Source organism: Mesorhizobium sp. CNPSo 4684, from assembly GCF_057784315.1.
Genome location: NZ_JBWLUX010000012.1, coordinates 1 through 230686 on the forward strand (window position 1 = coordinate 1; position 230686 = coordinate 230686).

Here is a 230686-nt window from a genome sequence, read left to right on the forward strand (position 1 = left end):
GACCTACACGACCGATCCTTCGGCGCACAACGAGTTCGTGGGCGGCACCACCTACACCGACAGCTTCACGGTTGCGACGGCCGACGGCACGACGCAGGTCGTCACCGTCAGCATCCTGGGCACCAACGACGCGGCGGTGATCACCGGCGAGGCGGCCGGAACCGTCGTCGAAGCAGGTGCGTCCAACGGCGGTGGCACGCCGACCGCGACCGGCGACCTTCTGTCAACCGATGTCGACAATGCCACGGACTCGTTTCAGGCTGTTAATTCCGCGACAGCCAGCGCATTCGGCTACGGTACTTACACCGTTACCGCCGCGGGCGTCTGGACCTACGCGCTCGACAATTTGAACCCGACGGTCAACGCGCTCAATGACGGCCAGCCGTTGAGTGACAGCTTTACCGTCTTCTCCGAGGATGGCACTGCAAAGCTGGTGTCGATCACCATCAACGGTGCGGATGATGCGGCGCCACGCTTTGCGCCGACCGACATCCAGCTCACGCCGAGCACCACGACGGACAATGTCAGTTTCGGCTCGTTCCAATTCGCGGGAACGTTGACCGCGACCGACCCGGACCCCGGAAGTTTCGTCTACAGCATCACCTCGCAATCGGACTCGGGGCTGTTTTCGATCACCGGCAGCACGTTGAGCTCGGGAAATCTCTCGCCGAGTAAAACTTTCTCCGTGACCGTGCAGGCCACCCAGGTCGGCGACCCAGCCGGGCCTGCCTACCAGTACAGCGAGACGTTCCACGTCATAACGGGCAGCAACGGCGTCGGCGCGGGAGAAACCTTCAACGATCCCAGCAACAATAACGGCGACGATGTCCTCTACGGCAATGGCGGGGCGGACCAGATCTTCGGCTTGGCCGGCAATGACACACTGTTCGGCCAAGGTGGTAACGACACGCTGAATGGCGGCGATGGCAATGACCGGCTCGTCGGCGGCGTCGGCGCCGATACACTCACCGGTGGTACCGGATCCGACACATTCTACTATGGACCAACCGTCACGGATTCCGCGCCAGGCGTGGGCAACTTCGACACCATCACCGACTTCGCGCACAACGTCGACAAGATCGACCTGTCTTCGATCGACGCCAATACGGTCAGCGGCGGCGATCAGGCCTTCCTGTTCGGCGGGTCCAATGCGAACACCGTGGCCAACAGCATTACCTGGTCGGAAAGCGGCGGCAATACGATCGTACATGTGGACATCAACGGCAATACAACCGCCGACTTCCAGATCACGTTGACTGGCATCGGGCTTGGACTGACGGCGAGCGATTTCATTCTGTGAACAAGGAGGCGGCCTGCGGACAGACGTGGGCCTGCCTCTTTTCCCGTCGGCCGAGGATTCAGCTTACGAATTAAGGTTTACGGCAGAATTCCAAGTGAGCCGCATGGCCGATTGGACGACCAGGAGTAGTATCGGTTCCGGGCGTGGACAGGGGGGCGGTTTTCCGCTGGGCATTTGAGTCTCGACAACAAATCCAAGATCGTGAAGGACGCGCTTCGGGCGTGCCGCTACTATTTCCTGGTCGCGGCGGCGTTCAGCCTGGCGATCAATCTGCTCTACCTCGCCTCCCCCCTCTACATGCTGCAGATCTACGACCGGGTCGTCACCAGCGGCAGCGAAACCACGCTGGTGATGCTGACCCTGGTGTTGCTGGCGGCGTTCCTTTCGCTGGCCGGCCTCGATCTGGTACGCGCCTCCGTGCTGACGCGTGCCAGCGCGCGGCTCGACCGGCTGCTTTCGGCAAGGATCCTCGCCGCGTCGGTCGAAACCCCATCGGCCGGCTCCTCGCCGAGCCAGCCTATCCGCGATTTCGACACGTTCAGGCAGGTGATCACCGGCAGCGGCATCCATGCCCTGTTCGACCTGCCATGGTCACCCATCTACATCGGCATCATCTTCCTGTTGCATCCGTGGCTCGGCTTCTTCGCACTGGGCTGCTCGCTGCTCTTGATCGCCATGGCCGTGCTCAACGAGTATCTCGTGCGCTCGCCGCTGAAGCAGGCCAACGACCTGGCGACGACCAACTATAACTTTACCGAAATGAGCCTCAGAAATTCGGAAGTCGTTCGCGCCATGGGGATGATCGACGGTCTCATCCGCCGCTGGGGGCGCGACCGCAACCTGGCGCTGCGGCGCCAGGCGGAGGCAAGCGATCGCGCCGCCCTTATGTCAGGTCTAATCCGTTTCCTGCGGCTAACCATGCAGTCGCTGATCCTCGGCCTTGGCGCCTATCTGGTGATCGAGCGGCAGATCACCGGCGGCACCATGTTTGCCGCGAGCCTCTTGCTGGGCCGGGGGCTACAGCCGGTCGAACAGATCGTCGGCCTTTGGCGCAGCCTGATCCTGGCGCGGGCGGCGTTGGCAAGGGTCGAGAAGCTGGTCGACGGGGGAGCGCAGAACGAAAGATCGTTCAACCTGCCGAAGCCCACCGGGAAGATTTCGGTCGAGCAGGTCAGCTTTGCAATTGCCAGCCAGCAAAAAGTGCTTCTCCGGGACGTATCATTCAGGCTGGACGCAGGCGAGGCGCTGGGAATCGTCGGCCCTTCCGGCGCCGGCAAGTCGACGCTGGCGCGTCATCTCGCGGGCGTCATGCAACCCAGCCGCGGCACCGTCAGGCTGGACGGGGCCGACCTGTCGCAATGGGGGCACGATGCGCTCGGCGACCACATCGGCTACCTGCCGCAGGATATCGAACTCTTCTCCGATACGGTCGCCGCCAACATCGGCCGTTTCAAGACCAATGTCGACCAGGAGGTGATAGAGGCCGCGCGGCTCGCTGGCGTGCACGAGATGATCATCCGCCTGCCGCAGGGTTACGAGACCCAGATCGGCGAAGGCGGCGCAGTGCTGTCAGGAGGATATCGGCAACGGATTGCCCTTGCCCGGGCGGTGTTCGGCACACCGAATTTGATCATTCTCGACGAGCCGAGTTCCAATCTCGACGCCGATGGCGACCGCGCGCTGAGCGACTGCGCGCTTGAGCTGAAACGCCGCGGCAGCACGGTGATCATAGTCTCGCACCGGCCCTCGACGTTGGCCAATGTCGACAAGATCCTTCTGTTGCGCGATGGCGCGGTCGAGGCATTCGGGATGAGAAACGAGATCGTGGCGCTGCTCAACCAGCGCGCGGCGCCAATGGCGGTGGCGACCCAATGAGCTGTGGCCGGAGAGATCGATGAGCGACGGCGCCCTCACTTACCGAAGCCTGCCGGGCGAGGCTGGCATCCTGGCCCCGGACACGATCCGGGTGCCGGCCTATATCGGCCTGCTGATCATAGTGGCCTTTTTCGGCATTTTCGGCGGCTGGGCAGCCTTTGCCCCGCTGAATGGCGCCGTGCTCGCCGACGCCATCGTCAAGGTGGAAGGCAATCGAAAGAGCGTACAGCATTTCGACGGCGGTACGGTGAAGGAGATCCGCGTCAAGGATGGCGACGTCGTCAGGAAGGGCGACATAATGCTGAAGCTGGACGACACAAGAATCCGGTCCGAGTTCAATCTCTATGCCCAGCAATATGCGCTCTTGCGCGCAACCGATGCCAGGATCCGGGCCGAACTGGATGGCAGCGTGGCTGTTGCCTTTCCCAAGGACATCCTCAAGGAGCATGAGGACTACCTTAGGGATGCGATGGCAAACCAGATCGCCGATCTGGAAAGCCAGCGCGCCTCGATGGCCGGCGCCAAGCAGATCCTCGGGCGCCGCATTGCCGAGCTCGAGGAACAGATAAAGGGCAAGCAGTCTCGGGTCGAATCCTACCAGGCCCAGCTGCAATCGACGATTGACGAGAAGGCCAGCCTGTCGAAGCTGCTCAAGGCCGGATTGACGACCCGCCCTCGCATCCTGGAACTGGAACGGTCCGCCTCGGATCTGCAGGGTCTGATCGACGAGAACCTCGGCGCAATTGGCGGCAGCCAACAGAGCAAAGCCGAACTCGAGAGCCAGATCGCGCAATTGACCAACGAGCGCCGAGCCAAGCTATCGGCCATGCTGATCGATACGCAATCGAACCTTGCTGACCTTGTGCCCAAGATGTTTGCCGCCCAGGCTGCCATGGATCGGGCCGAAGTGCGCGCGCCTTATGACGGCCAGGTGATGGATCTCAGCGTATTCTCGATCGGTGCGATCGTAGCGCCAGGCCAGACAATCCTCGACATCGTGCCGACCGAGAATTCGCTGATCGTCCAGGCGCAGGTTCGTGTCGAGGACATATCGAACCTGAGACCCGACATGGCCGCCGAGGTTCGTTTCACGTCCTACAAGCAGCGTTCGATACCCATAATTCATGGACGCGTCACCCGCATTTCGGCGGATCGCATCACCGACACCAAGACCGGGTTTCCCTACTACCTCGCCGACGTGGCTGTCGATCCGGTGGAATTGGCCGCAGCCCCACAGATAGCGCTTTACCCAGGCATGCCGGCGTCAGTCATGATCGTTACCGAGGAACGCACCGCACTCGACTACATTTTAGGCCCGCTGGTTGTGTCGTTCCACTCCGCGTTTCGCCAGAAGTAACGGAGTGGCCAATCAATTGACGATGCCCGGTTTCGACGTCAGGCCCGAGCCGGACCAGATCAATCCCGGCCTGGCTTCCAGCATACAGGCGCCACCTCGCAAGGATTGACCTCGTGGCCTCTTGGGTATGATCAATTCGGGAACTGGCAAATGCCGTTTGCAGGGCTGTAGCCCCAAAGTCGCACAGTATGCGGTCTGGAACGGCGAGGGCCGCTCCCATTCAGGCGATGTGCAACTCGGCTTAACGATCGATCTCTCCGAACACGATATCAAGCGAACCAATGATCGCGGAGACATCGGCGATCATGTGGCCCCGACACAAGAAATCCATCGCCTGCAGAATGGGCAAACGATGGCGCGCGTATCTTGCATCGATAAGGAACATTGCTCCCGTCCGAAACCAGATAGACGCCGAATTCTCCTTTTGGCGCCTCCACGGCGGCATAGACTTCTCCGGCCGGCACATGAAGCCCTTCGGTATAAAGTTTGAAATGGTGGATGGTCGCTTCCATCGAGCGTTTCATCGTCGCACGCGGTGGCGGCGTGATCTTCTGGTTCGGTATCGCGACCGGCCCAAGGACGGCGACGAAATAGCAGGGCGGTACAACCCGCCCCAACCGAAGCCGCGTTCTCGACGACATGGTTACTGTGACAAGACGAACAGGGTATAAGGCTATCAGGCAGCAGACTGGTTGAGGAACGCCCCACCGTCATGAAGCCGATGAACGAAGAGCACCTCGCGGTTCTACGCAGGCACATGGTCGAGGTGATTGCAATCCATGCCGACCTTGCAAGCGAAGAACTCGGCAAGGCGACGCTTGATGAGCGGGTGATGGCAGCGATGCTGCGGGTGCCGCGGCATCGCTTCGTGCCAGCCCCGTTTGCGCTATATGCCTACGAGGACATGCCGCTGCCGATCGGCTTCGATAAAACTGTCTCGCAGCCCTTCATCGTCGCTCTCATGGCCGATCTCCTTGCTCCCCAACCGCACGAGGCAGTGCTGGAGATCGGCACCGGCCTGGGCTACCAAACTGCAATCCTCGCGGAACTCGCCTCGCAGGTTTGGAGCGTCGAAATCATCGAGGAATTCGCAAGCCATGCCGAGGCTCTCCTGGAGGGCCTCGGCTTCTCCAATGTCGGCATTCGTGTCGGAGACGGGTCTCGCGGCTGGCCTGAGCACGCCCCATTCGACAAGATCCTGGTCACGGTGGCGGCTGAGCCGACGCCGCCGGCTTTGCTTGAGCAGCTCAAGCCAGGGGGGCGCATGGTTCTGCCTGTGGGATCTGAAAAAGTACAGTTGCTGACTGTCATCAACAAGGATGCGGCAGGGCAACTCAAGACTCGGAAACTCATCCCAGTTCGGTTCAGTCGGCTCGAAACGGTCTAATGAAGGGTGCGGCTGCGCGGAGCCGTCTGGAGCCACAAGGGCCCCAACGACCGGGCGGAGAAACTCGCATCGGCCCGGCCTTCGGCGGTTTCGAAGCTAAACTGCCACTCCCTTGATCCTTCTGCCCCGGCCAGCAATGGAGCCGGGGCACTCCAGTACAGACTCTGCCCATCGATCGGCACGGACGCCAGACCGACATCGTCGAACAGCCGCGCATGTTGACCGCGTTCGCCAAATTAATGGCCGGATCTTTGCGAAGCCTCCACATCCGCGTGAACGAAGCCATCCAGGCATCATCGTGATTGGACTTCACGATCCGTTGGAGTCACGCTGGCTGCAGGCATAAGAAGGATATGGGTGGACCAACTATCGTCCGAATAGGAGGCCAACATGAAGCACCAAACGATCGAGCAACTGCAGATCGTCGCCGAGATCGATCAGGCCTACCCGCGCCAGACCATGTCGCGCAGCGAACGTCTTGAACGCTGGGCGGAGCTCCTCGAACGGAACCCTGACCGGCGCCTCTCGACGCTGCCTCAGACTGAGTACCAGCCGGCTAATGCGCGCGCGATCATGCGCGGCCACGACACGCCGATTTCGATCGCTTTCGAGGATCCTGTCCTGCGCGCCGCCGGATTGGAAAACGACAACTACGGCGAAGCGAAGCGGTTCTTCGAACTGACCGACAGGCAATTGCATGAGATCATCTGCTATTGCCATTTCGGCGCGACGGTGAACGCCGCAACGGCCGCCCGTCACATCCGTGCGGCGATTGCAGGGACACAGCCCGGCATGTTCGCTCGGATGCTTGAGGCGTTCGTCGGATAAAGCCGCCGACGCTTCGCCGCATCATTTTTTGAGCGGCTCGCATGGAAAGCCGCCGCCGCAGCGCAGGCAAGCGCTCCCCGCGCGGGAAGGCTGCGTTGCATGAGGGATGGTGCGGTCATGATTATCCAAGGTCCTTTTCGAGAGCGGCGGCAAGGTCTGCTGGGCTGAGCTGCACCATCTGTTGCGCCGAACTCTGCAGGGCGATTGCCGGCAGGTGAATGAACGCGCCGACGTGTCGCCAGGCAGGCCTGGAAATTTGGCACTCCTATCATTCGAGTGCCAAAGGGGCTATGTTAAGTGTTGCAGTCGCTCTATATGCGGCGGCAGAAAGAACCCCCAATGAAATTCCGACCACTCCACGACCGCGTTGTCATTCGGCGCGCCGAAGGCGACACCAAATCCAAGGGCGGAATCATCATTCCCGACACCGCCAAGGAAAAGCCTCAGGAAGGCGAAGTGATCGCCGTCGGCCCGGGCTCGCGTGATGAGAGCGGCAAGCTGATCCCGCTCGACGTCAAGGCCGGCGATCTCATCCTGTTCGGCAAATGGTCCGGAACCTAGGTCGAGATCGACGGCGAGGATCTCCTGATCATGAAGGAGAACGACATTATGGGCATCGTCGAGAAGACCAAAGCAGCCAAGAAAGCCGCCTGACCGGGCGATTTGCGCTCTCCTAATTTCTAGACTGAACTGGACGTAAAATCATGTCTGCCAAGGAAATCAAATTCGCTACCGATGCCCGTGACCGTATGCTGCGCGGTGTCGAGATCCTCAACAATGCGGTGAAGGTCACGCTTGGCCCCAAGGGCCGCAACGTCATCATCGACAAGGCCTATGGCGCGCCACGCATCACCAAGGACGGGGTCGCCGTCGCCAAGGAAATCGAGCTTTCCGACAAGTTCGAGAACATGGGCGCGCAGATGGTGCGCGAAGTGGCCTCGAAGACCAACGACCTTGCCGGTGACGGCACCACCACCGCCACGGTGCTGGCCGCTTCCATCCTGCGCGAAGGCGCCAAGCTGGTCGCGGCCGGCATGAACCCGATGGACTTGAAGCGCGGCATCGATCTTGCTGTGGCTGCCGTGGTGAAGGACGTTCAAGCCCGAGCCAGGAAAGTCAAATCTTCGGACGAGATCGCCCAGGTTGGCACGATCGCCGCCAATGGCGACGCGTCGGTCGGCGCCATGATCGCCAAGGCGATGAACAAGGTCGGCAATGACGGCGTCATCACCGTCGAGGAGGCCAAGACCGCCGAGACCGAACTCGATGTCGTCGAAGGCATGCAATTCGACCGCGGCTATCTCTCGCCCTATTTCGTCACCAATGCCGACAAGATGCGCGCGGAGCTGGAGGAGCCCTACATCCTCATTCACGAGAAGAAACTCGGCAATCTGCAGGCGATGCTGCCGATCCTCGAAGCGGTGGTGCAGAGCGGCAAGCCGCTGCTGATCATCTCCGAGGACGTCGAAGGCGAAGCGCTGGCGACCCTTGTGGTCAACAAGCTGCGCGGCGGCCTGAAGGTCGCGGCCGTCAAGGCGCCGGGCTTCGGCGACCGCCGCAAGGCGATGCTGGAAGACATTGCGGTGCTCACCGCCGGCCAGATGATTTCCGAAGACCTCGGCATCAAGCTGGAGAACGTCACCATCGACATGCTCGGCCGCGCCAAGCGCGTGCTGATCGAAAAGGACACGACCACGATCATCGACGGCGCTGGTGAAAAGACCGGCATTTCAGCGCGCATCCAGCAGATCAAGTTGCAGATCGAGGAAACGACGTCCGACTACGACAAGGAAAAGCTGCAGGAGCGGCTGGCCAAGCTCGCCGGCGGCGTTGCGGTCATTCGCGTCGGCGGCGCCACCGAGTCGGAAGTCAAGGAAAAGAAGGACCGCATCGACGACGCGCTGAATGCGACGCGGGCGGCGGTTGAAGAAGGCATCGTGCCCGGCGGCGGCGTGGCCTTGCTGCGCGCAAGGTCGGCGCTTGCCGGCCTGACCGGCGCCAATGCCGATGTCACCGCGGGCATTTCGATCGTGCTGCGGGCGCTCGAAGCGCCGATCCGCCAGATCGCCGAGAATTCCGGCGTCGAAGGCTCGATCGTCGTCGGCAAGCTCTCCGACAGCGAGGATCACAATCAGGGCTTTGACGCCCAGAACGAGGTCTATGTCGACATGATCAAGGCCGGTATCGTCGACCCCGCCAAGGTCGTTCGGACGGCCCTGCAGGATGCCGGCTCGATTGCGGCGCTCCTGATCACCGCTGAAGCAATGATCGTGGACATTCCGCAGAAGGATGCGCCCGCTATGGGGCGCGCAGGAGGTATGGGCGGAGTGGGCGGAATGGACTACTGAGCGGCGCCTGAAAACTATAGCCAGGACGACGGAAGGCCAGCGACGCGGGGACAGGCGAGCCGATATCTCGGCGATCATCGCCTCGCTCGACATCGTGTTCGGGGAGATCGATCGATAGGCGCTCGTCGCTGTCGTTTTTGCTGCTAAAAATAGTCTTGGAGACAAGAACATGACCGATACTCTTGCCGAGAAAACATGTACGCCTTGTCGCGGCGGCGTCCCGCCGCTCACGCGTGATGAAGCCCAACGCTTCCAGGCACAGGCTCCAGATTGGGAGCTGGGTGACGATGCCCACCGCATCCAACGGAGCTTTCGATGCCGCAATTTCCGGGACGCGCTCACCCTTGTTCAGGAGATCGGTGAGCTCGCCGAAACCGAAGGCCATCACCCCGACATCAGCTTCGGCTGGGGTTATGTGACGGTTTCCCTGAGCACCAAGAAGATCAAAGGACTGCACGAGAACGATTTCATCATGGCGAGCAAGATCGATCGGGTGCTCGATCGCTCGGGCCGGCCCGTCGACCGCCAGCAGTGACACGGCAAATCCATCGCCGACCTAGCGAGATTTCCATGACACAGATCCGAACCGACAACCAACCCGTCACCCAAATCACCATCGTCGATTCTGAACCGGGCAAGCAGGCCGAGGCATTGTCCGTCATGACCGAGCGAGCGCGCTTTATGGCGCGCCAGCCTGGCTTCATATCAATCAGCCTGCATCACAGCCTCGACGGGCGGCGCATCGTCAACTACGTCCAATGGCAGAATCGCGATCTCTTGCGATCGGCTCATCAGTCGCCGGAATTCCGCAAGGAGTGGGGTCATTTCGATCAGTTGACGGACGAGATCGATCCCAATCTGTACGAAGTAGCCCAAGTGATAGATAGTGGTCAGTAGGCGTGCCGCCACATGACCTGAACCGCTGGGTCGAGACGGCCGACATGAGCTGACAAAGTCTAAGCCATGGCTGCCATGAACCATCGCGTCGTCACCGTGTTCGGTGGAACCGGGTTTCTCGGCCGCCGCGTTGTTCGGCATCTCCGCACTGGTGAGTTTATCGTTCGGATTGCATCAAGACATCCGGAACGGGCCAAGAAGCTGTTTGGTTCTGATGATCCGCAACTTCAATCGGTCGAAGCCAATATCCACGATGAGCGGGCGATCGCCGATGCACTTGCCGGTGCTTACGGTGTTGTAAACGCGGTCAGTCTTTATGTCGAACAGGGACAGGAGACCTTTCATTCCGTGCATGTCGAGTCAGCCCGGCGGGTTGCAGCCCAAGCACACCGAGTTGGCGTCGAACGGCTCGCTCACATTTCAGGAATCGGCTCCGATGTTGCCTCGCCGTCGCTCTACATCCGCAAGCGTGGCGAAGGCGAACTGGTGGTGCGTGCAGCGTTTGCTGACGCCACTATCATCCGCCCGGCGGTGATGTTCGGACCGGATGACGTGTTTCTCACCATTGTCCTCAAACTTCTCCGCCGGCTTCCAATCTATCCGATGTTCGGTCGCGGCCTGACGAGATTGCAGCCGGCCTATGTGGGCGATGTGGCAGAGGCGACCGCACGAGTGCTGCAGGGGACGGAGACGCATGCGATCACGTACGAGTGCGGCGGTCCTCGCGTCTACTCTTACAAGGAATTTCTCAGAGCCGTTGCACACGAAGCCGGTCTTAAGCCCAAACTGATACCAATCCCATTTGCCGCTTGGCACGCACTGGCATGGGCCGCCGAAATGCTCCCGAGCCCGCCCGTCACTCGGAATCAGGTGGAACTGATGCAGGTCGACAACGTGTCATCGCCGCAGATGCCGGGATTTGGAGAACTTGGAATTTCGCCGTACTCGGTCGAGGAAATGCTCCAGGAGATATTGTGGGATCACTGATTAAAAAGCTTCTTCGGCTAGTGCGCTCCCGCCAAGGGGAACGACAAGGGCAAGGTCGAGGGCATGGTGAAGTATTCCCGCTCGAACTTCATGACGCCGATACCGCCGGCGGCGAGCGTCGATGAGGCTTCGGTCTATCGTCTGCTCAGGGCGCACGACCCGATCAACAGTCCGGCCTTCATCGTCATGAAGGCGATGCGGACGTTCACTCGCCCTTGGCCGAACTCAGGCCCATGACCCAAATGCGACCTTCCGAAGCTATATTCTCTCCTCTAAAGCCGACATTGGCCGCGACCAGCACGCTCTAAATCCGTACGATGAACGTCCGGGGCGGTGATGGATAGCAGGCGTTCGCGCTGACCGAGCGCCTCTACAATCCCTGGCGCTGGCACTTGGCCATCTCAACGCATGGAAAATGGGCAACGGGTATGGTAGCCTGATCTCGAGTCCGAACCGTCATGCTGGTGGACAGGGACAGTGCCATGTGGCCGGACCGACGCATCCTTGATCTTTTCGGCGTTGAGCTGCCGATCCTGCAGGCGCCCATGGCGGGTTCGTCCGGGCCTGAACTGGCGATCGCGGTCTGCGAAGCGGGCGGGCTCGGCTCGCTGCCATGCGCCATGCTGGACGACGACAAGATTCGCGCTGACTTCGGTAGCGTCCGGCAACTCACCAGCCGGCCGCTGAACCTCAATTTCATGTGCCACGTGCATCCGGTTGCCGATGCGGATCGCGAAGCGGCCTGGCGCCAGCGCCTCGCGCCCTATTACAGCGAGTTCGGCATCGACGCCGATGCGATTCCCTCCGGTCCAACCCCCATTACCTTCAACGAATCGGGATGCGCCATCGTCGAGGAGCTTTCACCGGAAGTGGTCAGTTTCCACTTCGGCCTGCCGGAGCCAGACCTTGTGGAGCGGGTGAAGGCCACCGGTGCGAAAGTGATCGCCTCGGCGACGACGGTCGAAGAGGCGCGCTGGCTCGAGGCGCGTGGCTGCGACGCAATCATCGCGCAAGGCGCGGAGGCCGGCGGTCATCGCGGGGTCTTTCTGGGCTCGGATGTTTTGAGCCAGCCCGGCACATTCGCGCTGGTGCCGCAGGTCGCCGATGCAGTCGCAGTGCCGGTGATCGCGGCAGGTGGCATTGCTGACGGCCGCGGCATCGCCGCCGCCTTCATGCTCGGCGCGTCGGCAGTGCAGATCGGTACCGCCTACCTGCGCTGTTCGGAATCCCTGGCCAGCGCCGTCCACAGAAGCGCGCTGGCACATGCGCGCGATGACGGGACAACACTTACCAACGTGTTCACCGGGCGTCCGGCACGGGCTATCGTCAACCGCTTCATGCGCGAAATGGGACCGGTGGGCGCCAGCGTCCCGGACTTCCCGCTCGCCACCCCCGCCGTCATGCCCCTCAAGGCCAAGGCCGAGGCATCGGGCTCAGGGGATTTTTCGCCGCTGTTGGCCGGACAGACGGCCGCGCTGGGCCAACCGTTGCCCGCGAAAGAACTGACGCAGAAATGGGCCTCGCAGGCAACACAACTGGTGGGGCTGCAGGTGGCCGATCCAATCGGCTGACCGGGCACTCTAGTTTGGAGTTCAGACTGAATGAGCTCCGGGGGGCGCAGTTGGTCAGTCGTGCGCTGGCTCGCGGCTGTTGGTCTAGTAGCTCCTGGCGCACTCATCAGCGCTTGCAACCTCCGCACAGCTGATGGAAACACTTACCGTCATGTATGCGTTCCTCTCAATTTGAATCGCCTCGGCGGCGATTTCATGAGGCGGATGGAAGCGTCAAGCTCGATGCCCGTCCGGCCTCAATTTCTCTGTTAGCCAACAGCAAGGCGAAAGAGGCTCACATGATCATTACCAAAATTGCCCGGCGGTTTCCCCCGGCAAGCGAGCGCCCGACTTCGTGCTGCCTGAAGTGATTGGGAGCGGGTGGTGGGTCTATCGCGCCGAATTGCAGAGCCGCTCAGCATATCCAGAGCGGCATTAAAGGACCGGGTCGGGTGGAAAGCGGAAGGTCGGTCCGAACGCGCCGGCGTTCGCCTTCGCCGATACCGGTCATTCACGGCCGCGCAGCCCTAGCGCCCGGTTATGCACTCGCCCAGGCGCCTCCGGCAGCGTCGCACCCATCCAACACCATCCCAAATTTATCAAGTATCGCCCGCGCCGTCGGAACCGCTCACACCGGCACGCAGCCCCGGGCGAATGTTTTGGTTATGGTGGAAGACGTTGTCGGGGTCGTACGAGGACTTCACGTCAGCCAGCCGGTCAAAGACGGAGTCGCCGTACGCCTCGCGGACCCGGCCCGGGTCTTCGTCGCCGCCGAGGAAATTGACGTAGACGCCTTCGCGGAAGGGGCCAAGGGCGGCGAGGAACCCCCTCGTCCAAGCTGTCTCTCGGTCGCCGAAGTCCTCGCCGGGCCGCCACGCAGCGTGGACGATGATCGCGTGCGACGCTTGCCGGTTCCCGAACGCCGTCGCGCCCTCGGCCACTCGGCTCACCGCCCCCTTCAGATGGAACATTGCCACATACGACCGCGGCGACGAGCAGGAGAACGCGTGCCCGGCAATCATGTCGATGAGGTCGTCACGGAGCGCGGGGAGGTGGGTGGCCTTCCAGTAGTAGTTCCAACCGTGGAGGACGGTCGAGTCGAGCGCGCTCTGGAATACCACGTATGGCTTGGGCCCGGCCAGATCGAGGAGGGGAGTCCGAAATGCGCGGAGCGGGCGGAGCGACTTCTCACCGTCCTCGATCGGCCCGGCGTAGCACGCGCCCACCATCACCACCGGGCGCCAGTGCAGTTCCTTGGGGATGACCGATAGAGGCGGCACGGTGCAGAATTTTACGATCGTGCCGAGCTCGTCGGGAGCGTCGCGGATGAAGTCGCGGTAGAAACGGAGGACCTCCCCGGCGTCGCTCGCGTCCCAGAGGATGGGTCCAGCCAGAACGGTGGGGCCGACGGGATGGAGGCGGAACTCGAACGAGGTGACCACCCCGAAGTTGCCGCCGCCGCCGCGCAACGCCCAGAACAGGTCGGGGTGCTCGTCCTCGGACGCCCGCAGCCGCTCGCCGTCGGCCTTCACGACGTCGGCAGCGAGGAGGTTGTCGACCGCGAGGCCATGCTTGCGCATCAGCCAGCCGATGCCACCGCCGAGGGTGAGCCCGGCGACTCCGGTATGGCTCACGATTCCGCCGGTGGTGGCCAGGCCGTGCGCCTGTGTTTCGCGGTCGACGTCGCCCCACAGCGCGCCACCCTGCACCCACGCCCTGCGGCCGGCGGGATCGACCCGCACGCCCCGCATCGCCGAGAGGTCGATGACGATCCCGTCGTCGCAAACGGCGGTGCCCGCCACGCCGTGGCCTCCGCCCCGTATGGCGATCTCCAGATCGTGGTCGCGAGCGAAACGCACGGCCGCGACTACGTCGGCGGTCCCGATGCATCGGGCGATCAGATGCGGGCGCCGGTCAATGGCGCCGTTCCAGATTGCACGGGCGACATCGTAGTCGGCGTGGCTGGCATTGATCAGCCGGCCTCGAAACCCGTCGATTTCCACGACGGTTGGCTGCATGCTCCCGTGGTCGGCTTCTGCGTACGTTGTTGTCGTCATAGGTGTCGTCATCGTGTCCTCCTCTCGTCGAGAGAGGCCACATCGGACCACGGCGGGCCGCTGCCGTATAGTCAACAATCTGGACTCCACAATCGGAGGCGGATGCGCAACACTGCTGTTGTGAGGACGTCTGTCATGAGGACATACGGCCAGTACTGCCCCATCGCTCGCGGCGCCGAGATCTTCGCCGAGCGCTGGACACCGCTGATCATCCGCAACCTGCATCTTGGCTGCGGAAACTTCGGCGAGATCCTCGAGGGCGCGCCCGGACTCTCCCGTACGCTGCTCTCAGAGCGGCTCAAGCAGCTCGAACGGCTCGGTGTCGTCGAGTCGGCACCCAAGCCGGACGGGCGCGGGCGCCACTACGAGCTCACTTCGGCGGGCCACGAGCTCTTCACGGTCTGCCAGTCGCTCGGCGAGTGGGGTGCGCATTGGCTCGAGATCGCCCCCCAGCACCTAGACCCCTTTGTGGCCCTGTGGTCCATGAGCAACGCGCTCCGCCGGGACCGGCTCCCGGATCGACGTGTTGTCATCCGCTTCGACTTCACCGGCCGCCCACACCGGGAGCGCTATTGGCTACTCATCGAGCTCGGAGACACCGAGATCTGCAAGACTTACCCTGGCTTCGACGAGGACCTCTACATCACGGCGGAAGCCGAAGCTTTCGTCAAATGGCACGCCGGCCAGCTCAGTTGGTCCCAAGCCACCCGCGAGGACCGCATCCAGCTCGACGGCGACCTGTTGCTCGCAAGAGCCTTCCCGACCTGGAACGCCCGCAGCATGTTCGCCCACATCATGCCGGTCTCTCGCACCGCCACGCGTCACGCAGGTTGACATTCCGGATGCGGCATCCCGATGCGGCACCGCACCGCCGGCGTGTGACGTGAACAACTCCCATATCTCACATGCTATCCGGAATGGAAAACCGCCGGATTGCCGATCGAATCACTCGCCTGAAATTCACATAGTTCGACGCACTGATGCCGGGAGCGGGCGTATTACCAAGGTCCAAGACATCCAGTGTTTTGCCATTGGCTCGACGATTGCGAATGACAGCATCGGGTCCATTCAAGCCGCTGCGTGAAGGGCAGCTTTTGAGAAGCACCATGAATGTAGCGAAATGGCGCAACTTGCCGGTTCCTATCGACGACAGGGAACGGCGGAGTTCCACCCTGAGCGGGCTTACGACCCCGGTACCAAGCATCAGATTTTGACCACTAGTGCGTCCGCAACTCGAACTTGATCAGGACTTGCATAAGCTGCCTGTCTGTCTCGTCACTTTCGCCATTTCCAGGTGACATCGGTGAGCGTTGCGAACTGGCTTAGCAATACCGTCTGAGCGGCAAGCGATGCGAGATTCCTCTGCTTGATAAGCGCTGACTAACAGGTTGTGTGCAATCTTTGAGGGGATGCAGAAGCCCTTGAGGCCTGCGAAGTCGGAGCCTGTCAGTGATCATGATGCACGGTGCCCAACCTCGGCAATTCTGAAGTGTCCGCATCAAGCATTTGTTGTCAGCAGACCGTGCGCGCGGTCTGAAATAAAGGACTCGAACGCTGCACCAGTACCGCCCGCAGCACTTGAAACCATGCCCGGGTCTTCCATGTAATACGCAATAGCGCACAACTTTCCGAATGAGGAAGCGCCGGCAGATGAGTCTGCTCCCCACCAGCAATTCAACAGAGCATCTCCGTGCCGACCATCGTTGGCCGGCAGCGTTAACAACAGAGCGTTTTCCTCTTCGTTGTCAGACGAAGGGAGATACACAATGGCAAAGGTCGTTTGCGTCCTCTATGACGATCCGGTCGACGGTTATCCGACAAAATATGCGCGGGACGGCCTGCCAAAGCTCGATCGCTATCCCGGCGGCTAGACACTTCCCACGCCGAAGGCCATCGACTTTGAACCGGGGATCCTGCTCGGCAGCGTGTCCGGCGAACTGGGTCTCCGGAAATTTCTCGAAAGCGCGGGCCACAGCCTGGTGGTCACCTCAGACAAAGACGGCCCCGCCAGCATTTTTGAACGCGAACTCGTTGACGCCGAAATCGTGATCTCGCAGCCGTTCTGGCCGGCATATCTGACCGAAGAACGAATAGCCAAGGCAAGCAGACTGAAGCTTGCGATCACCGCCGGCATCGGATCCGACCATGTCGATCTTCAGGCCGCCATGGACCGCGGCATCACGGTCGCCGAGGTGACTTACTGCAATTCGATCAGCGTGTCCGAGCATGTGGTCATGATGATCCTGGGGCTCGTGCGCAACTACATCCCGTCCTACCAGTGGGTCGTGAAAGGCGGCTGGAATATCGCCGACTGCGTCGCACGCGCCTACGATATCGAGGGAATGCAGATCGGAACCGTCGGTGCCGGCCGGATCGGCAGCGCGGTGTTGCGCCGGCTGAAGCCGTTCGACGTCAAGTTGCACTACACCGATCGCCACCGCCTGCCTGAGGCGGTCGAGAAAGAACTTGGCGTCACCTTCCACCACGACCCCGCATCCATGGTCGGTGTCTGCGACGTGGTGACGATCAATGCGCCTCTGCATCCGGAGACGGAAAACCTCTTTGACGAGACGATGATCGCCAGGATGAAACGCGGCGCCTATCTGGTGAACACGGCGCGCGGCAAGATCTGCAATCGTGACGCCATCGCCCGCGCGCTGGAGAGTGGCCAACTCGCTGGCTATGCCGGCGACGTCTGGTTCCCGCAGCCGGCTCCCAAGGATCATCCGTGGCGATCGATGCCGCATCACGGCATGACGCCGCACATTTCAGGATCGTCGCTCTCCGCCCAGGCGCGCTACGCCGCGGGCACCCGCGAAATTCTCGAATGCTGGTTCGAAGGCCGGCCGATCCGTGAGGAGTATCTGATCGTCGATGGCGGCAAGCTCGCCGGCGCTGGCGCGCATTCCTACAGCGCCGGCGACGCCACCCGCGGTTCGGAAGAGGCAGCACGCTTCAAGGCCAGGAGTGATCCGAGCTAGATCGATTTCCGCTACGCTCGACTCCGACGGGAAGAAGACAAGGGTGACTTGGGGGGGCAGATCAACATGGGTCCTGCTGCCAAGGTTGATGAAAAGACCAAGGCCGAACTCAAGAAAAATTGGGCGATGATGCTGGCCGGTTCGACAAAGTCCGCTAACGAAGATTGATGTGTCCGTGCCTCTGATTAGCGTTAACACGCTAGGGCGGAGCGGTTGGACAGGACTCATCCCAACCGGAACAAGTCAGCTTCCGCGCATGCATTCTCGAATTTCGTTGGCTGACAAGTCTTCCCGATGTGTCGCGATCTGCCATCTATTCCCCCACGGATCCTGCATCATCGCTCGTCGGTCGCCATAAGGCGCGTCCTTAGGTTCCTCAATCGACTCTCCGCCGCACCGATTGCACGCCGGTATGCAAACGGTGAAGGAAGTCCCCAGGCCGCCCCTTTCGAAGGTGCGTAGAGCCGCCTGCAGTGGAGAGCGGACCTTGGCGACGATCGGCGTGGGGATGCTCCCATCAGCGAAATGAACGTGAGATACATAAGGGATTACTGAAATGCGCAGGACGCTCTTTGCCGCCGCTATCGGCCTGATAGCCCTCTCCAACGAATCTGTCTTCGCCGCACCGGCCGATTATAAAGATCCTCTGGACTCGTCGACCCTGGCGATCATCAGGTCGCAGTTCACCAAGGTCATGGAGCTGGCTAATCGGCATGATATAGACGCTCTGCACGAGATGTTCTGGCAATCGCCGTCAGCCCTTATTGTCGCAAAGAGCGCGAATCCGTCATCAGAAGGGAACTGGGCAGGCTTTTGGGGCAACGAGGCAATCGATCAAAAACTCCGCGCCATCGCTGCATCCGGGCCGGTCGTGCTTCAGCCGGACTTTTCAAGGCTCAAAGTTGTTGGCCTCACGCATGACGTCGCGGAATCATATGCGCCGATAACCATTACCGTTTCATATGCGGGTCAGGACGGCACGCCGAAGCCATTTCTGATGATCATGAACTGGATAATGGTCGCGAAAGACTGGAAGATCGCCTCCGAAGTTATCCTGCCGGTTCCACCGGCGCCTGCCGTGAAGGAGTGACCGGCGATGATGAACAGACGAACCTTTTCTGCCACCCTGGCTGCCGGCGCAGCCGCTTCGCTGGTTGCCACCCGCGGCATGGCCACAATCCCCGTCTCGACGAACGCACGCAACATCGTCCTCGTGCATGGGCTATTCGCCGACGGCTCATGCTGGTCTGAGGTAATCGCGCGCTTGCAGGCGGCAGGGCTTAACGCCACTTCCGTGCAAAATCCCCTGACGACGCTACCTGAAGCTGTCGCGTCAGCACAGCGCGTGCTGGATCGGCAGGACGGCCCGACCGTGCTTGTCGGGCATTCCTTCTCCGGAATGATCGTCACGGAAGCCGGCGTTCATCCGAACGTCTCGGCTCTTGTCTATGTGGCGGCGCGGGCGCCGGATGCGGGTGAGGACTACACGGCCTTGGCGAAGACGTTTCCGACGCCCCCGGCCTCCGCCGGAATCGTCTTCGACGGTGATGAGGGGCGTCTCAGCGAAACGGCGTTCCTGCGTGATTTCGCGGGCGATCTGCCGGAAGCGAAGACCAAGGTCCTCTATGCTGTCCAGCAGCCGTTCCAAAAGGCCCTGCTGACGGGAAAGACCACGCACGCGGCCTGGCGGTCGAAGCCGAGTTTCTATGCCGTTTCGACGGAAGATCGGACGATCAATCCCGATCTCGAACGCTTCATGGCCAAGCGCATGGGTGCCAAGACTATCGAAGTCAAGGCTAGTCATCTCTCACTGATCTCTCATCCGGACGAGATAACCCAGCTCATTCTGGAAGCCGCCGGACAAACCAGGTAACCGGAGCGCCAATTCGGCGATCGTTAATTGCCGAAAGCCTCGATCGCGCTATTCAGCGGGCCATCAGCCAGGTCGTGGACCGCGAAAGATGCGGGCGGCATCACTTGACCAATCTCATGCCATTCTCTATATAATTGAGCATCCACTCACTCAATATCGTTAGACTGAAATATGGCGCGTCCCCTCAGTGAAGAAAAGCGACAGGCACTGCTCGATGCAGCGGCCGAGTTCGTTGCCAACCTGGGCACAGCCGCGTCCACGGCCAAGATAGCAAAGGCTGCTGGCGTGTCTGAGGGAACGCTGTTCACTTACTTTCCAACCAAGGACGATCTGCTCAACCAGCTATTTCTCGAGATCGAGACCGACCTCACAGAGACGATGCTGGCGCCATATCCCGCGGACGACTCCGCCAAAGTGCGGCTATTCGCGGTTTGGAACCGTCTGATTGACTGGGGACTGGCTCACGCTACGGCGCGCAAGGCCCTTCGCCAGTTGAAGGTGTCGGATCGCGTGACGGCGGAAAGCCGGAACCGGTGCCACGCCATGCAGCGGGATGCACGGACGATGGTGGAAGAGTGTCTCGCCGGCCATGCCGCGCCTGGCCGGATCGCCTTCTATATCGATACAATTCTCTTCGACTTGGCCGACATCAGCATCAACGCGGTCGCAGCCAAACCTCAGCAAAGTGACGCCATCCGGCAGGCCGGGTTCGACCTGTTCTGGAAGGGGTCCGCCGCCTGAGTTTTAACTGATAAATGAGCATGTAAGCACTCACATATAAGGATCGAAAATGTCGAATAGTAAGGGTTTTACCGAAGCCGACGTCCCCCAACAGACGGGAAAAAGCTTCATCGTCACCGGCGCCAACGCCGGGGTCGGGTTCGAAATCGCGCGGGTGCTTGCCGCCAGGGGCGGGCGCGTCCTGCTTGGCTGCCGCGAGCAGACCAGGGCGCAGGATGCCATCGCGCGGATCAAGGGGATCACGCCGAATGCCGATCTCGTCTGGTTGCCACTGGATCTCGGTGATCTGGACAGCGTTCGCACCGCAGCCGAGATCGCCGCGAAGGAGCCACGGATCGATGCACTCATCAACAATGCCGGGATCATGAACCCGCCTCTGACGCGCACGAAGCAGGGGTTCGAATCGCAGTTCGGCATCAATCATCTCGGCGTGTTCGCGCTCACCTCGCTGCTCCTGCCGAAGCTGGCGGAGACTCCGGGAGCGCGGGTGGTCGTGACCTCGAGCGTCGCGCATCTAAAGGCCAAGATCGACTGGGATGACGTCAACGCCGACAAGAGCTACGTCAAGACCGAGCGCTACGGCGCCAGCAAGCTGGCGAACGCGCTGTTCTTCTTCGAACTGGATCGTCGCCTGCGCGCGGCGAAGTCACCCGTCACAGCAATCGGCGTCCATCCTGGCGTCGCCGCCACAAGTCTTGGCCGTCACATGGGGCTGATCCAGATCGTTGGCCCAATCGTCGGCCTGTTGCTCAATAGCGCCGACAAGGGCGCGTGGCCGGCACTTCTGGCTGCGACCGGCAAGGTGAAGCCCGGAGGCTATTACGGTCCCGCCGGCTTCGGCGGAATCCGCGGTGTAGCCGGCGAAGCAAAGCGCGCGCCGCATGCCGAAGATCCCGCGCTCGCGAAGCGGCTCTGGGACGTCTCCATCGCCATGACCGGCATCGATCCAGGCTTGCCGGCTGCCTGACCTCACTTACCAACGCTGCGAAGCCGTGGCTTTCCGCTGGTAGGGGAGCGGCGAACTAGCATTCTCCATCTCCGATCTGGCAAGTCCGATCTGCGACTATGCACCTGATGAAGTAAAGTTCTTTCAAAGGGGGGAGAGGCCTATAGCGTAGAACGGCGTGCGAAAAGGCGAGTATTTCTTTGCGCTGCATGTCGGTCATTCCGGCCGACTTGACCACCAACCTTTTTTGACTCGCCGCCCCGGTCGAGCAGTGTGCACACAAAGCCGCAGCTGGGCCCTTCAGGTCCCGATGTCGGCGACGACCATTCCCGAGACGGGATCGGTCACGCCGAGATCCTCCAGCATGTCGCGCATGGTGTCCAACAGACCGATCATCTGCGGCCGCGCCGAGGCGAGACTGTCCATGTCGTTCCATTCACCGACAACGCAGAAGGTTCGGTCACCGGTCTGGATGAGCGCGGCTTTACGGAAGCCCTTGACGTCGAGGCTCGCCTTCTTGTGGGCTTCGATGAAGGCCTGTTCCTTGCCGGGTTTGGTGCGGAACCGGACGACGTTGTATGCAGCCATGTCTTCCTCCGAGATAGCGATTTAGCCGGGCTTATGGGCGCGCTTCGAGCACCATGTTGAACGGCGTCTCGGTGGCGCGGCGGAACCGCTTGAACCCACCGCCCGTCACCACCTTGCGCAGCCTTGCCTCGCCCGCCTGAGCGCCGAGGCCGAGCCCAACCTCCTGCGACAGCGAGGCAGGCGTGCAGATGAAGGTCGAGGCGGCGTAGTAGATGCGGCCGACCGGATTGAGGTTCGCTGAAAGCTTGTCATGAGCGAAGGGTTCGACGATCATCCAGGTGCCGTCCGGCTTCAGCGCCTTGTGCACATGCCTGGCAGCACCTTCAGGATCGCCCATGTCGTGCAGGCAGTCGAAGAAGGCGACGAGATCGTAGGTGCCTGGGAAGTCCTTGGCCGCCGCCACTTCGAAGCGCGTGTTGCCGGCGACGCCGGCCTCCTTGGCTGCGGCGCGCGCCCGTTCGATCGACGGGGCATGATAGTCGAACCCGGTGAAGCGCGAATTCGGGAATGCCTTGGCCATGAGCACGGTAGATGCGCCGTGGCCGCAGCCGACGTCGGCGACGTCCATGCCGCGCTCCAGCTTCTCGGACACGCCATCGAGCGCCGGCAGCCAGGAGCCGATCAGATTGGCGTTGTAGCCGGGCCGGAAGAACCGTTCCGTGCCGCGAAACAGGCAGGCGCTGTGATCATGCCAGCCCAGGCCCTTGCCGGAGCGAAAGGCCTGCCGCACCTTTTCTTCGTCAAGCCATAGCGTCGAGACGACCTCGAACGCGCCGGCCATAAAGGCGGGGCTGTCCTCGTCGACGAAGACCTGTTCCTGCTCGGGGCTGAGGTAGAAGCTGTCGCTGGCCTCGTCATATTCGACATAGCCGGCGGCCGCCTGTGCCGAAAGCCATTCGCGGACCAGCCGCTCCTGCGTGCCGGTTCTTGCGGCAAGCTGCCCGGCGGTCATCTTGCCGCCCTCGCTCATTGCCGCGAACAGCCCGAGCCTGTCGCCCAACAACACCGCCGCCCCAGTGGTGATGGCACCGAGATCGCCGACCATCTTTCCAAGCAGCGCCTCCAGCTTTTCCTGGTCGGGCTGCTTGTCCTTGTTTCGCTCCAGCATCGGCTTTTCCTCCGGCTCGATCCCAAACATCGGCCCAAGGCTGCACGCCTGATCCCGCCGCCGGGATGGTCTCGCCATGGACAGGGGAGAAAGTTTACCTAAGGATAGAACCCGCCGATAATGCCGAGTTCTGATTGCGGCGATGCATGCCGGGCATCAGCGGGGATGTGTCATGGAAATGCACGAAATTCGTTATTTTCTGGCCGCCTGCCAGACGCTCAACTTTCGTCAGGCGGCGGACCTCGTGCATATCACTCAGCCTGCGCTCACCCGCGCCATACAGAAGCTGGAAGCTGAACTCGGTGGCCTGCTCTTCCATCGTGACAAGAGCCATGTCCAGCTAAGCGATTTCGGCCGGCTGATGCGAAGCCACCTCGATGAGATAGCGCAGCGCTCGGAGCATGCCAAACGAACCGCCAGAAGCTTCCTGTCGCTTGAGACCGCGCCGGTGACGCTGGGCGTGATGTGCACCATCGGCCCGCTGCGCTTTATCGGTTTCCTCAACGCGTTTCGCGAGCGCTTTCCGGGCATCGAGGTGACCGTGATAGAGGGCGCCGCCGACCACCTCACCGATCTTCTGCTCAAAGGCAAACTCGACATTGCGCTGCTGGCGCGGCCCGAGCCGTTCGACCACCGGCTGAAAGCCGAGCCGGTCTACATGGAACGCTTCGGGCTCGCCTTCTCGACCGGGCATCGTTTCGAGACGCGCAACACGCTGCAGCTCGCCGACGTGCGCAGCGAGCCCTATCTCGAGCGCATCAACTGCGAATACGGGAGCCATATCGACGAGCTCTGCCAAAACCTCGGCTTCGAGATAAAGAGTGCCTACCGCAGCGAACGCGAGGACTGGATTCTGGCCATGGTCGCGGCCGGCATGGGGGTGTGCTTCATCGCCGAATTTTCGGCCAGCCAGCCGGGCGTCTGCCACCGGCTGGTTGTCGATCCCGAGATCGTGCGCGAAGTATCGCTGGTCTCAGTCGCCGACCGTCTACCCTCGCCCGCCATCTCCGCCTTCGCCAAGGCGGTGATGGAGTATGACTGGCACATACCGATGACGGCGGAATCAACTGGCCTTTAGGTCCGCCGTTCCGCCTTCGGCGCCAGTCAAACGGGGACCATACGATCACATCTTCGTGTCGATGTAACTGACGGCAATGTTCGGCGAAGCCACGAATGGGGCAACTGTGCCCCCCAAAAAATGGGAGTATTCAGAATGCATTCGTTCAAGATCTTTGTTGTCGCCAGCATCGCCGCCCTTTGCGCCTCGCAGGCATTCGCCGAGGATACGATGGGCACGATGTCCATGATGAAGGGTGGGCAAGTGACGGCAATCATGCCGGACGGGCATATGGGTACCATGATGCCTGATCCCAAAATGAGCGCCGAAATGATGAAAATGGCCAAGCCGCTCAAGCATTGCATGATGATGATGACCGACGCCAAGGGCAAAACCTACATGATCGATACGTCGACCAAGAAGGCCCAGGCTGAGTGCGAAAAAATGGCGATGTGAGCAGCCCTCGCGCACAATCAACGCTTCCATCCCGCCGGCACACGCGCCGGCGGGGTGCCACCTATCCTCCGCCATCGAGCGCGTGTCACTGCGCTGGTTACTGATCCTCACCAATCATAGCCACTGGCTCGCAAGATTGATCGGCTCGGTGGGTGTGCTAGACCCGGGTCTATTACCAAGGATCCGGCATGGCACGCATATCGCGACGACATCCGATGCTGCGGCGCTCACAGGCAATGTGGGTTTCGCGACGTGTCTGGCAGCCACGCATTGTCTTTTGGGCCGGCGCCATTTCGATCGGACTGATCAGCGTGCTGTTCGCCGTGCTTGCCGACCAAGCGCAGGCGCTGTTCCTTACTGTCATCGGCAGCGGTAGCGGCTGGCGCTCTTACCTGCCGCTGGTGGTGACGCCGCTCGGTTTCGTTCTCTGCGCCTGGCTTGCGCATTCGTTCTTTCCAGGCTCGCAGGGCAGCGGCATTCCGCAGGCTATCGCCGCGCGTCACCTGCGCGATGACGACGACCGCGGCCATATCCTGTCGCTGCGGCTGGTGGTGGGCAAGATCGCGCTCACCGTAGTCGGTCTTGCCTGCGGGGCATCGATTGGCCGCGAGGGACCGACAGTGCAGGTCGGCGCCTCGCTGATGCTGCAGGTCGCGCGCTGGGGTGGCATGGCGCAGGCGCGCGGCCTGATCCTGGCCGGGTCAGCGGCCGGCATAGCGGCTGCCTTCAACACACCACTTGCCGGCATTGTCTTCGCTATTGAGGAGATGGGCCGCGCCTATGAATCTCGCACCAAAGGACTGGTATTAACGGCGGTGATCCTCGCAGGACTCGCCTCGTTGGGCCTGGTCGGAAATTACACTTACTTCGGCATCGCCAAAGAAACAGTGTCCTTTGAGCGCGACTGGCTGCTGGTGCTTGCCTGCGGCATTATCGGAGGCGGCGTCGGCGCGCTGTTTTCGCTGCTGGCGCTGGGAGCGATGCGCCGCATCCGGCGCTGGAACGCTTTGCAGCCGCTCTGGCGCACAGTGGTTGTGGCAAGTACTTGCGGGCTGGCGGTGGCCGCAATCGGGATCGCCTCGAATGGCCTCACCTTCGGCACCGGCTATGCGCAGGCGCGCGGAGCCATCGAAGGCGCGCCGCTGCCCGCGTTCTTCTTTGTCGAGAAATTCGTGGCAGGCCTGCTTTCGATGATTTCGGGCATCCCGGGCGGTATCTTCGCGCCGTCGCTGGCCGTGGGGGCCGGCCTTGGCAGCACGCTTGGCCTCATCCTCGGCGCGGCCACCGGCACCGCTGCGCTGCTCGGCATGGCCGGCTATTTTGCCGGCGTTGTGCAGGCTCCGATGACGGCCTTCGTCATCATCCTCGAAATGACCGGCAACCACGACAATGTCATTGCGCTGATGTGCGCATCGATGCTGGGCTATGGGACAGCGCGATTGATTTCGAACGAGCCGCTCTACCACGCGCTATCTCGCCTGTTCATCGCCGAGGCGATCCGGCGCAGAAGAACCAGAAATATTGAAACACCCAAGGCCGCTTAAAGCGCAGTCTGACCAGCAAGCTCAAACTTAAGTGAGGACAAGGCGCATGGCGCAACGTCTGCTTGCCGGCATTCCGTGCTCGACCTCTCGGCGTAGCACCTGGCGAAGCCGCTCGCCGGCCTGCGCATCATCCAGCACCCGAAAGCCCAGCTTCTGGTAAAATGGTGCGTTCCAGATCACGTCCCGGAACGTCGTCAGGGAAAGAGCGACAAGGCGGCGACGCCTCGCATCCGCAATGGCTTCTTCTAGCAAGCCGCGTCCGATACCTAAGCGTTGTTGATCAAGGCGCACGGCAAGTTCCCAGATGTGCAACGTGCCATCCTGAACCTCCGCGCTCAGAAATGCGACCGGCGGGTCGTCGAGCTTGGCCGCGACCCAGCACGTACCCTTGGCGATGAGTTCACGGTGACGCTCCACGGTTTGGTTATCGTCATCGGCAATCCAGGCAAGCGCCTTGATTCCGCGGTAAGCTTCACCCGCCGACTGTTCGATATCGGGCAGTGCTTCCGCGTCAGCGTCTTGCGCAATTCGGATGGTGGTCATTGGGTGCAGTCGGATCTCCAAGTATTTTGCAGAGAATGACGTTGGAGTGTCCGTCGGGCCAATCCGCAAGCTCAGCTACGCGCACGAAGCCGGATTTTTCATACATTCCAGGCGCTTGAAAATCATGGCTCTGCACCCAAATCCGCCGAACGCCTCGAGCTTCGGCCTCGGCCTTGAAGGCGTTCAACAACGCTCGCGCATAGCCACGTCCCCTATACGCCTCATCGATCCACATCTGTTTGAGTTCGGAAGTGCCTGCCCAGGAAAATCCTGCTGCAACACCGACGATGCGTCCAACCGCATCGCGGATCACAAAGCCAAGTCCCTGAGCGTCATCGCGCCCTACCGCCTTTCGGTTGAAGGCGTAGATACTGTCTTCGATGGCGTCGATTTCACATGCAGAAAGATCGTGCTGAGGTTGGGTAAGGGTAGTCATCTCGAGCGTTCCATCCCCTTGGGCCGAAACAAGATCGTCTCAAGCGACAAACGGCCGGGACCGCCTACTGCGAGCGTTGCCAGACCGGCCAGGTAAAGCAGAATGATTTCGTAGCCGACCGGCCCGAACCGGATTCCTGTGGCTGTCACTTCGGCCAACTTCACTGAGAAGAATCCATATTGGGAATGGACTGCAAACAATGCAGTCAAAAGCACGATCGCCATCGGCACGGTAACGAGCGGAATGAAAGCGCCCGCCAGCACGGCACCGCCGCCGACAAGTTCAACCAGCGTTGTCAACCATGCTAACGCTTGAGGCTCTGGGATTCCCAGTGTCTGAAGCACGACGCCAAAGCTTCCTGGCCCTCTGCTGAGTTTGGCATAGCCATGGGCAAGGAAGCCAAAGCCCACGATCAACCTTATCGGCAACGGCGCCCATGCGCTGGCAAAACTTGACGGGTAGAGTGACGTTTTTGAGAGAAGTCGACTGAAAGACATGCTGGCGAACTTTCTTGTGGATCCGGTGCGCGAGAGCTCAACATCGTCCGAAGAGGCGAGACGACTTGCATGAATCCGTATTCGCCCCGCAGCGAGTGCCCGTTACGGCCTCACAGCAACGTGACCGCTGCCGGAATGTCAGGTTTTGGAGGCCGAAGCGATTCGATCGGCTACATAGTCAAGTGAGAAAACCCCTGCGCCACGCGTAAGCACCAGCAGCAACAACGAGGCCCACAGCAAATGCTCGGCCCAGTTCTCCGGGAAAACGAAGATCTGGATCACTGAAACAACGCCGAGCAGCATCAGTGCACCGAGGCGCGAGAACAGCCCCAGGAAAAGCAGCACCGCCCCGGTGATCTCTGCCGCTGTCGCCAGCGGCGCCGCGATCGACGGATCGATAAGCGGCAGATTGTATTCGCTGGCGAACAGCTGCAGCGTCACCGGCCAGGACGCAAGCTTCGATTGTGCAGACTGCCAGAAGACATGCGCAATCGCGACTCGAGCCGCGAGCTGGACCAGCGAAAACGGGATCCGCTCCGGCAACTTGATCACTCGTCGGTAAAGACCAACAAGGCCGGCAGGGCGAGGCGTGGAATATTCCGGTATCGCAGTCATGATCGTCTCCTTCAGTTTGAGAGAGGGTGCACCGGGACGCGCACCTCGGTGACGAGCCTGTCGCGAAACAGACGCACAAGCGCTGAAACCAGGTCGAACGCCGGGTCGAGCGCCAAGGCGCGGCCAGTGGCATGCTCAAGGCCGAAGCCGTGCTTCAGCGAATGCCAGAAGGCGAAGCTCGCGCGGTCGAGCAGAAAAAGCCGCACGTAGTTCCCCGATCGCCACAGCGCCACCCGTTCGGGGCGCCTTGTCCAGGTGATTTTTTCGGCCGCCGTCTCCCGTTGATGCTCCATCCATACCGAGAGGATCGACCAGTGCGAGACCAGCAGTCGAAGTGAGGGCTGGAGCAGGATATCGGGCGACAGCCCAAGGTCGGTGCTGTCGTATTCTGCGAGACTGCGGGCCGGCAGCGAAGCTGTATCGAGCGCTTCGGCAATGGCCCATTCGAGCCGCGCCGTCTCGGCGACGATCGGCATGTCGGACAGGGTGTCGATGGTCTTCAGGAAGCGAGGGAAGCCCACGCCATAACGCGCCAGGCGTGACTCCGCCGGCGGATGCCGTCGAATGAACTCGCTCGCCACAAAGCGGAAGAAACGTTCGTCGACCAAGCGAGCCGTAACGGGGAAGACCGCCATCAGCACGGCAGTCAGCGAACTGCGCGTGTTGTTCTGGTAGATGCGCAGGCGAGCCATTGGGTCGGCCTTGCCGGCGGTCAGCATTTTTGCGTCGATCGGTGGTTCCATGGCCAGCACCGAGCGCGCCACGATAGTCTGCAGATGTTCAAGCGGCAGCATGATATCCTCCCTCGATTGTCGGCAAGGCCATGTGCATGGCCGGTTTGGCTCTGGCAGCGGCAAATGCCGCAAGCACAGGCATGCTGGTTCGGGTGTTTTCGAAAGTCGGCAGGCTGGATACCGGCAGGACTATAGTCGGGGCGGTCTGCCTTGCGGCCTGCTTGCGGCTGAACATGATCGAAGCGGAGAGCATGTCTGCCCACATAGCCTCGCCGAGCAACACGTCGAGAACTGGAACATCGGTATCCCATTCGATCAGCGTAGGGCGCGGCCCGAGATGGCTGATGGCATGGTGATAGAGCCCCCAGACAACTGGCGGCACACGAGAGCCGTGATCGTCGATCAGCACGGTGTCGGCCCCGACCTGGTTGGTCGCGTGACCGGCAAGGTGGATCTCCCCGATGGCATCGGCGGGCAAAGCGTCGATAAAGGTCTTTGCGTCGTATTGTAGATTGTGCGCCGAAACCTGAACGTTGTTGACGTCCAGAAGCAGGCCGCAGCCAGTTTGCACCACCAGCTCGGCCAGAAATTCAGCTTCATTCATGGAGGAATCCGCAAACGCGACATAGGCGGACAGGTTCTCGATCAGCACACTTCGCTTCAACGTATCCTGGACGGTCGCTACGTTGCGCGCCACGATCGCCAGCGCCGCTTCGTCATAGCGAAGCGGCAGCAGGTCGTTGAGATAGGCGCCGTCGGCAACGCTCCAGGCAAGATGCTCCGAAACGAGATCAGGTTGGAACCGCTCGCAGACCTTGCGCAGCCTTTCCAGATGATCGCGGTCCACGCCTTGTGCGCTGCCCAGAGACAGGCCGACGCCGTGCACCGACAGCGGATATATCTGGCGCAGCCGTTCAAGCGCCTCGACGGCGGCGCCGTCGCCCATATAGTTCTCGGCATGCACCTCGAGCCAGCCGGCGGAGGGTCTGCGGGTCAGCATCTCGCTGATGTGAGGAGAGCGCAGACCGATGCCAGCGGATGCCGGGATCGTGAGGGGCTGAAATGCACGGGACATCGGTCTGCTCCCTTCCAAAGGGGGTTGGCTTGAAGTCTGGGTCGGTCAGGCGTTCGGCTTGTCGCTGCCGCCGGTGATCTTGGCGCAGCTGCCGGCTGGCACGTAGAGCCAGGAATCCGGCTGGTTGTCGGCGGTCGAGGTGCCGGCGCATGAGTGCGTCGCAGTCTGGCAGTCGTTCTGGCCGGCCTTGACGACGCCATAGCACTTCTCGAACGAGAAGTTGGGCTGCGCGGCGGGGCCGCTATAGGCTGCAGTTGCAGCAAGCGAGGTGGCTGCCGCGAGGGCGGATCCGATGAGGGTCTTGGTGTTGATCACGGTCGTTTCTCCTGGTTGCGTTTCGAGGGAAGACTGACCTGGCGGCCTGTCTGCAAGCAGTGTCGTCGAACGCGCGGTGAAGCTGAAATGCTGTCTCGGCATGGATTTGATACGCCGTCACTATGTTGAGGCGGATAACGAGCAAAAGCCCTCCGGCGGGGAACGGAGGGCTTTGGCGCCTACACTTCGTGAGCGGAGCGAAGCACGCGCGGCCAGGCGGAGGGAGGCGCCTAGACGTATCGATTTTTGCTGTCGACGACCGAGCTTTCGCTCAACGTTTGATGGTCGGCGAGAAGCCAGTCCTCGGCTCGCTGCCGTCCGCGGTCACGCATATCGGTCAATTCGCCCCAGTCGGTCCAAGGCCTTGTAAACAGCGCAGCACTTGTTCTGTGATGGCTGTCGAAGATGGTATCGACAGATGCACAGTTCATGGCATTTGTGGCAAGGCGGCGAGCCGCACAAGGCGTCATGCACCCGGAGGATTTGCCCCTGACAATCAGCCAACGCCCAGCCTCGATCGACGGCACCGGCGGCACGGCAGAAAATTCGCCTTCGCCCCAATACGGATCGCCATCGATTTCCACGGCCGGGAACAGAAATGGAACTGTCGCCCCGGCCAGAATGGCGTCAATAGACAATTGATCGCCGGAGAAGATCGTCACGGTGTCGGTGCGCGCATTCGAAGCCAGAATGTTGAGCTCCAACCGGCAGCTGTTTTTGTGCAACTCGGCGATGTCGATCGAATGTTCCAGGATCGATCTCAGCGGATTGCCCGTAGCGACTGCAGACATCGATGCGTGGCTGACGCGCCGCCAGAAATTGGTGAGCGCCGTCCTTGCGCCACGCCGGCCGCCCAGAGTCAGTCCGTAGGCAAGAACCGCTGCCTCCATGCCTCCGAAACCCGACGCGGTGATTGTGCGGAAGGAAAGGCAAGGTTCATCCAGCAAGCGATCGAGCACGCCCCAGACAAATGCGCCGTGAGCGTCGCTTGCCAGGGTAATGTCGATCAGCTGGCGGTCTTCAATCACCGGTCTTGCACCGGCAATGAAAGCCCGGTCGGTTGCGGCCTGGATTTCCATCTTTTGGGTCTCCTCCCAACAACGCCAGTCAAGGCGTTTGATGGAGACACTGCTGCATGATCCGCCATTGGCGAAATGCCAAGGTGGCATGAACTCCATAGGTAGATTGCATTGGCTGCAATCCCTTGCGCGGCGCCATGGTTTGCCAGGCGAGGATCCCGCGATCCCGCTTTGGAACTGGCGCTACGCCGGTCGCCGGCAGGCCTGCACCGACCGTTCCGGGCCACACAGGGATGATGTCACGATGGCGAGCGGTCTGCTCGCCACCTCTTTTGGTGGCCAGCTGCTGCGCAAAACAAGCTGTCCGCAGCGCCAGCCATCAAGGGCATCATGACGGACCGCTATCGACTTCATAGCCGCAGTGCATTGGCGCCAAAGCGAGCCTTGCGGCAGTCTCCGAAGCGCGAGCAACCTCGTGCAATTGGGGATAAATCGGCATGGACATTCACCACATCCGCTACTTCCTGGCCGTGTGCGAGACACGAAACTTCACGCGCGCAGGCGAAAAGTGCAACGTCACTCAGCCGGCTCTTTCTCGCGCCATCCAGCAACTCGAGGAAGAGGTCGGAGGGTTGCTGTTTCGCCGCGAACGAAGCTTGACTCACCTGACCGATCTGGGTGTGCTGCTCCGCCCCCGTTTTCAGCAGATCCTCGACGAACTGACTGGAGTGCGGCAGGAGGCATCGAGGTTCCTGTGCCTGGAAAACGCCAACCTTAAGGTCGGCGTCATGTGCACGATCGGGCCCCGTCGCTTCACCGGCCTGCTGACCGAGTTCAACCGGCGGCAGCAGGGGATCCAGCTGCAACTGGTTGAGGGCGTGCCGGCATCGCTCTCCCAACTTCTAGAGTCCGGCGAGATCGACGTCGCCATAATGGCGTCAAGCGACAGCTTTCCGGACCGCTTCGACGTCACACCGCTTTATCGCGAGCGCTTTGTCCTCGCCTTTCCAAACGGCCACCGGCTGGCCCGCAATGACAATGTAGCTATCTCCGAACTCGATGGCGAAAATTATCTCAGACGTCTCAATTGCGAGTATCGCGATCACCTCGCCGGCCTGTGCACGGATCGCGGCGTGAAGCTCAGGATCTCCTACGCCAGCGAACGCGAGGACTGGATCCAGAATATGGTCTCCGGAGGGCTAGGCATCTGCTTCATCCCCGAATTCAGTGCGGTGATCCCGGGGCTGCAGGTCCGTCCCGTGATTGATCCTGAGGTCTGGCGGGAAGTATCCCTGGTTGTCGTTGCGGGGCGCAGGTTCTCGCCTGCGGCATCGGCTTTCGTAAACAGCGTCAAGGCGCATGGCTGGCCTGAGAGCGCAATCGTCCAGGCCATCCAAAAGACCGCTGCCTGAAGCAAATCAAAGAATTAGGGGATCGCACGGGACGGTTGCCGCGTGTGGTCCTGATGCAGTTGCCGTGCTCTACCATAGTTTTCAGGTATCGATTTGAGAGCCAGTCAGCATTTCTCTTTTCGGATCGCTCCGGTCACTCTCCCCGTCATGCCCCGCCTCCCGCGTTTGGGCACCGACAAAGGAGAAATACAAGATGGCTATCAAGAAACTCACCCTTGCATTTGCGGCAGGTCTGCTTTCGGCAACCGCTGCATTGTCCTCTGCTCCGGCCTTCGCCGGCGACTGCCCTGCCGGCCAGGCCGCAACGACCGATATCCAGGAACATCCCAGCAAACCGGTTGGCGTCGTCGACACGGTTCTCTCGGCCATCGATCTCAGCAGCAAGGGCGAGGCCTGGAAAGGCAATATGCTGCGTCTTCGCAAGCTCGTCGTTCAGCCAGGCGGCGTCGTGCCGTGGCATGAGCACAATCTGCGCCCGGCCAACATCCTCATCGTCGAAGGCTCGATCACCGAATACAGCAGCACCTGTAAGGTGGGCATCGAGCACCCGGCTGGTGATGTGACCGCCGAGTTCGGCCAGCTCGCCCATTGGTGGAAGAACAACGGCAAGGTGCCCGCGGTGCTCTATTCCGCCGACGTCTTGCCGCCCGCGATGCCCGACGACCACATGATGTAATCTGAACGTTTCGACGGACAGTTCCCACACTCAGCAACCGAATGCGCGTCCTCAGGTAATCGCCTGGGGACGTCCGGCAACGGAGCCTCGTCATGACAACCAGTGAAGAGACAGAAATGACGCCGCTGCACAACGTGGCCGCAGATAGTTGGCGCTTTGGCCTTGTTGCGCTGATCGCATTTCTTACGCTTGTCGATCTGTTCGCCACCCAGGCAATACTGCCGTCACTGGTGATAAAATTCGGCGTCAGCCGTGCAACCATGGGCTTCGCCGTCAACGCCAGCACGTTCGGCATGGCGGTTGCAGGTATCGCTGTTGCCCTCTTCGGGCGCGGCATCGATCGCCGCAACGGCATCTGGATCAGCTTGGCCATATTGGCGATCCCGACAACACTGCTTTCGCAGACCGACAGCATAGTCGTCTTTGCCCTCCTGCGCGTTGCGCAAGGCCTGTGCATGTCGACCGCGTTCACGCTGACGATGGCCTACCTGGCCGAACATTTCTCCGCACGGCAGACGACCAGTGCGCTCGCCGCCTATGTAACGGGCAATGTCGCCAGTAATTTCTTCGGACGACTGATGTCGGCCGCCGTCGCCGATACATTCGGCATCTCCACCAACTTTCTGACCTTCGCGGCTCTCAATTTGTCTGGCGCGGCGCTTGTCTGGTTCACGCTACAAAAGGCTTCGGCAGCGATGCGCGTCGATACGGTCGGTCAATCTGCCCGCGCATCGTGGAAAGGCCCGCTGGAGAATGCCGAACTACGTGCTTGTTTCGCGATCGGCTTCCTGATCCTTTTCGCCTTCATAGGCACCTTCACCTATGTCAATTTCCAGCTTGTCGCCCCGCCGCTGTCGCTGTCACCGATGGCGCTCGGACTGATCTATTTCGTCTTCCTGCCATCGATGCTGACCACGCCCCTCGCCGGACGTGTCACGGCCGGCCTTGGCCCACGGATAGGCATTGGCGCAACGCTCGCGATGGCAATCGTTGGGTTGTTGCTGTTGCTCACAACCAGCCTGCCGATCGTCCTTGCAGGGATGGCGCTGGTCGCCATGGGAACCTTCCTGGCGCAAGCGATAGCAACGGGACACGTCAGCCGGACCGCCTCGCGCGATCGCACCGCCGCGAGCGGCATCTACCTGGCCTCCTACTATGGGGGTGGGCTCGCCGGCAGCTTCGTCATCGGACAGATTTACGACCGGATCGGGTGGACGGCATGCGTGGCCGTGCTCGCCGCCTTCCTTGCCGGCGCCATCGCGGTGGCGCGCGTGCTGCAACCTCCAAAGACGTGACACCCAACACCGAAAAATGACCATTCAACAAAGGAGACTGACATGACCAACTACCTCAAGACCATGATTGCCGGAGCCGCCATACTGATAGCTGCTGTCATCCCAGCCGCCGCTTCTGACGGCGTCGTCACAGTGAAGAGCGACTATTCCATCACTGAAACCGTCGCCCGCATCAAGAAGGATGTCCTCAAGAAAGGCATCAAGTTCTTCGGCGTCATCGACCAGGCAAAGCTGGGCAACAATGCCGGAAACGATGTCAGGCCGTCGCGACTGGTGATGTTCGGCAACCCGGCCCTCGGGACAACCTTCATCACATCCAATCCCGAAGCCGGTCTCGACTGGCCGGTGCGCGTGCTGGTCTATCAGACTGCGGATGGCGCGGTTTACGCCGCCTATAGCGACTTCGACTGGATCGCCAAGCGTCATGGCATCACCGACCGCGCCGCGCAGTTCAAGATGGCAACCGAGGTCATCCAGTCGGTGACCTCGACAATCAGGAAGAACTGAGCGTGGACATGTGCCGGAGATCCATCACTCTGGCATGGGAAAGAACGTGTTTGCGCGCAGGGCTATTCAGCGGCGGACAACGCCTTTGCACGCTCGCCGAACCACTTCTTCTGCGTGGCCTCGCGCACGAGTGCGCCAACCGCCGGCGAATGCCTGCGGCCGCGCACCGTGACGAGATTGACCTCGCGCCAGAATTCCGGATCGGTGATCGGCAACGGCACCACTCCGGGATGCTTGGCGGTATGCTCGGGCATGAATCCGAAACCAAGCCCGGCGGCGATCATCGCGAGTGTCCAATCGTCGCGATCGCTCCAGTAAACGGGACTGACGGTGACGCCCTGCTCGGAAAGAATGGCGTCAGCATAACCGGCAAACTCGCAATTGTTGCGGTGGATGTAGGTCTCATTGCTCATATCCGTCACCCGCACGCTGCGCTGGTTGGCCAGCCGATGGTTCAGATGAACGGCCATCACCATCTGCTCCTGAAACAGCGGCAAGGAGTGAACCTCCTCATCGGGCACATTTGACGGCAACGCGTAAATTGCTGCCTCGAGATCTCCTCCGAGCAGTCGTTTGCGCAAGCTCACTGCATCGGCATCGCAAAGATGAAGCTCCACGCCCGGATGGTGTGTGCGCACGGACGAGATGAGTTCGATGATTTCGTCCGGAGCAATCGTGCTCATTATGCCGACCCGGAGAGGCGTCTTCTTCAGGTGCACATATTGCTCGGCGATCTGCTTTGCCTGCCTGGAGTTCTCGAAAACGCCTTCGAGATAGGTCTCGACCATGCGACCGAGTTCCGTCAGGTGAGTGAAGCGCCGTTCACGGTGAAAAAGCGCGCCGCCGAACTCGTCTTCGAGCAGCTTGATCGCGCGCGACAGTGCCGGCTGCGTAACGTTGCACTGCTCGGCCGCCCTGGTGAAATTCAGTTCCTTGGCGACGGCCAAGAAATACCTGACCTGGCTGATCTCCACTGCACGCTCCCTCAACAGGCGTGCATACGGCACGGCCCCGTTGCCGGTTGATCTTACTAGTTGCCCCGACGTCAAACAACCCGATCCGGCGATTGATATCCCCAGCCGACCGATTGACGATCTGACCGTGGGCTATCGAATCCATGTCTCAACGGCATTTCCGCTGCCTCCAGCCGCGCGCCATACTTGGCCCAGAAGTCGAGACTAGCCGTTTACAGGCCATTTCGGCCCCGGCCTCAACCGAAGGAAACAATGATGTTCAGAGGAAAGACGGCACTGATCACAGGCTCGACCAGTGGCATCGGCCAAGGCATTGCCGAAGCCTTCGCCGCGAAGGGCTGCAACATTGTGCTGAACGGCTTCGGCGATCTCGGTGAGATCGAGTTGCTGAGGGCCAAGCTTGCCGCGGACCATGGTGTGACCGTTCGCTACGACGGCGCGGACATGAGCAAGGGCAGCGCGATCACCGCCATGATGGACAAGGCAATCGCCGAGTTCGGCGCTGTAGACATCCTCGTCAACAATGCCGGCATCCAGCATGTCGCACCGATTGACGACTTTCCGATCGAAAAATTCGAGGCGGTCGTGGCGATCGATTTGATGTCGTCGTTTTACACGATCCGGCGCGCGCTGCAGGCCATGAAAGAACGCAAATGGGGTCGCATCATCAATGTTGCATCTGCCCACGCGCTCGTCGCTTCGCCGTATAAATCCGCTTATGTCGCTGCCAAGCACGGGGTCGCCGGTCTGACCAAAACGGTCGCGCTTGAAGTCGCTGAGCAAGGCATTACCGTCAATGCCGTTTGCCCAGGATACGTCCTCACCCCATTGGTCGAGAAGCAGATACCCGACACGGCCAAGGCGCGCGGGATCACGGAAGAACAGGTGATCAAGGACGTGCTCCTGGCAGCCCAGCCAACCAAACAGTTCGTGACTGTAGCCGAGGTGGCGGCGCTCTGCCTGTTCCTGGCCTCAGAGGATGCGGCTTCGATCACCGGGGCGATCATTCCGATCGAAGGCGGCTGGACCGCCCATTGAATCCGGCAACGAGGAGCTGAACAACCATGAACAAGATCACCAGAAATCCTTCGGCGTCGGAACCTGTGCAAGCGGCCGCGAGTGTGGCCGGTGGCTCGGTCCAGCGACAGACCGTGCTGGTCCTGCAGGGCGGCGGCGCGCTGGGCGCGTATCAGGCCGGCGTCTACCAGGCGATGGTCGAAGGCGGTATCGAGCCGGACTGGGTGATTGGCACCTCGATCGGCGCCATCAACGCCGCGCTCATTGCCGGAAACGAACCACAAGACCGCTTGCCAAGACTGCGCGAATTCTGGGATGGCGTCGGCCGCAGCAGTCCGCTCGACGAATTCTTCCGGATGATGGTTCCAAGCAATATTTTTGCCAATATGGGCACGGTGATACGTGGCATACCGGGATTCTTCGAGCCCAACCCAAGCGCAATGTTCGGGGTCAATCGCGAAGTGGGTGTGGAGAATGCCTCCTACTACACCACCGATCCGCTGAAGCGGACGCTAAACAACCTTATCGACTTCGATTGCCTCAACCGCCGTTACACGCGGCTGACAGTCGGCGCTGTCAACGTCAACACCAGCGAACTCAAATATTTCGATAGCAGCCTGATGCCGTTGTCGGTGGCCCATATCATGGCGTCGGGCGCCTTGCCGCCGGCCTTCCCTGCGGTCTGCATCGACGGCGAGCCCTACTGGGATGGCGGCATCTATTCGAACACGCCCATCGAGGTCGTGCTGGACGAGCGTCCTCGGCGCGACGCGCTGATCTTTGCCGTCAACATGTGGCAACCTCGCGCCACTGAGCCGAAATCGATCTGGCAGGTCATGGGCCGGCAAAAGGACCTTCAATACGCCAGCCGAGGCCGGAGCCATGTTGCCAGGCAGGAGCAACTGCACCGTCTGCGGCACGTCGTGCGTGAAATGGGAAGGCTGGTTCCCGACGAGCGGCGTGAGGATCCGATGTTCAAGGAACTTGCTTCCTATGGCTGCCCTTCGGTCATGCACCTTGTGCGGCTGCTTTCGCCACGCCTCGATGGCGAGGACCACACCAAGGACATCGACTTCACCCGCGCCGGCATCCGCATGCGCTGGCAGGCCGGATACGAGCACGGCCAGCGCGTCCTCTCGGAGAAGCCGTGGGAATGCGACGTCGACATGCTGCAGGGCATCGTCATCCACGAATCGCAAGAGTGAGTTGTTCCAGCAGCGAGCCCGAGCAAGACGGAGACTACCGATGCAGATCATCACTCCTGGGATGCGGCTGGTTCCGGAAGCCGTGCTCGCCAACGACGCCGCGCTTTTCCGCACGATACCGGAGACGCCATCTCATGCCGACAGTTCACGGCATCGCGTAGTCATCGTGGGCGGAGGTGCCGGTGGACTCGAGTTGGCAACACGGCTCGGCAGGAAATTCGGCAAGCGGCGGCTTTCCATAACGCTTGTCGATCGCAATCGCACACATGTCTGGAAGCCACTTCTGCACGAGGTGGCCTCCGGTACGTTGAATCCGTCGAGCGATGCGGTGGAATACATCGCCCATGCCAGCAGGCACCACTATCGCTACCGGATCGGCGAAGTCGTCGGCATTGACCGCGCCAGGCGCCAGGTTTTTGTGGCGCCGAGCTTCGACGACGACGGCAGACGGATCATTCCGCCGCGGGTGTTGGGCTACGACACCCTGGTGCTGGCCGTGGGCAGCGTCAGCAACGATTTCGGCACGCCTGGGGTGGCACGTCACGCCATTGCGCTCGACACGACCGGTCAAGCCTCCCGTTTCAACAAGCGCATGATCGACGCCTGCCTGCGTGCGAACGCGCAATACGAGAAGCTTTCGCCGGGCCAGCTCCATTGCATCATCGTTGGCGCCGGGGCGACCGGCGTTGAACTGGCCGCGGAGTTGCACAAGTCGATGCGAGAAATCGCCTCGCACAATCTCGACAACATCGATTTCGAAAGGCTGACCCGCATCACCATCGTCGAGGCAGGACCGCGCATCCTGCCGGCTTTGCCGGAACACCTTGCGCGCTCTTCCGCACGCCGGCTTGTTGATCTCGGCATCCAGATCCGATGCGGCATAAAGGTAACCGAAGTGACAGAAGACGGTATCAGGCTTGGCGAGAAGCTGTTCGTGCCAGCTGAACTCGTCGTATGGTCCGCGGGGATAAAGGCACCGGATTTTTTGAAGCAACTCGACGGCCTCGAAACGGATCGCATCAACCGCCTGGTCGTGGAGGAGACGCTGCGGGCAAAGGGGGACGAAAACGTGTTTGCGATCGGCGACTGCGCGAATTGTGTGTTGCCCGGCAGCGAAGATCCCTTGCCGCCGCGCGCCCAGACGGCCCATCAGCAGGCCGATCATATGGTCAAGGTGATTGCGGCACGCCTCGAAGGGCAGGCGGCGCCCGCGTTCCGTTACCGCGACTACGGTTCTCTCGTTTCACTGGCAGACTACGGCACCTTCGGCAGCCTGATCGGCGGACTGAAGGTCGAGGGTTTGCTTGCCCGGTTGATGTATCGCTCGCTCCACAAGATGCATCTCAAGACGGTGCACGGGGCCTTCAAGACCGTGCTGGACACGGCAATCGGTTTCCTGTCACGCCGCGCCAGGCCGCGAGTCAAACTGCATTGAGTTTCGCGATTTGCGACCTTCGCCTCAAATATCAGGCATGCTGTAACGATTTGACGGGAAATGCCGAATTGAAGATGAACCTGCGCGGCTTCGATGCACGCAAGGCATCGACTCCATGCAGGAAAAGCATGGCCGTGTTCACAGGGCTTCAATGATAGGCTGTTTGGAAATTGCGAAGGTTCAGACATGGCCGCCGACGAACAGCCAATGACATTTGAACAGTCTGTTCAGGCTGCCATAGAACTCGATGCACCTCTCAACGAGCGGCTGGCGGTGATCGCGAGCGCAGTGCGCCGACTGAACTCGGATTTCGCCGACGCGGTTGACCGGCTGGTAGCGCGCCTCAGGGAACAGGGAGCTGGCGCAAGTGCACCCGCCCCCGGCGATGTCATGCCCGCATTTCTGCTGCCTGATGACGAAGGCAGGCTCGTGAGCCTATCTGAAATCCTTAGCCACGGGCCGGCCGTCATAACCTTTCAACGCGGACATTGGTGTCCCTATTGCCGCTTGAATGCGATCGGCATCGTCGAAGCCCAACAGGAGATTACGACGCTGCGCGGCCAGGTCGTGGTCATCATGCCCGAGCGGCGCAAATTCGCAAAGGCAATGAAGGCCTCGGTTGGTGCTCAGTTTCCTTTCCTGACGGACATGGACAATGGCTACGCTTTGTCCCTCAACCTGGCGATCTGGGTGGGAGCCGAGATGGAGCGGTTGATGGGCCTCGGCCTCGATCTGCCGAACTATCAGGGCAACAGGAGCTGGTTCCTGCCGATCCCTGCTACTTTCGTCGTTGGAACTGATGGCATCATCACAGATCGGTTCGTCGATCCCGACTATCGTCGGCGGATGGACATCGACGACTTGATCGCGGCGCTCAGGCGGGCTCGCTGACGCCAAATGTCGACCAGTCGGTTGATCGCAGGAGGTTGAGGAGCGTCATGGCCACCTGCGAGCGATGCCGGCCGGCGACTGCGTAGACGGCGACGATCCGAGAAACATCAAGATCACGCAGCTTGAGTCTGCGGACGTTGGGCGAGCGAGGTGCAGTCATCGAGACAAAGCCAACGCCTGCATTGGCTTCCAGCAGCGCCAGCAGATCCTGGTCGGTTTCAACCTCATGTGTGGTGCGAGGCGTAATTCCTTTGGCCGAGAGACCGCGCGACAGATCTTCGCTCGTTTCCCAGTCGATCCGACTAAGCACGGGTTCAAGGGCTAACTGGCTCAGCGCTACATCCGCTTCGTTTCGGCGGGCGAGAGGGTGATCGGAGTTCACGACGAGCTCGATCCCCTCCTGGAAAAGCGGCCAGGTGTCGAGCCGATCCCAAGCCTGTCCCAGCGGACCGGCAACCGCCAGTTCGACCTCGCCGTTCTTCAGGGCCTCGATGACAGCGGTCGGGGAACCGCGACTGATCTTGAGATGCACCCCAGGGTAGGCTCGGAAAAGCTCGGTGAAGGGGGAGACCAGCAGCGCTATGTTGACGCTGTTGGAAATGGTTACGTTGAGTGGGGCGACGTCACTGCTTTGCACGGCCTTTGCGAGAGACTTTGCGGAGGTCGCAGCATCGTAACATTGTTGCAGCAGGGGCAGCATGCGCCGGCCAAGCTCGGTCAGATGGGAATGCTGGCGCTCGCGGCGAAGCAACTCACCGCCCAACTCGTCTTCGAGGGTCTTGATTGCACGCGTCAGGGCCGGCTGCGTGACATTGCACTCTTCCGCTGCCCTAGTGAAATTAAGCGTGTTGGACAGGGCCAGAAAATAGCGGACCTGCTGCATCTCCATGAATTTTCGCCCCCTCAGCGAAATGATCTATCAGCGATGGTGCATATTCGAAGATTAACGCAATAAATCGTTTTCAGCAAAGTGGCCTGCACCCGCCTTCTGCCAGCACGAAGACCGCCGCGTGCCCCGCTTTCTTGCAGTCTACACTATGAAGCCCCAAGACCTAGCCCGCTTTCGGAGCCTGCCTGCGCCCGAGCAGAACGCGAATGATGCCGTCGCTTACAGCAGTGGAAGGACTGGCAGGAGAGAAATGCCGCATTTTTTCCCGATCGTGGCGGCATGGTCGGCAGGACGCGTTTACCAAGGAAGGCATCGCCGACGCCGTGGACCCTTTCTGCGGCTACATTGTCGTTGAGGTCGATACCATCGATGCTGCCGTCTGCCTGTTCGACAACCACCCGCATTTCACTGTCTTCCCGGGAGAAAGCGTGGGCATCACCGTCCCGGCAGAGTCCCGCGCGAGCTTGATGCCATCGGCGTCTCCCTGCTCGGTGTCAGCTTACCCACTCCTCGGCCCCAGGACCGGACAGGCAGTAATCGGCTCAGAGCCGGGAACGCTTGGCTGCGCCAGCAGCTGGTGGCGGTCGCTTCATTCGATCCGTAGGCCTGCGCGGTCGCGCCGGCGTGGTGTCGGCTACAATAAGGGCACCACGCTGACCCGGGGACATCCGCTTGTCGGCAACTTCGTCTCCAAGTTGCCGATCTGCTAACGGCCCAAAAAGAAACGTCTGAGCCAAGCTGGCTCGACTGCCATCGGTCCCCCTTTCGAACCCCTGCAGATTTGCGCTCGTGAGCGGTAGGCCAGGATCCCACAAGTTATAACTTAAGAGTGCTGTTTATCTCCGTTGACCCCGACTGGGATATGTCTGAGGGGCGCTTGATCTTTCGGACTTACGCACGTCCGAACCACAATGCATACTTGCTTGGCACGGTCACGCATGCGACTGCGCCTCAAAGACCGCAACGATCTTATGCGACTTGGTAACGGCCTGTTCAGCGCCAATGGCTAAACAAGCAATATGACGCCGCGCAGCACACGTATTCTGGGCAAATCGTTAGTCGTGACCGCAATCGCAGTCGTCGCGACCTTCGGTCTGTCGTTTACGGCGAGAGTTGCGCTGCAAATGCCGATCGACTGGCTGAGTTGGGTGGAATGTGCCTTGATCCCCATTCTGATCGGATTGCCGGTCAGTGCCTATATCTTCAATCAGTCCGAAACGATCCAGGATACATGTGACAGGTTGGAAAAGTCGCATACGGCCTTGAAAGAGGCCCACGACAGGCTGACGTTCGTCACGAGCCACGATCAGATGACGGGGCTCCTCAGTCGCGGTGAATTCATCGCAAGGATGGACCGAAGGCGCGATGAAGGAGAATACGACACGCTCCTCCTGATCGATCCGGATCACTTCTCCTCAGTCAATGACGAGCACGGGCATTCCAAGGGTGACGAGACTTTGCTTCGGATTGCAAAGGCGCTCATCTACACGACACGCCCCGGCGACTCGATTGGCCGCCTTGGTGGCCAAGAGTTCGGGGTCTTACTGCGAGACGTGCGCAAAGAACGCGCGATTACAATCGCGGAGAACATTCGTCGGCATATCGAGGGATTTCCCTGGATCAAAGGGCAACAGAACGGCGTGAAGGTTACTGTCAGCATCGGTGGTGCGGAGATCTCTCGCGACGGAGATCCTCAGGATGTCCTACGCGCTGCCGGGCGTTGCCTTTTTGACGCGAAACAACGTGGGCGGAACCGTGTTTCCTTCGACCATCAGTCATTCAGGTCGCAAGGTTTGGTGAGCGAAGCACGCAGCAGGTAGCACCCAACGAGCAGCGCCTGGCAGGCCGAAGCGATAGGCATGCGGGTTATGGCGCGCCCATGCAAAGGGTGGGACGACGTGACGTCCACGGCGGCCGAGCTCGGCAAGAAAGGGCTTCGCGGTCGGCGGATGGTCCGGGAAGCCGTGCAAGACGATCGTCGGTTGACCATCGGGATCACCACCCTGCAGCGCGTGAAAGGTGCCGTGTGGCAGGTCGAAGGTGACGTGTTCGAACTCCATGTGTGTCTTCTCAAACCAGCATCGACTGCTGGGCCGAGATACCCGCCGTCGCGCCCTGCCATGATGCCGTGGTGACCGAGGGCATTCCGGGGTTGGCGAGGTCGCCGGCGGCGTAGATGCCAGGTATGCTGGTTTCGCGGCGCTCGTCGACTTTGAGGGCGATGCCGGTCGGCGTATTGACCGTGGCGAGACCCAGTGATTCATGCAGGCTTGCGGACGGCTTGTTGCGCGGATGCGCGAACAGGATGTCGACTGCGACATCCGGGGCGCTATCGAGTTTGATGGTGGCATTGTGGGGCCCGTGACGGGCGACCCCGGCGATCCGGCCATCAATGACAGGTATGTTGCGGCGCGCCAGATCGGCCCGGATATCGGGTGCAATGTCGTGACCATCGGCGAAGACCGTCAACCTGTCGGTCCAATCGTGGAACAGCCTGACCTGATTCATCGACTGCGGGCCGGACCAGACGAGACCCCAATGCTGGCCAGCGACTTCAAAGCCATCGCAATAGGGGCAGGGCACGATGGATGTGCCCCAGCTTTCGGCAAAGCCGGGAACAGCAGGCATCTGATCGACAACGCCATAGCTCAGGATCAGGCGGCGCGCCCCGAGGCTCTCGCCATCGCCAGTGAGGACGGAGAAATTGTCGATGGTGCCGGAGATGCTGTCGGCCCGGGCATTGACCAGCTTGACCGTGGGATAACGCGTCAGTTGCTGCCGCGCCTCGGCCAGGATGTCCAGCGGCGGCTTGTGATCGTGGCCGAGCAAGCCATGCGAGTGGCCGGCGAAGCGATTGCGCGGCACGCCGGTATCGAGAACTGTGACCTTGCGGCGGGCACGGCCGAGCTGGAGGGCGGCGGCGAGACCGGCAAAGCTGCCGCCGATGATGATAACGTCATCCATGGTGATGGGCTCCGTGTTGCGGATGGAGGGGTTTGGGTTGGGCGGGGCGCGAAATAGCGTCCAGCGATACGCGCTCGACACGTGCGCCGAGCAGGGCTCCGGCCTCGACGAGACAGTCGCCCCTCAATGTGTTGACCGGTCCGACGATGCCGCATTCGATATCGCCGGGCGGCCTCGGGAAGCTTGATTTGGAGGACAGGGGAGAAATCCAATCTTTGGCTTGCATATTTCCGATACTGCGTGGTATCGTAACTCACGAATAACGATACTGTCAAGGACTGGAATTGTCGTGAGCGAAAATAGTCAAGCCCGGCGCGGCCGGCCCGCCAACGAGGCGCTTGGCCAGACGATAGTCGACGCCGCGTGCGGACTCTTTGTGGAATTGGGTTTTCAAGCGACGACATTGGACAAGGTCGCCCAGCGAGCGAAGATATCCAAGCTCAGCATCTATCGGCACTTCGAGAACAAGGAGGCGCTGTTCAGCGCGGCCATCGCGGCCGGCTGCCATCAGTTGTTTGCACCACAGGCCCTTCTTGAAGGCGTCGACGGTTCGGCCGAAGATCAGCTCATGGCGGCGGGATCATTACTGCTTCGCACGCTGTTGAGATCAGACGTCCGCAGTGTCGAAGCCATGGTCATGGCCGACAAGACGAATCAAAACTCGTTAAGCAAGCTCCATTACGAAGCCGGCCCCGCCCATGTCATCGCTCAAATCGAGGCCCTGTTGCGTCAGTTGCACGCGAAGGCGCTTCTGAACGTGCCCGATCCTCTCCTGTCCGCCCGCTTGTTTGCCGCGCTTTTCAAAGGATCCGATCTCCTGCTCATCGCACGCTTCGATCAGGCGAGAGCAGAGGACGACAACGAAATCGAATCCTATTGCCGGTCGGCCGTCGCCATGTTCGTCGCCGCGCACGGTGGCAACGAGCACGCGGGCGAATAGCCTAGTTAGAACGGATCAGAACAAGGATATGGCATGGCAGAGCAAAATGTTTATCAGGTAGCCGACCGGAATGGCCAAAGCGGGGAGCGCTGGGTCGCTTACCAGGCCCGGCTCGATGCCATGATGGCGGTGTTCGGCCAGGCCGCGATCGAAGCCGCCGCGCCCGCCACGGGCGAACGCGTGCTGGACGTCGGCTGCGGCGCAGGGGCGTCTAGTCTGCATCTGGCCGCCCGATTGGCGTTTCTGCCCTTTGGATCGGGTGCCGATCGTCCGTTGGCGTTTCGAATCCCTTCAACTTACGCCGAGTTTCGCAATCCACTTTGCGTCCTGGTTAGCGTTCGAAAGGTTCGCCAAGCGAGGCGACGCCGTTCAGCCTGAGCAGGCGGCGGTCTGCCGAGATGACACCGAGCACGATGATCGTAACGAGATAGGGAAGGCTGGAAAGGAGTTGCGACGGCACGTCCAGACCGGTCGCCTGGGCGGCGAGGCTCATCAGCGAAACCGCGCCGAAGAGGCAGGCACCCAGGAAGATGCGGCCAGCGAGCCACGTACCGAAGACAACGAGTGCGATCGCGATCCAGCCACGTCCGGCAATCATACCGTCCGCCCAAAGGGGCGTGTACACCGCCGCCGCATAGGCGCCGGCAAAACCCGCCATCATGCCACCAAAGGCTATCGCCGCGACACGGATAGCGATGACCGGATAGCCGATGGCGTGGGCAGCCTTGGGATTCTCGCCGATTGCCCTCACGACAAGGCCGACCCTCGTATAGGCAAACATCGCCCAGATCGCGAACGTCACGGCAAGGGAAAGCCATACGACGACGTCCTGGACAAACAGCCTGCCGACTACCGGGATTTCCGAGAGGCCGGGAAAGGCAAGTTTCGGGAGCCCCTTGACCGTCAGGCTCTCGTAGCTTTTGCCGAACAGCGCCGAAAGGCCCTGGCCGAGGATGCCGATCGCAAGGCCTGTCGCGACCTGGTTTGCCCGGAATCCGAGTGCCAGCACTGCAAAGACGAGGGACAGGACGGCGCTACCGAGGCCGGCGGCAACGAAGCCCAGCAGGTGTCCACCGCCGTGGTAGACGACGATGAACGCGAGCACCGCGCCGAGGGCCATCAGGCCCTCCACGCCGAGGTTAAGGACGCCGGCGCGCTCGACCACCAGCTCGCCGAGTGCGGCAAGGAGAAAGGGGGTTGCCGCTGCTAGCATGCCTGAAATAATGAACTCGACGGCGTTCATGGCTGGCTCCGGTGATAGGGGCGGCGCCACTCGATGCGGTAGCGCACGAAGGCTACAGCGACGAGATAGGCGATCAGCAAGCTGCCTTGGAAGACGCGGACGGCGGCGATCGGCAGGTTTGCCGACACCATCGCATTGTCGCCGCCGATATAGAGGACAGCCATAAAGAGCGCGGAAAAGATGATGCCGATCGGATGCAAGCCGCCGAGATAGGCGACAATGATGGCCGCATAGCCGTAGCCGGTCGAGATCGAGCGCTGCAACTGGCCGAGCGGCCCCGCGACTTCCGCGGCGCCTGCCAGTCCCGCCACCAAGCCACCGATCAGAAGCGATAGCCAAATCGCACGCCCTTCGCTGAAGCCGGCGTAACCGGCCGCGCGCGGGGCAAGGCCGCCGACCTTGAGCTTATAACCCATGAAGCTTCGCTGCATGAAAACCCAGGCCACCAGCGAGAGCGCGAGTGTGATGAGCAGTGAAACGTTGACGCGGGTACCGGCGATCAGGGTCGGCACCACCGCGTCGCTCTGAAACATCACGGATTGTGGGAAATTGAAGCCGGCCGGGTCCTTCCAGGGGCCGAGCAGCAGGTAGTTGAGGACTTGTGCCGCAACGAGGCTCAGCATCAGGGAGACCAGGATCTCGTTCGCATTGAGCCTGACGCGCCAGAAGGCGGTGATAGATGCCCAAAGCGCACCGCCGACGGCACCGAGAAGCAGCATCAGCGGCCAGATCCACTGCCCGGTCGCCTGCGGAAACCAGACGGGGATCGCCGAGGCGAAAATAGCGCCCAGGATGAACTGGCCCTCCGCGCCGATGTTGAACACTTTTGCGCGGAAACCGATCGCCAGCCCCTGCGCGATGAGGAGAAGAGGCCCCGCCTTGAGCAGCACCTCCGCGAACGATGCCCAGGAGAGGAACGGCTCGAGAAGCATCGCGTACAGGACGACCGCCGGATCTCGGCCTATCAGCACGTAAAGGCCCAGATTGAGGATGATCGCCATGCCAAGCGCGGCAGCCGGGGCCAGCATGGCCGCGACGAGCGAGGCATGCTCCCGGCGGACGAGCGCGGGGAGAAACGTCGCGGCCCAAACGCTCATGCAGGAACCTTTTCTGGCGAGGCATGTGCTCCGATCATGTATCTGCCGATGTCTTCGGGGCGCGTATCCCGCGTGACCAGAGGCGGACTCAACATTCCATGATGCAGCACCTGGATGAAATCGCTGAGTTCGAAAAGTTCCTCGAGTTCCTCGGAAATAACGAGGATCGCCACGCCCAGGTTGCGCAACGCAATGAGCCGCCTTCTGATGGCGGATGCAGCGCCAATGTCTACGCCCCAGGTCGGCTGCGCCACGAAGAGCAGTTTTGGCGAGAGCATCATCTCGCGACCGACGATGAATTTCTGCAAGTTGCCGCCGGACAGCGAGCCCGCTTCGGCATCCGGGCTGGAGGCGCGGACGTCGTGCTGTCGGATGCATTCGCTGGTGAAAGCCGTCGCTCCGGCGCTGTTGATGAGGCCGCGCCTCACGAGATCGAAAGGATGGGCGGTAAGAACGGTGTTGAGCACGAGCGACATTTCAGGGACCGCGCCGCGTCCGAGCCGATCTTCGGGCACGAAGGCGAGCCCTAATCTCCTGCGGGCGGCCGCATCGAGTGTGCCTACGTCGCGGCCCATCATGTAGATTCGGTCGCGCTGTTCCTTCGGCAGCATCGCTTCGCCTGAGATGAGCGCGGCAAGTTCGCCTTGGCCATTACCCGATATTCCGGCGATGCCAAGGATCTCGCCTGATCGTACCGTGAGACTGATGCCGGAGAGCGGCGTGGCAAAGGGGTCATCCGGCGTGTAGTCCATGCCGATTATTTCCAGCCGCTTCTCTCCCTCGGGCATGGCCAACGCCGGCATCACATCCGGCATGTCGCGGCCGATCATCATGCGGGCGAGGTCGTGCGCATCATGGTCGCGCGGGTCGACGGTGCCGATAACGTGCCCTCCACGCAGGATGGTCGCCTGGTCGCAGATCGTGCGAATTTCCTCCAGCTTGTGGGAGATGAAGAGGATGGAGACGCCGCGGTCGCGAAGGCGCCTGAGCGTGTCGAACAGCGTCTTCACCGCCTGCGGCGGCAGCACCGAGGTCGGCTCGTCGAGAATGAGCAGCTTCGGGTCCGTCATCAGGCAGCGGATGATCTCCACCCGCTGCCGCTCGCCGACCGAGAGCGCGTGCACATCGGCGAGAGGATCTACTTCAAGGCCAAAATCTTGGCCGAGGGTGCGGATGCGCCCCGCCAGCTCCGTCTTGCCGCCGGGCACGACGAGCTGGATGTTCTCGACAACAGTCAGCGTCTCGAACAGCGAGAAATGCTGAAAGACCATGCCGATGCCCCTGCGCCGTGCCTCGGCCGGCGAGGCAAGGCTCAGAGGCTCTCCGTTCCAGACGACGGTGCCCTCGTCCGGCTGTTCGACGCCATAGATGAGTTTCATCAGCGTCGATTTGCCCGCCCCATTCTCCCCGAGGATCGCATGGATCGATTGGGGCGCCACGTCCAGATCGATGGCCTGGTTGGCCCGGATCTGGCCGTAGCTCTTCGAGATGCCGCGGAGCAACAGAAGGGGAGGGGGCATGACTTACTTCGGCAGTGGTGTGGTGACACCCTTGACGTGCCAGTCCATCGCGACGATCTCGGGATCCGCCATCGTCGCACCGGCGGCGGCGGCTTCGCTGCCGTCGGCCTTGATGATTGGACCTGTGAAGGGCGCGAAGCTGCCGTCGGCGATCTTCGCCGCCACTTCCTTGATCTTCGTCATCGTGTCGGCTGGGATATCGGAGCTCCAGTCCACGACCTCCACCACCTTTTCGGCGACACCGAGGAAGGCGTTGGCGCCCTTGAACGTTCCGGCGAGATGGGCATCCACGGAAGCCTTGAAGAAGGGCGACCAGTCCGTCGCGATGCAGCCGAGGTATTTATTCGGCGCATATTTCTTCATCGACGAATTGAGGTTGAACGCGTAGACGCCAGCCTCCTCGCAGGCCGAGATGACGGAGGGCGTGTCCTGCGCGTTCGAGAAGATCACGTCGCAGTTCTGTGCCATCAGCGCCTTGGCGGCTTCCTGTTCCTTGGCCGGATCGAACCAGGAGTTCACCCAGACGACCGATACTTCGATAGCGGGATTCACGGTCTGTGCGCCGAGCGTAAATGCGTTGATCGAGGTGATCAGCTCCGGAATGGCGAAGGCCGAGACGGAGCCGAGCTTGCCGGTCTTGGAAAGAGCTGCGGCGGCCATGCCGAGCAAGTAAGTGCCCTGGAAATACTTCGCCGCGAAGGGCGAGAAATTCGGCGCGGTCTGGAAGCCGGAGGCATGCAGCACGGTGACCCCAGGATCGCGGCGGGCGATCTGCAGTGCACCATTCTGGTAGCCGAATGAGCCGGCGATCAGGAACTTGTTACCGTCGGCGACAGTCTTGTTCATGATCCGGTCGGCGTCCGGCCCCTCGGCGATGTTCTCGATGACGGTGATCTTCACCTTGTCGCCGTATGCGGCCTTGACCGGCTCGAGGCCGGCGGCGAGCGCATGGCCCCAGCCGACATCGCCGACCGGCGACGGGAGCACGAGCGTGATACCGAGCGGCTCGTCGGCCGCGAAGGCGGGACGGCCGCCAAGCGCGCCGGCAAGCCCTGTCGCGGCAAGGCCCTTCATCAGAGTTCTGCGGGTCAGGTAGTTCAACATGTCAGTTCCCCTGTTTTAAGTTGTTAGAATTCCACTGCAGCAAGAGCGGCTTCGGCGTCTGCAGCAAGACGGGCCTCGTCCAGCCCGGTAAAGGCACCCTTCTCCCAGACGATGCGGCCGTTGATCATGGTCATGTCGGTGGGCATGCCGATGCCGACCTTGGCAATCAGGCTCAATGGATCGTGGCGCGTGCCGACATAATCCATGCGGCGGGTGTCGATCGCGAAGAGATCGGCAGCCATGCCGGACGACAGTCGGCCGATGTCCTTGCGGCCCAGAAGCGCGGCCCCGCCCGTTGTCGCATAGCCGAGGAAATCGGCCGGCGCAGGCACGGGATGCGCGCGCGTCGAGGCCGCCAGGCATTGCAGCATGTAGGCGGAATGGATGCAGTGCATGAGGTTGGAATTGTCGTTCGAGGCAGCACCGTCGCAGCCGAGACCGACGCGCAGGCCAAAGGCGGACATGGCGGGAATATCAGTCACCTCCGCACCCACCAGATAGACCGGCTCGGGGCAATGCGAAACACCGGTGCCGCTCGCCGCCATCACCCGTAGTTCGTCATGAGTCAGCTCCCAGCAATGGGCATAGAAAGTGTCTCGGCCGGCAAATCCGAGTTCCTCGAGATAGTCCACCGTGCGCATGCCATGGCGGGCCTCGATGACCGGGCTTTCGCCCTCGCCGACATGGGTGTGCATCCGCACCCCGCGATCACGCGCCAGCGAAACCGATTCCAAGAAGGTGTCGCGGTAGCAGTTGACCGGCTGGCAGGGAGCGACCACGACCTGGCGCATGCTGAAGGGACTGGTGTCGTGATAAGTGTCGATGAGGCGTGCGCAGTCGACGATGAATTCGTCCGTGGTCTCCAGCATCTCGTCTGGAATGGTCGAGCCTTCCGATTTTGGCAGCGTGTTGCCGCCGCGGCCCGCGTGGAAACGCATGCCGAGAAGGTCGGCCGCTTCGAACTGCCGGTCGATGAGCCGCTTTCCCGCGTGGCGTGGAAAATTGTACTGGTGGTCGAAGGCCGTCGTGCAACCGTGCTTGATCATCTCTGCTATCGCCGTGATCGAGGCGTGGTAGAAACAATCCTCGTTGAGCCGGCAGAAGATCGGATAGATCCGGTCGAGCCATTCGATGACTGACAGCTTCGTCCAGTCGAGTTCGGCACGGTTGCGCACAAAGCACTGAAAGAAGTGATGGTGCGTGTTGACGAGGCCGGGATAGACGAACCAGCCGTCGGCGTCCTGCACGATAGTGCCGGCCGGCAACTCGCTTCTGTGCAGGCCTTCCCCGATTGCCTCGATCTGCGGGCCATTCGTCAGCACGTCGACATTGCGCCGGACGCTCGGACCGCTGCCCTCGTCGGTGATGACCGCTGCGCAATTCTTCAGGAGATAGCCGGTCACCTCACGCCTCGTCCGGGCATGGGTCGCGGTTCGGGCTTCAACTCGTGCAGCCGGTGGATACCGGGCATCTCGATGAAGTTGTCGAGGCTGCGGAGCGCTCGCGACCAGAGCCGGATCGTGGGATACGGGTCGAGGGAAACGCCCCCGTCGGGCGCGAGCGCGACATAGGGAAAGCAGGCAATGTCGGCAATTGTCGGCAGGTCGGACGCGAGAAACCGATTGCCACGCATTTTTTGTTCGAAGAGGCTGGCTTCCAGTTCGCGTAGTGCCGCTATGCCATTGGCCTGAAGCGCACCGATGTCACCGGGGCGCAGCAGCATCTCATGCAGGCGCGCGCCGCCGAGGTTGGCGGTCAGCCTGTGCGAGAAGGAAAGCCATTGCTGGATGCGCGCCGTCTCCTCAGGGGCGCCGCTGCCGAGCCAGGCCGGTGCCGCCCTCGCGGCGAGATAGCCAAGCATGGCGGAAGACTCGGTCAGGATCAGGTCGCCGTCTTCAAGGATCGGGATGGAGCCTCCCGGATTAAGCGCCATAAGCTCGGGGCCGCGATGCTCGGCGCCGGGATGGAAGTCGACCGGACGGATTTCGAGCTTCACGCCTGACAGCGCCGCCATCAGGCGCACCTTGTAGCAACTTGGGGAGAGGACGTAGTCGTAAAGCTTCATTGTGCCACCAACTGCGCGCCGTAGGTATAATTGTGGCGTTTCAGCCAGCGGCGATAGGCGACCGAGGTCAGGTCCGCGCGCGTGGGGATTTCCATGCCGGGATCGAGCGGCAGAAGCCGCGGGATCTGGTTTTCGAGGATCGAGCGGTCTTGCAGAAAAATCGTCTGCTGGAAGTGGATGAGGTCGGTCAGTGGTGTCTCGTCATCGAACAGCGCCATCCACGGCCAGACGTCGCAGAGATCCTCGGCAAGCGGCTGGACGAATAGCGCTATGACATCCCATTCGCCCGGGCGCGGCGGGCAGGTCTTGTAGAGGACGGAGCAGGTCGGAGCCGGCACGCGGTACATGTATTCCGTCGTGATACCTCCGCTCGCGGATTTCGCCGCCTGCGGCTGGTAGAATTTCACCTGGGTCGCCCAGACCTCGTCCTCTTCCTCGCGGATCTCGACCTTGTAGTTTTCGACCTCGGTATGCGGCTCCGAGCCGAGGATGTCGGTATGGACGAAGGGGAAGTGTGCGATGTCGAGGAAGTTCTCGACGGCGCGGAGCGGCGAGCAGCGCACCCGCACCACACCGACATCGACGAAACGGCGCCCGGGCTGGTCCGCCTCGGGAATCGGAAAGACCGGTTTCTTCGGTTCGCCGAGCGACGACCAGATATGGCCATAGCGCACCGAAACCGGCAGCACGCGCCCGTTTTCGCCTGACACTTTCGCCGCGCCATTGGCGTCGAGCGCAACCTTGATCGGCCCGCCCATCAGGGTGGTCTCGCGCCCATCGCGGTCGAGCCTGCTGAAAAGCCCGACCGGATACCATTCGTCGCGCATCGCATCGTCGATCATGACACGGCCCCTCTCGCCTCGATCCGTTCGGCCATGCGCCGAAGGCTCTCGGCGGCTCGCGAGGCGGCGATGCGCTCGGACGCGCTGCAGTCGGCTGTAACAAGGACATGGATCAGCGTCTCGCCGGCTTCCTGCGGGATGGGCAGCAGGCGGATTGCCGGCGCGCCGGGCGCCTGCCAGACGAATCCTTCAACGGCGGCCTTCGTGCCGGCAGCGACAGAGAGTGCCGAACATCCGGCACGGGCCGTCAATGAACGGAGCGGGACGTAACCCTCAAAAAGGGGTGGGTTGTCGTCAGGCGCTCCATCAGCGACCCAGATGATCCCACCTGCCTCTTTGACAGACCGGGTCGCAACGCGAATCGTCTCCGGCGGCGTGAGGCTGGGATGGGCAGGAATGCGCAGACACTGACCGGCCTGCGAATAGGTCCAGCCGTGATAGATGCAGGAGAGCGCCTCGCCGCGCACGAAGCCATGGGAGAGGCGCATGCCGCGATGCGGACAGCGATCCGCCGATGCCGCCAAGCGCCCCGATTGGCTTCGCCAGAGGGCAATGGGACCGGCGGGCGTCCGCGCCGGCATTGCCTGTCCTGTCGGCAGATCCTGGGAAAGGGCGACCGGCACCCAGGTGTCCGTCTTTTCGGACAGCATGACCTTAACTTCCGTACTGATACCACTGTTTGCCGACCAGAGATGCCAGCGCAAGGAGTTGGCGAACCGCTCGATGGGCTGACGTATGCATAATTATTTCGCAATTGCAATATTGATTAAATTAAGTGCAAACGGATGGTAACCACACACAAAGCTATATGTTTTTTTGCTCGACAGGGGCGCGGTCGATCGTGTCGACCCAGACTTCAATGGGCCCAAGCGAACATCCCATCTCCATCATGTCGATCAGTTCCGCCGCACCGGTAATATCGAGTTCGATGCGATCGGTACTTGCATGAGCGATGTGGTGCGCGAGACCGAGCTTGGCCGCATGGCGCATGATCCAAGGCACGAAGAACGCGGGTTCGAGGTGGCCGCGAATGGTCATCCGCTCATGGAAGTGGCGTTGACTTCGCTTCATCACGAACGGACCGCGCGCCTTGGTGTCATGGTCAGCAGCATAGCGTCTGACTGAACGGGCGGAAGTGGCAATCGACGCGCCAAGCGCCCGGCCCGTTCTCGTTTGGCGATCAGGGGCGGGTGGCGCGTATCCTGACGGCGGCTGGTTTCACCGATGTCGCTATCACGCCATTCGATGCCTCCATCCCGTTCGGCAAGGGGGAGACGAGGGACGCGGCGCTCGACGACGCGGTGAAGATGACACTCGAGGTCGGCCCGCTGGCGCGCGCTCTGGCTGATCAGCCCGACGACATCCGGGCCCGCGCCTCGGCCGCGGTTCGTGCCGCCTTCGCGGACTGCCCCGGTGAGCGGTCGGTGATGATCGACGGCGCGGCGTGGATCGTCACCGCGCGCAATCCGGCAAGCTGACGGGGATTAACAGTGGTAGACGCCCCGTCTCGATGGCTCGGCGTCGGCCGTGACGCGATCGACCCGCACTGCTTGCGGCCGGAACGCAGAGGAGATAGGGCGGCGGGCTTTTTTCCCAGGCCCCACCGCTGCCATTGGTTTATATCGCGCTCATCGGCGACTACCTCTGGAACGAAATTGACCGCCCCCTCGAACGATTCAGGCCAATCCGCGCCAACCAATTCAATCCAAACAAGTCAATTTCCCTTAGCGGGTAGTGCAGTAATGCCCACAGAGCCCCTTGATGCCTGCACGGGCGCGGCGGCAACCGGCTGGACCTCGGTCAGGTAAGACAGCACGGCCGGGGGTAGCGCTGAGGAATTGGGCGCATAGATGCCGCAACGCGAGATAAGACTCCTCTTGTTGACGCGTTTCCCCAGATAGTGCCAGACGGTGCGGGTGGCGTAGGGCAGATTGTTGGCTCGCCACGATATGCCCATAGTAATGCCCCGCAGGTAACGCCGCTGGTACGTTTCGAACGGCATGAGGATCGTCTGCCCAAAGGTTGGAGCCTCGCCGCGCGTCAGTTCCGTCAGGAAGATGCGCTCGTGGCGATACGCCGCGAGCCCGACGTACCGTGAACGCTGCACGATGCCGTTTTCGGTATCTTCGATGCGCTCAAGCGTGGAAACCAGAACCTGTCCGCCATTTTCGCGCAGGTGAGCGCAGGCGCAGACGATCCGGCCAGGCCAGGACAGCGACGTGTGCCACGCCTGGTAGAATCCGAGATAGGGTTCGAGTGCATGCATGTCGCCTGGAAAGGCATCCGCCAGCGGGCCTGTAAGGTCGGCGTGTCGGCGCCGTTCGCCCAATTTGCCGCGGAACACGCCCGGAGGAAGGTCGAAATCGGCTGGTTCGAGGCCAAAGGCTGCCGCGATCGTCAGGAGATTATGGGCGGAAGGAAGGGTTCCTGCATTGAGGTAGCGGTTGAACTGCTGCCGGTTGATACCGATGGTGCGGCATAGATCGGATACCGATCTGTGCGTGCTGCAGGCGAGTTTCAGGTTGCTGCTGAAATTGGCCCATGGCTTGCTCATGGAGACAGTATAAACTCGCTTAAAAACGCTTCAAGCGACGAAATTGCGTTGCCGCGGGCTCTGCCTAGTATCGGCCACAAGGCTTCAGTCCAAAGGGGAACCCAATGAGCGCTTCCAGCAGGTTATCGTCTCTCTCACGCCGTGATCTTCTTCAAGCGGGGGTGGCTCTAGGCCTTGTCGCAGCCGCAGGCTCGCTGGCGTCACCGGCTGCGGCGCAAACGCCGGTGCGCGGCGGACAGTTGCGGCTGGGGCTCGATGGCGGCGCCTCCGCCGATACGCTCGACCCAGCCCTGGCGTCCGCCAGCGTCAATTTTGTGATCGCGCATTGCTGGGGCGATACGCTGGTCGAATCCGACCCCAAGACGGGCGCGGCGGTTCCCTCGCTGGCCGAATCCTGGTCTCCGTCGGCCGACGCCAAGGAGTGGACCTTCAAGATACGCAAAGACGTTCGTTTCCACGATGGCAGGGCATTTACTGTTAGCGATGCAGTCGAGACGTTGCGCCGCCACGCCGGAAAGAAATCGCAATCGGGCGCACTCGGCCTGCTGTCCGGGATAGACCGCATCGAGGAACGGTCGGGCGACATGGTGGTGACGCTGAAGGAAGCCAATGCCGACTTGCCGCTGATATTTACCGATTATCATCTTCAGATCCAGCCGGGCGGCGGCGTGGAAAAACCTGCGGCAGCTATCGGCACCGGTCCCTACAAGCTGGTTGCGTTCGAGCCGGGCATTCGCGCTGCTTTCGAAAAAAACACCGACGACTGGCGCCAGGACCGGGGCTACGTCGACAGCGTCCTTATTACCGTGATGAACGACCTGACTGCCCGGACCAGCGCCTTGCGATCCGGTCAGGTCGATTTCATCAGCACCGTCGAACCCAAGATCGTACCGTTGCTGAAGCGGGTTCCGGGCGTCGAGATCCTGCGCACCTCCGGCAAGGGGTTTTATTCCTTCCTGATGCATTGCGACACCGCGCCCTTCGACAACAATGATCTGCGTCTGGCGCTCAAATATGCGATAGACCGCGAGGCTATCCTCAAGGGGGTTCTGGGCGGGTTCGGCACCATTGGCAATGATTACCCGATCAACGCCAACTATGCGCTCGCGCCTGCCGATATAGAGCAGCGCAATTACGATCCCGACAAGGCTGCATTCCACTTCAAGAAGTCCGGCCTTCAAGATCCAATTCTGCTGCGCACCTCGGAGGCGGCGTTCCCCGGCGCGGTCGATGCGGCCCAGCTTTTCCAATTGAGCGCGGAAAAGGCTGGTATCAAGATCAATGTGCAGCGCGAGCCGAGTGACGGCTACTGGTCGGAAGTCTGGAACGTCAAGCCGTTCTGTACCTCCTTTTGGGGTGGTCGTCCGACGCAGGACGCGCGCTATTCCACTTCCTACGTTTCCAACGCGGAGTGGAACGACACCCGCTTCAAGCGGCCCGACTTCGACAAGATGGTGGTGCAGGCGCGCGGTGAACTGGATGAGACCAAGCGGCGCGTACTCTACCGTGACATGGCGCTGATGGTGCGAGATGAGGGCGGCCTGATACTGCCGGTGTTCAACGACTTCATCAACGCCTGCACGAGCCATCTCAAGGGTTTTGTTCCCGATATCGGTAATGACTTTTCCAATGGCCGCATCGCCAGCCGGGTCTGGCTGGAGGCTTGAACCGGGAAATGATCGTGCCTTTCCGGCGGCGGGATAGTGTGCTTGCCACCGCGTGGAGCTTTTGTGGTTGATCGCATGACGAACAGGAATTTCCGTGTCGTTGAAAATGAGTGGATCGTCCTGAAAGACGGCACCCGGCTCGCCGCGCGCATCTGGATGCCCGAAACGGTTCCTGGCGGGGTGCCGGCGGTGCTCGAATTCCTGCCTTATCGCAAACGCAACGGCACCGCCGCGCGTGACGAGTCCACCTATCCGGTCTTCGCGGCGGCCGGCATCGCCGGCGTGCGTGTCGACATTCGCGGTTGCGGAGAATCCGACGGCGTGATCGATGGCGAATATACCGCGCGCGAGCTTGCCGACGCCGTCGAGGTTATCGAATGGATCGCTGCGCAGGACTGGTCGAACGGCAATGTCGGCATGATGGGAATTTCCTGGGGCGGGTTCAACGCGCTTCAGGTCGCGGCTCTCAAACCACCAGCTCTCAAGGCCGTGATTTCCCTGTCGTCCACCATCGACCGCTACAATGACGACATCCACTACAAGAATGGCGCGCATCTATCGGCGCAACTGTCATGGGCGGCGACGATGACTGCCTTCCAGTCGCGGTCCCCCGATCCCGATCTCGTCGAAGAACGCTGGCGCGACATGTGGCTCGAGCGCCTGGAAGGCGAGCCGTTCTTCATGGAGGAGTGGCTGTCCCACCAACGCCGCGACGACTTCTGGCGTCACGGTTCGGTCTGCGAGGACTTTGACGGTTTTTGCGTTCCCGCACTGGTGATTGCCGGATGGGCCGACGGCTACCGCAACACGCCCTTGAAGGCGGTCGCTGGGATGCCGGAAATGGCCTGGGGCCTGATCGGTCCATGGGTTCACAAGTATCCGCATTTCGCCTATCCGAAGCCCCGCGTCGATTTTCATGCCGAGGCAATTTCATGGTGGCGGCATTGGCTGTGCGCAGAAGACAACAAGGTGGAGCATACGCCGAGGCTGCGTGCTTATATCCTGGACCGGCCGCGACCCGGCTGCCGGCGCGAGACCGACCCGGGCTATTGGGTTGCCATGGACAGATGGAAGGTTCCCGACACACTCGTCCTTAGCCTGGACGCTTCGGGCAGGCTCGCTTGGAGCACTTCATCGCATGCTGAAGGGAAAGCCCTCCTGCACTCTCCCCAGGATACGGGCACCGCTGCGGGAGAGTTCTTTCCGCGGGGGCCGGATTCGGAAATGGCCGGCGACCAGCGTGTCGACGATGCCGGGTCGCTCACCTTCGACAGCGCCGTCCTTGCCGAGGAATGCGTCGTCTTTGGCCAGCCGCTCGCAAAACTGTCGCTTTCCAGTGATGCCAACTTCGCCAACCTTGCCGTCAGGCTCGTCGACGTCCATCCCGATGGTGCGGCGACACGCGTCAGCTACGGTGTGCTCAACCTCGCGCATCGCAACGGCAATGCCGAACCACAGCCTCTGAAGCCGGGCGAGACGGTCGAAATCGAGTTGGTGCTCGATGCGTGCGGCTACCGTTTTGCGCCCGGCCACCGTCTGCGTCTGTCCTTGTCGAGCGCCTATTGGCCGACGATCCTGCCCCAGCCCTGCGACGCAACGCTGACGATCGATCTTGCCACGCTGCGATTGGAACTGCCGCTGCTTGGCGAGCATCGCAGGGTCGAAATCCCGCAGCCATCCAATCCCGATCCTCTGCCCCGTTACGAGGTCCTGACGGACGGGTCGTCGGGCCGCTCTGTTGAACGCGATCTGGAAAATGGCGTGACGCGCTACCGCGTGCACGAGGACACAGGTCTTAGCCGCCATCCGGGCAACGGCTTGTGCACGCGCGACATCCGGCAGGAGGTATGGTCGATAGCGCCCGATAACCCGCTGTCGCTGACGGCAGAGGTCCACTGGACGTGCTGTGTCGAGCGCGAAGGCTGGCGAACGCAGAGCCATTGCACCACGCATCTCTCCTGCACGCCGACCGAATGGGTGGTTTCGCAACGAATCGAAGCACTGGAGGACGGCCGCAAGGTGTTTGAGCGCGAGCGCAATTCCCGCATCCCGCGTGACCACATGTAATAGATCGCCTATTGCTGCGGCTGCGGCAATGCCGGGCATTTCAGCCAGGTGTTTCGCCAGCACACCGACCCATGTAGGCATCCGAACCGATGCGCAAGCGGCTCTACCAATGCGTGAACTAATGCGTGACGTGAGTTCGTAACCGGATGGAGCGGCGTCCGATTTCTGCTCGATGCTCCCGAAATCCGAGATGCTGCTATATCCCTAAGCCAGGAACTATTAATCTCGTTCATCGTCCTTAGGTTCGCCAGCCCATACTAGAGAATACGAGGGAAACGGGTTGGCGAACCATCCGCTAACGTATTGATTTCCTATGGGGAACTTTGTCCCTCCGGGCCCACCGAAAGGCCTATGTAAATAATTGATTTTGCTATATATATTTCTGGAGTGGCCCACAACGTGGACTCAACCCCCTCTTTCTGAGCAAAAACCAACCCCTAGCGATTTTCCTGGAGATGTCAGAATCGCCTGAGGCGATATTGCAATGTCTGGTGTTCGAATCGCTAGAGCGCTACCGCCTTCCCCACATTCGGCATTTCGCACTTCGTTGCGGGCGCAACGCGCCGCCAGAGTGCGGCCGATCGGTACATCGCCTTGTCTAATCTGAGTATTTTCCGGGTGGGCAGGTCACTTCGGGCTCGCCGGTGCAAACGGATTTCAGCTTCACCAGGCTGGAGAAGTATTCCGACAACGACGCATGTTCCCTGGCAAAGCAGCCCGTGGCATCGGGCCAGAAATTGTGTGCCCCTGCATGAGCCACGAGCGGCCAGTGGCCGGGCGGCATCGTCTTGTTGGCCGCTCTCCGGATAAGGTTGGAGCAGAATCTGTGCGTCCGTGTGACATGGGGAAGGCCGTGACATTTGAAGCATCCAGTGGGTTTCAGGGTCAAGGGATCGATCGGCGGATCGATCGCCTCATAGTTGACCCAGGGCGAAGGTTGCGTTTCAAGGCCCACGAAATGGAACGCCTGCTGCTTCGGCACCTCCTCCGGGTACATTGATTCGATGACTTTCCCGAGGATCGTCGTCGGGTGCACAAGGAACGGATTGTTACCAAGGTGGCAGGCGTTGCATTCGTCTTGGCCATCCTTGGGATGCACCAGCTCGCTAAACTTCCAGGTCTTGAACTCTTCCCAACTGATGCGTTTCGGCTCGGCGCCTTCGTAGACCATATTGTCGAAAAAGCACGCATTCGTCTGAAGCCTGTCGGTACAAATCGTCCCAGCATATTGTGTGTCGAAACCGGGCTGGCGGCGGACCAGCATGACGCAGAATCCGCCAGACGCAGCATCCTTGTATGTCCAGACGTCGCTATCGGTAAAACTCGAACGGAAGAAGTAGCGATGGGTTTCGGTATCGAGTTTCTCATGCCCGATCCAAGCGGGGTCGGTTGCGAACGGGCCTGGCACCGGCACCCCCGCGTGCTTGCAGGCCTCCAGGTAAGCAGGAACCTCGTCGCGGTGATTCACCCCCCTGGCCGAGATCCAGCCGTTCCCCGTCAGCACCGCGCCGGCGCGTTGCCGCTCGACGATGTCGTCGACGTCCAGCCATCCGCGCACCAACCGACGGGCGACTGCGCGCTGCTGTATGATCGCATCAGTGCCGGCGATGGCTGCGGCCAGCTCGATCTCGACGAAATTCCTTTCCCCCTGCTCGCTTGCTGAGGCCCGCGGTCCGCTGAGCGTATCGGCCGTCTGCCGATACCGCGCGGAAACATCCGCGGCCAAGCCGCTCTCGACACAAGCGTGGGCACGCTCCAGCAACGCGGCGCGATTGGTGTCGTCGACTTCGATCGCGTCGCCAGACGTCCCATCGAAAATGCCGCCATATGCGGCGACCAGGTCGCACAGCCCCGGCGAAGATCGGTCGGCCGATGTGTTGCCAGCGCTGCCGGTGCGCAGCAGTTCCGTGATACCGGCCACGACGAGCAGCGCAATCGAGGCTAAAACGATTTTCCAGTGCCGCAGCATCTCAGTGCCTCACCTGTTCGAGCAATCGAACCGAGAACGGCGTGTGCTGGAAAACGCCGGGTTTCAGGCGGCCGGGAGACGGCCTTTCAAGGCTGTCGAGCAAGAGGAGGGCGTCGCGACCCTTCAATGCTGGCCCGCTTGTCGCAATCCAGCCGAGCACCGCGTGCTGGAGCTCTCCCGGCAGCCCGGCGCCGGCCAGCACCTGCTTCCATGTGCGCGACTTGAAGTGGGTCCTGCTCGCCACGGCCATCGCGTCCTCGGCCTGCGGCTCGTCAAGTACGCCGGCCGCAAGTATGCGCTCTACCGCGTCGGCAACATCCACGAGCGGCACGGTCAACGGCAGATATCCGATTTCGGCAGGCCCATGCGTCATGGCCACGTCGGCATCCGCATTGCGCCGGCCGTTGCGGTAATCCTCGAAGATGCGGCCGATGCCGACCATTCCGAACTGCCAGCATTCGGCGGCCCGCAGCGCCCCCATGCTGGCCGCGCCGAGCACGTTGCAACCGGCGTCCAACGCAAACAGGATTTCCTTGTGCCACACCGCCGGGCCGGATTCGAACACACCGTCGATGAGGCCGATAACCTTGCGGCCGTCGAGCACCGCGCGCATCAGGTCGCCACAGCGCGCCGGCGCTGCCATATCGAAGTCCTGCCCGCCACGGACGCCCGTTCCGTGCAGGCTCGGGCCGGCAAAGACCAGCGGCTTCATGCCAGGCGCCATTCTCGAAGCAGCTTGCGCGCACCCCGTGCGGAATTCGGGTAGGATTCGGGTCGGCTCATGCTGACCAGATCGTCGGCCAGCACACGCACCGCTTCCGGCCCACAACCGTGGCCTCCAAGCGGGAACACGTAGATGTCGTCGCCGCCTCGAGTGACGGCCGCGACAGCATCGTTAAGGGTCGGTCCATCATGGGCGGCCTCACCACTGCCTGGCGGCAGGAAGCGGCAGGCGCCGAACAGCCTTTCGGCGCTGCCGCCCGCCACTCCGCGATATTCTCCCTCGAAGAGGTCGTCCCTGGCGCCGGAGATGAACAGGGCCCGGCATTGCGCCGCTTCAAGCAGGGCGGCGAGCGCTGCGTCCTCCTTCCGTGGCCTGCATCCGTAGCCACTGAAATAGAGGCGTTCGCTCGCGCCTTGCTCCACCGGCAGCAAAGCTGCCATCACCACCGGCAGGGCGCTGTTGTCTCCCACGACGCTAAAGCGCGCCTCGATGCCTGCTGTGGCCATGCGCGACATGGCGTGCACCAGTTCATGCTCCTCGCCGGCGGCGAATTCGACATCACCCGCCTGCCGCCAGGCAGGGGCGAGCATCACGCCGAACAAGGCGTCATCCTCGATGAGCTCGCCGAGCGCATGCGCGAAGGCCGAGGCGAAATCACCGCCGGAGGCGAGGCCTGTCGAACTTATCCGGAACTCCCGCCTGTTCCACGGTGAGAGCGTAGCCATATCCATGCCGACCAGCTCATAAGGGGCATAAACCGGTTCTCCGGTCAGCCAGGACAGGCCGCGAACCCAGGCAAGCTCCTTGTCCGGCGGCAGGTGGCTCGCCGCGCAGCGTGACTGCCGCTCGAGCGGTACGCTGCGCAGACCGCGGCGGGCGAGCCCGAGCGGGGTGTCGACGACAGCGATCAGTGCGGAGGCATCCTCAGCCAGCGCCTGCTCGCAACTCTCCATCACCGCCGAAACCCAGGCGGCATCGAAAGTCATGCCCTTGCCGGAAGCAACCGAAAGCGAGCGCGATGCGGGCCTGACCGCCGAGCAGACAGGAATGCCGATGACGTCGAGGTCGGTTAGGTCGGCAACCCGAGTGATGCCGAAGTGGGCGAGTACGGGCTCCAGGTCGGTGCGTGTAAGCCGCCGCGGCACTGGCTCCCAGCCTGCGGTCATCCGGCTGCGAAACGCCTGGGCCCGTTGAAATGCCTGCTCAACGTTAGGCCGCATGGGTGCGTCGCCTCATGGCCCCTCGGACCACGGTGGCAGCTCACCAAGATTGTCGGAATACAAATCCTGGATGATGTAAAGCGGGTCGATCCTGGCTGGTACGGTGGCCGCGTTCATGTTCCTCTCAAGGTAGTCCCTGATATCAACGGCCGGGCTGGTGCCGCGGGCCCTGGCGACGATATCTTCGGGATAAATCTTCAGCGCCACACAGAAGTCGACGTCGCAGACTGTGCCACTGTTGCGGATGACGCGGCCGATGGCAGCCGAGTTGTGGAGTTCCTCGAACATCTTGCGCTCGTAATCGAGCCCAAATGTGCCATGGGGGGTGTTCGGATTCTCAATCTCGGCCTCGCGCGCCTTGAGGTGATCGAGGTGGACGCCGCGCAGGAAAGGCAAGAGTTCCTGTACCACTGCGCCCATGGCTTCGTTGTGGTCCTTGCCCGCCATCTCGTTGATGTTGGCGTTGCGTAGATCGGCTTCTGAATAATGGAGCACCATGACCGGATCGGTGATCACGATGGTCAGGCCGTGTTCCTGGTCTCCGATGATGAATGCACGTGCTTCTCTCTTGGCCATACTGTCCTCCTATTTGAGTCCTGCAATGCGCAGCCCGTCGATGAATGGCTGCAGGTCGGCTGGCGAACGATGCGGCTGAAGCCGCGCCATGCTTTCCGCCGTTTCGCCCGGGTAGTTCTCCCTGAGGCGGCGCGCATAACCGGTGGCTTCCGACCGGTTGCCGAGATGGCCGTGGCTTGCGGCCGGCACGCGCAGCACCGGCTCATCGTTGCGCAGGCGGCCACACAGCTTGATCGACTTGGCGTAGTCCGCCTGCGAGAAGGCAATGCTTGCTCCTGCCCACCAGTAGTGGTCGGGCGGCGTGGGATTGAGGTCGATAGAGTGCTCGAAGGATGTCCATGCCTCGTCGGGGTCGCCGATGTGACCGAGCCCATCGGCATAATCGAGCAGGATGTCGGCGGAGTTCGGGTGGCGCTCGCGGGCAAGCATGAAGCTGCTGAGGCATTCATCGAAATCGTGCTGGTAAAGCGCGACCATGGCGCGGCGCCAATACCCCACCGAATTCGAGGGATCGGAAACGACCGCACGCTCGGCCAGATCGCGGGCCTGCGCCAGCAGCGACGGATCGTTGCCGCCGAGCAGCAGCCATTCGAGGTAAAGCGATCGTGAGACGCCGGAGTAGGCGTCGGCAAACCGGTCGTCCAGCGAAATGGCGTCGGCATAACAGCGCCGGGCACGCCTGACGCTGCGCAGGTCGCATGTCTGAAGCGTATCCTGTCCCTTCAGAAATTGGAGATACGCGGAGGCATCCCCAGTGCGATCGGGCGAGGCAAGGCTGTGCCGTTCGATGGCGCCTGACAGCTCAGATGCCACGCGGCCGACCAGCGCCCGGTTCGAACTGATGATCAACTCCGTCGAGAGCGGATATTCGCCCGCCCACACAATCGCGTCCGAGTTCGTCTGCACCAGGCGCACCGTGAGCTCGCTGCCGTGTCGCCCCGGTCGCACGAAGGTGCTGACGGCATAGTCAGCGCGCAACGGGGAGCTCCTGTCGATGCCGCCGTCGCTGCTCGCCTGGAACGAACTGTGCGAAGCCAGCGTCACCAGGCTCTTGTGCCGGGCGAGCTCGTTTGCGGCGTCCTCGACGAAGGCGCGTTGCAGGTTTTCCTCGCCAGACGGCGAGACCCAGTTGGGTGCAAGCAGGGCGACGCGTGGCCGGCGCGAAGCTGCAAACCTGTCAGGACCGACAGCCGCTGGTCCGAGATCGATCGGCCGTGCCGTAGCGCGTGCAAGCAGGGCGCGCGTGTCCGGTCGCGGTCCGTTGGCTCCATCCAGACGAAGCACATTGGTCAAAAGAGCAAAGACGCGCCGGGACTCATCGGCCTGGCCGAGCGCCCCATAGGCCGCGATGAGGGATCTGTAGGTCTCCTCCCGGCCATTGTCGATTGCAAGAGCATGTCGCTCCACGGCCTGGATCAGCGATACGTCGGCATGGCCGTATCGGGTCAACTCCTTCAGCGCGGTGTGGGCGAAGCCGAAATAGCGCTCGCGCAGATACGCGCGTGACACGATGAAGGGATCCTCATGCGCCGGCACCTCAATACCCTGCAGCAGGTCGCCTCTATAGGTCTCCATGAGCTGCCGTAGCGCGTTCTCTCCGCCAAGCGGGTTGAACTCAAGGAAGCGGCACACATCGATACGTGACGGGTCAGTGATCCTGAGCACTTTGTCGTCGACAAACAATATCGACCACAAGGACGGCAATGCCTTCGACATGCGCAGTATCAATTGCCGCATGTTGCCCATATTGGCGCGCGTATCATAACTATCCCAGAGCTGTGATGCAGCCTGCGCACGAGTAATTGTTTGAGTTGGAGCCAACGAAAGCATGGCAATCAAGCAGAAGCCGCGCGACGGAAATGTCCGTTCCTGAAATCCGTCTTCGACTTCAGGATCGCCAAAGAGCCTGATCGATAAATCGTTGCTCATTTCCAAAATAACCCCGACCCAGATGAAGTTTCTGCCAGATCATGGGAAATATCAATGGTAGTTCGCACTACTCTTCGCCCGAGGTGTCCGCAGTGTAACGCCGCTGTCACGCCGACCAGTGAATTGTTCCCTCCAGCCGGTCAAACGGCTGTGCACAAGCAATTCTCCCAGCGCTTGTACCGCACTTGATCGGGGCGAGCGGGGGGCTCGTCCCGATCCTTTCAAGGGGACGGGCATGGCCACGCATTTCGACATCAAGTTCGGCGGATCGACGGTAACGCTGTCGCGAAGCGATGTGCTCGTTGCGCTCAAACCGGAGCCAGGACGCTCAAGATCTTTCGAGGCGGAGGTGAATTCGATCGAGCTGCGCGGCTGCGGCGCCCGACGCGGCACGGTTGGCGGCTACGAAATTGTCGAACTTCCCAGCACGCCGACGAAGCGGCGGCTGGCGCGTGAAGATCTCGGTCGCATGATGTCGATGCAAAGGCAGGTCGCGGTCTACCACACCTCGGATGACAACGTTCCGTTCGTGCCGACCGGCACCATCTACATGTCCTTTAAACAAGGAGCCGGTCAGGCAAATGTCGATCGGATCCTGCAAGAACACGCGCTCGTCGTGCTGAAGTCGGAACGCGGTGGGTACATCACTGTCGGGACGAGGGCAGACCCGGTCGAAGTCTGCTCTGCCCTGCAGTCGAATCCGGTTGTGGCGATCGCCGAACCCGACCTCGTCACTCCCAAACGGCTCGCCAACATCCTGCTGCCCGAAGACCGACTCTTCGGCAGGCACTGGCACCTCAACAATATCGGCAAGCACGACGGACAGACCACCGGGTTGAAAGCCGGAGCCGACGCGCGCGTCGTGCAGGCCTGGTATGCCCTTGGCAGCCTCGGCTCCGACAGTGTCGTCATAGGTATCGTCGACGACGGTTTCGACCTCTCGCATCCGGACTTGCGCGGCAAGGCGGTGCTGTCGTGGGATTTCGAGCGGAACGCGCCCGACGTCGGGCCGGGGGACCCAGCCGTCGGCAATCGCGATTGGCACGGCACGGCGTGTGCCGGCGTCGCGGCCGGCAGGGTCGATGCAGGGGATATCGTCGGCGCGGCTCCCCATGCGCGCATCATGCCGGCGCGCATGGGGAGCGACATCGATTCCGAGGGGCTGGCGCGAATCTTCGACTATATGAGGGACAATGGCGCGTGGGTCGTCAATTGCAGCTGGGGGCCAAAGGCAGCCCGCTACCCCATCGGCCAGCGCGTCTCGAACGCCATATCGCGCTGCGTCAGGGAAGGTCGGGGCGGGCTTGGCACGCCGGTGCTCTTCGCCGCCGGGAACCTGAACACCAGCATAAGTGACGCAACCCATTTCAATGGGCTTGCCGCGCATCCCGACGTCATCGCGGTATCATCGTCGACCAGTCTCGACCAGAGGTCCGATACCTCGAACTATGGTTCTGAAATCTGTCTGTGTGCGCCATCAAGCGGTGGCGGTGGCTGGACGATCGTGACCAGCGACGTGACTGGCAGTTGGACTGATGCCGCAGGAACCGTCAGGCCGCGCGGCTACAGCGCCGGCGACTATTACAACTATTTCGGAGGCACCTCCAGCTCCTGCGCTCTGGTGGCCGGCGTCTGCGCGCTGGTCTTGTCGGCGGCGCCGCGGCTCGGCGCCGCTGAGTTGCGGGCCATCCTGGAGCGTACGGCGCGGCGGATCGGTGGCAGCGAGGCCTACGGAGCGAACGGCCATTCGATCCATTTCGGATTTGGCTGCGTCGATGCCGCAGCAGCGATTGCCGCGGCGCGCGCAAGCCTGACGAGTTGAAGCCAAGGGCAGCCCGCACTCCAGCGCATTTCAGAATAGGTGATCCCATGGTTACCAATGTAGAGATCAAGCTTGGCCGTTCAAATGTGATCCTGACCAGAAGCGATGTCCTGGTCGCTGTAAAACCACGGCTCGGCAGAACCACGTCTTTCGCAAACGAGATACGGTCATTGGGAGCGCGCGGCCAGGGTGCGCTTCGCGGCAGAGTTGCCGGGTTCGATATCGTCGAACTTCTCATGTCGCGCGCCAGACAGCGATCGGCACGCGACGAACTCGGCCGCATGATGTCGATGGAGCGACAGACCGCTGTCTATCACACATCAGATGATCTTGTCCCCTTCGTGCCGACGGGGACGATCTACCTGGCCTTTGCCGAAGGCGTCGATCAGGCGGGGGGCAACGACATACTGCAACGCTACGGGTTGACGGTTTTGAAGTCCGAGCGCGCCGGGCGTTTCACCGTGCTTGCAGAGACGGATACGGTGGATATCTGCTTGGCGCTGCAGGCCGAGCCGGCGGTGGCGATCGCCGAACCCGACCTGGCCACGCCCAGGCGATCAGCACAAGCGCCGTCGCCATCGGACACGCTCTTCGATGAGCTCTGGTATCTACGCAACACGGGTGGGCCAGGGGGGCAAGCGGTCGGCTACAAGGCGGGGGCCGACGCGCGCGTTGTCGATGCCTGGAAATCTCTCGACGGGTTGGGCAGTGCCGATGTCGTTATCGGCATCATCGACGATGGCTTCGATCTTACGCATCCGGACCTTCGAAACAAGGCCGTATCGCCTTGGGACTTTGTAAGAAACTCCCCAGACGTCACGCCGGATGTTCCCAATGGTGAGCACGACGATTGGCACGGGACTGCCTGCGCCGGCGTCGCAGCCGCCAGTTTTGGCGAAGGTGACATGATCGGTGCAGCCCCCAATGCGCGGATTATGCCCATCCGCATGAGCGCCGACATCGATCCGGAGTCACTGGCGCGCATGTTTTACTATCTGGCGGATAACGGTGCATGGATAGTCAATTGCAGCTGGGGTCCGGATGCGGCCAAATACGAGCTGCCAACTCGCCTTTCGGAGGCCATCACCTATTGCGTGGAGCTCGGGCGCGAAGGCCGCGGTACGCCAGTTCTTTTTGCCGCCGGCAACGCCAACGTCGGCATCAATGACGCAACCCATCTCAATGGGTTTGCCACCCACCCGCTGGTCATTGCCGTTGCATCCTCGAACAGTCTCGACCAGCGGTCCGACTACTCAAATTTTGGTGCAGAGATAGCGCTATGCGCGCCGTCCAGTGGTGGGGCCGGCCGGGCGATCATCACCGCCGACGTCACCGGCAGCTTTGTCGACGGCGATGGGGTCACCCGCCCGCGCGGCTATGCGGAGGGGGATTACTATCGTTTCTTCAAGGGCACCTCGAGCGCCTGTGCGCTTGCCTCCGGTGTCTGTGCGCTCGTTCTGTCCGTGGCCCCGGAGCTCGGTCCCGCCCAACTGCGCGACATATTGCAGCGAACCGCCCGCCGCATCGGCAGCCCCGCCGATTACGAGCCAGATGGCCACTCCGATCTTTTCGGCTTCGGCTGCATCGATGCAGCAGCAGCGGTCGCAGCAGCGCAGGGCGGAGTCCCCGTCGCGGACGCTGGTGCCAATGGCCTCGTGTGAGTTTGGAACGGGTGACAGTCCGTCGCCCATTTGATGAAGGAGGACTGAAATGAAACGCCTTGTGGTCTCCACCTGTCTTGCCGCCGTAGCGGCCGCAACTGTTTTGAACACATGCCCCGCCCTTGCGGGGGGGCTCAGCGACTTCATCGTTGGTGGCGTCCCTGTGAACGACATCAAGGACCTACCTTGGCAGGTGGCACTGCTCGATGCGAAGGCTACCGCGCCACGTCAGTTTTGCGGTGGATCGATCGTCGCCCCGCAGTGGATATTGACCGCGGCACACTGCGTCGACAACGGACTTGTCAACAAGGATCCAGCGAATGTGGATATCCTCGCCGGCACGGTCTTCAAATCGACGGGCGGCGTGCGGGCCCACGCTACGGCAATAATCATAAATCCGGGTTGGGGACAGTCCACCGCGCAATACGATCACGATGCAGCGCTCATCAGATTGAAGGAGCCGCTGACGGTTGGCACTCCTGTAGTGCTCGCGACAGCCGACACGAAGTTGGAGCCAGAAACCCAGATCAGGGTCTCTGGCTGGGGGGCGATCAGTGAAGGCGGTCCCGCGTCGAACCAGCTGCTGCGTGTCGACGTGCCCGTTGTTTCGAACGAGACCTGCAATGCGGAGCCGAGTTACGGCGGCGCCATCACGGAGAATATGCTCTGCCTGGGCGAAAAGACCGGCGGCAAGGACTCCTGCCAAGGCGACAGCGGCGGGCCGGCGGCGCTGATGCTGGAGCCGCCTCAGTTGGTCGGCATCGTCAGCTGGGGTGAAGGGTGTGCCCGCCCGAATCTCTATGGCGTCTACACGCGCGTGTCAGCCGTCAAGGAATGGGTCGACGCCACGATTGCTGCGAACAAATAGGGCGGCACCATGAAACGGAAACTCAAGATATCGGCGGAGAGCAAGGCTGCTCTCCGCCAGTTCTTGGCGGACAGCGAAGTCGATCTCGGCTGCCGCCCGGTGGCCCGGCGCGAAGGGGATCGCACCAGTACGATTGGAATTGCCGACGAAGCGCACATCGACCGCCTCGTCGCGCGTGCGGCGACCGGTATCTCGATAGAAGTGCTCGAGACTGTGCCCGATGCGCATTCTCGCCTCGAACTTGTCTCGTCGGGCAACCGCTTTCTGAGCGGCGAGTTGCCGCGCGGACCTGGAAGGAAGGAGTAGGACATGGCCTACCTCAACTACGACGAGATCGCTAGCGCTGTTCAAATCCTGGCAGAGAAATATCCGACCCTGACCACGCAGATAGCGCTTCCCAACCTCAGCGTGGAATCACGGCGTGTTGAAGCACTCGCGATCGGAAAGACACGTGGTCAAGATCAGCGAACTGCGATCTTCGTAGGCGGCGTTCACGCGAGAGAGTGGGTGCCCCCGGACGCATTGATTTCTCTGGCTGCCGACCTTCTGGAGGCCTACAGCTCAGGCACCGGGCTGCGATACGGATCCTCCTACTTCGACAAGTCGACGATTGCCTCGATCGTCGATCGAATCCAAATCGCGATCCTGCCTTGCGCCAACCCGGACGGGCGCGTGTTCAGCCAGAACGTCGACGGGGACTGGCGTAAGAACCGCAGGCCATCAGTCAATCACCAAGGCGGCGTCTGTTATGGCGTCGATATAAACAGAAATTTCGATGTGGCGTGGGATTTCCAGCTGCATTTCGCACCTGGTGGGGTCAGCGCATCCGCTGATCCATGCCACAAATATCTCTATGTCGGCCCCGCCGCGGAATCTGAACCTGAGACCCGCAACATCGTGTGGCTGCTCGACAGGCTGCCTGCTACCGGCTGGTTTGTTGACATTCACAGCGCCATTCCGGCGGTATTTCACTCCTGGGGTCTTGATTCCAACCAGACCACCGCTCCTGAGCAGAATTTTCTGAACCCGGCATTCGATGGAATTCGTGGCCATCCCAACGATAGCTACGGGGAGTTCATCACAGAGGCCGATCTCGATACCGTAAAGGGTCTGGCACGGGTGATGAAAGACGCGATCACCCTCGTGGCAGGAGATGACTACAGCGTCGGCCCTGCCTTCGAACTCTATGCGACATCAGGCGCAAGCGATGACTATGCCTACAGTCGTCACCTCGCCAGGCCTGGGCTGCCCAAGGTGCTCGGCTTCACGATGGAGTGCGGCCACGAGTTCCAGCCGGACGACGGCGGGCGCGAGACAACCATCAAGGAGGTTTGTGCAGCTCTCCTGGCGTTTTGCGCAAAGATCAATTCGCCAGGCGTCTAAAGTGTCAGCTTAGGCTCAGTCTGCATCAGGCCGCGACCGGGCGCACTGGAACGAAGTTGCCGGAGCGCTGGCACATGCCGAGGCTTCGGAAAGACACTGAACAATAGGAGAGTTTGATGTTGCTAATGGAAAGCGAAGACCGTCGTGCATCTGGCAAATCAGCAAGGTCTAGCATTCCCGATATGGCTGATGTGGCGGCGTTACCTGATCCTTTGGCCGAGGAGGAACCCTCTGATATTGATGTCGAACTGGGGGATTATCTCGAGTCCGTGGAGGCGAAAGATCCCGATGGGTTCTTGAGGAACTTCGCAAGAGCCAGCGCCTACGATGCGGTCAAATGGCCGAAATATGACGAGAACGCGCCCGACTATGCCAGTGTCGCAACTTTAGAGGGGCCCGCCACCTTCCTGCTGAATGCAGAAGTGCTCGATCGCCTCGTCGCGTTGAACTATTTCGCACCCGAGGGAGATGATGACACGATCGCGATTGCCCTGCGCGGCGCAACGCTGGCGGACGGCATGCTCGACGTTGAGGCCGTCGACGAGGCGAAGGTCATGGTCACCCGCCCCGATCATATCAACTTCAAGTGCCTGATCGGCTTCTTCTTCAGGAAAACGCGCACGTTCTCTTTGTACACGGGATCAACCGTGCCGTGCCGAAAGGCTATCTTTGGCTACGTGAATGGTGGAATGGCCTGCAACGTCCTGCCGAACGGGCTCTACAGCTATTATGTGTGGCGCCACAAGACGATCAAGCCGGCACTCAGGTTGGCCGTTTCGAATGCCAGCTTGGACGATCTCGAGGCCGGGCAATCCGCCACTGTCCTGCGCACCAGGAACGATTATATTCTGGGAACGAAGGATATATGGGATCCATCGCGCCCACTCGATAATGTCCATTGCTCCTACTATCTCACCTACAATCCTGACCTTGGATCGTACTTCTCGTCCTGGGGCTGTCTCACGGTCCGAGGCAAGAAGACCGGTACCGACCAGTGGGGCAAGTTCCAGAAGGTGCTCTCGAAAATCGGGCAGCGCTCACGCCTTGACCTGATGCTCTTGACGGGGAAGGACGCGGCGTTGGCGGCCGCCCAGTTGGAGGACGGGCAACCGGCCGGCTCTTTGGTTCGGTTGCGGGTCGGCTCGCAGGGGCAGGCAGTGTCGCGGCTTCAGCAGCGCCTGGGATTGGGAGCAAGCGGATATTTCGGCTACGCCACCCGTGCTCGCCTGACCGAATTCCAGCGTGAGCTTACCGGACAACAAGGCGAGGCATGGGCAGATGGAGTATACAGCCCGGCGTTCGACCTTTTGACCGGCTGGGACATCTTTTCGGCTGCCCCACTGACAAGGCTGATGCTCAAGTCGGAAGTTGCCGAGAATGCCGGTGAGGGGCTGGCTGCCGACGCATTGCGCGCCGTGCCGCCAGGCGAGTACGCGACTGACGAGCCCTCGGACGAGGGTCGCATTCGGGAACGTTCCAGGCCAAAATCCAGGGTCAGGACATTTACGATTGAACCGGCCAACGCGCCCCAACAATCCGGCGTCTCTTTCTACGCGACGGATGAGTCGACGGGAGAGAGGTTCTTCGTGGCCAAGTCGACCAAGTACGTGCAGCGAAGAGGCCTTGCGCGCTCGAGCACTCTACTCATCTACGATCGGTTGCAGGCAGCCAACCAGATCGGTGCGTGGGCGCATTTCATCTGGCCGACCGCCATGGGCGAAAGCAACGCCCGGCATCTCACCATAAACAGCTATGATCGTGCGCATTTTACTTGGGGCTTTTTCCAGCTTGCCGCGCATACGCCGAAGGACAACCTGATCCTGCTGATGCGTGAACTGCTTGGTCTGAGTAGCGCTGCCGCCTATTTCCCCGACCTTAAGCTTGTCAATGGCCGCGTGCATCAGGTGACGGCCAGCGGGGACGTGGATCTCGAGCACGAGGAGGCCGTTCCGGTTGGAAGCCAAACCGAGGTGCAGATAACGAGGTTCATGCGCTATCTCAATCCGGATTCATATCGCGTCGACAATGCGGAAGTGCTGAGCGCCGCCAAGTTCGTCCACTGGTCGCTCAATGACCCGAAGGTCATCGAGAAGACGATCGAAGTGGCGCTCAGGATCGTCAAGCGCAAGATGAATGCCTTCGCTCAGAGATACGATCTCTTCGGCCGGCGGCCGGAGCTGGCAATCTGGGTACTCGACATGTTTCATCAAGGGCGTGGCTCGGTCAGCCGGGTCAAAGCCGCATTGGAGTTACCGAGCTTTTCGGCGCAGTTGGACGCGCTGAGCAAGATCGATGTTACGGGCGTGCATGACGAGCGGCTCAAGACGGTGCGTGAGTCCGTGAAGGTTCTCATGGATGAAAATGTCTTCGCAGGCATCAAATTTGGAGATGACGAACTTGATCCGACGAGTTGAAGCGCGATCAGCCGGAAATATGCACTCGATCAGTTCAGAGCACCTGGGAGTTGGCTTACCCCGACTTGGTAGCTGAGCGAATCGTTTGCCCTTTTTCTTGAAGGTGCGTTGACATCACTACATGGGGATATCGATGGCGAAGAAACAAGATCCTTACAAGGCGATTGCCGTTGGCAAGGCACTCGCGGTAGCCACGCTCAAACGCCGTGCCCAGGCAACCGAAAAGCGACAGCGCGCGTTGGCAAAGGCAAAAATCAAGGTCGAGCGGACGGCAAGACGCGAGCTCACCAAAGCTCCCGTCACGCATGCCAGCATGGGTGTCCTGATCGCCGAGGGGGATTCGTGGTTCGACTATCCGTTTCACGATATCCTGAGCGATCTTGAGGACAGCTACGGGTTCGATGTGGAGTCGGCAGCCCATCGCGGCGACACGGTCGAAGACATGGCTTATTCGGACGGCCAGCTCGACGACTTCTCACGCCGGGTCGAAAAGGTTCTTCGTACGGGCGTCGAACCACGTGCGATCCTTCTTTCAGGCGGTGGCAATGACGTGGCGGGTGACGAGTTTGCCATGCTGCTCAACCATGCGACGTCAAGCATCGCTGGCCTCAACCAGTCAATCGTTACAGGCGTTATAGATCAGCGCATTCATGATGCATACGTCACCATCCTGAGCGCGATCACCGAAATCTGCAAAGCGCACGTTGGTCATCCGGTTCCGATCGTGATTCACGGTTATGACTATCCGGTAGCCGACGGACGAGGCTTCCTGGGAGGCTGGGGGCCGTTTCCCGGTCCCTGGCTTGAGCCTGGTTTTCGCCGAAAGGGTTACTCGCAGTTGAGCGAGCGAAAGCAGATTTGTGTCGAGCTTATTGACCGCTTCGACACGATGCTCGCTGGTCTCGCCGGCACGTCACCTTTTGGACATGTCAAATTTTTGGATCTGCGCAATACGCTGGCGACAGGCTCAACCTACAAGACGTGGTGGGCAAACGAGTTGCATCCTACATCGAAGGGCTTCGAGGCGGTCACAAAGAAATTTGTCGGCATGATCTGATCTTTTTCATCGCAGATACGAGGAGACGCCTTTAGCCAAACCTGGGCTGACCACGGAGAACTCGCTACCGGCTGATGCATTCGCCGCCTCGCTAAAGGGGCTATGGCTGCCTTCCACCCCCAAAGGCGCGCCCAATCCGCATGTGGTCGCGTTAGGCTATTTCCGCTTTTTTCAGCCAGATTTCGGGATTGTCTTCGGCGCCTTTGCCGGGTCGACTGGCACGCTCTCAAGGAGCAGCGGAGAAAATCCAGGTTGCAAATCGACTTGCGGTCGCCAAGTAGCAACGAATCCGGAACTAGTCTGCTACGAGGCGATCTGCACGAGCAGATCTACTTGCAGTAGTTGATATGATCGCGGTTAGTTCCCCGGGCAGGCCTCATGAACGAGTCTCCAGTCCATCTTCTAAGGTTGGTGAGCCATCGGAGCAGCGTTGTCTGCACGGACGTGGCGGTCGTTGATGAAGTGGTAGCGACGGGCGCGGGACCATACGGAACAATACGGGGAAGAGTTCTGATTCCGGCCCACCAAAAACTCAATAAAATCAACGATTTTAATACGCCCTCTGGGCCAACATCCAGTCCACCCGATTTTAGGGTTTTTCGGCCGTCTCAGAATAGCTCTGACATTTCCGTGGGTTAGCGCCGAGTAGTTGCCAACACTTGGCTGAGACGCAGCAGCGAGCGCCAAGAACACCTGACTGTTGGTCCGCAGGGGAATCCACATTTTCATCTTCATGTTGCTGACCGCTCCGACCATCGCTCCCCGTTTTATGGCACTGACCTGGTCGCTGCATTGTGTGCAGGAGTTCCATCGCGCTGGATAAGCTTGGCCAGACAATCCGCAGCGTGGGTTCCATCCATACCGAGGTCGCGAACGCTGCTCATGTGATCGGCGCCGGCGATGATGGTTTGAGAGACATGTAGCCCCTGTTGTCTCAAATGCCTGGCGAATGCCTCGGCCTGGCCAAGAAACGGCGGCGTTTCCTCGCCGCCGATCGCGATCGCAACATCTACTGACGGATCGAAGTCATGTGTCAGAGGCGACAAATTGGTGGCCTCCTCATCCGTTATAGCGATCTCGGTGGCTAGGAACGAGGTCTGTAGAGGCTTCAACTCATACAACCCACCAAGGAGCAGCGCGCCTCTGATGTCTGACGATAGGCTCGGATCATTGAACAGCATGGTGGCGAGATGGGCACCGGCGGAGTGGCCGCTGACAGTCAGTCGGCCGGGATCGCCCCCATGGTCGGCGATGTGCTCGAGTACCCATCGCTTGGCACGGCGCACCTGATCGACGATCGCGGCCATCCGCACCGCAGGCATCAGCGCGTAATCGACAATGACCGCGATCGCACCTGCGCGCGTCACCGTGTCGGCGACGTAGGAATAATCCCGTTTGGAGAACATGCGCCAGTAGCCGCCATGGATGAACATGTGCACCGGCAGCCGGTCTCGTCTGCCTTCCGGAAAGAACAGATCCATGGTTTCGGTTGCGTCAGCTCCGTAGGCGACATCGGCGACCATTGAAACGCTCGCCCTGGTGTTCTCGCTTCTGCGAACGATCTCGGCGACGATGTCGTCGAACTCGACCACATGATCGCGAATGCGAAACGGATCCTTGGCGTGATGTCTGGTCACAGGGTCACGGCGATGTACTTCGCCTCCATGAACTCGGCAACGCCGTGCTTCTGGCCACCTTCGCGGCCCAGCCCACTCTGCTTGACCCCGCCGAAAGGCGCCGCCGGATCCGACATCAGGCCGCGGTTCAGGGCGATCATGCCCGACTCGATCTTCGATGCCACACGCATCCCCCGAGCCAGGTCACGCGTGTAGATGTAGGCCGCGAGACCGTATTCGGTGTCATTGGCCTTTGCGATGGCATCCGCCTCGCTGCCGAAGCGCATGATCGGCGCCACCGGACCGAATATCTCCTCATGTACCATTGCCGCGTCAGCCGACACGTCGCGAAGCACCGTCGGTGGGTAAAAGTAACCTTTGCCTTCGGCGATCGCTCCACCGCACAGAACCTTGGCGCCACGGGCAACCGCGTCCTGGACGAGCCGGTCGATCTTGTCCACGGACTTCCTGGTGATCATCGGACCACACTCGGTTTCCGAGTGTGTGCCAGGGCCTATTGTGAGCGCGGCCATGCGTTTGCTCAACCCATCGGTGAAGGCATCATGGATGCCGGCCTGCACGTAAAGGCGGTTGGCGGCGGTGCAGGCTTCGCCGGCATTGCGCATCTTGGCAACCATCGCCCCGTCGAGCGCCGCTTCCAGGTCGGCGTCGTCGAAGACTATGAACGGTGCGTTGCCGCCAAGTTCCATGGAACAGGAGATGACGTGTTTTGCGGCCTCGGCAAGGAGCAGGCGGCCGACGCCAGTCGAGCCGGTGAATGACAGCTTTCGCACGCGTGGATCGGCCAGCATGGCCGCCGTCACCGGCCCTGGGGTCGAGGTCGTCAGGACGTTGACGACGCCAGGCGGCACGCCGGCTTCCGCGTAGAGCGCTGCTAGCGCATAGGCGGTCAGCGGCGTCTCGCTGGCGGGCTTCAGGATAACCGTGCAGCCGGCCGCCAGCGCCGGCGCGATTTTGCGTGTCGCCATGGCGGCCGGAAAATTCCATGGCGTGATGAGCACGCAAATGCCGATGGGCTGGTAGTCGACAATAATCCGGTTCGCGCCCGAGGGCGCAATGCCGAACTCGCCGCTGATGCGGACCGCCTCCTCGGCGTTCCAGCGAAAAAATTCCGCCGCGTAAGCGACTTCACCACGCGCATCGCGCAGCGCCTTGCCGTTCTCCAGCGAGATCAGCGCAGCCAACGTCTCCGCCCGCTCGGTCATCAGTTCGAAGCAACGCCGCAGGATTTCCGAACGCCTGCGCGGCGGGGTCTCGCGCCACCCGGGCGCTGCCTTGGCGGCCGCATCGACCGCGGCAGCAGCGTCGGCGAGGGTGGCATCGGGAACCGCCGCGATCACGGCTTCCGTCGATGGATCAACCACCTCGATCACGCGACCCTCCGACGAGGGCTGCCAGCGTCCGCCAATGTAGAGACCGTGCGAGACCGTGGCGTAGTCGAACATATCTTGATCCTCGTCGGATATGCCTGCGGCGATATTCATTGGGTGAACTCCTGGTCGATCACATCATGGTGGCGGACATGTCGCCGTCATAAGCAGCCCTGACCAGCCGTCGCATCGCGGCGAAGTCGAAGGGACGGGGATTGTTCTTGATCAACCGGTCGATGCCGAGCGCCTGCTCAGCCGTCCAGTCGATCTTGTCCTCGGCAAGGCCAAGTTTGGCCAGGGTCGGTGGGATGCCGATGGCGCCAAACAGCCGGCTCACCTCCCGGATGGTGGCGTGCGCCCATGCATCGGCACCGTCGCCGCTCTTAGGGGGAAGGCCGAGGGCAGCGCCGACTTCGGCAATCTCTGCGACCGCGGCGGCAAGGTTGTAGTTCATCACATAGGGCAGCATGGTGGCGACGCCCAGACCATGCGCAGTATGGGTAAGCGCGCCGACGGGGTATTGCACCGCATGCGCGGCTGCCGTTCCCGCCGTGCCGAAGGCGCAACCGGCGGCCAGCGCTCCCATCATGACATCGGCGCGCGCATCCTCGTCCGATCCGTCGCGATATGCCTTTTCGAGACTGCGGCCAAGCAGCCTGATGGCCAGAAGCGCGAAATGGTCGGTCAGAGCGCTCTTGCCGACGAAGACATGCTGCTGCGGCAAATGAGGATCAGCGCCGCGTTTGGCGGCGGTGAAAGCCTCGATTGCGTGCGTCAGCGCGTCGGCGCCGGCGATCGCCGTCAGTGAGGGTGGACATGTCGCCGTCAGGTCCGGGTCGCAAAGCGCCACAGCGGCGATGAGGTGGGGACTCGAGATACCTACCTTCAGCGTCCGATCCGGATCGGAGATCACCGCGACGGGGGTCACCTCTGAGCCGGTCCCGGCCGTGGTCGGCACGGCGATCACGGGAAGGGTAGGACCTGGTACCTTGAACTCGCCATAGTAATCCTCGAGCCTGCCGCCATGGCTGAGCAGAAGTGCTGCACACTTGGCCATGTCGAGGCAACTGCCGCCGCCGATTCCGATCACCATGTCCGGCTTGAAACCCTTCGCCTCCGCAATGCAGGCAGGGACGCTGTCGCGGGGCACATCCGGCAGCGTCTGGTCGTAGACCAGCGTGTCTATCGCCGCGTTGTGCAAGCCAGCAAGAATTTCGGCGAACTGCGATGTCGCCGCGAAACGCTCGTCGGTACAGACGAACGCGCGCCGCCCATATCTGGCGGCAACGACAGGCAGCACATGGCGCTGGCCTTTGCCGAACAGAATCTCGCGCGGCAGGCGCGCCGCTGCAAACAAGGTCATGCACAGGATCCTTCGAAGGCGGATTGGGAGCCAAGAGAATTGGCTTCGTTCCGGAGACCGGCCGCGACGCTCCGGGTGATTCTCATGCGTATCCTCTATGAAATCGTATAGGATATAGGATTGAATTGGGCGGAGCATCGTGTTAGTGGGGTGCCTCTGTCAAGAGGCAAACGATGCAGAACACCGACCTGACGGTTGACGATGAAGCCCGCGCGAGCGGCCGCATCCAGCGCGCCAACAGCCTTGCCGGCGACGTCTACGAGGCAATCTTCGCGCAACTGATGTCTTTGAGAATTGCTCCGGGATCGCGCATCACCGTCGACAACCTCGTCAAGGAGTTCAACGTCTCGCATACTCCCATTCGGGAAGCGCTTGGCCGGTTGGAGGGTGAGGGCCTGGTGTTGAAGACCCACCTGATCGGGTATCGGGCCGCTCCGCAAATCACCCGCAGGCGCTTTGACGAGCTTTACGAGCTGCGCCTTCTGCTTGAACCTGCCGCGGCGGCCAAAGCCACTGCCACAATGGACGATGAGCGCCTGACCGTGCTGCGGGAGGCGGCTGGCGTCATGGCCCGGCGGGTGGGGAAAGATGAACGCCTGCGTTATTCGAACTTCGCCCGTCAGGATGCGATCTTCCACGACAAGATCGTCGAGTTCGCCCAGAACGAGCTCATTCGCGAGACGCTGAATCACCAGCACACCCACTTCCATATCTTCCGCCTGATGTACCACTCGCGGGTGACCGAAGAGGCGCTCGACGAGCACGAGGCTATTCTCGCTGCCTTCGCTGCGGGCGATCCCGACGCCGCCGAAAAGGCCATGCGCGTGCACATCGAGAATTCGCGGGACCGGCTCCTGCCTGCGTTCGAGTAGCCATCGCGATGTCGCTTGTCCGAAGCATCGTCAACGAGCCGCCGATCACCCACGGCCACGCCAAGGAATATCGTTCCCCAGTCCGCGATTTGACCCGATCTTGATCCCGTAGAAGGCGGGCGCGAAGTGCGCCTCGCCTCGAAACAAGCCGAGAGGAAGCGCCATGCCAGGCAAGAAGATACTGATGCTGACCGGTGAATTCACCGAAGAATATGAAATCTTCGTCTATCAGCAGGCGATGGAAGCGGTGGGACACACTATCCACGTCGTGTGCCCCGACAAAAATGCCGGCGATATGATCAAGACGTCGCTGCACGATTTCGAAGGCGACCAGACCTACACCGAAAAACCCGGCCACAATGCGCTGATCAACAAGACCTTTTCCGACGCAGAGAAGCAGCTGAGCCAATACGATGCTGTCTACTGCGCCGGCGGTCGTGGCCCGGAATACATCCGCACCGACAAGCGCGTGCAGGCGGTGGTCCGTCATTTTCACGAGGCCAAAAAGCCGATCTTCACGATCTGCCATGGCGTCCAGATTCTGATCGCGGTCGACGGCGTCGTCCGCGGCAAGAAGGTGGCGGCGCTCGCGGCTTGCGAGCCGGAGGTGACCCTTGCCGGCGGCACCTACATCGACCTCTCTCCCACCGACGCCTATGTGGATGGGACGATGGTTTCGGCCAAGGGTTGGACGGCGCTTGCGGCGTTCATCCGCGAATGCCTGAAGGTGCTGGGGACCGAAATCCGCCACGCCTGAGCCTTTCGTTCGACGCATTCCTGAGGGGATGCGTCGGCTCACCAACGCGCGGCTATGTGCGTCATTCATCAAGCCCAGATCAGCGACCGCATCAGCGTTGCCCTTGCCGAAGCGAGATGCGCCTTGCACGCCCGTTCAATGCGCTCGGGATCGCGACTTTCGAGTGCATCGATATAAGCAACATGCTCGAGGATCGCTGCCTGGTTGCGCTGCTTTTCGTCCTGCTTGTTCCATTGATAGTGGTAGTGAAAAATGAAGGTGATGATGTCGTAGAAATCATCGATGAAGCGGTTCGGTGACGCCTCGTTTATGAGCCTGTGGAAGCGGTTGTCGAGGCCGGAGAAGTCGTGAAAGCGGCTTTCAATCTGCTGCAACAAATCGGCATGCGCCACCTTCAGCGCGGCGAGTTTTGACCAAAGGGGAGAACTGTCTGGCTGCCGCGAAAACAGTTGCGCGGAACGCAGTTCAAACATCACTCGAATCTCGAACAGCTCGAGAGCGAAATCCTCCGTAAAGCCCTTGAAAAGCCAGCCTGTATTAGGTCTTTTCTCGATCAGCCCAAAGCGGCTGAAGCGGATCAGGAACTCGCGAATTCCGTTGGTCGCCACACCGAACTGCCGTGCGAGCTCCAGCTCGTTGATACTTGTTCCGGGCCTGGTGTCACCCCGCAGCATCCACTCCATGAATTGTTGTTCGACATGCTTGGCGCGTGGCGTTGTTTCGGAGTCGGGATAGCAGTCGTTCTCATCGACCTCTCGTCCCACTGTCCTGATGCCGTCGCGTACGGTGACAAGCTCGCGGCGAACAAGTTCTTGCAGAACCTTTCGAACGGTGGTGCGGCTGACGCCGATGAGCCGCCTCAGCTCATTTTCGGAGGGAAGCCCCCCGACCAGTTGTCCATCGCGCAGCATAGTTGCAGTTCGATTGAAGGCCTTCTTGTAGACGGTGTCGGTTCGCATCGCACCTTCCTCCAAACAATACCTTGTCCTTTTTAGCATGAACTTTATCCATAAAAAACAACTTGACCCAACCATACCAGTTGTTTTTTATCGATAAGAAGAGGACGTAAGCACGATTTGAGTTTTTGACGACGCGGCTCGCACGAGCTTCGGCGGGGAGGGGAATTTTGCCTGAAACGGGAAACACCGGCACCACTGCCGGCGAGGCCGCGTTGCCAGCTTCCAGGAAGCAGGAAGCTGTTCCCGGCCTTGCGCTTGGCCTGGCCCTGCTGAGCGCTGGTCCCGTCGTCATCCTGGTGCTGCTGATCGTCGTTCTCAGCTTTCTGTCACCCTATTTCCTCACAGGGCGCAACCTCAGCAACATCCTCGCCCAGACCGCCGTCATCTCGGTGGTGGCAATGGGCCAGCATCTGGTCATTCTGACACGCGGGATCGATCTCTCCGTCGGCTCGAACGTTGCACTGGCTTCCGTCGTCGGCGCGCTCAGCTTTCATGCCGGCGCTCCTGCCATCGTGGTGATCGCGGTGATGGTTGGATGCGGTGCCGCGGTGGGCGCCATCAACGGGCTCTTCTACGTCTTCGGCCGGCTGCCGCATCCTTTTATCATCACGCTGGCGACATTGAGCATCGCCAAGGGGTTGGCGCTGCAACTGGCCGACGGGCGCGCCATCCCTGGCATGCCGGGTTCGATCGACGCACTTGGCCGCGAGGCGGTCTGGGGTCTGCCGGGATCGGTTTTCGTCGTTGCCGGCGTTGCAGCGGTCCTTTTCGTCATGGCCAAAACGATGGTCTGGGGCCGCTGGATCTATGCCGTAGGCGGCCGGCCCGACGCCGCCGTGCGCATGGGCATCCCCGTCTCATGGGTTCTGGTTTCGGTCTATGTGATCTCAGGACTGTGTGCCGGCATCGGCGCCGTCATCCTTGCCGGCCGCACCGATGCCGGTTCGCCCTTGTTCGGCAATCTGCTGGAACTGGATACGATCGCGGCGGTGATCATTGGCGGCGCCAGTTTTCTTGGCGGCCGCGGCCATCTCGGCCACGCCTTGATCGGCGCCATCATGATCGGCGTCATCCGCAACGCGCTCAACCTGCTCAACGTCAACGTCTTCTTCCAGCTCATCGTCATCGGCGTGGTCATCGTCATAGCGGTCGAGTCCGACGTGCTGCGCAACTATCTCGAAGGGCGTGTGCGTGTCATGCAGGCCGGGAGGCAGTCATGAGCGCCGTTGCGACCAGCGTCGATCATGCAGCCACAACGGATGATCTCGTGCTGGCAGTGCGCGGTGCTACCAAGCGTTTCGGCTCGGTTGTGGCGTTGGACGATGTCAGCATCGAGGTCCGGCGCGGTGAGATCCTCGGGCTTCTCGGCGACAATGGCGCGGGCAAATCGACACTGACCAAATGCATCAGCGGCGTGCACCAACTCGATGCCGGCGCAATCCTTCTGGACGGTGCGCCAACGCAGATACGCTCCCCTGCGGATGCGCGCTTTGCCGGCATCGAGACCGTTTATCAAGACCTGGCGCTGTTCGACAATCTGACGCCGGGACAAAACTTCTTTGCCGGTCGCGAACTGGCCTGGCCGCAATGGCTTCCACGCGGCCTGCGATTTCTTCAACAGCGCAAGATGGACGCCGAAACCCGCGTTTTATTGACAAACCTCAAGGTTACGCTGCCGCGGCTGGACGCCGTCGTTGCCATGATGTCGGGTGGGCAAAGGCAAGCCATTGCGGTGGCCCGGTCGACCGTATTTGCCCGCAAGGTCGTGATCCTGGATGAGCCAACCGCAGCACTTGGCCTGCGTGAATCACGCCAGGTGCTCAATCTGGTCGCTGCGCTGCGCGATCAGGGCAACGCCGTCATCCTGATAACTCACAATATGGAACATGTCGTCGAGCTTGCCGATCGCGCCGTGGTGCTTCGCCAGGGTCGCAAGGTTGGTGAACTCATGCCGACCAAGGACAACAAACAGGAGCTGGTTTCCATGATCGTTGGAGCCTGACCCGTTCGAGATTTGGGGACCGTTCCGGTCCGCAAATGCCTGAAGCGACTTCCGCCGGAAGACGCCTCAATTCCAAGGGAGGAATGGAATGTCAATGAACCGAAAACTGTCCGCTGGGCTGGCGATCGCCGTTGCGTTCGCGATGCCGGCTTCGGCCGCCGACAAGATCAAGGTCGGCCTGATTACGAAATTCCCGGTGCCGTTCTACTCGACCATGGAGGACGCCGCCAAGAAATACGCGGCATCTCATCCAGAGATCGAGCTGGTCACCGGTCAGGGCCAGGCGGCCACCGACATCGAGGGTCAGATCGCGCTGATCGAATCCATGATCACCCAAGGCGTCAAGGGTCTGGCGATCACTCCGGTCGATCCGACCGTAGCGCCGGCGCTCGACAAGGCGGTCGCTGCCGGCATCAAGGTGGTTCTCGTCGACAACAGCATACCTGACTGGAAAGGCCAGACGGCACTGGTTTCGACCAACAATCTCAATGGCGGCAAGATCGCCGGAGAGTACCTGAAGACCGTGCTCAAGAGCGGCGACAAGATCGGCATCCTGCAAGGGGTGCCCGGGGTGCCGGCGCTGGACGACCGGGTCACCGGCATGATGGAGGGTCTCGGCGACGTCAAGGTCGAGGTCGTCGGCAAAGGTGCAACCAATTGCACACTCGAACTTGGCACGTCAGTGACTGAAGACATCCTGACCGCCAATCCCGATCTCAAGGCGATCTACGCCGCCTGTGGCCCGCCAATCCCGGGCGCTGTCAAATCGATCAGCAATGCGGGCATTGCCAACGACAAGATCATCCTGGTCGGCTTCGATGCCTGCTGCGGCGAGATCGAAGCGATCAAGTCGGGCGCGGAAGACGCCAGCGTTGCACAATTTCCGGCAAAAATGGGCGAGCTTGGCATCGACACCGTCGTCAAGGCGATCCGGGGGGAAGCCGTCGAGGCCAATGTTGATACCGGCGCCGGCCTCGTGACGCTGCAGAACGTCAAGGACTTCGAGTGATCCAGCAATGGTCCGGCGGATTGCTCCGCCGGACCACTTCCTGTTGTCGACACTGGGATGAAGAGCGCCGCTAGCGAAGGGATGAAATTACGGTCATGGACCCTGCCATCAAGATCGTCCGATGCGTCGAACCCGGCAGACTGGTGTTCGAAGAGCGGCCTGCGCCGGGCAGTCCGCCGGAGGGCTGGGCACTGGTCGACGTCGCCCATGTCGGCATCTGTGGAACCGACTTCCACATCTTCGAGGGCAAGCATCCCTACCTCGCCTATCCACGGGTCATGGGCCATGAGGTTTCGGGAACGATCGCGGCGATCAACGCGCCAGGGGCGATGGCGGTCGGAGAGCAAGTTCTCGTCAATCCCTATCTTGCCTGCGGCAAGTGTACGGCCTGCCGCCAGGGCAAGCCGAACTGTTGCGTGGCAATCGAGGTGCTGGGCGTGCACCGTGACGGTGCCATGAGTGAGCAGCTTCTCGTGCCGGCACAGAACTTGATTCCAGCGACCGGCCTGTCATTGGTCGAGGCGGCCACGGTCGAGTTTCTGGCCATCGGTGCGCACGCGGTGCGCAGATCGATGGCTGGGCCAGGCAATCGCAACCTGGTCATCGGCGCCGGGCCGATCGGCCTCGGCACCGCTCTTTTTGCCCGCATCGCGCAACAAAGCGTGACCGTCATGGACGTCGACACCGAGCGGTTGGCCTTTGCCGCGCAATTGGGTTTCCTGGTGATCGACGGATCGAAGGGATCGATCATTGAGACGATAGCGGAGCGAACCGTCAAAGCAGGCTTCGATGTCGTCTTCGACGCCACGGGTAACAGCCGTTCGATGCAGTCGGCCTTCACCTATGTCGCCCATGGCGGCGTCATGGTGATGGTCAGCGTCGTGCCGGACGACATAACCTTCTCCGATCCCGAGTTCCACAAGCGGGAAATGATGCTGATCGGCAGTCGCAATGCGACGCACAGTGATTTCCAGCACGTCATTGCCTCGATCCGGGCCGGTAAAATACCAATTGACCAACTCGTCACCCACCGCACGACCCTGCGCAACAGCCCCCGCGACATCGCGATCTGGGCGCGGCAGAAGTCCGGTCTGATCAAGGCCGTCATCGATGTGGCAGGATCCGCGTGAGTTCAGCAGACACGATGGTCACATTTCGCAGCAGGCGGATCACACTTGGGCTGGCGGCCGAATGCGCAGCACCTAACCCTTTCGAAGCTAATTGAGAACGAATACGATCGATGGTGAAGGAAAAGGCAGGCCGGGCTGAGATTGCCCTGCAGGCATCCTGCTAGCGCGTTTGTTGACGACCTTGGGCCCATCGAGAGGCTGAAGCTACACATCCTGAACCTTGGCCACACAGTGCTTGCACAATGCTGGATGGCCGATCGTCTGAGAACCCGACCTGACGGCGCGTGAAATCCGAGAACTCGATGGGTATCGAAACTTGCTGGGAGAGATCTATGGTTGGGCGGCCAATGGCTTCCGCACCAAACCTAGAATTCTTCGGGATCCTCATTCGTGGCAGACATGCGTTTGGCGTGCCAGCACTATGCGGGCCTCAACCCGAGGCGAGTTCGGCAAGTTCGTCGGCCGCTTCACTGATACCGTAGGCTGCCGCGCGCTCGAGCCACAGGCGACCGGCTACCGGGTCGCGCTCCCCAGCGATACCCCTTGAGAAATAACGCCCGAGCATGAGTTGGGCTTGGCCATGCCCACGTCCAGCAGCGGCTGCGTACCACTTCTGCGCTACCGTTTGGCTGACCGGCACGCCCTGGCCAGCACCATACAGCGCGCCAAGTGCAAACATCGCTCCGGCGTGACCGTCGAGAGCGGCGCGCTCGAACAGCTGCATGGCAACCTTTGGCTCACATGTGCCCCCGCGCCCGTTGAGCAGCATCTCGGCAAGCGCCACCTGCGCGTCGAGCATGCCGGCATTGGCTGCCCGAGCAAACCAGAGGCGGGCCTGCGATGGGTCGGGCGCCACGCCGCGTCCATCTTGCAGGAGGCGGGCGTACATATATTGCGCCTCGGCGACACCTTCAGCCGCGCGCCTTAGCCATTGCGCCGCTTGCCCCTCGTCCTGGCGGACGCCGACTCCGTTGGCGAAGCAGAGCCCAAGGTTGAACGCCGCTATCAGGTCCCCCGATGATGCGGCCGCTTCGAACCATCCGGCAACACTTGCATGATCATCGGGCTCGCCGGCTCCTTCGAGAACAAGATTGGCGAGATCGACCTGTGCTTCCTGATTGCCGCCATTTGCAGCGGCGCGCAGCCAGCGTGCTCCCTCTTCGAGATCCTGAGCCACGCCGTTCCCCGTCAAATAGAGCGAGGCCAACGCGCGGGCGGCGGCCTGATGGCCTGCTTCGGCCGCCCGCCGGTACCAGTTTGCGGATTCTGCAAAATCCGGCCGCTGCGTCTTCACATAGCGCTCGCCGAGGAGATAGGCGGCCTCGATATTGCCTGCCAACGCGGCACGCCGCATCCACGCCTCTCCAGCAGCAATATCCTGGTCGACAAATGCACCATCAATCAGGGCTAATCCCAACCGGAACTGGGCGGAGGGAAGGCCTCTCTCCGCAGCAGCCTGATATAGTTGAACCGCTGCAGCCGTTTCGCGTGCGACGCCCAGCCCGTGCTCGGTAAGAACCGCGAGAAGGTAGATTGCGGTCGGCAGACCGGCGTCGGCGGCACGTCTTACCTCTTTTGCAACCCTGACCCTGTTTTCCCGTTTGCCATTGCGGGCCAGCGACAGGGCAAAGCCGAGACACCCCTCGGCGCAGCCGGCAGAAGCCGACTTCTCGTACCACCGGTGCGCCGCATCTGCGTTGCGCATTGGTTTGGGGCCGCTGGTAAGTATATAGCCGAGGATAGCCTGTCCCACGGCCGAGCCCGCCTCGGCCGCCCTGGTGGCAAAGTCGAACGCGGCCGTGAAGTCTGGTTTGCCCGAGGTATCTGGTTCAAACAATTGGTTGGATTCGGCGCCGTTGCCGTCAGCTTCCTTAGCCACCAGCCCCGTCAAATAGAGAGCGGCGAGGAGCGCTTGCGCATCGGCGCTCCCGTGATTGGCTGCCCGCATCAGCCATCGCGCGCCTTCCACACGGCTCGGCGGCACACCCGAGCCTTCGAGATAGCAACGCGCGACCCGGTACTCGGCGTCGACGATCCCCGCCCGCGCCGCGCTCGCCATCAGCGGAAAGGCTTCTGCGGGCTTGCCGCTGTCAGCGAGCTGGATCGCCCGGCGCAACGCTGCCGCCGGGGAAGCAAGAACAGTCAGCCGATCCAGGATTGTCATCGATCCGAGTCTCCGATACCCCCGTGCGCTACGGCTCCCGCATTGCCTCCTGGCCGACCGGGAGCATCACACCGAGAATGTATTTGAGCACTGTGCGACGGCCGACCTTTACGTCGGCGGTCACAGGCATGCCGGGGCTCACGGTGAAACCGGCAGGTACGCCGTGGAGGGCGACCTGGTCGATGGAAATGCGCGTGCGATAGAACGGCTCGGCGTCGGGCGGCAGCATAGCCAGGGAGCTGTTCGGATCGCGTGCTTGCTCCTGCGCAGAGAAGGAATCGGGGCTAAGTGCCCGCACGGTGCCATGAGCAAGGCCGTATTGCGAATAGGGGAAGGTGTCGAACTTGATGACCACTGGGTCGCCGACATGCACAAAGCCGCTGCTGCGGCCGACGATGTTTGTCTCGATCTCAAGCGGCGCGTTGGCCGGCACCAGCGTAATCAATCGCTCGCCGGACTGCAGGACCGAACCGACCGAGACCTTGGCCACCGACTGAACGATGGCGTCTGCTTCGCTCTTCAGCTCGACCAATTGCTTGCGCAGCTTTGCCTTGTTGAGAAGTTCGCGGGCGTCGGACATGCGCGAACTGGCCTCGGACAGGCTCTGTGAAACATCCGCTCGCCAACCCTGAATATAGCCGTCGCGCTCGGCGGCCACCGCTGCCTGCTGGAGCTTTGCGGCTTGCGCGGTCTGCTCGGCATTGCCGAGCGCCCGGGACATCTCAGCGCGATTGTCCTCGGCAAGCAGCGTATTGAGGCGGCTGCCTACCTGCCTTGCCTCGAGTTGCTTGCGCATCTGCTCAATCGAGCCGGCGACCGCGAGCCGCTGGCGGTAGCCATCTGCATCCGATAGCGAGCGCGAGATTACGGAACTGAGTTCGTCGCGCTGGCGGTCGAAATTCTCAACCTTGGCGTCATAGACCGCCTTGCGGCGCTCAAAAATCGATGCCTGCAGGGTCCAGCTTGGATCGAGACCGTCATAATCGAAAGCCCGGCCATCCGCTTCCGCCTTCAACCGCGCGACTTCAGCTTCAAGCGTCGAAACCTGCATGGCGAGCGTCGCCAGATCGGCAGAAGCAAAAGTCGCATCGAGGCGAGCAAGCACTTGACCGGCCTGCACGTGCTGTCCTTCACGCACGTCGATCGAGCGCACGATCGCCGTCTCCAGCGGCTGCACGACCATATTAGGCGATTTTGACACCACCAGCCCTCTGGCCGTTACAACCTGATCGACCGGTATCAGTCCGGCCACAGCGATCAGCGCGATGACCAGGCTCGCGATGACCCAGATGATGCCGCGCGCCGCCTGCGGGATAGGAGCATTGGCGACAGCCGTCGACGGCCACTGGAACTCGAGTATGGCCGGCGTTGTCGGATCCCTCGTTTCCATCCGATGCCGCCGAGCCGGAAGGGTGATGAGAGAGGTGCTACTCATGGGTTACCGGACCTGAATTGTGGCATCGTCAAACCAACCGCGGTGGGATGGCGACCGGGCGGCCATGACGGCCGTCGAGGTGCCGGTTTTGCTGCGACCACAGCTGGCGATAAAGCGCGCATCGCTCGAGCAGTGTCGCATGCGGCGCGACGTCAAGGACCTTACCCTGATCCATAACCAGGATGTTGTCGCATTCTGTCAGTGAGGACAGCCGGTGCGAAACGATGATCATCGTGCGCCCGCTGGCGATGCGCATGAGATTGGCGCTTACCACCGCCTCGCTCTCCGGGTCGAGCGCGCTGGTCGCTTCGTCGAGGATGAGAATGGTCGGATCGTGGATGAGAGCGCGGGCGATCGCCAGCCGCTGCTTTTGACCACCTGACAAATTGGGCGAACCTTCCTCGATATAGGTGTCATAGCCATTGGGCATGCGCTCGATGAATTCCTGGGCGCCGGCGAGGTGTGCTGCACGCATGGCATCGGAAAGCGTCAGGCCTGGCCGCCCGGCGATGATGTTATCGCGGATCGACCCGCGAAAGAGAAAGTTGTCCTGCAGGACCACGCCGAGTCCTTGGCGAAGATGGCGTAAGTTGATCTCCTTGAGGTCGACGCCATCGAGCTTGAGGAAACCGCTGTAGTCGCGGTTGATTCCCTGCAGGAGGCGCGCGATCGTTGATTTTCCCGACCCGCTGCGCCCAACAATGCCAAACATGCTGCCGGCGGGAATGTGGAAGCTGATCCTGTCAAGCGCCGGTGTCTTCGTCGCGATGTAGCTGAAGGTCAGGTCGCTGAAAGTGACCTCGCCCACGAGCCTGGGTCTCAGGCCGGTGGAATTCGAACTGCTCTCCAGCGGCCGGTTGAGAACCGAGGCCGCCTCGCCGATGGCTGCACCGACCTCCTCGTAGTCTTCAACCAGTCGCGCCAGGCCGACCAGCGGCTGCGCTACGCGCTGGGAGATCATCATGAAGGCGAACAGGCTGCCAACCAGGTAGCCCGAGCGGTCGTTCAACGCGAGATAGGCGCCGACCAGCATGGTGCCGAGCACCATGACGCGTTCGATCGGCGTGACCAGCGTCTGCGGCCAGCTTGCAAGCTGCCCGAAGGCGAGGCGAGCCTTCCCGGCTTCCGCCACCCGCTCGTCCCAGAGCGCCTTGCGCTGCGGCTCGAGGCCGAGCGCCTTCACTGTCTTGATGCCGACGACAGTCTCGCCAAGCGCTGCCGACTTCCAGGTCTCGGCTTCGACCACTCGCTGGTATCTGCGGCGCAGCGGTTTGAGAAAGGCAAGGATGATCAGCATGATCACGGCCGCGCAAGCCATTACGACCCAGGCGAGCGTGGAGTTGATGTAGAACATGACCGGTACCAGCACGCACAGAGTGATTAGATCCAGGAACGTGCTGAGGAGTTTTCCGGTCAGGAACTCTCGAATACGATAGACTTGGGCCAGATGATACATCGTCTCGCCGGCCGGATGACGCTCGAAATAATCGAGCGGCAGGCGCAAGAGCCGGCTAAAGACGTGCAACTGCAGCTTGGTGTCCAGACGGGCGCCGACGACGTTGATGATCAGTCGCCGCGCATGGCCAAGAAGTGTCTCATAGGCGAAGACCACGGCAATCACCGCAGACAAGAGCAGCAAAGTCGAGATGCTGTTGAACTGCAGCACCTTGTTGACCAACGTCATCACGATGAGTGGCGGCAGGATGGTCAGGATGCTCAGCGTGAACGAGGCAATGGCTATGTCGCGCAGGGGCTGGCTTTCTAGCCGCACCAGCTGGGTGAGCCAGTGAAGGGTGAAAGGCGCATCCGCCGCCACGTGCGACCGTGTCGCGCGCAGCAGCACCGCCTCGCCCGTCCACACCCGCGACAGCCGAAGCTCATCGATGGCGGTGGCCTCACCGTCGTCTGGCGCGTCGGCACTTTTGAGGAAGACGACATTGCGCTCCGCACTCGCTCCGGTCAGGAGGGCCGCGCCGCCATCGCTGAACAAGAGCACGACCGGTCCGGTGTCCTGGAAGCGCAAGAGGTGCGACCAGCGGATGCGCAGGGCACGCGCCCACATGCCGGCGTTCTGCGCCCATTCGGAGAGATCGGTAGCAGTCGGAACCGAGCTCGCTGTCCTGAATTCGTTGGGGTCGAGTTCGACGCCATGATAACGGGCGGCCTGCAGTACTGCCTTGAGGCGTGGCGCGATCTGGTTGCGCTCGGCGGGACCGCCGGGAGCCCGCTCGGCAGCGTTACGCGCGCCGGCCTGGCGCGCTGCACCGTCGACTTCGGAGCTTGCACGGATCGAGACCGGCTGATTTTCGGCGTTTACGGGCACGTTTACCATGGACTTCTCATCCGGTACGCAGGGCGAGGGTTCGAAAATGCCCGGGCCGAGGCGTTTCCGCCGAGGTTTCCGGTTGTGCCGCACTGTACTCCGAACCGATCCGCCGCGCGACTCTCATGCCAATCCGTGTCTGGAGGTGGTGAACGTGAGAATTCCGCCCTCCCGCGAAGTCCGCGCGTACGTTTCATCGATGGTCTCTGGTCATGGTGGCTGACCATGGTTCGCAAGCCAGGCGCTGCGGGATGATGCTTTGCGAGCCAACAATTTAGAATAGTCAGCGCGCGGGTCCCGCTTTCCAGCGAAGCCCGCGCGCCTGTTCTCAATCTGGACCAGTCCCTGTCCAGCTCCATTGCCTACTCACTCATGCGGCTTCAAGAGATCCTTCAGGGACGTCTTGACCGCGTGGTCGTTGCTGGCGTAGCCGGCGCCAGGCTTGGTCTGGTCCGTGGTGAGATCCGTGCTCGCCCCGGACGGCTTGTTCTGGTTGTTGCCGAATCCGCTGATCGTCTTGAGGACATTCAGCAGGTCCGTCGTCACCGAAGTCGCCGCCAGGCTGATCAGGTGGCCGAACGAGGTATTGCCGCCGGAACCGCCGCTGCCGTCAGTCGAGCCGGACTGCAGGAATTGCGTAGAGTCCTTCAGCCCGAGCGAGGTGGACGTGACCTTGGCGTGGTTGTGACCAGGGCCGTTTTCGGCATTGTTATTGTTCCCAGAATTACCAGGTGCATCCTGATCTCCATTGCCAAAGCCGTTATTGCCATGGTTGTGATCACCAGTCTCGCCGCCTGGGCCGGTCGCTCCGGTCGCACCTGTCGCACCAGCCGAGCCCGTGGCGCCGGTCGAGCCCGTGGCACCGGTATCGCCTGTGGCTCCGGTGTCACCAGTTGCACCAGTGTCGCCAGTTGCGCCCGTCGCACCGGTATCACCAGTTGCTCCGGTGTCGCCAGTTGCACCAGTCGCGCCGGTATCGCCGGTCGCACCTGTGGCACCAGTATCACCAGTAGCGCCCGTTGCTCCGGTATCGCCAGTCGCTCCGGTGTCGCCAGTCGCACCAGTCGCGCCGGTATCGCCAGTTGCTCCGGTGTCGCCAGTTGCACCAGTTGCGCCGGTATCGCCGGTCGCACCTGTGGCACCGGTATCGCCAGTAGCGCCCGTTGCTCCGGTATCGCCAGTAGCTCCAGTCGCGCCGGTATCGCCAGTAGCTCCAGTCGCGCCGGTATCGCCGGTCGCACCTGTGGCACCAGTATCGCCAGTAGCGCCTGTTGCTCCAGTATCACCAGTAGCGCCCGTTGCCCCGGTGTCGCCAGTTGCACCAGTCGCGCCGGTATCGCCGGTCGCACCTGTTGCTCCGGTATCACCAGTAGCGCCTGTTGCTCCGGTATCACCAGTAGCGCCCGTTGCTCCGGTATCGCCAGTTGCTCCGGTGTCGCCGGTTGCACCCGTGGCACCGGTATCGCCAGTAGCGCCTGTTGCTCCGGTATCGCCAGTTGCTCCGGTGTCGCCGGTTGCACCCGTGGCACCGGTATCGCCTGTCGCACCCGTGGCTCCGGTATCGCCGGTCGCACCCGTGGCTCCGGTGTCGCCAGTTGCACCAGTTGCACCGGTATCGCCGGTCGCACCTGTGGCACCCGTATCGCCGGTTGCACCTGTGGCACCCGTATCGCCGGTTGCACCTGTGGCACCCGTATCGCCGGTTGCACCTGTGGCACCGGTGTCACCAGTTGCACCGGTATCGCCAGTTGCTCCGGTGTCGCCGGTTGCACCAGTAGCACCGGTATCGCCGGTCGCACCCGTGGCTCCGGTATCGCCGGTCGCGCCGGTATCGCCAGTTGCGCCCGTCGCACCCGTATCGCCGGTTGCACCCGTGGCTCCGGTATCGCCGGTCGCACCAGTATCGCCAGTTGCACCAGTCGCGCCGGTATCGCCAGTTGCGCCCGTCGCACCCGTATCGCCGGTCGCACCAGTTGCTCCGGTGTCGCCGGTTGCACCCGTGGCTCCGGTATCGCCGGTCGCACCAGTATCGCCAGTTGCACCAGTCGCACCGGTATCGCCAGTTGCGCCCGTCGCACCCGTATCACCAGTCGCACCCGTGGCTCCGGTATCGCCAGTTGCGCCCGTCGCACCCGTATCGCCGGTCGCACCTGTTGCTCCGGTGTCACCAGTAGCGCCCGTTGCTCCGGTGTCACCAGTAGCGCCCGTTGCTCCGGTATCGCCAGTTGCTCCGGTGTCGCCGGTTGCACCCGTGGCACCGGTATCGCCGGTCGCACCCGTGGCTCCGGTATCGCCGGTCGCACCAGTATCGCCAGTCGCACCAGTCGCGCCGGTATCGCCAGTTGCGCCCGTCGCACCCGTATCGCCGGTCGCACCAGTTGCTCCGGTGTCGCCGGTTGCGCCCGTCGCACCCGTATCACCGGTCGCACCCGTGGCTCCGGTATCGCCGGTCGCACCAGTATCGCCAGTAGCGCCCGTGGCTCCGGTGTCACCAGTTGCACCAGTATCGCCAGTAGCGCCTGTTGCTCCAGTATCACCAGTAGCGCCCGTTGCTCCGGTATCGCCAGTTGCGCCCGTCGCACCGGTATCGCCAGTTGCTCCGGTGTCGCCAGTAGCGCCCGTTGCTCCGGTATCACCAGTTGCTCCGGTGTCGCCGGTTGCACCGGTATCGCCGGTTGCACCCGTGGCTCCGGTGTCGCCGGTCGCACCCGTGGCACCGGTATCGCCGGTCGCACCAGTTGCACCAGTCGCGCCGGTATCGCCGGTCGCACCCGTAGAGCCAGTTGCGCCAGTCGCGCCGGTTCCACCTGAAGCGCCAGTCGCGCCTGTGGCACCGGTCGAGCCCGCACCAGTTGCGCCGGTCGCACCGGTGGCGCCGGTGGCACCCGTCGCGCCGGTCGCACCTGCGCCGGTCGCACCTGTGGCACCGGTCGGGCCTGCGGGACCTGTCGGGCCCGTGGCGCCTGACTGCGTGAGGGTGAGAGTCGCCGGCGTAAACGTATTGTTATTGTCGCCATTGTTGCCGGCATCGGGCGCGAAAACAAAAGCAGTCCCGGCGGCGTTGTGCGTAAGTGTAGCGTACACGTTGAAGTTGTCGTCGTAAATGATATAGTCGTGCAAGTTATTTGGAATTGTTACAGTTATAGCGAACGAAAGAGCTAGACCACCGTTAGTCGCGGATGGAAGTGAAAAACTGCCGACTACTACGTTACCTGTCGTGTCCACCAGATAATAGGTGTTGACCGCAGTGCTGTTGCCGTTGCCCTGTATCGTGCCAGTGAGGGTCAGGTCACCCGATGCGAGCACGCCGGTGTAACTTGCCACACCGTGCGAAGTCAGCGGCGGCAAAGGCGCGGAGGATCTAGCCTGTGCGGATAATTCCCAGGTGCCGCCCAAAGCCGCTGCACCGACCAGCGACCTCGATGCGCGGACGTCCGCGCCGATGGCCTCTTCCAGCGCTGCTATGAAGGCCTCGCCGACATTCCCCGATGCCGTCTCGCAGCTCCACAGCCGCAGTTCGCCGTCCGCGGCGAGCGCGCTGCCGATGGCGGCGAAGTCCTCGGCGCCTCCGTTCAGTATGGCCGCCGACCATTCACCTGCGGTGAAGCTAACCCGGCCAGGCGCGCCGTGCGCGATGACGTGCACTGCGTCGAGCCCTTCGTGCCCTGACAATGCGGCAGCGATCTGCTGCGCTGCCGGTCGGCGGCCATCCAGCACGACAGCCCGGACTTCGGACCTCAGGTTACCGAGAACGGTCTCGAGATCGGAGATAGAAGGATCGACAAAGAGAATTTCAGAGGCACGGGCCATGACTGGCTCCTGTTGGCTTCGAATTCAATTCAAGGGGAAGCCGCCCACCGGCTTTCCCGGCGAGCGGTTGCGACAAGGGAACTTGGGAGGGATCATCGTCCGGACGGCCCGACGGCGCCGTCGGGACGTTCGAAAGCGGGGCTCTCTACGCGCAGGAAGCTGCAGGCCTGGAAATTCCCGCCATCGTCAAACGTGCCAATCGCAAATGAGCCGGCTGCGGCCGGAACCTTGACGGTGACAGCGACGGCGAGGCTTCGCTTGGCGGCCTTGGGAAGAATGACCTGACCGACGATGGCGCTCTTGGCCGTGTCCAGGATAAAATAAGGCACATTTTCGGTCGTGTCGCCGATGGGCAAGACGCCTCTAACGGCAACTTCCATGACCGCAAACCCTGCTATGTAGCTCATCATGTCCTCCTTGGTCGACGGCGGCTGCGCCGCTGTGTGTCTTGTTTCGTGCCTAGGTTTCTATCGCTGCCGAGCGTCCGCGCTCGCTGAGGCCGGTCGCAGCTTCTATCGGCACTCGAGCCGCCCGCATTGAGCAGCCTGCAGCTCCGTGAACCAACCGGCGACGCGCATTGCGACGAAACGCACGCGCAAGGCTTGACGGCCTCTTGGTGCCGCTCGATCGAGCGGCGTCCCACTTGTCTTCACTGAGGGTGTGGAGTTCGCAGGCGTGCGGCGGTCCACAGGGCGCCGAGGAATACCCGTCAATCGCGGGGCAATCCTTGCTGGCGAGAAGGTGCGGATAATTGAGGGGTTGAGCGAAGCGGAAACCTGCGTCGCGGGCGCATCGTTTCGCACTTGGTATCACACCAACCACAGCCAACTCCCAACATGCGCGTCAACTTGCGAGGGAATCGACTACTTGCAAGGGAACATCAGGTTGGGAAAACGCTGACCTTGAGTTCAAGGCAGTACGACGTCTTCTTTGCATGCCACCAAACACTCTCTGCGCCCTCACGCACGAAGTGACTTGCTCCAGATACTCTCTTGGCTTCGCAGACCGCACGGACCGACAGGCCTATTGCCCGGTCCGCGGAAACCCTCCCATATATAAGGCATTAGTAAATTATAAAATTAGCAACTTGTAAATAACCTGTTTACGATTTGTTAATTGCGCAACCACGGCTAAGTACCTTGGCAAACATCGAGATGGCGCGCATGTGGCCAAATGCATCGAAAAATCCGGGGCTTAAAGATGCTCCGCCTTCGTTAGCGGCGGACCCCTTGATATCGCGGCGGAGCTTTTGCGTGAGCGATTGGCCCGATTGGAAGGTTATTCGCCCCCTTCGTCCAAGGCGACCGCGAGGCCCTTGCTGCGATGGAAAGTGCTGGCTAACAATGGATGGCGCTGAGGTCGCGTTTGCAAAGGAAGGGATGAGCGATACTTTGCAAGAGAGGTCATGCAAAATGGCCGGGGCAGGGGGCAATGCACATGGGGCATGAAGCTCGGACACGTCCGCATCGGAGCGGATCGCTGTCCCAAACGACACCCTGGCACAAATGTGACCGCCTCGGCGCTCAGTCCTGCGGGGAGCCAATAGTCAGCGCATGACAAACGGCAAGCGCCTCTGTCTCAACATGATCGTCAAGAACGAGATGGCGAACCTTCAACGCTGTCTCGGGGCGGTTGTCGACCACATCGACTGCTGGGTTATCGGCGACACCGGCTCGACCGACGGGACCCAGGATTTCGTCAAATCGTTCTTCGCTGCCCGCAACCTGCCGGGCGAGTTGCATGAATTCCCATTCCATAATTTTGAGCAGGCGCGCAACGCGGCGCTCGATCATGCCTATGCCTCCCCACTCGCTTACGACTACCTGCTGTTTGACGACGCCGACATGGAACTGGTGGTCGAGGATGCTGGCTTCCGCGAGCACCTCGACAGTTCGGGCTACCGGCTGCTGCAGCGGTCGGATTCCGGCCTGGCCTATTGGAACACGCGGCTGGTCAAGCGCGACGCCCGCGCTCGCTACCACGGCGTGACCCACGAATATCTCGACGTGCCCGGTGGCGTGCAGGAACTGCGCAGCGCTTGGTACAAGGACCACGCCAGCGGCTCGAACCGGGTGGACAAGTTCGAGCGCGATGCCAGGCTTTTGCTGGAGGCCCTTGAGAAGGATCCGGAAAATCAGCGCTATTGGTTCTACCTGGCGCAATCCTACCGCGACGCCGGGCGGACGGCGGAGGCCGCAGTTGCCTATGCCAAGCGCGCCGCGATGGGCGGCTGGGACGAAGAGGCGTGGAACGCCCGATTGCAAGAGGCGCGCTGTCTGCGCAAACTCGGCGACGAGCCTGGCTTCATTCAACAGGCGCTTGCCGCCTTCAATCAACGGCCGCGACGTGCCGAACCGCTCTATGACCTGGCCCGGTTCTACCGCGAGAAGGGGATGAACGACGCCAGCGTATTGTTTTCCGAAGCGGGGCTGGCGATCAGGCGGCCGGAGCAGGACATTCTGTTCATCGAGGACCACATCTACACGACAGGCCTGCTGGAAGAATTTTCCATTGCGGCAAACTACGCGCGCGATCCCGTGCGCAAGGACCGCGGTTTCGCGGCGTGCAACTGGCTGGCGTTGAACCGAGCCATCGGCGACGGCCCCAGGGAGCTGGCGTGGTCCAACCTGTTCTTCTATGTCCAGCCGGCCAAGACAATGATGCCGTCCTTCAACGCGCGTCCGGTCGGCTTCACCGCGCCCAATGGCTATCGGTCGTCAAACCCATCAGTGGCTCGATTGGGCGAGCACATCGTGCTCTTGCAGCAAACCTTGGCCGACGACGACCTCCTGTCTGACACGCCTGACGGGCGACCGGTTCACACGCGCAATTTCCTGCTCCGATTGAGTGATGAGCTCGCCATCCAGTCCGCAAGCGAGATTTTGCCGCCGGTTGACATGCCGGAGCCCGCTAATGGCCAGGTTCTCGGATTTGAGGACATGCGGCTGTTTGCCTGGCGGGATGCGCTGTGGGGCGTCTCTTGCGTGCGCGGACTGACACAGGAGGGTTGGTGCGAGCAGGTCGTCGCTCGCATCGACGAGAGTGGCGCCTGCCGGCTGGCTGACTGGCGCGTGCTGCATCCGGCCGGACCGCGAGGGCACGAAAAGAACTGGATGCCGCAAGTCAAGCCCGGCATGGTGGAAGGAGCGGCAGATACGCTGCAGTTCATCTACCTATGCGATCCCACCCGGATCGTGGACGAGCGGGGTGCCACTGTCAGCGAGACCGCTCCCGCGATTGCCGCACAACGGTTCAGGGGCGGAACCCAGCTGATCGCATTCGCCGGCGGATGGCTCGCCCTGATCCATGAAGTACAGTGGCGGACCGCGGAGAAGCGGCGTTACTACCTGCACCGGTTTGTCTGGTTCGACGAAGCCAACGCCTTGCGAAAGGTAAGTCGTCCGTTCTTCTTCGACAAAAAGGGCGTTGAGTTCGCCGCCGGGCTGGCGTGGCACCCGGACGAAAGGCGTCTGTTGATTTCCTACAGCGTCGCCGACAGTGAGTCCTGGATCGCAACCGTCGAAGAGGCGGAGGTGAGGTCGCTGCTGGAGGATGTGGATAGCCTGCCATCGGGTAAGGCAGATACGCCGTCTGGGTTGACGCTAGCCTCTGTGCATGGCTCTCCGCTAATGGAAACAGGGATCAATCCTTACCGCACCGACGACGGAGCCGTGGGTGATGCGAGCCTGGCGCCCTCGGAACGCAAGAACCTTGGCGCCGGCGACATGAAGTCCACCGACGAGATCTTTCATGAGCTCGCGCCGTTTCTGCGCGACGTCGATTCTCCGCTGCAACGACGGGAACGATCTCGCCAGTTCGACGCCCGAATTTCTCGCTTCCTTGGCAGCGACAACACAGCGCTTCCGCAGATCCACTGCTTCTACCAGGTGATGTCGGACAACGCCGAGCATCGTACCCTCATTGCCGCCACGACTTCAATGCGGGCAGCAGGCCATCCGGTGCGGGTGTGGAGCTACGCACCCGAGAAGCTCACGTTCCTCGTTCCGCACGGGATCGAAGTCCGCAATGCCGACGACGTCATGCCGCGTGCTTTTTTCGAGCGGATCGTAGCGGGCTCAGAGATCAGGTATTTCAGTGACATTTTCCGTTATGCAGTGCTTTACGAGCATGGCGGGCTATGGATGGATTCCGACGTCATCCTGCTACGGCCCTTCCCCTTCCGCGGCGATCATTTCTTCAATTTGCAATGGCGCGGATCGCACAAGGGCCACTTCATTTGCGGCAACGTCATCTACGCCAAACCCTACAGCGGCCACCTGAGGGCGCTGTTCGAGATGTCGATCTCGCGCTTCCATGATGCCAGCGGCAAGGAATTCGGCGATATCGGCCCCAAGCTGCTGTCCGACTATATTGCCTCCGACCCAGGAGCCGCGCTGCGGGAATGCGTGTTCAGCCCGATGTTCTTCAACCCGATCGACTGGACGGAGATCGACCGGTTCGAGAAACCGATAGCGGAATTGGCTGACTATCTGAACGACGAGCGGGTGTTCGGCATCCACCTGTGGACGGCACGCAATGAGGCCCGCCCGGGCGGCGAGGGCGCGCCGCTAATTTCGCAGCTGATCAATCCGCTCGACAGCTTTCCAAGCCTCACAAGCCTCGCCGACCGCTTTAACACTGACAAGAACAGGCACACCGGTAACCGACACGCCTATGCCAGGGTTTATGATCGGTTGTTGTCGCCCAGGCGCTTGTCGATGCGGCGGTTGATGGAGATCGGCCTGTGCCGTGGCTTAGCCGAGGGCAATCAGACCGAGACTCCATCCGTCTCGCTGTGGCAGAGCTATTTTCCATTCTGCCAGGTTATCGGGCTCGACCTGACGGATTTTTCGCAGCTCAACAACGAACGGTTCAAATCGTTTGTCGGCGACCAATCCAAGCTGGACGATCTGCGCCGCGTCGCTGCAAAGCTCGAACCGGAATCGCTCGACGTAATCGTCGACGACGGCAGCCACGCCTCGTTCGACGAGCAGTTGACACTGCGCGAGTTCTTCCCGCTGCTCGCCGAGGGCGGTTGGTATTTCCTCGAAGACCTCGACTGGCAGCCACCAGGTGAGGACCTTGGCAAGATCACGCTGACGAAGACCCTGCTGCGGGAGATCCAGCAGCACGGCAGCGCCCGTTCGGTCGATCCGCTGGGTGTGAGCGCGCTTGCCGATCAGTTCGCCGAGATACTGTTCTTCGACAGCCATTATGAGTTGAACCGGGCGAAGCTGCTGGGTGGCCTGGTCGCTATCCGCAAGGTCGCGCCGGGCATGTCCGCCGGACGCGGTCTTAAGCCAGCGCGCGTAAAGGAAGGTTAGGTTTGAAGGTCGCTGTCTACACCATCGCGCTGAACGAGGCCGCAAACGCGGAGCGCTGGGCCAATTCGGCCGTCGACGCCGACTATCGCATTGTGGTCGATACCGGCAGCACCGATGACACTGTGGAACGGCTGACCGCTGCCGGCGTTACCGTACACAGGATAGCGGTCCGCCCATGGCGTTTCGACGACGCGCGTAATGCTGCCATGGCCTTGATCCCTCCCGACGTCGATGTGTGCTGCACAATGGACATGGACCGGTTTCTCAAACCCGGCTGGCGAGCAAAGCTTGAGGCGGCTTGGCAGCCCGAGACAACAGCCCTCTTTTGTCAGACGGTGTACAGATCAAGTGTCGATGACCCGACGCCGCTGCGAAGCTGGCCGGCGAAGAATTTTCACCACCGCTGGGGATATCGCTTCAGGCGGCCTGTTCACGAAGCCTTGGTCTTCACCGGAGAAACGGAAGTAACCGCGAACAGCAGCGACATCGTCATGTTCGAGGTGCAGGATCTCACCAAGCCAACGAGGAGCAGCTACCTGCCGCTGATGGAGGTGGCGCACAAGGAAGACCCCGACGACGCGCAGATCTGCTTCTGGCTCGGGCGGGACTTGATGTGGGCCAACCAACCAGAGCGGGCCATTCCGTTGCTTGAGCGCTACCTTGAATTGCCGACAAGCAAGTGGGCGGAAGAACGCTCCGAGGCGATGCGCTACATCGCGCGCATGCGGCCGGAGCAGAGGTTGTCCTGGCTGGACAAGGCCCGGATGGAAGCGCCACACCGGCGTGAAATCTGGCTCGACCTTGCAGAGGAGTTCCACGACAAGGCCGACTGGCTAAATCTGTTCTGGGCCTGCACCAACGGGATCGAGAAGACGCGGCGTACCGGGAGCTATCTGGACGACGCAAACTGCTGGGGCTTTCGACTGTACGATCTCGGCGCGATCGCAGCGTGGCGCCTTAACGCCATGGACCGAGCTGTGGAGTGGGGGCAGAAGGCGCGCGAACTCGAACCGGGCAATCAGCGGCTTACAAGTAATCTAGATTTCTTTCATCGTCGCCGAGATGAGATGCAATCCGCACCGATAAAGGCTCTCATCCGCGACCAGCTATTTTCTCGTATCAGCCGTAAACCGGTTAAACTGCTGCAGATCGGAGCCAACAACGGCAGTCTTCTGTACGACGCCATAGTTAAATTTAGGTGGAGCGCGATTCTTATCGAACCGGTCCCGTTTATCTTCGACGAATTGAAACAGCGCTACGCCGGACAACCAAACCTGCAACTTCTCAATCTTGCAATTCACCCCACAGAAGATCGGAAAAAGATTCCTTTCTATGAAGTAAAGAAAATGGAAAATCCACCGACCCCTTGGTACTACGGCTTATCGTCATTTGATAAGAGTACTATATTGACACACCGCGATCTGATCCCTGGCCTGGAAGGCATGATCAATGAAATTGCCATCGAGGCGAGAACGATCTCCGGAATAATCGATGAACTCGAGGTCGATGACGTAAATTTTCTTATGGTAGATGCAGAGGGATACGACGCCACAATAGTTAGAAGCTTTCCGTTTCAAAAAATTCATCCGAGTCTCGTCATATTTGAAGGAAAGCATATTTCAGAAGGTGAGTTAGATACTACCAAAACTTTACTAGGTAAGGCCGGCTATCATTGGCTGCCGATGCAGGATTGGGAAAACAATATCTTTGCTATTTCACATCAAATAATGAGCGAAGACGAGTTCGGACTTCTCAGCGAGATAATAACGAATAGGCGGCAAAATTGATTAAAATATTGGCATCTCTCCGGTATACGGCGCAATAGTTTTTGGTGGATGAGAGTCTTTCCGATCATGTCAAGGTATATTGTCGACGAATCTGGTAAATTGGCCGAAGCAGCGCCGGCACCCCTACCATTGATATACACCACTGTCTACGGTAGCGACATTTACTATGAGTGCTTACTGATATTTATTAAATCTTTAATTTTATACGGGAAATACAAAGGAAAGATTCTGATTTTTGCGGACCGAATTGGATCGGATGCGGAGAGATACATTCCCGAGGAGGCTCTCAATCAGGTCTCTCTAGTGGCTATAAATCATAAAAATTACTCACAACGTTACGTTAGTGGCGATTTTTCTATGAATGACTTTTGTCCTATAGTATATTTTGACAATGATATGGTATTCGATTTGGATATTTATCCGATGTTGCATAAAATTTGGCGAGCGTCTGGCGCCTGCGTGGTGACGGAAGACGAAACATACCCCGAGATGTCGTCCCAGAAGGTCGCAGACATCGTTGATAGCCGGAGAATTGGAAACTGGTGGGGGTTGGAAATCATTCGATCGGACTTCAGCTGTCATGATAAAATTTTTCCGTTGGCGAATTCCGGAGTCATAGGGTTTCCAGACTATTACATGTTTAGTACAATTGGTGGACTTGTATTTGATCTATACAATTCCCCTCCTAACGAGTCGCTAGCTAAGTGGTTTGGTGACCAACCATTTCTCAATTATGTTTTGGTGAAAACGGGGTTGGGAGAATATAAAACGTTGCGCGGCACCTGTCGTTTTTTGGGATCCGCTGAGGCCTTCTCAAGCGACCGACGAGGGCTGGTCCATTTCATTTGGGCAAGAAACGAAGACAAGCCCACTCGAATGAAGGCCTATCTGGATTACCTGAGGCTTTTGAGTTGAATAGGGGTGCCGAAGAGAAATAGGGAAGTTGTCTTCCGACCTCCGCGGCCGAGAAGAAACTTGAGATTTCAAACGACGAGCATAGAGTTCAGCAATGCGACTAGGCTGTAGCGCAAGCAATGATCGCGAAGGCTTGGTTGAAGCGCGCAGACTCCAAAAACATGGTCCAAGCTGAATCCAGACCCGTTTGATATGCACTGTGCGTGCCGAACCTTTGCCGTCCTAGATCTTATTTTAATTTCGGGCCTCAGACGTTGGGAATTCAAGTGCGGCGACGAGATTTCTTTACATTGCTTGCAAGCGCATCGGTAAGCAGCTTCCCGGTGGCGTTGACACGGCCGGGAAGAGCGGGAACAAGCTACGCGGTGTCCATGCCACCCTTTGCCACTCCTTCCTCCCTCCTTACTGCCCCGATCGAACTCGCCGGCGATTGGGGCCACATGGTGCCACGCTCAGCCGATCAGGTCGTCGAGATCATGCGGCACGCCTGTCTGGATGGCGTCCGGCTGGTCTCCGATCGCCAGCCGACGCGGCTTCGCGTCGACAGGCACGCGTCCGGCTCGCCGGCCGTGTGGCTACATCCGGACGGTAGCACCATGGCGTGGATTATTGTCGACATCGGTGAACGCGACTGGTCAAAGCTCGCCTACCAGTTCGGCCATGAGCTGGGCCACGTCATGGCCAACAGCTGGCAGGCGGACGCCAAGCCGGCGCCGCCCTGCCAGTGGCTCGAGGAGGCGTTGGTCGAGGCCTTCTCGCTGCACGGTCTCGGTCGCTTGGCGAAGGACTGGAAAGTGAATCCGCCATTTGCCGGCGACAACGCGTTCGGCGATGCCATCGCGGCGTATCGCGACAACATCGTCCGAGGCTATACCGCGCTCGCCGACGGCCAGGGGCTCACTCGCGACGCGGCGGCCTGGTTCGCCGATCATCGCAGCGAAATCGAAATACCAGGCCTCAATCCATTCGCTCAAGCAATGTCCCGGACCATCCTGACTGAGTACGAGGCGGCGCCCGACTGCGTCGAGGCGCTGGGCGCACCCAACCGTTGGCCCGGCCGCACAGGTGTACCGATCGCAGAGTATCTGAAGCTATGGGAGGCGAGTTGTGCGGAACTGCAAGCCTCGCCGCGACTGCCGGTCCGGCTGCGCGAACTGTTGCACATCACGTGACGGCTACGGGCCCGTACGGAACAATGCGGGAGCGTTGGCGATTCTGGTCCACTAAAGGGTCAATAAAATCAACGGCCTTGTCCGGTCCTTCGGGCTCATCCGCGCCCCCTCATCCGTAACACCCGCGCTCCACCGCCAGCCGCCGCAGCAACGCCAGCACGGCATCTATCGTCGGGGTCGGCTTGTCCGTTAGCCGGCCAAGTTCCTGGACTGCCGTCACCAGCGCATCGATCTCCATCGACCGGCTGCGCTCGAGATCCTGCAGCATCGAGGTCTTGTGCTCGCCGACATCGCCGGCGCCCTTGATGCGGCGGTCGACCCCGATCGGAAAGCGTACGCCGAGGCTTTCGCCGATCGCCTGCGCCTCCAGCATCATGGTGCGGGCAAGCATGCGGGTGCTCTCGTCGGCAACGATCGCGGCCAGCGTGCTGCCGGTCAGCGCCGAGATCGGATTGAAGGAGAGGTTGCCCCACAGCTTCACCCAAATCTCGCTGCGGATGTCGTCGCGGACCGGTACCTGCAAGCCGGCCTTGACCATTTCCTCGGCCAGAAGCGTGACCCGTTCGCTGCGCTCGCCAGAGGGTTCGCCGAGCGAGAAACGCTTGCCGTCGACATGATGGATGAGGCCTGGCGCATCGACTTCGACCGCAGGATAGACGACCGAGCCGATGACGCGCTGCGGCCCGATCCGCTGCCAGATGGCGCCGCCACGATCGACCGCGTTCAGCCGGGTGCCTTCGAGCGGCCCGCCGACGCCGTGGAAATACCACCACGGCACGCCGTTCTGCATGGTGACGACGGCGGTGTGGTCTCCCAGCAGCGGTGCGATCTGGTCAAGGGCCAAGGTGAGAGAATGGGCCTTCAGCGCCAGCACGACATAATCCTGCACGCCAAGCACCTCGGCCGTGGCGGCGGCCCGGACGGGGACCGAAATGTCCTGGCCATCCTCGATCAGGCGCAGGCCGTTTGCCTTGATCGCTTCCAGATGCGCCCCGCGCGCGACGATCGAAAGATCGGTCCGCCCGGCCATGGCAAGCTTGGCCGCGAGATAGCCGCCGATCGCACCGGCGCCGAAGACGGTGACCTTCATCGTCAAAGTCCGAATTTGGCGGCAAGGCCGATACGCTGCAATTTGCCCGTCGCGCCCTTGGGGATCTCGTCCAGGATCAGGATCTTGCGCGGCACCTTGAAGTCGGCAAGCCGCGTTGCGGCATAGCTGCGAATGTCGCCCTCGCTGGCACTGATACCTTCGCGCAGCACCACTGCCGCCGCCACCTCCTCGCCAAGCTTGTCATGCGGCATGGCGAAAGTGACGACCTGCGCCACCGCTGGATGATCCATCAGCACGTCGTCGACCTCGAGCGGCGAGATCTTTTCGCCGCCGCGGTTGATGATCTCCTTGAGCCGTCCGGTGACGCGCAGATAGAAGTCCTCGTCGAGCACGCCCTGGTCGCCGGTATGGAACCAGCCATGCGCGAAGGCGCTGGCGTTAGCGTCCGGGTTCTTCTCATAGCCGGTGGTGACGTTGGGACCGCGGATGACGATCTCGCCGGTCTCGCCGGCTTTTAGCAGCCGTCCGTCCGGCGCCATGACAGCCACTTCCGGCCCAGCCGCAGCGCCGACGCTGCCCGGCTTGCGCTGGCCGGGCGGCAGGCGGTTGGACGCCATCTGGTGCGCCGCCTCGGTCATCCCGTAGGATTCGATCACCGGGCAGCCGAAGGTCGCTTCGAGCTCGGCCATCACCTGCGCCGGCAGCGATGCCGAGGACGAGCGGATGAAGCGCAGACGCGCTGCCGACAGCGCCCCGGTGTTGCGCGGCGCCCTGGGCAGGATCGCCTGATGCATGGTCGGCACTGCGGTGTACCAGCTTGGTTGTGCCTCGCTCAGCCACTGGAAGAAGCGCAGCGCGTTGAAGCCGGGCGTGCAGTAGATGCTGCCGCCTGTTGCCAGCGACGACAGCACGGCCGCGATCAGGCCGTGGATGTGGAACAGCGGCATGATGTTGAGGCAGCGGTCATCGGCTGTCAGGCCTAGCGTCGCGCCGATATGGGCGGCCGAGGCCGCGATGTTGGCATGGCTGAGCGGCACCAGTTTTGGACGCGATGTCGTCCCGGAGGTGTGCAGCAAAAGTGCGATGTCGCCGTCTTGCGCCATATCGGGAACGGCCTGCGGCCCGATCGCCGCGCCCTCGATCATAAAACTTCCGGCCGGTGCGCCAGGCTGCGCGACCAGCCGGAGCACGCCAATACCAAGGCGTTCGGCCACCGTCACCGCGGGGCCGGTGTCGCCCTCCGCAACGAGGATCGCCTTGGCGCCGATGTCGGTCAGGTAGAAATCAAGCTCATCAGCCCGGTAGGCTGGATTGAGCGGCGCTGTCGAGGCAGTGGCCGCCACGGCGACAAAAGCGGTGGCCATCTCGGGCCCGTTCGGCAGCACGATCGCCACCCTGTCGCCCCGGCCGATGCCGCGCTCATGCAGCTGTTTTGCCGTGGCGGCGATCAGGCCGCGCAATCCGCCATGGCTGAGCGTCGCCCTGTCGGGTGCCAGGATCGCCGGAGCGTCATCGGCGCCGGCGGCGAGACGGCGGGAGAGCCCAAGGGAATTTTCGCTACTGGCCATGATCACCGACTATCCTTCCAACCTGTCGAAATCCAGCCGCGACACGCCATTGTGATGTCATGGCAAAACCGACCTTATCAATATCCGAGCGCCATCCCGTCCTTGCGCGGATCGGAGGCGCCTGTCAGCGTTCCCTTTTCCCAGTCGATCAGCACCAGTTGCCCGCCGCCAAGCGGATGATGCGGCTCGGCTATGCGATGGCCACGCTTGCGCAGCCCTTCGATCGCCTCGGCGGGAATGCCGCGTTCGGCCTCCACAGTATCATCATTGTAGAACACCCGCGGCGCATCCAGCGCCTGCTGCGGATCCATGCCGAAATCGATCATGTTGGTGAGCAGGTGGACATGACCGAACGGCTGGTAGCCGCCGCCCATGACGCCGAACGGCATCACCACGCGACCGTTCCTCGTCGCCATGCCCGGCATGATCGTGTGCATCGGCCGCTTGCCTGGCGCGATCGCGTTTGGGTGGGCCGGGTCGAGACGGAAGCTCGAACCACGATTCTGCAGCACGACACCGGTCTTCGGGCCAACAACGCCACTGCCGAAGGAATAGTAGGTCGAGTTGATGAAGGAGACTGCGTTGCGGTCACGGTCGACGATGGAGATGTAGACCGTGTCGCTGCCGGGCAGTTCCAGGCGCGGCAGATGCGTCATGGCGCGGTCGCGGTCGATCTCGGCGCGCAGCCGGTCGGCATAGGCGCGGGACAGAAGCTGTTTTATCGGCACCGGAACATGGTCCTGGTCACCGACATAGCGGTCGCGGTCCTGGTAGGCCAGCCGCCCGGCCTCGATCTCCAGATGCAGGCGCTCGGCGCCGTTGGGGTCGAGGCCGCCAAGCTTGAAGCCGGACAGCACGTTCAGCATCAAGAGCGCTGTCAGACCCTGATTGTTCGGCGGCATCTGGTGGATGTCGTAGCCGCCATAAGCGGTTCTGACCGGCGCCATATAGTCGCCCTTGGTCGCGGCGAAATCCTCTTGGCTATGCAGCCCGCCCAGTTCATTGAGCCGGCGCACCATGTCGTCGGCAACCGCCCCTTCGTAGAAGCCGGCGCGGCCCTGCTTTGCGATCACCCGCAAGGTGGCGGCAAGTTCCGGCTGGCGGTGGACATCGCCGGCCTTCGGCGCCGTGCCGCCCGGCAGGAAGATGCGCGCGGCATGTTCGTCGGCCGACAGGTCGGTTTCCGGATCGGCCCAGTCGAAGGCGACGCGGTCATGCACGACATAGCCATTCTCGGCATAGTGGATGGCGGGCGTCAGCACCTCGGCGAGGCTCTTGCGGCCATGATCCTCCAACAGCCGGCACCAGGCGTCGACGGCGCCCGGCACGGTCACCGCATGCGGTCCTTGTTTCGGAAGCTCGCTGTAGCCCTTGTCCAGGTACCAGTCGACCGTGGCCCTGGCGGGAGCCCGGCCCGAACCGTTGAAGGCCAGCACATTGCCTTGCCCCGCCGGGCTGTAGAGCACGAAACAATCGCCGCCGATGCCGGTCGACTGCGGTTCGACCACGCCCTGCACGGCGGCGGCGCAGACCGCAGCATCCATGGCATTGCCGCCGGAGTGCAGCATCTCGATTGCCGCAAGGGTTGCAAGCGGATGCGACGTCGCCGCAACCGCTTCGGTGGCCCGAACCGGCGAGCGGCCGGGGAATTGGAAATCACGCATTTTGTCTTTGTATCCCTTGGTCTGATGGAAGCGACGTTGCCGCCATGGCGTAACACGACATGGCAACGGATCGCTTCGGCTTCTCGACACTGCGCATTTTGCCAATTCTCCTCGTTACGCCAGACGCGTATCAGGCCCGCGCCCGGTAGGGTGTGAGCCACGTCTCCAGCGCGTTCAGTGCCGAGATGATCGTGAAATTGATGGTGAGATAGATCGCGCCCGCGGCCACGAAAACCTCTACGGCGCGATAGGTCTGCGAAATAAGCCCCTGGGCGATGCCCGTCACTTCCATCAGGGTGACGATCGATGCAAGCGACGTACCCTTTACCATAAGGATGATCTCGTTGCTGTAGCTCGGGATGGCTTGACGCAGCGCCAAAGGCAGAACGACGAGGCGCAGGGTCTGGAGCCGTCTCATGCCTAAGGCAGAGGCCGCCTCGACAAGGCCACGCGGCACACCCTGTATCGCTCCCCGCAGGATCTCGCTGCCATAGGCCGCGGTATTGAGGCTGAGCGCGATGATGGCGCACCAGTACGGCTCGCGGAACAGCCACCAGAGCCCGGCCGCCTGGAGTGACGGACGGAACTGGCCGAGGCCGTAATAGATGAGGAAGATCTGAACGAGCAGCGGCGTGCCGCGAAAGACCGCCACGAAGGAGCGTATGGGCCGGACCAGTATCCGGTGGTTACCTTGTTGGGCCAGTGCGAGCAGCAGGGCCAAGACGAAGCCGATGGCGATCGACAAGCCGGCAAGCTGCAACGTCAATGGCAAGCCTGAGAGAAGGGTGGGAATGATCTCCACAAAGAACGCGAAGTCGATCATGCGTGGACCATGCCTCGCCACGCCCGAGCCTCGCCGTAGCGGAAGACTGAACCGGTCACGGCAGCGATGAGGAAGTAAAGCGTTGCGGCCGCTATATAAAAGACGAAGGGCTCCCGCATCGATCCCGCGCCGATCTGAGCTTGCCGCATCAATTCGACCAAGCCGATCACGGAGATCAAGGCCGAATCCTTGAGCACGAGTTGCCAAACATTGCCGAGTCCCGGCAGGGCATGCCGCATCAGTTGCGGCACGATGACGAGCCGCAGGGATTGGAAGCGGGACAGGCCGAGCGCCTTGCAAGCCTCAAACTGGCCGAGATCGACGGCCAGATACGCGCCGCGATAGACCTCGGCCTGATAAGCGCCCGAAATGATGCCGATCGCCAGGACGCCCGTCGCAAATGCCGGCAGTCCGATAAAGCCGGCGCCGCCGAAGAATTTACCGAGTTGCGTCAGGGCAATGCTGCCGCCGTAATACAGCAGGTAGATCGTCAGCAGATCGGGCACGCCCCTGAACACCGTGCCATAGCCCTTGGCGAGCCATGACGGGACAGCTCTCGTCGAGAGCCGGCCTCCTGCTGCCACTGCGCCGAAGACGGCGCCGAGCAGGAAGCCGAGGACGGAAAGCGCAAACGTCACGCCCGCCGCCAGCAACAAAGCGCCGCCCCAGCCGCCCTTGCCCAGGGAAAGAATATGCAATGTATCCATCATGTGAACCGAAGCTTGAGCGCGCCGCCCGGCGGGTCGATCAAATGCCGATCCGCCGGACGAGTCCGCCAGCGCCTACTTGACCGGCGTCACATCCGTCTTCACCCATTTTTCCGAGATCCGTTTGATGGTGCCGTCAGCGATCGCGGCGCTGATCGCGTCGTTCATCATCTCCTTGAGCTTGGTGTCTTCCTTGCGCAGCCCCGCACCCGTTCCGGCGCCGAACAGGCCGCCGACAAATCCCGGACCTGCAACCGTGAAGCCGAAGAATTCAGGTTTTGCGAGCGTCCCGGCAAGTGCTGTCTTCTGGGCGAATATTGCATCGATGCGGCCCGCGGCCAAATCGAGATCATGCTGTTCGGTGGTCTTGTACTCGCGGATTTCCACCGTGTCGCCGAAGTATTTCTTCAGGAATTCGAGCATGGCCGTCGCGGCCTGGACGCCGACCACCTTGCCCTTCAGCAGGGGCTTTAACTTGTCGACCGCGGCCTTGGAAGCAGCCTCATCGTCTAGTTTGAATTTCTCGGTCGAAGGGCCGAGCTTCCCCAGATCGCTATCCTTGGCGACTGCAAACCCGCCCGGATCGATCGCATAAGGCTGCGTGAAGTCGATAGTCTCCAGGCGTTTCGGCGTGATGAACATGCCGGCCATGATCACATCGAATTTGCCAACCTTCAGCGATGGAATAAGACCGTCCCAGTCCTGGGCGATGATGGTGCATTTGATTTTCATCCGTGCGCAAAGATCGTTGGCGAGATCGATCTCCAGACCGTCGAGCTTGCCGTCTGCGTTGGTGAAGTTCCAGGGAGCGTAGGCACCCTCGGTCGCGATGGTTATGGCCTTTGGAGCATCCTCAGCGAATGTGGACTGGACAAAGCTGAGCATGCCGAATACGGCCGCGACGGCGGCCAGGCGATGAATTTTCATATACGTTCCCCTTTTCTTATGTTGATCTGGCTGTTCTGGTGGCCGGTTCCGGTCTTTTTGCCGGTCTTAGGCCTTTTCTCCTGCCGGCGCTGATCCCGGACTCGGAGTTACGAATTCGGCCAGCATCGGTGCCGTGCCGAGAATATGATCTTGCATCACCTGTTCCGCATGCCGTTCGTCGCCGGAACGCAGGGCCGCGATCACAGCGGCATGCTCCTCGCGTGCGGAGAGCGGCTTGTCGGCGTCATCGAACCAGAGGCGCATGTAAGGCTCTATCACCACATGCAGTGCCGAAATCTGGTGGATGAGCTTGGGCCTCCGGCTGAGAGCACAGATACGGCCATGGAATTCCTGATGGCGGACCACCCAGTCGCTGCCGCCAGTCTGCCCGGCGCGCTCCATGCGTTCGAGGAGGCGCTCGAACTCTTCGAGTTCCTCCTCATCGATCCGCGGCATCGCCAGCCTGACGGCTAGTCCCTCCAGAACGGAACGTATCTCGAAGATCTCGTACAGCTCATCAACCGTGAGTCCGGCGACGACACATCCCCGATTGGGGCGCAGAACCACAAGCCCGTCGGAAGCCAGGCGCCGAAAGGCTTCCCGCACCGGCATCCGGCTCATGCCGATCTCGGCCGCAATCTCCTCCGGAATGAGCCGGTCGCCCGGTTTGAAGCGACCGAGGCGAAGAGCCCGCTGAACATGCCTGTACGCCTCCTCCTCTGCGGTGGCGGACGTGGGTGGCTCTATTGAAAAGGCTGCTGGCACTCGGCACCCCGGAAAGTATTTTTGTATCCACGTATCATAAAATCCGGATTTGGTGCGGCGTCAATACCCGATAATGAGGCATTCTTGAGCGGAGACCGGTCGGCAGTGCACCTATCCGGACGCGCCTGGCGGGCTCGTTGGCAGTATTCGACATGCGATCGATTTGCTGGCTTGCGGTGCCGACCGGATGATGATGCATCAGTCGCGGACGTCTCCTCTAATTTGCCATCCGATGCATTTGGTGCAATCTGCTTTCATGAAGATATCGGGGTCCGATCTCCATCTTTTTCGTGTCTTTGAAAGCGTGGCCCGCAACGGCGGCATGTCTGCAGCGCAGATGGAACTGTCGCTTAGCCAGCCCACGGTCTCCAACCATCTTACCGCGCTTGAACAGCGGCTTGGCGTGAAATTGTGTGAACGAGGGCGTCGCGGGTTTTCGCTCACGGAGGAGGGGCGCCGGGTTTACGAAATCAGCACGGAAATCGCCGGGATGCTGGACGCCAACTCGGCCCGGCTTTCGTGCCTCAGAAGCGCTTTGGCGGGAAAGGTCGGCGTCGGTATTGTCGACTGCATGGCGACCGACCAAAATTTACGGATTTCTGACGCAATTGCCGAGCTTTCCGCAACCGCACCGGAAATCGAGTTAAATCTCAAGATCATGCGACCCAACGATATAACAAAGGCGGTGGCCGAAAACGACATAGACATTGGAATTGGTGGTTCTGACATCAAAGTCGCAAGCGTCAAATACCAAATCATCTACCGAGAAGAGCATGCGGTGTTTTGCGGATCGGCGCATCCGTTGTTTCACCGAAAAGACGAGACGATTACGAGTGCGGAATGCTACGGCCATCCCTGGGTACACAGAGGTTATTGGTATGGTATTCGGCGCCCCCGCTTCGACAACTCATCCGCAAACCGCGTAACCTTTGACATTGAGGCGCAGCTTTTGATGGTTCTGTCGGGCGCCTACCTCGGGGTCCTGCCGATCCATTTTGCGAGCTTGTTCGAACAGCAGGGGCGTCTGCGCCGACTTCCCATTGCCGATGAGGCCTATTTCGCCGACATCGAGGTCGCCACGCGCGCAGGCGAACAGGCTGCCAACGTCGCCTGTGTCCGCGACACGATCATCAAGGCACACCGGATGCATTTGTAAAAACCAATGTATCGGTTCTCTGAATGATATTCTTCCCACGCCAGCAGAGGTCTAGCCTCTAGCACGGCTGGCGATGCGCAGGGCAAAAATGCCATCTGCGGACTTCCCTGCCAAATGTGCAGCAGCGATTCGGCCGCCGCGTCGAGCGTTTTGATCTTTGGCTTCAGGGTATGGAATGAGCACAGACGCTCTGCTGCTTCGCAACCTTCCCAGTTTTTCGCTGGAAGCGACAAGGCGCGTCGTCGCGACCCGCTACGGGCTCGAGGGGACATACGGGCAACTGGCTTCCGAGCGCGATCTATCCTGGCGGATCGGGCGCACCGATGGTCGCGACGTCGTCGTCAAGATATCGAATGTAAGTGAGCCTGAAGGCGTCGTGGATATGCAGGTCAAAGCCCTGAACCATATCTTCGAGCGCGATCCGGACCTTCCGGTACCTCGTGTTGTTCCCTCCCTCGCGGGCGCCGCCTATGAATGGATCGAGGACGAGCGCGGCTCCCGGCATATTGTGCGTGTGCTTACTTTCCTTCCTGGGAAGGTCATGGAGCAGGTTGAGGAAGCCTTTTCCGCCGGCACCCGGTTCAACATAGGCGCAATGGTAGGACGGCTTGCCTACGCGCTGCGCGATTTTTTTCATCCATACGCGGACAGCAATGTGCACCTCTGGGACATTTCACGTGCCCTGGCTTTGCGCCCACAAATAGCAAAGATCTCCGATGCCGGGCTTCGGCAATTGTGCAACGAAATCTTCGAGCGCGCCGAACGCTTTACCCTTCCCCAATTGTCGAAGACGCGGCGGCAAGTCGTGCATCAGGATTCGCATGGCGGCAACATCCTGGTCGATCCCCGGAATAGTACCTTACCGGTGGGTATCATCGACTTCGGCGATATGGGCTACAATTCGATTGTCGCGGACATTGTCACTGCCTCCGAAACATTCTCAAAAAATGATGACGATCCGATCGCTTACCTTTGCGACGTGACATCAGGCTTCGATTCAACATACCCACTCGAAGAAAATGAGATTGATCTCATCTTCGATGCGATGCTCCTGCGTCTCGCGATGGCCACTGTCATCGTGGAAGCGAGAGAAGCCACGGATGAATCTGGCATCCGCCATATCGAAGACGCCAGCCACTACCCTCGAATGATGGAGTTGCTGAGCCGTCAAGGTCGCGCACAGGCGGTCCGGCGGCTTCGTCAGGCATGCCGGTTTCCGGTGTATGGCGCTACGAGCAACGATCGCGAGCGTCTCGCAGATGACTATGACGCGCTCAGGCGTGAGCGCGAAGCTCACCTGGGGCCGATATGGCATTTCTACAACAAGCCGCTGCACGTCACGCGCGCTGCCGGGGCCTGGATGTATGCCGCCGATGGCACCGCCTATCTGGATGTTTACAACAATGTCCCTCAGATTGGGCATTGCCATCCGCACGTGGCGAAAGCGATCTACCGCCAGGCCAGCGCGCTAAACACCAATACGCGGTACATGTGCGACGTGGCGGTCGAGTACGCAGCGCGCCTGACCGCCGACCTGCCTGATCACCTCGACACCTGCATCTTCGTCAACTCGGGCAGCGAAGCCAACGACCTGGCGATGCAGATAGCCATGTCGCTCAGTAGACACGACGGCGGTTTGATAATTGACCAAGCTTACCACGGATGCACCGAGCTCACGACGGCGCTCTCCAACGAAAGCTGGCGTCATCTTCCTGCGGAAGAGCAGCCCAAGCGAATTGAAACCTTGATGGCCCCGGATATGTACAGGGGGCCTTTCGCCAACGACCCGCAAGCAGCGGCAAAATACGCTGCCGACGCCGACCGGGCGATAGCCACCTTGAGCGAAAGAGGCCACAGGCCGGCGGCATTTATGGTCGACACTGCCTTATGTTCGAGCGGGGTGCTGCGGGCGCCGGAAAACTATTTCAATCTGGTTGCGGAGAAGGTTCGCTCCGCGGGCGGCTTCGTCATTGCGGACGAGGTACAGGCCGGCTGCGGCCGCATGGGAACATTCTGGGGGTTCAGGGCAAATGGGCTAAAGGACCACAATGTCGACTTCATAACGATGGGCAAACCGGTCGGAAACGGCCACCCTCTCGGCGTTGTTATTCTCAGCTCGGCCCTCATGAAGCGGTTTCTCAATGGCACATATCCGCTTCTGTTCAGCACCTTCGGCGGCAATACCGTGGCATGCGCGGCCGGCATGGCCGTGCTGGATGTCATTGAGCGAGAAAGCCTGGTCGGGCGGGGCGCTGAGACAGGCGAATATCTGCGGCATGAACTGCGCCGCCTGGCGGAACGGTACGAAATCATCGGCGACATACGCGGCCGTGGGATGATGACCGGCGTCGAACTGGTGACCGACCGCCTCACCAAAGAGCCGGCAATTCAGCAAACTGGTCGCCTTGTCGAAGACATGCTTGCCCGAAACATCCTGGTCGGCAAAGGGACACCCAACACCCTCAAGCTCCGTCCGCCACTGATCTGGTCGGGAAACGAGGTCGATATTTTCGTCAGCGCTTTTGAGGGCAGCTTGGGAAGCCAGCAATGAACCCTGCCAGGGACTCAGCTGGAACGATCTCTTGGGCTGATGGCCTGCTTTTCCTGCGCAAGGAAGAAGATTGGTGACTGGTGTCAAGCTGGCCCTCGGACAATCGGGAACGATCGGCAGGTCACCAATGCTCGCCTTGACCTCGAGAGTGGAACACCTGGCCTGCCGGCGGAATGGCAGGCTGAACCAAACAGGAGGAATCTTCATGAAGAAACAGCTATTCGGACTGGTTGTCACGATGACAGCTGCCCTTTGTTCTGCAGGCATCTCGTTGGCGCAGGAAAAGGTCGTCAACGTCTACAACTGGTCTGATTATATCGACAGTTCCATTCTTGAGGATTTCACGAAGGAGACCGGCATCAAGGTCGTCTATGACACCTTTGATTCGAATGAAATTCTTGAGACCAAGCTGCTTGCCGGCGGGTCCGGCTATGACGTGGTGGTTCCCACCGGACCGTTCCTGGCCCGCCAGATTGAGGCCGGCGTATTCCAGAAGCTCGACAAGTCCAAGCTGCCGAACCTCAAGAACATGTGGCCCGACGTGATGGCGCGCCTGGCCAAGTATGACCCGGGCAACCAATATGCCGTCAACTATATGTGGGGCACTACCGGCATCGGCTATAATGTCGACAAGGTGAAAGCCGTGCTCGGCAACGTGCCGATCGACAGCTGGGACGTGCTCTTCAAGCCGGAGAATGCGGCCAAACTAAACGGCTGCGGCATCAATATTGTCGATGCGCCCGAGGAGACAGTAGCCATTGCCATGAACTATCTCGGCAAGGACGGCGACAGCAAGAAGAAAGAGGATCTCGAAGCCGGCGGTGACATCTACACGAAAATCCGGCCCTATGTCCGTACCTTCAACTCCTCTTCCTACATCAACGATCTGGCCAATGGCGACAAATGCATCAGCATCGGCTGGTCGGGTGACGTGCTGCAGGCCAAGAACCGCGCCAAAGAAGCCAACAACGGAATTAATGTTGAATACTTAATCCCTAAGGAAGGCACCTATATGTGGTTCGATAACCTGGCGATCCCTGCCGACGCCAAGCATGTCGATGAGGCGCACGCCTTCATCAACTACCTGATGCGGCCGGAAGTCATTGCCAAGGCAACCAACTATGTCCAAACAGCCAACGGCAATCTCGCCTCGCAGAAGTTCATCGACGAAGCAGTGTTGAAGAACCCGTCGGTTTATCCGACAGAGGAGACGCTCAAGAAGCTTTTCACGATTTCTCCCTACGGGTCCAAGGAGCAGCGCGTACTCAACCGCCTCTGGACCCAGATCAAGACGGGCAGCTAGAGAAACATGGATGGGGCGGCCACCGCCCCATTTTTTTCGAGTGGCGCCTCGGGTGAAGGTCTGCCGCCGAGTGCTAGCCATGCGACAGAAAAATGGCAGAGCGGACAAGGCCAAATATCTTGGGCCGGTAAGATAGATTTAAACCCTGCGCGGACCAAATGCAGAGCCATTTATATCAATCGCCGACTTTGCTTCTAATTGAACTGGAGGAACAATGGCGTTCCCGGATCTGATCCAGCCCGAACTGGGCGCGTATGTCAGCAGTGTCACCATGCCGGGGGACTTTGCCCAGTTCTGGACGTCGACCATCGCCGAGGCCCGCCAGGCCGGCGGCGAGGTCGGTATCGTGCAGGCGCAGACGACGCTCAAGGTGGTCCAGTCCTTCGACGTCACGTTTCCGGGATTTGGCGGTCATCCGATCAAAGGATGGCTAATCTTGCCGACGCATCGCAAGGGGCGGCTGCCCCTCGTCGTGCAGTATATAGGCTATGGCGGCGGCCGCGGCTTGGCGCATGAGCAGCTGCATTGGGCGGCGTCAGGTTTTGCCTATTTCCGAATGGATACACGTGGACAGGGAAGCGACTGGAGCGTCGGTGAGACCGCGGATCCGGTCGGCTCGACCTCGTCCATTCCTGGTTTTATGACGCGTGGCGTTCTGAATAAGAATGACTACTATTACCGGCGGCTGCTCACCGATAGTGTGCGGGCGATAGATGCACTCGTGGGGCTGGACTTCGTCGATCCCGAACGTATTGCGGTTTGCGGTGACAGTCAGGGTGGCGGTATTTCGCTGGCGGTTGGCGGCATCGATCCGCGTGTCAAGGCCGTAATGCCTGACGTGCCCTTTCTATGCGACTTTCCGCGCGCTGTGCAGACTGCCGTGCGCGATCCCTATTTGGAAATCGTTCGTTTTTTGGCGCAGCATCGCGAAAAGAAGGCGAAAGTTTTTGAAACGCTTAGCTATTTCGATTGCGTCAACTTCGCCCGGCAGTCCAAGGCGACAGCGCTGTTTTCGGTGGCCCTGATGGACGAAGTCTGCCCGCCCTCTACAGTCTATGGCGCGTTCAATGCCTACGCGGGGGAAAAGGTCATCGTAGAATACGAATTCAACAACCATGAAGGCGGGCAAGGCTACCAGGAGCGCGAACAGATGGCGTGGCTCGGCGCGCTGTTTGGTGTCGACTGAGTGAGCGGCCCAGCACTGGGCGTTTCACCTTCACAGGGCGCCTATCCTTGCCTGGGAGACCGGGCTCCAACCGGTTATCAGCCGCCATCTTGCTCCACGCACTTCCATCCCTGCAAGCAGCACCCCGGCGTGCGATGTTTCGGCAGCCAGTGTGGCCGCAATCAGGCGATTGAAGCCTTTGACGAACTTGGCGCCGGTGAGCGACTTCGCAACGAAGGCTGGAGAAGGGGAGGCCGTCCAGCTCCTCAAGGGGAACTCCAAAATAAAGCTTCAGCGGCCTTCGTTGCCACTTGTCGCATGGGCCTACCAGCCGAGCTCATCCAAAGCCGACTTCGTGGCGGCAAGCAGGGTTGCCTCGATGTCTTCGCTGGGCTTGTTTGCACCCATTGGGGAGGTCGACATGAAGTCGGCGCCGGGAACCTGTCAGGGCTTCACGAACCGATAGGCGAAACGATCGGTCTGGCCCTTGATCGAGGGATCGAACACCTTGATCGAGTGCGGGTCGTCCCTGTTCGCGAGTATGATGCTTTTCGCATCCAGTACGAAGCCGGCCGCCTCCACCTCCTCGCGAACAGAGGCAGGGTCGATCCGATGCAGCGCCTGGGTGTCGCTCGTGCCCGACCCAGCGGCGGCGGCGTGGTCGACGATGACGTAGGACCCACCGGGCTTCAGCCGCTCGTAGACGGCTCGATTGAAGTCGGCCGCCGTCGCACCCTTCTTCTGGATTAGGGCGGTGTGAAGATCATGGTAAAACAGGTGCAGCCACAGCACATCTGCTGGCTGCGTGACCTCCGGCATCGCCACGAGATCCGCCGAAACGGCTTCGACATTCTCTCGGCCCGGCTCCTTCGAGAGCGTCTGGATGCGGCCAACCGGATCGTTCTTGAAGTCGGCGACTTCGGCCGGCACGAAACTGTAGACCCGACCTCCGGGGCCCACGACGTCGGAGAACAGGCGTGTCCAATCGCCGTCGCCTGGGTAGACGTCAATGACAGTGGAGCCCGCATCTACACGTGCGAACCGGATCAACTCGGATACCTTGGATTGGTCGTACATCGGAATCTCCTTTACGGTTGGGCATTAGACGAGCGCGCGGCCTACAATGGGGCGATTTTCGGCTGATCTACCGACTACCCCCGACCGATGGCCGAAGATGGCCAGCGCTATCCAGGCCGGCCGCGCCCATCTGCGCGCGCGCCAGTGCTTGCGTGTCGACGTATTCACGGATCGTGGTTGATCCGATCCGTACATCGTGCCCTGCCGGTGGGCATGTCGTGTTCATCAGTCGAACTTGACCAGGTCCTTGAAGATCAGTTGACCCCAGCTATTTCCGCGCGCCTGGACCAGCAATCCGCCTTCCGAAAGCCCGCCAAGTTTGATCGGCGCGAAACCGAGCTTTTCCGCAAGCACACCAATCTCCGCCGCGGCGCCGTCATCGTCGCTCGCCAGGAACACAACCCTCCTGCCACCATGCACGGCCGGATCCTGGTCAAGGACGGCAGCGACCAGATGGTTGAAGCCCTTGACCAGTTTTGCACCAGAGAATGCCTGTGCAACGAACTTGGAAGAAGGCTGTTCCCCCAGTTTCTCAGGAGGCACTCCGTAGGCATTGGTCACATCGACGATGGTCTTCCCCTGCCATGTGGCGAGCGCCTTCGCGACCCCTGGGTGCGCTTCGAAACGGACCGCCAAAAAGATGATGTCCGCCTTGACCGCTTCCGCCAGTGTTTTGGGGATGACCGTGGGTCCGATCGCGGCCGCGTCGGATGCAAAGCTTTCCGGATCGCGCGTGGTTGCCACGGACACTTCGATGTCCCTGCGTGCAAACGCCTTTGCCAGGGCCTTGCCGATATTGCCGAAGCCGATAATCGCAAAGCTCATAGTGTTTCTCCTATCTTGTGTTGGAACTAACGTTTGAGAAGCGGGGTCGCTACTGGCGGGGCTGAAGGGCCAGCCACGGGACCGTGCCGGGGTCAGACCTGCGCCATGCCGCCATCAACGGCGAGATCCACACCGGTGACGTAAGAACTTTCATCGGAGGCGAGGAACGTGACAGCAGCCGCGATTTCCTCTGGTTTGCCCCTGCGACCCATTGGGATCTGTGAAGCAAACTGGGCGACCGCTTGCTCGGCTTGCTCAGGGGTAAGGCCCGTTGTCGTCTCCAACGCGGGAGTCTCGATTGCTCCGGGGCTCATCGTATTCACTCGGATTTTGCGGTCTTTCAGCTCTAGAGTCCAAGCGCGCGAGAAGTTGCGCACTGCTGCCTTACTCGCGGCGTATGCGCTAAACCCCGGCAACCCCAACACGTTCGAAACCGAAGAATTCAGAATAATCGAACCGCCGTCTTTGAAGAGGGGAAGGGCCTTCTGCACCGTGAAGAACAGCCCCTTCACGTTCACGTCGAAGGTCTGATCGAAGTGGGCCTCAGTAGCTGCTGCGAGCGGTGCGATTGTCCCCGCGCCAGCGTTCGCGAAGAGAACGTCGATGTGACCATGTTTCTCTTTCACGATGGCACAGAGCCGGTCCAGATCTTCCAAGCGTGACACGTCGCCCGCGACCGTCGTAATATTACTCTTGATGAAGGCTGCGGCCTCCTTCAGCTCTTTCTCTCGTCGCCCGGTGATTACGACGTGTGCACCTTCTTCTACAAAGCGCTTGGCCGTCGCCAAGCCAATCCCGCTGCTTCCGCCTGTGATGACTGCAACCTTACCTTCGAGTTTCTTCATAATTTTTCACCTTTGGTCGTGTGTTTTGGTTTTTCGTAAAGTTTGAGAAGCGTGGTCCCGCATCGGGTCAGAGTTGTGCTAGGCCGCCGTCGACGGCGACTTCGCTGGCGGTCATGAAGCTGCTGTCCGACGATGCGAGAAAGGCGGCCACGGCGCCGATCTCCGCCGGATCGGCCATGCGCTGGAGCGGAGTCATCGCGCCGTAGGCCTTCTGGCCTTCCTCGCCCAACGCCTCCTTCGCGAGTTCGGTCGCCGTCGCCCCGGGGGACAGCACGTTGACCCGGATGCCGGTGCCCTTCAGGTCTTCCGCCCAGGTCCGCGCGAGGTTGCGCACTGCCGCCTTGCTCGCGCTGTAGGCGGTGAACCCCGGAGCGCCCGTGGTGCCGGCGCTCGACCCGGTCAGGATGATCGAACCGCCCGGGCCCATCAGCGGCAGCGCCTTCTGGACCGTGAAGATCGTACCCTTCACATTGGTGTCGAAGGTTTCGTCAATGTGCTCGGCGGTGATCTGGCCGAGTGGAAGCGGGCCGCCGGCCCCGGCATTGGCGAAGACGATGTCGAGGGTTCCGCGCTCGGCCTTCACCGCCGCGTAGAGTCGGTCGAGGTCGGTCAGATCGGAGACCGAGCCCTTCACCGCGCGGGCATTGGGCCCTAGGTCGGCCACAGCGGCGTCAAGCGCTTCCTGCCGGCGGCCAAAGATGAAGACGAAGGCGCCCTCCTCGATGAAGCGCTTTGCCGCGGCGCGGCCGATGCCGGTGGCGCCGCCGGTGATGACGGCGGTCTTGCCATTCAGTCTGTTCATGTCATGCATCCTTCGTTTCGCCGTCTCGTGTCTTTGGCTGTACGGGAAAGTCCCGCGAGAGCCTCAAGATGGGTTTGCCGAAGTCGGGCGGTGAGTGCGCAATCGCGCATATCGGTGGTGCGAAAACGATCCAGCTAGATGATTGAATGCCGCGACGACCGCGCGAACTACGGCTGAGCGTGTTAGAATGGGCTTTGCAAACCGCACTGCGCGGCGCAGGAATGCACCATGATCGACTGGGATGACGTTCGTTACTTTCTTGCCGCCGCGCGCGGAGGCTCGGTGCGGGCTGCCGCCGCGCACCTTGGGGTGAATCATTCAACCGTGCTGCGACGCATCGCCCAGCTCGAGGAACGCCTTGGGGCGCAGATGTTCGAAAAGCTGCCTTCGGGCTACCGCCTGACCGCCGCGGGCGAGGAGGTCCTCGAGCTCGCGAACCAGATGGAAGCGTCGTCGCACCAGCTGGAGACGCGCGTCTTCGGGCGCGACCAGAGCGTACGCGGACTTCTGCGGGTGACGCTGGCACCGACACTCGCGACACACCTGCTCATGCCGGACTTCGCCGATTTCGCGCGTCTGCATCGCGACATCGAGATGGAAATCCTGTCGTCCGGCGAACTGGCAAATCTGACCAACCGAGAGGCCGACGTGGCGATCCGCGTCGTCTACGACCGCAAAACCCTGCCGCTCAATCTTCACGGCCTGAAGGGACCGGAGCTGTTCGGCGGCGTCTACATATCTAGGGATCGACTGGCCGCATGGCGTGCGGGCGCGCCTGATCCCATCCGGTGGATCGTCATAAGCATTCATGGAATTCCGGATTGGGCCAGCGAGGGTGAGGTTCGCACCACGGGGGTTCCGTTCAGGACCACGGACGGCGAGGCGCAGATCGCTGCTGTACGGCAAGGGGTCGGGATGACGACACTGCCGTGCTTCATCGGAGATGCCGACCCCTTGCTGGTGAGGGTGCCGGGTACCGACCTGCACATGTACGGAACGGTTTGGCTTCTCACACAGGGTGAGACGCGCAAGACGAAGCGCGTGAGGCTCTTCACCGAGTTCGTATCCCGCAGGCTCGCCGCGTACGCGCCGCTTCTCACGGGACTGTCCGTATCGCGCGACTGACGCGCGGCAGTCGCCGATGGCGCTTGCCGTAATCCGGTCGGACGCCGGTCGACCTCTACCGCCGATGCCGCCGTCCAGGCATACGATCCTGCACCACAAGATCGCCGGGTCGCTCGAGGAACGGATCGTCTCGTCGATCTAGTTGGCCTTCAGCTTGCCAACGCGATTTTCAGCGATCCAGCGGGCGGCAAGTACCAGCGCGCCCATGCTGAAATCCTTGCCGTGCTTGGCCACCATCTCTTCCGAAAGCTCGGCGAGCCGTTCGAAAAATTCGTCCTTGCTCTTGTCCTCGGCTGTGAGTTCGGTCTGCATTTCATCCTCCTGTTTCATATCGGACTGCGTCCGTTATTTGAACATCTGCGCGGGAAAGGTGACGATCGCGGCGGTACCGTCGACGGCGCCCACCGCCAGGTGTCGTCCGTCGCCGGACCAGGCAAGCGCGGTGACCGCGCTGCCCAGCGGCCTGACGAGGAGCTCGTCCCGGCCGCCGGTCTGAGCGACTATGATGCGGCCGTTGGCATAGCCCGCCGCAATCAGCTTCTTTTCCGGGTGTGCCGCCACCGCCTCGACAAGAACCAGCCCTGCGCGGCCAGTCTCCAGCGCGCCGGAGGTGTCGCCGCCAACCGGCGGGGCGGTCATCGACCAGCCGGCGATGCGGGAGGCGCCCGAGGCAAACAGCGCATTAGCCGGTTGGCTCCAGCACATTGTCCGCACCGGCGATGGAAATCCCGCAACGATGTCCGCTCGGCCATCGGCCAGACTGACCAGGGCAAAGCCGCCTGTTTCGAGCCCGCAGGCCACCCATGTGCCGTCGCCGCTCCAGCGGATCGACACCGGGTGCGCTGGAAGGGAGATATCGTGCATCAAGGCTGCATCGCCCTCGACCGCCCAGATCGACAGCCCTTCACCAACGCCGCAGGCCAGGCGCCGCCCGCCCGGCGAGAAGGCGAGGGCCCCTGTCGACGATGGTTCACCGCGTCCCAGTCGCATCGCGCCGCTGTGGCCGCGCGCGAGGAAGACATCATGCCCATTGCTGACGGCTGTCCTGTCCGCCCTTGTGCTGTAGTCGATGGCCACGATCGGTCCATCGATCTTTACCAGAGGGGCCCCGATTTCACCGCCGGCGGTTAGGCCCAGCACTTCGCCGCTGGCCGCTCCGACCAGAAAGCCGGAATGCGTATGGGCGACGATCGGAACATCGCCATCTCCGAATGCCGGCGTGGCGATGAGCGGCACGGGTGGCTTCTCCCTGGGGCGGATCGTCGTCTGGCCGAGATCGTGGCTCACCCTCAGCCGCGATTCCGGCGGCTCGTGATCGGCGACCGCGGCAACAGCGACGGTTCCGTCCACCGAGATGAAAGCGACAGCCGAACCGTCGCTGCTGAAGCGCAGATCGGCGATCGCCGACGGTCGCTGCCAGCTGCGGGCCAGGAGGTCGAACAAGGTCAGGCTCTGCATCGTCTGCTGGTTCATGTTCTCTCTCCCGTCAGTTCTTGTTCGCCGTTGCGGCAAGCCGGCGATCAAGCTCCTCGATGTCACCTTCGACCGCGACGATGCGATCTTCGCAAGCCGCGCATGCCTGCACGATTGCCGTCGCGCTCTGCTCAGCCTCATGCAAGTCCCGCACCAGTTGCGCATCGGCGCCGCTCCTGCCGATTTCCAGCTCCAGCCGCAGTACGTCCATTTCGATACCGGCGCGCTTCTGGTTGAGCCGCAGTGCTTCCGCCGTGAGGGCAGAGACGCTGGCGACGAGATCGAGCCGGCGAGCAAGCAGCGCGTCACGCCTGGCCGTTTCGGATCCTTTGGTCATTTTTCGCTCCCCGAAGGCCCAGGCGATTTTTCAAAAGCCGACAGCAATTTGGGCAATGTGCCGGCCTGCGACTGGAACTGCTTTTCGGCCGTGTCGATGTGATTCTTGAGCTGGTCCCAGATGTCGACACGGATCATCGATGTCGTATCGCCGGTCAGTCGCTCGATCTCGTCGACGCGGAACTGACGCGTCAGTGAAACGCCGGAAAACACGAAGTCGCGCAGCAGGATGGCATGGCTTTCGATGAACAGATGGATCATCGGATGCGTCTCCGTGGTGACGCCGCCGGCGGCGAGCTCGGCGCGGATGAAGTCCTGGAAATGGCTCTGCAGGCGGTGCTGGCTCTCGCCCATGAAGCGCATGACGAACACCAGATCGCGGGGCATCAGCTTGACGAGATCGCCAGCAACGCCATCGGCATGGCTGGACATTGGTCCGGTCGGCTCGCTTGCGTCCTTGTCGTTCGGCATGGTCTTTCTCCAGCGCCAGGTCGGCCCATGGGTCGTCGTTTTTCAAATAGTCTGGAAAGACGAAGAGTTAAACAGATAATATGAATTTCATTATTTGCTGCGGATGCTAACTAGATATGCTGCACTTGCGAATAAATGTTAAATATTACAGGCGTGAGTTACAACTGTAAAAGAACGTTACAGTTGGGTGCCGGATCGCCTGCCGAAAAGGCAACGATCTTGTTTTGAATGCCGGACGTGAGCGCTATTTTAGAACTGGCACGGCGCTTGCTTTGTTCATTTCCATAAGAAGCCCATCGCGCCTGACGCGGTGCCAAAAGAACGAAGGAACGGAGGAAGCAGACCCGCTTCGATACGCCCATCGCACATGCGGTTGGCGCGCCGCGGATCCCTGCCAGACGCCTCGAAACCTTTGCCCCGATCCACTTGAACGGCCGGACCCCGGGTCGCGCCTCGACGCGCAACGCATTGTCATGCCGCTCGCACTCTCACTGGCGGTGCTTTGCCGCTTCATGCCGGGGTCAAGGGACCTGCGGCTCAAACCTGGTGGAGGCTTATGACCATGACGTCTCTGACGCTCAACAAGATTACCTCGCAACGCGGAATCTCCGTCGGCGAGGCGACCAAGAAGATCGCCGATCTCGGCTGGAATCCTTCCTACGTCCAGGAAGCGATGACGTTTCCGACCGACTACAAGATCAACAAGACGCCGCGCGACCCGATGAAGCAGGTTTTGCGGTCCTACTTCCCCATGCAGGAAGAAAAGGACAACCGTGTCTACGGCGCGCTCGATGCGGCCTTGCGCGGCGACATGTTCCGCAATGTCGAGCCGCGCTGGGTCGAGTGGATGAAGCTCTTCCTGGCCATCATTCCGTTCCCGGAAATCTCGGCTGCCCGCTCGATGGCGATGGTCGCCCGCATCGCGCCCGGCGAGGAACTGCGGACCGGCTTCACGATGCAGATGATCGACGAGTTCCGCCACTCGACGATCCAGATGAATCTGAAAAAATGGTACATGGAGAACTACATCGATCCGGCCGGCTTCGACATCACCGAGGAAGCCTTCGGAAAATGCTACGCCACCACCATTGGCCGGCAGTTCGCGGAAGGTTTCATCACCGGCGACACGATGACCGCCGCCTGCATGTACCTGACCGTGGTCGCCGAGACCGCGTTCACCAACACGCTGTTCGTCGCCATGCCTTCGGAAGCCGCCCGTAACGGCGACTACGCGCTGCCGACCGTCTTCCTGTCGGTGCAATCCGACGAAAGCCGGCACATCGGCAACGGCCACTCGCTGCTGATGGCGGCGCTCAAGGAGCCGGAGAACCATCTCTTGCTCGAGCGCGACCTGCGCTACGCCTTCTGGCAGAACCACGCCATCGTCGATGCGGCCATCGGCACCTTCATCGAATACGGCACCACCAACCGCGACAAGAACAAGGAGTCCTACGCGGAAATGTGGCACCGCTGGATCTATGAGGACTACTACCGCACCTACATGCTGCCGCTCGAGAAATACGGCATCAAGGTCCATCACGATGACGTCCAGGCAGCGTGGGAACGCATCACCAAGAAGAATTACGTCCACAAGGTCGGGCAGTTCTTCGCGGTTGGCTGGCCGGTTAATTTCTGGCGCATCGATGCCCAGACCGACAAGGACTTCGAGTGGTTCGAGCACAAATATCCAGGTTGGTACGCCGAGTTCGGCGAGTTCTGGAAATGGTACGCCAAGCTCAGCCACAAGGGCGAGAAGGTGCTGCTGTTCAACAGCGATGTCGGCTACGTCTATCCGCACCGCTGCTGGTCGTGCCTCGTTCCCTGCCTGATCCGCGAGGACATGGTGGTCGGCGAGATCAACGGCGAACTCTACACCTTCGCCCATGAACTCGACCGCTGGACCGCAACAGTCGCCTTCGCCGACGAGTATCAGGGCCGTCCGACACCCGCGATGGGCCGCTTCAGCGGCAAGCGCGAGTGGGAGACGCTCTATGACGGCTGGGATCTGGCTGATGCCATCAAGGACCTGAACTTCGTCCGCTCCGACGGCAAGACGCTGGTTCCGCAGCCGCATCTGCGCTTCGACGACAAGGAGATGTGGACGCTGGACGATGTGCGCGGCAACACGCTCGGATCGCCGCTCAACGCGCTGCGTGCCATGTCGCCCGCGGACCGTGAGAAGCACCTGGCGGAGTACCGGGCCGGCTTCACGATCAATCCCTGCAACTGATCAGGCCAAGGGGGGGGTTCGTCCCGCCCCTTCCTTTCACTGGAGGTCCGTATGTCGGAAACCCACACGGTCAGGCTCAGTCCGGTCGGCGTCGAATTCGAGGTCGAGAACGGCGAAACGGTGCTCAACGCTGCCTTTCGCCAGGGCATCGCCCTGCCGCACGGCTGCAAGGAGGGGCAATGCTCGGCCTGCAAAAGCGTGTTGCTCGAAGGCGAAGTCGACATGCTGAAATACTCGACCTTCGCACTGAACGACATGGAGAAGGAAAGCGGCCACGTCCTGTTGTGCCGTTGCATCGCCTACTCCGACCTGGAAGTCGAGCTCCTCAACTACGACGAGGAGATTCTGGCGAAAGCGATCGCCGTGAAAACCTACAAGGGCCGGATTGCTCGCATCGAGCACCTGACCCACGACATTCGCGGCATCGAGATCGAACTCGGCTCGCCGATGAAGTTTTGGGCGGGGCAATATGTCGACATCACGGTTACCACGCAAAAAGGGGAGACGATTACGCGCTCGTTCTCCATGGCAAATACGCCGGACCAAACCCAAAAACTCTCCTTCATCATCAAAAAATACCCTGAAGGAAAGTTCTCGGGAGAACTCGATTCCGGAGGCATCAGGGCCGGAGCCGAAGTCACAGTCGTCGGACCGTACGGAACCTGTTTCCGCCGCGACGAACGGCAAGGACCCCTGATCCTGGTCGGCGCCGGATCGGGCATGTCGCCGATCTGGTCGATCCTCAACGACCATTTGAAGAGCGGTGAGAAACGTCCGGTGTATTTCTTCTACGGCGCCCGGACCCGCAACGACCTGTTCTACCTCGACAGGATCGCCGAGCTGGTCGGCAATCATTCCGACGTCACCTTCATTCCCGTGCTGTCGCACGCCAATGACGACGCCGAATGGCAGGGCGAACGCGGCTTCGTTCACCAGAGCGTCGACGCCATGCTCAAGCAACTCGCGGTCGACGGGCAGGGCGATGTCCATGCCTGTGGCCCGCCGCCGATGATCGATGCGCTGCAGCCGGTGCTGTTCATGAACGGCTTCGAAACGGAGCGGATCTTCTTCGACAAGTTCACCACATCGGCAGGTGCAACGCCGGCCCATTGAGGGCGGCAACGCGCAAGCCACCACAACTGCAACAAGGGAGAGAGACTATGCCTGCAACCTCGAGTTCAGTCGGATCCGGAGCCGCCGGTGCTGCGATCTTCGCCGACTCCGACAGCCGGAAATACAGGTATTTCGAGCCGAAAGGTCAGCGTGCCACCCACTATGAGGACATGACGGTCGACGTGCAGCCCGATCCGGAACGCTACCTGATCCAGAACTGGATCATCTCCTTCGCCGACGGCAAGGGCGCCTACGTCAAGCAGAACACCGCCGCCCAGAGCTCCAACTGGCATGCCTTCCGCGCCCCCGACCAGGAATGGGAGCGCACGCATTACCAGCGCCAGTCGAAGATCGAGACGATGGTGCAGAGCGTCATCAATAACGCCCGCAAGTCGGGCGCGCCAAAAACCTTCGACAAGGCCTGGGTCAAGATCCTGCAGACGCAGCTCGGCGCCTGGAAACATGCCGAATTCGGGCTGGGCACCTCGCTGATGCAGGCGCAGCGTTACGGCTACACCCAGATGATCAACAACGCGACGCTGACCAACTCTTCCTACAAGCTCAGGCTTGCCCAGGACATCACGCTTTACCTTGCCGAGATCGGTATGGACCTTCCCGACTGGGACGATGAGCTCGGCAAGAAGGCCTGGCTCGACGACAAGAACTGGCAAGGCACGCGCGAAGCGGTCGAAACCATCATGGGCGCGACCGATTATCTCGAGCAGTATTTCGCCATCAACATCGTCTTCGAGCCGCTGGTGGGCGAGGTGTTCCGCTCAGGCTTCCTGATGCAGATCGCCGCCGCCAACCACGACTTCATCACGCCGGCGGTGATCTCGGCCGCCGAGGCCGACTACGAGCGCAACCTCGCCAACACGATCGACCTCATCCACATGCTCGCCAACGACGAGAAGTACGGCGCGGCGAACAGGAAGCTCTTCCAGGGCTGGGTCAAGAAACACGGCGCGCTCGCCGACAAGGCAGCCACCGGCCTGCAGCCGATCTGGTCGATGCCGCATTCCAAGCCGGTCGCGTTCGTGGATGTCCGCGCCAAATCCGAGGAACGGATTGGCCAGATCCTCGGCGAACTCGGCCTCAAGCGCTGAAACAGGGAGAAATCGTCATGTCACTAGCAGCACGCGACGCAACGCATTCCAACATCTTCAAGGCGATGAAGGACATCACCTTCGAGCAGACGATCTCGCATCAGTGCGGCGTTACCATGAACGACTCGGTCGAGGCTCGCGCCATCGCCGAATTCATGGGCCAGAAGCCCGGTGTCACCATCACCTACCAGCCGGCGCTGATCCGCATCGACGGCGACGGCAAGCTGATCTTCAAGATGGACGCGATCGGCGAATATCTCGGCCGCGAGATTTCGGCCGAGACCTTCGAGGTCAACACCTCCACGCATTACGGCCGCATGGTCCGCGTCGACGACAACACCGTGATCCTGTTCGGCAACATGGATGAGATGTTCGAATACATCGAATAGCCGCCAAGGAAACTGGCGCGCCGCGGGTGCGGCGCGCCGAACCGATCAATGCGATTGCTGCGGAGGCAACCATGTACAGAACACCGGAAGGCAAGGACATTTTCGTGGTCGACGGCCACACCCATTTCTGGGACGGCAGCCCGGAAAACCAGAAGAACATCCACGGCAAGCAGTTCATCGAATGCTTCTATGCCTATCACACGGGCTTGAGCCCGAAGGAACAGCTGTGGGAGAAAAGCAAGTTCGAGAAATACAGCGCCGACGATCTCTATCGCGACCTGTTCATCGACGGGCCCGACGATGTGGCGATCGTCCAGTCGACCTACCTCAAGGATTTCTACAAGAACGGCTTCAACACGATCGAGCGCAACGCCGAGGTTGCCAAGCGCTATCCCGAGCGTTTCATCGTTAACGGTGCCTTCGACCCGCGCGACGGCGAGAAGGCGCTGGAATACATCCACTTCCTCAAGGAGACCTACAACGTCAAGGGCGTGAAGATGTACACGGCCGAATGGAACGGCGCCTCCAAGGGTTGGAAGCTCACCGATCCCGATGCGTACAAATGCTTCGAACTCTGCGACAAGCTAGGCATCAAGAACATCCACGTTCACAAGGGCCCGACGATCATCCCGCTTAGCAAGGATGCTTTCGACGTTCATGACGTCGACCACGCTGCGACGGATTTCCAAAACCTCAATTGGATTGTCGAGCATTGCGGCCTGCCGCGTCTCGACGATTTCTGCTGGATCGCGACGCAGGAAACCAATGTCTATGGCGGGCTGGCGGTGGCGCTGCCCTTCATCCACGCGCGGCCGCGCTATTTCGGCGAGGTCATCGCAGAGCTGTTGTTCTGGCTCGGACCGGAGAAGATCCTGTTCGGTTCCGACTACGCGATCTGGACGCCGCGCTGGCTGGTCGAGAAATTCTGGGCCTACCAGATCCCTGAGGACATTGCCGCCGAACGCGGCGTGCAGCTGACCGACGAGATCAAGGAGAAGATTCTCGGCCTCAACGCCGCGCGTCTCTACAACATCGACGTCGAAGCCAAGAAGAAGGCGCTCGCCAGTTCGCCCTTCAGCATCGCGGCGGAGTAGGAGCCATGGCAACCGCCAGCGTTTCCGGCGACTGCCAGAAGGAACTCTGGCGGCGCCTTGGTGAGGTCAACGACCCGGAACTCGACGAACCCATCACTGAGATGGGTTTCGTCGAACGGGCTGATGTGACAGGCGATGGCAGCGTGGAGATAGATTTCCGTCTGCCGACCTACTGGTGCTCGCCCAACTTCGCGTTCCTGATGCTGGACGGCGTGCGCAAGGCGCTCGACCAGCTCTCCTGGGCGCCGGCCTATCGCGTCAAGCTGCACGACCACATATTCGCGGACGAGGTCAATCGCGGCATGGCGGAAGGCAAGACCTTCGGCGACATTTTCGCCGTGCTTGCCGAGGATCAGGATCTCGGCGCCTTGCGCGAAACCTTCGCAATGAAGGCATTCAAGCGGCGCCAGGAGGCAGTCCTGCGCGGCCTCAAGGCGCACGGTCTGACCGATCGCGAAATCCTTGGGATGGACCTGCCGGCCTATGACGTCGCGCGGTTCGCACCGGGCGAGGCAGCCAAACAGAAGCCGCGATACCGGGCGGCCCTGCTCGAGCGGTTTCCCGATCGCCGGGTGGATGATCCTGTCTTCGTGACCTGGGAAGGGCAGCGTATCCCGCACGGCGCACTCAGCGCCCACCTCGCCGAACTGCGCGGTGTGCGCATCAACATGGAGTTCAACGGCGCGCTGTGCCGGGGGCTCAAGCAGAGCAGATACAAGGAACTGGATGTGATCGACGGCGAACCGACGCTGGTGGATTTCATTCTGGATCGCGTGCCGGCGCGAACCGCGCCGACCGCCTGAAGCAGAACTGACAGCAACGGCCTCCCTCGCACGAGGCCCCCAACCAACAACCCGCCCGTAAGGCGGAAGGAGGAATCATGCCCAAGATAATGCTTCACAATTCCGACGCCCGCCGTGCTCTCGCCCGCGGCGTCTTCCGGCTCGCCGCCGCCGTCGAGCCGACGCTAGGCCCCAAAGGCATGAACGCCATGATCGACCGGCCGATCGGCACACCGATGGTGACCCGTGACGGTGTCAGCATCGCCTCCGAGATCGAGCTGCACGACCGTTTCGAAAACATGGGCGCGCAAGTCGTTCGCGAAGTCTCGATGCAGACTAACGAGATCGCGGGCGACGGCACCACGACCGCCATCGTGCTCGCCAACGCTCTGATCCAGGGTGGCGTCGAGGCGAATGAGCGCGGGGTGAAATCCGTTGACCTGTGCAAGGGCATCGACCTTGCCGTGGCGGCGGTGGTGGCAGCGCTCAAGGCTTCGGCGAAGCCCGCCAAGGGCAACGGCATCCTGGCGTCGGTCGCCAACATCGCGGCGACCAACACGAAGCTTGGCGCGCTGGTGGCTGAGGCACATCAGCGGGTAGGCGCCGAAGGCGTCATCACCACCGACTTCAGCGTCACCACCGAGACCACGCTCGATGTCGTCGAAGGCATGTCCTTCGAACGCGGCTATCTCTCGCATCACATGGTGACCGACCAGGAGAAGATGGAGGCTGTGCTCGAACGGCCTTACATCCTGATGACCGATCTCAAGATCAAGGAGCCCGGGCAGCTCGATGCGGTTCGCCGCATCGCCGACGAGGATGGCCGGCCGCTGCTGATCGTGTCCGAGGAGATGTCGCCGGAAGTGGTGGTGACGCTGCTCGGCAAGCAGGGACCTGGAAAATACCTCGTCGTCCATCCGCCGGAATATGGCCATTGGCGCAAGGCGATGATGGAGGATCTGGCCATCATCACCGGCGGCAAGGTGATCGCGCGCGATCTCGGCGGCCGGCTCGAGGATATCACCGCGGATGATCTCGGTACGGCCGACCGGGTGAAGACCAGTTCGTCCTACACCTCGATCATTCGTGGTGGCGGCGACCATGCCGCAATCGCCTCGCGTCGCGCGCAGGTGCAACGGCAGTACGAAGCCTCGCAGCCCAACATCGATCAGGACAAGCTGCGCGAACGCCTGGCCAAGCTCTCCGGCGGCACCGCGATCCTCTATGCCGGCGGCGTCACGCCGGTGGAGCAGAAACGCACCATCCAGCTGATAGAAGATTCGCTGAATGCGGTGCGTGCCGCGTCCGAGGAGGGCGTCGTCGCCGGCGGCGGTTCGGCGCTCGCCCAGATCGCGCCGCTGCTCGACAAGGTGGCGGCCGGTGTCGACGGCGATGTCGCCGAGGGCGTGCGCCTGGTGCGCTCGGTGCTGTCGCGGCCGCTCTGGCGTATCGCCGCCAATGCCGGTGCTGATCCGGAAGCGGTGGTGGTCGAGGTCACCCGCATCAATGGCGGCTACGGCTACAACGCGTCGACCGGCGCGTACCAGAACATGTTCGAGGCAGGGATCATCGATCCGGTCCGCGTCACCTACACCGCGCTTGCCAATGCAGCCTCGGTGGCGACGCTTATCCTGACCACCGAAACGCTGATTGGCGATCTTGCCGAGGATGAGGATCCGACGGCCGGGCCGGCGCGTGGCGGCGGCTCTGAAAAACTAGGCCGCGCCTGAAGCAATCCAGACAATCTCGACGTTGAAAGGATACGACGATGAAAGCTGCCAGACTCTACGAATACGATCCGAAGATGAACGTCCTGCTCAAGATCGAGGAGGTCAAGGCGCCGACGATCACCGCGCCCGACGAAGTGATCGTGCGAGTGGGTGCCGCAGGCCTCTGCCGTACCGACCTGCACATTATTGAAGGCGTGTGGAAGCCGACCATGGATCCCGAGGGAACGCTGTTGCCCTACATCATGGGCCACGAGAATGCCGGCTGGGTCGAGGAGGTCGGCAGCGGCGTCAGGTCGGTCAAGCGCGGTGACGCGGTGATCTGCCATCCCTTCCGTTCGTGTGGCATCTGCCTCAACTGCCGCCATGGCGAGGACATGTATTGCGATAACGGCCAGTTTCCCGGCCTTGGCATGAATGGCGGCTTCGCCGAATATTTCATCACCAGCGAGCGTTCGCTGATCAAGCTCAATGCCAACATCACGCCGATCGAGGTGGCGCCGCTGGCCGATGCCGGCATCACCGCCTACCGCGCCGCCAAGCGCGCCGCAAAGCTCCTGCGGCCAGGCAGTTACTGCGTGCTGCTCGGCATAGGCGGGCTCGGCCATATCGCGCTGCAATCGCTGCACGCGATTTCGGGTTGTCGCATCATCGCCGTCGACCGGGAGCCGGCGGCGCGGGTGCTGGCCAAGGATCTGGGCGCCGATTTCATTCTTGATGGCGGGCCGAATGTCATCGAGGAAGTCAGCCAGATCACCGGCGGCGGCGCCCATGTGGTGATCGACTTTGTCGGCGAGCTCGGCGTCGAAAACATCTGCTGGAAGATGGTGCGCAAGGGCGGACAATTGTTCGTCGTCGGCTATGGCGGCAACATCAACGTGCCGACCGCACATCTCGTCATCGAGGAGATCAACATCGGCGGCAGTCTGGTCGGCAATTTCACCGAGCTTGTCGAACTGATGGAGCTCAACGCCGACGGTAAGGTGAAGATGCACTACACCGAGTACAACCTCGCCAGCATCAACACCGCGCTCGACGATTTCAAGAACCGGCGTTTCACCGGCCGTGGCGTCATCGTGCCCTGAAACAACCGGACCGGATTCCGAACGAAGCCCGGTCGCCAGTCCGATTTATCGGCCACAACTTCCCAACCCCATGGCGCAAATGCCATGGGGTTCCTTTTTGTGCTGCGCATCAGATAAAACCGCGCCGGATGCCGTATTGGCCGAGCTTGCGATAGAGTGTCGGCCGCGAAATGCCGAGCCGCAGCGCAACCTTGCTTAGATTGCCGGCCTCCGCGACAAGCGCATTCTTGATCGCCTGGCGTTCCGCATCCTCGAAAGAGTACACCGGTGTTTCGAGCATGGCCGTGGGATGGTCGCTGTGCATGGCCATGCTGTTGCGATTGCCCGCACTGATTTCTCCGGGAAGGTCTTGCAGTTCGATCGTGCCGCAGCGCGCCATTATGTGCAGCCGCTCGACCAGGTTCTTCAGTTCGCGCACATTTCCCGGCCAGCGATAGGCCAGCAGCGCGTCGGAAGCTTCGTTTGAGAACTCCAGCGGATCGTTGCCTCCCAGCTTCGCGATCTGCCGGTTGAAATGCTCGATCAGCAGCAGCACGTCGTCACCGCGTTCTCGCAGGGGCGGGACATGGATCGAGACCGCACCGATGCGGTAGTAGAGATCGCTGCGGAAGCGTCCGGCCGCGACCTCCTGCTTGAGATCGCGATTGGTCGAGGCGACCAGTCGCACGTCTACCGGCCGACCCCTGGAGTCGCCGATGCGGTGGACCACGCGCTCCTCCAGGACACGCAACAGGAAGGGCTGGATTTCGAGCGGCAACTCGCCGATCTCGTCAAGACTGAGCACGCCGCCATTGGCCAGTTCGAAGATGCCCGGCTTGCCGTCGCGCGAAGCTCCGGTAAAGGCGCCTCCCACATGGCCGAACAATTCGCTGCCGAACAGCTCTTTGGTGATTGCGCCACAGTTCATGGCGATGAATGGATCGTTTTCGCTGCGCCGGCTGCCGGCATGGACCAGCCGCGCAAACAGCTCCTTTCCGACGCCGGTTTCGCCCTCTATCAGCAACGAAGTGACCCCGTTCGAGCCGGCCACCCGGGAGGCGACATCGACAGCGGCCAGCAATTTTTCGCTTTCGCCGACGATCATCGCCGCGGCTGCCCGCAGGTGTTTGTTGCCCTCCCGGCTTGTCACCGTGATGCTGGAGACGGCTGGCACCGAGGGAAACACAAGAGCCGCGCCCCGAAGGTCGCCGTCGAGCTTCAGTGGCGTGACATGGCAGGATCGCAGATGCGGCGGCAGCGCGTTGGCGAGATCGGTGTCGGAGCCCGAGACCGGCAGGTTCATGAGCCAGCGACCACGGCCCGGTTCCATCGGGCCGTCCATCATCTCCGTCGCGTCGCCGTTGGGCACGTTGTTGCAGAAGATCGCGCGGCCACGATGGTCGACGATTACCAGCCCATCCTTCCGGCGGTAGCTGGGCGCAGAGGAAATGAAGGCTTCGAGCAGACGGGTGCGCTGCTCTTGCTGCTGCTCGGCAAGCGCCTTTTCGATTTGCCTGGCAGTGGCGGCGACGAGGGCCGTGTTGTGCGGCCGGAAGATCGGCGAATAGCCTGACAGATCGACGACGCCGATGATCTTGCCGTCCAGCGGATCGCGAATCGGCGCGCCGGCACAGGTCCAGGATTTGATACCGGCGCAGAAATGTTCGGCGGCGTGGACGAAGATCGGCTCACCGGTCCACAGTGCCGTGCCGATGCCGTTGGTTCCAACGGCGTCCTCGTTCCATTTGCCGCCAACGGCCAGATGAATATCCATGCCGTCATGCAGTGTCTTCTTGTCGCCGATGGCATCGATCAGTACGCCGTCGCCGTCGGCAAGCACCAGCATCGCTCCCGTACCGTCCAGCAACCGGCCAAGCGAGGCGAATGATCGCCTCGCCGCCGATAGCAGTTCGGCATTGGCACGGGTCAGATACTCGATCTCGTTTCGGTCGCTGCTCAGCGGCGCTTCGATGCCCTGCGCATTGATGCCGCCAGTAGCGCTGCGATACCAGGAATCGTGAATCAGCGAGCGAACATGGACCGGATCGCGAGCGGATGTCGGCTCGTCGGAGAGAAAACTCTCCCAGGCGCGCATGGTGGCGCGCTCATCATAGTCGATGTTGTCCAGAGCCAGCTGTCCGGTGGCCATCGACGCACGCGTCGGAAGCGCATCGCTTTTCATCGATTGGTGCCGCTCGCGTGTTTCATTCAGTCATCACAGTACCTTTTGGGGTATGCCATTTCTGTATGCTTCGCGGGTTGGACGTCCACAGCGACGCCCGAATGCCGACGGTCAGTCGATGCCGAGTTTCGCGCCGATGTCGGCGGCAAGCTGTTCTTCGGTATAAGTCGCGGTCAGCCGCGATCCGTCCAGGTTGGCAAGCGCCTCGGCGATGGTTTCATCGACCGGAGAGAAAAAGCCGTTCTGCTTTGTTGCCAGGACGAAGATCTGCTCCCCATTCCGGGTGCGGACATCGCCGATATGATGAAGTTGGCGGCCGGTGTTCTGATCCTTGGAGATCACACGGCCGTTCATGGTGACGCGGATGGACGGGCTCGCTTCGGCGGCCGTCGCCGCGCTGCCGCCAACATGGATGATCAGCCCTTCAGGCTTCGGTTGCTGGCGCGGCTGCCTGGAGGCGGAGTAGCCACCGCCGCTGATCTGGTCGGCAAGGCGAACGATGGTCGAGCGGTTCTGCTCGATCAGCCGCCTGACCTGAACATCCTCGCGCCGCGGGCCGTCCCGCTTGGAGATGATCTCGACCATGAATCCTCCCAGATTCGTTGGCTTGGCAGTGCCCAGGATACGGGTCATTCTTATTTGCAGCGAACCCTACACTGCCATCGCTGGATCCGCCATCCACAATAGGTAGCGCTGAAATTCATCTCGGTGGTAGCAGGTGGCTGCTACACGGGATTTCCGGCGCTCCAGTACGGATGAGGCAAACGTGCTGGCTAAGGCCCTGGGCGGTTGGACCGCCCTGCCGATTGTCGACCGGATATAGGCGGCGCTTCAGAGTTAGTGGCGCAGGTGCGACAATTGAAATCCAGGCTTGTGTTCGACACCGGATAACAGCGATTCCGCCGACCGGAACATCTCTTCGAATTCCAGTTCGTTTTCAAACACCACGCCGCCGACGCTGATGGTCAGGGTATCCTCGGTTCCTTTCGGAGCGAAATAGGCCTGCGCCACGCGCGCCCGGATACGCTCGCCAATTTCCTTGGCATCGTCTTCCGTCGCACCGGGCAGAAAGACCCCGAACATGGAGGTTCCGATGCGGCCCACCAGATCTTCCTTGCGCACCGATGACTGGATGGTCGCGGCTATGAGCCGCAAGGCTTCGTCACCCCAGTCCAGCCCGAAGCGCAGATTGATGGACCTGATGTGTTCGGGATGAACGACCAAGAAGGCGCCGGATCTTGGACCGGACGATTCCGGCCTGGTTGTTCTCCTGTCGACCATCGACGTGAAGACCGTGCGGTTCAGGCAGCCTGTCAGGCTGTCAAAGGTCGCCGACTTGTTGAGTTCTCTTCGATAATGGCCGAGCTCGATCCGCTGCAAGCCAATGAACAGGAGAAGCGGGCCACCGATAATGACCGGCAACAGGGTCGCTGTGACCATGCTGCGGCCGAACGGCGTCAATGTTTCCGAGAACAGAAGCAGATAGTTGAGGCCAACTGAAAGCAGCAAAATTCCCGCCGATCCCAAGGCGGTAAGCCATGCGACGTGTTTCCATTGCTGGGGCGATCTATTCGCCATCGGTGTCATCATTAGTCAATCTCCCGCCTGATCGACTATCATAGGCCATGGTGCTGCACATTCAGTTTCGAGGAATCATACAATTTGAGTAATGGCGCAATCGCCTACCATCGGCCGAAACCTGGCCTTCAACGCAAGGCTGCGCTGGCAACGGTAGCGACACCGAATTGTCGGCTATTGTGGCGGGCCGAATATGCCCATCTCGGCACCCTTGGCCGTTGCCTCCGCCTTGCCGTAAATGCCACTTGCCAAGGCCGTCGCCCAGCCGTTGGAGACAAGCCAGGCACCGACATCCTGTTTGCCCAAATTGCACGGTGCGGCAATGGCGAAACGATCGATCTCCGGCGGCACGACGCATTTAAGCGCCCGACCGCGCAGCCATGAATTGAAAGCCGCCCGAGCACGTTGGCCGCAAGGCCAAGCGACGTCGCGAAACGAACAAGCCTTGTCCAGGTCGATGCCCTGGACCCCGCTGATGGCTACCGTGCGTCCCATGGATTCGAAGGTCGCCGACGAGGTGACAACCGGTTGGTACAGCAGGACCGCTGGCCAATCCTTTGGCATCCGCAGCCCTGCAGGTGCTGCCTGGCCAAGCTCGCTGAGCGGCGGGCGCGGCTCTACCCGTTCGATTTGTGCCGGATCAAGTTGTGGCGGCGCGATAAGGTCCTGAGCAATCTTGCGTGCCCGCCCTCGCCATGGCGTATTGGCGACGGTCGCAACCGGTCGCGTTGGCTGGCCATCGTTGATGGATTGGCGTGGCGCTGGTACCGGTCGATCGATGGAAAGCAGATCGGCGGCTCGGACGATCAACAAGACCCCGGTCAGAAGCAGCAGGCTTCCGAGCAACACCACCAAACGATTGCGCCTCAGCCAGCCCATCAACTCAAGCAGATCCCAGGGGGTCTTGCCCCTCAGTACCCCGACGTCGATTTGGCGACCAGTTTGAGCGCACCTTTTTGAACCTGATAAAAGGGCATGGATCGCTCACTGGAGCCGTCCGCCCGAAACCGGAACAAGCCGGTCGATCCGCGAAATCCGCTCCGATTTTCGAGCACCTGCTTGTTGAAGCCGCCGGGGCCGACCGCACTTGCAATCCCCGCTGTCAGGGCGACCATATCATAGGCGTAGGCGACATTGGCGTCGGCCGGATAATTGTAGGTCGTCTTGAAGCGGTCGGCGATTGGCCCGGTTTCGCTAGGATCGAGCGTGGCGATGTAGGATCCTTCAAACAGCGGTTCGATCGGATGTTCCAGCCAGCGGTTGGTTCCAACGACGGCGACTGCTTTTCCAGGAATGCCTTTCGATTTGAGCGCCGCAAGGATCTGCGACGGGTTATCGTCGCCGCTGGCGATGACGATGGCATCGGGAGCATCGACCAGTGAGCTCATGTCGTTGACCGCTTTTGTGCCGCCGTCACCGGCCGAATACGGAAGGGTGACGGCGAGCGTCGCGCCATAGATGCTGAGGCTGTTGGCGACCCGCTTTTCAACCGCGCTGGCATTCGCGCCGGCCGCGACGAGCAGCACGAACTTCTTGCTGCCTTTGGCCGCCAGGCCGGCCGCGCCCGCGGCCGCGCTGTCGGCCTCGCTGAGGCGCGCCGCATAGACGCCCGGGCCACCGGCGAAATTGTCGGCCAGCGCCAGCACTGGCGGCCGCTGCGATCCCGACAGCTTGGCTATGTGCTGAGCGGCCCCAAGCTCGACCGGGCCGATGACAATCTTGGTTCCAGTGGTGATAGCCTTCACCGCCAATTCGCTGGCGTGCGCGCTGTCGCCCTTGGTGTCCTCGACCGTGACCGTGAGCAGTGCATTGCCAAGGTCGGCCATCGCCAGCTTGGTCGCATCGAGCATCTTTCTGCCGCTTTCGCCGACGTTACCTGGGGCCGACAAAGGCAGCAGCATCGTGACCTTCGTCGATCCGGTGCCGAGCGACTGCGTGGCTTGGGCCGGGCCGGCAGCGGCGCCGGCGGCCGGCGCTCCAGGTGCGGCGATCGCCGCCGGATCGAGCGCATCCGAGACGCTGCCTTTCGACTGGCAGCCCGATATTATGCCCGCGAGCGCAAAGACGATCGCCCATGTCCACGAACTGTGGCCCTGCCGGCCAGATTCCATGATGCCTCCCCTCCGCCGGTTGTTTGTCCCGGTCTCATCCCATTCATCTTACGGCAGACTTGTCTCGCCGTCCTTGTAATTGCTGGACCATGGTTTAGAGCAAGTCCAGGAAAAGTGTGAAGCGGTTTTCCCGGGAAAAGCGCGTAGCGCTTTCCCTTGGGAATTGCGTCAAAACAAGGAGTTAGAGCAGTTCGCCGTTTCCACGAAACGGTGGACTGCTCTAACCGTTGAAGAGTCTTGCCCGGAGCGCCTTGATCACTCTGGCTTGCCCGGCGCTTCGATAGTCCGCGCACTTCATGTATCGCGGCCCGGGCACGAACAGCCGGCGCACGCAAATCCGCTTGGCCGTGGCAGGGGCGCCGTCATCTCCTGCTGTCGGGAATGCGGAGAAGCCAAACGTCGCCACCGGAAGCGGCCCGGCGACAGTGACACCTTCTCTCGCCAGGATCGCACGCGTACGCCGGCAGTAGCGGACCGAAAGTTCGGAGAACCGGGTTTCACCATGCCCGGCGCGATACTTCATGACGGTGGTGCAGAGATCGCCTGCGGCAAGGCTGTTTGCCTGCGCCAGATATCTGACGCCGAGCGCGATGTTGGTCGCCGGCGCACCAAGCTCATCGAGCGAACCGCGAAAGCCGAGCATTCGCGCCGTTCCCGGCATTACCTGCATCAAGCCGACTTCGCCGTCGGCGCCGTGCACATCGGGATCGAAACCGCTCTCGATCTCCATCACCGCGTGCGCCAGCAACGGCTCCATGCCGTAGAGCGACGCCTGACATGTCGCGAATGCCTTGAATGTCTCGCGCGTCCATTCCGGGGCGGCGTCGCAGCGGGCCGGCCGCGTCAAGCCGGACGGTCTCTCCAGGCCAGGTCGTTCCAGCCAGTTGGCGCGGGCTTGCGTGGCAAGCTGACCAAAACCGGTCAATGCGATCGCCGCAGCGATCGCCTTCGTCGATCGTCCGCCGACCATCGGGTCAGCCAACCGGCACGGCCAGATCCCTTCCGGTCAGTTCATGTACTCGACCATGCGGTCGTGGAAGCATTCACACTTGTTGAGGGTGTCTTCGTCTTTGTAGTTCGTCTTGAGATAGCCGTAGGCCATGCCGCAGGCGACCTTGGCTTCCGATGCCCAGACGAAGGCGGGGCGCGAAGAGTTGATCCATTCCGAGCTGTTGGCGACAGCCACCGACTCGTCCATCAGCTTCACCACCTCGGACTTGAGATCGACAATGTTGTCGTTCAGCACCAGGTTCGACGTGCCGACCGTGCGGCAATAGTCGGCCACCGGCCCTTCGATGATGTCGGCGGCGTAACCCGTTGACCCAACTGCCAGCAACAGCGTCGCAGCGGAAACCAGCAGTCTTGCAGAACGTTTCATGATGAACTCCCCTCGATATTAGCAATGTATAACATGATCGCGTGGCCACGCGCCATGCCGTTAAACCACGTTTGCCGTCGTCGTATGCTGGGCTATGCCGTCGTCGTAGAGCAGCGTGATCGTGTTGGCCGCAGGGTGGTTCTGCAGCGTCGCGACGTCGACGAAATTGGCGCCGCCAGTTGTGCCGTTTGCATCGACGCTGAGCGTGCCCGTCGCCGCATCATAGTTGACGAAGTCGCCGACATTGGCGCCGCCAGGTGCTGTGTCGAAGAGAGACGTCAGGTCGATCTTGTCGCCCTCGGCACCATTGAAGTCGGTGATGAGATCGTTGATGTCGAGGTTCTCGAGCTTGAACGTGTCAGCTCCGATGCCGCCGGTAAGCGTATCCTGCCCAGGACCGCCGATCAGCAGGTCATTGCCGGCTCCGCCAATAAGAGTGTCGGTGCCGCCGCCGCCGTTCAGCGTGTCGGCGCCAAGGCCGCCTGCGAGATAATTGGCCCCGGCATTGCCGAACAGATAATCATTGCCCGAGCCGCCGATCAACCCCTCGATGCCCGTGAGAGTATCTCCGGTGGCATCACCGCCGCCGATCGTGCCAAGCCCCGGATCGCTGAATGTCACCGGCGCCCCGGATGCATGCCCGTCGTCGGCCAGATGGATCGAGACCGCCGCCAAACTGCCCGTATAGTCGGCAATGTCGGTTCCGGCCCCACCCGAGATCGTATCGGTATGCGTGCTGCCGGCGATCACGTCGTTGACCGTTCCGGCAAAGCCGGGAAGGGTGAAGGATCCGCCCGAGCTCGCGGCCACCTGATGGATGTCCAGGGATTGGGTTGAACTCACGTCGCCGTCCCCATCCACCGCACTAACCTGAAAATGCAAGGTCGTGTCGGATGGCAATATGGTTTGAGATATGTCGACCGCCGACAACCTCATTTTCGCGCCGGGATCGCCAGTTATGGAAATCAGGTTGAAGTCAATCGCAGGGTCGATAACCAGATGCCCACCTACGACTGTCGCCGTTCCGTTTTCGGTTTGGCCAGTCACGGAGTTGGTCGCTGTCCAATGAACTGAACCAGAGCCGTTGTTCACGTTGAAATTGAGGCTGCCGATGAGTTTTGGGTTAAGCGTCGGAGCATCATTGCCCGCGGTAGCGGAGGTATGAAACTCCATGGTGAAGTTCTCACCATTCTCGACAAATTGATCAGCCACCCCGAAGCCTTGCGTCGAAGAATTGACGCCGGCCCCACTACCGGTGAACTCGATCAAGCCATCCGGGGTTTCAAGGAAAGGTGTTGGACCACCCGGCGACAATCCCGAGAGGGTTTGGGTTACGGTTGTTGCCGCGTCGGGTGTGATAAGCGCAAAGGCGTAGGTGCCATCTGGATGAACAGTTAGCGAATAGATGTCAGTTCCGCTGGAGGACTCAGCCAGCAGCACCGTCGTTCCGTCAGCCTGGACCGTCGTGGTGTAGCTCACCCCTGTGATTGCTGGCCCGATAATGTTGAAATGGTTGATGCCATCCGCCCCCGGAACCAATGCAAACGTCCCATTGACCGTCCCAATCTCGTTCGGAATCGTGCCTGACATAAACGCGCCTAAAGTCGGCACGTCGTCGGTGACGTCGATGGTGATGGTGTTGGTGATGGTGTTGCCGTTGGCGTCGGTGGCCTGGTAGGTGAAGGTCTCGACGTTGTTGACGGTGTTGGTGCCGTTGTTGGCGTCGACGCCGTCGACCGGCGAGGTCAGCGTGTAGCTGTAGGTGCCGTTGGCGTTGAAGGTCAGCGTGCCGTGCGTGCCGACGGCGTTGCTCACCAGTGCGTAGGTGTAGGGACCGGTGCCGCCCGACACATTGTCGACGACGGTGCCGGCAATGGTCTCTGCCGTGCTCGACGGGTTGGAGCCGATCGGCAGCGCCGCCTCGTTGACCGTCAGGTCGTCGTTGGAGGCGGCCAGGCCGCTGTCCGACAGGTTGATGGTGAGCGTCGTCGTCGACAGGTCGCCGTCGCCATCCATGATGGTGTAGACGAACGTCTCCGTCGCGCCTGCCGGCGGGACCACGTTGGGCAGGCCGTCATAGCTGTAGGAGCCGTTGGCCTGCAGCGTCAGCGTGCCGAAGCTGCCGTTGATCGCCGTGTTGATACCCGTCGTCACCGCCGTCGTGGTGTCGCCGCCCGCAACGCGAACGCCGACAACGCCGCCGCCCGCCGCCGCGCCGTCGGCGCCGAACACGTCGTCCGTGGCATCCGTCAGCACGTTGCCGAGCACGATGCCGCCCTCGACACCGCTGTTGGTGTTCGAGTTCGCCGTCGGCACGTCGTCGACGATGTTGACGGTCAGCGTGCCATTGGTGCTCTGCAGATCCTGATCGGTCAGCGTTACGGTAAAGTTCTCGAACAGATTATTCTGGCCCTGAATGGGGTCATGCGCCTGGTTGTCGAGAAGCGTGTAGGTGTAGCTCACCTCGCCGGTGCCGGCGTTGTAGGCCGTGACAGTCAGCGTGTTGCCCAGCGCAGTGGTGAACGAGCTACCCGTGAACATGCCGTTGGTGATGAAGGTGTGGCCGTCGATCGCCAGCGAGGCGATGCCGTCGGGCGAGGAGATGGTGAAGGTGCCGCCCTGCGTCGTGCTCTCCTTGGAGCTGTCCGACCCATCCGATTCGTCAAGCCCGCGGCTGGCCAGCAGGTCGTCCTCGTTGACGATGACGTCGCCGCCACTGGCCTCCGGCGTCAGGTCCGTGATCTCCGGCGTCGAGTTGCCGATCGAAATCGTCAGCGTGGTGTGCGAGGTGTCGCCGTCGCCGTCCTTGATCGTGTAGGTGAAGACGTCGTTGACGCCGCCGGGCGTGCCTGCATCGCGAACGTAGCTGTATGTGCCGTCGGCGGCCAGCGTCAGCTTGCCGTAGGTGCCTTGGATTTCGACGCCGAGCGTGGCTGCATTGTCGACAGCGGCATTGGTGTTACCAGCCTGGACGCCAACCACTGTCGCGCCGTCAGCGCCCTTGGTGTCGGCAACGCCGTCCGTGGTGTTCGCGTCGATCGCGTCCGTACCGCCGACAAGCACATTGCCTGTCGCGGGGCCAAACTGGCCTGCGGCGATGCTGTCCGTGTCGGCAACCGCCGTCGGCACGTCGTCGACAATGGCGACGGCAAAGGTAGTGCTGGCCGAATCGCCGTCGACATCCGTAACTGTGATGCTGAAATTGTCCGGAACCGTGTCGTTGGGATTGAATCCGTCCCCCTGAAGGGGATGAGTGACCGATTCGGTCACCGTGTAATTGTATTCGATAGCACCCGTGCTCGGATTGTAGGAGACGATCGTCAGGTAGCCGAAATCGCCCGGGATCTGCTGGCCGACACCGGTAACGGTGACGCCGTTGATGACGATCGACCCGATACCATCCGGTGCGTCGATGCTGATCGTTCCGATGCCGGAGGTTTCAGCGTTACTCGGCGCGTCGCTGCCAGGTGATTGTGACGGGCCGCCGTCGATACCGGTTTCGCTGGCCGCCTGGTCCGGGGTGAGCAATGATGTGGCCACCACTGAAACTGGCCTGTCGACGACAGACGGGAAGAGTTCGCGCCGATCCAGAAGCCCAAATTGCAGAGCCGTGGGCGGCAACAGTGCCGACAGGTCAAACCCGTCGCCGATGCCACCGGGGGGAACCGAAAAGTCTGCGCCCGCACTTGGGTTCGGACCGCCCGGACCGGCCGATATGGAACCATCGGCGCCGAAGGCGACATCGACATGGCTTGCTTCAAGCGCTGCCAGCAAGGCAACGCGCGGTACCTCGACGTCGCCAATGATGAACGTCGGCACGTTCAAGGCGCCATCCTTGATCACGATGACCGAACCATCAGCCTGTTCGAGCACGAGGTTGTGGCCGTCGACCTTGATGTTGTCGATCGAGACGTCGGCCGGAAGCTTTACCACGTTGCTGGCGTCGGCCACGTATTCATGGGGCGCAGCTGCCGCTGGGGCCTTCGCCTCCGCAGGTGCATCTTGTTTGACGGGCGCGCCGCTGCCGACATCGACCGGTACGGGCTCGGCAGGCGCCGCCTGGGCGGCTTGCGCTATCTGCGTCCCTGCCTGCGACGGCGAGCCGCCGCGTTCAGAGGCAGAGTGCTCGTCCCAGGAATTCGAGACGGTGTCCAATTCGTTACTGTTCGTCATAACCAAACCCCTCCGGTATTTCCCGGGAAGAGACAGTGACTGCCTCTGCTTTGCAACTATCCTGTAATCAATTTCATATATTCTGATATAACTGTCTCGGCATTTTTTCCACGTGGTAAACACCAGACATATAACCTGATATACATTGGCAGGGCCGTGGCCCCGTTTGATATCCGTCAGTCGGGATGGGTTGGCAAAAAGTAGTATAAAATTGAATAAAATTTTATGCAAAATAGATGTTCCGGGTTGCCGGAAACTTATCCACCTTCCTTTCCAGTAATTTGAGACAAGATTGGTAGCGTCCACAGTCAAAGGTGGGCGTTATGAAAAAAGAAAAATCTGCCCCGGGGATAACCGGGCTCAAGCTGCTCCTGCTGGCAATGGGCATCGCAAGCCTGCCGCAGCCATCATCCGCGAGTGCCGTTGCCGCGGATGCCGGCGCTGTCGCTGGAATGCTGGCGGCGGTCGAAACCCCGCCCAGTCTCGGCGGCGTTTCGCTGCTGCGGCCACAGCCTTGGCAGCCTGTTTCGGCCTACAGGATCGGCTTGATTTTCGGTAGCTATGGTCCTGTAGCCGTTAATGAAAAGCGCGATCCTGCGATTGCACAGGACGACGCCGGGATCGACCCGATCCAGACGGCGGCGATCATTCCCGGCGTGTTCGGTTCGGTTGCCCTGTCGATGCGCAATTTCCCGGTCTCGGCGCGCTGGGCGCCTGTCTATAAGGCAATTGTCGAGTGCACCGCGGGCAGTGCATGCGAGCGCAAGAACAGCACCTTTGCCGGGATCGTCGAGGCAGCCCGGGACAAGCGCTTCATCGACAAGCTGTCCTTCGTCAACTCAAGTATAAATCGCGCGATCGCCTACAAGAAGGACAGCGTGGTTTACGGCAAGCTCGACTACTGGGCCAAGCCCTCGGAAATCCTCGAGCGCCGGGCAGGGGACTGCGAGGATTTCGCTATCCTCAAGATGGCGGCGCTGCTGCGTGCGGGCATCCCGGCTCAGAGCATGTCGCTGGTTGTCTTGCAGGATCGCAAGCGCGGGTTCTTCCATGCCGTGCTGTCGGTCAGCACCGGCAGTGGCGTCTTCATTCTCGACAGTCTGAGCAATGTCGTTTCGCGCGACAGCGATCTGCCGAGCTACGTGCCGCTGTATTCGTTCAGCACCGACCGCGCATGGATCCATGGCGCAAAGACCGGCTCTGCGCAAATCGCCGATATCAAGGGCGGCCTTTCGACGGTCGCGCCGGGCGAAGGTCTGCAACAGTAAGTATGCCGTCAGGGTGTCTTGGGCGCCCTAGCCGCCGAAGACGAACGCCATCAGCAGTTCCGGCTCGACCACCGGCGCCCGCACCGCGTTCAGTTGACCCCGGTAGCGGCGGTCACCGGCGCCGATGACGAAACCGGTGGCGACCGGCGTCTCGCCATTGGCCTCGAGCCTGGCGAATATGTCGGCGACATGGAGGTCCAGAGCCAGCTTGAGGTCGTGGCGCGTGTCCTCGTTCGGCGCCGCCGGCAATTGACGACGCACCAGTTGCTGGAACGGCGCATTGAAGGTCAGGATCTTCTTCGACGATGACAGTGCAAAGGCCGGCGAGGGACAGGCGACCAGAATGGCGTTGATGGTCTTGATCGACGCCAGCCGCTGCAAGGTTAGGTTCTCGTCGGCCAGTCCACGCATGCAAGCTACGCGGATTGCCGATGTCAGGTTTCCGGTGTTGGCGTGGCTCTCGGCGATCTCTTCGATCAGCATGCCGATCGTGCATTTCCGGTTTTCGGCCATTTGCTTCAGCGAGGTCCAGAACGCACGCTCCAGACGAATGCCGCGGCGCGTGCCGTGGCGACGCGAACCTGATAGTAGGGTTCGCCAGTCTTCTGGTCGACCAGGCTGTCGGCGGTGATGTTCGAGACCTTGCCTTCGATGCCGCCGAAGATCGAGAAGTCATAGGCAGTCACCTTGATCAGTGCATCCTGCCCCGGCCGGATGAAGGCGACGTCTCGCGGTGAAACCCGCGCTTCGACCAGCAGGGTCTCGGAGGTCGGCACGATGCCCGCGACGACGGCGCCGGGCTGGACGAACGCGCCGACCGTGTTGATGTCGAGCGTGTTGACGATACCGTCGACAGGCGACCGTATGTCGGTGCGCGCCACCTTGTCGGTGGCACCGCGTATCGTCTCATCCACCACCGAGAGGTCGGCGAGCGCCTGTGTCAGGTCGCTGAGCGCTTCCTGTTGCAGCTGCAGGCCGAGTTCATCGACCTGAAGCTGGGCTTCCGTGATGGCCGACTTGGCTTTCTTGATGGTTTCGCCGGCGAGTGCCAGCTGACCATTGAGCTCGGTCTGCTCGCGCTCGACGCGGAGTTGCTCGGTTCGCGCCATCAGGCCTTTCTTGACCATCGCTTCGACCAGCTTCGCCTCCTGGTCGCTGACGGCCAGATTCTTGGTGAGGCGATCTGCATTGGCGTTGGCCTCATCCAGTTCCTTCTCGCGCTGATCGAGGCGCGACTTGAGAACCGATAGCTTGACTTCGAAGTTGTCGCGGCGCGCGATGAGCAGCTTCTGCTCGTTGTCGCAGATTTCCGGCGCGACGTTCTGGATCTCGGACGGGCAGGGAAATGCGCCCTCGAGATTGCCGGTCTGTTCGAATTTGAGCCGTGCAATGCGCGTCTGCAGCGCCCGCGCCTTGGCCTGCTGCTCGCCAAGGCTTGAGGTGTTGAAGGTATTGTCGAGGCGAATGATGAGGTCGTTCTTCTTGACGATCTGCCCGATCTTCACAGCGATTTCCTGAACAACGCCGGGCTCGCTGGCCTGGATGATCTGGGTCTTCGACGCGGGTATGATTTTGCCGTCGCCGCGTGCGATTTCATCGACCTCGGCAAAGGACGCCCAGGCGACCGAACTCGCAAAAAGCGCTCCGATGATGAATATCGACGCCGACGCAAAAAGCGGCGGGCGGTCTTGCCTGGCAAGCATTTCCCATGCCCCAACGTATTGAATGCACTCAACAAGTCTGTTTCTGTCAGGCGCTCGTTCTCTGCAGCGCCTGTATTACTTGGTCTTTCGGTCCATCGGCAACGATCTTGCCCTGCTCGATGACAATCAGCCGGTCGGCCAACTCTAGCATGCTGAAGCGGTGCGTCGAAACGATCAGCGTCGTGCTGCGATCGAAGGCCACCTTGAGCTGCTTGATCAACTGGCGCTCGGAAGCCAGATCCATCGAGCCGGACGGCTCGTCCAGGAAGACGATTTTCGGTTTGGTCAGCAACAGGCGGGCAATTGCCATTGTCTGCCTCTGGCCGCCCGAGAGATTGGTGCCGCGCTCGCCGACATTCATGTCGTAGCCGCGCGGATGGCGGGAGACGAAATCGTCGACGCCGGCAGCCTTGGCCGCTTCGACGATCTGTTCATCGGTCGCCTCCGGATACGCCATCAGCAGATTTTCCTTGATGGTGCCCGAAAACAGATCGTTGGCCTGCGCGACGATACCGACCGCGGCGCGAACCTCCGACGGGTGGTATTGGCGGATGTCGATGCCGTCCAGCAGCAGCTCGCCGGAGGTCGGCAGGAAGAGCCTGCCGATCAGCCGACCCATGGTCGTCTTTCCCGAGCCTATGCGGCCGATGATGCCGATCCGCTCACCGGGCTTCACCGAGAAATTGACGCCGGTCAGAACTTCGTTTTCGGAACCCGGATAGACAAAGCCGACGTTCCTGAACGCCATCGCGCCATTGCGAATGGGGCGGTTGACGAAACCAACCGTGTCCGGCCGATCCTCCGGCTGCGCCATGATCGAATTGACAATTCGCAAGGAGAGCATTGCCTGACGAAGTCTGGACAAGGTGATAGCGATCTGCCCAAGCGGAGCCACCGCCCGGCCCGCCAGCATGACGGTGCCGATGATGGCGCCGGTGGAGACATGTCCTTCCGAAAAGGCATAAGCGCCGGCCACGATCAGGGCGACGGTCACCAACTGCTGGATGGCCTGCGTTATGTTGCCGGCGGCAGCCGAAAGCTGCTTGATCTTCTCGGAGGTGTTTGATGCGTTCTTGGAATGCTCTGCCCATTTTCGCAGAAGATACGCCTCTGCCCGCAACGACTTGATGGTCTCAAGCGTGGAGATGGATTCAACCAGCAGGGCCTGGCGTTGCGAAGCCTCGTTCATGGACGCGGCAACGCGTTTGCCGATACGCCGTTGTGTGATCAGCCCGACGATCACGGAGGCGACAAAGGCAATGGCCGGTATGATGACCAGCCAGCCGCCTATCGCATAGATGACAAGAAGAAAGACGAAGACGAATGCAGTGTCGATGAAGACGCTGACGGTGTTCGACGTGAAAAACTCGCGTACGAACTCGTACTGCGTCACCCGATTTGCATATTCGCCGGTTGAGCCGGGCCGTGCCGACAAGGACGAGTTCAGCACCTTCTCGAACAGCATGTAGGAAATGCGAAGATCGGCCTTGCGCCCGGCATAGTCGATCAGCGACGCTCTGGCGGTCTTCAAGAGCAGGTCGAACAGAATGACCGCGCCGATCCCGATCGACAGCACCCAGAGCGTCGATATCGCCTTGTTCGGCAAGATCCTGTCGTAGACATTCATGGTGAAGATCGGCGAGGCAAGGGCCAACAGATTGATGAATACCGCCGACAGGATGACCTTCGAATAGGTGCGCCAGAATGGCCCCATCGTTCCGGTCAACCAATGTCGCCGCTCAATCTTGGCCGCCGAACCGACGCTCATCCCCTCGACCGCGTTGGCATAGGTTATCGAGAAGGAAACGCCGCCGCTTATGTAGCTTCCGGCAAGTTCGGATTTACTGATGGTTGTGCGCCCGTCCTCCTGGGCAGCGGTCGTAAATCCACCGTCCTCTGTCTCGGCAAGCAGCGCAACTGGCAATTGGCTGACGCGAAACAGGATGGCGGGGAGGTCGATGCGTCCGCGAAGAAAATCGCGCTGGCTGAACTCTGTGATTTCAAGGCCGACGCGTTCGGCAAGATGCCGAATGGCGTCGATATCGATTTGGGTATCCGACAGCGGCACGCCGGCAAACAGCACGGTCTCGGCACTCGGCCTGCCCAGGTAGCCGGCAACAGCCGAAAAGCAGGCCTTGAAGGCCTCCTTTGGGGACAGGATTTTAGGTTGTGGGTTCACGATCCGCCCGCAGGACTATCGTTCGACCTTGGCCTTCCTACTTTTTTCTTACCGGCGCGAGGATGTCAAAAGGCAGATCGTTCTTTTGCTCCGACGGCGTGCGTGCATAGGTTTCGGTGTCGGCCGTTTCCGGTGCATTGAACTCGGTCTTGGCGTAGGCGGTTGCTTGTTTGGCCGGCTGAAGGTCCATGGTCTTCAGCAACTGTCCGGTTGCCGCCAGCAGACGGTACTGGGCGAAAAGCGACGCGTAGGACGCGGTGTCGGCAAGCGTCGCTGTGTTGAACCGGGTGTTCTGTGCGTCAAGCACGTCGAGCAGCGAGCGCTGTCCGACCTTGAACTGCTCGCGATAGGACCCCACCAACTTTTCGCTGGCGGCTGCCTGAAGCTTCAGCGTCTTGGCCAGGTCGGCCTGCCGGAAGCGTCGATCCCATGACGTACGTACGGCTTCCTCGATCTCGCGCAGGACTTGGTGCAGGACAAGGCGCTGCTCGCTGGTGCGGCGGATTTGCTCCTGCTCGTTGGCCTTGTCGATGCCGCCTCGATAAAGGTTCCAGCGCAGCACGACCCTTGCCTGAAGGTCGCTCGTGTCGCCGTCACTGCCATCGATGTCGGATCCTGCCCGGGCGACACCTTCGGCGGTGATCGACGGCCCGAATTTTGCCCGTGCGGCATCCACGAGGGAAGCCGCCGCGTCGATATCGCTGTTGGCCATATGCACGCGCGGATTGTTCTGTCGTGCCAGCCCGATTGCTTCGTCAAGAGATCTCGGCAGCGCGGCGGACACATCGCCCGGCCTCGAGGCGCTGGTCAGCGGCTTACCGACAGTCTTGAAGAACCGGATCTTTGCTGCCTCTAGTTCCTCGGTGGCTTCCTGCACACGGGCCTTGGCGGCGAACAGCCGCTCCTCAGCCTGCTGACGATCGGCCTCGTTCAGCGCGCCGCCGGCAATGCCTTGCCGGATGTCGCCGAGAATTCCCTGATGGAATCCGAGGTTCTTCTTTGCTTCGACAACGATCGAGGCCTGCAACATGGCTTCGAGGTAATCCTGGACAACCGAGAGCCCGATGAATTCGGACCGTTCCAGAACCCGGAACGAGGCACCGTCGACGCGCGAGGCCTGGCGGTTTAGTTCGGCGCGCCTTGCACCGCTGTCGTAGAGCGTCTGCGTAACCGTGAGGTCGGTTTCAGCTGGATAGAGCGTGTCATTCTCGATGGAAAGTGAGCGCCTGTCCGGATTGTCGAGGCGGCGAGCCCCCGCCGACGCTTCCAGGTCAACGCTGGGAAGATAAAGCCCCTTAGCCTGGCGCAGTTCGAATTCGATTGCTTCGCGGTTTTCGATTGCCTGGCCAATCTCGGGATTGGACTCCACCGCGACCGCCATCGCCTCTTTAAGAGTGAGCGCGTGAGCATTCCCGCAGCCCAATATGGCAACCGTCGTCAGCAGGCCAAGGCGCTTGCATATGGCCCACATAGTTATCGAATTCATTTTACCCACCCCAACATTCCCCCTGCACGTTATTCCAAGCGCTACGACCCAAGCACAATTGTCTACAAACTTACAATTTAGTGGAGACTAAAAGGGTGGATCCAAGCCACAAATTTACGCAATGTAGCAAAAATAGCACAAAGAATGCCCGGCCGCCCTCCGGTTAAGCGCTGCCGACCACGTGCGCCTGTTTCCATGGTCTGCGACCCTGGAGCTGACGGCGCCCAGGTGGAAGGCCCGCCCTGTGACCGAGGAGCCCAGCTTTCCTACTCCGCTGTGCCAGCTTTCTTTCTGCGCCGATTGGTGTGCGACTGCGCGACGGCCATCTGCAACTCGGGTGTGATCTCCAATGGCGCATTCTCTGCCTCATGTGGATTCTGCAGCCCTTGGACGTGGACCGTCGGAAATGGCAGTTCGATGCCTTGCTCCTTGAAGACCTGGCGCAGGCGCACATAGAATTTGCGTTTCATGCCGAAGGCGCCTCCGGGTCTGGTCATGGCTTTCACCCTCAATACGATGCCGTACTCGCCGAACTCCTGTACCCCCTGCATCTTGATCGGGTCGAGCACCCAGTTCTTGAATTCGGGATCTTCCGCCAGTTCGAGACCGATTCGCTTGATCAGCTTGCGGGCGAAGTCGATATCGGTGTCATAGCCGACGGTGATGTTGAATTTGTCGATGACCCAGTCACGGCTCTGGTTCTGGACTGCCCCGAGTTCACCGAACGGTATCGTGAACAGCGGACCACGATGGTGGCGCAGCTTCACCGAACGCAGCGAAAAGCTTTCCACGGTACCCTTGTAATTGCCCGAAGAAATATATTCGCCGACACGAAACGCGTCATCGAGCAGAAAAAACACGCCTGAAATGATGTCCTTGACTATGGTTTGTGCGCCAAAGCCGACCGCGACGCCGACGACGCCGGCGCCGGCGATCAGCGGGCCGATCTGGATACCCAGCGACGCCAGCATCATCAGCACCGCCATCACGATGATCGATGCGAGCAGGATGTTCTGGAGGATCGGCAACAGCGTGTGCAGTCGCGCCTGCTGCGGGTCGAGGATCGGGACCTCTTCCTCGTTGATCACAGGGTGCGGTGCTTCGATGCCCAGCTTTCGTTCGATCAAAGCCTTGATAATCGACCAGCCGAAATCGGCTGCCAGCGCAATGACCACGACATTGATCAAGCCGCGCAATATGAACGTCGTCGTCGTATCGCTGTCGCGCATGGATTGCATGTTCAGGCCCCAGACGCGGGCGAGAAAGTAAGCCGCCGCCAGGATGAAAATCATTCGGATTGCGCGATCGATGACGGCGATCGTCACCGCCGGGATCGTAGGCCGGCCGGCATCTTCCGAACCCGGCCGCAGAACGAAATTAACCCCGCGCTGCGTCAGCACGATTGCCAAAGGCAGGAAGAATGCAGCGAAGGTAAACCAGAAGTAGGTATAAAGGCCGGCGATGCGCTGCAGGAACAGAACGACGAAATAAGCAGTCAATAACCATGTCGTTTCCGTGTGACCGCCATGGCGCGCACCGTCTCGGTGCGTTCTTGGCCGACGCCAAATGGCGAGCAGCAAGAGCACCAGCAGCACGAAATCGGCGCCCAGTGACAGGACCATCATTCCGTCCTGATCGATGCCGAGACCCGGCAAGAGGATAAACGCGGCGCCGAAGAAGGCGAAGACCCCAACGATCCGGGGTAACCAATAGGCCCAGTGGTCAGCCGTCTCGTTGGTGATCGGCAAAGCACGAACCTCGACGGCGTTCTCGACCTCCATGAAGGACGGGACGAGCGTGGCCATGACGTACAAGCGTACACCCCATGTGACGACTGCCGCCATCAGAAATGTCAGCACAATCTCGCGGATAAGCATTGGCCAGTCGAACAGCATGAACGCGCCGGCGCTGCCCAGTGCGAACGAGACGATCAACATGCTGGAATAAAGCGCGCGACCGCCAATCTTCTTGGCTCGCCCGATGGGTGTATCCTTCGGTTGCGCGATAATCCAAAGACGAAATGGACGGGTGACCTTGTACGTTGCCCACGTGAGCGCCAGGCCGGCAGCGATGAACATCGCAATCAGAATAAGTACGCTGACGGGCCCCTTGCTGGACATATCCTGCATGGTCTCGGCCCGAACGCGCGCGAACTGGCCTGGCAGCAGGGGCAAAGTCCGCACGATCCTTTCGATATGATGCCTGATCCGATCGAGCGTCGAGGATGCCATCGTATTCATCTGGCCCGTTGGGGCCACGGCGTCGGACGATGCGTCGGCCGGCGAAGCTCCCGTCTCGGCAGGCGTTGACCCGGCGTCCTGATTTCGTTGTTCGGCCACCCAGGCCTTCACCGACGGATCATCGAGAAGCTCGAACAGCTGTTTGACCCTTTCAGGCGGGACGGTCGCCGGCGCCTGCGCCTGCGCCTGACCAGCCAACAAAAGGGCGATCCCGAGGACGAACGGCCTGGCAATCAGGACAAACATTGCCGCCAGGTCTCCGAGACGCCGTGCCGGGCGTGCCAGAGTCTTGGCTCCAAATCGTCGATTCATGAGTGGCATCGTGCGGTAACCTTCCGGTCAAATCGGCGAGAAAGACAGCTAGGTCCGTCGTTGCTCCTACCTTGAACAAGCCGATGTTGTGGTGCAAGTCTCATCGCTCCTGGCTAGTCCGTTGGGCAGGGCACCTGGCGACCGGCAAGGCATTTGTCTGTCCCTTATGTCGGAAGGACTTTCCAGTTCAGAATTAAGGATATCGTATATCCACAAGGATGTAGAATATCCTTAATAACGAATGGAAGGGGGTCCTCCGACATCCTCACCAAGGAGGCCACACCGTCAGCGTCGTCCAGAACCCGACCGTATCTCCAAGGAAGACGCGCACGTCACCCGCCGTGCGATCGATGCATGGGTGGCAAGATGTGTTGGCAGGCACGCCATTGCCCTCGGAACTGACTGCGGCACCATGTCTCTGTGCTGGCCGCCAGACCTTGGTTGCCAATCCAGGGGCAGCCACGGAAACTGCACCGCGTTGAGGAACCGAATGAGAAGTCGCGCATGAACATCGAGGGTACCTGCGATCCAAGCTTTGCCGGTGTGCGCGACGCGTTTGCCACGTGTTTCGCGCAAGGGCTGGAGCATGGCGGCGGCGTGTCGGTCGTGGTCCAAGGCAGGACCGTCGTTGATTTGTGGGGCGGTCATGCGGATGCCGCGCGCGCTCGTCCGTGGCGGGAAGACACGCTGGTCAATGTCTGGTCTTGCACCAAAGGCGTCGTGGCCTTGGCCATCGCCATGCTGGTGGAGCGCGGCAAGCTCGATTATGCCGCCCCCGTTGCGCGCTACTGGCCGGAGTTCGCGGCCGGCGGCAAGGAGTGCATCACGCTCGATCACGTGATGTCGCATCAAGCCGGGCTGAACGGTCTCGCCGTACCGATGGACGAGGAAGGGCTTCTGGCATGGACGCCCTTTGTCGATGCGCTTGCCGCCATGTCACCCCTGTGGGAGGCGGGCAGCCGCTGTGTCTATCACGCCCTTACCTACGGCCACCTTGCGGGCGAAGTGCTGCGCCGTGTCGATGGGCGAAGCATGGGCCGCTTCATCGCGGAAGAGATCGCAGGCCCGCTTGGCGCTGATTTTCACGTCGGCCTGCCAGCCAGCGAGGATCCCAGGGTCGCAGAGATGATTGAAGGTCCAAAGGCTTCCGACTGGGTAGAGTTTGTCCGCGCCTCGCCCTTTCCCCACGCAGCCGAGAATCCGACACCCCGGGCAACGGCACCCAACGACCGCGCCTGGCGCGCCGCCGAGGTGCCGGGTGGCAATGGCCAGTCGACGGCACACGCACTGGCACGCATCTACGGTATGATGGCGGCCGGCGGCGTTTGGGAGGGCAAGCCTCTGATCGGCCCTACCGCGGTCGAAGCAGCGGCAAGACCTCGCATTCGCGGCATGGACGACAGCTTCGCGGCGCCGACAGCCTTTGCCGGCGGCTATCAGATGGAGGATCCCACCTATGCCAGCCGCGCGTCGCCGCAAACGTTCGGCCATAGCGGCTGGGGCGGCGCCATCGGCTTTGCCGATCCCGCCGCCGGTGTCGGGTTCGGCTATGTCACCAACCGTATGCTCGGTTTCGACGACCTCGATCCACGCCGCAAAGCTTTGATCGACGCCGTTTACGACGCGCTCTGATGTAAGCACACAGGCTGGTCATTGATTTCGCTGGCTCCGAACATCAAGAGACCAGAGCGCCAACCACCGCGGCACAGTCACCGGCTTTGACCAGACCTGGAAAATGCCGCGCTGCCAGCATTCCGGACATTTTTGCCCTGATTTCCTGCGGCGCGATGCCGGTGCGGCCGGTGGAGTGGATACGCGCCAGCACCGCGCCTTCTTTCACGGGCTCGCCGAGATCGACCATGGTTTCGATCATCCCGTCATCCTCGGCGAAGGAGAAGCAATCGCCCGACGGCATGTCCAGCCATTGGGTCGTGCCTTTCTCGACCGCACCCTCAACAATGCCGGCATGGCGCAGTACATTGCTGATGCCGCGCCGCGCGATCCGCACCGTTTGCGCACGCGAGGTGCCGCCGCCACCAAGCTCGGTGCTGACGAAGACCTTACCCATCTCCTCCGCCGCCGTGTCGTACATGCCGACGGAATCGATCTCGATCATGCGCATCGAGAACGGGGCCGAGAATGCCGCGACCGCGTCGAAGGCTTTCTGCTCCAGCGCCTTGTCGGACAAAGTGTGGGCGGCGCAGAACGGTACGAAGTCCAGCGTCCTGCCGCCGGAGTGGAAGTCGAAGACGAGGTCGGCGCGGGGCAGCAATTCGCGTTGAAAGTAGTCGGCGATCTTTTCCGTCACCGTGCCGTCGGGCCGGCCGGGGAAACTGCGGTTCATATTGCCCTTGTCGATCGGCGACGTGCGGGTGCCGGCGCGGAAGGCCGGATAATTCATCGCCGGCACGATGATCACCGTGCCGGAGACGTCTTTCGGGTCAAGCGTGCGGGCGAGGTCGTAAAGCGCCAACGGCCCCTCATACTCGTCGCCATGATTGCCGCCGGTGAGCAGGGCAGTCGGCCCCTTGCCCTTGCGGATGACGCAGATCGGGATCATCACCGAGCCCCACGCGGAGTCGTCGCGACTGTAGGGCAAGCGCAGGAAACCATGTTGCACGCCATCCTTGTCGAAATCGACGGTCGGGGCGATCGGGGATGGGCGGGACATCGTTTTCAATTCTTCACCACCAGTTTGCGCGGCACATTGGCCAGGCACTCTACACCGGTTTCGGTGATCAGGATGGATTCGGTGATCTCCAGTCCCATCGTCTCCAGCCACAGGCCGGTCATGAAATGGAAGGTCATGCCGGGCTTCAGTTCGGTGCGATCGCCGGGGCGCAGGCTCATGGTGCGTTCGCCCCAGTCCGGCGGATAAGACAGGCCGATCGGATAACCCGTGCGGTTGTCCTTGACGATTCCGTATTTCTTCAAGACGGCGAAGAAGGCGTTGGCAATGTCCTCGCAGGTGTTGCCGGGTTTGGCCGCTGCAAGCCCCGCCTCCATGCCTTCCAGCGTCGCCTTTTCGGCGTCGAGAAATTCCTGCGTCGGCTTGCCCAGAAAGACGGTGCGCGACAGCGGGCAGTGATAGCGGTTGTAGCAGCCAGCGATCTCGAAGAAAGTGCCTTCGCCGGACTTCATCGGCTTGTCGTCCCAGGTCAGATGCGGTGCCGACGCGTCTTCGCCCGACGGCAGCAGCGGCACGATCGCCGGATAGTCGCCGCCGATCCCATCGACGCCGCGCGTGCCGGCATCATAGATCTCGGCGACGAGGTCGCATTTGCGCATGCCGACCTCGATCTTGTCGACAATGCGCTGGTGCATGGCTTCGACGATGCGGGCCGCCTTGCGCATATAATCGATCTCGGTCGCGCTCTTCACCGCGCGCTGCCAGTTGACCAAAGCTGTGGCATCGACAAAGCGGGCATTGGGAAGGTGTTTCTGCAGCGAAGCGAAGGCGGCGGCCGAGAACCAGTAATTGTCCATCTCGACGCCGATGGTCAGCGTTCCCCAGCCGCGATCCGCAAGCACGCTGGACAAAAAATCCATCGGGTGGCGCTCGGTCGACTGCACATAGTGGTCGGCGTAGCCGACGATGTTGTCATGCGCGAGATAGGCTGTGCGCTTGGCGCCGTTGGCGTCCTGGCCGCGGCCATACCAGACCGGCTCCCCCGACGGCGGCACGATGACCGCCTGATGCACGTAGAACGACCAGCCATCATAGCCGGTCAGCCAGGCCATGTTGGAGGGATCGCTGATAACCAGGAGATCGACGCCCTTCATCTCCATGGCTTGCCGTGTCTTGGCGAGGCGATCTGCAAATTCGCCGCGCGAGAATTTCAGGTTCGGTTGCATTGTTCTTGGGTCCTCGTTTGTTGGGCCTGGAGTCTGTTGCAACTTTGTTGAAACGGACTCGTCGTTCTTGTTTGAGCGCGATCTTTTCGGAAAACCGGTTCCCACTTTTCCGGATCACGCTTTGGCCAGCATCAGCTTTCGAAAATCGTCCCTGACTTGGCCGCACGTGCGCGGTCGCGGGCGAATGTTGCGATCGCCGTATCCTGCACACCGGTGCCGGTCAGGTCGGCGATGGTGATGTCGCTGGCCGAGCCCCTTCCATCACGTTCGCCGGCGATGATCTGGCCGAGTTCGGTGACCTCGGCGTCGGCACTCATCACGCCCGACGCGATGGCGTGATGGAGTTCACCGAGGCGCCGTGTCTGCGCGGCGCTGTCGGCGACATAGAGATCGGCCATGCGCAGGATCGCCGGCGCGATCTCGTTCTTGTGCTCGGCGTCCGAGCCCATGGCGGTGATGTGCTGGCCGGCAACGACAAAGCCGGCCTTGATCAGCGGCTCGGTCGACGGCGTGGTGGTGACGATGATGTCGGCGCCGCCAACAGCCTTTGCCGCGTCCGGTTCGGCGCGCACGAGGATGCCGAGTCTTTCGTGCAGGGCGCTTGCCGTCGCCTCCGCCTTGACGGCATCGCGCGCCCAGATGCGTGCCTCGGTGATTGGCCGCACCAGCATGAGCGCTTCGAGCTGCAGCCCGGCCTGTACGCCGGCGCCGAAGATCGCGGCAACAGACGAATCCGGCCGCGATAAATGCTTCGCCGCGACCGCCCCGGCAGCGGCGGTACGGATGTCGGTGAGATAGCCATTGTCGAGCAGCAGCGCTTCGACCACGCCGGTTCTTGCCGAGAGCAGCACCATCATGCCGCCCCCGCTGGGCAGACCGAGTTTCGGATTGTCGAAGAAGCCGGAACTTATCTTGACGGCGAAGCCATCTATGCCAGGCACATAGGCCGACTTCACATCGACCTCGCCGCGATGCTCGTGAATATCCAGCCGCAGAATCGGCGGCATCGCGACAGGCAGCGTGGCAAGCGCACGGAAAGCGTTTTCGACGCAGGCAACAGCGTCGAGATCGAGCGTCACGATTGTGCGCAGTTCCTTCTCGGTGAGGATCGTCATCCGGCTCATGCCGTGGGCTCCGCAATGGCGTCACTGCAGATGATCTTGCGATGCGTGTTCATATCGATGTTGCGACCGGACAGCAGAACCACGACCGGCCCGTTCACTCTGACCTTGCCGGCGAGCAGCGCGGCGATGCCGACCGCGCCGGCACCTTCGACGATCTCGCGTTCCTGTTCGTAGGCATGGCGGATGCCGGCGGCGATCTCGTCCTCGCTAAGCAGAACCACGTCGTCGAGCAGGTCGCGGCACATGGCGAAGGTCAGCCGGTTGTCGAGGCCGATGCCGCCGCCGAGCGAATCCGCCAGCGTCGGCAATTCTTCCACCTCGACCGGCTGGCCGGCATCGAGGCTCGCCTTCATCGCAGCACCACGCGCCATCGAAACACCGATCACTTTTGCCTGGGGGTTGACGCCCTTGATGGCGGCGGCGATGCCCGAGGCCAGCCCGCCGCCGGAGAGCTGCACCAGAACGAGAGCGGCGTCCGGAACCTGCTCGATCATCTCCAGCCCGAGCGTGCCTTGCCCGGCGATAATGGCGGGATGGTCGAAGGGCGGCAGCATCACCAACCCTTCTTGCGCCACCAGCCGCTCGACCTCTTTCTGCGCCTCATCCTGACTGTTGCCGATGATGCGGACATCCGCGCCAAGGCGGCGGATTTCGTCGAGCTTGTTTCCCGGCACCAGCCGCGACATGCAGATCACCGCGCGCATGCCTTCGACCTTTGCCGCAAAGGCCAGCGCGCGGCCGTGATTGCCGGTCGACGCCGCCACCACGCCGCGCGCCTTCTGCTCGGCGCTCAGCGAAGCGACGGCGTTCGAGGCGCCGCGCAGTTTGAAGCTTCCGGTGGTCTGGCGATGTTCGAGTTTGAGGTGGACGGGGATGCCGAAGCGTCCCGACAGGCTGTGGGACAATACGGTTGGGGTGCGCACAACCTTGTCGGCGATGCGCTCGCGGGCCGCATGGATGTCCGTTAGGGTGACGGCGCGCGTCATGGGGCGACCCCCTCTGGCCTGCCGGCCATCTCCCCCTCAAGGAGGGAGATAAGCAGCTTCGACGCTGCCGCTCTTCCTGTTGCGTCGACGATTGGCGAAAGCCGGGCAGCAGCTGATCTCCCCCCTTGAGGGGGAGATGGCCGGCAGGCCAGAGGGGGTCGCTCGTGAATATGAGACATCGTCTTACTGCACCAAAGGCAGCATCATCAGGCGGCCAAACTCAGGGCGCGGTGTTTCATCGCCACACAGCCGCAAGCAATTCCAGGCGCTCGCCTGGTTGCTGGTGACCACCGGGCGGCCGATCGCCTCTTCCATGCCGGGAACCGCGAGCGCACCGCGCAGCGCGGTGCAGGATACGAACAGCGCATCGGCTTCAGCGTGCGTCGCCTCGCGCGCCAGTTCGACAATGGATTCCGGCGCAATGCGCGCCATCTCGCGGTCATCCTCGAAACCGAGGCAAGTGAAGCTGAGGATCTCGAAACCCCGCGCCGCAAAATAGGCGGCCATCGGCCTAGAGGTCTCGACGGTGTAAGGGGTGAGGATGCTGATCTTCTTCGCGCCCAAAGCCTTCAGTCCGCGCACGCCGGCCATCGGCGGTGTGACGACGGGAACGCCTGATTTGGCAGACTGGATTGCCACCTCGATCTCGGCGTCGCCGATCACCACAGAGGCGGAGGTGCAGGAATAGCAGATGGCGTCGAGGCTCTCGTCAGGCAGGATGAGCGCCGCGCCTGCCGCCAGCTCCGGCTGCATCTTGCGAAGGTTTTCCGGCGTGGTCGGGTTCTTGTAGGGAATGCGCGCGACATAGACACCGACCCGCTCGCTCGCCACCATGCGGCGGAAGTCCGGCTCGCTGGTGTGGTCGGTGGCAAGGATGATCAGGCCAACGCGCTTTTCCAGCGGGCGCGCGTCGAGCGCCGGCCTTGCCGGCATCAGCCTGATTTCGGGCAGCGGTTTCATCTTGAGAATTACCTTTCGATCTTGCCGTAGCGATGTTCCAGCCAGCGCAGCAGCACGACCGAAAAGAGGCTGATGACGAGGAAGAAAGCGCCGACCAGCGTGATCGGCTCGATGTAGCGATAATAGGTGTTGGCGACGCTCTTGGCCTGGTTCATCAGCTCCAGCACGGTGATCGCCGACAGCAGCGGCGTCTCCTTGAACATGGCGATGAAATAATTGGCCAGCGCGGGGATCATCGGCGGGATGGCCTGCGGGATGATGATGTTGGTCCAGGTCTGCGTGGCGCTGAGATTACAGGCCTTGGCCGCTTCCCACTGGCCGCGCGGCACGTTGTCGATGCCGGCGCGATAGACTTCGGCCGTGTAGGTGCCGTAGTGCAGGCCAAGCCCGATGACGCCGGCGACCAGCGGCGGCAACAGGATGCCGAAATCCGGCAACACGTAGAAGATGAAATAGAGCTGCACCAGAAGCGGCGTGCCGCGGATGAATTCAGCCGCCCAGCCGACGGTGCGTGACAGAACCTTGTTGGGCGAGCGCCGCGCCAACGCGATGCCCAGACCCACAATAGCAGCCAGCACGGAGCCGAGCAGCGTCGCCAGGATGGTGATCTTCACGCCCTGGATCAGCGTCGGCATGATCTCCCAGACAAAGTTCCAATCCCACTCCATCAGACGCGCACCCCATCGAGGCCACGCGCCATGCGGCGTTCCAGAGAACGCACGCCCCAGGAAATGATCAGCGCCAGCGCGAAATAGATGATCAGGATGGTGGTGAACGGCACCAGTGTGTTGCCGGTTTGCGAACGCACGACCTGCGCCTGGAAAGTGAGATCGGCGAGCGAGATCAGCGACACCACGGAAGTCGCCTTGAGCAGCTCGATGGCGTTGTTGCCGAAGGTCGGCAGCATGATCAGCAGCGCCTGCGGCAGGATGATGTGGCGCATGCCTTGCCAGCGGCCGAGATTGAGTGCGATGCAGGCCTCATATTGTTCGCGACCGACCGACTGGATGGCGCCGCGCACCACTTCCGCCGCATAGGCGCCGACATTCAAGCCCAGCGCCAGCACGCCGGCCTGCAGCGGGGTCAGCTCGAGGCCGATCAACGGCAACACGAAATAGGCAAAGAACAGCTGCACGAAGATCGAGGTGCCGCGGAAGAATTCGATATAGACGGTTGCCAGCCAGCGCAGCGCAAAGAAGCGCGACACGCGCCCCATGCCGGCAAGGAAGGCCATGATCAGCGCAAGCACCGACCCCATCAGCGTCAGCTCGATGGTGACAAGCGCTCCTTGCAATATCAGGCCGAGATAGCCGGACCACTGGGTCATTGAGTTGGAGGGTTCCCACGTTTGCGGTTGTGCGAGGCGGCGGCGAAAGCTTCCTTCTCCCCGTTAACGGGGAGAAGATGCCGGCAGGCAGATGAGGGGCAGCGCGAACTTACGAAGGTGTGGCGCTGCCCCTCATCCGGCCCTTCGGGCCACCTTCTCCCCGTGAACGGGGAGAAGGCAAAAACGCGCTATTTCGCGGCGCAGAGCTTGTCTCGGCTCGTTGACATCGCTGCTGCCGCCGAGAAGCCGTAGGGCTCGATGATTTTGGCGAAGTCGCCGGATTTCTTCAGCTTGGCCAGTTCGACATCGAAGGCATCACGCAATGCCTCATCGCCCTTCTTGAAGGCGGCGCCGTCGCAATAGACCGGCGCGCCTTGCACAGGCGCAATGACTTCGAGGTTCGGGTCGGCAGCCTTCTTGACGAGGTCGTTGATCGACAGAACGGGCAGCGAGTAGGCATCGATGCGGCCGTCCTGCAGCATCTTCAGGCCGCTCTGGCCGTCCGGCACGACGATGACGCGTTCGCGCGGCACGCCGGCGTTGAGCGCCAGCTTCTCTTCGGTGCCGCCGCCCGGCGCGCCGATCGTTGCTGACGTGTCCTTGGCGACATCCTCGTAGCTCTTGAAGCCCTTCGGATTGCCCTTCTTCACCAGCATCGCCTCGGCGTCGCACAGCACCGGTTCCGAATAGACGACCGCTGCGCAGCGCTCCGGCTTCATGAACAGGCCGGCGGTGACGACGTCGAAGCGGCCGGCCTGCAGTCCGGGGATCATGGCGCCATACTCTGAGATCGACGCGACGATGTCGCCAACGCCGAGACGCTTGAAGATCTCGCGGGCCACGTCGGGCGCCGCGCCCGAAACCTTGCCGTCGGCGGCGACCGCCGTATAGGGCGGCTCGTTGGCGATCGCGACTCGGGCAAAGCCCTGCGCCTTCAGCTGCTCGAGCTTACTGTCATCGGCCGAACCGGTGCTTGAAGCCGCGAGTACCGCCGTCAGTGCGAGACCGGCGACGCCGGCCAGAATGCCAAGTTTCTTCATTGTTCCCAACTCCTTGTTTGTCTTCTTGGTTTTGTCTGGGGCGGTCTTCCGCCCCGCAAAGCGGTCAGACACGATGTCCGGCCGCGATGATCTTCTTCAGGAAGCCTTGTGTGCGCTCCTGCTTGGGATGGCGGAAAATCTCGTCGGGCTTGCCTTCCTCGACGATCCTGCCGCGGTCGAAAAACAGCACGCGGTCGGCGAAGTCGTGGGCAAAGCCCATCTCGTGGGTGACGAGCAGCATGGTCATGTCGGTCTCGGCGGCAAGCTTGCGCATGACGTTGAGCACCTCTTCGACCAGCTCCGGATCGAGCGCCGACGTCACCTCGTCGAACAGCATGATCTTTGGCGACAGCGCCAGCGCACGCGCAATCGCCACGCGCTGCTTCTGGCCGCCGGACAATTGCGCCGGCATCGACTTCGCCTTGTCGGCCATGCCGACCATGTCGAGCAGCTCCATTGCCCGCTTTTCGGCAGCGGCGCGCGGCGTGCCCTTGGTCAGCATCGGCGCCAGGGTGACATTGTCCATGACGCATTTGTGCGGAAAGAGATTGAACAGCTGGAAGACCATGCCGATCTTCTGGCGCATCTTGGTCAAATGCCGCTCGTCGGCGGGCAGCAGCTGGCCATTGCGCTCCATGTGATAGAGCTGCTCGCCATCGATCTGGATATGGCCGCCGTCGATCTTCTCAAGTGTCATCAGGATGCGCAGGATCGTCGTCTTGCCCGAGCCGGACGGGCCGATCAGCGCCAGCTTCTCGCCCGGCATGACCTGCATCGACAGGCCGTCGAGCACCTTGAACGAGCCGAAGCTCTTCGAAATGGCGTCGACCTTGATGATGGGTGTGGACAAATGAATTTCCCCTGCTGGAGAAGCCTGTGCCCTTAACGATGCGGAAGGCGCCAAATCATGTCAATTAGGAAAATAATATCATGACAATATTTCCGCGACCGCACAATTTCAGGGCAATTTCCGCTCAGATTGCGAGCAGCAGGTGCTCCGGATCGCCAAGCAGCAGCTTGGTGACAACGCCGAGGCCGGCGCGCAGTTCCCCTTCGGTGGTCGAGCCCAGCGAAATGCGCACCGCCGGATGCCAGGGCGCGTTCGAGATGCGGAAGGAGGTGCCGGGCGCGATCGCGACGCCCTGGAGGCGAGCCTGGGCGACAAAGCTCTCCTCGGCGCGGTCGGCCGGCAATGGCAACCAGATATGCAGCCCGTCGCGCCGGGCGCGGTAATCGACCCCGGCCAGCACTTCGCCCGCGATGTCCTGGCGCCGCCGCAAGGCCGCGCGCTGCCAGCGCACGAGCTCCATCGCCGTACCGTCAGTGACCCATTTGGTGGCGATCTCGGCCACCAGCGGCGTCGCCATCCAGTTGGACACCAGGTGCCGGTTGGCCACAGCCGCAACGTAGCGGTCGGGCGCGGCGAGATAGCCGATGCGCAGGCCAGGCACGGTGATCTTGGTGAAGGACGTCACGTAAAGCGTGCGCTCCGGTGCAAACGCGGCGACCGGCGGCGGCCGGTCGTCAACCAGCGGACCCAGCACATCGTTCTCGATGATGGCGATGTCGTGCTTGCGCGCGACTGCGGCGATCTCCTCACGCCGACGTGCGTCCATCAGCGTCGCCGTCGGGTTGATCACCGAAGGCTGCACGAAGACCGCACGAATGTCGGTGAGACGGCAGGCCTCGTCGAGCGCTTCCGGAATCAGGCCATTGCCGTCGATCGGCAGGCCTTCGAGGTTGAAACCGAGATAGCGGGCTAGCGGCACCAGCGTGTGGTGGCCGATGGCTTCTGTGGCGACGGTCGAGCCCGGCGGCGCCACACTCATCAACGCTACCGTCATCCCCGCGGTGGCGCCGTTGGTGAGACTGATATTCTGCGCGGAAATGTCGAGCCCGCACAGTCTCAGCCAGTCCACCGCCACCGCGCGGTGGCGCGGAAATACCATGTTGGGCCGGAACGACAGCGCCGAACTCGACGGCAGGTTTTCGGCGAGCCAGCCCAGCGCCTGCTTCAGCCGCTCCAGATGCATCGGTTCGCAGACCGGCTTCAGGATGGAGAGGTCGATGACTTCGCCGAGGCGCTCCGGCAGATAGGGTGGCTCCGGCTCGCGGCGCTGGGTCTGGACAAAGCTGCCGCGGCCGATCTCGCCTGAAATCAGGCCGCGTCGGATCAGTTCTTCATAGGCGCGGCTGACCGTCTGCACCGACAATTTGAGATCATCGGCCAGCCGGCGATGCGTCGGCAGCCGCGCGCCATTGGCGAGGCGCCCGTCATGGATGGCGCGCGCGAACTGGTCGGCCAGCGATTGATAGGCTGGCCGGCGAAGGAGCGCGGGATCGGGTTGCCACAATGTCATGACTTATTAGAGATCGAAATCAGTGCAATTGACAATCGAAATAATGCGCCATCATGGTGATGCCGACAAAAAAGCGGACGCCGATGACATCAGCCAAACTCGACGCGATCGACCTGAAAATCCTCGACGCCATCCAGCGCGACGGGCGCATCACCAAGCTGGCGCTGGCCGAGCAGGTCGGCCTGTCGCCGACGCCGTGCTGGATGCGGCTGCGCAAGCTGGAAAAGGCCGGCATCGTCTCGGGCTATCACGCCAGGATCGCCATGCGCGTCGTGGCGCCGGTCGCCACCGTACTGATGGAGGTGACGCTGGCCAGCCACCGCCAGGCCGATTTCGACCGCTTCGAACGCGTCATCCGCGACATCCCCGAGATCGTCGCCTGCTGGTCGGTGGGCGGCGGCGTCGACTATGTGCTGAAGGTGATGGCGCGCGACATCGACGCTTATCAGCGGCTGGTCGATGGCTTGCTCGAGCGCGAGATCGGCATCGACCGCTACTTCACCTACATTGTCACCAAGACGGTGAAGGAAGAAATCGTTCTCCCCGTCGCCGACCTGCTTCCGGCATCGTAGGCCGGAGAGATTGTCTGCCAAGGCGGCAGAATAGAGAGATTCTCTCTGCGGCCGGGCACGCAAACAGCCTCTCTGTCTGCTCATGACGGATAGGCTTCCCGCATCAGTCCGAACCGGGAGGCCTCGACCATGTCCGCGCATTTCGCCCGCTCGCATCGCCATGAAGCGCTCGACCGGCTCACCGACCGCCGGCTGCTGCGCGAACTCGCCTATGTCGACGGGCATTGGACGGCAAGCGAGGCGGCGGAAAGTTTCGAGGTCACCGATCCGGCCACCGGTGCGACTGTCGCTTTCGTCGCGGCGCTCGATGCGCAGCAAACGACAAAAGCAATCGATGCCGCCGCGCGCGGCTTTCCAGCCTGGCGCTCCCTGTTGCCGCAGGAGCGCTCGAAAATTCTGCGAAAATGGTTCGAACTGATCATCGCCGCGAAAGACGATCTTGCTCTGCTGATGACACTGGAACAGGGCAAGCCGCTGCAGGAATCGCTCGGCGAAATCGACTACGCCGCGTCCTTCGTTGAGTGGTATGCCGAGGAAGCAAAGCGCCTCAATGCCGAGAGCGTCACCAGCCATCTGCCGAACGCCGAGATGATGGTGCGGCGCGAGCCGCTTGGTGTTGTCGGCGTCGTCACGCCGTGGAATTTTCCGTCCGCCATGCTGACCCGCAAGGCAGCGGCCGCCCTTGCCGCCGGCTGCACCATCGTCGCGCATCCGTCCTCGGAAACGCCGCTGTCGGCACTGGCGCTGGCTGAACTCGGCGAGCGTGCCGGCCTGTCCGCCGGTGTCTTCAACGTCATCACCGGCAAAGCGGCGACCATCGTCGGCCGCATGTGTGAGGATGCACGCGTCCGTGCCATGAGCTTCACGGGCTCGACGGAGATCGGCAGGCTGATCGCTGCGCAAAGTGCGCCGACGATGAAGCGGCTGGTGATGGAGCTTGGCGGCCACGCGCCGCTGATCGTGTTTGCGGACGCCGATCTCGACAAGGCCGTGAGCATTGCCATCAACGCCAAATTCGCCACATCGGGCCAGGACTGCCTTGCCGCCAACCGCATCTACGTCCAGCGCCCGATCTACGATCGCTTCTGCGCCGCCTTCGCCAGGCGCATTGAGGCACTGCGGACCGGCAATGGGCTTGCCGACGGCACCGACATCGGGCCGCTGATGCATGAGCGCGCCGTCATCAAGGTCGAGGAACAGGTTGCCGATGCCATCGCTCGCGGCGCGCGGTGCCTCGCCGGCGGCAAGCGACATCAGGCCGGGCCGCTGTTCTACCAGCCGACGCTGCTGGCCGATGTCACTGACGAGGCGCTGATCATGCGCGAGGAGACTTTTGGCCCGGTCGCCGCCGTCACGCCTTTCGATAGCGAGGACGAGGTCATCGCCCGCGCCAACGCCACCGAATACGGCCTCGTCGCCTATGTCGTCACCGAGAACGGCGGCCGTCAGCAGCGCATGGGCCGTGCACTCGACTACGGCATGGTCGCCATCAACCGCGTCAAGATCACCGGCGCGCCGATACCCTTTGGCGGCGTCAAGCAATCCGGCATCGGCCGTGAGGGCTCACGCCACGGGCTGGAGGCTTTCACCGATCTGAAATATCTCTGCCTGGACGTCGCATAAGTCCGTCCGGCCATCGCTCAAGGAGTCAAAAAATGCTCGACCAGTCCAACGAACTCAACGCCTGGGATCGCGACCACTTTTTCCATCCCTCGACCCATATGGGCACGCATGCGCGCGGTGAATCGCCGACGCGCATCATGGCCGGTGGTGAAGGCGTCACCGTCTGGGACAACAATGGCAAGAAGAGCATCGATGCCTTTGCCGGCCTCTATTGCGTCAATGTCGGCTACGGCCGCCAGAAGATCGCCGATGCCATCGCCACCCAGGCGAAGAACCTCGCCTACTACCACGCCTATGTCGGTCACGGCACCGAGGCCTCGATCACACTGGCCAAGATGATCATCGACCGTGCGCCCAAGGGCATGTCCAGAGTCTATTTCGGGCTCTCCGGTTCGGACGCCAACGAAACCAACATCAAGCTGATCTGGTACTACAACAACGTGCTTGGGCGGCCGGAGAAGAAGAAGATCATCTCGCGCTGGCGCGGCTATCACGGCTCTGGCGTGATGACGGGATCGCTGACCGGGCTCGACCTCTTCCACAATGCTTTCGACCTGCCGCGCGCGCCGGTGCTGCACACCGAGGCGCCGTACTATTTCCGCCGCGCGGACCGTTCGATGAGCGAGGAGCAGTTCTCGCAGCATTGCGCCGACAAGCTCGAGGAGATGATCCTTGCCGAAGGCCCCGAAACCGTCGCCGCCTTCATCGGCGAGCCGATCCTCGGCACCGGCGGCATCGTCCCGCCGCCCGCCGGTTATTGGGAAAAGATCCAGGCGGTGCTGAAGAAGTATGACGTGCTGCTGGTCGCCGACGAGGTGGTGACGGGCTTCGGTCGTCTCGGCACCATGTTCGGCTCGGACCATTATGGCATCAAGCCGGACCTGGTCACCATCGCCAAAGGCCTGACCTCGGCCTATGCGCCGCTGTCGGGCGTCATCGTCGCCGACAAGATGTGGCAGGTGCTGGTGCAGGGTTCCGACAAGCTCGGCTCGCTCGGCCATGGCTGGACCTATGCGGCGCATCCGATCTGCGTTGCCGCAGGCGTCGCCAATCTCGAACTGATCGACGAGATGGATCTGGTGAAGAACGCCGGCGAGACGGGTGCCTATTTCCGCGCCGAACTCGTCAAGGCCGTCGGTGGCCACAAACATGTCGGCGACGTGCGCGGCGACGGGATGCTGGCGGCGGTCGAGTTCGTCGCCGACAAGGACGACCGTGTGTTCTTCGACGCTTCGCTCAAGATCGGGCCACAGGTGGCGACGGCGCTTGCCGCCAGCGGTGTCATCGGCCGCGCCATGCCGCAGGGCGACATACTCGGCTTCGCGCCGCCGCTCTGTCTGACCCGTGAGGAAGCCGACATCGTCGTGTCGAAGGCCGCCGATGCCGTCAACAGCGTTTTTGCCAATCTTTGAGACCAACGATGAATGCCATGACCAAGACCGTTCCCGCCACCATGGCCGCCGTGCTGCTCACAGGGCACGGCGGACCGGAGAAACTCGTCTATCGCACCGATGTGAAAGTACCTACGCCCGGCCTGGGTGAAGTGCTGGTCAAGGTCAGCGCTTGCGGCATGAACAACACCGATGTCTGGGTGCGCCAGGGCGCCTATGGCACGGAAGAGGACGCTGCCGCCGTGTCGACCTGGCGGCGCCAAGGCAACACGCTTGTTTTCCCGCGCATCCAGGGCACCGACACGGTCGGCATTGTTGCGGCCGTCGGTGAAGGCGTCTCGCCGGACCGTATCGGCGAACGGGTGATGGTCGATTTCTCCATCTACAACCGCGACGACGATTCGCTCGCCGACATCGACTATATGGGCCACGGCCGCGATGGCGGTTATGCCGAGTACCAGACGGTGCCGGCCGAGAATGCGCATGTCGTCGACAACGAGATGAGCGACGTCGAACTCGCCACCTTCTGCTGCGCCTACCTCACCGGCGAGCAGATGCTGGAGCGCGCCGCACTTAAGGCCGGTGAGCGCGTGCTGGTCACCGGTGCCTCCGGCGGCGTCGGCTCGGGCATCGTGCAGCTGGCGCGAGCGCGCGGCGCCATACCCTATGCTGTCGTCGGCAAGGGCAAGGAGCAGGCGGTGCGCGACATCGGCGCCGAGGCCGTCATCCCCCGCGGCGTCGCCGACTTGCCTGCCGCGGTGAATGAGGCGACCGGCGGCCAGCCGATCGACGTGGTCGCCGATCTCGTCGGCGGGGCGATCTTCAACGACTTGTTGCGCATTCTCCGACCCGAAGGCCGCTACACCACAGCCGGCGCGATCGCCGGGCCGGTGGTGCAGCTCGATCTCAGGACCATGTATCTCAAGCAGCTGCAACTGCACGGATCGAGCCAGGGCACGCGCGCCGATTTCCGCCGCATCGTCCGCTACATCGAGGCCAAGAAAATCCGGCCGCTGGTCGGCGGTGTCTACAAACTGTCCGATTTCCACAAGGCGCAGGCCGACTTTATCGCCAAGGATTTTGTCGGCAAGCTGGTGGTCGTGCCGGACGCCATGTGGATCAATGGCTGACCTGGCAGGAGGTGCTTTCGTACGAGTAAGAAAATCATCACGAGCTGTCGGGGTTTGTCGATCCGCGCCGTCCTTGGGTTAGCATTACCCCAAGGAGGAAGCCGTGAGAGACTTGATCCTGAAGATGTCCATGTCGATCGACGGCTTCGTGAGTGGATCTGGATGGCGCGAACAAATGGATGTTCGGCAGCGATCAGGACGCGAAGGCCTGGTCTGTCGAAACCGTAGGGAACGCCAGCCTGCACGTTATGGGCAGCCGCACATTCCTTAGCATGGCCGCACACTGGCCGACCTCCACCGACATGTTCGCGCCGCCGATGAATCGGATCCCCAAGGCTGTCTTCTCACGACAGGGGCCGGCGATCCTGACGAACAAGTCGACAGCGTCCAATGACGCACAGCCGGCCGCGCTGCAGTCCGGCGCAGGGAGTTGGGCTCAGGCCTATGTGGCAAGCGGTGACCTGGCGGAGGAAATCGCGACGCTGAAAGCTCAAGGAGGCAAGCCGATCATCGCCCATGGTGGAGCCAGCTTTGCCCGCAGTCTCGTCGCCCGGGGGCTGGTCGACCAGTTTGTTCTGCTGGTGCACCCGGTGGCGCTGGGCAAAGGCCTGCCGTTGTTTTCCGAACTCGCCGCGCCAGCGTCGCTCAAGCTGATGAGCTCGAAAGCCTTTCCGGGAGGTGCGGTGGCGCAGACCCATCGCGCGACGTGAGCGACGCCAATGCCGGTATAGCCGCGCAGATGCACCTCGTCGTAGCCGCCGGTGGACGTGATCGCCGGGTGCTCTCGCCCGCATGCACCATCGGCAGCGGGATGCTTTTTTCACAACGCCGGTTCCAAAAAGCGAAACCCTTGCGGTTGTCAGGCCGCGAGGTGAAAAACAGGATGCGCGATATTGTTTCGGGCGAAGGTCAGAACGTCTTGCCCAGATTGACCAGGAACCCATTGTCGGTATCGCCGTCGCTGCCGAACAGGCCGCGATATTCCAGCCGCATGTTGAAGTCCTGCACCGTCTGCACATTCACCCCGAGGCCGAGCATGAAGCGGTCCTTGCCGAGCCCGTCGATCGACGTGTGATAGATCGGCCCGCCGAACATGTCGGCGTAGTTCATGGTGATCGCGCTGTCGCCCTGGAAGTCGTGCTGGTATTCCAGCCTCACCTGTGGCGAAACCACGCCGAACTCGGCGGCGAACTTGTAGGCGAGCGTCAGGCCGAGATTGCCCGTCGTGGTGCTGATGTCCTGCTCGCCATAATGCAGGGCCGAGGACGGATCGCCACTTTCGGTGAAGGCATCCAGCGTCGCCTTCGCCACGTCGAGACGCCCATAGGGCGAAATCTGCCATTCCTGGATCTCGAACTTCTTGCCGGCCGACACCGAGGCGAACCATTGGCCACCGTCGCGCTCGCCGTTGGCAAAGCCGCCTCCGGATGTCAGATAACGCTTCGAGTCGAACGACAGCCACTGATATCCGACCAGACCGTCGATGAAGTAGTCCTGGCCGGGATGATAGCTGGCATAGAGTCCCGCTGTGTAGGCCTTACCGGTGCTGCGGCTGCCATTGTCGCCAATGTCACTGACATCGCGGCCGTAACCCATGCCCAGACCGATCGCGAAAGCGCGGCTGAAGCGATAGTCGACGCCGGCGCTGAGGCCCGTGGTCTCGAACTTGTAGCCGTCGTCGCCGTCGTGCTCGCCGATGTTGATCGAGCCGCCGGTCCAGATGGTCACCTTGCTGTGGCCGAAGCTGCCGGTGCCGAAGCCGCCGGGCGTGCCCGATGTGGTCGTGTCGTCGAGGGACGATTTGAACGGCCAGTTCGGGTCGGACGCCTTGCTGCGACCGCAGTCTGGCCCTTTTGCCGCTTGTTCGGCTTCGCCGCAGGTGCTGTCGAAGGAGAGCACGATGCCCTGGACGAAGGCCAGACCATCCGTGGGCTCCTGGCCATTGTCGCTGTCATGCAGGCCCTCCAGGCGCTGCTGGAAGTTGCCGATCTGCGAGGTTGCAAAACGGCGCGTCGCGGCGGTCTCGGCGTTGAGGATACCCATGACCTCGCTGTCCAGCGTCGGATCGGGACGCTCGACGACCTCGATTGTGATCGCCGTCACCGCCGACGTCGCATAGGCATTGGTCAGGGTGAAGGTCACTGTGGCCGTGCCCTGGTAGGTTGCCGTCGGCGTGAACGTCATCTGGAACCCGTTCAGCACAGTCGTTCCCGAGGACGGCGGAGGCACCGAAACCAGGGCCGCACTGGTAAACGGTCCGCCGACCGCATCCTTTGTCAGGTCGACGACCACAGCCTTGCCGGACGATGTCGTGACATTTTGCGCGACAGGGACCGGGATTGGCCTGACGTTGATCGTGACGGTGGCAGGCGCCGAGGTTCCGCCAGGTCCGGTCGCTGTGTACGTCAGTGAGTCCGATCCGTTAAAGGACGCTCCCGGCGTGTAGACGATGTCGATTCCGCTGACAGACGCGGTGCCGTGCGCGGGCGCGGTGGCAATCGCCACCGAGGTGATGGTCCCGGTATCGTTGTCCGTGACGTGGATGGTCACGGGCTGACCTTCAAGCGTCTCAGCCGTCTCCGGGTTGGCAACCGGCGGGTTGTTGCCGATCACCAGCGTGTAATTTGCCGTGCCGGTGAAACCGAAACTGTCGGTCGCCGTGGCGGTGATGGCGAACGAGCCGAACTCTGCCGGCGTGCCCGAAAGCACGCCCGCTGAGGACAGCGATATTCCGGCCGGTGGGGTGCCGGTCAGCGCGTAGGTGTAAGGCCCGGTGCCGCCGCTGGCCGTCAGCGTCTGGCTGTAGGCAACGCTGTATTGGCCTGGAGGCAAGGTGGCTGGTGCCAGTGTGATGGTCGGCGCTGAAATAATCAGCGTATAGGGCCGGGACCCGGTCGCCGCAGTACCCGTCGTGCTGTCGGTCGCCGTCACGGTGAAGGAGAAGGAGCCGGCAACGGTCGGCGTGCCTGCGAGCGTATCTCCCGTGAGCGTTATGCCTGCGGGCAATGTACCCGAGGTTACTGCAAAGCTGTAAGGGCTATTGCCGCCGCTCGCCGACAGCGGCTGGCTGTAGGCGGTTCCGGCCACACCGCCCGGAAGGCTGGCGGGCGACACCGTCAGGCCGGGCACCAGGACCTGCAGACTGTAGCTTTGGGTGCCCGTCTGACCATTGGCATCTTGCGCCTGAACCGTGATCGGAAATGTGCCGGACTGCGTCGGCGTCCCCGAAAGAACGCCCGCCGTAGTGAGCGACATGCCATTCGGCAGCGGACCGGAAGATACAGTGAAGCTGTAGGGACCAACGCCGCCGGAACCGACAAGGGAGACTGGCGTGTAGGCAGCCCCTGCGGTCGCATCCGCCAGCAAGGCCGGAGCGATCGTGATGGTCGGTGCGCCAACCTGCAAGACGTAGTTTTGCGTTCTGGCAAACGGTGCGCCGGCACCGGTGCTGCTGTCCGTTGCCCTAACCGAGAAGGTGAACAGGCCGGTCGCAGTAGGTGTTCCCGAGAGCAGCCCGGTCGCAGGATCGAGCGCGAGGCCCGCTGGAAGCGCGCCGGCGCTGACGGTGTAGGCATAGGGCGCCGTGCCACCGGACGCTGAGAACTGCTGACTGTAGGCCGCGCCATAGGCGGCGCTAAGCGTTCCCGCCGCCGGCGTCATGGAAAGCGTTGGCGCAGCGACAGTGAGCGTGAAGGGCTGCGCAATCGCGAACGGGCCATTTCCGGTGCTGCTATCATTGCCCGTGACGTTGAGGGCGAAGCTGCCGGCTTCTGTCGGCGTTCCGGAAACGGTCACGCTGTTGGCTGTCGTCCCCGTGGCGGAAAGGCCAGCCGGCAAGCCGCTTACCGACAGTGTGTACGGCGCAGCACCACCGGATGCGGTGAAAGTCTGCGTGTAGGCCACGCCAACCTGCGCGGTCAAAGCCCCGGATGCCGCGACGACGACCGTCGGATTGCTGACCGTGATGGTGACCGTCGCTGGCGCGGACGTTCCGGCCGTATTCGTTGCCGTGTAGGTGAACGAGTCGGGACCGGCGTAACCGGCGGTGGGTGTGTAGCTTATCGATGTGCCGCTGGCCGTGGCCGTGCCGTGGGTGGCCGCTGTGCCAACTGCAACCGACGTCGGCGTGCCGCCTGTGATGTTCAGCGTGATCGGATTGGCGCTGCTGTCATAGGCAACCGTGGCCGACACCGGGTTGGCAACCGGCGGAATGTTGACGATGGTGAGCGTGTAGGCCTGCGGCGCACTCGAATAGGGTCCCGTGCCCGTGCTGCTGTCAGTCGCGGTTACAGAGAAATTGTAAGTTCCCTCTGCGGTCGGCGTTCCCGAAAACGCACCCGCGCCGGACAGCGCCACGCCCGGCGGCAGGGCTCCGGCTGTCACCGCATATGTGTAGGGCGAAGTGCCTCCGGTCGCCGGGTTGAGGGCCGCCGAATAGGCCGCGCCAAGCGTGCCATCTGCCATTGTCGTTGCCGGCAAGCTGATGGTCGGCGCGGCAATCGTCAGCGTATAGGCCTGTGTGCCGCTGAACGGTCCGGGCCCGGCGCTGCTATCGGTTGCCTGCACGGTGAAATTGAATGTGCCGCCGGCGGTTGGCGTGCCGGAAAGCAGGCCTGTATTCGTGTTCAAACTTAGCCCGGATGGAAGCGCCCCCGCGCTGATGGTGAATGTATAGGGGCCCGTGCCGCCGCTGGCGGAAATCGTCGCGCTGTAGGGCGATGCAACCGTAGCACCAGGCACGGTTGGCGGAGCCACAGTGATGGTCGGCGCGGCATTGATGACGACGGTTATGTCCTGGGTAACGAACCATACGCCGCCGGTCGAGATCGTTGTGCTGTCCTGCGACTTGACCTTGAATGTGACGGTGCCCTGAGCGCTCGGCGTTCCGGAAATCAGGCCGCTGGAAGACAAGCTCAGTCCAGCCGGCAGTGGGCCAATCTCGACACTGTAAGTATAGGGCGCGGTGCCGCCGCTGGTGGTGAGTTGCTGGCTGTATGCAAAGCCTACGGCACCTGCGGGCGGGCTGGTCGGCGAAACGACCAGGGTGGGTCCTGGGACAATGAAGCTGTAGCTTTTGTCGGTTGTCAAAGGCGTGCCAACCGTGGAATCCACCACATGCACGGTGTAGTTGTAAGGGCCTGAGCCCGTCGGCGTGCCGGAAATCCTGCCGTTGGACGCAAGACTGAGCCCCGGCGGCAAGCTGCCGCCGCCCGGCGTATAGGTATAGGGCGCCACGCCGCCGCTAGAGGAAAGTGTCTGGTCGTAGAAAACGCCGACTGCCGGCGTTGGCAGGCTTGCGGGGCTGACGGTGATGGGCGAGGTGGCAGGCTGGACGGTTATATTGACCGTGACGACACCCGCGGAGGCATCTTCAAAGGTGAAACTGTCCGACAGGGCGCCGTCGCCATTGTTGACATAAGTCAGGAGACCGGCTGACGGGTTGTCGATGGTGACATGGCCGTGTGCGGGCTGCACCACCTGGCTCTGTGGGTTTGTTCCGAAAGGATCGCATGACGACGCGTCGATCTGGTGAGAGCCGCCAGATGCCACGGTAAACGTTATCGGGGCGGGGCATCCTAGGGATGGCGCAGCCTGTGCCTCGGATGGCGCCAAGGCAGCCATGCCAACAAACGCAAGCATGACAACCCACAGCAGGAACCCGCTGGCAAACGCATCCGAACGCCCGGCGCAATACTTTACAGTCCGACCCAATGCATGCCCCCAGTGGCGCCAATCGATACGCTTTAGTGTCGAAGCGAAAAATATCGGCCGATCAAATCTTTAGCTGACGCAGAATCCGAGTGCGATCATCCCCATCGGATTCGAAGGCAAAGTAAATCATACAGTCTTCACCATGTCTACCATGTAGAAAAACTCCGCTTGCAGAATCCACGGTTTATGAGCAATGATGAATTCAAGGAACTTTCTGAACAATATTAGGGGGAGCTAATGGCCGAATATTTCCTCGGGCAGATCATGATGACGGGGTTCGGATTCGCGCCAAAGGGCTTCGCCTTTTGCAATGGCTCGATAATCGCCATCGCTCAGAACCAGGCCCTGTTCTCGCTGCTCGGCACCACCTATGGCGGCAATGGCACAACGACCTTCGCCCTGCCCAACCTGCAAAGCCGCACCCCGGTCGGCTTTGGCCCATCCGCAGATCCGAACTGGAACCCGTCAGCCTATCAGTGGGGTGAAACCGGCGGCGTTGAAAACGTCACACTGCTGTCTCAGCAACTGCCGGCCCACAACCATGTGGGCAACGCAACCACCGCAGCGGGTGCGGCGCGCAATCCCAGCGGTGCGCTCTATGGCACCACCACGAATGCCATCTATGCCGCGCCGAATGGCCGCGTGGTTCCCTTGGCGGCTCCGACCGTCACCTATGTCGGCGGCAACCAATCACACTCGAACATACAGCCCTACGAGACCATCAACTACAACATAGCCATGACCGGGATATTCCCATCACGCAGTTGATGCCTCCGAGCCATCGCCAGATCACTGCACGCCAAATTACTGCCCGCCAAATTACTGCCCGGAGGAGATCCATCGATGACCACGCCCTTTGTCGGAGAGATCCGCATGTTCGGTTTTTCGCGCGTGCCGAACGGTTGGTTCGCCTGCGACGGGGGGCTGTATCCCATCTCGCAATATGAGGTGCTGTTTACACTGATCGGCACCACCTATGGCGGCGATGGTCAGTCTACGTTCGCCGTGCCCAGTCTCTCCGGTCGTGTGCCCATCCACCAGGGAACCGGGTCTGGCCTTTCGAACTATGTCCTGGGCCAGGTGGCTGGCAGCGAGAACGTCACCCTGCTCCCCCAGCAGATGCCGCAGCACAATCATTCGATGACCGCGACCACGTTGAGCGCAGATGGCAAAGCGGTCAACACGACGGCCGAACTCGGTGCCATCTCGAATGACACCATGTATGTGACCGATATTACCGGCGCGACGGCTTATGTCACCGCCCCACAATCGACGCAGAGTGTCGGCGGGACCTCGCCGCACGACAACACTATGCCGACGCTGACAGTGCAGTTCTGCATTGCATGGGCGGGAATTTACCCATCGCAGAGCTGAGCCCCGCGCCTGGGATTGTTTATGGAAACCGGTTCGCCATCCAGATAGCAAGGACATTCCAATGACTGAGCCCTTCCTCGGTGAGATACAGGTCTTCGGCTTCAGCTTCGCTCCGCGCGGGTGGGCGTCCTGCAATGGTGCCGTTGTTCCGATCCAGCAAAATTCGGCGCTGTTCGCGCTGCTTGGCACCAATTACGGCGGCAATGGCACGACCACCTTTCAGCTGCCCAATTTTACCAACCGCGCCGGCTGCAACCAGGGCACGGGCCCCGGCCTTTCAAGCCGCATCATCGGTGAGACGTTTGGCGCAAGCAGCGAGACGCTGACGGTGGCGCAAATGCCGGCGCACATGCATCAGTTCACAATATACAACCAGCCGGATCTGGCCAAGAAAACGGGGTCGCCCTCTGCCGGCAATTCATTGGCCCCGCCGGGAAGCACCAGTCCTTTTGTGGCCAACGCGCAGGTGAACGTGCAATTCCTGCCCACCATGCTTGGCATTACCGGGAACAGTCAGCCGCACGAGAATCGCCAGCCTTACCTCGCGCTGAATTACAGTATTGCGATGTCGGGGGTCTTTCCGTCGTTCGGTTGATGGTCTCGATCGAAGCAGAAGCGTTGCCGGCATTTCCCGCCGGCGAAAACTCTCGGCTTGGCTTTCCACGTCGCGCGTCCCGCAGCGCGACGCTCGCGGACATTCCATTTCTGCGCCAGCTCTACTGGTCATTCCGCATGGAGGAAATGGAACCCGTGCCGTGGCTGCAGGAGATGAAACGGGCGTTCATCGACGGGCAATTCAACCTTCAGCATCGCCACTATGTCAGCGTATTTTCAAACGCCGATTTCCTGATTCTGCAAGAAAAAGGCAAGCCGATCGGACGGCTCTATGTCGATTCCACTGCCGAGCGCTGGCACATCATCGATATCGGTTTCCTGCCGCAATGGCGCAACGGTGGCCGAGGGATCGCCCTGCTGAAGGCAATTCAAGGCCATGCGAAAACCTCCGGGGCATCGGGGGTCTTTCTGCATGTCGAGCGGCGCAACATTCGCGCGCAGGCTCTCTACCGCCGCCTTCAGTTCAGGGAAGTCGAGGCCAGCGATACCCATATCGGAATGCAGTGGTCTACGGCCTGACCGGCCTTGCTTGTCCGGTCGTTCCGCGACCGGGCTGCACTCTCAATTGAAGACCGCCTGATAGACGATGCCTTCCTTGTCCCTGGCGACAGGGACCAGGAATATTTCCAGATTGCCCAGTGTCCCATTCTTCAACCTGTAGAGCTTTTGCGGCAGCACCACCTGCGAGCCGCTTCGGAACATCAGGGAAAAGGGCGATCGTCGCATTCCGGGAAATCCGCTTTCCGGCAGCGGCCGCGCCTCCGACAGCGTCAGGGGCAGCGAACTCTCCCCCATGTCGATGTCGAACGCGCTGCCAACGCATCCCGCGAAATGCTCCAGCGTCACAAGTCCCATAACCCCTCCACTTTCCCGCACCTTGCGCCGCTCAGGCAACCGTCCCCTGGTCTGGTCACGGACGGCACGCCGATCGGGTCGATTGATACCGTGTTTTGGCATGGCATGAAAGTTCTTGCGAGCCATTCCTCTTCAGCAAGACTTGGCCTTTCGCTCCAATCACTGGCGCCTGACTGCACACAAAAGCAACATCGGTCGAGCGTCTTCGCGACTCGCAAGCATTGGCCAGGATTGAGCCGCCGGTGCTGGCATCATACTGGGCGCAACGTCATCGATCGGCGCGGACCGGTCCGTTACTCCGGAAGGCCGGCCTTGCGGAAGCCATCGACGAAATGTTCGAGCGTGGCAGTGTCGCGGAATGGCTCGGTCTCGACCCAGTGACGGGTTGTGAAATGCGGGTTGGCGACGAGGAACATTGCGACCTCGGCGCGCGCCTCATCGAGCCGGCCGAGCTGGGCGAGGCTCGCCGCCAGGAAGCGGCGTGAGCTTGTGCGATAGGTCTCCTCCCGGCGCAGCGTCTCGACGGCGGCCTCGTAGTCGCGCGCCGCGTATTGCGCCTGGCCGAGCGTCAGATAGTACCAGCTTGCCGGATACGGGTTCAGACGGAACGCTTTGCGGATCTGCTCGAGGCCCTCCTCCACCTGCCCGGCCAGGGTCGTGATGTCGGACAATGTCGCCCAGGCGTCGGCGTCGTTCGGGTCGAGCTCGAACGCCTTGGCAAATTCCGCGTCCGCCTCATCGAATCTGCGCTCATAGGCAAGCAGGTTGGCAAGCACCCAGTGACAGCCGGCATCATTGGGATCGATCGCCACGGCCTTGCGCGCCAGGTCCAGGGCAAGGCCGCGGGCAGGCTCCATCGCTTCGCCCCAATGCACCCATCCCATCCAGTGGTTCATGGCAAGCCAGCGATAGGCCTCGGCATAGTCCGGATCGAGCGCAACCGCGCGCGTCAGCATCAGATGCGCTTCGCGCGCCGTCTCTGGCGAGACGTCGATCAGCTTGCGGGCCCGCACACACAGATCGTAGGCCTCGAGATTCCCCGGCCGGTTGCGCGGCAGGGGCGCGCGCAGGCGGCCAAGCAGCGCCTCGACGATCTTGGCCGTCACCTCGTCCTGGACGGCAAAGATATCTTCCAGGCCGCGATCGAAGCGGTCCGCCCACAGATGCTCGCCGCTCAGTGCGTCAACCAGCTGGGCGTTGATGCGCACGCGCCCGGCGGCACGCCTGGCGCTGCCCTCCAAGAGATAGCGCACGCCAAGTTCCCTGGCGATTTCGCGCACATCCACCGCCTTGCCCTTGTAGGCAAAGGTCGAGTTGCGCGCGATGACGAACAGGCCGCCGATCCGGGACAGGTCGGTGATCAGGTCTTCAGTCAACCCGTCGGCGAAGGCTTCCTGCTCGGGGTCGTTGCTGAAATTGGCGAAGGGCAACACGGCTATCGACGGCTTGGCGGGCAGCGGCAAAGGCTGTCGCTTTGCATCGCCGAGCCGTTCAATGGCGCCGGTGAAGCGATAGCCGACGCGCGGAACCGTCGATATCCATTCCCCGCCATTCGCGGCCGGACCCAGCAGCTTGCGCAATTGCGCGATCTGGACCGTAAGGTTGCCTTCCTCGACGGCCGTGCCTGGCCATGCCGCGTCCATCAACTCGGCCTTGGCCAGGATCTCGCCGGGCCGTGCGACGAGCGCCGCCAGCAGTTGCAGTCCGCGATGACCGGCTGCGACGGGGACATCGTCCCGAAGGAGCGTTCCCGCACCCGGATCAAGCACGAACGGACCAAAGGCAAAGCGCACTCCTTGCATAACGCGCATCTATAGCCCGTTTGGAAGTTTTGAGAACTATTTGGGAAGGCTTAATTACGGCGCCGTCCGCATGCTGCAGAATTCAGCCTCTTTCAAACCGAGGGCTCTTGCCCCTTAAGCCGAATGGAGGTTGCCATGAACGATACCCTTGCTTCTGCCCCGGCAGCCTGGCCGGAAAAACCCGCGGCGTCATCGCGCCGGTACCTGACGGGCCCGCGCAGCATGATTGCGGCCTGGCGTGAGCGGATACGCTTTCGCTGGGACCTGAAGCAGATGGCGGAGGCCAATCCGCATCTGATCGACGATATCGGCCTGACCAGACGCCAGGTCGAGGCAGAGATCGTCAAACGCTTCTGGCAAGTGTGAGCCGGATGATACCGGATCGCCCGTTTGTGCGTGCCGCGGCGCTTCGCCGGTATTTGCACTTGCCGGAATTTGCCGATCCTGCTTCGAAGGCTGCATGAGCGCCGAAGACGCTACGTCACCGCGCGAGAACCGCATCCCGTGGGCCGCGATGGCCGGCATCATCGCGACCGTCACGGTGTTTGCCGTCGCGCAGGGGCTGACCTATCCGCTGCTCAGCTTCATCCTCGAACGGCAGGGGACGACACCGGGCCTGATCGGCCTCTCGGCGGCAATGACGCCGCTGGGTTTCATCGTATCGTCGCTCTTCACGCCGGCGCTGGTTCAGCGCGTGGGCGCGGCGCGCTTTGCGGTTCTGTGTTCAATCCTGGCAGCGAGCGCCCTGATCGCGATTGCCTGGACGCAGGACGTCTGGGCCTGGATGCCGTTGCGCTTCCTGCTCGGCTTCTTTGCCAACCCGCTCTACATGATCAGCGAAACCTGGCTGGTCTCAATCACGCCCGCCGCGCGCCGGGTCCGCATCATGGGCCTTTACTCCTCCATTGTTTCCGCCGGATTCGGCTTCGGCCCACTGTCGCTCGGCCTTGTGGGCACCCAAGGGTGGCCGCCCTTCATCATCGGCAGCGCAGCCTTCCTGGTCTGCGGCCTGATCGTGCTTGCCGTCGCAGCGCGCCTGCCCGACATGCCGCATGACGGCGAGGCGGTGTCGGTCGGCGGCTTCTTTGCCCTGGCGCCGCTGTTGTTGTTTGCCGTTTTCACCGCTGCCGCCTTCGAGCAGGTCCTGCTTTCCCTGTTCGCGGTCTATGGCGCCGCACTTGGCAGCGCCGAGCAGCGCATTGCGTCGCTCATCACCTGTTTCATCGCCGGCAATGCCGTGCTGCAGATCGTGCTCGGGCGCGCGGCCGAACGGTTTGGCTCGACGCGGATGATGCTGTTCTGTGTCCTGGTGTGCCTGGCCGGTTGCCTGCTGTTGCCGTTGCTCTTCAACAATTGGCTGATCTGGCCGCTTTTCTTCGTCTGGGGCGGGGTCTCGTTCGGCATCTACACGTTGTCGCTGATCCAGCTCGGCGAGCGTTTCACTGGCCAGGCCTTGATTGCCGGCAATGCCGCCTTCGGAATCGTATGGGGCATAGGCGGCATCGTCGGCTCGCCCGCGGCCGGGCTGGCAATGCAACTGACCGGACATCAGGGACTGCCGTCGTCGCTCGGCCTGCTGTGCTGTGTGCTGGTGGTGTTTCTGACGGCGCAGAGACGGCGGGGTTGAGCGAAGACCTTGCTCAGGCGTAAGGCGTGCCTGCCATTGCGGCTTTCAGGCCAATGCTGCCCTTGTCGACGAGAGCGAGAAAGGCCGCGCTCGCTTGGCCGCTGTCGCGGGTTTCTCGAAACGTCCGGTGCGCCTGGATGAAGGCCACACTCCATGTCGTCAGGAGCAGCGCCGCACCCAGCCGGGCGTCGGGGTCGGCGGCATCACGCCCCGCGCCTTCAGTCAGCGCTACCGTCAGCACGTCCGCCAGCTCATCCCGTATCGCTCTCGCCCGCGCCTTGAGCGTCTCGCTGCCCTCGACCGTCCTGATCAGGCCCTGGCTCCTGGCGGAGAATTCGACGACGGGGCTACGTTCGGCAACCAGGCGATGCGCGAACAGCCGCAACGCCTCGATCGGCGCGATGCCTGGATCGCGCTGTCGCAGAGCCTCGCGCAGCATCTCGCGGCCTTCCTCGTCACGGTCGAAGAGCATGTCCTCCTTGCGCGGGAAGTGATTGAACACCGTCATCCGCCCGACATCGGCGGCCGCCGCGATCTCGTCCACCGTCACATCATCGAAGCCCCGCTCGAAGAACAGGAGCGTGGCGGCATCGGAGATGGCTTGCCGCGTGGCGAGGCGCTTGCGGGCCCGGAGGTCGGACGGGGTTGACATGGCTTTCCTTGAATATGTACTGAGTACAAGTTTGGATCGAGTATAGTAAGAGCCGGACCGAAAAGCAAGCTTATCCGCTCGATCTGACTGCAGAGACCCAGGACGTCAGCGCAAGGCGCGCGTCATGGGGCTCATCATTTTCATCGTCTGGATCTCACCATGAACAAATCCCTTACCGTTATCTTCGCCGCGATCGGCCTCGACGCCGTCGGCATAGGCCTCATCTTCCCGATCCTCCCGCGCCTCCTCGAAGAGGTGACGCACAGCCCTGACATCGCACCTTATATCGGCATCATGACCGCGCTCTATGCGCTGATGCAATTCGTCTTCGCGCCCATGCTCGGCGCCTTGAGCGACAACATTGGCAGGCGTCCGGTGCTGCTGATTTCGCTCGCCGGTGCGGCCATCAACTACATCGTCATGGCCTTCGCGCCGCAGCTCTCGATGCTGTTCCTCGGCCGCGCCATTGCCGGCCTGACCAGCGCCAATGTCTCCGTCGCGATGGCCTACATCACCGATGTGTCGCCGCAGGACAAGCGCGCCCGTCGCTTCGGCCTGTTCAATGCCGTGTTCGGCGCCGGCTTCATCATCGGGCCGGTTCTCGGCGGTCTGCTCGGCGACCACTGGCTGCGGTTGCCTTTCATCGCCGCCGCCGTGCTCAACGCCTGCAATCTGCTGCTGGCTTTTTTCATCCTGCCGGAGTCGCGCGCACCTGCCCGCCAGAAGCTCGATCTGGCCGCACTCAACCCGCTTGCGCCGTTGCGCTGGGTGTTCTCTTTGAAGGGGCTTCTGCCGATCGTGATCGTGTTCTTCATCATGAGCGCCACCGGAGAAGCCTACGGCACCTGCTGGGCGCTGTGGGGCTTCGACACGTTCCAGTGGAACGGTGTCTGGATCGGCCTTTCGCTGGGCGCCTTCGGCGTCTTCCAGACCCTGGTGCAGGCATTCCTGCCCGGCCCGGCAGCCAGATTGCTCGGCGAGCGCTGGGCCGTCGTCACCGGCATAGGTTTTGCCTGCATCGCCCTTCTCGCCATGGCTTTCGCCAATCACGGCTGGATGGTGTTCGCCATCATGCCGGTCTTCGCGCTGGCCGGCATCGGCGCCCCGGCGTTTCAGGCCTTTGCCACCCGTCAGGTCGACCCGGCTCGCCAGGGTCAACTCCAGGGCGTGCTGGCATCGGCCGTCAGCCTGGCCTCGGTCATCGCCCCACTCGGCTTCTCGACCTTCTACTTCGTCGTCCAGAGGCAGTGGCCCGGAGCCATCTGGCTCTCGGTGCTGGTCGTCTACGCAATCGCAATTCCGCTGGTTCTTCTCGGCGCCCGAACCGCTTGCTCCGCAGAGCCAGCGATCGCGTAGATCTTCCTAAGTAAAGCCGCTCACACACCAGACCTTGCAAATATGCCATGCTCACCGGGATGTAACAGGGAGAGGTATCGATGAAGAAGGCTTTCCTGATTTCTGTCATTGTCGAGATGGCATTTCTAGGCGCGGCGACAACGGCGTCATTGGCGGATGATCTTCCCGCCTTGAACTCGAAGTGGCGCGAACCGCAACGCGGAACCTGCCTGGAGATCACTCAAATTTCGGATGCATTTCCTGGACCTGCAGGCTGCGCTCAGATTGCCGGTCGGATGAAAGACGATCTGATGATCGGTTATGCCTGCAAAAGCGGATCGGAAATCAGCTTTTTCACCGGTCTGCAAACCGACAATTCCATAAAGCCCGATATTTTCATTGGCCGGTACAGCGCGGAAGCCATAATCGCCCAATACTGCACCAGAATTAGCAACGACTGGCCTCCGGAATATGATTGCAGAAATGAAATGACGTTCAAAAGCGTCAGCAGTTGCACACCCTGAAATGCACTGGCCGGTTGAAGACGGAAGCTTCATCCGCGGTGCTGTAGAACTCATTGCCTGAGCGGCGTGGCGGGCGAAGGCGCCCGATCAGGATCGGCTGAATGAAAACAGCTTCGCGTCCGCATCTTCTACGCCGCCGATCGCCGAGGCGACGATCTCCGAAGCGATCTGCGAGAAGGAGATGCCGTTGCCGCCATAACCCATCACGGCATGAATGCGGGGATGCCGGGGCAGGGCGCCGATATAGGGCATGCCGGTGCTGGTTGTCCCGAACGAGCCGGTCCAGGCGAATTCGGGCCTCACGTCGAGCCGCGGCAGCAAACGATGCAGCTTCTTCGCCAGACGTTTCGCCTTGTCGGCGATCAACTCATCGCGGCGTGCCTCGTCGGTGAAGTCCTCGTCCTCGCCGCCGCAGATGACGCGGCCATCTTCCGTCGCGCGCAGGTATAGGTATGGCTCCGACGCCTCCCAGATCAGCGCAGAGCCCGGCCAGATGTTTTTCGGTTGCGGCGCCGTGGCGATCGCCCAGGTCGAGACGACGCTGTGCGCGGTCTTCGGCATGATGTCGGTCAGTTCGTAGCCGGTGGCCAGCACCAGATGCCGCGCGGTGATCGTCGGGCCACTGCTGGTGGCGACGACGACCTGATCGCTTCTGTCCTCGATCGCCGTCGCCTGTACCGGCGCATAGAAACGCGCCTTGCGCTGCAGGGTTTTCAGCAGCAGGCCGGCAGTCAGTTTGCGCGGGTCGAGCGCGAGATTGCCGTGGCTGAGAATGGCGCCGGCGCGGTCGATGCCGAAGCTGTCGGCGAGCGCCTTGCGGGTGAGGTAGCTTGCGCCGATGCCGACCTGCCGGCGCGCCTCTGCCTCGCCCCGCAACGCGGAGGGGTTCAGCACATCGCCGGCCAGATAGAGCGAGGAGGCTGGTGTCAGCCGACAGTCGATGCCGAGTTCGGCGATCCTTCCGCTAAGGTTGGATACCGCGAGCCGGGACCGCCGCCATGCCTGCCCGGCATCGGCCTTGCCGACCATTGCCGAAAGTTTCGTCAGCGGCTGATCGAGTTCGAACTGCACCAGAGCCGTCGTCGCCGCGGTCGATCCCTGCAAGGGTCCGCGCCTGTCGATGCAGATCACCGAATGACCGGCGGCAGTCAGCGTTTCGGCGGCCATGGCGCCGCTGATCCCCATGCCGACGATCAACACGTCGGTCTTGACATCGCGGGTCAGTTTTTCGGTCGGCACCGATGGAGCTCGATAGGCAAACCAGACCGGCCGGCCGCTGCGCAGGTCGAGTTTGCGTGCCACCAATGTCTCCAGGCGCCGGCAATGTCTTCAGCTGCCAATTGATGTCTTCAAACGAATATGGGCCGCCGGAGCTGCGAGCTTCGGCGGCCGCTGTCGGCGACGCTATATTCGCCCGAGGAGAACCAGAATGATGACGATGATCAGCACCAGCCCGAGGCCGCCGCCGCCATAGTAACCGGTGCCGTAAAACGGTCCGCCACCGAGGCCGCTGAAGCCGCCGAGCAACGCGATGATGAGGATGATAATAAGAATGGTACCCAGGCCCATATGCCGTCTCCTTGCGCTGCCGCGCCATTCACGCCGCGCGGCTCGAAGACAGAAACTCGCGGCAGGCCATCCTGTTCCAATGCCTTTGCAACCCTTGCGCGCCAAGGGCAAGCGCAGCCGGAGTGATTACGGTCTCTTTTGACGGCTAAGAAAAGCAGGAATCCTGCCTGTTGGCTTCGGAGGGACTCGGCGTTTGATAGAATCGCTGACCCGCTCTGCCCCGCTTGCCGCGAGTTTCCGTGGGCTCAACAGGCCACCTTCACGTCGCCTTGCCGGCTGGCGCGCCTAAGTCTTCCTCGGCAATATCGTCGAACGAGGCGTAGTTCATGTTGTAAAGCCGCGCGTAGAGACCTTTCGCCGCCATCAGCTGGTCGTGGTTGCCGCTTTCGACGATCTCTCCATTCTGCAGCACGATGATGCGGTCGGCGCCGCGGATGGTCGCCAGCCTGTGCGCGATCACCAGCCCGGTGCGGCCTTCCAGCAGCGTGAGCAGCGCCTTCTGGATCAGCATTTCCGTGTAGGAATCGATGCTCGCCGTCGCCTCGTCCAGCACCAGGATCTTAGCGTCGGCGACCAGCGCCCGCGCAAAGCTGATCAGCTGGCGCTGGCCGAGCGAGAGGTTGCCGCCGCGTTGTTCGAGCTCGGTATCGTAGCCATTGGGCAGGTGCTCGATGAAGTCGTGCGCGCCGACAGCCCGCGCCGCGCGAACCACCTCTTCGCGGCTGGCGCCGGTCTTGTGGTAGCGGATGTTTTCCAGCACCGTTCCTGAAAACAGGAATGGCTCCTGCAGCACCATGGCCACCTGGTCGCCGAGCGAATCCTGCGTGACGTCGCGGACATCGTGGCCGCCGACCAGCACCTCGCCCGACCAGACATCGTAGAAACGGTGCACCAGCGCCATGCAGCTCGACTTGCCCGATCCGGTCGGCCCGACCAGGGCCACGGTCTCGCCTGGATTGACGCGGAACGAGACATTTTTGAGCACCGGCTGGTTCTGCCGGTAGCCGAAGGTGACGTTCCTGAACTCGACCGAGCCGTCCATGTCGCGCGTCAGCGCCACCGCGCCTTGCCTGTCGCTGACGTCGACCGGCACGTCGAGCACTTCGGAGATGCGCTGGCCCGAAGCCATGGCGCGCTGCATGACCGAGTACTGCATGGTGAGCGAGCGGATCGGGTCGAAGAAGCGCTGGATGTAGAACAGGAACGCCACCATGACGCCGATGTCGAGGCTGTGCGACAGCACCATCGAACCGCCTATGACGATGACGGTTGCCATGGCGATGCCGGTCAGCGTGTCGACGATCGGCACCATCACTTGCGCATATTTCGCCGAGGTCAGATGCGTCCTCAGATTGGCCAGCACCTTCTCGTCATAGAGGTCGAAATTGACGTGCTGGCGCTCCAGGCTCTGCACTGTGCGCACGCCATGGATGCCTTCGGCGAGCGCGCCGTTGGCGATCGAATTGGTCTCGTGCGCGGCCATGAAGGCGACCTTGGCGCGCGGCAGCCAGAACAGGCGTACGACAAACAGCGCCGGCATGGTCGACAGCGTCAGCAGCCCGAGCCGGAAATCGAGCCACAACAGAACGCTGACGATGCCGAACAGAAGCACGATGTCGCCTACCGACATCACCGACGTCTCGAGGAATTCCTGCATCGAATTGACGTCGCCCTGCAGGCGCGACATCAGGCGGCCCACTTCGGTCTTGTCCATGAAGCTCAGCGAGACCCTCTGCAGATGGCTGAACATGGCGCGGCGCAAATCCGACAGCACATTCTCGGCCACCTTGCCGACGACGCTTTCCTGCACATAGCTGGCGGCATAGTTGATCAGGATGATCAGTGCGAAAGCACCGATCGCCCAGTTCATCACCGAGCGGTCGGCCTTGCCTGCCGCCATGCCGTGGTCGATGGCGTAGCGGATGACCAGCGGGATCGCCAGCTGCGTCAGCGTGAACACCAGCACCGCTGCAACCGAGATGAAGATCCTGCCCTGATACGGCTTCACGAAGCTCCAGATGCGGCGCACGATGCGCGGATCGTAGACCTTGCCGAAAACCTCTTCTTCGTCGCGATGCGAGCCGACGACGGCCTTGGTCGGCCGGCGGCTGGTGTCTTCCTTCTCGTCGTCGTTCTGTGTCGACATCATGCGGCTCCCACGGCGACAGGGAGGTCGTCCTCCGGCCGTAGCTGCAGGTCGTAGAGCGCGCGGTAGCGTCCGCCCAGCGCCAGCAATTCCTGATGAGTGCCGCGCTCGGCGATGCGGCCGTTCTCGATGAACAGGATCTGGTCGGCATGCATCAACGAACTCAGCCGGTGCGAGATGATCAGAGTCACCCGGTCCTTGGCGAAGCGCTTCATCGCCGTGCGGATCCGCTGCTCGGTGCCGGCATCGACGGCCGCGGTGGAATCGTCGAAGACCAGAACCGAAGGCCGCAGCATCAGGGTGCGGGCGATGGTCAGCCGCTGCCGCTGGCCGCCGGAAAGCGAGGCGCCGCGCTCGCCCACGACCGTGGTGTAGCCGGCCGGAAGCCCGATAATGTAATTGTGCAGCTGGGCGTATTCGGCAGCCTGCCCGATGCGGGTCTCGCGCGCCCAGGGATTGCCATAGGCGATGTTGTTTTCGATCGAGGTGGTGAACAGGAACGCGTCCTGCTGCACGACGCCGACCGCCTTGCGCAGCGATTGCAGCGTCACCGCGCGGATATCCTGCCCGTCAATGGTGATCGCGCCCGACGTCACGTCATAGAAACGCGGGATCAGATGCGCGATGGTCGACTTGCCGCTGCCTGGCGGGCCGACGATGCCGACCGTCTCGCCGGACCTGGCCTCGAACGAGATGCCCGACAGCGCCGGCCGGCCGCCTGTGTCCGCATAGCGGAAGCCGACATTGTCGAAGCGCAGCACGCCGTCAGTGACGACGAGGTCCCTGGCGCCAGGCGCATCCTCGATGTCGAGTTCGGCGTCGAGCAGCTCGAACAGCCTGGTGCCGCAGGTCGAGGCGCGGGCAAACGAGTTGACCATCAGGCCGAGCTGGCGCACCGGCATCTGCAGGATGGTCATGAAGGTGAGGAACTGGGCCAGCGTGCCGACGCTGATCTCGCCGGCGATCACCTTCTGGCCGCCGAACCACAACACCAGCCCCATGGCCGCCAGGAAGGAGAAATTCATGGCGCTTGTGTTGGAGACGCGAATGTCGACGCGCTCATTGGCAAGCTCCAATGCCGACCGCTTTGCGCGGTCGAACTTTTCCAACTCATGCCGCTGCGCGGCGAAGGCGCGGACGACGCGGATGCCGCCGAGATTCTCGTCCATCACCCGGCTCAGCACCGACAGCCGCTCCTGCAGCGTCAGCCAGGTGCTGCGCAGCCTGAGCTGGGTGACCGAGGAGCGCCAGGCCACGAACGGCACGAAACTCAGGCTGAGCAGCCCGAGCTCGAGATCCGTGCTGATCAGGAGGTAGGAGCCGACACCGATCAACACGCCGAGCAGCACCACGCGCAATATGCCGGTGGAAAAGAACATGCGCACGCCGTCGAGGTCGAGCAGGCCGAGCGTGATCAGATCGCCGGTATGCACCCTGTCATGGAAGTTGAAGCTCAGCCGCTGGATCTTCTCGTAGAAGGCCAGGCGCAATTCATAGCCGGTGCGGTGGCCGACGGCCTCGCCATAATAGTTCTGCGCCATGGTGAAGAGGCCGCGCAATATGCTGACGACGAGCAGCGTGAGTGCCGTCGTCCACAGCGCCTGCTCCGCCGCCGCATCGCCGCTCGCGGCCATTACGCCTTGCGCCTGGTCGATGGCGCGACCGAGCAGGCGCGGGATGAACAGCTGCAGCGTTGCGGCGATGAAAGTCGAGACGATGGTGATCGCCACCTGCCAGGGATGGCGCAGCGTCATGCGCACGATGCGTAGCAGCGTGCTGAGGCCCTTGCCCCAGGAGGCCTCCGCCACATGGGCAAACGATTTGCCGCGCTTCGCCGCGCCGCTGGCTGCATCCATTGCCAAGGAAAATGTCCAATCCGGTCCGGACATTAGCCCAGACGAATGAAAACAGACTCAGTTTCAGATGCTGGGATGGTACGCCTCCATTTTGGCCGTTCAAGGGCCAATGACGGCATCGCACTGTGCCTGAGGGTGGCGCATCACCATTATGTGCTAGCGCTAAGATTGCAGGTTTGGCTTATGGCGCATTACGAGGCATTGTTCCGCACGATCAGCCCGCCATCCAGCCGCCATCCACTATCAGATTGATGCCGGTGACATAGCTGGCCATGTCGCTGGCGAGGTACAGCGCGGCACCCGCGACGTCATTCGGGGTGCCGAGCCGCGGCCAGGGCGTGCGGCTGCGTGAATAGGTGAGCGCGTCGGGATCGTTGGCGACACCCGGCTTGCCGGTGATGATCTTGCCAGGCGCAATGGCGTTGCAGACGATCAAATCGTCGGCGTGGTCGACTGCGATCTGCCGCGTCATCTGCACGATGGCACCCTTGCTCACCGAATAGGGAAAATCGCCGGGGCAGGCGACCATGCCGTGCTGCGAGGAAATGTTGATGATGCGGCCACGAACCTCGTTCACCGGCGCCTGGGTCAGCATCTGGATGACGGCGCGCTTCGAGCAGTGGAAGAACCCGGTCAGATTGACGCCGATCACGCGGTTCCATTGCTCCGGCGTGGTCTCGACCAGGTTGGTGCTGGTGTAGATGGCCGCATTGTTGACCATCACGTCGAGCCGTCCGAAACGCTCGGCCGTCGCGCCGACCAGCGCATCGACCGCATCCCAGTCCGAAATGTCGGTCGCGATGTGCATCGCCATCCCGCCGCTCGACTGGATCAGATCGACGGTGCTGTGGCCGCCTTCGATCGGCAATTCGGCGGTATCGGCAATGACGACGGCAGCGCCTTCGGCCGCGAATTTCAGCGCGATGGCGCGGCCGATGCCGGAGCTTCCTCCGGTGACAATCGCGACCTTGTCCTTGAGCAGGGGCATCTCTTCTCCTCAATGTTCCCGGCGCACGACTTTGCCTTGCCCCGAACCGGTCAGCACCTGGTCGCGCACGATCTCTCGCCCGCGCAGAAACACATTGGTCAGCCGCGCCTTCACGCTCCAGCCGTCGAACGGCGTGTAGGCCGCGCGGGAAGCCTGATCGGCGTCCGAGATGGAACTGGACAGGCGCGGGTCGACGATCAGCAGGTCGGCGTCGTAGCCGGTGGCGATGCGTCCCTTGCGCCGGCCGAGCCCAAAACGCTCGGCTGGATTGCGCGCGCACATGCGCACCACATCGGCATAAGCGATCAGACCCTCGTCGACGAGCTTCAGCATCACCTGCAGCAGCGTCTGCAGCCCCGGCATGCCGCCGGGGATATCGGCGAAAGCAGCGTAGGCGGCGGCCTTTTCGGCCGGCGCATGCGGTGCGTGGTCGGTGGCGACGATGTCGATCAGCCCACCCTTCAGCGCAGCGCGCAAGGCTTCGACATCCTGCCGCGACCGTAGCGGTGGCGAACCCTTCAGCCTGGCGCCTTGCGTCTCGTAATCGTCGGCGGTGAAGAACAGGTTCTGCGGTGTGGTCTCGACACTGGCATCGGCCCTGTCGCGCAGCCGGCTCCACGCTTCGACGCCCGGTTCCGAATTGATCTGCCGGACATGGATACGCGCGCCGGTCGCGGCGGCGGCAAGCACGGCGCGCGCAACGCCGCCGGCTTCCGCCAGCGGTGGCCGACTGTCGAGAAAGGCCGCGATGGTCCCCGTCTTGTTGCGCTCATTGGCGCCGGTCAGCATCGACTGGTCGCCCGGCGAAATGCCGATCAGCGTGTCGGCATGGCCGAACTGTCTGAGCGCCTCGGCAACCGCGTCGAAATTGCGAAACAGGAAGGTCTCCGGCACATCGGCGGTGAACAGTTCGAACGACACCGGCGCGAGCGCGAGCAGGCCGGCGATGCGCGACAAATCGCGGCTGACCACGGCCTGGAAACCGACATCGACATGGAGACGACCTGCCGCCATCGCCATCTTGTCGGCGAGATCTTCGGCGCGGGCCGTCCATGGCTCGTCCGTCGGCATGTCGAGCACCGTCGTCACCCCGCCAAGGGCTGCCGCATGCGTGCCCGAGGAAAAGTCTTCCTTGTGCGTCAGGCCGGGCTCGCGCAGATGCGCATGCGCGTCGACCAGGCCGGGCAGAAGCAGGCAGTCCGAAGCATCCAGCACCCTCGCGGCTTCAGCCGTTCCGCCGGGAGCCATCAGAGCTGCGATGCGGCCGCCGGCAATGCCGACATCGCGCCGTTCCTGCCTGTCGGCATTGACGACGGTCGCGCCCCTGATCAGCGTCTCGAACATACTCAGCCGTGCCGCTCGAAGCCGGCATGGTTCTCCAGCCAGTAGCGGGCGATATCCTCGCGCCGCATGAAGGCAGCGGCCGGTTTCGTCTTCACGTGCTCGATCACTTCGCGCAAGCCGGAGGCACGGTTGGGCTGGCCCATCCAGCGCGCATGGATGCCGATCGTCAGCATGCGACCGCCGGTCTCGTCGGCTTCGTCGAGCATGTAGTCAATGGCCGAGCGGCAATCCTGCGCGAAGTCGCGCGGATTGCTATAGCCGGGTGCGACGAGGTAGCGGCTGTCGTTGAGCGTCTTGGAATAGGGCACGACCAGGATCTCGGTGCCTTGATGGGCGAGGAAATAGGGCAGGTCGTCATTGCAGGGATCGGAGTGGTAGAGAAACCCGCCTTCGCGGACCAGCAGATCGCGCGTGTTGACGCTCGGCAGCGAGCGGCAGTTCCAGCCCAGCGGACGCCTGCCCATCAGCCTCTCGTAGAGCGCAATCGCCTCGTGCAGCTGGCGCTCTTCCTCGCTGCGCTCCATCGTCGTGTAGTCGATCCAGCGTAGCCCATGGCCGAGCAGGTCGTGCCCGCGCGCATTCATCCATTCAGCCACCGCCGGGTTGCGCTCGAGCGCGACCGCGCAGGCGGAGACGGTGGTCGGGATGTCATAGCGGTCGAACAGCCGCGCCAGCCGCCACACGCCGGCCCGGCTGCCATATTCGAAATGCGTCTCGGTGCCGAGGTCGCGTACCGGCGGACTGGACGTGAGATTGTACTCGCCCCAATTGTCGTTGCGGCCGTCCTCGAGCCAGGAGTACTCCGAACCCTCTTCGTAATTGAGCACCAAATTGATAGCGAGCTTGACGCCGCCGGGCCATGTCACGAAGGGCGGATGCGGGCCGTAGCCGACGAAGTCGCGCGGTTGCTGAAAATCGGTCGGCATCGCTCTGCTCCTCAGACTTCGTTGGCAGCGATCCAGTCGATGTAGTCGTGGAAGGCTTGTCTCGCCGGAGTTGGCCGCCAGGTGGTATCGCGCTCGATGCGGGCAAGATCGTATTCGCCCCACATGCCGGTCTTCAGCGTCGCGTTCATGGTGATGTTCGCCGTCGCGGTTGGGCTGATTTCGCTTTTCAGGCCGGGGAAGCGTTCGCTGGCCCAGCCGATGAAGTCGCCGACCGTCTGCGTGCCGCCGCTGCCGATATTGTAGTGCCGATAGCGCAAGGTGTCGGCATCGAGCAGCGCCATGACAGCCTTGGCGACATCGCTCGACAGCACATAGTCGCCAAGCGGCTCGAGACTGTTCGGCCGGATCGTTTCGCTGTTGAGCGCCATATGCGCGACGCGGTTCGGCAAATGCCGAACATTGCGGCTGCCGGTGACGCGATCCATCGGCCCATAGACCGAGGACAACCTGACCGAGATGGCGGACAGGCCGAACAGGTCGGCGTAGCGATTGGTGACCATCTCCGCGGCGAATTTCGAGATACCGTAAAGCGTCAGCGGCGCCACATAGCCGTCCTCGGGCAGCGGCTCGCCGCTCCAGTCCGGCCCGTTGTGGCGATAGACCGAACCGGAGCTGACATAGACGAAGCGCTTGATGCCGGGGCGGCCGCGCGCCCATTCCAGCATCCGCACCGTGCCCATCAGATTGACGTCGACGATGGCCGCCGGATCGTTGGCCTCGGGCGGCTGCGTCGGGTCGCTCGGGCGCGAGTTCGGCGTCACCGTCGCGCCATGGACGATTGCCGTGATTCCATACGCGTCGAGTGCTGTCGCCCATTGCTTGGGATCCAGTATGTCGGCAGTCAGCACAGTTAGGCGGTCGCGCACCGGCGCGAAGAATTTTTCCGCAATCGCGTCGAGCCCCGACCGGTCGAGGATAACGGCGCGGGCGTGCGGATCGCGGTCCAGCCATTCGCGCGCCACCACGCTCATGACAAAACCGGTGCCGCCGGTGACGAGCAGCGTCATGGGAACTCCTTTGAAATCGACTTGAAGAATTCAGCGCGTCGCATAGCCGCCGTCCACGAGCATGTCCGAGCCAGTGACGAAGGACGCGTCCGACGACAAAAGGAAAGCGGCTGCCGCCGCGATCTCCTCAGGCTCCGCGATCCGGCCGAGCAGATGCGCCGGCCCGAGCCCGGCATTGGCCGCCTCGAAATCCGCGAAGCGGCGCAGCAATCGCGTCGTCGCAACCGCGCCCGGCGAGAGACTGTTGACGCGCACCTTGTCGGGCGCATGGTCGACCGCCATCGCCTTGGCGAGATGGATCAGCCCGGCCTTGGCGGCGCAATAGGCAACAGCCTTGGTGGTGGCGACGCGGCCGAACTGCGAGCCGATGAACACAACCGAACCACCGCCGCCGGCCGCGATCAGCGGCACTGCGTACTTGCTCATCAGGAAGGCACCGGTCAGGCCGACATCGATCTCGCGCCGCCACGCGCTCTCGTCGAGATCGACGACAGTGGCGCTGGTCGAAGGGGCCGCAGCATTGTGCACCAGCCCGTCTAGCTGACCGAATTTTTGTCTCGCGAATTCGACAGCGTTCCTGGCGGAACCGCTATCCGTCACGTCGCATTGGCAGGCGGCTGCCGAAGGCCCAAGCGTGTCGGCAAGTTGCGTTGCCGGGTCGAGATTATAGTCGGCACAGACGACCATGGCGCCCTCGGCAATGCACCGCTTGGCGATCGCCGCTCCGATGCCGCTCGCGGCACCCGCGATCAGGATGACGCTGTCTTGCAGGCGGTTCATGGCGGTCGTCATCAAACCCGGTCCTCGACGGCTTGCACGATCGGCACGGAGACCGGACGGCGCAGCAGATTGTAGCAGGCGGCAAGCGTCACCAGAACCGCGCCGCCGCCCAGCAGCAGGAACATCGCCGGCGCACCCATATGCGCCATCAAGCCGGCGGACACGCCTGGCGTCGCGACATTGCCGATCGAGTAGAGCAGAAGCAGCGTGCCGGAGGCGCCGACCATGTGCCGGCTGTGCAGCTGCGAGGCGCCGAACGCCATCGCCACCGGATAGATGGTCAGCGCCGTGGCGCCATAAAGAAAAAACAGCACGAACAGCAGCGGTTCCGAAAAATTGCCGAGCCAGGCGATTGCCGCGCAAAGCGTCACCGACAGCAGGCCTTGCGCCAGCAGGATCAGCCGCCGCTCGAACCGGTCCGACAGCCAGCCGACGGGCGTCTGCGCCAGCATGCCGGCAATGCTGATGGTCGTCACCAGGCCGACCGTCGTCGCCGCCGACAGACCGATCTGGGTGCCGTAGATCGGCGTCAGAACGAAGATGTTCATATTGGTGATGCCACCTTGGAAGATGGCCACGACCGTCACCGGAGCCAGCCGGAACAGCGCCAGCGGGCCGAGGCGTTTGACCGGTCCGCTCGCGTGCTCCGGCTCAGTGGGAGAGGCAGGCAGGGCCGGCCAGCGTCCGCCGATGAATTTGGACACCAGCGCCAGCAGCACCGTCGCTGCCGCGACAGGAAACAGATGCGGCGATTGCGGCCCGACCAGAGCGACGAGCAGTTGTCCGAGCAGCACCGCGATCGCCGTCGTCAGCATGTAGAGCGAGAACAGCGCGCCGCGATTGTGCTGCTCGGCATAGAGATTGATCCAGCTTTCGCAGACGACGAAGAGCGACGCCATCGACATGCCGCCCAGCAGGCGAAAGCAGATCCAGCTCGGCACGAAATCGGTGAAGACGAAGCCTGCCGCCGCCAACAGCGCCAGCACAAGGACACCCATGAAGGTGCGCTCATGGCCGTAATGGGCGACCGCCGGGCGCGTGACCAGGCAGCCGACGAAAAAGCCGACGGGATAGGCGGTGAGCACGATCTGGACGACATCGGGCGAAATGCTTGGCTTGCCGAGATGCAGCGAGACGGCCGTGGTCAGCATGGCGCTGCCGATGCAGGCGAGACAAATACCGGCCATGATCGGCAGCAAAGCGCGCGAGCGCTCCGCGTTTTGCCACAGCCGCATCGCGGATTGGGCGATCGACCTCATGGCTGCGCTGCTCCCCTGGCCGCGCCGACACCGACGCCACCCTGAGCGAGAGGCTACACGGGGCAGCAATTGCTGCAAACGAAGATAGATACGGCTATGGCTTCGATTTTTTTGGCCATGCCGGAGACGGAAAGCGGCATCTTGGGCTCCGGCGGGCTTTACAGCGGTTTTGTGCCGTCCATACCATAGGCAACTGCCGCTATCGAAGCTGCCAGGAGGGACTGCATGACGATCGAACGTCTTGAAAACGGCCAACGCTTCTGCCGGGTGCTGCGCTACAACGGCACCGTCTATGTCGCGGGCCTGACGGCGGACGACCTCTCCGGCGACACGACCTCGCAGACCAAGCAGATCCTCGCCAAGATCGATGCCCTTCTGGCCAAGGCCGGCAGCGACAAGACCAAAATCCTCAGCGCCCAGATCTGGCTCAGGGACATCGCCGATTTCGAGATGATGAATACGGCCTGGGACGCCTGGATCGACCGCAGTGCCATGCCGGTGCGCGCCACGGTGGAAGCGCGGCTCGCCGGTGACCAGTACCGCGTCGAGATCATGGTGACGGCGGCGGTCGGCTGAGGCCGATTGGGGTAGGCAAACCGAATGCATGAGCTGATCATCAAAGGTAGACGCGTCGCGCTCGACGACGGCTGGGCCGACTGCGACATCGGCATCGATGCCGGCCGCATCTCAGCCATTGGCAATGGCTTGTCCGGAGAGACGCTGATCGACGCAAGCAATCGCTGGGTCATGCCCGGTGGCATCGACGCCCATTGTCATCTCGACCAGCCGGTCTGGGGCGGGGCGGGCAATGCCGACGATTTCGAATCCGGCACCATTTCGGCTGCTTTTGGCGGCACCACCTGCATCGTCCCGTTCGGCATGCCGGGTCCTGATATGTCGACGATCGGCGCAATTGATCGCGCGCTCAATCGCGCCGCGGGCCGTGCGGTGATCGACTACGGGCTGCATGCCGTCGTGACGATGGGCACCGGCGCCGATGTCGAGCAGCAACTCGCCGCGCTTGCCAGCCGCGGCATTGCCTCGGTCAAGCTGTTCATGACCTATCAGGGCTTTGCCGTCGACGATGATCTGTTCTTCAAGGTGCTCGACACGGCCCATACGCTTGGCTGGATCGTCATGGTCCATGCCGAGAACGACGCCGCGATCCGGCGCACACGCCAGCGGCTGATCGACCTCGGCCGCACCGACATCCGCTACCATGTCGTCGCGCACAGCGAGACTATGGAGCGCGAGGCGACGCACCGCGCGCTCGCCTTCGCCGAAATGACCGGCGCGCGCATGACCATCGTGCATGTCTCGTCCTGGCAGTCGGCTGAAGAGGTGGCGCGGGCGCGATTGCGTGGCGTCGACGCCATCGCCGAGACTTGCCCGCAATATCTGTTTGTCAGTGCCGCCGACCTTGACCGCCCGGCGGTAGATGCCGCGCGCTTCGTCTTTTCGCCGCCGCCGCGTTCGCCGCGCAGCCATCAGCATCTGTGGCAGGCGCTGATCGATGGCGGTATCGATCTCTGGTCGTCCGACCATTCGCCCTATTACTTCGCCGACAAGATCGGCAAGGCGGAAACGCCTGATTTCACCACCACGCTGAGCGGCATTCCCGGCATCGAGACCCGTCTGCCGCTGCTGTTCTCCGAGGGGCTGCTGACCGGCCGGCTGACGCTCGACCGCTATCTCGATCTCACCTCGCGCAATGCCGCCGCCATCTACGGCTTCGCCGATCGTAAAGGCCGTATAGCGGTCGGTCTCGATGCCGACCTAGTGCTGTGGGATCCCACAGCCACCTGGACGCTCGGCCACGCCGCTTTGCATTCGCGCGTTGACTTCACGCCTTACGAGGGCAGGAGCGTGACCGGCAAGCCGACCACCGTTCTGGTGCGCGGCGTGCCGGTGATCGCCGATGGTATGCTGAAGGCGCAGCCGGGCTTCGGACAATTCGTCGAGCGCACCGCCGCTGATCCGGCCCGCTCGGGAAGACCAGTCGAGGAGGCGACGCCATGGCTCGATGCCTGACCATTGCGGTCGCCCAGACCGGACCGATCCAGCGCAGCGCGATGCGTGCCGAGACCGTCGATCGCCTCGTCCATCTGCTGGAGCAATCCGCCGCTGCCGGCGCGGAGATTGCCGTCTTTCCCGAGATGGCGCTGACCACCTTCTTTCCGCGCTGGCGCATCGACGATCAGGCGGAGATCGACGCCTTCTTCGAAAGCGCGATGCCGGGGCCGGAAACGCAGCGGCTCTACGATGCAGCCGCTCGTCTCAAGATCGGCTTTGCGCTCGGCTATTGCGAAATCGCTAGGGAAGACGGCCGCACGCGCCATTTCAACACCATGGATCTGGTCGGCCCGGACGGGCGCTTCATCGGCCGCTACCGCAAGATGCATGTGCCGGGCTCGGCCGAGCCGGAAGAAGGCACGACCACGCATCTGGAGCGGCGCTATTTCGAGCCGGGCAATCTCGGCTTTCCGGTCTTCGATTATCGCGGCGTGCGCGTCGGCATGGCGATCTGCAACGACCGCCGCTGGCCGGAAACCTATCGCATGCTCTGCCTCAACGGCGCGGAAGTGGCGGTGCTCGGCTACAACACCCCGCTGCTGCTCGACGAAGCGCCGGCGCTGGCGCATCTCAGAATGTTCCACAACCATTTGCCGATGCAGGCCGGCGCCTACCAGAACACGCTTTGGGTGGCAGCCGCCGCCAAGGCCGGCTTGGAAGATGGCCAGGCGCTGATCGGCGGCTCCTGCATCATCGCACCGACCGGCGAGATCGCGGCGCAAGCGATTTCGCTCGGCGACGAAGTCATCGTCCACCGCGCCGATCTTGACCTCATCGCCACCTGCCGGAAGGTGAATTTCGACTTCGCGCTCTATCGCCGCCCGGATCAGTATCGTCTCATCAGCGAGCCCGCCGGTTCGCATGTCTGACTTGAGCCGCGACCGATCTGCCGAGTGCATCGCGCCGCCGCCGGCCATTCCGCTATCGCTGGCCGAGATCGTCGAGAACGGACTTTGCATCGGTTGCGGGCTCTGCCGGTCGCTCGCTGGTCCGCAAGAAATCGAGATGATCATGACGCCAGAGGGGCGCCTGCGGCCGGTCGCCCGCGTGGCGCTGAACCATTCGACCCTGACACGGATCAACGCAGTCTGCCCGGGAACGCGGATCGCAGGCCCGCCGCCGTCGCAAACCGCTACAGCCGCGCTGACAGACACCGTATGGGGGCCTGCCGAGCGGGTCAGCCTCGGCTATGCCGGAGACCCGGCGGTGCGGTTCCAGGCATCGAGCGGCGGCGTGCTGACGGCGCTTGGCCAGTTCCTGCTGACATCCGGCCGCGTCAACTTCGTCCTGCACGTCTCCACATCGCGGACCGCCCCGATGCGCAGCGAGCGGCGGCTGAGCTTCGATGCCGCGTCGGTTCTCGAAGGCGCCGGCTCGCGCTACGGGCCGGTCGCGCCGCTTGAGAATTTCAGCGAGATACTCGCTCGCGGCAAACCCTTCGCGCTGATCGCCAAGCCTTGCGATATCACCGCCGTTCGCAATCTGGCTCGGCACGATCCGCGCGTCGACAAATACATGAGCTATGCGCTCGCTTTCGTCTGCGGCGGGGCATCCGACCTGTCGAAATCCGAACAGGTGCTGCAGCGCTTCGGCCTCGCCGAGGAAGAGCTCGCGCTGTTCCGCTACCGGGGTTACGGCAATCCCGGCCCTAACCGGATCGAGACGAAAGACGGCCGCGCCTTCCAGCTCAGCTACCGGCAGCTATGGGAGGACGAGGACAAATGGATGATCCAGCCGCGCTGCAAGATCTGCCCCGACGCCATCGGCCAGGTCGCTGACATCGTCGCGTCCGATGCCTGGCTGAATGGCGGGCCGGCGGTCGATGACGAAGCCCTCAACGGCATCATCGTGCGCACCCCGCGTGGCCTCGAACTGTTCAACGCGGCGGTCGCAGCCGGCGCGCTGGCGATCAAGCGCGAGAGCAGCTTTGCCGAACTCGGCGAACTGCAGTCGCATCAGACGCGCAAGCGCCGCGCGGTCTGGGCGCGACTGAAAGGCATCGCGATTGCCGGCAAGCCGATACCAGTGGTCACCGATCTTGCCCTGGAGGATTGCGCCTTGCAGAACACGCTGGCCGACAATCTCACCGAGGGCCGTGGCGCCCGCGACCGCGCCAAACGCGGGCGGCTGGGCGAACCGCGACCGGTACCGCGCGGCGAAGTCGTGATAGTGAAGGATGGATGTCCATGAGTGCCGCTGAAGAAACGGACGTGATCGTCATTGGCGGTGGCATGGCCGGCGCCGGCGCTGCCTTCGAGATCAGCCGGTCGGCCAAGGTGGTATTGCTCGAGCGCGAGAGCCATTGCGGTTACCACACCACCGGCCGCTCGGCGGCAAGCTTTACCGAAAACTACGGTAACGGCGTCATCCGCCGCATCGTGCTGGCAAGCCGCTCGTTCCTGACCGAACCGCCGGCCGGCTTTGCTGACTATCCGCTGGTGAGCAAGCGCGGCATGATTACCGTCGCCCGCGCCGACCAGCTTGAGCTCCTGGCGCAAGATCTGGAGGCGGCTCAAGCGCTGGTTCCGTCCATCGTCGCCATGACGCCCGCCGAGGCGATCCAGCGCGTGCCGGTGCTGCGCGCCGACTATCTCGCCGGCGCCTATATCGAACCGCATTCGATGGACATCGACGTCAACGGCCTGCACCAGGGTTTTCTGCGCGGCGCCCGTGCACGAGGCGCCAGGATCGTCACCAACGCCGGCGTCAAGGTGATCGACCGGCAAGGCAGCCAATGGCGGGTCGAAACCCCGGCCGGAACCTTTCTTGCGCCGCGCATCGTCAATGCCGCCGGCGCCTGGGGCGATGAGATTGCCGTCATGGCCGGCGTCCGCCCCGTCGGCCTGCAGCCGAAGCGCCGCACCGCTTTCAACATCCCCGCACCTGCGGGCGTCGACATATCGGACTGGCCGCTGGTCCACGATGTCGGCGCCGAGTTCTACTTCAAGCCGGATGCCGGGCAACTCTTCGTCTCGCCGGCCGATGCGACGCTGTCGCCACCGATGGATGCCTATGCCGAGGACATCGACGTCGCCATCGGCGCCGAGCGTCTCGAAAGGGCCACCACCATCGAGGTGCAGCGCGTGTCGCGCTCCTGGGCCGGCCTCCGCACCTTCGTCACCGACGGCTCGCCCGTTGTCGGCCCCGATGATGACGTGCCGGATTTCGTTTGGCTGGTCGGACAGGGCGGCTACGGCATCAAGACCTCGCCGGCACTGTCGCGTGTCTGCGCCAGCCTGATCGCCGGCGGCGGCATGCCGGATGATGTCGCCAGGCAAGGGGTGTCGCTCGACGATCTCACGCCACACCGGCTGCGCGTGTCTCAATCCGCGCGGGTTGCTTCATGAGCGATGCGGGACTGACGGCCGGTGGCGTTCTGGCCGGGCGCCTGCTGGAGACGCTGGCGCAAGCCACCACCGATGCGCCGGGCATCACGCGCGTCGCTTACGGACCCGGCGAGCGCTTTGCCCACGGTCTCGTGCGCGAGGAAGCGGAAAGGGTCGGCGCGGTCGCTCGTGTCGATGCCGCCGGCAATCTCTATTTGACCCTCAGAGGTCGCGATCCCAACCTGCCGGCAATCGTTACAGGCTCCCATCTCGACAGCGTGCCGCATGGCGGCAATTTCGACGGCGCCGCCGGTGTCGTGGCCGGGCTGGCGGTAATGGCCGAGCTGGTCGGGCAAGGCATACAATTGCCGCGCGATCTCATCGTGCTGGTGACGCGCGCCGAGGAGGCCGTGTGGTTTCCGCTGTCCTATCCCGGCAGTCGGGCCGCGCTCGGACTGCTCGATCCTGCAGCGCTGGAAGCGAAGCGGTCGGACAGCGGACGCAGACTGGCCGATCACATGCGTGAGGAAGGCTTTGACCCCGATACCGTGCGGCGCGGCGTGCCGGGCTTCGATGCTTCTCGCATCGCCGCTTTCGTCGAAGTGCACATCGAACAGGGGCCGCGCCTGGTCGCCGCTGGCGTGCCGGTCGGCATCGTCACCGGCATTGCCGGCGGTTTCCGCTATGTCGATGCCAAATGCTTCGGCGCTTACGCCCATTCCGGCGCCGAGCCGCGCTTTGCCCGGAATGACAGCGTGCTCGGTTTCGCCGATCTGGTCGCCGGCCTCGAAGCGGAATGGGACGCGCTCGAGCGCGAGGGACGCGAAGCCACCATCACCTTCGGCCGCGTGCAGTCCGACCCCTCGCAACATGGCGGCAGTCGCGTGCTCGGCGAGCTCGGCTTCACCCTCGATGTGCGCAGCGCCGAGGCCGTTGTTCTTGAGCGGATTGAAGCAAGGTTGCACGCGCTCTTTGCGGAGGTGGGCACGAAGCGCGGCGTCACGTTCGAAGCCGGGTCACGCTTCACTTGGGAGCCGGCGACCATGTCGCAAGCTTTGATCGCAAGGCTGGATCGCGCTGCCGCCGATTTGCAGATGCCCGCCCCGCATGTGCCGAGCGGGGCAGGGCACGACGCCGCTACCTTTGCCGGCGCGAACATTCCGACCGCCATGCTGTTCGTGCGCAACGAAAACGGCAGCCATAACCCGCATGAAGCGATGGAGATCGCCGATCTCGATCAGGCGATCCGTCTGCTCCTGCGTTTCGTCACCGATTTCGACAAGGACCAGCCATGAACCGCGCCGCTTTGCTCGTCATCGACCTGCAGAACGAATACCGGCCCGGCGCCGCCTGGCCGGTCATCGGCTATGATGCCGTGCTCGCCAATGCCGCCCGCCTGATTGCCGAAGCCCGCGCTGCCGGCATTACGGTCATCCATGCGCAGGCCTGGGTGAAGCCGGAAGAGCGCGCCGGCTATGCCAGGCAGGAGGAGATCCTGACCGAAGAGTTTCGCTCCGCCGTGGCGGGCAGCGAAGGCGCCGACATCTGCACCGAAGTGGCGGCGCTGCCCGGCGACATTGTCATCCACAAGCACTGGCCGAGCGCCTTTCGCCGCACCGATCTTTCGCAGCGGCTTGCTGATCTCAAGATCGAAAACCTTGTTGTCGCCGGCGTGCTCACCGACAGCTGTGTCACCGAAAGCGTGTTCGACGCCGTCTATCAGGGCTTTCGCGTCTGGCTGGTCAAGGACGCTTGCGGCAGCATGAGCGAAGCCATGCACCGCACCGGCATGCTCGACATGGCTAACCGCCTCTATGGCGGCGGCATCCTGCGCATGCCCGAGGCGCTGAAGGCGCTCGCCGGTCAGAGTTTTGACGGCTGGCGCTGCACAAGGCCGGTGCAGTTTGTCTACACGCTGGAGACGGTCGACAGCCTCTACGAAGCGCTGTGATTCGCGCCGCAGCCGCACCCGCTTCTGACGATCGTCTTTGAAGCGGCAGGCTTGAGCACCGCACCCGGCAGCGCCCCGGTCGCCTTGCCGTCGCTCCACACGGACACGCCGTTGACGAAGACATGCTCGATGCCGGCAGCCGGTTGGCGCGGCTCTTCGAAGGTCGCGGCGTCGATGATCGTCTGCGGATCGAAGATCGTCAGGTCGGCGAAATTGCCGACCGCTAGCGCGCCGCGCTGCGCGATGCCGAATTCACGCGCCGGAAGCCCGGTCATCCGGAACACCGCCTCTTCCAGGCTGAACAGGCCGACATCCCTGGCATAGTGGCCGAGCACGCGCGGAAATGTCCCCCACAGGCGCGGATGTGGGTGGATGTCGTGTGGCAGACCGTCCGAGCCGATCATGGTGCGCGGATGGGCGATGATGTTTCGCACATCCGTCTCGTCGAGCTGAAAGTAGACCGCGCCGGCCGGCAGCAGGCGCTCACCGGCCTCACGTTCTGTGCAGTTCCATTCGCGCGCAATGTCGGCGATCTCGCGCCGCGCCATTTCGGGGTGCGGCGTGGACCAGGTGATAAGGATCTTCAGCCCGGTGTCGCACCGCTCCAGCCGAAGCACCGTCGAGCTCGCGGCATAGGGGTAGACATCCATGCCGATGTCCATGGTCTCGCGCGCCTGGTCGATGCGCTTCAGCGAAGGACCGCTCTTGCCAAAATTGGCACGGCCCGTGCATTGGTGATGTGAGATGAACAGCTTGCCGCCGGCATGGTCGGCAATGTCGATGGCCTCCTCGATCGCCTCATCCATTGTCTCGAAATAGTTACGCGTATGGGTGACGTACGGCCCGCCGAGGCTTGCCGCCGTCGCCGCAAGCGCCTTGACCTCTTCAGTCGAAGAGTTGACGGCTGGCGGGTAGTCGAGCCCGGTGCTGAGGCCGAACGCGCCCACGGCCATCGCCTCAGCGACCGCCTCCTGCATTAGCGCCGTCTCCGCCTCGTTGGCCGGGCGGTCCGTCACCGGCATGCAGCGCTGACGCAATGTGGTGTGGCCGACGAGCAAGGCCGCGTTCGTGGCGATGCCGCGCTTCTTCAGTTCGGCGATATAATCGGCAAAACGGTCGAAGCGAAAATTCTCCTGGCCGCCGACCAGCGTGAAGGGCGGCGGCGGGGCGCGATCCAGCAGCAAAGGCGCGAGGCTGATGCCGCAATTGCCGGCGATCACCGTCGTCACGCCCTGGCTGATCTTCGGCACCATGCCATCGGGTGCCAGCAGCGCGCCGTCATCATGGGTGTGCACGTCGATGAAGCCCGGCGCGACTATCTTGCCCGAAGCGTCGATCTCTTGTGCACCACGTGCGTCGCCCAAGTCGCCGATGGCGGCGATCCTGTCGCCGTCGATAGCGACGTCGGCCTCGAAGCGATCGGAACCGTCGCCTGAAATCAGCGTCGCATGGCGGATGACGAGATCGTATGGCATTGCTGTCAGCCGTCCGGATTGGCGGCGATCTCCTCGCGGCGGCGCGCGACATAGGCGTCGAGCTCCTCGCGGATCGCGGGATCCATCACTGGCTCCTCGTAATCATGCAGTGCCTGCTGCCAGAGTTCGGTGGCGCGCTCCAGCGCATCCTTGCCGCCGGCTTCCTCCCAGGCGCCATGGTTTTGCCAGTTGGACAGCATCGGCTGGTAGAAGGCGGTGGTGTAGCGCGACATTGTGTGTTCGGCGCCGAAGAAGTGACCGCCGGCCGGCACCGACTTGATCGCCTCGAAACCGAGATCGTCCTCCTGGAACGGCAGCGGCCGCAGGAACTCCATCATGTTCTGCAGGATCTCGACATCCAGCACGAGCTTTTCGTAGGAGGCCGTCAGCCCGCCTTCGAGCCAGCCCGCCGCGTGGTAGATCAGATTGGCGCCGCCAAGCACCGCTCCCCATGTCGCCATCTCGGTCTCATAGGCGGCCTGCAGATCGACGACGTTCGAAGCGTTTGCGTTCGAGGTGCGGTAGGGCAGGTTGTAGCGCCGCGCCAGCTGCCCGGCGATGATGTTGGCCTTGGCGTTCTCCGGCGTGCCGAAAGCCGGCGCGCCCGACTTCATGTCGACATTGGAGGTGAAGGCGCCGTACATCACCGGCGTGCCGGGATTGACCAGCTGCGTCAGCACCACGCCGAACAGCGCTTCGGCGTTTTGCTGGCAAAGCGCCGCCGCCAATGTCACCGGCGTCATCGCGCCCATCAGCGTGAACGGGGTGACAGTCACCGGCTGGCCGTGCTCGGCCATCGCGATCAAGCCTTCGGCCATGGCGTCGTCGAACAGGCGCGGCGAGTTGATCGAGATGATCGTCGTCACACCGGGCGAAGCCCGCATCTCCTCGACACTGATGCCGCGCGCAATCGCCATCATGTTGATGCCGTCCATCGCCCGGGCGCGGCCGATCGCCGTGCAGTGGAAGGAGAGGTCGCTCAGCGTCAGATTTGCGTAATAGGTATCGAGATGGCGCGCATTGGCCGGCAATTCCATCGGCGCCACAACCTGGTTGCCGATGATGTGGATGGCGTTGAAGTGGTGCGCCAGCCGGATGAAGTTCTGATAGTCGGGCAGATTGCCCTGGCGGCGGCCATTGATGCGGTCATGCACATTGGGCGGGCCGGCGACGAGGCCGAACACCAGCGAATTGCCGCCGAGATGGACCTGCTTTTGCGGATTGCGGCTGGTCAGCCTGAAAGAGGACGGAACCGCCCGTAGCGCCTCGGTAACCAGGCTCTCGTCGATCCTGATGGTCTTTTCCTCGCGGTCGACGATCGCGCCTGCCGCAGCAAACAGATCCATTACCTTTTCGCTCATGACGCGGATGCCGAGTTCCGACAGGATGCGCATCGACGTGTCGTGCAGACGCTGCATCCGATCCTCGTCCAGCAACTGCATCGGCGGATAGGGGTTCTCGATATGCTGCCAGGGCAGCTGCGCGATGCCGCCGCCGCTGCGTCCGATCTTCGATCTGCGGCCCCCGCCGCGCCTGTCCTGCGTCATTTGTTTCGTTCTCCCGGGTCTCTTCGTTTTGCGCAATTCCGGACGGAAAACCGCTTCACACTTTTCCTGGAATTGCTTAGTAGCCGCGCTCCGGATTGACTGTGTTTTCCAGCGTCTGGCCGCTGCAGTAGCGCTTGAGATTGTCGGCGAACATCCGCACCGATTTGATATCCCAGCCCTCATAGACCGCCGCACAATGTGGCGTGATGGCGACATTGTCGTAGCCCCACAAAGGATGGTCCGCCGGCAGCGGTTCTGTGCTGAACACGTCCAGCGCCGCGCCCTTGATCCGCTTGCCGTCGAGGGCTTCGAGCAACGCTGCCTCGTCGGTCACGCCACCGCGCGAAATATCGATGAGGACGGCCGAAGGTTTCATCGCCGCGAAGGCCGCCTTGCCGAGCAGGCCACGCGTGCTGGCCAGCAGCGGCACACAGCAGACGATGAAGTCGGCGCGGCCGAGCAGAGCAAGCAGAGCATCCGGGTCGTGCACCTCGTCAAGGCAGGGCATCGGCTTCGGCCGGGCGCGGATGCCGAGCGTTTCCATGCCCATCGCCTTGGCGCGCATAGCAACGGCCGTACCGGTCTTGCCGAGGCCGATGACAAGGACCGTCTTGCCTTCGATCGGCTCGACACGGCCACCGCCCCACTGGCGCGCCTGCTGACGGCGCTCGAAACCGCGCAGGTCGAGCGAGAAGGACAGCATGGCGCCCAGCGCATATTCCGCCAGCATGCCGGCGGCGACGCCGGCCGAATTGGTCACCGTGACGCGCGCCGGATCCCAGCGCCCGAGATGATCCGTGCCGGACCCACCGACCGATACCCACTTCACGGTCGCGCTTTCGACAAGCGCCTGGCGGGGAAAGCGCGGCGTGCCGTCGAAGCGGACGGTGTAGACCACCTCGGCGGCTACTTGCTCGATCAGAGCCGGCAAAGCTGCGTAGGTATCGCAGGCGTGGATTGTGAGATCCGGATGCGTCTCGCCGAGCACCGCCATCGCTGCCGCCGGCCGGTCGGTGTGCAGGATGACGGTGGGGTGAGCCGACATGTCTTGCGCCTCAGCCGCCGCCAATATGGTCGGCTGCGGGACCGAGCGCGGCAAGCAGCGTCTTGCCGTGTTCCAGCGTCGCATTCTCATGCGGCGAGCGCAGGTTCAGCCAGCGCTTGTCGCCGGAGCGAACCGCCAGCACCGCCTTCATCGCCGGGATCAGGCCGGCATCCTGGATCACCTTGCGGAACGCCTTGATCGCGGCATCCGCCGCCGTGACGTCCTTGCCCGCGATCGCGGCGTCGTAGAGCGCGCGGATGGCCGCGGCGTTGAGGTTGACCGTCGCCGAGATGCAGCCTGCAGCACCATTGGCGAGGCCCTTGGTCAGCTGCGCCTCGGAGCTAGGGAACACCGCGACCGCGGGTGCCGCGGCAATCACCGCTGCCGTGTTGTTCCAGTCGCCGGCACTGTCCTTGTAGGCGACGACGGTCTCCGGAAACGCCGCGCTCAGCCGGGCGGTCAAGGCCGGGCTGACCGGGACGCCGGAGTTCTGCGGGATATGGTAGAGGATCATCTTCAGCGCCGGGTTGGCCACCCGCTCGATCAGATCGCTGTAATAGCGCGCCTGGCCGTTGTCGCCGGCAGCGGTGTAGAAGAACGAAGGCAGCACCATCACGCCGGCGCAGCCGAGCCCGACCGCATGCTTGGACAGTTCAATGGTTTCGGGCAATGCGGTAACACCGGTGCCGGGCATCATCCGGATAGGCGAAATGCCGGCCTCGACCAGCCATTCCAGCGCCTGCATGCGCTCACTGAGGGAGAGCGACAGCGCCTCGCCGGTGGTGCCGAAGGGCGACAGGAAATGCGCGCCCTGGTCCAGCACCCATTTGGCGTGCGAGACCCAGAGATCGCGGGCGATGCTGCCATCGTTCTCGAACGGCGTCAGGATCGGGGCGATGGTTCCTTGCGGGCGGGTCATTTATATCCTCTATGCCTGATGTTGCGTGCAGTGCCTGGCCACCGCCGAGACGGTCCGGGCGAAATACGCCGACGCGGTGACGTCGAACAGTACATCGAAACCGGCCGGCGCGCGGAAGGTAACCGCCTCGATATGGCCGACACGCGTCTGCGCGATGTCCTCTGCGCTGAATCTGTCGGGGCGCAGATCGAGTGCGCAGAGCTGGCTCATCGCTTCCGCCACAGCAGAGCCGGAAAGCCGCATCCACGCCCAGCCTTCCTCGCGCCAGGATGAATAGCCTTTCGTCCCGCTGTCGCTTTCCCAGACGCCCCGCAGTTCGGCCAGCGGCTCACCGGCATCTTCGCCAAGCAGCAGAATATCCTCATTGCCGAGGCGGAGCACGCGCATGCCGCGATGGCTGCCGATGCGATTGATCGCGGGCAAGACAACACCATGCGCGGCGAGCCAGGCCGCGCTGCCGCCGCCCTTCAGACCGAAACGCGGGCTGGCCGTGAGATCGGTCAGAGCGACGGCGCCGGAAGGCAGTGCTGCACCATGCGCCGCGCCACCAGGCTCGAAAGGAAAGATGGGCATTGCGTCGAGGCTCGCCATCTACATCTCCTGCCGCGCATTGGTCGGGTCGAAGAAAGCGTGCCCAACCACAGGAACCTCGACCAGCGCGCCATTGCGGCACTTCACCATCACCCGGCTTCCGTCTATGGAATCGTCGACATGGACATAAGCCAGCGCGATGGAACAGCCGAGCGTCGGCGAAAAGCCGATCGAGGTGATCTGGCCGACGGGATCGTTGCCGCGCAGCACCAGGCAGCTCTCGCCGGGTATGTCTTTGGCGCCGGCGGGAAATTGCAAACCAACCAGCTTGCGCGCCTGGCCAAGCCTGGCGCGCATTTCGATGGAACGCTTGCCGACGAAGAACGGCTTCTTCTTCGACACCGCCCAGCCGAAGCCGAGCTCGTCCGGCGTGGTGATCGCATCCGTATCCTGGCCGATCAGGATATGGCCTTTCTCCAGCCGCAGGATACGCGAAGCTTCCAGCCCGTAAGGCGTGAGGCCATGCGGCTTGCCGGCCTCCATCACCGCATCCCACAGCGCGGGCGCGAGGCTGGACGGGCAATGCAATTCGAAGCTGAGTTCGCCGGTGAAGCCGATCCGCATGACGCGCACCGGCACGCCGGCGACGACGCCTTCGCGGCCGCTGAGATAGGGGAAGGCCTCGCGGCTGAAATCGATATCGCCTGACAAGGCTTCAAGCACCGAGCGTGCCTTCGGGCCGGTGACGTTGAGGCCGCAAAAGGCGCCGGTGAGATTGAGGACATCGACCTTGAGCCGCCACTGCGCATTCCAGAACAGCATGTCGGCATAGACGCGCGCGACGGCGCCTGTGGTCGCCGTCACATAAAACCGGTCGTCGGCCATGCGGTAGGCAACGCCGTCATCGACCACTGAGCCCATTTCGTTGAGCATCAGGCAATAACGCACGCGCCCGACCGGCTGGTTGGCATGCGCCATGGTGTAGAGCCGGTCGAGGAATTCGCCGGCATCTGGCCCGCGCAGCTCCAGCTTGCCGAGCGTCGAGACGTCGAGCAGGCCGACGCCTTCGCGCACCGCCATGATCTCGTCGCGGATCGCCTTTTGCGCACTTTTCGGATCGCCATAAAAGTACGGCCGCCACCAGACGCCGACCGGCTTCATCGCGGCGTTGAGTGCCAGATGCCTGGCGTGCAGTGCGGTGCGCCGTTCCAGCACCTCGTGATGGCCGGCAAGCACGCCGAGCGTCTCCGGGCCGACCGGTGGGCGCGCCGTCGTGATGCCGACTTCGGCCACCGTCCGGTCGGTCGCTTCGGCGACGATCTGCGCCGTCGCCAGCGCCGAATGGCGGCCTTGGCTCGGCCCCATGCCGACCGTGGTGAAGCGCTTGACCAGCTCGATCTCGCGATAGCCATCCTTGATGGCGTTGTGCAGGTCCTTGACCTGTAGATCCTCGTCGAAATCGACGAAGTCGCGGCCCTTCGCATCGGCAAGGATCGGCTGCACATGGACCGGACAGGATGGTTTCACTTTGCCGAGGACTGTATCTCGCGCAACCGCATGGCCGAGCCGCTGCAATGCCAGCGCAGCGGCGCGACGGCCGCCGCCAACCGCGCCTTCGAGGCCATGGTCTCCGGCGACCGAGCCGGCAAGCCGCACCGACCCTTGCGCCAGCGTGAGCGTCATCCATCCGCTGACGTCATCGTACCCGACCTTGGCGCCCGCCTGGCAAGGCAATTGCCACGCCGGCACCTCGCCAACGACGATCGTCAGCAGGTCGCATTCTACCCATCGTCCGCCGATGCGAACCCGGGCCAGGTGTCCGCCGCGACCTTCCGCAGCTTCAACCGTCACTGCCTTCTGGATCGCCACGCCCTTGCCGTGCAGTTCGGCTTCGAGCGGACCCGGCACGCCGCCGGATCGTGGATCGGCGACCAGCATGACCGAGACGCCGGCTTCGACCAGATCGAGCGCGACGGCATAACCCTCATCATTGCCGGTCAGCACCACGGCCTTTTGCCCGGGGCGCACACCGTACTGGCGAATCAGCCGCTGTGCGGCGCTGCCGAGCATGATCCCCGGCAGATCATTGTTGCGAAAGATTGCCGGCTGCCCGATCGCGCCAGTGGCAAGGATCACCTCGCGGGCGCGTATGCGATAGAGCCGGTCGCCCTGGATCAGCGGCAGCCAATTGTCCTCGTACCAGCCATTGCAGAGCGTGCCTGTCATCACGTGGAGATTCGGCAGCGCTTCGATCCGCGCTACGAGACCTGCAAGCACCGCCGGGTCGTAGCGGCCGTAAGTCAGCGATCCGCCGATCTCCGGATTCTCGTCGCAGAGAACGACATCGGCACCCGCTTCGGCAGCAGCGATCGCCGCATTCAGTCCGGCCGGACCGGCGCCGACCACGAGCACGTCGCAATGAAGATGCGACTTGTCGAAATGCCGTTGCGCGGCCTTGGTGTCGACGATGCCCAGCCCCGCCTTGCGGCGGATGATCGGCTCCCAGGATTTCAGCCAGCTGTCGCGGCGCGGTCCCATGAAGGTGCGGTAGTAGAAACCGACCGGCAGGAAGCGCCCAAATCTGTCGATGATGGCGTCACGGTCACGTGCCAGCGAGCCGTTGACGTTCTGCGCGCTGACCTGCAGGCCCTCCCTGACCGGTGTGCGGTCAGCTGCGACGTTGGGCTCCGAAGGCAGCTGCACCAGCGTGTTCGCCTCGGCGCCGTTCATGCTGAAGACGCCGCGCGGGCGGTGGTATTTGAACGAGCGCGACAGCATCCATTGCCCTGACGCAGCGAGCGCGCTGGCGATGCAGTCGCCGGCATAGGCATCGAAACTCTTGCCCTCGAAGCTGAAGCGCAGCGGGCGTGTCCGGTCGATGCGGGTACCGAAAGGGGCGGGCAGGCGGTTCATGACTGGCCGCTGCGCTGCGAGGCATCGAAGGTGCGGATGATCTCGTTGCTGACGAGATCGCGTTCGGCGAGAAAAAAATAATTGCTCGGCACATGCCGCCACCACTCGACCACGACGCCTTTGCGGTTCTCGGCGCGGAACAGATGCCGCGACCAGTCCGCGTCGGCGGTCCGTTCAGGATCCAACTCGTCGCGCACCGGCCCAAAAGACTGGAACTCGTCGATGTTGCGCGGGCCATTCATCGGGCAGATCATGATCTTCATCGTCAGTGGCTCGCCGCCGTCGCGCCCATTTCGTTGAGCAGCTGGAAGGTCTCGAACCGCTCCAGCGCGAACGGCTTCAGGATATCCGGCACGCGGCCGCTGGCGATGGTCTCGGCCATGCGCTTGCCGGCGACCGGCGTCGCCTTGAAGCCCCAGGTGCCCCAGCCGCAATCGAGCCATAGATTGTCGAGCGGGCTTGCGCCCATGATCGGGCTGTAGTCCGGCGTCATGTCGGTAATCCCCGCCCATTGCCTGAGCAGCCTGACACCTTGCAGGAACGGGAAAAGATGCACCGCGCCTTCGGCCAGGTGCTCCTTCATGTCGAGCGTCGAGCGCGTCGAATAGAGCTGGTAGGGATCGGAACCGCCGCCGATCACCACCTCGCCGCGCGAGGACTGCACGAGATAGGTGTGCAGCGAGACGGAAGAGACCAGCGTGTTGAGCCACGGCTTCAGCGGCTGCGTCACCATAGCCTGCAGCGGATAGCAGCGGATCGGCAGCTCGACGCCGGCCATCAGCGCGACGTCGTAGTTCATTCCGCCGGTGGCGATCAGCACCTGGCCGCAGGCGATGCGGCCGCGGTTTGTCTTCACCGCCTGGACTCTGTCGCCGGCGATTTCAAAACCTTGCACCTCGGTGCGCTGGTGGATCTCGACACCGCGCCGCGACGCTTGCGCGGCATAACCCCAGGCCACCGCGTCATGCCGCGCGGTGCCGCCATCGGCATGCCAGAGACCGCCGAGGATTTCGAGCGCGCCGCCATAGTCCATGTTGAGCGACGGCACCAGTTCCTTGACTGCCTTCTGGTCGACCACCTCGGTGCGTGTGCCCAGATGCTTGCCCATCTCGGCGCGTGCATGGAAGCTGCGCAGTGCCGCTTCCGAATGCGCAAGCGTCAGCTGGCCGCGCTGCGAGAACATGACGTTGAAGTCGAGTTCCTGCGACAGCGTCTCGAACAGCGCCACGCCTTCCTTGTAGAAGGCGATGCCTTGCGGCGTGATGTAGTTGGAGCGGATCGTCGTGGTGTTGCGCGCCGTGTTGCCGCCGGCGAGATAGCCCTTTTCGAGCACCGCCACGCTGGTGATGCCGTGGTACTTCGCCAGATGATGCGCGCAGGACAGGCCATGGCCGCCACCGCCGATGATGACGACATCGTAGGATGGCTTGAGCGCCGGCGTGGCGGGGATGTCCTCGCTGACCGGATAGTCCCGGCTGAGACCGTATTTCAGCAGCCCGAGCGGCATGTCAGTCTACCACGCCGGCCGCTGGAGGGCTTTGCTGATCACGGGAGGATCGTAGAGCAGGGCGGAGAGCTCGGAGAAGCGGCTGTCGGGATCGGTCAGCGAGAGGATAGCGTCGCGGATCGCCATGGCGCGGCCCCGTCCGAGCACGGGTGTCGCAAACTCCAGATACTTGGCCTCGATCTCCCCTGATGTCAGCGGCGCCTCCGGTCCGCCGCGCGCGTGGACGTCGCCTGAGGTCAGCACCCGTCCATCGGTCGTGGTGATGGCGACATCGGCCCAGCGGCCTGCGGGGAAGCGGGCGCTGTGGCGCTCATGCTCCGACACGCTGATGCGGTTCAGCATCTCGGCGACCGCTGCATCTTCAAGGCCGGCGCCGGAAATATGCTCCAGCCCGATGCGGCCATGCAGGATGAAGTTCGCAACCGCAAAGCGCAGGCTGTACTGCGCCTTCGACGTCGTGTCCGGCATGCCATCGAACAGCGTCGCGGCATAATGGAAACTGTTGACTTGGACATGGTCGATGTCGGCTGGCGTGAGATGATGCGAAAGCACCAGCCCGCGCGTCGCGTCGATGGCCGCATGCGCCCAGCGGCAGATCGGGTAGGGCTTCACATATTGGTGCAGTGTCTGCCAGAAGCTGCCGAGATCCTGCCAATGCGTTGCGACTTCAGGTGCCTCGACGGTGATCGCCGGCGCGCCGGTGAAGCCGCGTTCGGCGAGCACCGCTGCCGACAGGCCGGTCAGCGCGCCCATGCCCGAGCCGTCATGCAGCATCGTCGGCGTGGCGATCTCGCGCATCATCTGGCTGCGCGGGCCGTGATACTCGGCAATGCCGAGCGCCTCGCGCAACTGTTCGTCATTCAGCTTGCGCAGGCGCGCCGCCACGGCGGCGACGCCGAGCGCATTCCAGGCGCCCGATGTATGGTAGTCCGACACGGTCGCATGCAGCGCGATGCCGGCGCGGCCGGCGACTTCGTAGCCGACGACCAGGGCTGCCAGCGCGTCAGGGCCGCTAAGCTGCGGCAGCTGTTCGGCCAGTGCCGCCAGTGCAGGCACCACCACCACGCCGATATGGCCCTTGGTCGGGCTGTAGCCGTCATGGCCATCGAGATTGTCGATCTGCGTCGCGCAGGCATAGGCGGCACCCGCCAAGGAGGCGCGACGGCCGTCGAAAAGCATGCGGGCGGAATGTTTCGGATCGCTCGAATTGTAGAGGAGGGTCGCGGTATCCCTGGCGATCCTGCCGGCCTCCATCGGCCCCGCGGCAATCGCTACTCCAATCGTGTCGAGCAAGAGGTAGCGGGCCTGTTCCAGCACCGCCTGAGGGAAAACCGATGCCGGCCGGCGTAAGACGAAGTCGGCCAGGCGCACGGCAGTCTCAGCGCTTGCGTCCGGCCCTTCACGGCGATGGGGCGACACAGCCACTTGCTCCACTCCCTCTGTCGTCACGCCATCATTAATTTGGGTTCATCGTGCATTCACGCAATTAGTTCAGCGGCATTGGCCAAAAATATCTATGCCATGTCGCCTGCGTGCAATTGAACGCCTGCGGCTCCATGGTCTACCTATTCTGGCACAGCCCAGGAGCCGGAGATGAAGCCACCCCCGCCTTTGAACTATATCAGGTCGTTCGAGAGCTCGGCCCGGCATCTGAGTTTCACCATGGCCGCCAAGGAGCTTGGCTATACGCAGGCCGCGGTCAGCACGCATGTCCGCTCGCTCGAACATTATATCGGCCGGCAATTGTTCATCCGTTATCCGCGCAGCCTCAAGCTGACCGAGATGGGCGAGGCGTTCCTGCCGACCCTGCGCCAGGCGCTCGACCAGATCGATCAGGCGACGGAAGCGATCGTCACCTCGTCGCGCAACCGCACCGTGGTCGTCTCCTGTCCGATGAGCCTGGCGGAAAACTGGCTGGCCGGCTGCATGGCCGCCTTCCGCAAGAAACATCCCGAAATCGAGATCGTGCTGCACGGCACGATCTGGGAGGATCTCAGCGAGCAGATCGCCGACATCACCATTTCAACGAGGCGCTTCGACGATCGCCCGCCCGCCGCCATTCCGCTATGGAACGACGAACTGGTGCTGCTGTGCGCCCCTTCGCTGCTCGAAGGCGAGCACGCCGTCAAAGCGCCGGAGGATATCCTCAAGGTGGACCGGATCTTCGTCCACGGCCGCCAGGAATACTGGCAGGTCGTTGCCACCGCGCTTGGCGTCGACATGCAGGATTACGACAAGGGCCTGTCGACCAACGCCTCCAACATCGCGCTCGAGCTTGCCGCCATGGGCGCCGGCCTCGTCGCCACGCAGCGCTCACTTGCCCATGCGTATCTGCGGCGCGGACTGCTCGTCGAACCGTTTCCGGTCCGGCCGCCCAGCCCCTGGAATTACTACCTGACCGAGACCCAACTCTCCAAGGGCAACATCGCCCGCACGGTGCGCGAATGGATCATGGCGAGGGCGCAGGAAGACAGCGGCTGACGGGTGCTCGCCGATATCGGCATGACCGAACGCGAAAAAAATTGAGACGCCAATGGCATCGTTTTATTAGGTCTTGCGGGCCGGTTTTCAGCGGTTTGTGAGCTCTCAAGCCCTTCCGGGATTTTTGCATCGCCTCTAACATTCCCTGCGTAATGGGGAATGAACGGGCGGAAAGCCCAAACCGGAGAAGCAACAATGGCACTATTCAGGAGCAACGGTGACCGCGTCCCGGCGGTCATCGAAAGCTACGCAGATGAAGTCAGAAGCGGCAGGATGGACCGCCGCGAATTCCTCGCCATGGCGAGCGCGATGGGCGCCTCGACGGGGTTCGCCTATGCAATGGCCGGCCTTCCCGCGCCGGCCGAAGCTGCAACGATGGAGCCCGGCAAGAAGGGCGGTATCCTGAAGATGCAGATGATCATCAAGGACATGAAGGATCCGCGCACATGGGACTGGTCTGAAATGGCCAATGTGCTGCGCCAGTGCAACGACTACATGATCCGCTACACCCAGGACTTCACCTTCGAGGGCCATCTCATCGAGAGCTGGGAGGTCAGTGACGACGCCACCGAATACACGCTGCATGTGCGCAAGGGCGTGACGTGGTCGAACGGCGACGAGCTCAACGCCGACGACATCGTCTTCAACATCGAGCGCTGGTGCGACAAGGCGGCCGAGGGCAATTCGATGGCTGGCCGCATGGCCACGCTGATCGATCCTGCCACCAAGAAGGCGATCGCCGGCGCCATCACCAAGGTCGACGACCACACGGTGAAGCTGAAATGCGGCCAGTCCGATGTCACCATCATTCCGGGCTTCGCCGACTATCCCGCCATCATCGTCCACCGCGACTTCGACAAGAACGGCGCCGACATGACCAAGACGCCCGGCACCGGCCCGTATGAACTCATCTCCTACAAGGTCGGCGACTCGGCCTCGGTTCGGCGCCGCAAGGACTTCACCTGGTTTGGCGGTGAAACCTATCTCGATGGCGTCGACTGGACCGACTACGGCACAGACGCTTCCAACCCCGCCATCGCCAGCGCCTTCGAGGCCGGCGAGATCGACTGCAACTACCAGACCGTTGGCGGCACGGTGGACCTCTACGACGGCATGGGTCTGGTCAAGGAATCCGTCGTCACCGCCGGAACCATCGTGCTGCGCACCAATGTCACCAACAAACCCTATGACGACAAACGGGTGCGCAACGCCATCCAGCTCGCGGTCGACAACGAGACCGTGCTGAAGCTCGGCTATAGCGGTCTCGGCCAGGTCGCCGAAAACCACCACGTCTGCCCGATCCATCCCGAATATTACGAACTGCCGAAAGTGCCGCGCGATCTCGCCAAGGCCAAGGCGCTGATGACCGAGGCCGGCCAGATGGATCATGAGTTCGAGCTTATCTCTTACGATTCGGACTATGTGAAGGACCCCGCCGACGTCGTTGCCGCGCAGATGCGAGAGGCCGGTTTCAAGGTGAAGCGGACGATCATCCCGGGCACTTCGTTCTGGAACGACTGGACGAAATATCCATGGTCGACCACCGAATGGGGCATGCGTCCGCTCGGCGTCCAGGTGCTGGCGCTTGCCTATCGCAGCGGCGAAGCGTGGAACGAGTCGGCCTATGCCAATCCCGAGTTCGACAAGAAGCTCAATGCAGCACTCGCCATTCCCGATACGGCCAAGCGCAAGGAGCTGATGAAGGATGTCGAGTTCATCCTGCAGGATTCTGGCGTTCTGGTGCAGTCATTCTGGCGCTCGCTCTACCGTCATCACGCCACCTATGTGAAAAACCTCAAAATGCATCAGACATTCGAGCTGCAACTGGACAAGGTCTGGCTCGACAAGGCCTGAACTGTCAGCATCCAGGGGGCGGCCTTATCGCCCCTTGGAGTTTCGCCAAGGCGACGAGAGCGAATTCATTGATCTGGAACAAGACAAGTCGCCGAACACAAGGGAAGAAATCTCGATATGCGTACCCATGCACAAGCCGTTGTCATCGGCGGCGGCCTGATCGGCTGCTCGATCCTATATCATCTGGCCAAGCATGGCTGGTCCGATGTCGTCCTGCTTGAGCGCGACGAGCTCACCTCCGGCTCGACCTGGCACGCCGCCGCCAACATCCATGGCCTGCATGACTCGACCAACATCAGCCGCCTGCAGCACTACACCATGGCACTCTACAAGGAGCTGGAAACCGAGACGGGCCAGGGCTGCGGCATCTTCCAGCCGGGCTCGCTCTATCTTGCCCAGACGGAGGCGCGCGAGCACCAACTGCGGCTGCAGGAAGCCAAGGCGCGGCGCTACAAGATGAATTTTTATGAGGTCGCGCGCGACGAGGCGGAGCGGCTGCATCCGCTGGTCGATTTCGACGGCATACGCTGCATCATGTATGAACCCGAAGGCGGCAATGTCGATCCGTCCGGCGTCACCGCGGCCTACGCCGCCGGTGCGCGCCAGCGCGGCGCCGAGATCCATCGCTTCACCCCGGTCATCGCCACGGAAGCTCAAGCCGACGGCAGCTGGATCGTGCGGACGCCGAAGGGCGAGATCCGCACGCAATGGGTGGTCAATGCCGCCGGCCTGTGGGGCCGCGAGGTCGCCGCGATGGCCGGCCTGCAATTGCCGCTGATCCCGACCGAGCATCAGTATTTCGTCACCGAGACCATCCCCGAAATCGCCGCCATGGGCCGCCGGCTGCCTTCGGTCGCCGACCGCGACGGCGAATATTATCTGCGCCAGGAAGGGCTCGGCCTGCTCATCGGCGCCTATGAGCGCAACATGAAATTCTGGGCCGAGGACGGCACACCGCTCGACTTTGGCCACGAACTCTTCCCCGACGATCTCGACCGCATCGAGGACAATATGATGCGCGCTATTGCGCGCGTCCCGGCGGTCGGCAAGGCAGGCGTCAAGCGCGTCATCAACGGCCCGATGATCTGGTCGCCCGACAGCGCCGTTCTGTTCGGCCCGGTGCCGGAATTGCAGAACTATTTCTGCTGCAACGGCATTATTCCCGGCTTCTCGCAGTCCGGCGGCATGGGCAAGCTGGCGGCCGAGTGGATGATCGAGGGCGAGCCGTCGCTCGATATGTTCGCCTGGGACATGGCGCGCTTCGGCCATTGGGCCGGCAAGGCCTTCACCAAGGCCCGGGTGCAGGACCAGTACAGCCACCGTTTCAAGATCCACTTCCCCCATGAGGAGCGCGCCGCCGGGCGCCCGGTGCGCACCCGCCCGGCCTATGAGATGCAGAAGCAGATGGGCGCCGTCTTCGGTCTCAATTTCGGCTGGGAGCATCCGCTGTGGTTCGCCGCCGAAGGCGAGCCACGCGAGGAAACGAATGGCTTCACCAGGCAGAACTGGTGGGGCCCGGTCGGCCGCGAGGCGCGCATGTTGCGCGAGCATGCCGGAATTATCGACGTTTCGAACTTCGCCAAATACGAGGTCAAAGGGCCGGGCGCCAAGGCCTGGCTGAACGCGCTGTTCGCCAACCGAATGCCGGCCGAAATCGGCCGCTCCTGTTTGACGCCATTGATCGGCAAGCGCGGCGGCATTGCCGGAGACTTCACCGTGACGAAGCTTGGCCAAGACGAGTTCATGGTCTTCGGTTCCGGCATGGCCGAGCGCTTCCATCAGAGGTTCTTCAAGGCGGTTCCGTTGCCCGAAGGCACGAGCTTCCGCTCGCGCACGGAGGAGATGGGTGGCTTCAACGTTGCCGGTCCGAAATCGCGCGAATTGCTGCAGCGGCTGACCAATGCTGATCTGTCGACCGACGCCTTTCCCTTCATGCGCTCGAAGCGGATCACGGTCGGCGGCGTCGATGTCGTGGCGCTGCGTGTCTCCTTCACCGGCGATCTCGGCTGGGAGCTCTATTGCCCGGTTGCCGATCAGGTCGCGCTCTACGGTGCGCTGCTCAAGGCCGGCAGCGAGGTCGGCGCCGGACCGGTCGGCTCGCGCGCGCTGATGTCGCTGCGTGTGGAAAAGGGCTACGGCAGCTGGAGCCGCGAATACTCCCCCGAATATTGGCCGCAGGAGGTCAAATTCGACCGCCTGGTCAAGATGGACAAGGGCGCGTTCCTGAACCGCGATGCCTATGCGGCCATCGCCGAGAAGCCGGCGCGCGACCAACTGATTATGCTGTCGATCGCCGCCAAGGATGCCGACGCCACCGGCGGCGAGCCGATCTTCCTGCCGGACGGCACGCCGATCGGCCAGGTCTCGTCAGGGGCGTATGGCTACTTCGTCGAACAGTCGCTGGCGCTCGGCTATGTCAAGGCAGGTTCCGCCAAGGCTGGAGACAAGGTGTCGGTGGCGATCCTCGGCCGGCCGCACGACGCGGTGCTGTTGAGCGAGCCGCCCTTCGACCCCGAAGGCAAGCGGCTGCGGGCGTAGGGCTTCCAGCGGTCTACAAGCCGTCGCTCAGCCGCCGAACCGATCCAGCCAATGCTGCGCGAGGTCGGAGCGGCGGCAGACCCAGATGTCGGGATTGTCTTTGATCTTGTCGAGGAAGCGGGCGAGCCCGATCATGCGGCCAGGCCGAGCCGCCAGCCGGCAGTGCAGCGACACCGTCATCATGCGCGGTGTCGTCTGGCCCTCGGCCAATAGCCAGTCCACCCCGTCGCTGACATAATCGAAGAACTGGCCGCCGGTCTCCAGGCCCGAGCCGCGCGAGAAGCGGCTGTCATTGTTGTCGAAGGAGTGCGGCACGACCAGATGCCGCTTGGCATCGACCTCGACGAAATAGGGCAGATCGTCATTGTAGTCGTCGCAATCAAACAGGAAGCTGCCATGCTCGACCACCAACCGCCTGGTGTTGAGGCTGGGCCGGCCGGTGTACCAGCCGAGCGGGCGGATACCAGTTAGCCGCTGCACCGTATCGACGGTCATGGCGATGTGATTGCGCTCCTCCGCCTCGCTCAGCGGCGCGTAGTCGATCCAGCGCCAGCCATGGCAGACGATGTCGCTGCCGAGTTCGGCCATTGCCTTGCCGGCGGCCGGGTTGAGTTCCAGCGCTCGCCCGACGACGTAGAAGGTGGGAATGATGCCCTTGTCCCGAAACAGCGAGGCGAGCCGCCAGACGCCGACGCGCGAGCCATATTCGTAGAGCGATTCCATGTTGCGGTTGCGCAGGCCGGGCACCGCCGGCGACACGGCAAGGTCCGACAGGATCGTCTCGGAAACACCGTCGCCCTCGTCGATGCTGTATTCCGCGCCTTCCTCGTAATTGACGACGATGTTGAGCGCCAGCTTGGCGCCGCCGGGCCACGCAGCGGCAGGAGGCTTGTCGCCGTAGCCGATGAAGTCGCGGGCCGGCACATAGGGCATCGCTGAAGTCTCCTCGTGATCGCAAAAATCAACCGCCGCGCTGGTCGGTCAGGATGCGCAGCGCCCGGTCCATCATGTCCTGCGGCCCGACCGTTGCGCGCAGGCAGTCGGTGAGGCCATAGCCGCCGAGGCTGCGCACGATGATGCCTGCGTCGCGCAAGGCGGCATCGGCAGTCAAAGTTGCGGCACCGTCGGGGAAGCGGATCAGCACGAAATTCGTCCGGCTTTCGGGAACGCCGTAACCGGCCGCTCTCAGATCCTGCGCGAAGCGATCGCGGATCGCGGCGGTGCGCGCCACCGTCTCGCGCATATAGGCCTGGTCCTCTATTGCCGCGACCGCCATGGCGAGGCTTGGCGTGGTGACCTGGTTCGAGTTCTGCAGCTTGCGCACTTCGGCCGCGACTTCAGGCGGAAACAACCCCCAGCCGACGCGCGCGCCGGCCAGCCCATAGGCTTTGGAAAGGCTGCGCAACACGACGGTATCGCCGCGTGCGACCAGCGCAAAGACAGGTTGAGGATCCTGGTCGTCGAACTCGCCATAGGCCTGGTCGATGACCAGCAGCACGTCGCCGCGCAAGGCGGCGCGCAAGCGCAAAAGTTCGGCATTGCGGATGAGGGTGCCGGTCGGATTGCCGGGATTACAGACGAAGACGATCCGCGTTGCCGGCGTGACGGCGGCGAGAATGCTGTCGACGGACACGACGAAGTCGCGCTCCGCCACCTTGACATAGACGGCATTCGCGCGCGCCGAAGCGGAGGCCGCAAAATTATAGGCATAGGCGGTGGCGAGCACTTCGTCGCCGGGACCGGCAAATGCTGCGATGGTGCAGCTGATCAGGTCCATCGAACCGGCGCCGCACAGGATCAGCTCGCGCTCAACGTCATAGGCTTGCGCGATGGCTTCGCGCAGCACCGTCCAGTCCGGATCGGGGTAGAGATGGCTGCGGGCGATCGCGTCCTGGCCAGCGGTAATCGCTTTGGGACTCGGCGGGAAAGCGCTCTCGTTCTGGGCAAGGGTTGGCTGGTCATGGCCGCCAAAATTCGCCAATGCGAAAGCCGACATAGCTTGGATATGGGCGGCGGCTTTCAGCGGCATGCCCGAACAATCCTGATGACGCTCATTTCCCCCGAATTGCCTCCGTCGGACCGGCTTTCGAGCAAGCTACAAGCCGCCGGCCCGTTCACAAGCAAAAACTCGCCGCGCAATGGCTGCGAAATTCTGGCCCTTCTGTCTGCCGCAATTGCATTCGCCGGCGTCAATGGTTGCAAATAAGCCGGCCAGGTCCGAAATATCGGACACAGACCAGATCCGGAAACGGCATGCACCCAAGATTGCTCAAGACCTTCCTCGCCGTGGCGCGGCATCGCAACATCACCCGCGCGGCGCGGGAGGTTCATCTGGCGCAGTCGAGCGTCAGCGACCAGATCCAGTCGCTGGAAAGCGAACTCGGCGTCGCCCTCTTCATCCGCTCGCGGCAGGGCCTTGACCTGACGACAGCCGGCGAGGCGCTGAAACCCTATGCCGAAGAGATCCTGCAACTGGCGGAAGAGGCGCGAATTGCTGTCGAGGCAAGGACGGGTACGGCCGCCGCGACGGTGACGGTAGGTGCACTGGAGACGATTGCCGCCGTGAAACTTCCGCAATGGCTGGCGGCCTTTCGAGGTGATCACCCGGAGATTGGTCTGCGATTGAAAATCGCCGGCAGCAATGTTCTGCTGCGGCAGCTCGAAGAGGGCGACATCGACGTCGCTTTCTGTTTCGACAAGGGCGGGCTCGATGAGCGTCTGGCCCGGCGCACGATATCGGCCGAGCCGCTCGTCCTTGTCGCGTCCGCCGAGAATGCCACCGCATCAGGACAAGGCGATCTGGCCGCGCTCGCCGCGATGCGTTTCGTGGTGACGGAAACCGGATGCGTCTACCGGCATCTGTTTGACACAGCGTTCGCCGAGACAGGAATGGCGACGCCAAAACTTGCCGCCGAAGTCGGCAGTATCGGCGCCATTGCGAGCCTGGTGGCGACTGGTATCGGCATGGGCCTGGTGCCGCGGCTGGCCGTCGCCGAGGCGCTCGATCGCGGCGAGATTGTCGAGCTGCCCTGGCCGGGTTCAGCCCAAGCAACCTCCCTGGTCATGATCTGGCGCCGCCGCCGGGTGCAGCCGCCGGCGCTGAAGCTGCTGCTGGCGGCAGCGGGTGAGACTTTCGCGCCGGTCAGATCAGCCGGTGACCGCCCTCGACATGCAGTATCGTCCCTGTCGTAAAGCCGTTGCCCATCAGGAAGGCGATGGCGTCGGCGATGTCGTCCGGTTGTCCGACACGCCCGACCGGCAGCCGCTTGGCCATGGCATCAAGCGTTTCGTCCTTCTTGTCGCCGGCAACGAAGTGCCAGATCGGCGTGTCGACCCAGCCCGGCGAGACGGCGTTTACGCGGATCGGCGCCAGTTCGACCGCCAGCGCCCGCACCAGCCCTTCCAGCGCCGCGTTGACGGCGGCGACAACCGAGCCGCGCGCCGCCGGCCGGTAGGCGGCGATTCCCGAGGTGAAGGTGATGGAGCCGTTGGCCGAAAGCTTCGGCGCGCCATGTTTGGCAAGCAGAAACGGCCCGTAGAATTTGCTTTCCACCACCCTCTGCGCGGCCTTGAGGTCGACTGAAGGCAACAACTCGTAGGCGCCTTCAATATCGGCGGCGGTGCTGACGATATGGTCGAGCCGGCCGATCCGCCCGAACAGGTCGGCGACCTGATCTTCCCTGGCGATGTCGGCAGTGATGGCGCTCAAACCGGCAGGGTTCCGCAGCACCTCGCTGGCGCGCTTCAGCTTGGCTTCGTTGCGGCCGACGATGATGATTTCGGCGCCTGAGTCCAGGCAGCGCCTTGCCAGCGCCAGCCCCATCCCGGAACTGCCGCCAACGATAATGATTTTCGATTTTGCGATGTCGGCCATGATTTCCGTCCTGTCCTGAACTGCTTCGGGCGAGACGTCGCAAACCGGCGGCAGGAATGGAAACGGAAGAAAACGATAGTGCCATCGGACGTTCCGATGGCACTTGTCGTCAATATCGGCAGTCCGGTCAGTAGCCGACGGTGAAGCGCTGGCGAATATTCGCCGGCTTTTCGATCTCGTCGGTCATGACGATCGCATAATCCTCGAAGGAAATGCTGCTGCCCTTGTCGGACGTCAGCAGCGTGTCCTTGCCGATGCGGTATTTGCCGGTCCGCTCGCCGGCGAGGAACAGCGCCGACGGCGACAGCAAGGTCCAGTCGAGATCATCGATCGTCCGCAGCGTGTCGAGGAAGTCGGCGCCCTTCTGCGCCTCGGCCTTGTAGATCGCCGGGAAAGTCGGTGTATCGACCAGGCGCTTGCCCGGCGCGACGTCGAGGCTGCCGGCGCCGCCGACGACCAGGTAGCGCTTGACGCCGGAGGCGCGCACCGCTGCGATCAGCGTGTCCGGATCGCTGTCGAGGAAATGCACGGCGCTGATCACAGCGTCATGCCCCTTGATCAGGGCGGCGAGGCCGTCTCTGTCGAAGACATCGCCCTTTTTGGCGGTCACGCCCGGAAGGGCCGCGATCTTGTCCGGATTGCGGGCGATGGCGGTGATCGTGTGGCCGCGGTCGGAGAGCTCTTTCAGCAGGCGCGAGCCGACCTGGCCGGACGCGCCGATGAGTGCGATTTTCATTTCGATTTTCCTTTAGCCATTCGTTGCTCCCGATAGATGGCAAGGCCACCGCTTGCGAAAAATAGCGATCAATCATACAAGCTGTCTGATCAGATCAGACAATGGGTGAGCTGTGACCGAGCTTCTGAACCTCAACCGGCTCGTCTACTTCACCACCGTGGTCGAGACCGGCTCCTTCACCGCCGCCGCTGACCGGCTCGATGTCGCCAAGGCAGTGGTCAGTCATCAGGTCGGCAGGCTGGAGCAGGAACTGGCCGCGACGCTGCTGCGCCGCACGACAAGGCGCGTGACGCTGACCGAAGAGGGGCGCCTGTTCTACGACCGGGCGGCCATCATCCTGCACGAGGCGGAGGCCGCCTACGGCGACATCTCGCAGAGCGCAGCAAAGCCGACCGGGATGCTGCGGCTGACAGCGCCGCTCGACTATGGCGAAAAGGTCGTGGCGCCGACCATCGCCGCCTATCTCAAAAAATTCCCGAAAATGCGGGTCGAGACGATCTTCGACGATGCCGTCAGCAATCTGGTCGACGAGCAGATCGATCTCGGCATCCGTGTCGGCTGGCTGGCCGATTCCAGCAATCTGGCGCGGCGGCTGGGAAGCCATGAACAATTCGTCGTTGCCAGCCCGGACCTCGCCGCCGAGCTGCCGCTTGATGCCAGCCCCAGGCAGGCGAAAGCGCTGCCATGGGTCGGCAATGCCCAATTGCGCGGCATCGGCCAATGGCTGTTTTCCAGGGAGGCGGAGACGGTGGTGGCCGAACTCAATCCGGTCGTCAGCTGCGACAAGACTCCCGGCGTGCTGTCCTGCGTGCTGGCCGGCATTGGGCTAGGCATCTTTCCGGATTACAGCGTCGCCGACGATCTCGCCCGAGGTCGTCTGGTGCGGGTGTTCGCGGACTGGACTTTGCCGTCCGGCGGCATCCATGCCGTCTTTCCGCCGGCGCGCTTCAGGCCGGCCAAGGTGCGTGCCTTCGTCGACCTGCTCGTTGCTGCCGAAAGGCGGCGGGCGCAGAATGCTGTTGCGGGCTGATTGTTACGCCAGCCGGCAATGCCGCCAGGGAACCTTTGTTCGGCCGGCGCTTTTGGATATGCTGCGGTTCCGAACCGTCAGAAGGGTACTGCCGATGACCACCAAGAACCTTGCGACCTGGGCGCTCGTCCTCGCGGTGGGCTGCAGCCTGTCCAGCACGGCCGTCGCCAAGGAAAAGCACCGCCATCGTCAGCCGGAACCGGAGCAACGCTACGTTCCCGCCCATCGCGACCTGATCTATGCCCTGTTCGGCGGCCCGCGTTACTATGACACAATGCTGATCACCACGGCCGCCGGCGCCTGCTCCTACAACCGGGTCGGACCGGACGCGAATGCGCTGAACAAGATCAACGACCACCATTGCGGGAAATAGGCGGAGCGGACGGCTTCCCTAAGGCAGCGGTGCCAGCGCAGGCCATCGGTGCGAAACGAGTGGCAAGCGGCCGGCGTGATGCCGAGCGCGATCGGGCTGTGCAGTGCGGCAGAGCGCGTAGGACCTGGAGCACCATGGCGAGGCCACGTTCCGACGGATCGATGTCGTTGGCGCGCGCTCCATCAATCAGGGAGATCGCCCGCGCTCCCTGGCATCAGCGGTCGCGCCGCTGTCCTTGTCGTCCTGCGCCATCGCCAGTGCCAAACCCGGTTCACCTTCCCACAGGATCAGGCTGGCGGCGCCGATCAGCCCGGCACGGTCGCCAAGCTCGGCGCGCACGATCGGCACATCGCGGTAGGCCGGCATGGCCCGCTGCTGGACGACCGCCGCGATCGACGGCGCCAGCAGGTCGAAACCGTTGGAAAGACCGCCGCCCATGACGATTAAATCGGGCGAATAGAGGTGCAGCAGGTTGGTGAAGCCGATGCCCAACCATCTCGCTTCCGCCTCGATCAGCTCGAGAGCGTTGGCGTCGCCGGCCTGAGCCGCCTCGACGACATGCCTGGCCGAGACGTCGCCGTCGCCGGAAAGCCGTCGCAGCAGCGAGCCGTCGCCCGGGGCGGTCTGTCGCGTGGCGCGACGTCCGAGCGCGGTTCCCGAAGCAACAGCCTCGAAGCAGCCGATGGCGCCGCAAAAGCAGCGGTCGCCTTCGCCGGTGATGGTCATGTGGCCGATCTCGGCCGCCAGCCCACGCCTGCCGTGATAGATGTGGCCGTCGGCGACGACGCCGCCGCCAATGCCGGTCGACACGGTGACGAACACCAGCGATCCACTGCCGCGTCCGGCGCCGAAACGCCATTCGCCGAGCGCCGCCGCATTGGCGTCGTTTTCCAACCGCACCGGCAAGCCGAAATGCTGCCCCAGAATGTCGATCAGCGGCACGTCGTGCCAGCCCGCCAGCGTTGGCGGCGCAATCACGATCCCCGCCTTGGGATCCAGCGGCCCCGGCGCACCGACGCCGATGCCGGCAATTTCGGCCTGCGGACTTTGCGCTATGAGATCGCCGGCGAGCACAATGATCTGGCCGATCACCGCTTCCGAGCCCGCGCCCGCCATCGTTGGCGCCGAAGCATGCGCGACGACACTGCCGTTGCTTTCGACCAGCGCGCCGCGCAGCGCCGTGCCGCCGAGATCGAAGGCGAGCGCAAGCTTGCTCATCAGGCGGCGACCTCCAGCCCGTGCAGCCAGGCCATGCGCCGCGCAAGGTCGGGGTCGCCGAAGGCCAGTGAGCCCAGCACCACGGTCTCGGCGCCTGCGGCGCGCAGCAGCGGCACCGTCTCGTGGCGGATACCGCCATCGGCGGCGAGCACGATGTCGGCTTCACGGCCGGCTTTGCGCATCAGCGCGCGCGCCTCGATCAGGCGGGGGCAGGCTTGTTCCGACAGGCTCTGGCCCTTGACGCCAATAGAAGTGCCGAGCAGCGTCACGAACGCCACTTCAGAAAGGAAAGGCGTGATTGCCGCGACCGGCGTTTCCAGCCGCAGCACCACGCCGGCCTCGGCGCCGAGCTCATGCGCCAGTTTCACAGCGCGCAGGCCAGCCTCGCCATTTTCGGCATGGACGCTGATCAGGTCGGCGCCGGCCTCGATGAATTGCCGCGTCTGCGCCTCGACGATCTCGGCTTCGACCATCAAATGCACATGAATAGGCTTGGCCGTCAGCTTGGCGATGCGCGCCACCAGATCCGGAAAGAACAGGAAGCCCGGGGTGAAGCGGGCGTCGGCGACGTCGATATGGTGGATGTCGGCATGGGCCTCGATGCGCTTCAGATCGCGCTCCATATTGGCGAGGTCGGCCGACCACAGCGAAAACTC

Annotated in this window: 196 protein-coding genes and 8 pseudogenes (1 of these 204 cut by a window edge); 96 read left to right on the forward strand and 108 right to left on the reverse strand. The window is 62.2% G+C overall.

What is annotated here, in order from left to right:
* From AC04SG_RS12550 to AC04SG_RS12560, 3 genes are all read left to right on the forward strand, one after another.
* A partial coding sequence (locus AC04SG_RS12550; RefSeq protein ID WP_488551278.1) for a VCBS domain-containing protein occupies nt 1–1300 on the forward strand: 1300 nt, incomplete at its 5' end.
* Between the two features lie 174 nt (nt 1301–1474).
* On the forward strand, nt 1475–3175 hold the full coding sequence (locus AC04SG_RS12555; RefSeq protein ID WP_488551279.1) for a type I secretion system permease/ATPase: 1701 nt from the start codon (nt 1475–1477) through the stop codon (nt 3173–3175).
* Between the two features lie 19 nt (nt 3176–3194).
* Nucleotides 3195–4532, forward strand: a complete 1338-nt coding sequence (locus tag AC04SG_RS12560; RefSeq protein WP_488551280.1) for an HlyD family type I secretion periplasmic adaptor subunit — start codon at nt 3195–3197, stop codon at nt 4530–4532.
* A gap of 241 nt (nt 4533–4773) precedes the next feature.
* On the opposite strand, the pseudogene AC04SG_RS12565 reads toward AC04SG_RS12560, so the two are convergent.
* Nucleotides 4774–5083, reverse strand: a pseudogene (locus AC04SG_RS12565) (NADH-quinone oxidoreductase subunit D-related protein); the annotation flags it as partial.
* Nucleotides 5084–5244: 161 nt separating this feature from the next.
* Between AC04SG_RS12565 and AC04SG_RS12570 the strand changes: the two are divergent.
* The 9 genes and pseudogenes from AC04SG_RS12570 (at nt 5245) to AC04SG_RS12610 (ending at nt 12550) form a co-directional block, all read left to right on the forward strand.
* Nucleotides 5245–5919, forward strand: coding sequence for a protein-L-isoaspartate(D-aspartate) O-methyltransferase (locus AC04SG_RS12570; RefSeq protein WP_488551281.1), 675 nt, complete (start codon nt 5245–5247; stop codon nt 5917–5919).
* Nucleotides 5920–6309: 390 nt separating this feature from the next.
* Nucleotides 6310–6747, forward strand: coding sequence for a hypothetical protein (locus AC04SG_RS12575; RefSeq protein ID WP_488551282.1), 438 nt, complete (start codon nt 6310–6312; stop codon nt 6745–6747).
* 339 nt (nt 6748–7086) lie between these two features.
* Nucleotides 7087–7401 (forward strand): annotated as a pseudogene (locus AC04SG_RS12580) (co-chaperone GroES).
* Nucleotides 7402–7451: 50 nt separating this feature from the next.
* On the forward strand, nt 7452–9095 hold the full coding sequence (gene groL / locus AC04SG_RS12585; RefSeq protein ID WP_488551283.1) for a chaperonin GroEL: 1644 nt from the start codon (nt 7452–7454) through the stop codon (nt 9093–9095).
* 169 nt (nt 9096–9264) lie between these two features.
* On the forward strand, nt 9265–9630 hold the full coding sequence (locus AC04SG_RS12590; RefSeq protein WP_136621984.1) for a 4a-hydroxytetrahydrobiopterin dehydratase: 366 nt from the start codon (nt 9265–9267) through the stop codon (nt 9628–9630).
* 35 nt (nt 9631–9665) lie between these two features.
* Complete coding sequence (locus AC04SG_RS12595; protein ID WP_488551284.1) at nt 9666–9992, forward strand: antibiotic biosynthesis monooxygenase family protein; 327 nt, start codon at nt 9666–9668, stop codon at nt 9990–9992.
* Nucleotides 9993–10058: 66 nt separating this feature from the next.
* On the forward strand, nt 10059–10979 hold the full coding sequence (locus AC04SG_RS12600) for a complex I NDUFA9 subunit family protein (RefSeq protein WP_488551285.1): 921 nt from the start codon (nt 10059–10061) through the stop codon (nt 10977–10979).
* Between the two features lie 63 nt (nt 10980–11042).
* On the forward strand, nt 11043–11216 hold the full coding sequence (locus tag AC04SG_RS12605; protein WP_488551517.1) for a hypothetical protein: 174 nt from the start codon (nt 11043–11045) through the stop codon (nt 11214–11216).
* Nucleotides 11217–11437: 221 nt separating this feature from the next.
* The gene (locus AC04SG_RS12610; protein ID WP_488551286.1) at nt 11438–12550 is read left to right on the forward strand and encodes an NAD(P)H-dependent flavin oxidoreductase; all 1113 of its coding nucleotides are present in this window, start codon (nt 11438–11440) and stop codon (nt 12548–12550) included.
* A gap of 578 nt (nt 12551–13128) precedes the next feature.
* Here the strand turns inward: AC04SG_RS12610 and AC04SG_RS12615 are convergent.
* Nucleotides 13129–14598, reverse strand: coding sequence for an FAD-binding oxidoreductase (locus AC04SG_RS12615; protein ID WP_488551287.1), 1470 nt, complete (start codon nt 14596–14598; stop codon nt 13129–13131).
* A 123-nt stretch (nt 14599–14721) separates the two neighbouring features.
* Between AC04SG_RS12615 and AC04SG_RS12620 the strand changes: the two genes are divergently transcribed.
* From AC04SG_RS12620 to AC04SG_RS12645, 6 genes and pseudogenes are all read left to right on the forward strand, one after another.
* On the forward strand, nt 14722–15420 hold the full coding sequence (locus tag AC04SG_RS12620; RefSeq protein WP_488551288.1) for a winged helix-turn-helix transcriptional regulator: 699 nt from the start codon (nt 14722–14724) through the stop codon (nt 15418–15420).
* A gap of 932 nt (nt 15421–16352) precedes the next feature.
* Nucleotides 16353–17567: pseudogene (locus tag AC04SG_RS12625) on the forward strand (NAD-dependent formate dehydrogenase).
* 556 nt (nt 17568–18123) lie between these two features.
* Nucleotides 18124–18657, forward strand: a complete 534-nt coding sequence (locus tag AC04SG_RS12630) for a hypothetical protein (protein ID WP_488551289.1) — start codon at nt 18124–18126, stop codon at nt 18655–18657.
* A 6-nt stretch (nt 18658–18663) separates the two neighbouring features.
* Entirely contained in the window at nt 18664–19440 is a 777-nt protein-coding gene (locus tag AC04SG_RS12635; RefSeq protein WP_488551290.1) for an alpha/beta fold hydrolase, read from the forward strand.
* Nucleotides 19441–19611: 171 nt separating this feature from the next.
* Nucleotides 19612–20181, forward strand: a complete 570-nt coding sequence (locus AC04SG_RS12640; protein ID WP_488551291.1) for a TetR/AcrR family transcriptional regulator — start codon at nt 19612–19614, stop codon at nt 20179–20181.
* 49 nt (nt 20182–20230) lie between these two features.
* Nucleotides 20231–21148, forward strand: a complete 918-nt coding sequence (locus AC04SG_RS12645; protein WP_488551292.1) for an oxidoreductase — start codon at nt 20231–20233, stop codon at nt 21146–21148.
* Between the two features lie 279 nt (nt 21149–21427).
* On the opposite strand, the gene AC04SG_RS12650 is transcribed toward AC04SG_RS12645, so the two are convergent.
* Both AC04SG_RS12650 and AC04SG_RS12655 read right to left on the reverse strand, forming a co-directional pair.
* Nucleotides 21428–21715, reverse strand: a complete 288-nt coding sequence (locus AC04SG_RS12650) for a putative quinol monooxygenase (RefSeq protein WP_488551293.1) — start codon at nt 21713–21715, stop codon at nt 21428–21430.
* A gap of 31 nt (nt 21716–21746) precedes the next feature.
* Nucleotides 21747–22823 (reverse strand): class I SAM-dependent methyltransferase, encoded by a 1077-nt coding sequence (locus tag AC04SG_RS12655; protein ID WP_488551294.1) that lies wholly within the window; start codon nt 22821–22823, stop codon nt 21747–21749.
* A gap of 172 nt (nt 22824–22995) precedes the next feature.
* Here AC04SG_RS12655 and AC04SG_RS12660 point away from each other — a divergent pair, with 172 nt between their 5' ends.
* The 3 genes from AC04SG_RS12660 to AC04SG_RS12670 all read left to right on the forward strand — a co-directional run bounded on the left by AC04SG_RS12660 (nt 22996) and on the right by AC04SG_RS12670 (nt 25880).
* Entirely contained in the window at nt 22996–23901 is a 906-nt protein-coding gene (locus tag AC04SG_RS12660) for a LysR family transcriptional regulator (protein WP_488551295.1), read from the forward strand.
* Nucleotides 23902–24036: 135 nt separating this feature from the next.
* Nucleotides 24037–24336 (forward strand): hypothetical protein, encoded by a 300-nt coding sequence (locus tag AC04SG_RS12665; RefSeq protein WP_488551296.1) that lies wholly within the window; start codon nt 24037–24039, stop codon nt 24334–24336.
* A 188-nt stretch (nt 24337–24524) separates the two neighbouring features.
* Entirely contained in the window at nt 24525–25880 is a 1356-nt protein-coding gene (locus AC04SG_RS12670; protein ID WP_488551297.1) for a chloride channel protein, read from the forward strand.
* Between the two features lie 27 nt (nt 25881–25907).
* Here AC04SG_RS12670 and AC04SG_RS12675 read toward each other — a convergent pair whose 3' ends face one another.
* The 8 genes from AC04SG_RS12675 to AC04SG_RS12710 form a co-directional block, all read right to left on the reverse strand.
* Entirely contained in the window at nt 25908–26423 is a 516-nt protein-coding gene (locus tag AC04SG_RS12675; protein ID WP_488551298.1) for a GNAT family N-acetyltransferase, read from the reverse strand.
* Complete coding sequence (locus tag AC04SG_RS12680; RefSeq protein ID WP_488551299.1) at nt 26392–26859, reverse strand: GNAT family N-acetyltransferase; 468 nt, start codon at nt 26857–26859, stop codon at nt 26392–26394. The genes AC04SG_RS12675 and AC04SG_RS12680 overlap by 32 nt, the downstream gene beginning before the upstream one ends.
* Entirely contained in the window at nt 26856–27356 is a 501-nt protein-coding gene (locus tag AC04SG_RS12685) for a DoxX family protein (protein ID WP_488551300.1), read from the reverse strand. The genes AC04SG_RS12680 and AC04SG_RS12685 overlap by 4 nt, the downstream gene beginning before the upstream one ends.
* A gap of 138 nt (nt 27357–27494) precedes the next feature.
* Entirely contained in the window at nt 27495–27971 is a 477-nt protein-coding gene (locus tag AC04SG_RS12690) for a DoxX family protein (RefSeq protein WP_352558666.1), read from the reverse strand.
* Between the two features lie 11 nt (nt 27972–27982).
* A complete protein-coding gene (locus tag AC04SG_RS12695) occupies nt 27983–28735 on the reverse strand; it encodes an HvfC/BufC family peptide modification chaperone (RefSeq protein ID WP_488551301.1) in 753 nt (250 codons plus the stop codon).
* Nucleotides 28736–28751: 16 nt separating this feature from the next.
* Nucleotides 28752–29780, reverse strand: a complete 1029-nt coding sequence (gene bufB / locus AC04SG_RS12700) for an MNIO family bufferin maturase (RefSeq protein ID WP_488551302.1) — start codon at nt 29778–29780, stop codon at nt 28752–28754.
* A gap of 45 nt (nt 29781–29825) precedes the next feature.
* Nucleotides 29826–30095, reverse strand: coding sequence for a BufA1 family periplasmic bufferin-type metallophore (locus AC04SG_RS12705; RefSeq protein WP_488551303.1), 270 nt, complete (start codon nt 30093–30095; stop codon nt 29826–29828).
* A gap of 230 nt (nt 30096–30325) precedes the next feature.
* Nucleotides 30326–31174: a patatin-like phospholipase family protein gene (locus tag AC04SG_RS12710; protein WP_488551304.1), complete on the reverse strand. Its 849-nt coding sequence runs from the start codon at nt 31172–31174 to the stop codon at nt 30326–30328.
* 437 nt (nt 31175–31611) lie between these two features.
* On the opposite strand from AC04SG_RS12710, the gene AC04SG_RS12715 reads away from it, so the two are divergent.
* From AC04SG_RS12715 to AC04SG_RS12730, 4 genes are all read left to right on the forward strand, one after another.
* A complete protein-coding gene (locus AC04SG_RS12715; protein ID WP_488551305.1) occupies nt 31612–32526 on the forward strand; it encodes a LysR family transcriptional regulator in 915 nt (304 codons plus the stop codon).
* 193 nt (nt 32527–32719) lie between these two features.
* Nucleotides 32720–33202, forward strand: a complete 483-nt coding sequence (locus tag AC04SG_RS12720) for a cupin domain-containing protein (protein ID WP_203279617.1) — start codon at nt 32720–32722, stop codon at nt 33200–33202.
* 92 nt (nt 33203–33294) lie between these two features.
* Complete coding sequence (locus AC04SG_RS12725) at nt 33295–34497, forward strand: MFS transporter (protein ID WP_488551306.1); 1203 nt, start codon at nt 33295–33297, stop codon at nt 34495–34497.
* A 42-nt stretch (nt 34498–34539) separates the two neighbouring features.
* Nucleotides 34540–35004 (forward strand): DUF302 domain-containing protein, encoded by a 465-nt coding sequence (locus tag AC04SG_RS12730; RefSeq protein ID WP_488551307.1) that lies wholly within the window; start codon nt 34540–34542, stop codon nt 35002–35004.
* 62 nt (nt 35005–35066) lie between these two features.
* Here the strand turns inward: AC04SG_RS12730 and AC04SG_RS12735 are convergent, their stop codons facing one another.
* Entirely contained in the window at nt 35067–35978 is a 912-nt protein-coding gene (locus tag AC04SG_RS12735; protein WP_488551308.1) for a LysR family transcriptional regulator, read from the reverse strand.
* Nucleotides 35979–36233: 255 nt separating this feature from the next.
* On the opposite strand from AC04SG_RS12735, the gene AC04SG_RS12740 reads away from it, so the two are divergent.
* The 4 genes from AC04SG_RS12740 to AC04SG_RS12755 all read left to right on the forward strand — a co-directional run bounded on the left by AC04SG_RS12740 (nt 36234) and on the right by AC04SG_RS12755 (nt 40526).
* Nucleotides 36234–37016, forward strand: coding sequence for a 3-hydroxybutyrate dehydrogenase (locus tag AC04SG_RS12740; protein ID WP_488551507.1), 783 nt, complete (start codon nt 36234–36236; stop codon nt 37014–37016).
* A 26-nt stretch (nt 37017–37042) separates the two neighbouring features.
* A complete protein-coding gene (locus AC04SG_RS12745) occupies nt 37043–38200 on the forward strand; it encodes a patatin-like phospholipase family protein (RefSeq protein ID WP_488551309.1) in 1158 nt (385 codons plus the stop codon).
* An 82-nt stretch (nt 38201–38282) separates the two neighbouring features.
* Nucleotides 38283–39635 (forward strand): NAD(P)/FAD-dependent oxidoreductase, encoded by a 1353-nt coding sequence (locus tag AC04SG_RS12750; protein WP_488551310.1) that lies wholly within the window; start codon nt 38283–38285, stop codon nt 39633–39635.
* 186 nt (nt 39636–39821) lie between these two features.
* Nucleotides 39822–40526 (forward strand): peroxiredoxin-like family protein, encoded by a 705-nt coding sequence (locus AC04SG_RS12755; RefSeq protein WP_488551311.1) that lies wholly within the window; start codon nt 39822–39824, stop codon nt 40524–40526.
* Here the strand turns inward: AC04SG_RS12755 and AC04SG_RS12760 are convergent.
* Nucleotides 40510–41415, reverse strand: coding sequence for a LysR family transcriptional regulator (locus tag AC04SG_RS12760; protein WP_488551312.1), 906 nt, complete (start codon nt 41413–41415; stop codon nt 40510–40512). The two genes, AC04SG_RS12755 and AC04SG_RS12760, sit on opposite strands and share 17 nt — an antisense overlap.
* 121 nt (nt 41416–41536) lie before the next feature.
* Between AC04SG_RS12760 and AC04SG_RS12765 the strand changes: the two are divergent.
* Both AC04SG_RS12765 and AC04SG_RS12770 read left to right on the forward strand, forming a co-directional pair.
* Nucleotides 41537–41852, forward strand: a pseudogene (locus AC04SG_RS12765) (hypothetical protein); the annotation flags it as partial.
* A gap of 582 nt (nt 41853–42434) precedes the next feature.
* Nucleotides 42435–43235, forward strand: coding sequence for a GGDEF domain-containing protein (locus AC04SG_RS12770; protein ID WP_488551313.1), 801 nt, complete (start codon nt 42435–42437; stop codon nt 43233–43235).
* Here AC04SG_RS12770 and AC04SG_RS12775 read toward each other — a convergent pair.
* Both AC04SG_RS12775 and AC04SG_RS12780 read right to left on the reverse strand, forming a co-directional pair.
* A complete protein-coding gene (locus AC04SG_RS12775) occupies nt 43191–43475 on the reverse strand; it encodes a hypothetical protein (RefSeq protein WP_488551314.1) in 285 nt (94 codons plus the stop codon). The genes AC04SG_RS12770 and AC04SG_RS12775 overlap by 45 nt on opposite strands.
* A gap of 10 nt (nt 43476–43485) precedes the next feature.
* Nucleotides 43486–44379: an NAD(P)/FAD-dependent oxidoreductase gene (locus AC04SG_RS12780; protein WP_488551315.1), complete on the reverse strand. Its 894-nt coding sequence runs from the start codon at nt 44377–44379 to the stop codon at nt 43486–43488.
* A gap of 289 nt (nt 44380–44668) precedes the next feature.
* Here AC04SG_RS12780 and AC04SG_RS12785 point away from each other — a divergent pair, with 289 nt between their 5' ends.
* Nucleotides 44669–45319, forward strand: coding sequence for a TetR/AcrR family transcriptional regulator (locus AC04SG_RS12785; protein ID WP_488551316.1), 651 nt, complete (start codon nt 44669–44671; stop codon nt 45317–45319).
* Nucleotides 45320–45352: 33 nt separating this feature from the next.
* Nucleotides 45353–45556: pseudogene (locus AC04SG_RS12790) on the forward strand (SAM-dependent methyltransferase); the annotation flags it as partial.
* 94 nt (nt 45557–45650) lie between these two features.
* Here AC04SG_RS12790 and AC04SG_RS12795 read toward each other — a convergent pair.
* The 9 genes from AC04SG_RS12795 to AC04SG_RS12835 all read right to left on the reverse strand — a co-directional run bounded on the left by AC04SG_RS12795 (nt 45651) and on the right by AC04SG_RS12835 (nt 54228).
* Nucleotides 45651–46562: an ABC transporter permease gene (locus tag AC04SG_RS12795; protein WP_488551317.1), complete on the reverse strand. Its 912-nt coding sequence runs from the start codon at nt 46560–46562 to the stop codon at nt 45651–45653.
* Nucleotides 46559–47659, reverse strand: coding sequence for an ABC transporter permease (locus AC04SG_RS12800; protein ID WP_488551318.1), 1101 nt, complete (start codon nt 47657–47659; stop codon nt 46559–46561). Before AC04SG_RS12800 ends, AC04SG_RS12795 begins: the two co-directional genes overlap by 4 nt.
* On the reverse strand, nt 47656–49179 hold the full coding sequence (locus AC04SG_RS12805; RefSeq protein ID WP_488551319.1) for an ABC transporter ATP-binding protein: 1524 nt from the start codon (nt 49177–49179) through the stop codon (nt 47656–47658). Before AC04SG_RS12805 ends, AC04SG_RS12800 begins: the two co-directional genes overlap by 4 nt.
* Nucleotides 49180–49182: 3 nt before the next feature.
* Nucleotides 49183–50280: a BMP family ABC transporter substrate-binding protein gene (locus AC04SG_RS12810; protein ID WP_488551508.1), complete on the reverse strand. Its 1098-nt coding sequence runs from the start codon at nt 50278–50280 to the stop codon at nt 49183–49185.
* A 26-nt stretch (nt 50281–50306) separates the two neighbouring features.
* On the reverse strand, nt 50307–51686 hold the full coding sequence (locus AC04SG_RS12815) for an amidohydrolase (protein WP_488551320.1): 1380 nt from the start codon (nt 51684–51686) through the stop codon (nt 50307–50309).
* Nucleotides 51683–52348, reverse strand: a complete 666-nt coding sequence (locus AC04SG_RS12820; RefSeq protein WP_488551321.1) for a glutathione S-transferase family protein — start codon at nt 52346–52348, stop codon at nt 51683–51685. Before AC04SG_RS12820 ends, AC04SG_RS12815 begins: the two co-directional genes overlap by 4 nt.
* Complete coding sequence (locus AC04SG_RS12825) at nt 52345–53190, reverse strand: aromatic ring-hydroxylating dioxygenase subunit alpha (protein ID WP_488551322.1); 846 nt, start codon at nt 53188–53190, stop codon at nt 52345–52347. The genes AC04SG_RS12820 and AC04SG_RS12825 overlap by 4 nt, the downstream gene beginning before the upstream one ends.
* Nucleotides 53187–53840 carry a Rieske 2Fe-2S domain-containing protein gene (locus AC04SG_RS12830; RefSeq protein ID WP_488551509.1) on the reverse strand — a complete coding sequence of 218 codons (654 nt, stop codon included), beginning with the start codon at nt 53838–53840 and terminating at the stop codon, nt 53187–53189. Before AC04SG_RS12830 ends, AC04SG_RS12825 begins: the two co-directional genes overlap by 4 nt.
* A gap of 154 nt (nt 53841–53994) precedes the next feature.
* Entirely contained in the window at nt 53995–54228 is a 234-nt protein-coding gene (locus tag AC04SG_RS12835) for an acylphosphatase (protein WP_488551323.1), read from the reverse strand.
* A gap of 113 nt (nt 54229–54341) precedes the next feature.
* On the opposite strand from AC04SG_RS12835, the pseudogene AC04SG_RS12840 reads away from it, so the two are divergent.
* Nucleotides 54342–54668: pseudogene (locus tag AC04SG_RS12840) on the forward strand (SAM-dependent methyltransferase); the annotation flags it as partial.
* A gap of 236 nt (nt 54669–54904) precedes the next feature.
* Here the strand turns inward: AC04SG_RS12840 and AC04SG_RS12845 are convergent.
* The gene (locus AC04SG_RS12845) at nt 54905–55744 is read right to left on the reverse strand and encodes a helix-turn-helix domain-containing protein (protein ID WP_488551324.1); all 840 of its coding nucleotides are present in this window, start codon (nt 55742–55744) and stop codon (nt 54905–54907) included.
* Between the two features lie 104 nt (nt 55745–55848).
* On the opposite strand from AC04SG_RS12845, the gene AC04SG_RS12850 reads away from it, so the two are divergent.
* Nucleotides 55849–57411, forward strand: coding sequence for an ABC transporter substrate-binding protein (locus AC04SG_RS12850; RefSeq protein WP_488551325.1), 1563 nt, complete (start codon nt 55849–55851; stop codon nt 57409–57411).
* Nucleotides 57412–57486: 75 nt separating this feature from the next.
* Nucleotides 57487–59478: a CocE/NonD family hydrolase gene (locus AC04SG_RS12855; protein ID WP_488551326.1), complete on the forward strand. Its 1992-nt coding sequence runs from the start codon at nt 57487–57489 to the stop codon at nt 59476–59478.
* Nucleotides 59479–60076: 598 nt separating this feature from the next.
* Here the strand turns inward: AC04SG_RS12855 and AC04SG_RS12860 are convergent.
* From AC04SG_RS12860 to AC04SG_RS12880, 5 genes are all read right to left on the reverse strand, one after another.
* Nucleotides 60077–61447, reverse strand: coding sequence for a hypothetical protein (locus tag AC04SG_RS12860; protein ID WP_488551327.1), 1371 nt, complete (start codon nt 61445–61447; stop codon nt 60077–60079).
* Nucleotide 61448: 1 nt separating this feature from the next.
* Nucleotides 61449–62159 (reverse strand): TfuA-like protein, encoded by a 711-nt coding sequence (locus tag AC04SG_RS12865; protein WP_488551328.1) that lies wholly within the window; start codon nt 62157–62159, stop codon nt 61449–61451.
* A complete protein-coding gene (locus tag AC04SG_RS12870) occupies nt 62156–63337 on the reverse strand; it encodes a YcaO-like family protein (protein WP_488551329.1) in 1182 nt (393 codons plus the stop codon). Before AC04SG_RS12870 ends, AC04SG_RS12865 begins: the two co-directional genes overlap by 4 nt.
* A 66-nt stretch (nt 63338–63403) precedes the next feature.
* Nucleotides 63404–63967 (reverse strand): hypothetical protein, encoded by a 564-nt coding sequence (locus tag AC04SG_RS12875; protein ID WP_488551330.1) that lies wholly within the window; start codon nt 63965–63967, stop codon nt 63404–63406.
* A gap of 9 nt (nt 63968–63976) precedes the next feature.
* Complete coding sequence (locus AC04SG_RS12880; protein ID WP_488551331.1) at nt 63977–65683, reverse strand: BTAD domain-containing putative transcriptional regulator; 1707 nt, start codon at nt 65681–65683, stop codon at nt 63977–63979.
* Nucleotides 65684–66131: 448 nt separating this feature from the next.
* Between AC04SG_RS12880 and AC04SG_RS12885 the strand changes: the two genes are divergently transcribed.
* The 7 genes from AC04SG_RS12885 to AC04SG_RS12915 all read left to right on the forward strand — a co-directional run bounded on the left by AC04SG_RS12885 (nt 66132) and on the right by AC04SG_RS12915 (nt 75101).
* The gene (locus tag AC04SG_RS12885) at nt 66132–67718 is read left to right on the forward strand and encodes a S8 family serine peptidase (RefSeq protein ID WP_488551332.1); all 1587 of its coding nucleotides are present in this window, start codon (nt 66132–66134) and stop codon (nt 67716–67718) included.
* A gap of 236 nt (nt 67719–67954) precedes the next feature.
* The gene (locus AC04SG_RS12890) at nt 67955–69379 is read left to right on the forward strand and encodes a S8 family serine peptidase (RefSeq protein WP_488551333.1); all 1425 of its coding nucleotides are present in this window, start codon (nt 67955–67957) and stop codon (nt 69377–69379) included.
* A 49-nt stretch (nt 69380–69428) separates the two neighbouring features.
* Nucleotides 69429–70247: a serine protease gene (locus AC04SG_RS12895; protein ID WP_488551334.1), complete on the forward strand. Its 819-nt coding sequence runs from the start codon at nt 69429–69431 to the stop codon at nt 70245–70247.
* Between the two features lie 9 nt (nt 70248–70256).
* Nucleotides 70257–70553 carry a hypothetical protein gene (locus AC04SG_RS12900; RefSeq protein ID WP_488551335.1) on the forward strand — a complete coding sequence of 99 codons (297 nt, stop codon included), beginning with the start codon at nt 70257–70259 and terminating at the stop codon, nt 70551–70553.
* Between the two features lie 3 nt (nt 70554–70556).
* Nucleotides 70557–71630 (forward strand): M14 family metallopeptidase, encoded by a 1074-nt coding sequence (locus tag AC04SG_RS12905; protein WP_488551336.1) that lies wholly within the window; start codon nt 70557–70559, stop codon nt 71628–71630.
* A 116-nt stretch (nt 71631–71746) separates the two neighbouring features.
* Nucleotides 71747–74044, forward strand: a complete 2298-nt coding sequence (locus tag AC04SG_RS12910) for a peptidoglycan-binding domain-containing protein (RefSeq protein ID WP_488551337.1) — start codon at nt 71747–71749, stop codon at nt 74042–74044.
* A 133-nt stretch (nt 74045–74177) separates the two neighbouring features.
* Entirely contained in the window at nt 74178–75101 is a 924-nt protein-coding gene (locus tag AC04SG_RS12915) for an SGNH/GDSL hydrolase family protein (RefSeq protein WP_488551338.1), read from the forward strand.
* 767 nt (nt 75102–75868) lie between these two features.
* Here AC04SG_RS12915 and AC04SG_RS12920 read toward each other — a convergent pair.
* From AC04SG_RS12920 to AC04SG_RS12930, 3 genes are read right to left on the reverse strand one after another with little or no spacing between them, the layout of a single operon-like run.
* Nucleotides 75869–76693: an alpha/beta hydrolase gene (locus tag AC04SG_RS12920; RefSeq protein ID WP_488551339.1), complete on the reverse strand. Its 825-nt coding sequence runs from the start codon at nt 76691–76693 to the stop codon at nt 75869–75871.
* A 41-nt stretch (nt 76694–76734) separates the two neighbouring features.
* Nucleotides 76735–78183 carry an NAD-dependent succinate-semialdehyde dehydrogenase gene (locus AC04SG_RS12925; RefSeq protein ID WP_488551510.1) on the reverse strand — a complete coding sequence of 483 codons (1449 nt, stop codon included), beginning with the start codon at nt 78181–78183 and terminating at the stop codon, nt 76735–76737.
* A gap of 58 nt (nt 78184–78241) precedes the next feature.
* A complete protein-coding gene (locus AC04SG_RS12930; RefSeq protein ID WP_488551340.1) occupies nt 78242–79471 on the reverse strand; it encodes an iron-containing alcohol dehydrogenase in 1230 nt (409 codons plus the stop codon).
* 173 nt (nt 79472–79644) lie between these two features.
* On the opposite strand from AC04SG_RS12930, the gene AC04SG_RS12935 reads away from it, so the two are divergent.
* On the forward strand, nt 79645–80343 hold the full coding sequence (locus AC04SG_RS12935; protein ID WP_488551341.1) for a GntR family transcriptional regulator: 699 nt from the start codon (nt 79645–79647) through the stop codon (nt 80341–80343).
* A 163-nt stretch (nt 80344–80506) separates the two neighbouring features.
* The gene (locus tag AC04SG_RS12940) at nt 80507–81100 is read left to right on the forward strand and encodes a DJ-1/PfpI family protein (protein WP_488551342.1); all 594 of its coding nucleotides are present in this window, start codon (nt 80507–80509) and stop codon (nt 81098–81100) included.
* Nucleotides 81101–81168: 68 nt separating this feature from the next.
* Here AC04SG_RS12940 and AC04SG_RS12945 read toward each other — a convergent pair whose 3' ends face one another.
* Nucleotides 81169–82059 (reverse strand): GntR family transcriptional regulator, encoded by an 891-nt coding sequence (locus AC04SG_RS12945; protein ID WP_488551343.1) that lies wholly within the window; start codon nt 82057–82059, stop codon nt 81169–81171.
* 269 nt (nt 82060–82328) lie between these two features.
* On the opposite strand from AC04SG_RS12945, the gene AC04SG_RS12950 reads away from it, so the two are divergent.
* From AC04SG_RS12950 to AC04SG_RS12965, 4 genes are all read left to right on the forward strand, one after another.
* Complete coding sequence (locus tag AC04SG_RS12950; protein ID WP_434221212.1) at nt 82329–83279, forward strand: ABC transporter permease; 951 nt, start codon at nt 82329–82331, stop codon at nt 83277–83279.
* Complete coding sequence (locus tag AC04SG_RS12955) at nt 83276–84061, forward strand: ATP-binding cassette domain-containing protein (protein ID WP_488551344.1); 786 nt, start codon at nt 83276–83278, stop codon at nt 84059–84061. The genes AC04SG_RS12950 and AC04SG_RS12955 overlap by 4 nt, the downstream gene beginning before the upstream one ends.
* Nucleotides 84062–84203: 142 nt before the next feature.
* Nucleotides 84204–85070 carry a sugar ABC transporter substrate-binding protein gene (locus tag AC04SG_RS12960; RefSeq protein WP_488551511.1) on the forward strand — a complete coding sequence of 289 codons (867 nt, stop codon included), beginning with the start codon at nt 84204–84206 and terminating at the stop codon, nt 85068–85070.
* Between the two features lie 107 nt (nt 85071–85177).
* Nucleotides 85178–86200 (forward strand): zinc-binding alcohol dehydrogenase family protein, encoded by a 1023-nt coding sequence (locus AC04SG_RS12965; RefSeq protein WP_488551512.1) that lies wholly within the window; start codon nt 85178–85180, stop codon nt 86198–86200.
* Between the two features lie 430 nt (nt 86201–86630).
* On the opposite strand, the gene AC04SG_RS12970 is transcribed toward AC04SG_RS12965, so the two are convergent.
* The 5 genes from AC04SG_RS12970 to AC04SG_RS12990 all read right to left on the reverse strand — a co-directional run bounded on the left by AC04SG_RS12970 (nt 86631) and on the right by AC04SG_RS12990 (nt 96339).
* The gene (locus AC04SG_RS12970) at nt 86631–88364 is read right to left on the reverse strand and encodes an SEL1-like repeat protein (RefSeq protein WP_488551345.1); all 1734 of its coding nucleotides are present in this window, start codon (nt 88362–88364) and stop codon (nt 86631–86633) included.
* Nucleotides 88365–88392: 28 nt separating this feature from the next.
* Nucleotides 88393–89754: an HlyD family type I secretion periplasmic adaptor subunit gene (locus AC04SG_RS12975; protein ID WP_488551346.1), complete on the reverse strand. Its 1362-nt coding sequence runs from the start codon at nt 89752–89754 to the stop codon at nt 88393–88395.
* 73 nt (nt 89755–89827) lie between these two features.
* Nucleotides 89828–92131: a peptidase domain-containing ABC transporter gene (locus AC04SG_RS12980; RefSeq protein ID WP_488551347.1), complete on the reverse strand. Its 2304-nt coding sequence runs from the start codon at nt 92129–92131 to the stop codon at nt 89828–89830.
* Nucleotides 92132–92488: 357 nt separating this feature from the next.
* A complete protein-coding gene (locus AC04SG_RS12985; protein ID WP_488551348.1) occupies nt 92489–95932 on the reverse strand; it encodes a DUF4347 domain-containing protein in 3444 nt (1147 codons plus the stop codon).
* A 92-nt stretch (nt 95933–96024) separates the two neighbouring features.
* On the reverse strand, nt 96025–96339 hold the full coding sequence (locus AC04SG_RS12990) for a hypothetical protein (RefSeq protein WP_162712396.1): 315 nt from the start codon (nt 96337–96339) through the stop codon (nt 96025–96027).
* 1194 nt (nt 96340–97533) lie between these two features.
* Between AC04SG_RS12990 and AC04SG_RS12995 the strand changes: the two are divergent.
* The 5 genes and pseudogenes from AC04SG_RS12995 to AC04SG_RS13015 form a co-directional block, all read left to right on the forward strand.
* Nucleotides 97534–97722 (forward strand): annotated as a pseudogene (locus AC04SG_RS12995) (glycosyl transferase); the annotation flags it as partial.
* Nucleotides 97723–97776: 54 nt separating this feature from the next.
* Nucleotides 97777–101256, forward strand: a complete 3480-nt coding sequence (locus AC04SG_RS13000; protein WP_488551513.1) for a glycosyltransferase — start codon at nt 97777–97779, stop codon at nt 101254–101256.
* Between the two features lie 2 nt (nt 101257–101258).
* The gene (locus tag AC04SG_RS13005) at nt 101259–103043 is read left to right on the forward strand and encodes an FkbM family methyltransferase (RefSeq protein WP_488551349.1); all 1785 of its coding nucleotides are present in this window, start codon (nt 101259–101261) and stop codon (nt 103041–103043) included.
* Nucleotides 103044–103142: 99 nt separating this feature from the next.
* Nucleotides 103143–103958 carry a hypothetical protein gene (locus tag AC04SG_RS13010; protein WP_488551350.1) on the forward strand — a complete coding sequence of 272 codons (816 nt, stop codon included), beginning with the start codon at nt 103143–103145 and terminating at the stop codon, nt 103956–103958.
* Between the two features lie 371 nt (nt 103959–104329).
* Nucleotides 104330–105130, forward strand: coding sequence for a hypothetical protein (locus tag AC04SG_RS13015; RefSeq protein ID WP_488551351.1), 801 nt, complete (start codon nt 104330–104332; stop codon nt 105128–105130).
* Nucleotides 105131–105239: 109 nt separating this feature from the next.
* Here the strand turns inward: AC04SG_RS13015 and AC04SG_RS13020 are convergent, their stop codons facing one another.
* The 7 genes from AC04SG_RS13020 to AC04SG_RS13050 form a co-directional block, all read right to left on the reverse strand.
* On the reverse strand, nt 105240–106220 hold the full coding sequence (locus AC04SG_RS13020; RefSeq protein WP_488551352.1) for a 2-dehydropantoate 2-reductase: 981 nt from the start codon (nt 106218–106220) through the stop codon (nt 105240–105242).
* 2 nt (nt 106221–106222) lie between these two features.
* Nucleotides 106223–107749 (reverse strand): acyl--CoA ligase, encoded by a 1527-nt coding sequence (locus AC04SG_RS13025; protein ID WP_488551353.1) that lies wholly within the window; start codon nt 107747–107749, stop codon nt 106223–106225.
* 77 nt (nt 107750–107826) lie between these two features.
* A complete protein-coding gene (gene ggt / locus AC04SG_RS13030; protein WP_488551354.1) occupies nt 107827–109413 on the reverse strand; it encodes a gamma-glutamyltransferase in 1587 nt (528 codons plus the stop codon).
* 130 nt (nt 109414–109543) lie between these two features.
* Nucleotides 109544–110236, reverse strand: coding sequence for an ABC transporter permease (locus tag AC04SG_RS13035; RefSeq protein ID WP_488551355.1), 693 nt, complete (start codon nt 110234–110236; stop codon nt 109544–109546).
* Entirely contained in the window at nt 110233–110946 is a 714-nt protein-coding gene (locus AC04SG_RS13040; RefSeq protein WP_488551356.1) for an ABC transporter permease, read from the reverse strand. The genes AC04SG_RS13035 and AC04SG_RS13040 overlap by 4 nt, the downstream gene beginning before the upstream one ends.
* A 72-nt stretch (nt 110947–111018) precedes the next feature.
* Nucleotides 111019–111870 carry a transporter substrate-binding domain-containing protein gene (locus AC04SG_RS13045; RefSeq protein ID WP_488551357.1) on the reverse strand — a complete coding sequence of 284 codons (852 nt, stop codon included), beginning with the start codon at nt 111868–111870 and terminating at the stop codon, nt 111019–111021.
* A gap of 66 nt (nt 111871–111936) precedes the next feature.
* Nucleotides 111937–112635: a GntR family transcriptional regulator gene (locus tag AC04SG_RS13050; protein WP_488551358.1), complete on the reverse strand. Its 699-nt coding sequence runs from the start codon at nt 112633–112635 to the stop codon at nt 111937–111939.
* Between the two features lie 187 nt (nt 112636–112822).
* On the opposite strand from AC04SG_RS13050, the gene AC04SG_RS13055 reads away from it, so the two are divergent.
* The 4 genes from AC04SG_RS13055 to AC04SG_RS13070 all read left to right on the forward strand — a co-directional run bounded on the left by AC04SG_RS13055 (nt 112823) and on the right by AC04SG_RS13070 (nt 118831).
* A complete protein-coding gene (locus AC04SG_RS13055; protein ID WP_488551359.1) occupies nt 112823–113791 on the forward strand; it encodes a LysR family transcriptional regulator in 969 nt (322 codons plus the stop codon).
* 175 nt (nt 113792–113966) lie between these two features.
* Nucleotides 113967–116342, forward strand: a complete 2376-nt coding sequence (locus AC04SG_RS13060; RefSeq protein WP_488551360.1) for an aminotransferase class III-fold pyridoxal phosphate-dependent enzyme — start codon at nt 113967–113969, stop codon at nt 116340–116342.
* A gap of 205 nt (nt 116343–116547) precedes the next feature.
* The gene (locus tag AC04SG_RS13065; protein ID WP_488551514.1) at nt 116548–117645 is read left to right on the forward strand and encodes a polyamine ABC transporter substrate-binding protein; all 1098 of its coding nucleotides are present in this window, start codon (nt 116548–116550) and stop codon (nt 117643–117645) included.
* Nucleotides 117646–117859: 214 nt separating this feature from the next.
* A complete protein-coding gene (locus AC04SG_RS13070; protein WP_488551361.1) occupies nt 117860–118831 on the forward strand; it encodes an acetylxylan esterase in 972 nt (323 codons plus the stop codon).
* Nucleotides 118832–118954: 123 nt separating this feature from the next.
* Here AC04SG_RS13070 and AC04SG_RS13075 read toward each other — a convergent pair.
* The 5 genes and pseudogenes from AC04SG_RS13075 to AC04SG_RS13095 form a co-directional block, all read right to left on the reverse strand.
* Nucleotides 118955–119084, reverse strand: a pseudogene (locus AC04SG_RS13075) (NADP oxidoreductase coenzyme); the annotation flags it as partial.
* A 170-nt stretch (nt 119085–119254) separates the two neighbouring features.
* Nucleotides 119255–119887 carry a class I SAM-dependent methyltransferase gene (locus AC04SG_RS13080; RefSeq protein ID WP_488551362.1) on the reverse strand — a complete coding sequence of 211 codons (633 nt, stop codon included), beginning with the start codon at nt 119885–119887 and terminating at the stop codon, nt 119255–119257.
* A gap of 225 nt (nt 119888–120112) precedes the next feature.
* The gene (locus tag AC04SG_RS13085) at nt 120113–120712 is read right to left on the reverse strand and encodes an NADPH-dependent F420 reductase (RefSeq protein ID WP_488551363.1); all 600 of its coding nucleotides are present in this window, start codon (nt 120710–120712) and stop codon (nt 120113–120115) included.
* Nucleotides 120713–120804: 92 nt separating this feature from the next.
* Nucleotides 120805–121557: an SDR family NAD(P)-dependent oxidoreductase gene (locus AC04SG_RS13090; protein WP_488551364.1), complete on the reverse strand. Its 753-nt coding sequence runs from the start codon at nt 121555–121557 to the stop codon at nt 120805–120807.
* 67 nt (nt 121558–121624) lie between these two features.
* Nucleotides 121625–122359 (reverse strand): SDR family NAD(P)-dependent oxidoreductase, encoded by a 735-nt coding sequence (locus AC04SG_RS13095; RefSeq protein WP_488551365.1) that lies wholly within the window; start codon nt 122357–122359, stop codon nt 121625–121627.
* Between the two features lie 228 nt (nt 122360–122587).
* Between AC04SG_RS13095 and AC04SG_RS13100 the strand changes: the two genes are divergently transcribed.
* Nucleotides 122588–123484 (forward strand): LysR family transcriptional regulator, encoded by an 897-nt coding sequence (locus tag AC04SG_RS13100; RefSeq protein ID WP_488551366.1) that lies wholly within the window; start codon nt 122588–122590, stop codon nt 123482–123484.
* A 16-nt stretch (nt 123485–123500) separates the two neighbouring features.
* Entirely contained in the window at nt 123501–123626 is a 126-nt protein-coding gene (locus AC04SG_RS13105; protein WP_488551367.1) for a hypothetical protein, read from the forward strand.
* On the opposite strand, the gene AC04SG_RS13110 is transcribed toward AC04SG_RS13105, so the two are convergent.
* Genes AC04SG_RS13110 through AC04SG_RS13125 form a run of 4 tightly spaced genes read right to left on the reverse strand, consistent with a single transcriptional unit; the run spans nt 123623 to nt 125764 of the window.
* Nucleotides 123623–123796 (reverse strand): hypothetical protein, encoded by a 174-nt coding sequence (locus tag AC04SG_RS13110; RefSeq protein WP_488551368.1) that lies wholly within the window; start codon nt 123794–123796, stop codon nt 123623–123625. The genes AC04SG_RS13105 and AC04SG_RS13110 overlap by 4 nt on opposite strands.
* 33 nt (nt 123797–123829) lie before the next feature.
* Complete coding sequence (locus AC04SG_RS13115) at nt 123830–124957, reverse strand: WD40 repeat domain-containing protein (RefSeq protein WP_488551369.1); 1128 nt, start codon at nt 124955–124957, stop codon at nt 123830–123832.
* Nucleotides 124958–124970: 13 nt separating this feature from the next.
* Nucleotides 124971–125294, reverse strand: coding sequence for a hypothetical protein (locus AC04SG_RS13120; protein WP_488551370.1), 324 nt, complete (start codon nt 125292–125294; stop codon nt 124971–124973).
* Nucleotides 125291–125764 carry a hypothetical protein gene (locus AC04SG_RS13125; protein ID WP_488551371.1) on the reverse strand — a complete coding sequence of 158 codons (474 nt, stop codon included), beginning with the start codon at nt 125762–125764 and terminating at the stop codon, nt 125291–125293. The genes AC04SG_RS13120 and AC04SG_RS13125 overlap by 4 nt, the downstream gene beginning before the upstream one ends.
* A 556-nt stretch (nt 125765–126320) precedes the next feature.
* Between AC04SG_RS13125 and AC04SG_RS13130 the strand changes: the two genes are divergently transcribed.
* The 8 genes from AC04SG_RS13130 (at nt 126321) to AC04SG_RS13165 (ending at nt 135290) form a co-directional block, all read left to right on the forward strand.
* Nucleotides 126321–127994, forward strand: a complete 1674-nt coding sequence (locus AC04SG_RS13130) for an aromatic/alkene/methane monooxygenase hydroxylase/oxygenase subunit alpha (protein WP_488551372.1) — start codon at nt 126321–126323, stop codon at nt 127992–127994.
* Between the two features lie 51 nt (nt 127995–128045).
* Nucleotides 128046–129107, forward strand: a complete 1062-nt coding sequence (locus tag AC04SG_RS13135; RefSeq protein ID WP_192259858.1) for an NADH:ubiquinone reductase (Na(+)-transporting) subunit F — start codon at nt 128046–128048, stop codon at nt 129105–129107.
* Nucleotides 129108–129154: 47 nt separating this feature from the next.
* Nucleotides 129155–130213 carry an aromatic/alkene monooxygenase hydroxylase subunit beta gene (locus tag AC04SG_RS13140; RefSeq protein WP_112566239.1) on the forward strand — a complete coding sequence of 353 codons (1059 nt, stop codon included), beginning with the start codon at nt 129155–129157 and terminating at the stop codon, nt 130211–130213.
* A 17-nt stretch (nt 130214–130230) separates the two neighbouring features.
* Nucleotides 130231–130602 (forward strand): MmoB/DmpM family protein, encoded by a 372-nt coding sequence (locus AC04SG_RS13145; RefSeq protein ID WP_096455128.1) that lies wholly within the window; start codon nt 130231–130233, stop codon nt 130600–130602.
* Nucleotides 130603–130673: 71 nt separating this feature from the next.
* The gene (locus AC04SG_RS13150) at nt 130674–131696 is read left to right on the forward strand and encodes an amidohydrolase family protein (protein WP_477334929.1); all 1023 of its coding nucleotides are present in this window, start codon (nt 130674–130676) and stop codon (nt 131694–131696) included.
* 5 nt (nt 131697–131701) lie between these two features.
* The gene (locus AC04SG_RS13155) at nt 131702–132499 is read left to right on the forward strand and encodes an iron-sulfur cluster assembly protein (RefSeq protein ID WP_488551373.1); all 798 of its coding nucleotides are present in this window, start codon (nt 131702–131704) and stop codon (nt 132497–132499) included.
* A 77-nt stretch (nt 132500–132576) separates the two neighbouring features.
* Nucleotides 132577–134208: a chaperonin GroEL gene (groEL, locus tag AC04SG_RS13160; RefSeq protein WP_488551374.1), complete on the forward strand. Its 1632-nt coding sequence runs from the start codon at nt 132577–132579 to the stop codon at nt 134206–134208.
* Between the two features lie 38 nt (nt 134209–134246).
* On the forward strand, nt 134247–135290 hold the full coding sequence (locus AC04SG_RS13165; RefSeq protein WP_488551375.1) for an NAD(P)-dependent alcohol dehydrogenase: 1044 nt from the start codon (nt 134247–134249) through the stop codon (nt 135288–135290).
* Between the two features lie 109 nt (nt 135291–135399).
* Here AC04SG_RS13165 and AC04SG_RS13170 read toward each other — a convergent pair whose 3' ends face one another.
* The 8 genes from AC04SG_RS13170 to AC04SG_RS13205 form a co-directional block, all read right to left on the reverse strand.
* Nucleotides 135400–137418, reverse strand: coding sequence for a sigma-54-dependent Fis family transcriptional regulator (locus AC04SG_RS13170; RefSeq protein WP_488551376.1), 2019 nt, complete (start codon nt 137416–137418; stop codon nt 135400–135402).
* A gap of 144 nt (nt 137419–137562) precedes the next feature.
* Nucleotides 137563–138036, reverse strand: coding sequence for a hypothetical protein (locus AC04SG_RS13175; protein WP_488551377.1), 474 nt, complete (start codon nt 138034–138036; stop codon nt 137563–137565).
* Nucleotides 138037–138288: 252 nt separating this feature from the next.
* Entirely contained in the window at nt 138289–139041 is a 753-nt protein-coding gene (locus tag AC04SG_RS13180; protein WP_488551378.1) for a GGDEF domain-containing protein, read from the reverse strand.
* Nucleotides 139042–139203: 162 nt separating this feature from the next.
* Entirely contained in the window at nt 139204–139908 is a 705-nt protein-coding gene (locus tag AC04SG_RS13185; protein ID WP_488551379.1) for a thermonuclease family protein, read from the reverse strand.
* Between the two features lie 32 nt (nt 139909–139940).
* Entirely contained in the window at nt 139941–141140 is a 1200-nt protein-coding gene (locus tag AC04SG_RS13190; RefSeq protein ID WP_488551380.1) for a type 1 periplasmic-binding domain-containing protein, read from the reverse strand.
* Between the two features lie 220 nt (nt 141141–141360).
* Entirely contained in the window at nt 141361–142110 is a 750-nt protein-coding gene (locus tag AC04SG_RS13195; RefSeq protein ID WP_488551381.1) for a lytic transglycosylase domain-containing protein, read from the reverse strand.
* Between the two features lie 36 nt (nt 142111–142146).
* A complete protein-coding gene (locus AC04SG_RS13200; RefSeq protein WP_352558739.1) occupies nt 142147–142518 on the reverse strand; it encodes a hypothetical protein in 372 nt (123 codons plus the stop codon).
* A gap of 60 nt (nt 142519–142578) precedes the next feature.
* Nucleotides 142579–146814 carry a beta strand repeat-containing protein gene (locus AC04SG_RS13205; RefSeq protein WP_488551382.1) on the reverse strand — a complete coding sequence of 1412 codons (4236 nt, stop codon included), beginning with the start codon at nt 146812–146814 and terminating at the stop codon, nt 142579–142581.
* Nucleotides 146815–147014: 200 nt separating this feature from the next.
* Between AC04SG_RS13205 and AC04SG_RS13210 the strand changes: the two genes are divergently transcribed.
* Nucleotides 147015–147959: a transglutaminase-like cysteine peptidase gene (locus AC04SG_RS13210; protein ID WP_488551383.1), complete on the forward strand. Its 945-nt coding sequence runs from the start codon at nt 147015–147017 to the stop codon at nt 147957–147959.
* 27 nt (nt 147960–147986) lie between these two features.
* Here the strand turns inward: AC04SG_RS13210 and AC04SG_RS13215 are convergent, their stop codons facing one another.
* The 5 genes from AC04SG_RS13215 to AC04SG_RS13235 all read right to left on the reverse strand — a co-directional run bounded on the left by AC04SG_RS13215 (nt 147987) and on the right by AC04SG_RS13235 (nt 155813).
* Nucleotides 147987–148472, reverse strand: coding sequence for a ribbon-helix-helix domain-containing protein (locus tag AC04SG_RS13215; protein ID WP_488551384.1), 486 nt, complete (start codon nt 148470–148472; stop codon nt 147987–147989).
* Between the two features lie 5 nt (nt 148473–148477).
* The gene (locus AC04SG_RS13220) at nt 148478–149662 is read right to left on the reverse strand and encodes an HlyD family type I secretion periplasmic adaptor subunit (RefSeq protein WP_488551385.1); all 1185 of its coding nucleotides are present in this window, start codon (nt 149660–149662) and stop codon (nt 148478–148480) included.
* 46 nt (nt 149663–149708) lie between these two features.
* Nucleotides 149709–151841, reverse strand: coding sequence for a type I secretion system permease/ATPase (locus AC04SG_RS13225; RefSeq protein WP_488551386.1), 2133 nt, complete (start codon nt 151839–151841; stop codon nt 149709–149711).
* Nucleotides 151842–151878: 37 nt separating this feature from the next.
* Nucleotides 151879–153327, reverse strand: coding sequence for a TolC family protein (locus tag AC04SG_RS13230; protein ID WP_488551387.1), 1449 nt, complete (start codon nt 153325–153327; stop codon nt 151879–151881).
* A gap of 266 nt (nt 153328–153593) precedes the next feature.
* Nucleotides 153594–155813 (reverse strand): mechanosensitive ion channel family protein, encoded by a 2220-nt coding sequence (locus AC04SG_RS13235; RefSeq protein WP_488551388.1) that lies wholly within the window; start codon nt 155811–155813, stop codon nt 153594–153596.
* A gap of 570 nt (nt 155814–156383) precedes the next feature.
* Here AC04SG_RS13235 and AC04SG_RS13240 point away from each other — a divergent pair.
* Complete coding sequence (locus AC04SG_RS13240) at nt 156384–157511, forward strand: serine hydrolase domain-containing protein (RefSeq protein WP_488551389.1); 1128 nt, start codon at nt 156384–156386, stop codon at nt 157509–157511.
* 43 nt (nt 157512–157554) lie between these two features.
* Here the strand turns inward: AC04SG_RS13240 and doeB are convergent, their stop codons facing one another.
* The 10 genes from doeB to ehuR all read right to left on the reverse strand — a co-directional run bounded on the left by doeB (nt 157555) and on the right by ehuR (nt 167531).
* The gene (doeB, locus tag AC04SG_RS13245; RefSeq protein ID WP_488551390.1) at nt 157555–158550 is read right to left on the reverse strand and encodes a N(2)-acetyl-L-2,4-diaminobutanoate deacetylase DoeB; all 996 of its coding nucleotides are present in this window, start codon (nt 158548–158550) and stop codon (nt 157555–157557) included.
* Between the two features lie 5 nt (nt 158551–158555).
* Nucleotides 158556–159734 carry an ectoine hydrolase DoeA gene (doeA, locus tag AC04SG_RS13250; protein ID WP_488551391.1) on the reverse strand — a complete coding sequence of 393 codons (1179 nt, stop codon included), beginning with the start codon at nt 159732–159734 and terminating at the stop codon, nt 158556–158558.
* A gap of 131 nt (nt 159735–159865) precedes the next feature.
* Nucleotides 159866–160858: a cyclodeaminase gene (locus tag AC04SG_RS13255; RefSeq protein ID WP_488551392.1), complete on the reverse strand. Its 993-nt coding sequence runs from the start codon at nt 160856–160858 to the stop codon at nt 159866–159868.
* Complete coding sequence (gene eutB, locus AC04SG_RS13260) at nt 160855–161844, reverse strand: hydroxyectoine utilization dehydratase EutB (RefSeq protein WP_488551393.1); 990 nt, start codon at nt 161842–161844, stop codon at nt 160855–160857. The genes AC04SG_RS13255 and eutB overlap by 4 nt, the downstream gene beginning before the upstream one ends.
* Nucleotides 161845–162027: 183 nt before the next feature.
* Complete coding sequence (gene eutA / locus AC04SG_RS13265) at nt 162028–162804, reverse strand: ectoine utilization protein EutA (RefSeq protein WP_488551394.1); 777 nt, start codon at nt 162802–162804, stop codon at nt 162028–162030.
* An 8-nt stretch (nt 162805–162812) separates the two neighbouring features.
* Nucleotides 162813–163472, reverse strand: a complete 660-nt coding sequence (ehuD, locus tag AC04SG_RS13270; protein ID WP_112566166.1) for an ectoine/hydroxyectoine ABC transporter permease subunit EhuD — start codon at nt 163470–163472, stop codon at nt 162813–162815.
* Nucleotides 163472–164131, reverse strand: coding sequence for an ectoine/hydroxyectoine ABC transporter permease subunit EhuC (gene ehuC, locus AC04SG_RS13275; protein ID WP_488551395.1), 660 nt, complete (start codon nt 164129–164131; stop codon nt 163472–163474). Before ehuC ends, ehuD begins: the two co-directional genes overlap by 1 nt.
* Before the next feature lie 188 nt (nt 164132–164319).
* Nucleotides 164320–165171: an ectoine/hydroxyectoine ABC transporter substrate-binding protein EhuB gene (ehuB, locus tag AC04SG_RS13280; protein WP_352557105.1), complete on the reverse strand. Its 852-nt coding sequence runs from the start codon at nt 165169–165171 to the stop codon at nt 164320–164322.
* Between the two features lie 64 nt (nt 165172–165235).
* Nucleotides 165236–166021: an ectoine/hydroxyectoine ABC transporter ATP-binding protein EhuA gene (ehuA, locus tag AC04SG_RS13285; protein ID WP_210285109.1), complete on the reverse strand. Its 786-nt coding sequence runs from the start codon at nt 166019–166021 to the stop codon at nt 165236–165238.
* Between the two features lie 124 nt (nt 166022–166145).
* The gene (gene ehuR, locus AC04SG_RS13290; protein WP_488551396.1) at nt 166146–167531 is read right to left on the reverse strand and encodes a MocR-like ectoine utilization transcription factor EhuR; all 1386 of its coding nucleotides are present in this window, start codon (nt 167529–167531) and stop codon (nt 166146–166148) included.
* Between the two features lie 83 nt (nt 167532–167614).
* Here ehuR and AC04SG_RS13295 point away from each other — a divergent pair, with 83 nt between their 5' ends.
* From AC04SG_RS13295 to AC04SG_RS13315, 5 genes are all read left to right on the forward strand, one after another.
* Entirely contained in the window at nt 167615–168103 is a 489-nt protein-coding gene (locus AC04SG_RS13295; RefSeq protein WP_488551397.1) for an Lrp/AsnC family transcriptional regulator, read from the forward strand.
* Nucleotides 168104–168232: 129 nt separating this feature from the next.
* On the forward strand, nt 168233–169726 hold the full coding sequence (locus tag AC04SG_RS13300) for an NAD-dependent succinate-semialdehyde dehydrogenase (RefSeq protein WP_488551398.1): 1494 nt from the start codon (nt 168233–168235) through the stop codon (nt 169724–169726).
* A gap of 32 nt (nt 169727–169758) precedes the next feature.
* Nucleotides 169759–171138 (forward strand): aminotransferase, encoded by a 1380-nt coding sequence (locus tag AC04SG_RS13305; RefSeq protein WP_488551399.1) that lies wholly within the window; start codon nt 169759–169761, stop codon nt 171136–171138.
* An 8-nt stretch (nt 171139–171146) separates the two neighbouring features.
* Complete coding sequence (locus AC04SG_RS13310; protein WP_488551400.1) at nt 171147–172247, forward strand: alcohol dehydrogenase family protein; 1101 nt, start codon at nt 171147–171149, stop codon at nt 172245–172247.
* A 152-nt stretch (nt 172248–172399) separates the two neighbouring features.
* Nucleotides 172400–172957: a dihydrofolate reductase family protein gene (locus AC04SG_RS13315; RefSeq protein ID WP_488551401.1), complete on the forward strand. Its 558-nt coding sequence runs from the start codon at nt 172400–172402 to the stop codon at nt 172955–172957.
* Nucleotides 172958–173156: 199 nt separating this feature from the next.
* Here the strand turns inward: AC04SG_RS13315 and AC04SG_RS13320 are convergent, their stop codons facing one another.
* On the reverse strand, nt 173157–177722 hold the full coding sequence (locus AC04SG_RS13320; protein ID WP_488551402.1) for a putative Ig domain-containing protein: 4566 nt from the start codon (nt 177720–177722) through the stop codon (nt 173157–173159).
* 474 nt (nt 177723–178196) lie between these two features.
* Between AC04SG_RS13320 and AC04SG_RS13325 the strand changes: the two genes are divergently transcribed.
* From AC04SG_RS13325 to AC04SG_RS13340, 4 genes are all read left to right on the forward strand, one after another.
* Complete coding sequence (locus AC04SG_RS13325; protein WP_488551403.1) at nt 178197–178727, forward strand: phage tail protein; 531 nt, start codon at nt 178197–178199, stop codon at nt 178725–178727.
* A 75-nt stretch (nt 178728–178802) separates the two neighbouring features.
* Nucleotides 178803–179333 carry a phage tail protein gene (locus tag AC04SG_RS13330; protein WP_488551404.1) on the forward strand — a complete coding sequence of 177 codons (531 nt, stop codon included), beginning with the start codon at nt 178803–178805 and terminating at the stop codon, nt 179331–179333.
* Between the two features lie 61 nt (nt 179334–179394).
* On the forward strand, nt 179395–179928 hold the full coding sequence (locus AC04SG_RS13335) for a phage tail protein (RefSeq protein ID WP_488551405.1): 534 nt from the start codon (nt 179395–179397) through the stop codon (nt 179926–179928).
* Nucleotides 179928–180467, forward strand: a complete 540-nt coding sequence (locus tag AC04SG_RS13340) for a GNAT family N-acetyltransferase (protein ID WP_488551406.1) — start codon at nt 179928–179930, stop codon at nt 180465–180467. The genes AC04SG_RS13335 and AC04SG_RS13340 overlap by 1 nt, the downstream gene beginning before the upstream one ends.
* Nucleotides 180468–180509: 42 nt before the next feature.
* Here AC04SG_RS13340 and AC04SG_RS13345 read toward each other — a convergent pair whose 3' ends face one another.
* Both AC04SG_RS13345 and AC04SG_RS13350 read right to left on the reverse strand, forming a co-directional pair.
* Complete coding sequence (locus tag AC04SG_RS13345) at nt 180510–180803, reverse strand: DUF6916 family protein (RefSeq protein ID WP_142868762.1); 294 nt, start codon at nt 180801–180803, stop codon at nt 180510–180512.
* A 293-nt stretch (nt 180804–181096) separates the two neighbouring features.
* The gene (locus AC04SG_RS13350; protein WP_488551407.1) at nt 181097–182614 is read right to left on the reverse strand and encodes a winged helix-turn-helix domain-containing tetratricopeptide repeat protein; all 1518 of its coding nucleotides are present in this window, start codon (nt 182612–182614) and stop codon (nt 181097–181099) included.
* Between the two features lie 126 nt (nt 182615–182740).
* Between AC04SG_RS13350 and AC04SG_RS13355 the strand changes: the two genes are divergently transcribed.
* On the forward strand, nt 182741–182971 hold the full coding sequence (locus tag AC04SG_RS13355) for a DUF1127 domain-containing protein (RefSeq protein ID WP_112566363.1): 231 nt from the start codon (nt 182741–182743) through the stop codon (nt 182969–182971).
* Nucleotides 182972–183065: 94 nt separating this feature from the next.
* Nucleotides 183066–184232, forward strand: coding sequence for an MFS transporter (locus tag AC04SG_RS13360; RefSeq protein ID WP_488551408.1), 1167 nt, complete (start codon nt 183066–183068; stop codon nt 184230–184232).
* 13 nt (nt 184233–184245) lie between these two features.
* On the opposite strand, the gene AC04SG_RS13365 is transcribed toward AC04SG_RS13360, so the two are convergent.
* A complete protein-coding gene (locus AC04SG_RS13365; protein ID WP_488551409.1) occupies nt 184246–184884 on the reverse strand; it encodes a TetR/AcrR family transcriptional regulator in 639 nt (212 codons plus the stop codon).
* 159 nt (nt 184885–185043) lie between these two features.
* On the opposite strand from AC04SG_RS13365, the gene AC04SG_RS13370 reads away from it, so the two are divergent.
* Nucleotides 185044–186240, forward strand: a complete 1197-nt coding sequence (locus AC04SG_RS13370) for a TCR/Tet family MFS transporter (RefSeq protein WP_488551410.1) — start codon at nt 185044–185046, stop codon at nt 186238–186240.
* A gap of 80 nt (nt 186241–186320) precedes the next feature.
* On the forward strand, nt 186321–186743 hold the full coding sequence (locus tag AC04SG_RS13375; protein WP_488551411.1) for a hypothetical protein: 423 nt from the start codon (nt 186321–186323) through the stop codon (nt 186741–186743).
* Between the two features lie 87 nt (nt 186744–186830).
* Here the strand turns inward: AC04SG_RS13375 and AC04SG_RS13380 are convergent, their stop codons facing one another.
* From AC04SG_RS13380 to AC04SG_RS13425, 10 genes are all read right to left on the reverse strand, one after another.
* Nucleotides 186831–188045, reverse strand: a complete 1215-nt coding sequence (locus tag AC04SG_RS13380; RefSeq protein ID WP_488551412.1) for an NAD(P)/FAD-dependent oxidoreductase — start codon at nt 188043–188045, stop codon at nt 186831–186833.
* A gap of 102 nt (nt 188046–188147) precedes the next feature.
* Nucleotides 188148–188312, reverse strand: a complete 165-nt coding sequence (locus tag AC04SG_RS13385) for a DUF3309 family protein (RefSeq protein WP_352557115.1) — start codon at nt 188310–188312, stop codon at nt 188148–188150.
* 259 nt (nt 188313–188571) lie between these two features.
* Nucleotides 188572–190458 (reverse strand): ABC transporter ATP-binding protein, encoded by a 1887-nt coding sequence (locus AC04SG_RS13390; protein ID WP_488551413.1) that lies wholly within the window; start codon nt 190456–190458, stop codon nt 188572–188574.
* Nucleotides 190458–192314, reverse strand: coding sequence for an ABC transporter ATP-binding protein (locus tag AC04SG_RS13395; protein WP_488551414.1), 1857 nt, complete (start codon nt 192312–192314; stop codon nt 190458–190460). Before AC04SG_RS13395 ends, AC04SG_RS13390 begins: the two co-directional genes overlap by 1 nt.
* 214 nt (nt 192315–192528) lie before the next feature.
* Nucleotides 192529–193302 carry an SDR family NAD(P)-dependent oxidoreductase gene (locus AC04SG_RS13400; protein WP_488551415.1) on the reverse strand — a complete coding sequence of 258 codons (774 nt, stop codon included), beginning with the start codon at nt 193300–193302 and terminating at the stop codon, nt 192529–192531.
* Between the two features lie 9 nt (nt 193303–193311).
* Nucleotides 193312–194646 carry a dihydroorotase gene (locus AC04SG_RS13405; protein ID WP_488551416.1) on the reverse strand — a complete coding sequence of 445 codons (1335 nt, stop codon included), beginning with the start codon at nt 194644–194646 and terminating at the stop codon, nt 193312–193314.
* Between the two features lie 2 nt (nt 194647–194648).
* Entirely contained in the window at nt 194649–195572 is a 924-nt protein-coding gene (locus tag AC04SG_RS13410; protein WP_488551417.1) for an allantoinase PuuE, read from the reverse strand.
* 11 nt (nt 195573–195583) lie between these two features.
* The gene (locus AC04SG_RS13415; RefSeq protein ID WP_488551418.1) at nt 195584–196600 is read right to left on the reverse strand and encodes an NAD-dependent epimerase/dehydratase family protein; all 1017 of its coding nucleotides are present in this window, start codon (nt 196598–196600) and stop codon (nt 195584–195586) included.
* Nucleotides 196601–196630: 30 nt separating this feature from the next.
* Entirely contained in the window at nt 196631–197392 is a 762-nt protein-coding gene (locus AC04SG_RS13420) for an SDR family NAD(P)-dependent oxidoreductase (protein WP_488551419.1), read from the reverse strand.
* Nucleotides 197392–198639, reverse strand: coding sequence for an MFS transporter (locus AC04SG_RS13425; RefSeq protein WP_488551420.1), 1248 nt, complete (start codon nt 198637–198639; stop codon nt 197392–197394). Before AC04SG_RS13425 ends, AC04SG_RS13420 begins: the two co-directional genes overlap by 1 nt.
* Nucleotides 198640–198864: 225 nt before the next feature.
* On the opposite strand from AC04SG_RS13425, the gene AC04SG_RS13430 reads away from it, so the two are divergent.
* From AC04SG_RS13430 to AC04SG_RS13460, 7 genes are read left to right on the forward strand one after another with little or no spacing between them, the layout of a single operon-like run.
* Entirely contained in the window at nt 198865–199215 is a 351-nt protein-coding gene (locus AC04SG_RS13430) for a RidA family protein (RefSeq protein WP_112566108.1), read from the forward strand.
* Between the two features lie 24 nt (nt 199216–199239).
* Entirely contained in the window at nt 199240–200670 is a 1431-nt protein-coding gene (gene hydA / locus AC04SG_RS13435) for a dihydropyrimidinase (protein ID WP_488551421.1), read from the forward strand.
* Complete coding sequence (locus AC04SG_RS13440) at nt 200655–201581, forward strand: nitrilase-related carbon-nitrogen hydrolase (protein WP_488551422.1); 927 nt, start codon at nt 200655–200657, stop codon at nt 201579–201581. Before hydA ends, AC04SG_RS13440 begins: the two co-directional genes overlap by 16 nt.
* Nucleotides 201574–202902 (forward strand): Coenzyme F420 hydrogenase/dehydrogenase, beta subunit C-terminal domain, encoded by a 1329-nt coding sequence (locus AC04SG_RS13445; RefSeq protein ID WP_488551423.1) that lies wholly within the window; start codon nt 201574–201576, stop codon nt 202900–202902. The genes AC04SG_RS13440 and AC04SG_RS13445 overlap by 8 nt, the downstream gene beginning before the upstream one ends.
* Nucleotides 202899–204059 (forward strand): NAD(P)/FAD-dependent oxidoreductase, encoded by a 1161-nt coding sequence (locus tag AC04SG_RS13450; RefSeq protein ID WP_488551424.1) that lies wholly within the window; start codon nt 202899–202901, stop codon nt 204057–204059. Before AC04SG_RS13445 ends, AC04SG_RS13450 begins: the two co-directional genes overlap by 4 nt.
* Complete coding sequence (locus AC04SG_RS13455; protein WP_488551425.1) at nt 204056–205333, forward strand: Zn-dependent hydrolase; 1278 nt, start codon at nt 204056–204058, stop codon at nt 205331–205333. The genes AC04SG_RS13450 and AC04SG_RS13455 overlap by 4 nt, the downstream gene beginning before the upstream one ends.
* Complete coding sequence (locus tag AC04SG_RS13460) at nt 205330–205989, forward strand: cysteine hydrolase family protein (RefSeq protein WP_488551426.1); 660 nt, start codon at nt 205330–205332, stop codon at nt 205987–205989. Before AC04SG_RS13455 ends, AC04SG_RS13460 begins: the two co-directional genes overlap by 4 nt.
* Here AC04SG_RS13460 and AC04SG_RS13465 read toward each other — a convergent pair.
* From AC04SG_RS13465 to AC04SG_RS13505, 9 genes are all read right to left on the reverse strand, one after another.
* Nucleotides 205974–207464: an N-acyl-D-amino-acid deacylase family protein gene (locus tag AC04SG_RS13465; RefSeq protein ID WP_488551427.1), complete on the reverse strand. Its 1491-nt coding sequence runs from the start codon at nt 207462–207464 to the stop codon at nt 205974–205976. The genes AC04SG_RS13460 and AC04SG_RS13465 overlap by 16 nt on opposite strands.
* Nucleotides 207465–207469: 5 nt before the next feature.
* Entirely contained in the window at nt 207470–209011 is a 1542-nt protein-coding gene (locus tag AC04SG_RS13470) for a trimethylamine methyltransferase family protein (protein ID WP_488551428.1), read from the reverse strand.
* Between the two features lie 76 nt (nt 209012–209087).
* Nucleotides 209088–210056, reverse strand: a complete 969-nt coding sequence (locus tag AC04SG_RS13475) for a D-2-hydroxyacid dehydrogenase (protein WP_488551429.1) — start codon at nt 210054–210056, stop codon at nt 209088–209090.
* 10 nt (nt 210057–210066) lie between these two features.
* Nucleotides 210067–210975: a dihydrodipicolinate synthase family protein gene (locus AC04SG_RS13480; RefSeq protein WP_488551430.1), complete on the reverse strand. Its 909-nt coding sequence runs from the start codon at nt 210973–210975 to the stop codon at nt 210067–210069.
* A gap of 9 nt (nt 210976–210984) precedes the next feature.
* Nucleotides 210985–211566 (reverse strand): hypothetical protein, encoded by a 582-nt coding sequence (locus AC04SG_RS13485; protein ID WP_488551431.1) that lies wholly within the window; start codon nt 211564–211566, stop codon nt 210985–210987.
* Nucleotides 211567–214419: a 2Fe-2S iron-sulfur cluster-binding protein gene (locus AC04SG_RS13490; protein WP_488551432.1), complete on the reverse strand. Its 2853-nt coding sequence runs from the start codon at nt 214417–214419 to the stop codon at nt 211567–211569.
* Complete coding sequence (locus AC04SG_RS13495) at nt 214416–214682, reverse strand: sarcosine oxidase subunit delta (protein WP_488551433.1); 267 nt, start codon at nt 214680–214682, stop codon at nt 214416–214418. The genes AC04SG_RS13490 and AC04SG_RS13495 overlap by 4 nt, the downstream gene beginning before the upstream one ends.
* Nucleotides 214683–214684: 2 nt before the next feature.
* Nucleotides 214685–215926 carry an FAD-dependent oxidoreductase gene (locus AC04SG_RS13500; protein ID WP_488551434.1) on the reverse strand — a complete coding sequence of 414 codons (1242 nt, stop codon included), beginning with the start codon at nt 215924–215926 and terminating at the stop codon, nt 214685–214687.
* 6 nt (nt 215927–215932) lie between these two features.
* The gene (locus AC04SG_RS13505; protein ID WP_488551435.1) at nt 215933–217351 is read right to left on the reverse strand and encodes an MmgE/PrpD family protein; all 1419 of its coding nucleotides are present in this window, start codon (nt 217349–217351) and stop codon (nt 215933–215935) included.
* Between the two features lie 168 nt (nt 217352–217519).
* Here AC04SG_RS13505 and AC04SG_RS13510 point away from each other — a divergent pair, with 168 nt between their 5' ends.
* The 3 genes from AC04SG_RS13510 (at nt 217520) to AC04SG_RS13520 (ending at nt 222799) form a co-directional block, all read left to right on the forward strand.
* Nucleotides 217520–218407 (forward strand): LysR substrate-binding domain-containing protein, encoded by an 888-nt coding sequence (locus AC04SG_RS13510; RefSeq protein WP_488551436.1) that lies wholly within the window; start codon nt 217520–217522, stop codon nt 218405–218407.
* A gap of 195 nt (nt 218408–218602) precedes the next feature.
* A complete protein-coding gene (locus tag AC04SG_RS13515) occupies nt 218603–220261 on the forward strand; it encodes an ABC transporter substrate-binding protein (protein ID WP_488551437.1) in 1659 nt (552 codons plus the stop codon).
* Nucleotides 220262–220378: 117 nt separating this feature from the next.
* A complete protein-coding gene (locus AC04SG_RS13520) occupies nt 220379–222799 on the forward strand; it encodes a GcvT family protein (RefSeq protein ID WP_488551438.1) in 2421 nt (806 codons plus the stop codon).
* A 27-nt stretch (nt 222800–222826) separates the two neighbouring features.
* Here the strand turns inward: AC04SG_RS13520 and AC04SG_RS13525 are convergent, their stop codons facing one another.
* Nucleotides 222827–223732, reverse strand: coding sequence for an allantoinase PuuE (locus AC04SG_RS13525; RefSeq protein WP_488551439.1), 906 nt, complete (start codon nt 223730–223732; stop codon nt 222827–222829).
* Between the two features lie 28 nt (nt 223733–223760).
* Nucleotides 223761–224828 carry a pyridoxal phosphate-dependent aminotransferase gene (locus tag AC04SG_RS13530; RefSeq protein ID WP_488551440.1) on the reverse strand — a complete coding sequence of 356 codons (1068 nt, stop codon included), beginning with the start codon at nt 224826–224828 and terminating at the stop codon, nt 223761–223763.
* Between the two features lie 224 nt (nt 224829–225052).
* Between AC04SG_RS13530 and AC04SG_RS13535 the strand changes: the two genes are divergently transcribed.
* The gene (locus AC04SG_RS13535; protein WP_488551441.1) at nt 225053–225991 is read left to right on the forward strand and encodes a LysR family transcriptional regulator; all 939 of its coding nucleotides are present in this window, start codon (nt 225053–225055) and stop codon (nt 225989–225991) included.
* Here AC04SG_RS13535 and AC04SG_RS13540 read toward each other — a convergent pair.
* Both AC04SG_RS13540 and AC04SG_RS13545 read right to left on the reverse strand, forming a co-directional pair.
* Nucleotides 225942–226673, reverse strand: a complete 732-nt coding sequence (locus AC04SG_RS13540; RefSeq protein WP_488551442.1) for an SDR family oxidoreductase — start codon at nt 226671–226673, stop codon at nt 225942–225944. The genes AC04SG_RS13535 and AC04SG_RS13540 overlap by 50 nt on opposite strands.
* A 127-nt stretch (nt 226674–226800) precedes the next feature.
* A complete protein-coding gene (locus tag AC04SG_RS13545) occupies nt 226801–227409 on the reverse strand; it encodes an NAD(P)-dependent oxidoreductase (protein WP_192255945.1) in 609 nt (202 codons plus the stop codon).
* A 112-nt stretch (nt 227410–227521) separates the two neighbouring features.
* Here AC04SG_RS13545 and AC04SG_RS13550 point away from each other — a divergent pair, with 112 nt between their 5' ends.
* The gene (locus tag AC04SG_RS13550) at nt 227522–228439 is read left to right on the forward strand and encodes a LysR substrate-binding domain-containing protein (protein WP_488551443.1); all 918 of its coding nucleotides are present in this window, start codon (nt 227522–227524) and stop codon (nt 228437–228439) included.
* A 94-nt stretch (nt 228440–228533) separates the two neighbouring features.
* Entirely contained in the window at nt 228534–228812 is a 279-nt protein-coding gene (locus AC04SG_RS13555) for a hypothetical protein (protein ID WP_488551444.1), read from the forward strand.
* A 186-nt stretch (nt 228813–228998) separates the two neighbouring features.
* Here AC04SG_RS13555 and AC04SG_RS13560 read toward each other — a convergent pair whose 3' ends face one another.
* Nucleotides 228999–230030: an ROK family protein gene (locus AC04SG_RS13560; protein ID WP_488551445.1), complete on the reverse strand. Its 1032-nt coding sequence runs from the start codon at nt 230028–230030 to the stop codon at nt 228999–229001.
* Nucleotides 230030–230686, reverse strand: the 3' portion of a protein-coding gene (locus tag AC04SG_RS13565; RefSeq protein WP_488551446.1) for a ribulose-phosphate 3-epimerase. It continues 63 nt past the right edge of the window; the window shows 657 of its 720 coding nt (coding positions 64–720); its start codon lies off the right edge, out of view; the stop codon is at nt 230030–230032. The genes AC04SG_RS13560 and AC04SG_RS13565 overlap by 1 nt, the downstream gene beginning before the upstream one ends.

Excerpts from the sequence above, each read along its gene's own strand:
- AC04SG_RS13215 (WP_488551384.1), bottom strand. The coding sequence starts at position 148,472 with ATGGCCGAAAACCGGAAATGCACGATCGGCATGCTGATCGAAGAGATC.
- AC04SG_RS13170 (WP_488551376.1), bottom strand. The coding sequence starts at position 137,418 with ATGGCCACCGGACAGCTGGCTCTGGACAACATCGACTATGATGAGCGC.
- AC04SG_RS13310 (WP_488551400.1), top strand. The coding sequence starts at position 171,147 with ATGAATGCCATGACCAAGACCGTTCCCGCCACCATGGCCGCCGTGCTG.
- AC04SG_RS12665 (WP_488551296.1), top strand. The coding sequence starts at position 24,037 with ATGCATTCGTTCAAGATCTTTGTTGTCGCCAGCATCGCCGCCCTTTGC.
- AC04SG_RS13425 (WP_488551420.1), bottom strand. The coding sequence starts at position 198,639 with ATGAGGTCGATCGCCCAATCCGCGATGCGGCTGTGGCAAAACGCGGAG.
- groEL (WP_488551374.1), top strand. The coding sequence starts at position 132,577 with ATGCCCAAGATAATGCTTCACAATTCCGACGCCCGCCGTGCTCTCGCC.
- AC04SG_RS12960 (WP_488551511.1), top strand. The coding sequence starts at position 84,204 with ATGCCGGCTTCGGCCGCCGACAAGATCAAGGTCGGCCTGATTACGAAA.
- AC04SG_RS13475 (WP_488551429.1), bottom strand. The coding sequence starts at position 210,056 with ATGTCGGCTCACCCCACCGTCATCCTGCACACCGACCGGCCGGCGGCA.
- AC04SG_RS12615 (WP_488551287.1), bottom strand. The coding sequence starts at position 14,598 with ATGACGACACCTATGACGACAACAACGTACGCAGAAGCCGACCACGGG.
- AC04SG_RS13370 (WP_488551410.1), top strand. The coding sequence starts at position 185,044 with ATGAACAAATCCCTTACCGTTATCTTCGCCGCGATCGGCCTCGACGCC.
- ehuR (WP_488551396.1), bottom strand. The coding sequence starts at position 167,531 with ATGACATTGTGGCAACCCGATCCCGCGCTCCTTCGCCGGCCAGCCTAT.
- AC04SG_RS13235 (WP_488551388.1), bottom strand. The coding sequence starts at position 155,813 with ATGTTTGTCCTGATTGCCAGGCCGTTCGTCCTCGGGATCGCCCTTTTG.
- AC04SG_RS12930 (WP_488551340.1), bottom strand. The coding sequence starts at position 79,471 with ATGACCTTGTTTGCAGCGGCGCGCCTGCCGCGCGAGATTCTGTTCGGC.
- AC04SG_RS13410 (WP_488551417.1), bottom strand. The coding sequence starts at position 195,572 with ATGCCGACCGATTTTCAGCAACCGCGCGACTTCGTCGGCTACGGCCCG.
- AC04SG_RS13110 (WP_488551368.1), bottom strand. The coding sequence starts at position 123,796 with ATGCAGACCGAACTCACAGCCGAGGACAAGAGCAAGGACGAATTTTTC.
- AC04SG_RS13495 (WP_488551433.1), bottom strand. The coding sequence starts at position 214,682 with ATGAAGATCATGATCTGCCCGATGAATGGCCCGCGCAACATCGACGAG.
- AC04SG_RS12940 (WP_488551342.1), top strand. The coding sequence starts at position 80,507 with ATGCCAGGCAAGAAGATACTGATGCTGACCGGTGAATTCACCGAAGAA.
- AC04SG_RS13045 (WP_488551357.1), bottom strand. The coding sequence starts at position 111,870 with ATGAAAATTCATCGCCTGGCCGCCGTCGCGGCCGTATTCGGCATGCTC.
- AC04SG_RS13105 (WP_488551367.1), top strand. The coding sequence starts at position 123,501 with ATGGCGCTTGCCGTAATCCGGTCGGACGCCGGTCGACCTCTACCGCCG.
- AC04SG_RS13135 (WP_192259858.1), top strand. The coding sequence starts at position 128,046 with ATGTCGGAAACCCACACGGTCAGGCTCAGTCCGGTCGGCGTCGAATTC.
- AC04SG_RS12890 (WP_488551333.1), top strand. The coding sequence starts at position 67,955 with ATGTCGCGCGCCAGACAGCGATCGGCACGCGACGAACTCGGCCGCATG.
- AC04SG_RS13355 (WP_112566363.1), top strand. The coding sequence starts at position 182,741 with ATGAACGATACCCTTGCTTCTGCCCCGGCAGCCTGGCCGGAAAAACCC.
- AC04SG_RS13365 (WP_488551409.1), bottom strand. The coding sequence starts at position 184,884 with ATGTCAACCCCGTCCGACCTCCGGGCCCGCAAGCGCCTCGCCACGCGG.
- AC04SG_RS13040 (WP_488551356.1), bottom strand. The coding sequence starts at position 110,946 with ATGATGGATACATTGCATATTCTTTCCCTGGGCAAGGGCGGCTGGGGC.
- AC04SG_RS13465 (WP_488551427.1), bottom strand. The coding sequence starts at position 207,464 with ATGCCATACGATCTCGTCATCCGCCATGCGACGCTGATTTCAGGCGAC.
- AC04SG_RS12880 (WP_488551331.1), bottom strand. The coding sequence starts at position 65,683 with ATGTCGAAGGCATTGCCGTCCTTGTGGTCGATATTGTTTGTCGACGAC.
- AC04SG_RS13335 (WP_488551405.1), top strand. The coding sequence starts at position 179,395 with ATGACTGAGCCCTTCCTCGGTGAGATACAGGTCTTCGGCTTCAGCTTC.
- AC04SG_RS13025 (WP_488551353.1), bottom strand. The coding sequence starts at position 107,749 with ATGGCCAGTAGCGAAAATTCCCTTGGGCTCTCCCGCCGTCTCGCCGCC.
- AC04SG_RS13210 (WP_488551383.1), top strand. The coding sequence starts at position 147,015 with ATGAAAAAAGAAAAATCTGCCCCGGGGATAACCGGGCTCAAGCTGCTC.
- AC04SG_RS12690 (WP_352558666.1), bottom strand. The coding sequence starts at position 27,971 with ATGACTGCGATACCGGAATATTCCACGCCTCGCCCTGCCGGCCTTGTT.
- AC04SG_RS13015 (WP_488551351.1), top strand. The coding sequence starts at position 104,330 with ATGCCACCCTTTGCCACTCCTTCCTCCCTCCTTACTGCCCCGATCGAA.
- AC04SG_RS13180 (WP_488551378.1), bottom strand. The coding sequence starts at position 139,041 with ATGATGACACCGATGGCGAATAGATCGCCCCAGCAATGGAAACACGTC.
- AC04SG_RS13140 (WP_112566239.1), top strand. The coding sequence starts at position 129,155 with ATGCCTGCAACCTCGAGTTCAGTCGGATCCGGAGCCGCCGGTGCTGCG.
- AC04SG_RS13165 (WP_488551375.1), top strand. The coding sequence starts at position 134,247 with ATGAAAGCTGCCAGACTCTACGAATACGATCCGAAGATGAACGTCCTG.
- AC04SG_RS13255 (WP_488551392.1), bottom strand. The coding sequence starts at position 160,858 with ATGAGCCGGATGACGATCCTCACCGAGAAGGAACTGCGCACAATCGTG.
- AC04SG_RS13555 (WP_488551444.1), top strand. The coding sequence starts at position 228,534 with ATGACCACCAAGAACCTTGCGACCTGGGCGCTCGTCCTCGCGGTGGGC.
- AC04SG_RS12755 (WP_488551311.1), top strand. The coding sequence starts at position 39,822 with ATGGCCGCCGACGAACAGCCAATGACATTTGAACAGTCTGTTCAGGCT.
- AC04SG_RS12905 (WP_488551336.1), top strand. The coding sequence starts at position 70,557 with ATGGCCTACCTCAACTACGACGAGATCGCTAGCGCTGTTCAAATCCTG.
- AC04SG_RS13185 (WP_488551379.1), bottom strand. The coding sequence starts at position 139,908 with ATGGGCTGGCTGAGGCGCAATCGTTTGGTGGTGTTGCTCGGAAGCCTG.
- AC04SG_RS12835 (WP_488551323.1), bottom strand. The coding sequence starts at position 54,228 with ATGACCATTCGCGGCCACCTCGAACCCGCGTTCTTCGTGCCTTGGATC.
- AC04SG_RS12980 (WP_488551347.1), bottom strand. The coding sequence starts at position 92,131 with ATGGTAAACGTGCCCGTAAACGCCGAAAATCAGCCGGTCTCGATCCGT.
- AC04SG_RS12670 (WP_488551297.1), top strand. The coding sequence starts at position 24,525 with ATGGCACGCATATCGCGACGACATCCGATGCTGCGGCGCTCACAGGCA.
- AC04SG_RS13220 (WP_488551385.1), bottom strand. The coding sequence starts at position 149,662 with ATGCTTGCCAGGCAAGACCGCCCGCCGCTTTTTGCGTCGGCGTCGATA.
- AC04SG_RS12710 (WP_488551304.1), bottom strand. The coding sequence starts at position 31,174 with ATGGAAATCCAGGCCGCAACCGACCGGGCTTTCATTGCCGGTGCAAGA.
- AC04SG_RS13440 (WP_488551422.1), top strand. The coding sequence starts at position 200,655 with ATGGCTCGATGCCTGACCATTGCGGTCGCCCAGACCGGACCGATCCAG.
- AC04SG_RS13020 (WP_488551352.1), bottom strand. The coding sequence starts at position 106,220 with ATGAAGGTCACCGTCTTCGGCGCCGGTGCGATCGGCGGCTATCTCGCG.
- AC04SG_RS13490 (WP_488551432.1), bottom strand. The coding sequence starts at position 214,419 with ATGAACCGCCTGCCCGCCCCTTTCGGTACCCGCATCGACCGGACACGC.
- AC04SG_RS12885 (WP_488551332.1), top strand. The coding sequence starts at position 66,132 with ATGGCCACGCATTTCGACATCAAGTTCGGCGGATCGACGGTAACGCTG.
- AC04SG_RS12655 (WP_488551294.1), bottom strand. The coding sequence starts at position 22,823 with ATGCTGGAGCGAAACAAGGACAAGCAGCCCGACCAGGAAAAGCTGGAG.
- eutB (WP_488551393.1), bottom strand. The coding sequence starts at position 161,844 with ATGACGCGCGCCGTCACCCTAACGGACATCCATGCGGCCCGCGAGCGC.
- AC04SG_RS12780 (WP_488551315.1), bottom strand. The coding sequence starts at position 44,379 with ATGGATGACGTTATCATCATCGGCGGCAGCTTTGCCGGTCTCGCCGCC.
- AC04SG_RS12685 (WP_488551300.1), bottom strand. The coding sequence starts at position 27,356 with ATGTCTTTCAGTCGACTTCTCTCAAAAACGTCACTCTACCCGTCAAGT.
- AC04SG_RS12770 (WP_488551313.1), top strand. The coding sequence starts at position 42,435 with ATGACGCCGCGCAGCACACGTATTCTGGGCAAATCGTTAGTCGTGACC.
- AC04SG_RS13305 (WP_488551399.1), top strand. The coding sequence starts at position 169,759 with ATGCTCGACCAGTCCAACGAACTCAACGCCTGGGATCGCGACCACTTT.
- AC04SG_RS12850 (WP_488551325.1), top strand. The coding sequence starts at position 55,849 with ATGAGCGCTTCCAGCAGGTTATCGTCTCTCTCACGCCGTGATCTTCTT.
- AC04SG_RS13095 (WP_488551365.1), bottom strand. The coding sequence starts at position 122,359 with ATGAACAGACTGAATGGCAAGACCGCCGTCATCACCGGCGGCGCCACC.
- AC04SG_RS12865 (WP_488551328.1), bottom strand. The coding sequence starts at position 62,159 with ATGAAGCCGCTGGTCTTTGCCGGCCCGAGCCTGCACGGAACGGGCGTC.
- AC04SG_RS12845 (WP_488551324.1), bottom strand. The coding sequence starts at position 55,744 with ATGAGCAAGCCATGGGCCAATTTCAGCAGCAACCTGAAACTCGCCTGC.
- AC04SG_RS12860 (WP_488551327.1), bottom strand. The coding sequence starts at position 61,447 with ATGCTGCGGCACTGGAAAATCGTTTTAGCCTCGATTGCGCTGCTCGTC.
- AC04SG_RS12610 (WP_488551286.1), top strand. The coding sequence starts at position 11,438 with ATGCTGGTGGACAGGGACAGTGCCATGTGGCCGGACCGACGCATCCTT.
- AC04SG_RS13240 (WP_488551389.1), top strand. The coding sequence starts at position 156,384 with ATGAACATCGAGGGTACCTGCGATCCAAGCTTTGCCGGTGTGCGCGAC.
- AC04SG_RS13035 (WP_488551355.1), bottom strand. The coding sequence starts at position 110,236 with ATGATCGACTTCGCGTTCTTTGTGGAGATCATTCCCACCCTTCTCTCA.
- AC04SG_RS12820 (WP_488551321.1), bottom strand. The coding sequence starts at position 52,348 with ATGAAGCTTTACGACTACGTCCTCTCCCCAAGTTGCTACAAGGTGCGC.
- AC04SG_RS13340 (WP_488551406.1), top strand. The coding sequence starts at position 179,928 with ATGGTCTCGATCGAAGCAGAAGCGTTGCCGGCATTTCCCGCCGGCGAA.
- AC04SG_RS12620 (WP_488551288.1), top strand. The coding sequence starts at position 14,722 with ATGAGGACATACGGCCAGTACTGCCCCATCGCTCGCGGCGCCGAGATC.
- AC04SG_RS13100 (WP_488551366.1), top strand. The coding sequence starts at position 122,588 with ATGATCGACTGGGATGACGTTCGTTACTTTCTTGCCGCCGCGCGCGGA.
- AC04SG_RS13520 (WP_488551438.1), top strand. The coding sequence starts at position 220,379 with ATGCGTACCCATGCACAAGCCGTTGTCATCGGCGGCGGCCTGATCGGC.
- AC04SG_RS12985 (WP_488551348.1), bottom strand. The coding sequence starts at position 95,932 with ATGGCCCGTGCCTCTGAAATTCTCTTTGTCGATCCTTCTATCTCCGAT.
- AC04SG_RS12645 (WP_488551292.1), top strand. The coding sequence starts at position 20,231 with ATGTCGAATAGTAAGGGTTTTACCGAAGCCGACGTCCCCCAACAGACG.
- AC04SG_RS12800 (WP_488551318.1), bottom strand. The coding sequence starts at position 47,659 with ATGAGCGTTTGGGCCGCGACGTTTCTCCCCGCGCTCGTCCGCCGGGAG.
- AC04SG_RS13175 (WP_488551377.1), bottom strand. The coding sequence starts at position 138,036 with ATGGTCGAGATCATCTCCAAGCGGGACGGCCCGCGGCGCGAGGATGTT.
- AC04SG_RS13470 (WP_488551428.1), bottom strand. The coding sequence starts at position 209,011 with ATGACGCAGGACAGGCGCGGCGGGGGCCGCAGATCGAAGATCGGACGC.
- AC04SG_RS12925 (WP_488551510.1), bottom strand. The coding sequence starts at position 78,183 with ATGTTCGACTACGCCACGGTCTCGCACGGTCTCTACATTGGCGGACGC.
- groL (WP_488551283.1), top strand. The coding sequence starts at position 7,452 with ATGTCTGCCAAGGAAATCAAATTCGCTACCGATGCCCGTGACCGTATG.
- AC04SG_RS12805 (WP_488551319.1), bottom strand. The coding sequence starts at position 49,179 with ATGCCCCCTCCCCTTCTGTTGCTCCGCGGCATCTCGAAGAGCTACGGC.
- AC04SG_RS13445 (WP_488551423.1), top strand. The coding sequence starts at position 201,574 with ATGTCTGACTTGAGCCGCGACCGATCTGCCGAGTGCATCGCGCCGCCG.
- AC04SG_RS12825 (WP_488551322.1), bottom strand. The coding sequence starts at position 53,190 with ATGATCGACGATGCGATGCGCGACGAATGGTATCCGGTCGGGCTTTTC.
- ehuB (WP_352557105.1), bottom strand. The coding sequence starts at position 165,171 with ATGAAGAAACTTGGCATTCTGGCCGGCGTCGCCGGTCTCGCACTGACG.
- AC04SG_RS12975 (WP_488551346.1), bottom strand. The coding sequence starts at position 89,754 with ATGGAAACGAGGGATCCGACAACGCCGGCCATACTCGAGTTCCAGTGG.
- AC04SG_RS12715 (WP_488551305.1), top strand. The coding sequence starts at position 31,612 with ATGGACATTCACCACATCCGCTACTTCCTGGCCGTGTGCGAGACACGA.
- ehuC (WP_488551395.1), bottom strand. The coding sequence starts at position 164,131 with ATGACCCAGTGGTCCGGCTATCTCGGCCTGATATTGCAAGGAGCGCTT.
- AC04SG_RS13230 (WP_488551387.1), bottom strand. The coding sequence starts at position 153,327 with ATGAATTCGATAACTATGTGGGCCATATGCAAGCGCCTTGGCCTGCTG.
- AC04SG_RS13530 (WP_488551440.1), bottom strand. The coding sequence starts at position 224,828 with ATGCCGCTGAAAGCCGCCGCCCATATCCAAGCTATGTCGGCTTTCGCA.
- AC04SG_RS12935 (WP_488551341.1), top strand. The coding sequence starts at position 79,645 with ATGCAGAACACCGACCTGACGGTTGACGATGAAGCCCGCGCGAGCGGC.
- AC04SG_RS12870 (WP_488551329.1), bottom strand. The coding sequence starts at position 63,337 with ATGACCGCAGGCTGGGAGCCAGTGCCGCGGCGGCTTACACGCACCGAC.
- AC04SG_RS13420 (WP_488551419.1), bottom strand. The coding sequence starts at position 197,392 with ATGACGACCGCCATGAACCGCCTGCAAGACAGCGTCATCCTGATCGCG.
- AC04SG_RS13455 (WP_488551425.1), top strand. The coding sequence starts at position 204,056 with ATGAGCGATGCGGGACTGACGGCCGGTGGCGTTCTGGCCGGGCGCCTG.
- AC04SG_RS12660 (WP_488551295.1), top strand. The coding sequence starts at position 22,996 with ATGGAAATGCACGAAATTCGTTATTTTCTGGCCGCCTGCCAGACGCTC.
- AC04SG_RS12740 (WP_488551507.1), top strand. The coding sequence starts at position 36,234 with ATGTTCAGAGGAAAGACGGCACTGATCACAGGCTCGACCAGTGGCATC.
- AC04SG_RS13400 (WP_488551415.1), bottom strand. The coding sequence starts at position 193,302 with ATGCCCCTGCTCAAGGACAAGGTCGCGATTGTCACCGGAGGAAGCTCC.
- AC04SG_RS13540 (WP_488551442.1), bottom strand. The coding sequence starts at position 226,673 with ATGGCCGACATCGCAAAATCGAAAATCATTATCGTTGGCGGCAGTTCC.
- AC04SG_RS12915 (WP_488551338.1), top strand. The coding sequence starts at position 74,178 with ATGGCGAAGAAACAAGATCCTTACAAGGCGATTGCCGTTGGCAAGGCA.
- AC04SG_RS12575 (WP_488551282.1), top strand. The coding sequence starts at position 6,310 with ATGAAGCACCAAACGATCGAGCAACTGCAGATCGTCGCCGAGATCGAT.
- AC04SG_RS12970 (WP_488551345.1), bottom strand. The coding sequence starts at position 88,364 with ATGACAATCCTGGATCGGCTGACTGTTCTTGCTTCCCCGGCGGCAGCG.
- AC04SG_RS12745 (WP_488551309.1), top strand. The coding sequence starts at position 37,043 with ATGAACAAGATCACCAGAAATCCTTCGGCGTCGGAACCTGTGCAAGCG.
- AC04SG_RS12875 (WP_488551330.1), bottom strand. The coding sequence starts at position 63,967 with ATGGCCAAGAGAGAAGCACGTGCATTCATCATCGGAGACCAGGAACAC.
- AC04SG_RS13350 (WP_488551407.1), bottom strand. The coding sequence starts at position 182,614 with ATGCGCGTTATGCAAGGAGTGCGCTTTGCCTTTGGTCCGTTCGTGCTT.
- AC04SG_RS12775 (WP_488551314.1), bottom strand. The coding sequence starts at position 43,475 with ATGGAGTTCGAACACGTCACCTTCGACCTGCCACACGGCACCTTTCAC.
- AC04SG_RS12570 (WP_488551281.1), top strand. The coding sequence starts at position 5,245 with ATGAAGCCGATGAACGAAGAGCACCTCGCGGTTCTACGCAGGCACATG.
- hydA (WP_488551421.1), top strand. The coding sequence starts at position 199,240 with ATGCATGAGCTGATCATCAAAGGTAGACGCGTCGCGCTCGACGACGGC.
- AC04SG_RS13535 (WP_488551441.1), top strand. The coding sequence starts at position 225,053 with ATGCACCCAAGATTGCTCAAGACCTTCCTCGCCGTGGCGCGGCATCGC.
- AC04SG_RS13145 (WP_096455128.1), top strand. The coding sequence starts at position 130,231 with ATGTCACTAGCAGCACGCGACGCAACGCATTCCAACATCTTCAAGGCG.
- AC04SG_RS13500 (WP_488551434.1), bottom strand. The coding sequence starts at position 215,926 with ATGCCGCTCGGGCTGCTGAAATACGGTCTCAGCCGGGACTATCCGGTC.
- AC04SG_RS12650 (WP_488551293.1), bottom strand. The coding sequence starts at position 21,715 with ATGGCTGCATACAACGTCGTCCGGTTCCGCACCAAACCCGGCAAGGAA.
- AC04SG_RS13120 (WP_488551370.1), bottom strand. The coding sequence starts at position 125,294 with ATGACCAAAGGATCCGAAACGGCCAGGCGTGACGCGCTGCTTGCTCGC.
- AC04SG_RS12560 (WP_488551280.1), top strand. The coding sequence starts at position 3,195 with ATGAGCGACGGCGCCCTCACTTACCGAAGCCTGCCGGGCGAGGCTGGC.
- AC04SG_RS13525 (WP_488551439.1), bottom strand. The coding sequence starts at position 223,732 with ATGCCCTATGTGCCGGCCCGCGACTTCATCGGCTACGGCGACAAGCCT.
- AC04SG_RS13345 (WP_142868762.1), bottom strand. The coding sequence starts at position 180,803 with ATGGGACTTGTGACGCTGGAGCATTTCGCGGGATGCGTTGGCAGCGCG.
- AC04SG_RS12600 (WP_488551285.1), top strand. The coding sequence starts at position 10,059 with ATGGCTGCCATGAACCATCGCGTCGTCACCGTGTTCGGTGGAACCGGG.
- AC04SG_RS12605 (WP_488551517.1), top strand. The coding sequence starts at position 11,043 with ATGGTGAAGTATTCCCGCTCGAACTTCATGACGCCGATACCGCCGGCG.
- AC04SG_RS12955 (WP_488551344.1), top strand. The coding sequence starts at position 83,276 with ATGAGCGCCGTTGCGACCAGCGTCGATCATGCAGCCACAACGGATGAT.
- AC04SG_RS12945 (WP_488551343.1), bottom strand. The coding sequence starts at position 82,059 with ATGCGAACCGACACCGTCTACAAGAAGGCCTTCAATCGAACTGCAACT.
- AC04SG_RS12675 (WP_488551298.1), bottom strand. The coding sequence starts at position 26,423 with ATGACCACCATCCGAATTGCGCAAGACGCTGACGCGGAAGCACTGCCC.
- eutA (WP_488551394.1), bottom strand. The coding sequence starts at position 162,804 with ATGAAACCGCTGCCCGAAATCAGGCTGATGCCGGCAAGGCCGGCGCTC.
- AC04SG_RS13405 (WP_488551416.1), bottom strand. The coding sequence starts at position 194,646 with ATGTTCGAGACGCTGATCAGGGGCGCGACCGTCGTCAATGCCGACAGG.
- AC04SG_RS13460 (WP_488551426.1), top strand. The coding sequence starts at position 205,330 with ATGAACCGCGCCGCTTTGCTCGTCATCGACCTGCAGAACGAATACCGG.
- AC04SG_RS12900 (WP_488551335.1), top strand. The coding sequence starts at position 70,257 with ATGAAACGGAAACTCAAGATATCGGCGGAGAGCAAGGCTGCTCTCCGC.
- AC04SG_RS12730 (WP_488551307.1), top strand. The coding sequence starts at position 34,540 with ATGACCAACTACCTCAAGACCATGATTGCCGGAGCCGCCATACTGATA.
- AC04SG_RS13090 (WP_488551364.1), bottom strand. The coding sequence starts at position 121,557 with ATGAAGAAACTCGAAGGTAAGGTTGCAGTCATCACAGGCGGAAGCAGC.
- AC04SG_RS13195 (WP_488551381.1), bottom strand. The coding sequence starts at position 142,110 with ATGGTCGGCGGACGATCGACGAAGGCGATCGCTGCGGCGATCGCATTG.
- AC04SG_RS12590 (WP_136621984.1), top strand. The coding sequence starts at position 9,265 with ATGACCGATACTCTTGCCGAGAAAACATGTACGCCTTGTCGCGGCGGC.
- AC04SG_RS13300 (WP_488551398.1), top strand. The coding sequence starts at position 168,233 with ATGTCCGCGCATTTCGCCCGCTCGCATCGCCATGAAGCGCTCGACCGG.
- AC04SG_RS13295 (WP_488551397.1), top strand. The coding sequence starts at position 167,615 with ATGACATCAGCCAAACTCGACGCGATCGACCTGAAAATCCTCGACGCC.
- AC04SG_RS12795 (WP_488551317.1), bottom strand. The coding sequence starts at position 46,562 with ATGAACGCCGTCGAGTTCATTATTTCAGGCATGCTAGCAGCGGCAACC.
- AC04SG_RS12990 (WP_162712396.1), bottom strand. The coding sequence starts at position 96,339 with ATGAGCTACATAGCAGGGTTTGCGGTCATGGAAGTTGCCGTTAGAGGC.
- AC04SG_RS13485 (WP_488551431.1), bottom strand. The coding sequence starts at position 211,566 with ATGGCGAGCCTCGACGCAATGCCCATCTTTCCTTTCGAGCCTGGTGGC.
- AC04SG_RS13115 (WP_488551369.1), bottom strand. The coding sequence starts at position 124,957 with ATGAACCAGCAGACGATGCAGAGCCTGACCTTGTTCGACCTCCTGGCC.
- AC04SG_RS12630 (WP_488551289.1), top strand. The coding sequence starts at position 18,124 with ATGCGCAGGACGCTCTTTGCCGCCGCTATCGGCCTGATAGCCCTCTCC.
- AC04SG_RS12760 (WP_488551312.1), bottom strand. The coding sequence starts at position 41,415 with ATGGAGATGCAGCAGGTCCGCTATTTTCTGGCCCTGTCCAACACGCTT.
- AC04SG_RS13330 (WP_488551404.1), top strand. The coding sequence starts at position 178,803 with ATGACCACGCCCTTTGTCGGAGAGATCCGCATGTTCGGTTTTTCGCGC.
- AC04SG_RS13515 (WP_488551437.1), top strand. The coding sequence starts at position 218,603 with ATGGCACTATTCAGGAGCAACGGTGACCGCGTCCCGGCGGTCATCGAA.
- AC04SG_RS13190 (WP_488551380.1), bottom strand. The coding sequence starts at position 141,140 with ATGGAATCTGGCCGGCAGGGCCACAGTTCGTGGACATGGGCGATCGTC.
- AC04SG_RS13200 (WP_352558739.1), bottom strand. The coding sequence starts at position 142,518 with ATGAAACGTTCTGCAAGACTGCTGGTTTCCGCTGCGACGCTGTTGCTG.
- AC04SG_RS13070 (WP_488551361.1), top strand. The coding sequence starts at position 117,860 with ATGGCGTTCCCGGATCTGATCCAGCCCGAACTGGGCGCGTATGTCAGC.
- AC04SG_RS13080 (WP_488551362.1), bottom strand. The coding sequence starts at position 119,887 with ATGTACGACCAATCCAAGGTATCCGAGTTGATCCGGTTCGCACGTGTA.
- AC04SG_RS13375 (WP_488551411.1), top strand. The coding sequence starts at position 186,321 with ATGAAGAAGGCTTTCCTGATTTCTGTCATTGTCGAGATGGCATTTCTA.
- AC04SG_RS12640 (WP_488551291.1), top strand. The coding sequence starts at position 19,612 with ATGGCGCGTCCCCTCAGTGAAGAAAAGCGACAGGCACTGCTCGATGCA.
- AC04SG_RS13415 (WP_488551418.1), bottom strand. The coding sequence starts at position 196,600 with ATGACGCTGCTCGTCACCGGCGGCACCGGTTTTGTCATGAGCGTGGTG.
- AC04SG_RS12680 (WP_488551299.1), bottom strand. The coding sequence starts at position 26,859 with ATGACTACCCTTACCCAACCTCAGCACGATCTTTCTGCATGTGAAATC.
- AC04SG_RS13150 (WP_477334929.1), top strand. The coding sequence starts at position 130,674 with ATGTACAGAACACCGGAAGGCAAGGACATTTTCGTGGTCGACGGCCAC.
- ehuD (WP_112566166.1), bottom strand. The coding sequence starts at position 163,472 with ATGGAGTGGGATTGGAACTTTGTCTGGGAGATCATGCCGACGCTGATC.
- AC04SG_RS13065 (WP_488551514.1), top strand. The coding sequence starts at position 116,548 with ATGAAGAAACAGCTATTCGGACTGGTTGTCACGATGACAGCTGCCCTT.
- AC04SG_RS12830 (WP_488551509.1), bottom strand. The coding sequence starts at position 53,840 with ATGCTGTCCGAAAAGACGGACACCTGGGTGCCGGTCGCCCTTTCCCAG.
- AC04SG_RS13060 (WP_488551360.1), top strand. The coding sequence starts at position 113,967 with ATGAGCACAGACGCTCTGCTGCTTCGCAACCTTCCCAGTTTTTCGCTG.
- AC04SG_RS13450 (WP_488551424.1), top strand. The coding sequence starts at position 202,899 with ATGAGTGCCGCTGAAGAAACGGACGTGATCGTCATTGGCGGTGGCATG.
- AC04SG_RS12725 (WP_488551306.1), top strand. The coding sequence starts at position 33,295 with ATGACAACCAGTGAAGAGACAGAAATGACGCCGCTGCACAACGTGGCC.
- AC04SG_RS13510 (WP_488551436.1), top strand. The coding sequence starts at position 217,520 with ATGAAGCCACCCCCGCCTTTGAACTATATCAGGTCGTTCGAGAGCTCG.
- AC04SG_RS12595 (WP_488551284.1), top strand. The coding sequence starts at position 9,666 with ATGACACAGATCCGAACCGACAACCAACCCGTCACCCAAATCACCATC.
- AC04SG_RS13545 (WP_192255945.1), bottom strand. The coding sequence starts at position 227,409 with ATGAAAATCGCACTCATCGGCGCGTCCGGCCAGGTCGGCTCGCGCCTG.
- doeB (WP_488551390.1), bottom strand. The coding sequence starts at position 158,550 with ATGTCCCGCCCATCCCCGATCGCCCCGACCGTCGATTTCGACAAGGAT.
- doeA (WP_488551391.1), bottom strand. The coding sequence starts at position 159,734 with ATGCAACCGAACCTGAAATTCTCGCGCGGCGAATTTGCAGATCGCCTC.
- AC04SG_RS13480 (WP_488551430.1), bottom strand. The coding sequence starts at position 210,975 with ATGACCCGCCCGCAAGGAACCATCGCCCCGATCCTGACGCCGTTCGAG.
- AC04SG_RS12895 (WP_488551334.1), top strand. The coding sequence starts at position 69,429 with ATGAAACGCCTTGTGGTCTCCACCTGTCTTGCCGCCGTAGCGGCCGCA.
- AC04SG_RS13430 (WP_112566108.1), top strand. The coding sequence starts at position 198,865 with ATGACGATCGAACGTCTTGAAAACGGCCAACGCTTCTGCCGGGTGCTG.
- AC04SG_RS13390 (WP_488551413.1), bottom strand. The coding sequence starts at position 190,458 with ATGTCGACACAGAACGACGACGAGAAGGAAGACACCAGCCGCCGGCCG.
- AC04SG_RS13325 (WP_488551403.1), top strand. The coding sequence starts at position 178,197 with ATGGCCGAATATTTCCTCGGGCAGATCATGATGACGGGGTTCGGATTC.
- AC04SG_RS13155 (WP_488551373.1), top strand. The coding sequence starts at position 131,702 with ATGGCAACCGCCAGCGTTTCCGGCGACTGCCAGAAGGAACTCTGGCGG.
- AC04SG_RS13055 (WP_488551359.1), top strand. The coding sequence starts at position 112,823 with ATGATGATGCATCAGTCGCGGACGTCTCCTCTAATTTGCCATCCGATG.
- AC04SG_RS12635 (WP_488551290.1), top strand. The coding sequence starts at position 18,664 with ATGATGAACAGACGAACCTTTTCTGCCACCCTGGCTGCCGGCGCAGCC.
- AC04SG_RS13560 (WP_488551445.1), bottom strand. The coding sequence starts at position 230,030 with ATGAGCAAGCTTGCGCTCGCCTTCGATCTCGGCGGCACGGCGCTGCGC.
- AC04SG_RS13395 (WP_488551414.1), bottom strand. The coding sequence starts at position 192,314 with ATGGATGCAGCCAGCGGCGCGGCGAAGCGCGGCAAATCGTTTGCCCAT.
- AC04SG_RS12720 (WP_203279617.1), top strand. The coding sequence starts at position 32,720 with ATGGCTATCAAGAAACTCACCCTTGCATTTGCGGCAGGTCTGCTTTCG.
- AC04SG_RS13130 (WP_488551372.1), top strand. The coding sequence starts at position 126,321 with ATGACCATGACGTCTCTGACGCTCAACAAGATTACCTCGCAACGCGGA.
- AC04SG_RS13360 (WP_488551408.1), top strand. The coding sequence starts at position 183,066 with ATGAGCGCCGAAGACGCTACGTCACCGCGCGAGAACCGCATCCCGTGG.
- AC04SG_RS13125 (WP_488551371.1), bottom strand. The coding sequence starts at position 125,764 with ATGCCGAACGACAAGGACGCAAGCGAGCCGACCGGACCAATGTCCAGC.
- AC04SG_RS13385 (WP_352557115.1), bottom strand. The coding sequence starts at position 188,312 with ATGGGCCTGGGTACCATTCTTATTATCATCCTCATCATCGCGTTGCTC.
- AC04SG_RS12910 (WP_488551337.1), top strand. The coding sequence starts at position 71,747 with ATGTTGCTAATGGAAAGCGAAGACCGTCGTGCATCTGGCAAATCAGCA.
- AC04SG_RS13000 (WP_488551513.1), top strand. The coding sequence starts at position 97,777 with ATGGAACTGGTGGTCGAGGATGCTGGCTTCCGCGAGCACCTCGACAGT.
- AC04SG_RS12855 (WP_488551326.1), top strand. The coding sequence starts at position 57,487 with ATGACGAACAGGAATTTCCGTGTCGTTGAAAATGAGTGGATCGTCCTG.
- AC04SG_RS13085 (WP_488551363.1), bottom strand. The coding sequence starts at position 120,712 with ATGAGCTTTGCGATTATCGGCTTCGGCAATATCGGCAAGGCCCTGGCA.
- bufB (WP_488551302.1), bottom strand. The coding sequence starts at position 29,780 with ATGTCCCGTGCATTTCAGCCCCTCACGATCCCGGCATCCGCTGGCATC.
- ggt (WP_488551354.1), bottom strand. The coding sequence starts at position 109,413 with ATGCGTGATTTCCAATTCCCCGGCCGCTCGCCGGTTCGGGCCACCGAA.